Genomic DNA, 230,686 nt, shown 5'->3' on the forward strand with positions numbered 1-230,686 from the left:
TAATTATTAGCAATAACCTCTGATGGAGGGAGAGCCTCTCCTTCAGTTATTCATTAGAACAGATACCGTAACTATTAACTTGTAGTCTTGATTGACTACACCATTATTATACTAGGAGGAGTTGAAATGGTATATGACCGCGCCGGAGCTGCAAAAAGAATCAGACAAAGGCGGAAGGAACTGGGAATGACGAGTGCGGAGGTGGCCGGTAAAATAGGCAGGGCTGTTCATTATTACGGCGATATTGAACGGGGAACCTGCGGCATGTCCATAGAGACACTTTTGGATTTATCGCATTATCTCGACCTCTCGGTGGATTATATTTTGTTCGGTCAGGCGGGAGAAGAACGGATCGATAATCCGGACCTGGCCTACCGAATCCTGAAAAAATACGATGAAAAGACGCAGAAAGAGGCCATTGAAATGATGAAATTTTACCTTTGCCTCAGGGAGTCGGGGAAAAAATAAAATCATATCCTATTTCGAATGGCCGAAAGCTTCTTTCCCCTTCAGATTTTGTGCCCGGGAAATGGAGTGACCTGGACATGACGCAGTCTGTCCATTCTCAGTATCCAAATATTGGTGACGGCAGTTGATACAGACCTCCGTACCTTCGGGAACGATTGCGCCGCAGCATACACAACGGTCTACCATGTTTTTTACTCCTTTCATTCTTTCCATTCCATATCTAATACCAGTGTACTCCAGCCCTTCCTTATTTATGCATAAAAGGCCGGGACATTCATATATAGAAAAAAAGGCGGTAATGAGGAGAAATAAAACACTATGGTAAGGTTGCATAAAACGGAATATGCAAAAATGGAATCTGTTGTGAAATATTTGTGGAAAAAATTTCTTTTTTCGTTGAAATATACAAAAAAATGGTGTATACTATAAACATATTTGAAAAAGGAGGGTTTTTTACATGAAAAAAATACTGAGTTTAGTTCTGGCGTCTGCGATGGTTGCATCTGCTCTTGCAGGCTGTGGAAGCACCAAGACGGCAGAGACACAGGCACCCACCACACAGGCTTCGGCAGAGACCAAAGCTCCGGAAGGATCAGAGGCTGCTCCGGCAGAGACAGCCGCAGCAGCGGGAACAATTGAGGATGGCGCCAAACTGGTTTACTGGCCGATGTGGGCAGAGACTGAGCCGCAGGGCCAGGCGATCTCCGAGGCTGTTGACGCTTTCGTCAAATCTACCGGTGTAGAAGTAGAGATTAACTGGGCAGGCTCCCGTGACACACGTAAGACTCTGGAGCCAGCACTGTCCGCAGGAGAGACCGTTGATGTCTTTGACGAAGATATCGAACGTGTAAACGGTACCTGGGGAAAATATCTTCTGGATATTCAGAGTATGTATGATGCGTCTCCGTTAAACGGCGCACAGAATGCCACTCTGATCGAATTAGCCAAGCAGCAGGGCGGCGGCACCTTAAAGAGTGTTCCTTATCAGCCATCCACATTTATTATGTTCTATAATAAGGATGCCTTCACAAAAGCCGGTATTACAGCGGTTCCGACTACCTGGGATGAATTCCTTGCCGACTGTGAAGCGCTTAAGGGGGCAGGTGTGATTCCGATGACCGTTGACGACGCTTATATGGCATGCCTGTTCGGTTTCCTTATGGACCGTGTCGCTGGTTCTGATACAACCGAGGCTGTTGCCGCAGGTGACTTCAGCAACGAAGCAGTCTTAAAGACAGCACAGGTTTTGGAAGAACTGGTAACAAAGGGCTACATAGATCCACGTGCAGCAGGCAACGTATATCCGCAGGGCCAGAGCAATATCGCTGACGGCAGCGTTGCCATGTACTTAAACGGAAGCTGGCTTCCAAACGAAGTAAAGAACCAGACACCGGAAGACTTCAAGTGGGGCGCATTCTCACTTCCGCAGATCGCTGAAGGCGGTGACGGAGCAGAATCCAACCAGTACGGTGCACAGTGTTTCGCAATCAACAAAGATACGAAGTATCCGAACGCTGCATTTGCCCTGATTCAGTGGCTGACAAGCGGCGAATGGGATCAGAAGCTTGCTGACGCCAGTATGGGTGTTCCCATGGACAACGATGCTACATGGCCGGCAGCACTTGCAGATGCAAAGGCAGTTCTGGATTCTACGACACACAGACTGAACTGGGCAGTAGGAATGGAAAATGATACCAATGTCAACGCGGCTATTAAGACTAACATGGCTATGATGATCAGCGGCAGTGTCAACGCACAGCAGTTTGCGGATGCATTTGCTAAGATTCAGAAGGGTTCATGATCGCTTTAACAGACTGATAGACAAAGGGGCGGTGGCGCCACTGCCGCCGCCCCCTTTTTATTCAATAGAAAAATGTGTTCTATGGAAAATGGAGGGCGACTCTTATGGCAAAGCAAAAAACGGCAAAAAAAGGCGGCAGCCCGTTGCGCCGGAACACCACTCCCATGCTGGTAATGTTCCTGACACCTGCTGTGCTGCTGTACTTAATTGTATTTCTGTATCCGACGATCCGCACCTTTATCATGAGCTTCTGCAAGGTAGAAGGTGTGACAGATCCGGTTTCCACATGGCAGTTCAGCGGTTTTACCAACTATGTGAAATCTTTTAACAACAATATGTTCCAGACGGCTATGATGAACTTGGGAAGACTGTGGCTGGTCGGCGGTATCGCCGTTATGGCTCTGGCTCTGGTGTTTGCGGTAGCCCTCACAAACGGTATGAAAGGAAAAAAGTTTTTCCGGAGCGTGATTTATCTGCCAAACCTGGTTTCCGCGGTTGCTATGGGTACCATGTGGCTGTATTATGCGCTCAGTAAGGAGAGCTACGGCCTGCTTAACACCATCATCGGATGGTTTGGCGGCAGCAATGTCATGTGGACGGATCCCCACCACAAATTCTGGAGCATGCTGATTGCCTACTGCTTCGGTATGGTAGGATACCATATGCTGATTTTTATGAGCGGTATTGAACGGATCAGCGCAGATTATTACGAGGCCGCTTCCATAGAAGGCGCCAATGTATTCAAAAAATTCTGGTATATTACGCTTCCTCTGCTCCGCGGCTCCATTCGGACCAACCTCGTTATGTGGACGGTATCGAGTGTCGGCTTCTTTATCTGGGGCCAGGTATTCGATCCGGTCAACTTGTCCGAACAGACGGTAATGCCGCTGAACTATATGTATGAGCTTGTTTTCGGCGCGTCCAATGCGGTCCAGGCAGTACGTGATTCCGGCGTGGGTGCCGCAATCGGTGTTATGATGGCAGTCATTGTAGTTGCGGTATTCAGCTTAACCACACTCATCATTAAAAATGATGACGCGGATCTGTAGGGAGGTAGATAGCATGGCAAAACAAAAAGAAATAAAGCAGAGAGTGAGTATCAAGAGAGAAGTTCCCAAGCTGCCCGGATATATCATGTGCGTGGTCTGGCTTATATTTACGATCCTGTTGATCGGCTGGGTTATACTGGCTTCCTTTTCCACCAGCCGTGAGATTTTAAGCGGAGAATTATTTAAATTCGCCAGCGGATTTCATTTTGAAAACTATACCAATGCATGGAAATCACAGAAGATAAGCGTGTTCTTTGTAAACTCCCTGATCTATACGGCGATTTCCTGTACCATGATTATTCTGGTAGCGGCGCCCGCCGCGTACGCTCTGTCGCGTTTTAAATTCAGAGGCAACATGATTCTGCAGAATCTGTTTGCGACAGCGTTAGGCATTCCGGTTATCATGATTGTAATGCCTCTTTTTTCCATTATTACATCATTAAAGCTTACGAACACACGGGGACTCATTATGTTCCTCTATATCGCCATGAATGTGCCATTCAGCATTTTCTTCCTGCTGGCGTTTTTCTCAAATCTGTCCTACACCTTTGAGGAAGCTGCGGCCATCGACGGCTGTTCCCCCATCCAGACTTTCTGGAAGATCATGTTTCCGCTGGCGCAGCCCGGTATTATTACCGTGACGATTTTCAATTTTATCGCCATCTGGAATGAATTTTTCATGTCCATGCTGTTTGCAAGCAAGCAGAACGTACGCCCGATTGCCGTAGGTCTTTATAATATGGTAAAAGGTATGCAGTATACAAATGATTACGGCGGAATGTTTGCGGCCGTTGTCATCGTATTTGCGCCGACCTTCCTGCTTTACTTGTTCCTGTCAGACAAGATCATCGCAGGTGTAACCGGCGGAGCGATCAAGGGGTAGCCTATGAATCCGACATTGACATTTGAAACTGCATATATGAAAACTGCGCCCAAAGGGCCGGAGGCCTCGGTGCCCAACTTGACAGGCATGAAAAATATGCAGAACAAGACAGCGTTTTACTTAGACGAGGACGATGAGATATACGAAGCCTACGGGAAGCTTATGAATAGTTATCCGTACCGGGATTATACCTGCTATACGCGGGAATGCGGCATTCATCCGGTGAAGACTGCGGTCCTTGAGAATGAATTTTTAAGGGCCGTGTTTCTGCCTGAATTCGGCGGACGCCTGTGGCGGCTTACCGATTTAAAGGCGGGGCGCGAGCTGCTTTATACCAATGATGTGATACGCCCCAGTAATCTGGCAGTGCGTGACGCCTGGTTCTCAGGCGGCGTGGAATGGAACATCGGCCTCATCGGCCATACGCCTTTGACCATGGAACCGCTCTTTACCGCAAGGCTGGAGAATGACAGCGGTATGCCGGTGCTGCGCATGTATGAATACGAGCGGGTGCGCAGAATGGTCTATCAGATGGATTTCTGGCTGGATGAGGGCGGCGCCTTCCTAAACTGCCGCATACGCGTGGTGAATCATAATCCGGATGTAACGCCCATGTATTGGTGGAGTAATATGGCGGTTCCGGAATACGAAGGCGGCCGTGTGATTGTGCCGGCGGAGAGCGCCTACAGCAGCGGCGGAGGAAGCGTCTATAAAGTGCCGGTTCCGGTGGTTGACGGCATCGATATTTCATATTACCAAAATATTCCCGGACAGGTGGATTATTTCTTCAATATCCCGGAGGAGGCCCCGCGCTATATTGCAAATGTGGCTCCGGACGGCTATGGGCTTCTTCAGTATTCCACCCGCCGCCTGCGGGGGCGTAAGCTCTTTACCTGGGGCAATAACAGCGCTTCCGCGCGCTGGCAGGAATATCTCACGGAGGAAGCCGGCCGTTATGTGGAGATTCAGGCCGGGCTTGGAAAGACGCAGTATGGCTGTATTCCAATGGCGCCCCACACCGCGTGGGAGTGGCTGGAACGGTATGGCGCCGTGACTTTAAGCGGGCGCAGCGACTCTTTTGAGGAAGAACGGGAACGCCTGACGGCCATGGTGCGTGACGAAGCAGGGGAGACGCTGGAAAAAACGCTGAGGGACAGCCATGGATGGGCCATAAAGCCAGGCGAGGTGGTTTACCGCGGCAGCGGTTACGCAGACTTGGAAAATGCCTGTCGTGTACGCAGAGGGGAAGAACCGCTTTCTCCTCATCTGGATTTCTCCAGTGAGGATGAGCGTCAGACTCCATGGCGGATTTTTCTGGAAACCGGCCATTTCCCGTCAGCGGATCCGGCTGATATGACTGCCGACTGCATGGCGGATGACTTCTGGTACGAGATGCTGAAAGAGCAGGCAAATCAAACCCAAAGTACGGTTTCACCGGATTGGCACCTGTTATACCACCTTGCATTAAATCACATGGCCCGCGGGAAAAACAGGGAGGCGGAGTTGTGTTTTTGTGAAAGCATCCGCCAGAAGGAAAACGCCTGGAGCCGTTATGGTCTGGCATCACTGCTCTGTTTGGAAGGCCGGGAGTACGAAAGAGCCGTATCCGGGATGGAAATAGGACTGATGGAGCGGGCGGGAGATCTTTCCTATGTTAAGGAAGGTTTCCAGGTTCTGGCCAGATGCGGCGGGTATGATGCGCTGATCCGGGTCTATGAACAGCTTCCGGAGAACGTGGCCTCCGAGTCACGTGTCGTGCTGGAATATATTACGGCGCTCTATCAGACCGGCAGATATAAAGAGGCGTATGCGCTTCTGACAGCGGAGGGCGGCCTGGTGGTGGCCGATCTGCGGGAGGGTGAGAACTCTATCGTATGCCTCTGGCGGGAGCTGCGAAGGGCTTTACATATGCCGGAGGAAGAAGTGCCTCACGTGTTTGATTTTAACGCTGAGAGCCGGTACAGCTGAGCGGATATTTGCAGGGAAGAGAGCGCCGACAGTTACAGTCTGGTCGAAAAATGCGGAAGGAGTCGAAAGCAGCGGCTCCTTTTGCCGTTTTCGTAACAGTTCAGTCTTCGCTTCCGGCTGTCGCTGTCCGGCCCTGCTGTTTTTCCTGCTTGCAATTTTTTTCTCTTCATGGTATACTTAAAAAACTTTATAAATCAATAGTTTTTCGCAAAAAAAGATTGACGAATCCTGACCCATATGATATAGTAATTGGGCGAATGGAAGAGCTTAGGTCTTTTTTTTATGCTCAAAATTACGTTTTGCGGCAGCGCAGGGCGTGAGAACCTGATAATAGAAGAATGGCCGAATAACAACAACGAAAATTTAAGTGGAGGTGGAAGTCGTGCGCACAAAGATCACACTGGCATGTACAGAATGCAAGCAGCGTAACTATAACATGACCAAGGATAAGAAGACTCATCCTGACAGAATGGAAACCAAAAAGTATTGTAGATTCTGTAAGACACATACTTTGCACAAGGAAACTAAGTAATCGGTTTGACGTAAAGGACGTGAAATTATGGGAGATACAGTGAACAACGAGGGAGCTCAGAAGAAGAATTTCTTCCAGGGTTTGAAGACTGAGTTCAAGAAAATCGTCTGGCCTGACCAAGAAACCGTAACGAAGCAGACAATTGCAGTACTGGCTGTATCGATTGCTTTAGGACTGATTATCGCCATTCTTGATTTAATCATCAAGTTCGGTCTCAGTTTTATCTTATAATGATTAAGGGTTAAGGTGAGTGTATGTCAGAAGCACATTGGTATGTAGTCCATACCTATTCAGGCTATGAGAACAAAGTAAAAGTCGACATTGAGAAAACCATTGAAAACAGAAACTTACAGGATCAGATCCTGGAAGTGTCAGTTCCGCTGGAATCCGTTATCGAACTGAAGAATGGTGTGGAGAAAAAGGCCGATAAGAAGATGTTCCCCGGCTACGTACTGATCCATATGATCATGAATGATGATACATGGTATGTGGTGCGTAACACCCGTGGTGTTACAGGCTTTGTTGGTCCTGGATCGAAACCGGTTCCTCTGACAGAAGATGAGATGGCGAGCTTAGGATTCAGAAATGAGGAAGTCATTGTTGATTTTGAGGTTGGAGATACCGTTGTGGTAATTTCCGGTGCATGGAAGGATACCGTTGGTGCTATCAAGTCCATCAACGAAGGTAAGAAATCCATCACGATTAATGTTGAGATGTTTGGCCGAGAGACCCCGGTTGAACTGAATTTCAACGAAATTAAAAAGATGTAACAAGTAAAAGCGGCCTTTTGGTTTCAGAGGGCTCGTGGGAGGGAAATCCCCGACAATACCACATTTATTAGGAGGTGCCTAATTATGGCAAAGAAAGTAACAGGATATATCAAACTGCAGATTCCAGCGGGAAAGGCTACACCAGCTCCTCCTGTCGGACCGGCACTCGGACAGCATGGTGTTAACATTGTACAGTTTACAAAGGAGTTCAACGCAAGAACAGCTGACCAGGGCGACTTAATCATCCCGGTTGTTATCACTGTTTATGCTGACAGAAGCTTCAGCTTCATCACAAAGACTCCGCCTGCAGCTGTATTATTAAAGAAAGCATGCAAGCTTAAATCCGGATCTGCAGCTCCGAACAAGACAAAAGTAGCAACTATCTCCAAAGAAGATTTACAGAAGATTGCCGAGACAAAGATGCCTGACTTAAACGCAGCATCTCTGGAAGCAGCCATGAGCATGATTGCTGGTACGGCAAGAAGCATGGGAATTCAGGTAGCTGAATAGGCCGGAAGCGCTCAGCGTGCCCCGCTTTATCGGGTATAACGAGGTCTTTTTGAGTTTAGTGCGAGGCCGTTCGCGAAACTCAGCGTGCCCCGCTTTATCGGGTATAGCGAGGTCCTTTCGAGCTTAGCCCAGTGAACACACCCGTGAATCAGCAGGAATTAAAAACGTGGGAGGGACATCCCCGACAATACCACTAGGAGGTTATTTATAATGAAAAGAGGAAAAAGATACGCAGAGGCAGCGAAGACAATCGATCGTTCTGTTCTCTACGATGCACCGGAAGCAATCTCATTAGTAAAGAAAGCTGCAAGTGCTAAATTTGATGAAACAATTGAAGCTCATATCAGAACCGGTTGTGACGGACGTCACGCAGATCAGCAGATCCGTGGTGCAGTTGTACTGCCTCATGGTACAGGTAAGACTGTAAGAATCTTAGTATTCGCTAAGGGACCTAAGGCTGACGAGGCTTTAGCTGCAGGCGCTGATTTCGTTGGAGCAGAGGAATTAATTCCGAAGATCCAGAACGAAGGCTGGTTAGACTTTGATGTAGTTGTTGCTACCCCAGATATGATGGGTGTTGTTGGACGTCTGGGACGTGTACTCGGACCGAAGGGCTTAATGCCAAACCCAAAAGCTGGTACAGTTACCATGGACGTAACGAAGGCTATCAACGATATCAAAGCCGGTAAAGTTGAGTATAGACTTGATAAAACAAACATTATCCACGTGCCAGTTGGAAAAGCTTCTTTCGAAGAAGATAAATTAGCGGACAACTTCCAGACGCTTATCGATGCAATCATGAAAGCAAAACCAAGTGCTGTTAAGGGTGCTTACTTAAAGAGCGTTACTCTGACTTCTACCATGGGGCCTGGCGTAAAGCTGAACGTAGCAAAATTAATGAACTAATTTTGTTTTGTGGTTGACATTAATCATAAATCATGTTACAATACGCAAAGTATTGACTGCCGAAGACAGCAGGTGCCGCAAGGCATAAGGTGTAAACGCCTGCCGAGGAACGTACAAGTATCGTTTTAACGAATGATCTGTAGACCTCTCTGTCCTTGTGGCAGAGAGGTTTTTGTTTTCCGGGGACGAAAGTCCAGTGAGATAAAAGCGCTCCGTCAGGACAGAGATATTCTTTTTGCGGTTTATACGGGCGGACCGGCCGGATAATCGGCCAGGTTTAGACTAAACAGGAGGTAAACCATAATGGCAAAAGTTGAATTAAAACAGCCAGTTGTAGACGAGATCAAGGAATTATTTGACGGCGCCGAGACTGCAGTAGTCGTTGACTACCGTGGCTTAACTGTAGCTCAGGATACTGAACTGCGTAAGAAGTTAAGAGAAGCAGGCGTTGTATACAAAGTATACAAGAATACCATGATCCGTTTTGCAGGAAAAGGCACAGCATTCGAGGCTTTGGAGCCGAATCTGGAAGGACCTACAGCATTAGCGGTATCCAAGACAGACGCGACAGCTCCGGCAAGAATCCTTGCTGAGTTTGCCAAGACAGCTCCGGCATTAGAGATTAAGGGCGGTGTTGTTGAAGGCGTATATTACGATGAAAAGGGCATGGCTCAGATTTCCAGCATTCCTTCCAGAGAAGTTCTTCTTGGAAAGTTACTTGGAAGCATCCAGTCTCCGATCACCAACTTTGCTCGCGTGCTCAAGCAGATCGCAGAAGCACAGGGCGGCGAAAGCGCAGAGGCTTAATTTTCTTAATGAAGACAAGCGCAGCGCAGCCTGAATTTAGAAAATTAGCGGTTCAGCAACCAAAGGGAGCTGAACTTCCTTACAAAAAATCAAACATATATTAAATGGAGGTATATTATCATGGCAAAGTTAACAACAGCTGAGTTTATTGAAGCTATCAAAGAATTATCCGTATTAGAATTAAATGATTTAGTAAAAGCTTGTGAAGAAGAATTCGGTGTATCCGCAGCAGCAGGTGTTGTTGTAGCAGCAGCAGGCGCTGGCGCAGCAGCTGAAGAAGAGAAGACAGAGTTCGACGTTGAATTAACTGAAGTTGGTCCTAACAAGGTTAAAGTTATCAAGGTTGTTCGTGAAGCTACAGGCTTAGGCTTAAAAGAAGCTAAAGACGTAGTTGACAGCGCTCCGAAGGTAGTTAAGGCTGGCGCTTCCAAGGAAGAAGCTGAGCAGATCAAGGCTTCCTTAGAGGCTGAGGGTGCAAAAGTTACATTAAAGTAATTTAGACTCTTCTTTCCCCCGAATCTGTTTTGCAGATTCGGGGGTTTTTTTAGGGAAAATGCTGTAATAGTCTTGACAATTTATGAAAAAAGGTGTAAACTACACCCGTATTATCGAATGAGGTTATGATTTCACATATTTTTGTAAGTCATTATTTTCGGATGATGCTTTACAAAAATATGTGATTTTTGTTTCATGAGATAAATCAAATAATTTTTTTATTTTTATAGGAGGTACGCGTTATGAACAACGGTACAGTAAAATGGTTTAATGGAGCAAAGGGTTATGGTTTTATCACAAACGACGAGACTGGCGAAGAAGTATTCGTACACTTTTCCGGAATCATGGCTGATGGCTACAAGACTCTTGAAGAGGGCCAGAAGGTAACTTATGATACAACCGAAGGAAACCGTGGTCTGCAGGCAGTTAACGTTTGCTTAGCATAATCACCGTTTTTGCTGAATAAAACCAGAATAAAAAGGCTGCTGTCTCTTGCGGGACAGTGGTCTTTTTTTGACCCTTTATTCCCGGATCCCATCTTTATAGAATCTTTATATGCCTGCATTGATTCCCACTATCATTTTTATGATGCCTTCCGCTACAATAAAACTGTAAGAATACGCTGTTTTATGCTTTAGATAGAAAAAGGAGGTGCCAGTATGTTTTTTCATAAAACGAAAACAATCATTATCGCAGGGGCGAGCAGATTTGGCGCGGGATTGGCAGGAAAACTTTCGGGGCGTAATACTAGAATTGTGGTTATTGATTTAAATGAAGATGCATTCCGGAAATTACCGGATGATTTTGGAGGGTATCAGATTGTAGGCGACGGAACCGACGTGGATTTATTAAAACAGGCTGGAATTGAGAGCGCGGAGGTATTTATTGCGGCTACGGATGATGATAATATTAATATTCTGGCGTCCCAGATCGCATGCCGGATCTTTAAGGTGCCGGAGGTATTTTCACGGCTCAATGATAAGAATAAAGAAAAGCTGCTGAGCGGTTTTAATGTGAAGCCAATCTGCCCGTTTGTGCTGTCGGTCAATGAGTTTGACCGTCTGACAGAAGGCGAGTATCAGGAGGCGGTGGTCTCATGAAAATCGTAGTGGCAGGAGGCAGGGACGAAGCTGATTTCCTGATCGGACTTTTGTTAATGGGAAAACATAAACTGATTACGGTCAATGAGGATATGAATTACTGTGAGCATCTCGCAGCGGTTCACGATGATATATCCGTGATCTACGGCGATCCCTGCAAGGAATATGTGATGGAAGACGCCGGGATCCGCGGATGCGATATAGTGATCGCGCTGCGGGAGAAGGACGCGGATAACCTGGAGATATGCCAGATGGCAAAGCGCCTGTTTGCCGTGAAAAAGACCGTCTGTACCGTAAGAAATCCGAAAAATGTGGAAATTTTTGAGCTGCTGGGCGTGGACCGGGCCATCAGTGCTACCTATATGCTGGCCCATTATATTGAACAGGCTTCTGTGGTGGAAGATCTGGTCAAGGTTATGCCGCTGGAGAACCAGAGGGTTCTGGTGAATGAGATCAGAGTGATGTCCGACTGTCCGGCGGTAGGACAGAAGATCGCCGATATGCGGCTGCCTTTTAACACCATTATCAGCTGCATCATCAGGGATTCCGAGGTGGCGGTGCCCAACGGGCAGAGCAAGATCATGGCGGGGGACCGTCTGGTCGTCATGACCACGCCTGAGAGTCAGAAAGAGGCGGTAAAAGCGATCATAGGCAGTGAAGAAAATGAAAAGTGACAAGAAGATATGGGAAACATTTGGCGCAAAATACCAGGACGACCGGCGCACGCTGAAAGGCGGCCGCCTCATTGCCGGTTATATGGGAATCGTGATGATTCTGGCGGGGATCATCACGATGCTGCCTTTGCTTACCCTATTCTTTTATCCGGAGGAAATCGGGCAGGCGCAGTACTTTGTGGCGCCCGGAGTCTCCGCCATTCTGGCCGGATACTTAATGAGCCTTGTCCTGCGGGGAAGAAAAACCGGAAGGCTGGAAAAGAATCAGGAGATGATTGTGGTGCTGGGGACCTGGATCATCGTTATATTTGTGACGGCCATGCCTTTCGTTCTTACGGGAAATTACACGGTGACGCAGGCCGTGTTTGAGACCACCAGCGGACTCAGCACCACGGGTCTGACTGTGGTCAATACGGGTACGGCGCCGCATATTTTTCTGATTCACCGGACCGTGCTGCTGTTCTTCGGAGGGATCGGGCTGGTGTTGGTCATGACGTCGGTTCTGTCCGATGTGTATGGGATGCGTCTGTATCACGCGGAAGGCCATTCAGACCGTCTGCTCCCCAATTTAATCGAATCCGCCAGGCTGGTCATAGGGATTTACAGCGGCTATATTCTGGCTGGAACACTACTTTATGTGCTGTTTGGAATGAGCCTCTTCGACGCGGTTAATCACGCCGTGGCAGCGCTTTCCACCGGCGGTTTTTCCACGAGGCCGGAGAGCATCGGATATTATCACAGCCCCGCGATCGAGATGGTCACAATCGTGCTTATGCTGCTGGGAGGCACGAATTTTTTCGTTCATTTGCTTCTTCTGAAGGGAAAATGGAGGGCGTTCTTTTCGCACTGCGAGACAAGGCTCATGCTGTTTTTGCTGGCTCTCTTTGTGCCTCTTCTGACGGTTCTTTTAACGAACAGCGTGTACGGCAGTGTGCCGGAAAGCATTCGGACGGCTTTATTTCAGGCGGTTTCCGCGCTGACGACGACCGGGTTTCAGACGGTGGACTCCTTCGCCTCCTGGACGCCGGCCATGATGTTTCTTATGATCCTTCTGATGCTTATTGGAGGCGGAGCCGGCTCCACGGCAGGCGGCTTGAAGATTTACCGTGTTTATGTTATGCTGAAGGAAATCTGGTGGAAGCTGGTGCGTGATACGTATCCGGACCGGGTGGTATTTACAGAGCAGATTAACCGGGGCGGGCGGAAGGATACGATCCCGGACCGGGAGAGAAAACAGATCAACGCGTTTGTATTTTTCTACCTCCTGCTGTTTGGCGCGGGGACATTTATATTCTGCTGTTACGGTTACTCCCTGCAGGATTCCATGTTTGAGTTTGCGTCATCGCTGGGAACGGTGGGGCTGTCCGTGGGAATTACGGCGTATGGAGCCAGTCCGGTGATTCACTGGACCGCCATAACCGGTATGTTCATGGGGCGGCTGGAGATCTACGTGGTTCTTATCGCTGTAGTCAGAATGGCATCAGACGGAAAAAAGTTCCTGCGTGAAAAACGTTTTCAGGCAGGTACAAGCGGAAAAAGAAACGGGAAAAGGATTGAATCATGAGAAATGAAACCGCAGATGCGGGATATGTCTTAAAAATAGTAAAAAATGCTGCAAAAGTAGCTGTCATATGGGTGCTGTCCACCATGTTTGCCATCGTGCTCAACCATATGGGGGTCCGGATTGAAAACCTGCTTCTGCTCTATGTGGTTGGCGTCGTGATCTGCAGTGTGGAGACCAGCAGCATGTGCTGGGGAATCGGTTCGGCGGTGGTATTTGTGTTCACCTTTAACTTCCTGTTTACCGCCCCGAAATTCACCTTTCAGGTGGATGATCCCAACTACGTGATCTCGCTGCTGATCTTTATCATTGTTGCTTTTATCGTGGCGTCGCTGACGGTTAAACTGCAGAAACAGATGGACATCGCTAACACCAGGACGGAGATCACCACCAGGCTGAATGCCATCGGAAGCGGATTCTTAAATCTGTCCGGTCTTCCCGCCGTGGCCAGATACAGCTGTGAAAGTCTGAAGAAGCTGACGGCCAGACACGTGGATATCCTGATTCGAAACCGGGATAACGAGGAGTTTGCCGATACCATAGCGGAGTGGTGTTACCGCAATTCCATGGTCTGCGGGCACGGGGAGTCCCAGTTCGGTGAAAATCCCTGTCTATACGTGCCGATCCGCAGCAACAATAAAACCTACGGCGTCGTAATCTTCGACTGCAGCGAGAGTGAGCTGGAGGCGGAAGAGCGGATTTATGTGGACACCGTCATTTCCCAGATTACCCTGGTGATGGAGCGGGAGAGGCTGAATGAGGAGAAGGAGGATACCAAGATCCAGATTGAGAAGGAAAGGCTGAAGAGCACTCTGCTGCGCAGTATTTCCCATGATTTAAGGACTCCGCTGACCGGAATCGCCGGGATCTCCAATTTCCTGTATGACAATTATAACGGGCTCGACGAGGAGACGGCAAAGAGCATGCTAAACGATATCTGCACCGATGCGGAGTGGCTGAATTCCATGGTGGAGAACCTGCTCAATATGACGAGAATTCAGGAAGGGCGCCTGGAGATACAGAAGAAAAAAGAGGTGGTCGATGACCTGATATCGGGTGCGGTCACGCTGGTATCCAAGCGTCTGGGAGATCACCATTTAAAGACGTCCACCCCCCACGACATCGTGCTGCTGCCGGTAGACGCCAGGCTCTTCACCCAGGTCCTGGTGAATTTGATCGACAATGCGATCCGTCACTCCGGAAAGGATACCACCATTACCGTATCCGCCAAAGTGAACGGAAGTTTTCTGGTTTTTAAAGTATCCGACAATGGGATCGGGGTGCCGGAGGAACGGCTGGATCAGATTTTTGATAATTTTTTTACAACTGCGTATGAGAACGGAGATAAGCAGCGGGGAGTCGGTTTGGGGCTCACCATCTGCAAGGCCATCGTGGAAGCTCACGGAGGCCGTATCACGGCGTTTAACAACGACAAGGGGGGAGCCACGTTCCAGATTGACATGCCGATGGAGGTAAGACAGAATGAATGATGCAGATATCCTGGTAATAGAAGACGACAAGACAATTCAGAACTTTATAAGAATAACACTGAAGACGAAGGGATACCGGTGTGATCTGGCCGACGACGGCCTGACTGGTATTTCCTGCTTTTACGCCAACAATCCGGACTTGATCCTTCTGGATTTAGGGCTTCCGGACCTGGATGGGATGGAGGTGCTGGACCAGATTCGTCAGGAATCCGATGTGCCGGTCATCGTAGTCTCCGCGAGGGGCATGGAGCAGGAGAAGGTAGGCGCGCTGGACGCCGGAGCCGACGATTATATCACCAAGCCGTTTAATGCCGGTGAACTTCTTGCCAGAATCCGGGTCGCACTGCGCCACCGCAGCAGCGCCCCCAGGCAGGAGCCGGTCTTCGAGCTGGATACCTTCAAGATGGATTTCGAGAAGAGAAAAGTCTTTGTCAGAGGCGGCGAGGTGCATTTGACCCCGATCGAATATAAGATGCTGACGCTTCTGGTAAACAATTCCGGGAAAGTGCTGACTCACCATTTCATACAGCAGGAGGTGTGGGGCTACGACACGACGGATGATTACCAGTCCCTCCGCGTATTTATGGCGAATATCCGGCGGAAGATAGAGGAAGATTCCACGAAGCCTCGGTTTATCCTGACGGAAGTCGGAGTGGGATACCGATTTGTGGAGTCGTAAAATGAAATGGCTGACGCAGTGAAAAAAGGCCTATATGAATTTATGTAAACTATGAGGCTGACCGACGGGTCAGCCTTTTCCATATCTTTTCTAACCATTTGAGCGCAGCTTCGCAGACGTATTCCACGGCAATGACAACGGTATTATCAAATACCAGAGCAGCCAGAAGGGAAAGGATCAGCGTCACGGCCATGGCGAGCGCGGTGCCGCCGATAACCCCAAGGGAGGAGGCGAAGAGGCCGAGCCGTTCCTCGGTGACGTAATGCAGAATGTACCAGTGAATCAGTAGAATGGAAAATCCATACTTTCCGATTACTCTGACGGCCATCCCCGGCATTTTCAAACGGTTCTCCCTCTCAGAAAACCATGCAAAAATGCCGCCTGCCATGAAGAGCATCGAAGGAGCCTTGTTAAACAGCATTTCAGCCCCGTCAGGAGCGATGCAGGAGGCGGCAGCGGTGAAGACAAAGGACACTGTCCCGAGGGCCATAAAAAGCTTAAAAAAGCGTTTAGAGACTGGTCTCGTCCAGAAATATCCGAATACAAACACGGATTCCCAACCGCATAGGACGGTTACGAAACTGAACTGGATACCGGCCAACGGAAGCCAGGCAAGCGCGCCGTTCATGACAAAGGTCAGGAAGACAAATGACGTCAGAAGGCGGTCGGACATGTTCTGCACCATGACTCTGAAAAACGGCGCGGTGAGATAGAAGGAGATGATAACATACATCAGCCAGAAATGTGGGTTCCAGTCCGAGGGGCCGGAAAGAAAACGCCTTCCCGCGTCAAGCCAGTTTGCCGGATTAAACAGCCCGGAATGATAGAGTCCCATATAGAGGTAGAACATATAGTAGACCGCCATGGGAATGACGACCCGAAAGACCCGTTTCCTATAAAAGGACGCGACCGGTTCTTCCCCGCGGTTCAGCAGCAGCGCTCCGCTGAGCATGACAAACAGAACGTTGCAGGTCAGAAATGCGGTCTCCGCGATGCGCAGGCCGATCCATCCGGGACTGCCTGAAGAAAGCTGTGTATCGGACTGAACGACATGGGTCCCGATGACGGCCATAACGGCCAGAACACGAATGTAATCGTATCCCTTGATACGTCTCCCGCTTCCGTTTTCAATCCCCAGAATACTCTTTATATAGGGGCCGGATCCGCCGGCCTTTCTGCCGCGGTCACCATGAGCCAGAATAACAATCAAAAGCCCCAGAATCAAAATCAGATATTTCGTCTGCAACAGTCAAGACCTCCACTGTAAAAAGTTATTACTCTAATCATATCCCAGGAAAGCGGAACAAGTCAATCGTTTATAGAATGTTTATGAAAGCCGCAATCTCAACCGTAGAATCTTTAAATCGCCCTGCATTATAATGAAAGCAGAAGAGGAGGGGATTGCGATGATGGAAGTCCTTTTAATAAATGGGAACCTTGTGAAGAAAATGGTGGATAAACTGGAAAAGAAGCATCCGCTGCTCTGCCTGCTGATTTTTCAGACGGCGGTTGCGTTGTTTCTCATTGCAGCGGTCGGCGGAATTGCCTTGATTGGCGGGGGCGTGATATGGCTGTTTTACCATTTGGTTGGTATGGTATAGAGGCAGTATGGATGCCGGAAAGTCAGGAAGAACAAAATTCAGGAGCGATATGCCGTTTCTCCCTCAAGAAAGCATATCGCTCCTGTAGTTTATTATAAGGTTATTATGGCTGCTTATAAAGGTATTCAATCAGTCCCAGCGTTCGTTCCATACCGAGCTTGCTGACGTTGATCAGCAGCTGGTGGGAATCGGTGCTGCCCCAGTTCTGATCGGTATACGTCTCATAGTAATTCTTTCTTCTCCGGTCTGTCCGCTTGATCGCGGTGGCCGCCTCCTTTGCCGTCAGGTTGTAGCGGTCCATAATCCGTTTGACGCGGTCCTCCATGGAAGCGCTGATGAAGATATTCAGACAGCCGGAATTCTGCCGGAGAACGTAGTCCGCGCACCGGCCGACGATGATACAGGGCCCGCGCTTTGCCAGGCTTTCGATGATGGATGACTGCGTTAAATAGGTGCTGTCATTTAAGGGAAGGCCATAGCCGGTGAAAGAATTGACATGGTCCGGATAGCGGTAGGCTGACAAAAATGTGTTTAAAACAGATTCATCCACTTCTTCGACACTGATTTCTGAAAGCCCCATTTTATCGGCTGCCATCTCCACTAAATTCCGGTCATACAGCGGAATGCCAAGAGATTTGGACAGCCTGTCGCCGATTTCGTGTCCGCCGCTGCCGAACTGACGGCCGATGGTAATAATTTTATGCCCCATAACATCCTCTCCTTTCAAAAGAATTTCATGTGCCTATGAAATTATGCAACAATAACAGGTTTATATCCCTATTATATCGTATTTTATGGAAAAAAGATAGAAAAATTACGAAAACAAACCGGTTTTATTTTCTTTCGTCTGTGCATAGATTGTTTAATAATAGTGAGAAAGCCAGAGATCGAAATGAAACTGAGATGGAAAATTTTATGCCTGTTTGCTGTCCTTGCACTGGATATCGCGCTGGGAAGAAGCATGTATGGCTTTTATCAGGAAACGAAGGGGACTCTCTTTCTTCCGGCTGACGCCGGGGATTCGGCGCGGAGTGAGGTGCGGCGCCAGTTTTCCGGGGAGAAACAGATCGCGCTTACCTTCGATGACGGCCCTCATTCCGTCTATACCAGTCAGCTGCTGGATGGACTCAGAGAGCGGGGCGTACATGCCACGTTTTTTCTTCTGGGAGAAAATATTGACGGAAAAGAAGGGGTGATCCGCCAGATGAAGGAGGACGGCCATCTGATCGGAAACCATGGGTTTACCCATGTACAGATGAGCAAGGAAACACTGGAAAATGCCTGCGGGCAGATCGGGGAAACCAACCGGAAAATCGAAGAGATCACAGGCCAGAGGCCGGAATATCTGCGGCCTCCGTACGGATCGTGGAATGAGGAGCTGGAGTGTGCAACCGATATGACGGTGGTGCTGTGGTCGGTGGATCCTCTTGACTGGAAGCTGCAGAATACAAACAAAGTTGTGAGGAAAATCGTGAAGAATGTAGAACCCGGAGATATCATACTTATGCACGATGTATTCCCGACTTCGGTGCAGGCGGCGCTGGAGGTTGTCGATACTTTGGAGAAGCAGGGGTATACCTTTGTCACAGTAGAGGAGCTTCTGGTGGATTGATCAGTTGCGTTTCCCCCTGATTTCATGGTATAATGAGAAGCTGAATAAATACATATATTTCATATACAAACAGGGAGTATATGGCTGGGGGGAGATTGATGGGGGTACGAGGTGTAATTGCAGATGACGAAGTTCTGATTCGTATGTATATTCGGGAAATCCTGGAGAATAACGGTTACGAAGTGGCAGGAGAGGCCGAGGATGGCATGGATGCCGTTACTCTGTGCAGGGAGATGAAACCGGATTTTATAATTATGGACATCAATATGCCTGTTATGACCGGTTTGGAAGCGGCCAGGGTGATCAACGAGGAGAAGCTGGCCGGATTTATCATTGTGCTGACCGCTTACCGGGACAGGGAGATTGCCGAAAAAGCAGTGAATATGGATATCATGGGCTATATTGTGAAGCCGGTGGATGAAGATACTCTGATTCCGGCTATTAAGATTGCCCAGAATAAATATAAGCAGATTCAGGAAATGGAGAGGGAGTTCAGCAGAACGAAGGAAACGCTCAATGACAGAAAGTATGTGGACCGTGCCAAGGGAATTATTATGGAGCGCAGAAATATGACAGAGAAGGAAGCATTTTCCTATATTCGCAGGCTGGCCATGGACAAGGGAAAGCCCATGGCGGAGATAGCAAAAATGCTTTTAAAAGCGTATGGAGAGTAGAGAGACTGAAAAACAGGTGTGAAAACAGACTGAAAAAACAGACTGCAATAACAGGGGAGGGGAGGGGAAAATGCCTGATTGTCTGACAAAAGAAGAACGGGACAGGAAGCTGGTCCAGATTGCCCATTCTTATACCGATTTGACAGAAGCGGATATCCAGATTCTTCTGGATGTATCCCATGCGCTGCCTTCTATCGGTAATCTGGAAAGCGGGGATACCTATATCAATATACTGACACGAAACGGGGAATCCATGGTTGCGGCCCAGTACCGCCATCCGGACTGTGACCTCTATAAGCGGGACGTGATCGGGGAGGTTGAAAAGAAGGAAGATGAACCGGCGGTATATCGGGCGCTGGAACACGGAATTCCAGGCAGAGGGCTGATCGGTATTATTGACAACAGAAAGATTGTGGTCCGCCATACTGTCAGTCCCATTTTTAATGACCAGCAGAAGGTCATCGGATCTTTGACTTATGAATATCTGAATTCCGGGGCAGATACGGAGCCTATACGTATCGTAAATAAAGAGGGAAAAGCGGCTTTCTTTGACAGTAAGATCAATCAGCTGATCAGCAATCTGCAGGAGGGATTCCTGATCTGCGATGAGGCGGGAATCTGTACCTTTGCGAACGCACGGGCGGAGGAGCTGTATCAGAAGGCCGGGCATCCGGAGAGCCTCATCGGCCGCAGATATGAAGAACTGGATCTGACGGGAAAGTACAGCCAGGAAGAGATTATGGCTGGCGGTACCTGGAAGCAGGAAGTTCGAACTGACCGATACGTATTGGAGGAGAATATCAGTGCGATTCGGGAAAATGGAGTGTATCAGGGAATTCTCGTTATCCTGCGGGATAAGACGAAGATCCGGCAGATGGAGGACGAAATCGCTTACCGGGCTGCCTTAATCCATGAGGTTCATCACCGCGTGAAAAATAACCTTCAGACGATCATCAGCCTCGTCGGGCTGGAGGCGGCACAGAAAAAAGACGCAGAGGTGAAGGCGTTTGCCAAAACCATTACCGGATATATCCGCAGCATGAGCATGACCTATGACCTTCTCGCTCATACCGGGGCGGAAGCGGTTGATTTAAAGACCATGCTGGCTCGGATTATCGATTGTGTGCTGGAGAGCTGGAGCGTCCGCGGATGCAGGATTCATGTGGAGGTGACAGGAGATGATCTGGAGCTTCCGGAGCACGTGGCATCCACCGTTGCGCTGATTGTAAATGAGCTGGTGACAAACAGCATCAAATATGCCTTTTGTGACCGTGAGGAAGGCAGCATTTTCCTGACGATAGAAAAGGGAGAGGAATACTCCTGGGTTACGGTCAGGGATGACGGCTGCGGAATTGATGAAAAAAACGGTGACCGATCCGGCATGGGACTTGGATTAAAGCTTGTGGACAGCCTTGTGAAATCGAGCCTTAAGGGTACGCTAACGATGGAAAGCGGGGAGGGGACCGCCGTCAGATTTTCTGTCTTCCATTAACCGGTATTTTCTTGACAAATTAATCACAAAGTGCTATGATCTAATTCAGTTAAAGGGATATCACTTTAGCGTAAATTTAATATAAGATGATATGCAACGGCGTATATCAGTAGAGCGGCATTGTGGTCCAAAAACTTTGTAAGGGGTTTTTGGACCTTTTTATTTCTGTGGGCTTAACGCCTCATGTTCTGCGGCGGTGGGACTGCTGAAAAGTTTAATTACGTAAAGGAGTTTTAGGAATGGAAGATAATCAAAATAAAAATGGCGGTCTGAACAAAAGTTTGAAATTGATTTTTGTTTATACGGTAGCGACAGGCTCTATTTTTACCTTTGTAAACTACTGGGATTCTGTTTTCTACGGTTATTGCGGCACCGGTACATTTCTTGCTTTTGCCCTGATGACGGTTGCAATCCTTCCGATTGCACTGGTATACAGCGAACTTGCTTCTCTGTTTCATACTTCCGGCGGGGAGCTGATTTATAACACGGTCGGGATTAACAAACACGTGGGATTTTTGGCCTCCTGGCTGATTATGGCGGCGTGGATATCCGTTCCGCCGGCTGTTGTTATGGCGATCATGACATGGGTGAATAAGACGATGCATTTGAATCTTGGCACCTGGCCCATGGTAGGCTGTGCGGCGATTCTCTTAATTCTGTACTTCCTGATGAGTATTCAGAATGTCCAGTTTCTCGTTAAAGCCCAGGCCGGCATGCTGTTCTGTAATATTGCGGTTACCATACTGACCGGATTTATCCTGCTGTTTTCCGGTCACTGGCATCTCGCGAACTTTGGAAATATTTTTACCTCCACATTGGATTCTGTCCACGGAATTCCAGGCTGGATTATCGGTATGGCGCTTTTGATTACTCCGTATTTTGGTTTTGAGACAGTTCCCCAGATGGTGGAAGAGGGAGATTTCCCCATCAAAAGCTCTAAAAAAGCAATCTGCGGTTCGATTCTGACATGCGGCTGTATCTACGTATTCTACTATTTCTGTGTTGCGGGTCTGGACGGTTTAAAGGACGTATATGCGGGATTTGCGCAGGATGGTTTCCTGACGATTGCTACGATGCAGAAAGAACTCGGCTGGGTTTTCTGGCCTATAGTTGTGGGGCTCATCTCCTGCCTCCTGGGCATGGGCGCTTCCCTGCTGGGCTTCTGGATGTCCACGGTCCGTATGCTGTACTCCATGGCGAACAAAAACTTTTTGCCTAAAATATTTGCAAAAGTGAACAAAAATAAGCAGCCTCTGCTGCCAAATATTTTTCTGCTGATCCTTTCTTTAATTTTTATAGTTTTACAGAACTCCTCTGATTTTATGAGTGCATTCTTCAATCTGATGAGTTTTGGCTGTGCCTGTGCGTATGCGCTGACAATGATTTCGGCGGTCTGCATTCACCACAAGCATCCGGATTGGAAGAGCTCCAATACGGTGAAGGGCGGCGATGCATTCCGGATCTTCGCCATGGTGATAGCGATAACGATTGCATTTTTCTGTACGTTGGGACAGGGAGTGGATTCCTGGATCTGCTTCTTCGTCTATCTTGGAATCGGCGGTATCATCTGGCTGTGGATGAACCTGGTAAACTGGAAGAAGCATCCGGTGGAAATTGAGACGCCGGACGGTATACGGAAGTTTTAAATGATTAGAGCAAACCATGCGGTCATTCCGCCTGGAATATAAAAAACAACAAAGGAGATATGTAAAATGGCTAAGTTAGATGGAAAAGTTGCATTGATTACCGGCGCTGCTGCAGGTCTTGGAGAGGGAATCTCCACTGCTTACGCAAAATACGGCGCAAAATTAATTATGGTAGATTTATCCCCTTCGGTAGAGGAGACTGCTGAGAAGCTGCGCAGGGAATACAATGCGGAAATTATTACGGTTATTGCCAATGTAGCCGACCGTGAGCAGATGGACGCTGCGGCTAAGAAGGGCGCTGACACCTTCGGAGAGATCAATGTTGCATGCTGTAACGCGGGCGTATGCCGTTTAGCACCTTTTGAGGAAATGGATGACAAGACTCGTGACTTCCACATTGATGTAAATATCAAGGGTGTATGGAACACCTGTAAAGCTGTAGTTCCATATATGTTAAAGCAGGGCGGCGGAAACATTGTGATCGCGTCTTCCGTAACCGGTGACATTGTTGCCGATGCGGGCGAGGCGGCCTATGCCATGACAAAGGCCGCGCTCGTCGGCCTGACCAAGTGTCTTGCCGTAGAGTACGCAGCCCGCAATATCCGCGTAAACTGCTCCCAGTTAGGCTATGCCCGCACACCGATGGTTGAAAAGATGGCTCTGGAATCCAATCCGGAGAATCCGGAGGCAGCAATCGCAGACATCGCAGTGGGTGTTCCGATGAAGCGTCTGGCTAAACCGATTGAAGTCGGCGAACTGTTTGCATTTTTGGGAAGTGATGAGTCCAGCTACTTAACCGGATCTCAGATCGTGATTGACGGCGGAAGCACTCTGCCGGAGACGATGTCTATCGGAGTTAATTAATGTAAGAACGGATCTTATGCAGATCAAGTCTGCCTGCCGGAGTGCTCCGGCAGGCTTTTTCTATATTTTAAAGTTCGTAATGATATTGGTTGCCGGCCATGGTATAATGAACCTGTGGAGAAAAATGAGTAAACGTGAAGACCGCATTTGCGAATTCGGAGAAGTTTTAGAATAAAAGTGAATTTCCGGAGACACAGGAAGTCTTTGAAAAGGTATTCGTGGAATAGAGCGTTGTGAAACATCAGATGGGAGGGCGGTATGGAGAGAAAGAGGTTCTGCTACTATTTATCAAACTTTATGATTCTGTTTTCCGACGCGGCCAGGCTTTTGAAAGTTACAGTTCACTCCCCACCAGTGGCACCGCAGTCCGGTTCGGCCGGGCAGGCTTCCTCAGCCTTTCCTGTGACTTTGCAGGGTATTAGAAGTTCTTAACGCGCAAAATTTTTCGTTCAGGTAAAATTCCCACTTGTCTGAGCGCAGCGAGTTTGGGAATTTCACCTGGTTTTTAGAAAAATTCTGCACGTTTAGAACTTCTTATACCCGAAACCGGAACTGGAAAGGCTGAGGAAGCCTGCCCGGCCGAACCGGACTGCGGTGCCACTGGTGGGGAGTGAACTGTAACTTTTGAAATACCGCATCCAAATGTATGTTCCCGGAAATCATTGACACTTTTGGAAACCAGGGCTATACTTTTGGTACGACTGATGTTTTTCCGGAATCCAGCTCACGTGGGTCTGCCGGGAAGTGATATTGTATACAATGCAGGAGAAGGAAAATGGATTTATTTGATTTTATGAGAGAAAATACCATGGATAAGGAATCTCCCCTGGCGTCCCGGCTCCGGCCGGTGACTCTTGACGAGGTGGTTGGGCAGCAGCACATTATCGGAAAAGACAAGCTGCTGTACCGGGCAATCAAGGCGGATAAGCTGGGATCCGTGATCTTTTACGGACCTCCGGGGACTGGAAAGACGACGCTGGCAAAGGTGATCGCCAATACCACCAGCGCTGATTTTAAACAAATCAATGCCACGGTCGCCGGTAAAAAGGACATGGAGGAGATCGTGAAGGAAGCCAAGGATTCCCTGGGGATGTTTGGGAAAAAGACGATTCTGTTCGTAGACGAGATCCATCGTTTCAATAAGGGGCAGCAGGACTATTTACTTCCGTTTGTGGAGGATGGGACGCTGACTCTGATCGGCGCCACCACAGAGAATCCGTACTTCGAGGTGAACGGAGCGCTTCTTTCCCGTTCCAGGGTGTTCGAACTGAAGCCGCTGGAGCGGGAGGACATCAGAGAACTGATCCGCAGGGCCGTCTACGACAAGGATAAGGGCATGGGGGTCTACAATGCGGTGATCGACGAGGAGGCCATGAACTTCCTGGCTGATGTGGCGAATGGAGACGCCAGAGCCGCATTGAACGCCGTGGAACTGGGCGTCATGACGACAGAGCGGGATACGGCTGACGGAAAGATCCATATCGACATTGACGTGGCTCAGGAGTGTATTCAGAAGCGGGTGGTGCGTTACGACAAGGACGGGGACAACCATTACGACACGATATCCGCATTTATTAAGAGCATGCGGGGATCCGACCCGGACGCGGCCGTCTACTATCTGGCCCGGATGCTGTACGCAGGTGAAGATATGAAATTCATAGCCAGGCGAATCATGATCTGCGCGGCGGAGGATGTGGGAAATGCGGACCCGCAGGCGCTGGTCGTAGCCGTGGCGGCGGCCCAGGCGGCGGAACGGATCGGCCTGCCGGAGGCTCAGATTATTCTTTCCCAGGCCGTCACCTATGTGGCCACGGCTCCCAAGAGCAACGCGGCCTGCAATGCGGTCTTTGACGCATTAGAGGCAGTGAAGTCGAGAAAGACCATGCCGGTTCCGGTACATTTACAGGATGCCCATTACAAGGGCGCGGCGAAGCTGGGACACGGCCAGGGATATTTATATGCCCATGATTTCCCGAATCACTATGTGAAACAGCAGTATCTGCCCGACGGCTTGGAGGGGAGCGTGTTCTACCAGCCGACGGAGAACGGATACGAGAGAAAAATAAAGGAGCACATGGAGTTTATCCGAAACGAGGCAGAGGAGTAGGGAGAAAGGCGGAATTGGTGAAATGAGCAGACAAGACAGAAAAAAACGCCGTATGATGATTCTGTCCCTGGACGCCGTGGGCGGAAGGGACTTAGCCTATATGGAGACGCTGCCTAATTTCGGCCCATTCTTTAAGCGGGCGGCCGGATGCGGTGAAGTGGTAAGCGTATATCCCAGCCTGACTTATCCGGCTCATGTGAGCATTGTGACCGGACGTTATCCGAAGAACCATGGAATCGTCAACAATTTACAGGTACAGCCGGAGCGGGAACCATCGGACTGGTTCTGGCAGCGGAAATACGTGCAGGGGACGACCCTGTATGATGAAGCGGTAAAGAACGGATACCGGGTGGCTTCCCTTCTGTGGCCGGTGATGGGGAAGGCCAGAGTGCATTACAACCTGCCGGAGGTGCTTCCGAACCGTCCGTGGCAGAATCAGCTGGGCGTGTGCATGATGAACGGGACGCCTCTTTATGAACTGGAGCTTCAGATGAAGTTCGGATCTATGCGGGAAGGCATCAGGCAGCCGCAGCTGGATCATTTCGTCCATGCGTCCATGCTTCACACCCTGGAGAAATACCGGCCTGATCTGATGCTGGTTCATTTGACTGATGTCGACACGAACCGCCATTTGTATGGACTGGACAGCCCGGAGGCCATGGCGGCCATCAGGCGCCATGACGAAAGGCTCGGGGAGCTTCTAGGACTGCTCCGTAAAATGGGGCTGGAGGACGAGACGGATGTGGTGATACTGGGAGACCACTGCCAGTTGGATGTGAAGGAAGCAATTTACCCGAATTACTATTTTGTAAAGGCTGGGCTGGCAGAGGTGAAAAACGGCAGAATCCGTGATTGGAAGGCGATCGCCAGAGACTGTGACGGATGCTGTTATATCTATGTGAAGGATAGAAGCTGTTTCGGGCGAACGGAAAAACTCTTAAACCGCATGATAGAGCGGGAAAACAGCGGAATTGCCCGCATCTTTACCCGCGACGAAGCCGTCGCACTGGGGGCGGACCCGGAATGTGCGTTTGTGCTGGAGGCCGCGGATGGGTATTACTTCCAGAATGGCTGGGAAGAATACAGGAGAAAGGCCGGAGCCTCCGACCAGCATACGGATTTCCATATCCAGGCGGCAACCCACGGGTATCTTCCTGACCGGGATGGATACCGGACATTTTTTATGGCTGCAGGCCCGCATTTTACAGCGGGGGCCAGGGTGGAGAAAATGTCACTGGTCGATGAAGGGCCGACACTGGCCGAAATTCTGGGACTGGATCTGGGCCGGGTGGACGGGCGGACAATGAAGGAACTGATTCGCTGACCGCTTTGCGCCCTTCCGGCCGCAGGCCCTGCGGACAGGCCGGGACAGACCGGGAAGCAGAGGCCGACAGGGCTGTGAATTGTAACACGGCAAAGGGCTGTGCAATTTATGGAGATAAAAAAATCTTCCCTTTTTGACAATCAGGGTATATAATGAAATTATCGTACGACCTGACGTCAGATTTTATTTACATCTGTTTACGATATTCTATCGTAGATAATTCCCATGAATATGAAAGAACTGTCATATGGAGTAGTTAAAATAAGGAGAAAGTTATGCGTGAAAAATTAGAGACATTATCATTGGCTAAATTAAAGGAGTTTGCCAAAGAACAGGAGATCAAGGGCTACGGTTCCATGAGAAAGGCGGAGTTGATTGATATTCTCTGTGAGAAGGCAGGCGAAAAGGAAGGAAAAAGTGCTCCGGCAGATGTTTCAACCGGGAATGAAGAACCTTCTGTGAGTGCCGGAGAAGCGGTGAAACAGGCCGAGGAACCAGCGAGGAGAGCCGCAGAGCCGGCTAAGGAGGAGAAGGCTCCTGCTCAGACACAGGCGACCTCCGTAAACAGAACGAATCCGAATGATAAAAAAAGAACGGTGGTCCGTTCCTACAGGCAGGAAGGACCGCAGAGAACCAGTAATTACAGGCAGTCCCAGGGAGATTCCATGGAACGAAGCGACCGCCAGGACAGGCCGGAGCAGCGTCAGGACAGGAATGAACGCCAGGATAGGAACGACCGCCAGGACAGACAGGACCAGCGCCAGGAGATGAACCGGATCGAATCCGTAAGGGAAACGGCCGAGGAGGCGCGCCCGGAATTTCAGCCGAGTCCGGAGCTTCAGGAACTGGACAGCGGCGTCGACGCGTACGGCATCTTAGAAGTGATGCCGGATGGATTCGGCTTTATCCGCTGTGAGAACTACTTACCGGGTGAGAATGACGTCTATGTGGCTCCGTCCCAGATACGCCGGTTCAATATGAAGACGGGTGATATCATACAGGGCAGCCGCAGGGTGAAGACCGCCGCGGAGAAGTTTGCAGCCCTTCTGTTTGTAAAATACATCAACGGTTATCCGGCAAGCGCGGCTGAGCACAGACCGAACTTTGAAAATATGACGCCGGTTTTCCCGGATAAGAGACTCCACATGGAGACTACGGGACGCAATACCACGGCAATGAGAGTTCTCGATCTGTTGTCGCCGATCGGTAAGGGACAGAGAGGTATGATCGTATCCCCGCCGAAGGCAGGTAAGACGACTCTGTTAAAGCAGGTGGCCAAGGCAGTAACCGTCAATCATCCGGATATGCATGTCATCATCCTGCTGATCGATGAACGTCCCGAGGAGGTTACGGACATTAAGGAGTCCATAACCGGCAACAATGTGGAAGTTCTGTATTCCACCTTCGATGAGCTTCCGGAGCGCCATAAGAGAGTCTCCGAGATGGTAATCGAGCGGGCAAAGCGTCTCGTGGAGCACGGACGCGACGTGATCATTTTACTGGACAGCATTACGCGGCTGGCAAGGGCGTATAACCTAACGGTAGCCCCCAGCGGCCGTACATTATCCGGCGGACTCGATCCGGCGGCCTTACACATGCCGAAACGATTCTTTGGTGCCGCCAGAAACATGAGAGAGGGCGGAAGCCTGACGATTCTTGCGACTGCCCTGGTAGACACGGGAAGCCGTATGGACGACGTTATCTATGAGGAATTTAAGGGAACCGGCAACATGGAGCTGGTGCTTGATCGGAAGCTGTCTGAGAAGCGGATTTTCCCGGCCATTGATATCCTGAAATCCGGTACACGAAGAGACGATCTGCTCCTTACGAGGGAAGAGTCCGAGGCCGTGGATCTCATTCGCAAGGCGACCAACACCTTAAAGCCTGAGGATGCGGTGGAGAAGATTCTGGATCTGTTCACCAGAACCCGAACAAATCGGGAGTTTGTGGAGATGTCGAAGAAGATTTTCCGATATTAATGTTTTGTCGGTCTTTGTAAAAATTATGCTTGCATTAAAAAATATTCTGTGATATACTGTATAAGCTGTTTATTAGAGAAAATGGATTATATTAAAGTCAATACCATCCGAATATTCGGATGCAACAGCATAGCTGCTATGTCATTTCGGATTTTAAATCCAGAGTGCGGATTGAAATTGAGTTATAGAGACTCAGCGTGCTTATTGAAATAAAATAGAAATCAGGTGAGGTGAAAATCATGAAAGAAGGAATCCATCCAAATTACTACCAGGCCAAAGTTGTTTGCAACTGCGGTAATGAATTTGTAACCGGTTCTACAAAGGAAGATATCCACGTAGAAGTTTGTTCTAAGTGCCATTCATTCTATACCGGCCAGCAGAAAGCTGCTGCAGCACGTGGACGTATTGATAAATTCAATCGTAAATATGGCGTTAAGGCCGCTGAATAAGTTAGAGCAAAGAAAAGGTTGAGTTTGGTGGAAACACTTTAGCTCAACCTTTTTTGGGATTTATAGAGAGGTGGAACATATGAAGTATTCAGGCATCGGCGGACAGGCCGTGATTGAAGGCGTTATGATGAAAAACGGGGATGAGTATGCCACCGCAGTCCGTAAGCCGGACGGAGAGATTGAAGTTAAAAAGGATACGTATATCAGCATGGGGGAGAAAGTAAAGTTTTTTTCCCTGCCGTTTGTGCGCGGAATATTCAGCTTTGTCGATTCCATGGTGCTGGGGATGAGGTCCCTCACGTTTTCTGCCAGTTTTTTTGAGGATGATGAGGATGCGGGAGAACCCGGAAAGTTTGAACAGTTTTTAGACCGCGTATTCGGTGAGAAGCTGGAGAAGGCCTTGATGGCAGTGGTCATGGTGTTTTCTGTTATCATGGCGATTGCTATTTTCATGGTTCTGCCACTGTTTCTGGCGAACATATTTCATCGTTTTATCGCATCGCAGACCGTGATGGCGGTGATCGAGGGAATCATCAGAATCGTAATTTTTATCGCTTATATCAAGATTATTTCCAATATGGAGGATATACGCAGGACATTTATGTACCACGGAGCGGAACATAAGTGCATTAACTGTCTGGAGCACGGTCTGGATCTGACTGTGGAGAATGTCAGAAAAAGCTCAAAGGAGCATAAGCGCTGCGGAACCAGTTTTCTGCTCATCGTTATGGTGATCAGTATCCTGTTTTTCATGGTAGTGCGTGTAGATACGATCTGGCTGCGTGTAGTCAGCAGAATCGTTCTGATTCCGGTTATCGCGGGGGTATCCTATGAATTTCTGCGACTGGCCGGCAGAAGCAATTCGAAGATCATGGACATTTTAAGCCGTCCTGGCATGTGGATGCAGGGACTTACCACGACAGAGCCGGATGACAGTATGATTGAGGTCGGCATCGCGTCCGTGGAGGCGGTTTTTGACTGGCGGGAGTTTTTAAATAAGAATTTTCCGGAGAAGCAGGGATGAAACTGACATTACAGGCATTATGGAACGAAGGAACGGAGAGACTGAAGCTGTCCGGAATCGGAGAGGCGGAGCTTGATGCAAAGTATCTGCTTTTCGAGGCATTTCATACAGATATGGTGCATTTCCTCATGCACAGAAACGATGAGGTGAAAGATGAGGATTCGGTTAAAAGAGCCGTAGCGGATTACCGCGCGATGATAGAAAAACGGTCGGAGCGGATTCCGCTTCAGCATATTACGGGCAGCCGTGAATTTATGGGCCTGGAATTTTCAGTCAACGAACATGTGCTGATTCCGCGCCAGGATACAGAGACTCTGGTGGAGCAGGTCTTAAAGGATTATAAGGGAAAGAACCCTGTCGTCCTGGATCTTTGCACCGGGAGCGGATGTATCGGGGGAAGCCTGTCCATCCTCGGTGGATTTTCTGATGTGACGCTGGCTGATATCTCTTTGGAGGCGCTTAAGGTGGCGGAAGAGAACGCCCGGGAATTGATGCAGGCGAAATGGAATTCCGTCAGAGTTACAGCGGAGTGCCGACAGGAAAATCCCTGGAGGCTGGAAGTTTCCGCCGGATTGGCGGAGGGAGCAGATGAGAAGGGCAGCGTGCAGAAGATTACGCTTGCAGAGAGCGATTTGTTCTCAGCTTTTTCCGGCAGGAGGTTTGATGTGATTGTGTCAAATCCGCCTTATATTCCTTCGCGCGTGATCGAGGAGCTGGAACCGGAGGTCAGGGATCACGAGCCGCGGCTGGCACTTGACGGAATGGCAGATGGACTGTATTTCTACAGGCGGCTTGCTGCGGAATGCGGCAGTTACTTGAATCCGGGAGGAACCGTTTATTTTGAAATCGGATATGACCAGGGGCAGGCGGTGAGCGGACTTCTTCGGGAGGCCGGTTTCCGGGGTGTTTTTGTGTATCAGGATGCGCCGGGGCTTGACCGCGTGGTCAGGGGTACTATGGTTTTAAAAAGTATCAATGCAAAGTTACCTGAAATGTAAGATTTTGGAGGTTAATTTCCCATGTTTGATAAATTAGACGATATATTGATTCACTATGAAGAGCTGATGCTGGAATTAGGAAATCCTTCCGTGACGGAGGATCAGAACCGTTTCCGCAGGCTGATGAAGGAGCAGGCAGATTTAGCGCCGCTGGTAGAGACTTATACGGAATATAAGAAGGCGAAGATGGCTGTGGAAGACAGCCTTACCATTCTGGACGAAGAAAATGACGAAGAGATGCGTGAGATGGCAAAGGAAGAATTATCTGATGCAAAGAAGCAGATCGAAGCGCTGGAGCAGGAACTTAAGATTCTTCTTCTTCCCAAGGATCCCAATGATGACAAGAACATCATTCTGGAAATCCGTGCCGGCGCGGGCGGAGATGAGGCCGCTTTGTTTGCGGCTGAGCTGTACCGTATGTACGTGAACTATTCTGAGGGCCAGCACTGGAAAGTGGAGCTGATCAGTGTCAATGAAAACGGAATCGGCGGTTTCAAGGAAGTCGTGGCTATGGTCACAGGAAAAGGAGCCTATTCCAAGTTGAAATACGAGAGCGGTGTTCACCGTGTTCAGCGTGTTCCGGAGACGGAGAGCGGCGGACGTATCCACACTTCCACAGCGACTGTGGCGGTTATGCCAGAGGCGGAGGATGTGGACGTGGTAATCGAGGATAAGGACTGCAGGATTGATGTCATGCGTGCTTCCGGTAACGGAGGCCAGTGTGTCAATACGACGGACTCCGCGGTTCGTCTGACCCATATTCCGACAGGTATTGTTATCTACAGCCAGACCGAGAAATCACAGCTTCAGAACAAGGAAAAGGCATTCCGCCTGCTCCGTTCCAAGCTGTATGACATGGAGCTGGAGAAAAGACAGAATTCTGAGGCGGAAGAGCGCCGGAGCCAGATTGGTACGGGAGATCGTTCCGAGAAAATCCGTACGTACAATTTCCCCCAGGGACGTGTGACCGATCATCGAATTAAGCTAACACTTTATAAGATTGATTCAATTATGAACGGAGATATCACGGAGCTGCTGGACAGTCTGATTGCGGCCGACCAGGCGGCGAAGCTGGCGAAGGTGAATGAGAACGTGTAAACGGATGGTTTGATATTTTGTTTTTTATGGTTTCAGGTTGAGATAGGAAATAAATAGAGAATGGCGCCCTGTTTTTGAAAAACAGGGCGTTTTTAGTGGAATAAATACGTGCATCTGTTATAAAAAGGATTCTCCGATGCGGTAAAAGATCAGACAGTAACCGATTAATTTCCTTTTCCATAGAAACATTCGTGTTCCTAATCATATAATGATAGAAAAGACATATCCATCCTTAAGAGGTTTATATGGCCAATGACTCCTTAGGTTCCATAATTACACAGGGAAATTTTCTTAGAATCGACAATGCTTTTGTCGATGAGGTTTCTTCTTCCGGCAGAAATACCGGATTTATTATAATCTCCTACTCGGTTCCGTGGCAAAGCGGAGTAACCACTGTTCAGCAGCTGCGGTTGAACGTCAATAATAACACCGCAATCATGAATTCTTTCAGAATGCCAATCCGTCTCAGTGATATCCGCCGGGGAATGCGGGTGGATGTAACATTTTCACCGAATATGACTCGAAGCATACCGCCTCAGTCTACTGCATTTACGATAGTCACGAGACAGCCTCCCAGACCTTCAGCCAATACTACAACGCAGAGAGTGATCTGGATTGACTGCAATAACAGTCAGATTCTTGCCGGCATGCCAAACAATATCAGCAGGATAACGAGATATATTGTCACTAGCTCGACGGTTATCCTGAACAGAAATGGATTTCCGATCAGATTGTGTGATCTGCGCCCAGGCCAGCTGGTACAGATAACCCATGCAAATTTTCAGACGGCGAGTATACCGCCTCAGACGACGGCATTCCGTATTCAGGTGAGATAGAATGGTGATGAAACAGGGGATTTTTAAGAAGGATGCATAAGAAAAATATATTATAGGAATTTATAAAAAGAATTCATAAAAGGCTTGTAATCGTGTCCCGCGCCGCTTTTACAAGCCTTTTTATGCGTTACAGTTCACTCCCCACCAGGAGCACCGCAGTCCGGTTCGGCCAGGCAGGCTTCCTCAGCCTTTCCTGTTCCAGTTTCGGGCATAAGAAGTTCTAAACGTGCAGAATTTTTCTAAAAACCAGGTGGAATTCCCAAACTCGCTGCGCTCAGACAAGTGGGAATTTCACCTGAACGAAAAATTTTGCGCGTTAAGAACTTCTAATACCCTGCAAAGTCACAGGAAAGGCTGAGGAAGCCTGCCTGGCCGAACCGGACTGCGGTGCCCCTGGTGGGGAGTGAACTGTAACTTTTATGCTGCATGGTAAATTCGAATATTCAAAATATAGTTCTCTACGGTCTGCAACATGTGGTATAATGCCATAAGAAGCAAATCAAAATAAAAACATACAGGGCGGAAAACGAAAGAGCATGGAATCGGTTTATGATTAAAAATAGCGGTTGCGGTTTAATCCGGATTGTGCTGTCAGCCTTCCTGTGATCGGTATAGGATCGGAATTATTTACAAAAATGATTTCATATAAAATACGGTTCAGGCAGCGAGCAACATGACAGTCTGACCATGAACGAAGCGAAAGGAATGTAAAACCAAAATGAAACTAACAGCCTTAAAGTGTCCGTCCTGCGGCGGCCCCATCGAGTTGGATGAAAAGGACGAGAATGTGGGATACTGTCAGTACTGCCACACAAAATATTATCTGGAATCGGAACAGCCGAAGGTGTTTATCGAGTATAAGCAGGAGACCTCCCACAACAGCATGGCGAAGAAGGAGGAGTCGGGGAGCAAAGCGGCAATTGCTGTCGGAGCCGTTATCGGTGTGATTGGCATCATGGCACTTATTCTGATCCCTCTTTCCGGAACATCAAAAAATGCGAATAAGTATCCCGGCAGGGGAGTGACAGTGGCCGCGTCTGTTTCGGAAGAGCAGTCATCGGATAAAAGCAAGGCGTCTGCCACGTATTCCGCGTCCTTCGAGGTACTGATTAAGGAGGCTTTGGGAACGAGCGTTTCCTCGGTCACGGAAGAAGAACTGGGGCGTTTTAAATATTTGTCCATGAGGAAAGGCGAAGCCGGATGGATGATTACATACAGCTTTGAAAATCCGATCGTGGCCGCCGAACAGGGGCAGGATGCGGATATCAATGTGGTGGTCTGTCAGGAGGCCCTGGATCTTCAGGACATTGCCGCGCTGCCACAGCTGGAGTATCTGAATCTGGATCACACGGAATTGCCGGAGGGCAGTCTGGAGACATTGAGCTCCTTAAAAATGATAACCTGCGACTACATACAACTGGATATGCTGCGTCTTGCGCTGGGAGATGCGGCCAAAGGCCTGGAACGTTTGAACGCTTCCCATTTAAAGAGTCTGGAAGAACTGTCGTATTTTCCGGGACTGAAGTCACTGGAGATGGAAGACTGCCGGGAAATTTCGGACATATCTGCATTGGCCCAGGTGAAGGATCTGGAAAATTTAAAATTATACGATATGGATGAGGTGAATGATTTTACGGTCCTGAATGTGCTTAAGAAGCTGAGGAGCCTGTCGATTGACGCGGAAAACCTGAAAGATATCAGCTTTATTAATCATATGCCGGAACTTGCGAGCCTTGGAATCACGGATTCTAAGATTCTTCTGCTCGATCCGCTCATGGGGAAAGAGAGTCTGAAGGCGCTTGTGCTGGTAGACAACGGTGAGGTTCGTGACTATAATCCCGTGGGAACGCTTACAGGTCTGGAAACTTTGGTAATAAATAAATATACGAGTCAGGATGATCCGGATCTTACGGCACTTACCGGTTTAAAGCATGGGGAATTTCATGGAATGATGGGGATTCGTTTTCTTGGAAGTCTGACGGGCCTGGAAGAACTGAAGGTTCAGGGCTGCAACGTGGATCAGCCATCGGTGATTGCTTCCCTGCCTGCTTTAAAGAAGCTGACTTACCGAAAAAACTGGGGAAACAGCGATGATTTAAGCTTTCTTGCCGGCTGCCAGGGACTTACCAGCCTGGACATGAATCATTCGGAATTCTATGGGGATGTGTCCTATGCGTTTAATCTTCCGGCCCTGGAAACCCTGATTTTAGACAGCAGCAGTTTTGAGGTGAAGTTTGACCGTCTTCAGGATAATCCTGCATTAAAGGCCCTCTCCTTAAACCATGTGAAATTGTACAAAAATATTGAAATGTGGTCTGACGGCATGGTCCGTTCTATTAATTACGATGATGTGCTTCTCGATGAATATACCTCATTTTTAGGCCATTATCCCTCGCTGGAATATTTGAGCCTTCGGGGAAATCAGCTTACGGATATTCAGTTTGCAGCCGGACTTAAAAATCTGAGGGAACTGGATGTCACCGATAATTACGTGACTGATACACATGTACTGGATCAGTTGGAGTATTTGGGGAAGGACAGCACGGTAAAACGGCCGATGGCCGATGTGGACTGGATTGATACGGTGGAGGATTCTCATTGATTGTTTGGGCGTGAAGACGTTGATGGCTGAAGGGGATTGGTGGGAATGTTGCAGGTATGAGAAGGCTATTGAAATGCGATTAGCAGTAACTGGAGTATTGGCTGTGAGAATAAAATGCCGCCTTGGCGGATTGAGCAGATCGGAAACTAGTATAATCCACCGGAACTTATGCAACGCTGTACTAGAATGATGAACTGCTTGATTTGGCCGAAGGCGGCTTTTTTCTGTTGGTAAAAATATCTTTGTGAAATTGGAAAAACCCCTTGATTATTTGGTAATTATCGGTTATACTGTTTTTACAATTGAGAGTTGTAAAACATGCATAAAATCTCGCGGCATAAGCCGTATCGTTTTTTTGTTTTTTCAATATATTTTACTTATCTTGTAATATCCTTTTATTCCCGAATTAGTTTCGTATAGGTGTTTCATGCTGTGCTGTTTGAGCACGGATGAGTGCTTGTTTAGTTATTCAGTTTTTTCTTTTCTATTTTTCTCTATCCGGAATAAAATTCTGCCGGGTTTATCTCCGATTTAATTGAAGGTTGTTTACGCTTTTTTTGAGTAAGTTAGCTTTATAAACGGTATTTAGGGAAGCAGATGCAAGCGATTAACAGGTGTCTGTATAAGTACTTGTTTTATGGACGAATCACATAGCTAAATTCTATTTTGTCCCCAATAAAAGGGAAGATGAAAAAATATAGGTACTGAGTGGGTATAGGTTCCCCCTTTGAGTAACCTAAATACACTATGCAAGGAGTGAAGAAAATGAATAGAAAATGGCCAGGTGGTATGCTGGCTGCGCTGATAGTTTTGATGTCTATTCCTTCTGAAATGGCTTATGCCCGGCCGAAACCGGAGATAACGGTGATCTCTGAGATCATGTTTGGATCATCAGAAGAATACGCGCCGGAACTCATTTATGAAGAGGGAGAAAAGCTGTATCGGCTAAAGACCTGGGAACTGGAGCCAGTCAAAGTGAGTCCCAGGGAGAAGCGTTTGGAACAGGAAGTTTTGTACGAAGGTATAGAAAATATGGAGTCAGTTCCTGAGACGAGAAGTATCACATCGAAAGAAGATTTCTCAGGACTTCAGGTAAGTGCAAAGTATCCGGTAATCAAAAGGAAGAAGGTGAACGAAGAATGGCGCGATGACTTTACGTTTCCGGTCGTGTTTCATTCATATGGAGCAGAGACATATCAACTGGGAGGAGAGAATGTGCCAATTGATGGAGAACCGCTGCGGCTGGAACTGTATGAGGACGCCCTTCTGTCAGAAATTGGAGTGACTAAAGAACATTACAGGGTTACCAGTACTGTATGGAATGGAGCGCCATACTTAGATGAAGATGATATTTTATGCAGGGACGCGACTGCTTTTGGAAAACGGAAAGTAATAGATTACCTGATTACTTATGGAGGAACGGTCACGTATCCTGAGATTGAGGGCTATCGATGCAGAGCAGTATACAGCTTGAAGGAGTATGAGCAAACACCGGCAGAAGAGAAGATAATTGTCTCTAACAGAGTGGTGGAAGCAGTGGAGTATGATCCGGACTCAGCCTGGATCATCAGGAGAGAGGCCATTGTACTTACTGTGTCATTAATATTGGTCCTGTTATTCATGCTGTTGGCAGCATGGCTGATTAAGCGGGCAGTGGAAAAGAGAGAGGAGAAGAGGGACGGATGTGGACTTTAAGAAAAAGGTGGCAGGCGATAGCCGGAGATACGTGTAATAGGCCGAGAGGCAGACTGGAAGGATACAGAAGAAAGAAACAATGGTTTATACTGTGGCTGGGATTCGTTCTGACCGTTACATATGCGGCTCCTTCCTGCGCAGAGAATGTGGAGGAAAATAGTAAAAACGCCGGCCGGTGGGTCTATCAAACGGTTCATGGGCCTGTGTCAAATACTGGGGATGAAGCGGAACAGGACGGGGCTTGGTACCGGTTGAATGCGTCTGGTATGGCGGATACTGGCTGGATCTATGTGGACGGATACTGGTATTTTCTTAATACAGGAGAAGGCACTGGAAAGGGCCAAATGATGACAGGCTGGCAGTGGATTGACGGAAAATGCTATTACCTTGCAGAGATCAGATCCGATTTGTATCCGATGGGAGCCTTGTATTTGGAGGGTAAAACTCCAGACGGATACTTCGTAGGAACAAGTGGAGCCTGGCTGAATGAACATGGGGAGGAATGGTATATAGCCGACAAAGGCCTGATGTCATCGGAGACAATGGATGGGGATAAAAAGGCAGGAGCGGCTGCCGGAGGAAAAGGGAAGCGTGGAAGCGGAGGTAAGGGAGGAAACAGTAAGGGAGGGAGCGGTAAGGGGGAAGGCGGCGCCTCAACAGGCGGGGATAAAGAAGATAGCAATGGAGACGAACGGCCGGAAACAGAAGATGGAAATAGTAATAAGTTCGAAGATCAGGGGGGCGGGGAAAACTCGAATGAGAATGATGATAAGTCTGGAGAAGACGAGTCAGGTGCAGAAAATAAATTTGAGGACCTTGCAACCCCGTCTGAAGCAAAAATGGTTTTCTGGGAAGTGCGTTTTGTTGAGGAGACAGATCCAAACAGAAAAATAATGCGTACGCAGGCCGGTAAGAGTGAAGACGGAATGGAGCTGACTGTAGATTTTCCGGAACTTATGAAAGGAAGTGATGGCTGGCTATATCAGGCCCTGGAAGAAAGTCCAAAACGGATAACGGTATCAGGTGCAGGTCTTCAAAAATATACAGTATTGTTCCGTAGAACCGATCAAATGGCTGAAGAACCCGAGCAGGAGGAGGGGGAGCAGCGACTGGAGAAATGGATTCAGACTGCCAAAGAGGCCGATCTCAATATCACAGGAAGCAGAACGGAAGATTGGCCGGTAATTACAGAGAATCAGGAAGAAAGCCGGGAACGGCTCAGGAATCTGATTTCCATGGTCCATGACCGGGAACGCCATGAGATTTATCTGGTTGCACGAAACCATAGTCCTTCCACTGTGGTAATTGGTCAGGAATTTGCTGACATAACAAATGTCTCTGGGCTCCTTATGGATGAATTTAAGAGCGCTGAAAACCGCTACTGTATTGTACGGATCGGTTTTCAAAGAGTCTGGAGACAGGAATCCTGCATTCATGAGATGAGTATGCAGGAGCATGTTTTGGCAGACTGTGTATCCGGTGGGCATGAGAGATTACTGTGCAGGCTGTGCGGCTATGAGGAGACAGTGCTCTTTCCGGCGTCGGGGCATATCGATAAAGATGAAGATGGATTCTGTGATGTCTGTTATCAGGAAATCAATGATGAGACTGCACCCAAAGAGGCAGTTTACCGGGAAGGCGATATACAGATAAGACGTATTGGTGGTAAGCAATATCGATTTCGATGTATTGATGAAGATTACAGCGATATGATGGATAACCGTGGAAATGCAGCTCTTTTTCTATGTGAAACGGTGATACGGTCCGACATTGAAAGTGACGGGACGTCCATACAGAAATGGGAATATGGCCTGGATAACAACTATAAAACCTCCAATATCCGTAAATGGCTTCAAAAAAATATGGAAAGTCCAGCAAAAGACATATCTTTCATTTATATCGGTGTGAATACAGCTTATCAGGGAAAGACCGGTTCGGGAGAATACGAGCAGTTTGCATTTGACGACTTGGAAAAACTTGAAAAACCATTTCAGATAATGGAAGACCAGATGTTTATCTTATCGATGGAAGAAGCGGTGAAATACAGAGATGTTCTATGGAAATTTAATGGAAGCAGTCAGAATAATCCACAGTCTCAATATTCTGTATATTCCAAAGGATATTACTTGAGAACTCCGCAATATGAAGGGGAAGACGTTTTTCAGTATGGAAAAGGTATCTACGTGGTGGATCTGGGAAATGGCAGCCTGCATCCGGTTGATGTCTCTGACACGAGTATAGGAATTCGACCAGCCTTTGTCATCGCACAGCATAAGGAGTAAGCTTCACGAGGAGGAGAGTATCCATTTGTCCGTTTCAGCAGATTACATGGGGCAGATCAGTGAATGAAGAAAATACACGAGTACTCTCGGAAACTCAGCCACAAAGATGAGTGCAAGGGAGTTTCCGAGAGTGCTCAACACAGAATAGGGAGGAAAAAGACAATGAGAAAGAGTAACAACAACATAGGGCAGGGAGACTGTAAGCGGTGGAAAAAGCTTTTGGCCTATAGCCTGTGCGGCATAATAGCATTCTCTGCGTTTCATTCGCATCCGATATTGGCAAAAGATCTGGAAGGCAGCAGAAATGCATCTACGAGTTCGAATGCTCTGGAACCGACCTGGGCTGAATTGGAAGATAGCGAGAAACAGACTGCTACGGAATCCAACGCATCACGAGGGGACGAAAAGACAAAGGCCTCACTGTCTAATGCCTTGAAAGTAGCAAATTCACTGGGAAATATCTGGGATTCATGGAGCGGAAAAACAAGTTTCGAATTCCTGAATGGAACGCAGGGGGATGGTTCTGAGAAAAAGCCATTTTTGATTAAGAATCGGGAACAGCTCATGGGACTTTCAGAATTGACTGCAATGGGAATGGCGGTTCCTGATGCAGAGGGTGCGGACTACGTGGGTGATTATGCAGGCAGTTACTTTGCCCTTGGCGGTAATATCGACATGCAGGGTATGGACTGGATTCCCATTGGTTTTTACAGAGATTCTTCAGAAATGCCGGGAGAGGTGGAATACGCTTTTCATGGGGATTTCGATGGAAAGGGATATACGATCAGAAATCTGAGGTTAAATAAGTACGGAAATTATGATCATATTGGTCTGTTCGGAGCAATACGTGATTCAAAAGTTCACGATGTAAAAATCATTCCAGATAAAGAAGTAAAAGGAAATGACAGAATTGGAACGGTAGTGGGCTATGCTGTTGACTCAGAAATTCGAAATGTGACCGTTAAAAACGCAGCACTGAACACTTCAGGGATCGCAGGCGGGATTGCAGGTGAGGTAAGCGGAACCGTTATTGAGAATACCGTATGTGATAACGTTATAATAGATGCGCAGGCCGGAAATGAAGTGATTTACATCGGTGGAGTCGCAGGCATCGCTTCGGATTCTATTATCGCAGACTGTGATGTTGCCACTGGTACGGGGAACACGGCGCGGATCCAGGGAACTGGTTATACCGGGGGAATAGTCGGATTTCAGAATTCCACAGATATTTATAACGTCCATGTAAATGGAACCATTGGAGGCTACCATTCCACTGCAATTGGCGGAATAACCGGAAACTATGTATCCGGAAAATTAAAGGTGGCACGATTTGAAGGCAGTATCGGGAATTCACAGCTGGGGTCAATGGCAAGAGAAGGCACTTTTATCGGAACGAGACAGGGGGCGGCCACAAACTTTAATTACATTGACGATGTGGCGTACCTGTTTGCCGATTCCGAGAGCAAGATCAGTGCCAATGTATGTGGATCCGAAATAGCAGATGATAATGATTATACTTATGCGGCTCATATCGGATACTGGCATAGCAGTGATCTGCATTATACGCTGGTGCAGGGCGGAACCAGTAAAAATATGACTGACCAATATTTCTATGAAGAGTTGGAAGACGGTATCTTAACGGTTATGGACGAAAACGAAGACAGCCGTTATACGATTGATCATTTCGCGCCTAATTCTGTAGGCCGTCCGGTTCGGGGATACTTAATTATCGTAAATCAGATCGACACGGCAGCGAATGGCCGGAATTTTTATGATGTTGCACTGCTGGAAGCAAAGGGAGCATCACAGTATTCCAAGGTGCTTGATAAGAATAACCGGGGAGCTGTAGCGGCTGGCTCCATTGTCTATGTAAATACATCTCCCAATGATACGGAAACAGAAAAATTTCAAATGTCCGGAACTCCATATTATATAAACGCAGACGGAATAAGTAAGAATACAGTGTATTCTGCGGACAGCCACTGTTATACCTTCAAGATGCCGGAAGAAGATATCGTGATTGATGGAACTTATAAGAAAGTAGCGGTAGCTGTTCATGTAGATCCGGATATCTATAATTTTACTGTGACACAGACCAGAACTGGCAATCGTAAGAATCCGGTAAAGACCACAGAAATCAGAAATAAGGCAGGAAAGTTGATAGCCCGGTATATCAACGGTAATCTGGAGCCGGGAACAGAGGTGCAGCCGGTTACCATACAGGCAGTTATTGATACAAATAATGATGTGAGTGATAACCGGGTTAGATGGAGCATTGATGATGCGGATTTAATCGGACTGGCAAAAAATGAGGATGAAAACTCAGATGGATATACAGCAAAATCAGCCAGTATAACGTTGAATTCAAATGCAAAATTTTTCAGGGAAATTATCAGCGAGTTGGAGCTAAAACAACAGGAGGAAAATTACCGATATAAAATACCAAATACAATCTTTGGCGCCGGCCATCAAAACGGTGGTGTTGCAATTCTGACTGCAGAAACAAGGCCGTCGGCATCCTTCGAAGGGAAACCATGTACCGCTAACTGCCGGATCAATGTAACATTCCAGATTCTTGATCATACACTGGTTGCCACAGAAGAGGCGGTACTGGATAAACAGACCCTGGAGTATACGGTCACCAGGCTGCTTACAGGGAATCGGCTGGAACCGGAAGAGAGTATTCTGGTTACACCACCGCAATCGCTAACAGCAGAATTTAAACCGGATTATTTTTCAAGGGACGAGGTATCGTGGATGACCAGTGACCCGGCCGTAATCAGGGTAGACGAAGAAGAAACATCCTATAAAGAAGCTTCCATATCCGCCTATAAAGACGCAAAATGGATCCGGGATATTATTGCGACAGATGATGGGAAGAGGGAGAATGACAGATATGCGCTGCTTTCTGGAAATGGTGAGCGGAGTGTGTGGGTTACTGTCGAAGGAAAGGATAAGCTTGGCAACCGTGCAGCAGCAGATTGTATGATTACCGTTCGTTTTGTGACAGAAGACAGGACCAGGGTCAATCCTGAAGCAATTAAATTAAGTCAGCCAGCCATGGAATACCATTTAACCTATGACAAAGCCGGAAACATTTATTCAGAAACTACGGGAAAGAGTGGGTTTGATAAACGCACTTTGAATGCCATTGTTTATCCTGATATTGAGGATAGTGAGAGTCACAGGCCATACGACCGCGGCGTAACCTGGAGTTCTTCAGATCCGGCGGCTCTGACGGTGGATACAAATGGAAACCTCACAGTAAATGACGGAGCACCATGGATTCTGGAAGCACTGTCGAGGCCTCCGTACCAGGCAGAGAAAACAGTGGATATAACAGCAATGACCCGTAATGGTATGCAGGCAGACAGGTGCAGGGTAACAATTAAGTTCCAGGCAAACTGCATTGAGGCGGAACCGGAAAAAGAAGTATTTTCGATAACCCTTACTTTGACCGGGCGGCGTTCGGCGCCGGTATTAACCTATAGCGGGCAGGAGCCCAAACCGTTGAAGGCAACTATTTATTCCAATAATACGGATTTAAATCGCATCGTTTGGTCCTCGGAGGATCCGGCATTGGTGACTGTATTACAGGATGGAACTGTGGCTCCAGTATTATTGGATGAAAATAATGAATTGAAGGCGCCCTGGATCAGGGAACTGTTAAAATCTGGTGCCTCCAGTGGTACAAAACGTGTCCGGGTAAATGCGGCAGCGGTCAATGGAAAAATGAAGGATTCTGTATGGATTGAATTAAATTTCAATGTGATCGACCATACCTACTCGTCCGGAGGTTCCGGAGGCAGCAGTGCCGGGAGCACGGGAACAACTACCGGTGTAACTCCTTCCGGTAAGACTACTGGACAGACTACAGCAAATGGTGCAGTAACCGGAACATGGACGCAGACAGCAAATGGTAAATGGATATTTGCGTCAGACAGGACCTATGCAAATGAATGGGCCTACATCAGCAATCCCTATGCAACCGGGAATCAGCCAGGGGTGTCCTGGTTCCGCTTTAATGAGGAAGGATTTATGACCACAGGCTGGTTTACGGATCAGTATGGCAGCAGTTATTACCTGAATCCGGTAACGGACGGGACACAGGGGCAAATGCTTACTGGCTGGCAGCAGATTGATGGGATCTGGTATTATTTTAATCCATCTTCGACTGAGGGAGTGGGTAAGCTTTTAACCAATACCATAATTGACGGAATCTACAGTGTTAATGAGAAGGGACAGTGGGTTTCATGAATCAACAGCAGAATCTGCGATGTGGTACTTTGAAATTGGATGCTGCAAAACTGATAGAGTAGTAAACAATGAGGGGAACTTAAGTTCCCCTCATGAAAATATAAGTTATTTGTTTGAGAGAATGGTACTCTGACGAATGATAATGGAATCCCTAAAGGAGGCGCTATGAGAAAAGGAATGTGGAAGGAAACCGCAAAAAGGCTGTCATCTATTTTGCTGGCCGGTATGATTTTGACAACGACAGTGGCGCCGCCGGTTTTTGCGGTTCATACTTATTACTGGCCCGATGCCATTTCTGCGGATGCAATGGAAATAAAAAATTGGACCTGGAAGGCGGAAGGAGAGGCGGCAGCATTGGCCCCGGCGGTCGGGCTCATTCCCACCGGATTATCACAGCAGGAAACCGCATTGATGGGAGGCTATACAAGTAAGTTTTGGTTTCAGGACGAAAAGGCCAAAACAATAACAATTCCCGGTACATCAGCAGAACTCGATTTTTCAAAATTTCATCACCGTTACTTTGCCTGCGCAGACAGTCATAACACAGGTTTCTTTGCACCTGTAGGCGCACAAATCGCCTTCCAAAAGATGTATTATCCCACCAATAACCTGGGTGACTATCCGGATTTCTTGAAAAATGCCCCTATGGATATGAAAACAAAAAAGTTTGCCCTCCTTCTTGTCTCGTTGATAAGCGCTGCTTATGAGACTCCATCTATAGAGGATTTGAGGGATTCTGATCGGATGTCCATGTATTATTATCTCCTGTGGGCTTCTATTTGGAGTAACGATAAGTATGTGGATCAGGGCATGTTTACAGGAGAGTCGCCGGAGGGTGACTGGGATTTTGTCCAGTATTTTGTAAGGTCAATGTTGAACTCCAGGCTAAATCCAGATCCATATGGAAGTACGGCAATTTACGATGCGTTCCGGGATGAAGGTCCGGCGCAGAAGTATTTTTTTAACTGCTGGAAAGCAGCAAAGTTTCTGTCGTCGTTTGATTATTCTGTCGATATGGGGAGCGTACTGCCGGTTTCAGAGCCTGCACTGGGCGAGGATGGCATGTATCATATGACGTTCCAATATGGGGATCTCAGTGATTATGAGAAAGAAGTATACCGACGAATGACAGCAGAAAATCTGGCGTCGGGCTGGGCGTATTCCAATGATGGAAGTACCATTGATTTTAAGTCAGCAGATGGTGTGTCAGATGAAAATGCAATTGCCACTCTGAAACTTCAGGAAAATTCGGAAGAAGATCGTTTTTATAATTGTGGTTTCGGCGTTGGCGGCCTGGCCGGATTCCGCGGTTGTGCGAAAAGAGGTAAAGACGGCGATTTTGGCTGGGGTAATACGCAGGTTTATTTTTCCGCAGTATCTGAACCATTAGAGATTCTTGTGGGCGGTCGGGTTCCTTTAAAACCGAGCGGGGATTGGGAAATAGATGTTCACCGATATGAGCATACGGAGATCTGGGAAGCGCATTATAATATTCAACTTCGAAAATATGATTCTGAGACAGGGCAACCGCTTGCCGGTTCTAAGTGGGATATTCTTGAAGCATTCGATGATACCCAGCTTGACGATACGTCACTGGAAACCTCTGATAACTGGGCAAACAGGGGCGGGAGTCAGTTCCTGAAGTGGGATGGTTGGGATTACGGAGAAGGGAATCCGGACGGAGACGCTGCAAATGATCCGTGTTCCTGGGATATCAATGTAACAAATGAGGACGGCATTCTCATGCTGGGGGATAATGAGGAAAATGCTTCTGAAAAGAGGGCGCATACGGATACCAAGGTTTATACCTATACGAAGGGGTACTGCGGCGGTCATCCGGAACCGGAAATAGAAGAAAGTGGCGATCCGGATGTTGACGCTGAGAATGAAGCTGCTGCGAAGGAGGCATGGCAGGAAGAAGTGGACTACTGCGAGACTTTCGCAGAGCAGGGCGGCTTTTTTCATTCCCTTAATGCAGAAGAAGCAAAAGAACTGCTGGAAGCTGACCGGGATAAATTCTATAATCAGTTTATTTCCCTGAAATACGAATACTCAGCAGTAGAATTGACTCCGCGGCCGGGATATACAAATCATGGAAGCCATACAGACGATATTCCAATTGAGATCAAAACGGTTACGTCCTCAGAGTATAAGGACAGTGTGTATAATAGGGGATTAAGTTTACATAAGACAAAAGACGAACCGCAAGGGACTGAGTCATCAGATGCATTTGCGCCAGAGAAAAATAACAATTTTGTGGAAAAGGGAGCATTGGACAAAATAGCTACACCCTCTGACGCCACATCATCTGACGCCACCCCATCTAATGCTACAGCTTCCAATGCTAAGAAAAAGACCGGCCTTTTGACTAAACTAAAGGTACTATTCGAAGTGCCAAGAACTCTGATTGAGCGAAGTATAAATAATAGATCTTTACTCATTGACGATGAGGAAGTCATGGAACGCGTAAATTTTGAACCCTCCGAGGTGGAGCCGCATGTACCGGGCGATAAAGGGATTACAGACCATACATTTATTGTCTACGATCACCGGACTGAAGGTGAGATACATATCAACAAACGTGATCTTTATTTGCAGGCTGGGGAAAACAAAGATTATTATGCATATGGCGATTCAATGGGAGATGGTACCCTGGAGGGCGCGGTATACGGCCTGTTTGCCCTTAAAGATATTAATCACCCTGATGGCTGCACCGGTACCGTATACCAAAAAGATGATTTAGTTGCAGTGGCGTCGACAGATCGAAATGGTGATGCCTCCTTTATGGCTTTCACAGAAGCACCGGGGATGATTTGGAATTATAAATCTGGAAAGATTGAAAAAAGGCCGGAAGCATTCCAGGGGCCTCAGAACCTCTATCGGAACAGAGCAGATGCGGATAAGGTCAAAGATATTGAAAATTATGTTGGTTTTGATTCAAAAGGCAATTCCATACATCTGATAGATTCCATGGCAGGTGATGGATCGGAATACTGGAAATTCTCTTCCAATCAGTCCGGTATTGAAGGCTTGAAAGGAAGCCATGTTGCATACCCGGTATCCGATAATGATAAGAATAATGGAAACTGCTGGATAGGGCGGCCTTTAATTGTGGAAGAGAATGGAACCACATACTATGTAAAGGAACTGGCCAGATCAGAAGGATATGAACTCTCCGTCAATGGAAAAACAAATATTATTACAAATGGCAGAGATAATTATGAAGGGGAGTATCACGAGGCTGACGTTGCTATTGGAAAAATCACTCTCGATATGGTGGGAAATGGAAACTATTTTGATGTGACTGCTTATCAGGCGGATCATGATATTACGCTGCACGGGATTAAATTTCCGGAAGGAGCGGTGTTCGAACTATCCACCAGTGAGAAAGTGCCGGAAAAAATTACGGTGCCTGTTTACAGTACTGTATTAAAACCGGTTATGGCGGCGGCAGGTACCTTTGTCTACCGGTCGGGCCAGAAAGTGGCTGCCGATCGGGGAGATGTTGTAACCTTTCCAGAAGGGCAGAGTTACCTCGTTAATGCCGTGTCAGATCGGGAAGAGAAGACAATTGGTGTTAAACCGATGAATTATCATACTATGGGGACACCTGCGGTGACAGAACTTTTTTCAGGAGGATATCCGAAAGACTTTCAAGCGCTCTATAATATGGAACTCGACAACCTTGGATATAAAGAACCGGAAGCAGATGCTCCATGGGTGCGCGTAAAATTAAGCGGAACTACGGATACAGAATGGATCCTCTCTATTACGGAAGCTATGAAAGCGCATGGCCTGCAGTATTTTAACAGTCTGCGGATCTCTGATATGGAGCAGACTGGTGGAGAGCTCTATGCTATTATGCGTTATGAATGGAAGCTTTACGATGACAGCCGGGATGATGCTGTTTATAATCCGGAGAAAGACTGTCTTTATGTAAAAAAAGACAGTGGAAATGGATATTTTGTCTATATTCCATACGATGATCCGGCCTCCAATCCGGCAGTACTGTCCTATCGTATGAAGAATGGTTTTTTGGAGCGGGCGACAATAAAAGAGCAAAATATTAATGGACTGAATGTGTCTTACCCGTCAAAACTCCCTGAATCATTTATCGTGGTGACAGCCCGGACACCATCATACTGGATATACGCGCCAGGTGAGCAGCAGATCGATGACGCTGGAAATTTTAAATACTCCGAAGAGACTATCGTAGATTATGTGGAGCAGGAGGGATTTAAGACGGTCGAAAAGAAGACCAGGCTTACTTCTACATATGATACAGCAAAAGAAATCTATGTAGTTACTCTTCCGTTCGATGCTTTTAAAGAGACGGATACTGTCAGGCTTAAAGTATCCGATGACGGGAGTGGGAGGTATTCGATCAAGCAGGCGTACATCGACCAGAGCTTCTTTGCCTGCCAGCCCTTGCAGCGGGAGGCGGATTCCTATATTCAATATGTAACACTTACACCACCAGCCTTTGATCAGCCATGGCAGGATGGAAATACAAGAACAGAACCTGCCGATGTGATGGAACGTCCCATTATGCAGAAGATAAAGATCGTGAAAGATATCCTTGTTGAAGAAGGAGCCAGGTATGAGGACAATACATTTGCTGATTCCGGCCATGAGGATTATTTTACACAGAACGGCGGTGGGACGAAGGACAACGTATCGTTCAGACCTAATTTCCGTTTCAAGATCTACTTAAGATCCAATCTGGAGCAATTGTATCGAACGGAAGATGGAGAGATTGAATGGCTTGATCGAAATGGAAATACTGTTGATGTTGCTGCGTATCGGGAGGCATATCCGGAGAGGGTACAAAAAATCTATACGAAGGTGCTGCATCGTACGGATTTACACTCCAGAAGATCCAATAGAGACGCAATCGCCAATCAGGAGCTTTATGGTTTTACGGATGGTTTGATCAATGAAAATCAGGAGACGGGATATACTGCAATACTGGAAACAATCCTGTCTCATGAAACGGACGCCTATGGAAACGAGAAGGAGATCAGAAGACTTAATTATGAGAAGTTTTTTGATGCGGTAAGGGTTGCAAATCAGGATAAGTGGGACAAAGCAAAACAGGAGCGTACTTCTTTTAAGCCCTTCGCATTCATCAGACGCCTTCTGTTTGGAACTGCCGGTTCAGAGTGTATTTATCCGGCAGAACATAACAATACGGAAATCCCAAATAAAGCCAATACTTCTGAAATTGCAAAAGAAAACAGTGACAGATCTGATTCAGTTAGGCAGTTTGCTATTCAATGGTATCTGGACAGAGAAGTAGAAAAACTGGTGAGAGAAAACTACACAGGTGAAACGGAAAGTGCAGCCGGCCATGAAGGCTATCAGGATGAGATATATGATACTGCTCTGAAAGCGGCTGTAATTAAGGCCGAAAATTATTTAAAACCATTCTTTCATTATGACTTGGATGAGATTTATGCTATTAAGTGGGACAGTGAATCAGATGGAGGCAGGGATATAGATAAAACAACCCTGAGTGCGGATAAGGAGGATGCCGCTTTCGGATACTGTTATGGCATATCGGAATACCTTCCTTACGGAACCTATGTAACAGTGGAACAGCAGCCCATGGATAAGGAACTGGGAGATTTCCTCAACAAACATTATGCAATTGATGCGCCAAAGGAAATTGAGTTACCGGCTGTCTATGAAGAAGAAAAAACAGGGGCTGGCATAACTCCCGAAAGACTGAGTCGTTACTATAATTACAACGCGAATCTGTCTGCGGCAGACCTGACAGCGAAATATTTTATCCGTTTTAATGAGGAGTGGCCGGGAGAAATTGATGAAAACGTAAAGGATTATGTAATCAAGGCCCATGGATATCTGGGGGATTATGAGATTTATAAGTATGGACTCGCTCTCAGTAAAATAGCAGGAACTGCATTGGGAGATCCTTACAAAATACCGCACTTTGAGATTACTCAGAGTGAATATGATCCGATGAAAGATTACTATCATACAATTGTTTTTCCGGAAGAAAACGGAGGAAATCCGAACAGCCACTACCTGGCTGATGATGTTAATCATGGGGTAACTGCACCTAATGGAACGGAATATGAACGTGATGGCATAGAACGGATTTACCGTTATGGTTCTGTTTCAGAAAATAAATTGCCTGCATCTGCTATGGAAGGTATGCAGACGGCCTATGATGGTAAATATGCCTCCATGCTGGTGCCATGGAGCATAACAGAACCTGTAAGTGAAGAGCATGATTCCATACAGAACCCGGATGGTTCAGCCTCCGGTTTGGGATATGGATACCGGAAATTTCGAAATACCTTTTACAGAAGCCGCCTGCGCATAGAAAAACTGGATTCGGAGACCGGGGAAAATATTCTCCATGACGGGGCAGTTTTTACAGTGTATGCGGCAGAACGTGAAGATGGAGAGAATAAAGATGGTCGGGTAAAGTTTTATAAGACGGATACCCTGATAAAGGGGTCCAGAGAATTCTTAGAGGCGATGGGGGCGAAAGAGATTACAAAGGCGGCCAGAGCGCTTCCGGGAATCGGCGGCCTGTGGACTGGAATTGTGGAGGCGGGAACCCCTGTATGCAGAGAGTCGGAGCAGATTACCATGGCGAATGCAAAAGGGCGCAGAACAGGGGGATTTGAAGCGTATACGACGACACGGGAGGGGCTTCAGGCAGAAGAAGAAAACCCGTCAGAAAAATCCTGGCAGGATCAGAATACAGGCTATCTGATCACTCCGCAGCCGTTGGGCGCGGGGACCTACGTTTTGTGTGAAATGAGGCCGCCGTCCGGCTATGTCAGAACGAAGCCGGTCGCCATAGAAATTTATTCCGATAAGATTTCCTACTATCTTAATGGAAACCAGGACGGCCGGGTTGCCGCGGCAGTCTATGAGGATGGTACCGTACAGAGGCCGGAGGGGGCAAAAGATACTGCGCGGGTTTATGTGGGAAATACACCGATACGGCTTGAGATATCCAAGTTAAAGGACCGGGACAGGACTGTTACTTACCGTACCCGAACACGAGTTGAGGGAAGTGAAACGGAGCTGAAGGCCAAGTATGGCCAGGAGAATCTGGAGTTTGCTTATAAAGAGGGGAGCTATTTGAACTATGCCTGGTATAAGGGAACCGCAGAATACTTAGAGAGCCGTAAACTGGCAGGAGACGCGGTAGAACCAGTCTGTATAGACGGCATATTTGCTGGTTACGGCCTGATAACACGCCCATTGGACACTGCAGATGATACAAACCGTTACGTTTCGGGGGCGAAGATGGCCTTGTATGATGCGGTCGAGGTCAAATCAAATGGAGACAACGGTGATTACGGCTACGACGGCGTAGAGGTGTTGCGGGACCGCAATAACAATGTGCAGAGTATAAAGCTTTTGGAAGGATATGCAGGAAACACCGTGGAGTTTGTCAATTTAGATGATATTGAAGGTAGCCTCAGTGGAAGTACCGGCCACGGTACCTGGACTTACCGAATGGTTGAGCGGAAGGATACGGATATTCTCTACTATTCATTGGGCGGTCTAAGGGTTACAGAACAGGGAAGAGACGGAAAGGTGTATGGCTATGACCGTGATGGAAACCGTATTCAGGTGCGTAATCAGAAATCTGTTTATGCTATAAAAAATGGCCATCCTGTCTTTGAACTCACCGGTGGTGATTTGGAACAAGCGGTCTATTCGGCCCTGGATAAATGTTTTAAACTGCAGGAAGGGACTGAACTTTACCATGTGGATTCAGATGGAAACAGAGATGCAAAGATCGACCCTGCAACAGGAATGGCCTACACTACGGAGGTGGGGACGGACCGGAGGGGAAAGAAGTATGAACGGATTCTGGTCTGGCCTGTTAACGTATCCAAGACGGTGAATGGCGCTGTTATCGCACAGGAAAAAATAAAGACATACCGGATTGCATCGATTCACGCAGATACAGAGGCGGAGTATACGATTGGAACTTACGATGGAACCATGCTTAAAAAGTCTGTAAATCCGGTAGTTGGAAGCCATGGCCTTCCGGAATATTATCAGAGATCAGACCAGGTATATAAAAAAGGAGAGCCTGTATATGATATTGACCACGATTATGTGAGGTATCGGTACTATGATCTTTTGCCTGCGTTTAACCGGAATGCTTACCGGATTAATAACCAATGGGATTTACGAAATGTAGGCCAAAAGGAAGATCCGGCAGATGATAAGAAATTGTTTCATCGTCAGGGGGAAGCGTGGATTATGGAAAACGCGTGGATATCAGGAGATGAATATCCCAACGATCCGTTTAATATCAATCCTACAACAGGGCGGGCAGACATGCTGAAACGCGTGATTCCGGGAACTTATATTATGGAGGAGGTGGAGCCCCCGGCTGGGTATGTAAAGGGATTTCCTGTTGGTATCACAGTAAAAGAAACAAAACAGGTGCAGAATGCGGAGCTGGAAGATGAAAAAATAAAGATTGAGATCGTGAAAACGGATGCTGCGGATCAGTACCGCATAGATGTAATCAGCGATTATCAGGGGATATTGAAAACAACGGAACCAAAGGGCGCTTACAGCTATGGTCAGATTTCAGGGGCCCATCTGGCTCTTTATAAGGCCCGGAGGAAGTATACGACAGATACTGTCACTTATCCCTCTGGCTATTACCTGGAGAAAACAGAAAATACACCTGCAAAGTGGACTGTAGAAAACTCGGAAGATAATTCACCAGTCATAGTGACAGCAGACTGGATTACAGATGGAAAGCCAAAATATTTTGAAGGGATTCCGGCAGGTGACTATATTCTGGAAGAAATAGAAGCTGCCAGCGGTTATATCCGTCATTCCATGGAGTTGGAGGTCAAGAAAACAGGAGAAGTTCAGACATTCCATATGAAAGACGACCATACCAAGCTTGAAGTTTTTAAATACTGCATGGATGGGAATGGAAATATGATACCGCTGCCAATGGAATATTCCGCAGGTCTGGCACTCTACAGAGCCGAGACGGATGAAGATGGAAATATTAAGATGAATGGAGGAGAGCCGCAATATGTAAAAGACCAGCTAATAGATGAATGGATGACGGACGATCTCAAAGCTTATACAGAAGACTATGAGATAAGTCCTAAATGGATGGACCGCATGAAGGCCTTTTTCGGAATTGCAGTGAATCAATCCAGTTTTATACTGGATTTTGAAAATACATACCGGAAGTTGGGAGATAATTTTGTATGGCTGACATGGCATACAAAATCAGGTGAAAAATCCGCAGAGAGAATTTCTTCCATAAAGATGGACGTCACAGACAGCGCGGTACAGTTGTGGAGAACGGATGACGGTAAGATGATCAGAATCACCATATATCGAAACGTCCATAACGGCTCTCTGGATGAGGACGGACAGCTTCCCCTGAATTTCGAATATCAGTTCAACTACCGGGAGCTGGCGGCAGGGCTGAAGAGCTACGATACACTGGAAGGGGTTCACAGAATCGATTATCTGCCGTTTACGGATATAAAAGACGGCCGAAAAGTGGGTAATTACGTTCTGGTTGAGGCTGAGGTCCCAGAAGGCTTTGAACGTACAAAGCCCAAGGCTGTTGTACTGGAGGAGAATGGGAGTGTACAGCGCTTCAGCCTGGAGAATGTGGAGAAGTATGTATCCATATTGAAAGTGATTTCTGACGGAACCAATGAATATTCCGTGGAAGGGGTAAAGATGGCCCTCTATCGGCCGGGAACAGAGGGAAGCTTTATTCATGATGAGAGAAATCTGATAGAGCGTTGGATTTCGGGTTTCGATGGAAGATTTACAGAAGATGAGTGGTTTCTGGGAAATATTCCGGAAGGCTTTCGTGTCGGAGATATAAGACCCCATCGAATCAGTAAGATACCAGATGGTACTTACTATATTGTTGAGGAGGAGGTTCCGCCATATATGGCAAAACGGGAACCGGTAAAAATTGAGATTGGCGGTGACACGGCTACGATAATCCGTGTGGTGAATCAACCGGCTCAGGGACGCCTGGAACTGCTTAAGAAGGCGGCTGATACGGGAGAACTTCTGGAAAATGCCAGATTCCTGATCACGAACAGAGACACAAAGGAGGAATGGTATATTACGACCGGTCATAATGGACGTGCAGAGCTTAAAAATCTGGCAGTAGGCGAAGTTCGGGCAGATGGAACAATAAATCCTTATACTTATACAATCGAGGAGGTCTCGCCGCCTGATTATTATCAGATCTCGGGGGGAAAGAAGTTTTTTACCTTTGATGGAACGGCTGACAGTCAGGTTGTTACGTATACCCATGCGGTGGAAAACTATCCCACACAAATACACTTCAAAAAGACCAATTTTGATACCGGCATGGCGCTGGAAGGTGCCAAAATTGCTGTTTATCATGCAGTAGCTATAGACGGAGAATACGTAAAAAATGGAGAAGCCATAGAAATTAACAGATCCGGGCCGGAGGGATTTACAATTAAAAAGAAGTTATCAGCCGGTCATGTCTATATTATGGAAGAACTGGAAGCACCGGCCGGCAGCCATTTGTCGCCTCCGGTTATCTTTACCGTGAATCAGGCTGGAACCGGCATCAGTAATATAAGAAATAATTTCAGTGTACTGGAATGTTCCTCTGCCGGCGGAACCATTGAGTCACTCACTGTTTTTTGCAGGACCGCAGATAAGACCTTTACAGTTTTGAAGGACCGGGATACCGGGGAGGTACTGCCTGATATCATCAGCAGTACTGATATTTTACTTACGGCTGATGATGGAATAGAGGAAGGCCATTTGTACGAAATAACCGAATATACCCGCTATTCAGATGGTAATACGGAGATGAGTAAAAAAGAGACGAGGAGAATCTGGTTTGATGAGAATGGGACATTTCTTTTGCCATCCAGGACATATCTTGGAACCAGGCTTCAATTGGCAAACCAGGCTCAGGACGAGCTTGATACATGGACAGTGGAGAATGGAAGTTTTGAGCATGTAATAGAAAATCCTGTTACAAAGGAACGTGTCATCGCAGAGGTCACGGGAACTGTGGGTAACGGCCAGATGCCGGTCATAAACGGCGATGTAATAAAGTACGTTATCACATACGAAAACTCTGGTCTTGAAAAAGCGGATCTGATTGTCAGTGCTAAACTGGAAAAAGGCCTTGAGTTTATGAGATCCTCCGGGAACCCTGTAAAAACTGAAGGTATACTGACATGGCAGATTCATGATGCGGAACCGCACACTGTTGGGCACCTGGAGTTGGCTGCACTGGTAAGCGGTCAGATGGGAGCGTCAGCAAGAGCAGTATTTACTGTCAGTTCTCCAATGAATCTCATGGAAACCATATTGGAAAATCCTATCGCGCCGAAAGGAAGTCTAACGATCAGAAATCACATCTCCGGGACGGGAGGGAATCCACAGGATACCTTTACGTATCAGATGCGTTTCCTTGATTTGTCAGGTAAGCTGCTGTCCGGTTATCAGAATTATACCGGAACAAAAGAAGGCAGGATAAAGGGAGTGGGACAAATTACCCTGAAGGGGGACGATTATGTTATTTTTCCCGGCCTTCCCTATGGGACTGAATATGAAATTATTCAGGAAGTGAACAGAGATTATGAAACAGTAACCAAAGAGTTCGTCGGAGCGATATCAAAGGAGGCACAAGGGGCGGTCTTTGAAAATAACAGAAACGATGAGACGGTCAGGGAAGTGCTGACTGCAGGAGGCAATTATTGTTTGACTGAAACAACGGGATACACGGACGGTATGGAGCAGACTACAGGGATATACCGGTTCACACTAAACGAATCCGGAAGAATTGATAATGTGGATATGGAAGACCGGCCTGTAAAATTATACTTTTCCAAAATTGATATTGCTTCCGGCGATGAAATTCCCGGAGGTATCTATACAGTGATGGATGCAGAAACAAAAAATGAGATTTACAGATTTATGAAAGTGGAGCCTGTACCGGTTCTTATTCCGGCAGATATACTGATACCAGGAAAAGAGTATATTCTTCGCGAGGATACGCCGCCTGACGGTTATTCACGGGAGGAAGATATACGATTTACGGTCAATGAGGCGGGGGTTCCGGAAACAATAACCATGCAGGATAGAAAGACCAGGCTATATTTGGAGAAGCTGGATGCCGACACTGGGGAATCCGTTACAGGCGGCTATTACTGCGTCAGAGATATAGAGAGCGGCGAAACAGTCTTCTGTTATACTGCCTCCGGTAAGCCGGTTCTGGCAGAGGGAATTCTGGCAGCCGGCAGGACGTATGAGCTGGCAGAAGAAAAGCCGCCGGCGGGTTATGGATACTGCGAAAGCATTGTTTTCACCGTTCCATTGGAACCTGAGACGATTACCGTACGTATGAAAGATAAAAAAACAGAAATTATCGTGAAGAAGCTCACTCTGCCGTCCCCGGCAAATGCAAGCCCGTCGGATGCGGAACGCCAAAAGACAGGATTTATACTACAGATCCTGAATAAAGACAAAAGTCCTGCTAAAGCGGTGAGAGACTTCTCCGGATTTAAAGCAGGTGAAGAGCTGGTCTTTACTACAGAGCAGGAATTTAAGACCATCAGCGGTCAGCTGGCAGCAGGCGGTGAATACTGGCTGCATGAAGTAAAACCACGCGATGGTTATGCACTTGCGGAAGACGTGCCGTTTACGGTAGGCAGAGATGGAAGTCATGATATTGTGATTATGGTTGATAAGCCTACCCATGTGGTACTGTCGAAAAAAGAACTTACCGGGAGCCGGGAACTGCCGGGTAACCATATGGCTGTTCTTGATGAAGACGGCAAGGTTTTGGAACGTTGGATTTCCGGTGAAAGACCTCATGAAATTACAGCAAAATTAATAGCCGGGAAAACGTATTATCTGTGCGAGGAAACTCCGGAAGCTGGCTATTCTTATGCGGAGAAAGTTCCTTTTACCGTGAGTGAGGACGGAAGCACCGATCTGGTAGAAATGAAAAATGATGTGACCAGAGTACGGATCAATAAGAAGGATGGGTCAGGAAATACCGTAAAAGGAGCTGTACTGCAGGTTCTTACGTTCGAAAAAGATAAGATCATATTCGAATTCGAAACTACCGGAGAACCCGTGGAGGTTACCGGAAAACTGACGGCTGGAGAGACATATTATCTTCACGAAAAGAAGACGCCCCCTGGTTATCATCCGGCAGCCGATATTTCATTTACAGTTCCACGAAAGAATCAGCAGATAGAGGTTACGATGATAGACTTGAAGCGGCATAATTCTGAAACCAATACCATGTATCTGATGAAGACGGATGCAGAGACAGGAAAAGGGCTCGAAGGCTTTGAATTTACAGTTACGGGACCTGGTGGAAACATCTTTACCGTTGTTACCAACAAGGAGGGGAAAGCTGAATTCTCTATGCCGCCGGATGGGATCTATACATTCCGGGAGACAAAAAGGCAGGCCGGATATCTTATATCCGAGGAAAACTATACCTTTACAATCTTGAATGGAAGAGTTACCGGAGATAGTATGATTCTGGTGGCGGATCAGCCTCTTCCGCCGGAAGAACCTGATGATACCAGACGGGTTGGAAGAATAACAGCCAGTTATAAATCGGGATTCAGAGGCATGATCTGTGCGGTGGAGGTAACCAGCCCTCCGATTGGTGAACGGACTGGAGATGAGTATCCGCTTGGTGCTGTACTGGCAGCCATGCTCTTATGTCTGGCGGGAGTTGTATACAGATTAAGACGGCCAGACTCTCGGAAGCATGACAGAGAAGGCAGCAGATGAACAGAGTAAAACGTTTTGTAACAACAATTCTGCTCCTGACAGGTTTTGGGCTGTCTGCCTTCTGCTTGACTATCAGGCTTTCAATCTATGAGACTGGACGGGAGGAATACAGGCAGCTGCAGGAGCAGTTTGAATTGGCAGCAGGCAGTACAACCGATGATGCGGCAGCGCCGAAAGTGAATATGAAGAAGGAGGAGAAATGGACGCGCATGATGACTTCCCGGAATCCGGATTATGTATTTTGGATTTGGATTCCGGGGACGAACATCAACTATCCGACAGTAAAAAATACAATCCCGGGTTATTACTTAAACCACACATTCAGTGGAGAAGAAAATCCCTGTGGCACCATATTTTGTCTGGAGCAAGGCGAGAACCAGATTATCTATGGCCATAACATGAAGGATGGAAGTATGTTTGCAGATTTGAAACAGTATCGGAGCGAAGCTTACTTTCAGAACCATAGGAGCATATGGATATACCGACAGGAGGAATGGCTGCAGTATATGATATTTTCCTGCTATACTGCCCGGGAAGAGGAGACGGGGATATACCAGAGTCATTTTATCAGTGAGGAGGAGAAAAAGACATATTTAAAAAGTGTGAAAGGTAAATCCCTCTATACAACGGGCAGCCAGCCTGAAATAACAGATTCTCTTATTACACTGTCCACATGCCTGGGAAAAGGGAAACGAATGATTGTACACGCAGTTCTGTTGTGTTATACTGAATGACAAAATCACAATTGTAAAACAGGAGGAGAAGGGATGGAAGCGCTTAAGATAGGAATACTGGGAACCGGAGTGATTGCTGCAACTCTGGCAGATACGATGAACCAGATGCCTGGAGTGGAACTTTACGGTGCGGCGTCGAGAAGTTCGGAGAAAGCGAAGGATTTTGGAGAGCGGTTCGGCGTTAAACACACATACGGTTCTTACGAGGAACTTGCTGCAGATCCGGAAATAGAATTGGTGTATATAGCAACCCCTCATTCAGAGCATTATAAGAATGCGATTCTTTGTCTGGAACATGGAAAACATGTTCTGTGTGAAAAGGCTTTTGCGGTGAACGCAGCACAGGCAAAGGAAATGATTGCTCTGGCGGAAGAAAAGAAACTGCTTATTACTGAGGCGATGTGGGTCCGTTACATGCCAATGGCAAAGACCTTAAGAGATGTGCTTGATTCAGGCGTGATAGGAGAGCCAATGACACTGACGGCCAGTCTGTGTTACTTGATTGATAAGATTCAGAGACTGGTAGATCCAAATCTGGCGGGGGGAGCGCTTCTTGACGTTGGTGTTTATACCATCGCATTTGCATCCTTAGTATTTGGTGATGAGATTACTTCCATCAATTCCTCTGTCATCAAGACTGAGTCCGGGGTAGATTCCCAGAACAGTATGACTTTCTGCTATTCAGGCGGGAAGATGGCGGTATTAAACAGCTCGATCCATGTCCTTTCAGACAGAAGAGGGATTATCTATGGTACAAAAGGATACATAGAAGTTGAAAATATAAATAATTTCGAATCCATTAAGGTATTCGATGAAAAGCGCAGGTTGAAGGAAAATTATATTAGGCCGGAGCAGATATCGGGATATGAGTATCAGATAGAAGCCAGCCGAAAGGCAATCCGGGAGCAGCGTCTGGAATGTCCTGAGATGCCCCACCATGTCACCATTCGTATGATGGAGACCATGGATGCTTTGAGAGAACAGTGGGGAATCCGGTATCCGTTTGAGTAATGGGTAAGTTAGCCAAGAGTGTATTTTTGTGGTATACTATGGCATGGGAACATCTAAAACAAGTAGCATAAAACCACTTATCTTTAGGGCAGTTCACAGAGGCAGAAGGTATGTTTACAAGAAAAGATTTAATGAAATTACTGGCTCCGCTGATCGTGGAGCAGATATTGGCCGTACTGGTCGGAATGGTCGATGTCATGATGGTGGCTGCGGTCGGTGAGGCAGCGGTATCGGGGGTATCCCTGGTAGATTCCATCAGTGTTCTGATTATTCAGATTCTGGCGGCGCTTGCCACTGGGGGAGCTGTGGTATCGGCTCAGTATCTGGGAAAAAAACAATCGGAAAATGCCTGCCGGGCGGCGGGACAGTTGGTTGGAGTTACAACAATACTGTCTCTGATCGTGACAATGGCGGCTTTAATTGGAAATCGCCATCTCCTGGGGATTGTGTTTGGAAAAGTGGAAACAGCGGTTATGAATGACGCGGTGATTTACTTTGGAATTACGGCTCTTTCTTATCCCTTTATTGCCGTCTATAATTCCTGCGCAGCGTTGTTCCGTTCGATGGGGAATTCCAGGATATCTATGGTAATATCCATTGTCATGAATACAATCAATGTGGCAGGAAATGCGGTCTGTATCTTCGGACTTCATATGGGTGTCGCAGGTGTGGCATATCCAACGCTGGCAGGCAGAATGGTGGCGGCTGTGCTGATGGTGTATCTCATTCAGAAGCCGGATAATATAATCAGGATTAACCGGCTGAGTGAACTGCGGCCAAATTTTCATATGATCAGGAATATATTATCGATCGGTATTCCAAACGGTCTTGAGAGCGGAATGTTTCAGTTCGGAAAGATCGCTCTTCAGAGTCTCGTTTCGTCACTGGGGACTGCTGCCATTGCCAGCTACGCGGTAGCGTCAAATCTGGTTACCCTCTTATATTTGCCTGGAAATGCAATTGGTCTGGGGCTGATCACGATTGTGGGCCAGTGCGTAGGTGCCGGTGAGACGGGGCAGGCTAAGCAGTATACACGTCAGCTGACTGGTATCAATTATGCCATACTCATTGTTTTGTGTACTGTGATGATTGTGTTTGGCGGTCCGCTGGTGGGAATTTACCGGCTGTCGACTGAGGCATCTGCGATATCGAGGCAGATGATTACAGCTCACAGTATCGCCATGGTCGCCTGGCCCCTTGCGTTTACCATACCGTATACACTCAGGGCCTCTCTCGATGCAAAATTTACGATGGCCGTTTCAGTATTTTCCATGTGGGTGTTCCGTATTGCGTTTGCGTATCTCTTCGTGCGGATATTCCATTTGGGTGTAATGGGGGTGTGGTATGGAATGTTTATTGACTGGATATTCCGGGCCGCAGTCTTTTCACTCCGGTTCCACGGACTCGAAAAGCGGGCGGTATCTGTCTCCTGAGATAGAAATCGTATGATCAAAATATGTGAAAAATAGATGATGTAAAGTAAGTAGCCAATAAATAAGTAACCAATAAAACAGGATTGGAATCAAAACACAGGACATTTAAGAAATACATGTCATGCGTTCTGATTCCAATCCTATTTTTTATAAAAATAATTCAAACCATCCAGCAGTCTACGGCTCATTCATTTTTCCATCGGAGTCCACGTAATAACTGTCGATTACCTGATTGACGGCCATGAGTCCCAAGGTTCCGTCGGATTCTGGATTAAAGTAGTACCACTCCCCGCCGATCTTATTCCAGCCGGTGACCAGGATACCGGAGGGGTTAGTGTAAAACCAGCCTTTATAGTCAGGATCATAGATCCAGCCTGTCATCATGGCCCCCTCATGATTCCCTTTCTCTGGATTGAAGCGATACCAGTGGTTATTTATATAATTCCAACCGGTAACCAGATAGCCATCGACACCAAAATAGTAGGAGTATCCTTGATATTCGGCCCAGGTGGAAGTAAAATAGTCAGGGTTCCCTTTATTGGCAAACCACCATCCATGATCGTCTTTTTCCCAGGTCCCGTTTAAAAAACGAGATTCGTCGGGGGTATGAGCAAAGCTTGTGATTGCTCCGGGCCCCACGCTAAAGAACAGAGAGCAGACCGCAAGCACGGCAATACTTTTGATCTTTATACTTTTGGTCCTTATACTTTTGATTTTTATATTTTTAATCTTTATATAATGAGAATATAATTTCATTCTTTTCCTCTCCTTTTCTGTAAGACAACAGGTTTTTCATTAACTGTTAAGTAAATTATAAAGGATAGGAATTCAAAAGACAACAAGGCGGAAAAAAACGTAAGATTAATGTAAGAGCAGATATAAGAGTAAATATAAGAGTAAATATAAGAGCAGATAAATGCAATCATATAAAAAAAATCTTGACATCACATAAAACATTTGTTATAGTACATATAGAACAATTAAAACAAATGCTTTGTATCTCCGGATAGGATGAGAAGGAGGATAAAATGAACATTAATAAATTTACACAGAAGTCACTTGAGGCGGTGCAGAAATGCGAAAAGCTGGCCTATGAATACGGGAACCAGCAGATTGAGCAGGAACATTTGCTGTACAGCCTTTTAACCGTGGAAGACAGCCTGATTTTAAAGCTCATCACAAAGATGAACGTTCAGAAGGAACAATTTTTAAATGAGGCTGCCCAGGCTATAGAAAAGCTGCCGAAGGTGAGCGGAGGCCAGCTCTATATCAGCAATGATTTAAATAAGGTATTGATCAGCGCAGAGGATGAGGCGAAAGCCATGGGAGACGAGTATGTTTCCGTGGAACATCTGTTTCTCGCCATGCTGAAGCAGCCTTCCAGAATGGTAAAGGAGCTGTTCCGGTCCTATGGAATTACGCGAGAGAATTTCCTTCAGGCATTGTCAACAGTCCGCGGTAATCAGCGGGTTGTGAGTGACAACCCGGAGGCGACGTACGATACACTGGAGAAGTATGGTTATGATATGGTGGAGCGTGCGAGAGACCAGAAACTGGACCCGGTTATCGGCCGCGACAGCGAGATTCGTAACGTAGTAAGAATTCTTTCCAGAAAGACGAAGAATAATCCGGTTTTAATCGGGGAACCCGGTGTTGGTAAAACCGCAGTTGTCGAAGGTCTGGCACAGCGTATTGTGCGCGGTGATGTGCCGGAGGGCTTAAAAGATAAAAAGCTGTTTGCCCTGGATATGGGCGCTCTCCTGGCGGGGGCCAAGTACCGCGGAGAATTTGAGGAAAGGCTGAAAGCCGTTCTGGACGAGGTGAAGAAGAGCGACGGACAGATCATTCTGTTTATTGATGAGCTTCACACGATTGTAGGCGCAGGCAAGACAGAAGGATCCATGGATGCCGGCAATATGTTAAAACCGATGCTGGCCAGGGGCGAGCTTCATTGTATTGGCGCTACGACGCTGGATGAATACCGCCAGTACATCGAAAAGGATCAGGCGCTGGAGCGCCGTTTCCAGCCGGTTATGGTGGCGGAACCGACAGTGGAGGACACCATTTCAATCCTTCGTGGATTGAAGGAGCGGTACGAGGTTTACCACGGCGTAAAGATTACAGACTCGGCTCTGGTATCGGCGGCTACCCTTTCGGACCGCTATATCAGCGACAGGTTCCTTCCGGATAAGGCAATCGATCTGGTCGATGAGGCCTGTGCGATGATTAAGACAGAACTTGATTCCATGCCTGCAGAACTGGATGAACTGTCCAGAAAGATTATGCAGATGGAGATTGAGGAAGCGGCTCTTAAGAAAGAGACCGATCATCTGAGTAAGGACCGGCTGTCAGAGCTTCAGAAAGAACTGGCGGAGCTGCACGATGAATTTGCTGTTTCCAAGGCCCAGTGGGAGAATGAGAAATCTTCAGTAGAACACTTATCGACCCTGCGCGAGGAGATAGAGAATTTAAACCGGGAGATTCAGGATGCCAAACAGAAATACGATTTAAACCGTGCGGCTGAACTGCAGTACGGAAGGCTGCCTCAGCTTCAGAAGGAGCTGGAGGAAGAGGAGACCCGTGTCATGAGCCAGGATTTAAGCCTGGTGCATGAAAATGTGACGGAGGACGAGATTGCAAAGATCGTCTCCAAATGGACCGGCATACCGGTTGCAAAGCTGACGGAGAGCGAGAGGAATAAGACGCTTCATCTCGATGAAGAGCTTCATAGGAGAGTGATTGGTCAGAACGAAGCGGTTGAGAAAGTAACCGAGGCCATTATCCGTTCCAAGGCGGGAATCAAGGATCCTACAAAGCCTATTGGTTCCTTCCTGTTTTTAGGACCTACCGGTGTGGGTAAGACGGAGCTTGCGAAAGCGTTGGCGGAGAGATTGTTTGATGATGAGAATAACATCGTCAGGATCGACATGAGTGAATACATGGAGAAACACTCCGTATCCCGTCTGATTGGGGCGCCGCCAGGATATGTAGGGTATGACGAAGGCGGCCAGCTGACAGAGGCCGTCCGCAGAAAACCGTATTCTGTTGTACTGTTTGATGAGGTGGAAAAGGCGCACCCGGATGTATTCAACGTCCTCTTGCAAGTGTTGGATGATGGACGTATTACCGATTCAACTGGTAAAACCGTAGACTTTAAAAATACAATTATTATCATGACCTCCAACATCGGTTCCCAGTACCTTTTAGACGGCATCGATGAGAGGGGCAGTATTACGCCGGAGGCCGAGGCCATGGTTATGAATGATTTAAGAGGCCATTTCCGTCCGGAATTTTTAAACAGGCTGGATGAGATTATTCTGTTTAAGCCTCTTACCAAGGACAATATTGCCGGGATCATCGATCTCATGATCCAGGATTTAAACAGACGGATCGGGGATAAGGAATTGAAGATTGAACTGACCGATGCTGCGAAGAAGTTTGTGGTGGATCGGGGCTACGATCCGATTTACGGAGCACGTCCGCTGAAACGGTATCTCCAGAAGCATGTGGAGACGCTGGCCGCCAAGATCATCCTCGGAGACGAGGTGAGAGCCGGCAATACAATTGTGATCGATGTAGCAGAAAACGGAAACCAGCTGATTGCATATCCCGAATAAATTATTGCAGCCCAATACCCCGCAGATTACTGTGGGGTATTGGATTTTCAGTGTGCACGCCATAAAATATCTTTATTCACTGTGCGATAGAACATATCACGAATCTCATGTGCGTCCTGCGTCTGCCCCAGAATCCACATCAGCTTTGTTACCGTGGCCTCCAGCGTCATGTCGTATGCCTCCAGGAGACCGAATTCTTTTTTGATGGAGTGCCCTATCTCGTAGACCGACATGTTGCTGCCCTCATTGGTTACCTGAGTGGTCATGACGACGGTCTTGCCGAGAGAAATCCATTTCTTGATGGCTTTGTAGAAATCCCCGCTGTCATAGGAGGGAAGTCCGCCTACGCCAAAGGACTCGATGATGACGGCATCATAATGGCCCGCCATGTAATCCAGCACATCGGCTCCCATGGAAGGAATCAGTTTCAGCAGGGCGACATTGGGGTTCAGCGTGCGATAAAACTGAACATGGTCCGTTAAATGCTCTTTTTCATCCAGATAAAAGATGACATGGCCATCCTGGATTGTGGCAATATATGGAAAATTAATGCTGGAAAATGCATTATAGCTCTTAGTTCGTTCCTTTTTTCCGCGGGTACCCGCAATTGCTTTTCCATCGAAGACAATGATGATGCCGCAGGAACGGTCGTCGCTGGCAAAACGAAGGCTGTCACACAAGTTGATTCTGGCATCCGTATTTTCCATATCGATCGGCTTCTGAGCGCCTGTAATGACGATGGGCTTGGAGGAATTCTGAATCAGATAGGAGAGTGCGGCGGCCGTGTAGGCCATGGTATCCGTTCCGTGACAGATGACAAAGCCGTCGTATTCTTCATAGTGCGCCTCGATGGCTCCCGCCATGGTGAGCCAGTGTTTTGGCTGCATATTGGTGCTGTCTATATTGAGTATCTGAAGGCTGTCCGCCTGGCAGAACTGCTTCGCATCCGGGACGTATGAGAGAAGCTCTTCCGAAGAGATCAGAGGCTTTAAGCCGGATTCACCGCGTTTGCAGGCGATGGTGCCGCCAGTGCCGAGCATTAATATTTTTTTCATGAAATTTCCTCCTGTTATGATGCTGAAAACGATTGTATCACGACTTTTTTCGTTCGTATAGGCCTTTTTAAAATTCTCTTCGTAAATTGATGTCTGCAGCACCGTAATCGATTTCTGCACGTTGAAAATACCGGAAATATATGCTAGAATGAATTGCATTGATATAGAACAGGAGAATCGGAAATGGCAAATGTACCTAAAGACCCGGTCATGCTGCTCAGTTTCTTAAATACACAGCTTCGCGACTATTACCCCTCTCTGGAGGACTGCTGTCTGTCGCTGGGCCTTGATAAGGAAGAGATAACCAGTGGACTGGCCTCGATTGACTACTATTATAATGAAGAAAAAAACCAGTTTATTTAGATGGGTGAAAAGCAAACGAAAACGTATGCAAAATGATGATGCGGGCTTTACCTTAATTGAGACGCTTGCGGTGCTCTCCATCATTGCGATTCTTGCAGCGAATCTCGTTCCCGGGCTGAATGCATTTATCGATGATGCAAAGAAAAAGTCATATGTGGCGGAGACGTTTATGGTAAAGGCAGCCATGCAGTCGTATGTCATTGACCGGCTTGCTGCCGACGGAATGATCGATGACTTCGTAATGTATAACGAGATATTTTACCCGGAGGTAGGGAGCAAAGAGAACGCTTTATACGATATGCTGAAAGGCAGTGTTACGAAAGGCGGACAGATCCGGGGCATCTTTTATGACCCGTCGACAGGCAAGATAAACGGTATGATCTACGATGTGAAGGATTATCAAATAGAGATAAAGAATGATTCCGAAGTGGAAGTACGTGACAGAAAATGAAAAAGGGATACCAAAGATGAACAGATGGAAACATATAAGAGAAGACAGAAATGGATTTACGTTGGTAGAAGTGCTTGCAGTTCTGGTCATTATTGCAATCCTGGCAGCGGTTGCTATTCCGACCATGAGTGGGTTTATCAGTGATGCCAGAAAGAAGTCATATACTTCGCAGGCCCGGAATGTCTATGTTGCAGCACAGGCTGCGGCTCTGGAACAGGAAGGCACGAATAACGGAATAGCTGTGGCCTCGGTTGTCGAGTATACCAGAGGTGACGGTTCCAAATACATAGCCAGAGTGGAGGCGCTTCTGGGCAATGACGTGGAGAGCGGAAGCAGCTTTAAGATAACGCTGGATGGAAACAAAGTTGAGGAAATAGAGTATACCCCGGAAGATGGGAAGAAGATTACGATCACCGGCGGAAAGGGCGTTACCTATGAAGACTGAAGAGGAGCATATGGGCAGAAGTATTCCTAGGAGGGTCGTCGCAGCTGCGGTGGCCCTTTTTCTGGCGGGTATAACCTGGTATCACTGTGGTGGATTTGACCTCCGTGCAGTCATGATATGGCTGGTGTGTCTGATTTTAGCGGCGATCGCATATACGGATTTTAAAACCATGCGCATTCCGAACCGGATGACAGCCGCGCTTCTCATTCCTGCGTTCCTGTCTCTTGTGACGGAGCCTGGAATCACTCTTTTAAGCAGAGTGATGGGAGGGCTTGCTGTCAGCCTGCCCATGTATCTTATGACGCTTGCCGTTCCGGAAAGCTTTGGAGGCGGTGATATCAAACTGATGGCTGTCTGCGGCCTTATACTTGGAGGACCGCGGATCATTGCTGCCGCCTTTCTCTCTGTGGTGTCAGGAGGTGGTTATGCAATCTGGCTGCTGGCGTCACATAAGGCCGGGCGCGGATCGCATTTTGCTTTTGGTCCATTTCTGGCGGCGGGTGTCGTGCTTTCCCTTCTGTATGGAGACAAGCTGCTGGCCTGGTATCTGGGATTTTTAAGAGGATGAGCGGCCGAGAGATTAATAGAAAAGATTCTTGAACGTGGTAAAATTTTAGAAACTGCTGGAACTGCCGAATGAGAGAAAGGGTGATTTTGTGGCGGATTACGAATATACAGCGAAAAGTATAAACGGCAGGCGCACGAGAGGGAAGATTCAGGCTCAGGACTTTGATCAGGCGTGGACAAAGATCCGGGCCATGGGTCTGTATCCGGTGAAGGTTAAAGAAGAGCGCGGAAAAGTCAGAAGGCGTCCATTGGGCTATGGACTTCTGTCACGATTTATGGGCGAATTGACAGTCATGCTGAATTCCGGAATACCTTTGGCGCAGGCGCTGAACTTAATCAGTGTCAAGGAATCGAGAAAAGATTTAAGGGAGATCTATGGAAATCTCTACCATATGATCGTGCATGGCGTGGATTTTTCTCAGGCGATGGAGATGCAGGATGGCGTATTTCCACCCATTCTCATCGGCATGGTGCGCGCCGGGGAAGCGGGAGGCGGCCTCGCAGAGGCGTCAGAGAAAATGGCAGAGTACTTCGAACGGGAAGATGAGACGAGAAAGAAGATCGGGACCGCCATGGTCTATCCTGCCTTTCTCTTTCTGACCGTTACTGCGGTGGTACTCCTGTTGTTTACCGCCGTCCTTCCCAGCTTTTTCGAGCTGTTCGAATCCATGGAGCAAATACCGGTTTCCACGCAGATTCTGATGGCAGTAAGCCGCGGGCTTCGAGATCATTTTACAGATATCGCTGCGGTCATTATTTCGGCTGCAGTGATTCTGGCCGGAGTATTTACCAGGCCTGGCGCAGTGGTATGGAAGGATAAAATGTTGCTTCATATTCCGGGGATCGGGACACTTCTTAAGACGATCATGGCTGGCAGATTTGCAAGGACCTTCAGTTTCCTGTATGGCGGAGGCGTTCCATTTATTCATGCACTGGAACTGACTGCGGATGCGCTGGGCAGCCGCTATATGAGGAAACGGCTCTGTCAGGTAATGGAGGATATGAAAAACGGAATGCTTCTTTCCGACTCACTGTCTCAGATCAGAGAGTTCTGTCCCGAACTAATTCACAGCATTTACATAGGAGAGGAATCCGGGAATTTGGGTTCCATGTTGAAACGCACCGCGGAATCCTTTGAAGTAAGGTCAGAGACAGCGATAAAGCGGCTATTGTCGCTTCTGGAGCCGACCATGATTATTATCATGGCAGTCATCATTGGTTATTTGATGCTGTCTGTGATGGTTCCCATTTACCAGTATTATCAGAGTATCGGATAAGGCCTTAAACAGGAGGGCACATATGAGATTATCAGTCTATTTAGGGGAAAATGAGATAAGAACTGTGCTTGGAAGGTCAGGGAAAAAGATAGAGATTATGGACTGCCTTAGCATCCGCTTAAAGGAAGGCGCCTTAATTAACGACGTTGTGACAGAAGAGGAAGCCGTAAAGGAGGTACTGAACGGAATCAGGAAGCGGTATGGTAAATACCGCAGACATGTGTATTTGACTATGGGCGGAAACCAGATTATCACGAAGGTGCTGCGAGCTCCGCGGATGCCTCACAGCCAGATGCTGGAACTGGTGAGACGGGAGATTTCCGATCTGATTCTGCCCTCAGAGAAGGGCAGCTACGTCTATGATTACAGTATCATCAGGAGGAAAAACAGGGATAACAAAGGGTGTACTATCCTCTGTGTGGCGATGAAACGCAGTGTAATTCTTGAGTACCAGAGCCTGTTCTCCGAATGTGGTATGAAGCTGAAATCGATTGACGTCGCAGTAGATGGTTTGAATAATCTGGTTGATTTCCTGCCGTCTTTCCGAAATAAGACATTTATTATGGCAATCGCGGATGGACGGAATATGATGACATCGCTTTACATCGATGGTGTCTATACGTATACGAACCGCATGCGTCTGGTCGATGAGAGAGGAACTGAGGAGAGTACGGCAGAGATGGCGAAGGTGATCCGGTCCGTTATTCATTTCTGCAAGATGCAGAGAGATGAATTTGAACTGGATTTTGTCTGTCTCTGCGGGCTGGGGAAAGAAGAACTGGACCGCCTCATTCCCAGCATTGTGAAAAATGAGGATATCACGGTGACGGTGCCTGGAGAGGAAGCGCTGATTACATCAAAAGGCGGCATCAGCTATTCCATGGGCCAGTATATGTATGTCACCGGCAGTCTGCTGGGAGGCCGTAAGTCTCTGGATCTCATTGGAGCGGCGAAACAGAAGGAAAGGCGCAGGGGAGAGGAACGGTCCCGTTTTCTTGGAGCATGTCTTTTACCTGCGGCAATTCTCAGTATCTTCCTGGGGATTGCGGCGGGTAACGAGATTGCTGTAAGAAACATGAGGGAAGAGATACATGTTCTTGAAGAACGCCTGTCTGAAAAAGGGAGAAAAGAGGCGCTGGCAGAAGAAAAACAGTTGAAAGAGAAACTGATGTCCCTGAGAACCCTGACGGCCGGGCAGGCTGCAGTAAAGAAAGAGGCGGTAAAGACTGCGAAGATGAACAGCGCTGTGCGGAAGTATATCTTTGACGCGGCGGGCGGAAGCCTGGAACTCTCCGAACCGGAATACATGGATGGCTCGCTGATTTTTAACGGAAATTCACAGAACTATGGGGAAATATCAGCTTATGCGCGCAGACTGGAAGAGAGCGGACTGTTCTCAAAGATAGAGTATTCCGGATTTACCAATGTCAATCCGGTGACAAAGGAAAAGGATGGCTGGTATTATTTTCAACTGGAGTGTGTATTAAAAATGCCGGAATAAGGAGGGAACCATGAGAAAACTGACGCAGAGAGAAAAGGTACTGGTTTATATTGCGGTAGTTCTTCTGCTTTTAACGGGAGTCTACTATCTGGTGAAAATTCCATCCGATATGAAACGGGTAAGGACAGAGGCGGAACTGAAAATTATACAGCTTCAGGAACGCGAGTCCGAGAACGATCTGACTGGGAAATCTGTCCTGGAGCAGGAGATTGGCAGAGAACAGGGCGTGATTGGTGAAAATACGGAGGATTATCTGCCGTACCGTACCAATTCCATGCTGATTCCGGAACTTGCAGAATATCTGACCTCCTTTGAAATTGTACCCGAGACCATTAAGGTTTTAGATGTTTCTGTTCTGGAGACAAAGGAGGCGGCGGAAACCGGATATAACATCCATAAGGCGACTGTCCATGTAGAAGCATCAGGAACAATGGAAGATTTATACCGGCTGCTGGACTGGGCATACGACAGAGATTGGATCTCTGTGACTTCATATTCCAGAAACAGCATAGAGGATAAGGCCGATGGAGCGGAAGCGATGACGGACGGCAACGTCAATGGTGAAACGCTGTCTATGACGGTGACTTGCTTGATGCTGGAGTTGAAAAGCAGTGAGGAGTTGAAAAGCAGTGAGGAGTTGAAAAGCAGTGAGGAATTGAAAGGCAGTGAGGAATTGAAAAACAGTGGTGAATACAGCAATATGAAAATAATCAGCGAGCCCTGAAAGTCAGTAAACTGAAATGAGGTGGTTAAATGGCAGGGCGCAAAAACGGGGAAGAAGGGTACGTACTCGGCTGGGTCGTAGTTATGGTTATGATACTGATGATTCTGGTGACCGCGATTCTGTTTGCCACTTCAGCGTATTATCGGCAGAGTCTTAGGGAGTACAATGACAGGCAGGCGTATTTAACGGCACGCTCCATCGTACAGACTGCGGCTGCAGACTTTACAGGTAACGGTTCCGGAGAACTGCGGGATGCCATTTTAGATGAAATTTCGGAATTTATGGGTAGCGGATCAGATGCGGAGCTGGGAGACGAACCGGATGAGGAGTTAGGCGCGGAACTGGGAGACGAACCGGATGAGGAGTTAGGCGCGGAGCTGGGAGACGAACCGGATGAGGAGTCAGGCGCGGAACTGGAAGATGAACCAGATGGAGAATTCAGAGCAGAGCCTGGAAACGAATCAAATGGAGAATTTGGCACAGAACCAAAAGCAGAACTAAACGCGCAATCCAACACGGATTCGGCCAATATGTCAGATTCCAGAATCAACAATATGATTCCCATCTCCGCCATCAAGTTCCAATTAGATGCCACCATGGGAAGCTGTACGATGACCGGATACTACATGCCGGAAGAGAACTGTCTTATGTTGACCGCTACTGCGAAGAAAGGCAGCAGCACCGAGATCATGACAGTTTATCTCCAGAACGATCCGGAATCGGAGGAAGAGCCATGGATCGTCCTCGGGTATGAACGGGGAGAACCACAGCTTATAAATTGTAACAGTTCAGACGGCTCATCTTCTTGACTGAAAAAGCCGGTCAAGAAGCATCGGATATCCATCCGATGTGAAAATTGGTGTAAAGACGGCCTTATGAGCCAGCTCAACGTCCGTTATTGCACCAATTTTCCCGCCGTCTGAACTGTTACTATAAATTAACGGGATGGCATAAGTGGAATAACCGAGCACTCTAACCGCGAATGGGAGGCAAATCGTGAAATGTGGTAAAATGGCAAGATGCAGTAATATGGAAAAGCACAGTAACATGGCAAGACACAATAATACAGAAAACCCCTGCAAATCAAACGATGGCTTTACTCTGATCGAGTCTCTGGCAGCATGGACCATTCTATTGATTGCGGTCACGATATTCTTGAAATGCCTGGGAATGGCACATTCTTCCCTGGGCAGGGGAACCGTGATGAGAAAACAGTATATGGCTGCGCTGGAATGCGTGGAGCTGGAAAAGGAACCGCTCAGAACGAAAGAGACAAAACTCAGATTCAAAATAAACAATCATACAATTTCCATGGATGCAGTGATTATGGAATATGGGATGTCATGGACCGGTGAAGGACATGCCTCACCTGTCACACTGAAGGTGATAGGGCCGGTGCCGAAATCCAGGGAGTGAGGTGCAGTGTGAGTGGAAAATGGAATGGCCGTCTGAGCGGCGACCGGGGAATGACGCTGACGGAATTGATCGCGTCCCTGGCAATCGCATTCATTCTCATGAGCTTCCTGATCCGGATGTATACCTACACGGGAAACATGTTTGAAACGAGCGCCTCCGCCGACGACTTAAGGAGAACGACTCAGGTGATTGTCGATTATCTGGAGGACCGGATTTCCTGTGCGGAGAGCCTGGTGATCAGCAGAGAAGAATTGACCGGTGATGAATACGGCCATGAAATCCTGTTTTCAAGGGATGGCAGGATCTACTGCGACGGAGAAGCGATATGTGAAGAGGAATTTTACCGGAAGAGAAAGGCCTTCTGCGAGATTCTGCCTGTATCGTCAGAGGGTAATGCACCGGTTTTAAAGTACCGGATTACGTGGAAGAATCAAACGAATACGGCTTTATATTCCGCAGACTCTGTGGTAAAATTAGTTAATTTAGAACTGAACGGCATAGACATAATCCGCCGTGATCTGGAAGCCAGCGCCGGCACGGCTGGAAATACCCTCTATATTTACTACACAGATCCGGGATATTCCAGCAGGCAATGAGTCGGCGTCATGGGAATGGATTGAAAATACAGTTTGAGGTTGGAGAAATGAAGGGAATACACATTGGAGAAGTGCTGGTAGAACAGGGCGCCATCACGAAGGAACAACTGAATGAAGGTCTGAAGCAATTGAAAGCGGAGGCAAATGACCGGCGTCTGGCCGAAGTTCTGACGGATCTTGGGTATGTAACGGACCGGGAGCTTATGGAAGTGCTGGGACGCAGTATGGGACTCGAAGTCATTGATCTGGAGTTCTTTCATATCGATGAGCGTGCAGTGGAGAAAATACCGAAACAGCTGGCCATAAAATATAATATTATAGCAGTTTCCATGGAAGGAAGCTGTTTAACCGTGGCGACGGCGGATCCACTGGATTTATATGCGCTTGAGGATATCCGTCTGGTGACCAATATGAGAATCCTGCTGATTCTGGCGGAACGGACGCAGATCCGCCACGCGATCGAGCTGAATTACTCAGGGATTGACGCCAGAGCGGCGGCGAGACTGGCCAGCGAACACGCCGTATTTTCCAGAACCTTTGCGGAGAACCTGATGGTAAGCTCCGATGAAGATCAGGCGCCAATCGTCCGTCTGTTAAACAGCCTGCTTTTGAAGGGCTACAATACAAACGCCAGTGATATTCATATTGAACCCTACGAAAATGAGACGGTTGTCCGCATGAGGCGCGACGGAATGCTGATTCCATACATGACGCTTTCTCCTGCCATTCATCAGGGTATTGTGGCGCGCACCAAGATTCTGGCGAAGATGGATATTGCCGAGAAAAGGAAATCGCAGGACGGTCACTTTAAAATCACACTGGATGGCAGGGAGATGAACGTGAGAGTATCCTTCGTACCTACCATTTACGGCGAAAAGGGTGTGCTTCGGTTCCTGACGACGAATACGCCGATTGACCGCAGCGCCGCATTTGGCATGTCCGGTGATAACTACCGGAAGATGAAACAGCTTCTGCGTATCCCGCACGGGATCATTTACTTTACCGGACCGACCGGAAGTGGGAAGACAACGACATTATATTCGGTTCTTCAGTATTTAAGCAGCCGCCTTGTGAATATTGTTACAATAGAGGATCCGGTGGAACGCAATCTGCCGAAGATTAATCAGATACAGGTAGGTGACAGAGCGGGGCTGAACTTCCAGACAGGACTGCGCTCCATTCTTCGTCAGGATCCCGATATCATCATGATCGGAGAGACAAGAGACCCGGAGACTGCTGAGATTTCAGCACGCGCCGCTATCACAGGTCATCTGGTATTTTCCACACTTCATACCAATGATGCCGCATCATCGGTTACGAGGCTGATGGATATGGGAATTCCCGCGTATCTGGCTGCGGCCTCCATAGCCGGAATCGTATCTCAGAGACTTATGAGAAAGGTTTGTCCCTACTGTCAGGAAGAGTATGAGGCGCGTCCCGAAGAACTGAAGATTCTGTACGGAAAGCCTGCGGCTCCTGGTGAACACGTGCGTCTGCGCCGGGGAAAGGGCTGTTATCTCTGCAATGAGACAGGATACAAGGGCCGCATTGCCATCCATGAGATTTTAAGCGTGGATGCGGAGATGAAGCGCATGATCTCAGAGGGCAGAAAAGAAGACGAGTTGAAAGCGTACGCAATTCGCAGCCATGGGATGACGACTCTGAAAGAAGAGGCGGTGAAAATGGTTCTGGCTGGAATTACGACATTTGAGGAGATGGAACGTCTGGTCTATACGATTGATATGGATTATTTCGGGGAAGACTGAGGAAGGGAGCACTCTCGGAAACTCCTTTGCACTCATCTTTGTGGCTGATTTTCCGCCATATGCACACAAATTTATTCAACGTACACGCCGTGTACGCCTCGTAAATTTGTGAACATCTGACGAAAAATCATCTCACAAATCTGAGCACAAGGAGTTTCCGAGAGTACTCGAAGGGGAAAAAGGAGGACTTCATATGGAGACAGCATGGATGGCGGTCACAGCCGTCTGGTCGTGGATCATGGAGCATTTAATTTACATCAATCTGATTTTTTCAATCATAATCGTATTTTTCCAAAGGCGTGATCCGAAATCTGTCTGGACCTGGCTGATGGTCCTGTATTTCATACCGATTTTTGGCTTCGTGTTTTACCTCCTTCTGGGGCAGGACATGGGGAAAAGCAAGATGTTCCGCGTTAAGGAAGTGGAGGACCGCGTCTATTTTACCGTGCGCGGCCAGGAAGAGTTTTTAAAGTCGCACGATACCAGCCTGGAGTCTCATCTGTCCCGTGACTATGAGGATCTGGTGCTGTACAATTTAGAGACCTCAGGAGCAGTTTTGACTATCGACAATACTGTCCGCATTTTTACGGATGGCGAGGCAAAATATACGGATCTGCGCAATGAACTGAGAAAAGCCGACCGTTTTATCCACCTTCAGTACTATATTATCAAGGACGACGAGCTGTTCGATTCCATCAGCCCGATCCTGGCCGAACGGGCCAGAGCCGGAGTGGAGGTCCGTATTCTCTGTGACGGTATGGGCGGCCGTTTCATGCCGAAGAAGAAATGGGAGGAACTGAAGCAGTGCGGTGTGAAGGTAGGGATTTTCTTTCCGCCCATCCTGGGACGGCTCCAGCTTCGAATGAATTACCGCAACCACCGGAAAATCGTGGTTATTGACAACAAGGTCGGCTACGTGGGCGGATTTAACATCGGGCGCGAGTACATTTCCAGAGACCCCAAGTTCGGCTATTGGAGGGATACGCACTTAAAGCTGACGGGCGGTTCTGTGCTGAGTCTTCAGATTCGTTTCGCGCTGGACTGGAATTACGCGGCAGGAGAAAACCTGTTTAAGGATATGAGGTATTTTGAGACCGGCGTCGATTTATTCCGGCTGGATCAGGTGGATCCAGATATTCATCCGCTGGGGATTCAGATCATTGCCAGCGGTCCGGACGCTGTCAGCAGGCAGATCCGGGACAATTATATCCGGCTGTTCGCAAAGGCGCGCGACCATATCTATATCCAGACGCCGTATTTTGTTCCGGATGATGCCGTCTTATCTGCGCTTTCTATGGCCGCCAGATCCGGAGTGGATGTCCGCCTGATGATCCCGTGCAAGCCGGATCATCCGTTTGTATACTGGGCGACCTACTCCTATGTGGGTGATCTTCTGTCAGCGGGAGCCAGGTGCTATACGTATGAGAACGGCTTCCTCCATGCCAAGGGCGTGATGACAGACGGACGCGTCTGCTCCTATGGCACGGCAAACATGGACATCAGAAGCTTTGAGCTGAATTTTGAGGTCAATGCCGTCATTTACGATGAGGAGACCACGAAAGAACTGGAGAATATCTTTATTGAGGATTTAAAGCTTTGCAAAGAGATAACCAGAGAGGACTATGCGTCGAGAGACTTGTGGATCCGGGTGAAGGAGCAGTGCAGCAGACTGTTGTCGCCGCTTCTGTAGAACAAAAACAACCGAGATATGGAACAGGAGATGATAAACTATAATTTTATCATTACTTCCGGCAGTTCATTCACTAATTCTTTTGACAGATCTTTCTTTATCTCATAATCAATCCGGTCATAGAATTTTTGGCCGGATTCTTTACTGAGTATGAATAAGATTTTACTGTGTTCACTTGATACCATTTTGAGTGATTTTTCCTGACAGGTTTTTGGAATTAAAAATCTTCCGACGGTATTTTTGGGAAAATCATATCCAATAATACCGATGTTATTTCCAAGCGCCATTGTAAGCTGAAATTGTTCCGGTCCAAGGGTTGTATATCCAAGTCTTACAGATTTTGCCTTTTTAACAAAATCAAAAACCTGATCAAAGGTATGCTCTTTCTTGTAAAAAGTGGATAATCCATATAAGAGGTTAATATCTTTTGAAACATTCTGATGATTTTTACAATTTTCATACGTTAAAAGGGCATCTTCTGATGCTGATTCACAACCCAGCAGATGCCAGTAATTATAATAGTTGAAAGTTATTTCACAAAAATCAGGATTATTCTTTTTCCCGGTTGAAAAAACAATCAAATAATCTTTGCCGCATTTTTCATCAAATGTTTGGATATGCCTTTGTAATATAGCTAATATTTCTTTTGATATCATTATTATCTTCCGTAAAAAAGCAAAGAGTCATGGAATGCTCCATAACTCTTTGTCAGTAATAATTCTGGTTTGTTATGTTGCTTTACCAACATATAGGCATTCCACCTATCCGGCATTTAGGACAGCTAAGCTTCCTTCATTTACTGATGTCAGTGTAAAGTTTTTGTCGATGCCAGAAACACCGCTGTACGCTCCTTATACAGGTGCCCACACAAAAAAGTATGGAAAGAATTCGCATTCTTTGGCAATTACATCGTATCATATTTTGAGTTGTTATGCAAGAATATTTTATTTAACAAAGCATCCAACTTTTTTAAAATATACCTTGTTTTATATAGTATGCGTTTTTTAAAGTTCCGTTCATAAAATTACCGCTTTGGGTACATACTGGTACTTATGAAGACGACAACACTAAACACAACAACATTCAAAAAATTTACAATCAGCAGCACGGCGCTGCAGCTAAAACAGCTCCCGGTCAATTTTTGCAAATGCGGAATCACAGGCTGGTGCCTGGAGGTCCTTTTTACGTCAGCGGAATCAATCATGAGGCACGACTGGAGGCTGATGGGGAGGACGTCCCTTTTGATGTTCCCAATCTACGGATGCGGAGCGCTTCTGGGACCGATCGGCAAATGGATCGACGACTGGCTCAATCCGGGGAAATCACTGAGCGTAAAAAAGTCGGATCTGGCGGTCCGCCACGGTATGCTTTACATGGTCCTGATTTTTGTGGCGGAATACGTCTCAGGAGCGTGGCTTCGGTCACGGGGAATGTGTCCCTGGGACTACACGGGACGGAGTACGAATATCGACGGCCTCATACGGCTCGATTTTGCTCCGCTGTGGTTCGCCACAGGGCTTTTATTTGAGCAAATTACGAAAAAGAAAGGCGGGTAAGTATTGTAATTACACTCTTCATTTTATATAATAGTAAAAATGGAGGGGAAGACCAATGATACGTTTTATATTTGTAGCAGCAACTGTCATTCTGTTTTTAATTTTAAGTATTCCGCTGATGCTGGTGGAATTTCTGATTGGTAAGAAAAACCGCTGCCTGCGCGATGTACAGAGCCTGGCCGTGATCCAGTGTGTATTCCGGCTGATCCTCTGGATGGCGGGAGTGAAGATCACGGTAAAGGGAAGAGAGAATGTCCCGGCTGACCAGGCGGTACTTTACGTGGGGAACCACCGCAGCTATTTCGATATCCTGGTGGGATATGTGACGGTTCCGTCCCTGACCGGTTTTGTGGCCAAGAAGGAGATGGAGAAGATTCCGCTTCTTTCATCCTGGATGAAGCTGGTCAACTGCCTCTTTCTCGACCGCGTGAATTTAAAGGAAGGTTTAAAGACCATCCTTGCAGGAATTGAACAGGTGAAACGCGGCGTCTCCGTATGGATTTTCCCGGAGGGAACGAGAAATAAGAACGACGACCCGCTGGATATGCTGACGTTCAAAGAGGGAAGCTTAAAGATTGCGGAAAAGAGCGGCTGCTATGTGGTGCCAGTGGCCCTGACAGGGACCGCAGAAGTCTTTGAACAGCATTTTCCGAAGATCAAACCGTCCCATGTGACCATCACCTTTGGAGAGCCATTCCACACAAAGGAACTTCCTCCGGAAGTGAAGAAGTTCCCGGGGGCTTACACGGAAGAACAGATAAAGGCCATGCTTAGGCTTCAGCTGGCAGAAGGACAGAATTTATGAGTACATTCGATTTACAGGAAATCAGAAAACAACTGGATCAGGTCGACAGGGAGATTGTGACCCTGTTCGAGGAACGCATGCGCCTATGCGGCGACGTGGCGGAATATAAGATTGAAAACGGCAAACCGGTCTACGACGGAGAGCGGGAGAGACAGAAGCTGGACTCCGTGAAGGCCATGACAGACGACAGCTTCCAGAAGCAGGCCGTGGAGGAACTGTTCAGCCAGATGATGACGATCAGCCGCCGGTATCAGTATAAGCTGATGGCGGAACACGGACTGACAGCCAGGATGGATTTCAAGGCCGTGAAGGAGCTTCCTCTGAAGGGAATCCGTGTGGTGTACCAGGGAGTGGAAGGTGCATACAGCCATGAAGCTACACTGCAGTATTTTGGCAGTGATGTGGACGCTTATCACGTGCAGTTCTGGGAAGACGCCATGAAGGAGGTCGAGGCCGGCCGGGCCGATTACGCGGTCCTGCCCATCGAGAATTCCTCAGCGGGCGCAGTCAGCGATAATTACGACCTGCTGATCAAATACCATAATTACATTGTGGCGGAGATTTTTCTCCCGGTCAACCATGCGCTTTTGGGACTTCCGGAGGCGGAGCTTTCGGATATTACCACCGTATTTTCCCATCCCCAGGCGCTGATGCAGTCCTCCCGATACTTAAACTCCCATCGGGACTGGGCGCAGTACAGTGTGGAGAACACCGCGGCGTCTGCAAAAAAGGTCTTGAATGACGGGAAGAAGAATCAGGCGGCGGTGGCCAGTGAGACAGCCGGAAGGCTGTACGGTTTAAAGGTGCTGGAACCGTCCATCAATCATAACAAAAATAATACGACCCGGTTCATCATCCTGTCCAGGGATCCCATATACCGGGAGGATGCGTCGAAGGTGAGCATCAGCTTCGAGCTTCCCCACACGAGCGGTTCCCTGTACAATATGCTGAGCAATTTTATCTATAATCATGTGAACATGCGCATGATTGAATCCAGGCCCATTGCCGGAAGAAACTGGGAATACCGGTTCTTCGTCGATATCGAGGGAAACCTGGGCGATGCGCAGATTCAGAATGCGTTAAAGGGAATTGAAGAAGAAGCGTCTAACATGAGAATTTTAGGCAATTATTAGGGAACGAAGAACGGTCAGGCGGCTGTAGGCTGCCTGGCCATTTCGAAAAAATAGGGAGGAACTTATGAAATCGCAGGAACTCATTATCTACCGAAATCTGCAGCACCGGGAACTTTTTGATCATGTTTCCACACTTCTGGCCGTTGGGCCGGACGACAAGCCGGGAACAATGCCGGATTCCTATGCCTGTGCCAGCCAATTGATCGACATGGCGGTGACTTACGGCTTTGAGGGGAATCTCTGGCATTGTTTTTTAGCATTCTGCCTTGCAAACAACGAAAATGTATACAGTACTTCATGTGAAATTGTGGGCCATATCGAAGGCTCTCTGAATGAACTGGCCGCCCATGATTTCAACGTAACCAAGGAGCTGTTTGATTACGATATCCGCACATTGGACGGCGGGACTGATCCGACGGGCGGCGGTGTCTGGTCCGCACTCTCAGACTACCAGGCGGTGAGTGGCAACAGCCGCGTGTTCAACAAGAGAATCCGGGACCAGATCGTGGCGCTGGCGGTGGAACTGGAGCGGTCTGAGGATGTAGCTGCCTTCGGAAAAGCCGTGACGGAGTTTTACCGCCGGTTCGGCGTCGGCAAGTTCGGGCTTAACAAGGCGTTTCGAATCGAGGAGATCGATCACGAGGTCCATATTAATCCCATCACCAATGTGGAGCACATTTATCTGGACGATATCATCGGCTACGAGCTTCAGAAGAAGAAGCTGATCGAGAATACGGAGGCATTTATCCAGGGAAGAGCGGCCAACAATGTACTTCTGTTCGGCGACAGCGGAACGGGGAAATCCTCCAGCATCAAGGCTATTTTAAATGAGTACTACGAGCAGGGGCTGCGCATCATCGAGGTATACAAGCACCAGTTCAAGAGCCTGTCCGAGGTACAGGAGCAGGTGAAGGACAGGAACTACAAGTTCATCATCTACATGGATGATTTGTCCTTTGAGGATTCCGAGCTGGAATACAAGTATTTAAAGGCCATCATCGAAGGCGGTCTCGGAAAGAAGCCGGGGAATGTGCTGATTTATGCGACCTCCAACCGGCGCCATCTGATCCGTGAGAAGTTCAGTGATAAGAGGGAGCTGGATGATGAATTACATAATAACGACACCGTACAGGAGAAGCTGTCACTGGTAGCCAGATTCGGCGTGACCATATACTTTGGCTCTCCGGATAAGAAGCAGTTCCAGAACATTGTAAGGGAGCTGGCGGAGCGGTATCATGTAAATATGCCTTTGGAGGAGCTCTACGCGGAGGCCAACAAGTGGGAGTTAAGCCACGGAGGACTGTCAGGAAGGACGGCCAGCCAGTTCATCACACACCTGATGGGCACCCGGGAAGATTTTACGTAAATTTGACACATGTCCTGACAAAAGGAGAGTATAATGGAAAGGATGTTGCCCGTACCGGGCGGTAAGGAGGACAAGTATGGCAATTAAACTATTCGCAGCCATCGACGTGGGTTCATTTGAACTGGAACTCGGTATCTATGAGGTTTCGCCCAAATACGGAATCCGTCGGGTAGACCATGTGCGCCACGTCATCGCCCTTGGAAAAGATACCTATAATAATGGAAAGATCAGCTATGAACTGGTGGAGGAGATGTGCGGCGTCTTACAGCAGTTTGCGGAGATTATGGAGGCCTACAAGATTTCAGAGTACCGTGCCTATGCTACCAGCGCCATGCGTGAGGCCCGCAACAACCAGATCGTACTGGATCAGATCCGGGTTCGGACAGGGATTGAAGTACAGATCATCAGCAACTCGGAACAGCGGTTTATCAGCTATAAGGCCATTGCCTCCAAGGACGCGGAATTTAACAAGACAATTCAGAAAGGCACAGCCATTGTGGACGTGGGCTTCGGCAGCATGCAGATATCCCTGTTCGATAAGGACGCGCTGATCTCCACCCAGAACCTTCTCCTGGGCGTCTTAAGGATACGGGAGATGATGTCCAATATCCAGGCCGACATCCGGATGGAGAATACTCTCATCGAGGAACTGGTGGATAATGAGCTTGTGACTTTTAAAAAGATGTATTTAAAGGACCGAGAGATCAAGAATTTAATCGGCATCGGGGAATGTATCCTCTATTTATCCAGAGGAAGCGGAACGGGGAAACCTGTGGACCGGGTGACCGCAGAAGATTTCAAGGCATTCTATGAGAAGCTGGTGGATATGCCTCTCTACCAGATCGAAGAGCGTTTCGGTGTGAACAGCGAGTACGCGGCCCTCTTAATGCCGGCGGCCATCATTTACCGGAGAGTCTTAGAGCTGACCGGGGCCGAGATGTTCTGGATACCCGGAATCCGTCTCTGCGACGGTATTGCCGCGGAATATGCGGAGGAGACCAGGGCGGTAAAATTCACCCACGATTTCACCGAGGATATCCTTGCGGCGTCCCGCAACATGGCGAAGCGCTACAAATGTCACGCTTCCCACACGGCGGATATGGAGAAACACGTTCTCGATATATTTGACAGCATGAAGCGGTACCACGGCATGGGAAAGAGAGAGCGTCTCCTGCTGCAGATCTCCGCCATCATCCACTCCTGCGGCAAATTCATAGGTATGAAGTACACGGGAGAGTCGGGGTATAATATCATCATGTCGACGGAGATCATCGGTTTATCCCATATGGAGCGTGAGATCATCGCCAATGTGGTGCGCTATAACAGCATTGATTTCGATTACAATGAGGTCACATTTAATGAAGACCTGTTTCGTGATACAAAGGGTGAGCTGACCCATAACGACGTGACCATACTGATCGCCAAGCTGACGGCGATTCTGCGGCTGGCCAATGCCATGGACCGGAGCCATAAGCAGAAGCTTCACGATTGCCGTCTGAGTGTTAAGGAAGGCCAGCTGCTGGTGACCACGACCTATGGAGGGGATATTACCCTGGAGGCGGTGGCATTTGCCCAGAAAGCGGATTTCTTCGAGGAAATTTTCGGAATCCGGCCTGTATTAAAACAGAAGAGGAGGTTGTCCTGATGGCAGATATTGATGAAAGATTCTACAATCCTGATAATTATGTAAACCGTGAACTGAGCTGGCTGGAATTCAACTACCGCGTGCTGAGTGAGGCCAGGGATAAGAACCTGCCTCTGTTTGAACGGCTGAAATTCTTAAGCATTACCTCGTCAAACCTGGACGAATTTTTCATGGTCCGTGTCGCCTCCTTAAAGGACATGGTCCACGCAAAATATACGAAGCCGGATATCGCCGGTTTAAAGCCCTCCGAGCAGCTGGAAAAAATCGGCGTAAAGACGCACGAGATGGTAGCCATGCAGTATTCCACCTACAACCGCTCAATACTCCCTGCGTTAAAGCAGAATGGGCTGTGTGTGGTCACGACCCATGCGGACTTAAACGCGGAACAGGGCGCCTACGTAGATGAGTATTTCCGGGAAAATGTATATCCCGTTCTGACCCCGATGGCTGTGGACTCGTCCCGACCGTTTCCGTTAATCCGGAACAAGACGTTAAACATCGCGGCGCTTCTTCAGAAGAAGAGCGGAGAAGAGGACTTAGAGTTCGCCATGGTTCAGGTACCCAGCGTACTGCCGAGAATCGTGGAGATCCCAGCCGACAGGAAATCCGGCCGTTCCGTGATCCTTCTGGAGGAGATCATCGAACGCAACATCGGTTCCATGTTCTTAAACTATAATGTGGTCGCCTACAGTCCCTTCCGTATCATGAGGAACGCGGATTTGACTATCGACGAGGAAGAGGCGGTTGATTTACTGGAGGAGATCCAGAAGCAGTTAAAGAAGCGCCAGTGGGGCGAGGCCATCCGTCTGGAAATCGACGAGAAGATGGACAAGAGCCTGCTGAAGATATTAAAGAGAGAGCTTTCCATCAGCTCGGGCGACATCTATGAGATCGGAGGGCCGCTCGATCTGACGTTCCTGATGAAGATGTACGGACTTGAGGGCTTCGAGCATTTAAAGGCTCCGAAGTACGTTCCGCAGCGGGTTCCGGCTCTGATGAACGAGGATGACATATTTACGAATATCCGAAAGGGCGACATTCTGCTGCACCATCCATACGAGACCTTCGGTCCGGTGGTAAACTTCGTAAAGAGCGCGGCTAAGGATCCGGATGTGCTCGCCATCAAGCAGACCCTCTACCGCGTCAGCGGCAATTCCCCGATTATCGCGGCCCTCGCTGAAGCGGCCGACAACGGGAAACAGGTCTCCGTTCTGGTGGAGCTAAAGGCCCGTTTCGATGAGGAGAATAATATTAACTGGGCAAAGAAGCTGGAGAAAGCGGGCTGTCACGTTATATACGGTTTGGTAGGATTAAAGACCCACAGCAAGATCACCCTGGTGGTGCGCCGGGAGGAAGACGGGATCCGCCGCTATGTGCATCTGGGAACCGGCAACTACAACGATTCCACCGCAAAGCTTTATACGGATCTTGGTCTCATGACGTGCAACCCGCAGATCGGCGAGGACGCCACGGCAGTCTTTAACATGCTGTCCGGTTACTCCGAACCGCTGCACTGGAATAAACTGGTGGTAGCGCCTATCTGGCTGAGAAACCGGTTCTTAAAGATGATTCGCCGGGAAACGCAGAACGCCTTAAAGAAGAAACCGGCGCATATCATGGCAAAGATGAACTCTCTCTGCGACAAGGAGATTGCGGCCGCGCTATACGAGGCCTCCTGTGCCGGCGTAAAAATCGAGATGGTGATCCGCGGAATCTGCTGCTTAAAGGCCGGCATTCCTAATTTGAGCGAGAACATCGAGGTACACTCCATTGTCGGTAATTTCCTGGAACACGCCCGTGTCTTCTATTTTGAAAATGACGGAAGTCCGGAGATCTATATGGGCAGCGCCGACTGGATGCCGAGAAACCTGGATAAGCGTGTGGAGATCATGTTCCCGGTGGAGGAGGAATCCTTAAAGGAACAGGTCATGCATGTCTTAAAGGTTCAGCTGGAGGACAATGTGAAGGCTCATATACTGAAACCGGATGGAACGTATGAGAAGCCGGATAAACGCGGCAAGGTGCTGGTGTGCAGCCAGGATCAGTTCTGCGAGGAAGCGGTAAAAAACGTGGAAGCAGAGCTGGGGAAGATGGATCCGGTGAGTAACCGGGTGTTTGTGCCGGTAATTAGTCAGAATTAGGGCTGGACGGGGGGGACGCGGACTTTGCGCAGGCAGTTGGGGAAAAGAGAGGGCGGCCGGCAGTTTGGAATTGGCTCACGGTTCGCTGAGGGGCTGGGCGTAAGGCCGGAGAAGCGGCGGAGCGGGGCACCGGGCAATTCGACCGAAATCCTGAAGGAGTTTCGCTCTCAGTGCCCTCAAATCATTCCGCCGAACGTACGTGAGGGGGACTTACCGCTGCGCCTGGTAAACGCGATTTTGACCCCGCTCCGCCGCTCCTCCAGCCTAACTCCCAGCGACCTCGCGAACAGTTCGCCAATTCCAAACTGCCGGCCGCCCTATCTTTTTCGGCTAGTACAGCGCTGCATAAGTTCCAGTAAATTCTGTACTCGCTATTCACGCCAGGGTCACGCCCACGAAGCTAGACGTAGGGTCCACTACGCCGTCGCTTCGCGGACGCGCCCCTGACGCAAATATCAAGCACATGATTCACCGAAACTTACGCAATGCTGTACTAGGCTGTGAAAAGTCCGCTGGCACCGGCTGCGCTGGGAAAAATGCGGAGGCGGTGGGAAGTAAAGGATAGGGACAGCGGGATATAGAAGTTTTGATAGAGTATTTTATATAAAGCAGCACATGGAAAATGGGAGGCTGGGGCATGAGTAAGGAGGAACAGGTTTTTGACGGGTTCTGGGATTTGTTTAATAAGAGGATTTTTCTGGATGAGTAGATGAAAAGACTGCTGAAGGGGTATAAGCCTTCGGAAGTGCACTGCATCGAATATATTGGAAAAAATACAGACTCTAATGTGACAAAGCTTGCTGAGGCTTTCTATATGACCAGAAGTGCAATCAGTAAAATTACAAAGAAACTTATGGAAAAGGGAGTCGTTGAGAGCTACCAGAAACCGGAGAACCGGAAGGAAATCTACTTTAGACTTACAAAACAGGGCGAACAGGTCTTTGAGATCCATGAGGAACTGCATCAGGAGTTCGAGGATCGGGATAAAGTGGTATTCGATCAGGTGACTGAGGAACAACTCGATGGGATGCTCCGGTTCGTGGAAGCATATAAGCGCCACCTGGATCATGAGACTAAAAAGCTTGGGGTGGATGCCGACAGCGTCGGGTATGACCAGTTATAGAGGGCGTTAATAAAAACTAAGAAAAACTGTATCCAGGGTGACAGCGGATATCATATGTTCTGGCGTTTGAATGTACATAATAATGGTATATTCCTTGGATTCCTTTGCCGATCCTGGGAGCAAACGGTTCTGATTTCATAACTACAAATATAACTATTTTCAAAATGTTTTTATCGCCAGGGATAAATCTGCCCTGAGACAATCTTGCAGGATAGGAGTACGCCCCGAATTTATATAATTCAGGGCGTATGGCTTAAAAACAGTCAAACTCAACAGGTCTATAATTACTTCTCAGGACATGGAACAGCAGTAAATTTCCTTATTTTTGGAAAAACTATTACAAGAAATTTTTATAATGGGGTTTCCATTAGATTTTATGATATGCCGGAAACGCAATAATTTTGTATATGCCATCTCGGTTTATTGATTTGTACGCTATTTTTATGGTTAAATCTTCTTCCTATAATCCCTCCCCATACTAAAGTAAAATAAGCTTATTATTTTGTAACGCTATACTATTTATCCGACGAATAAAGCAAATGTACGAAAAACGATTAGTCAGATATACATACCATATAACTAAAACTGAGAAGAGCCTTCAATGAGAAGGGCCTTCTTTTTTTACATGGGGCGGTGATCGAGAAATTTCCCTTTGCAAATATTGTTAACAAGGAAATAAAATGGAAATAGAATAAATATGTCCGTGGAAACAATAAAAGATAAAGGAGTTGTAATAGATGAAGAGTGACAGAGGTTTTTCTAAAGATTTTCTGCTCGTGGTTATCGGCCAGATTATATCGTTGTTTGGCAATCAGATTTTGAGGTATGCGCTTCCGCTTTATCTGCTGAATCAGACCGGGTCTTCGGCTTTGTTTGGGACGATTTCGGCGTGCGCATTTATTCCTATGATCGTACTGTTCCCTGTGGGAGGAATTATTGCGGACCGGGTGAATAAGAGGAATATTATGGTGATACTGGACTTTGCCACGGCGGCGGCCATCTGCGCATGAATGTAGAGAAATATTAGGAAAAAAGTAAAGATATTGCGAGGGTAAAATGATAGAATGAGTTTATAACGAAGAAATCAACAGAGGAAAGGCGGTGGGAGGTCTATGACAGGGATTTATGCTCTTGTACATATGGCGGTGGACTTATCCTGCGCCTTTCTGGTTTACACATATGTGTTGGGAGGAGAGCAGTGGTACTTATGGCTGCTTCTTTATAATTTCTGCGCGTTTGCCCTGCAGATGCCGATCGGGGCGGCGGCCGACCGGTTGGACCGCAACAGCTGTGTGGCTGTGGGAGGCTGTGCCGGTGTTCTGGCCGGGCTGCTGCTCGGAATCGCGGGATTTCCGGCCGGAGCTGCCGTTGTGGCCGGAATTGGCAACGCCTGCTTTCATGTGGGCGGCGGGATCGATGTCCTGAACCGCAGCGAGAGGAAAGCGGCTCCGCTGGGAATCTTTGTGGCTCCCGGCGCGCTGGGGATATTTCTGGGAACCATGCTCGGCCGGGCCGGAACGGAGGCGGCTGTGTGGATCGGCGGTCTTTTGATTCTTTCGGCGGTGGTGATCCGCGCGGCTGCGGGAAGAGAGAAGCTGTGGCTTACATCCGGCAATGCGCCGTTTTCCTTCTCTGTGCCGTCAAGCTCTGTGCCGTCAAGCTCGATGCCGTCCAGCTCTGTGCCGTCAGGCAGGACACTGATGGCGGCTGCCTGTTTCCTGGCGGCAGTGATTCTGCGGTCCTACTCCGGTATGATACAGAATTTCCCATGGAAAGATACACTGGCGGGAAGCGGTTTCATTCTGGCTGGTGCTGTTGTGCTTGGAAAGATGGCGGGAGGCGTTTTAGCCGATAAGTTGAGCATTCAGAGAACTGCCTTCCGTTCCATGTGCGCGGCTGCGGTGGGATTTCTCTGCCTGGTTTATCCGGCTGCGGGGATTCTGGCAGTATTTTTCTGGAATATGTCCATGCCGCTGACCCTGTGGGCTGTTTCAAAGGTATTTCTGGGGGCGAAGGGCTTTGGCTTCGGTCTGCTGACATTCGGCCTTTTTGTGGGATTTTGCCCGGCCCGGCTCGGCGGAAGCAGCGTCGGAGGCCCGGTACAGTCCGGCATCCGGTTTATGGCGGGAAATGCCTCCTCTCCGGTCGGTATGGCTCTCATGGCGGTGGTGTCCCTGCTGCTTCTGGGCTGGGGACTTAAGCAGGTGGCGGAGTGATGGGGCTGTGGATTGTTCCCGTTCTGCTGGTGTCGCTGGGGCTTACGGCTGCTTTGGAGGAAGGCTTCGGCTGGCTGGCCGGTGTGCGGGACCGATGGGATATGCTGCTGGTTTTACTGGTTAATCTGCTGACGAATCCGGCTGTGGTATTTCTCTACTATGTGAACTGTCTGTATCTGGGCTGGAACCGTACCGTAATTACTGTAGGACTGGAGGCGGCGGCAATTGCAGTGGAAGCGGTGTGCTATAAGGCCGCGGCAGGGAACATACGGCATCCCTGGCTCTTTTCGATTGGCGCGAACCTGTTTTCCTTTACGTTGGGAGCGATGATTACACGATACATTTAAGCGTCGGACAGAGATGAATCAGATTAAGTGAAGCAGAAAGCGAGGCGGAGATTATGAAAATAGAGATTGGAACATTAAGACCTATCCGGGAGGCAGCCGTATTCCTTCTGGCTCTGGCGGCGTTACTGCTGCTGACGCCGGGAAAGAGAGCGGCAGCCGATGTGATCTGGACGCCGGACGATTCTTTTTACGACCAGCATTACGAAGACTGCGATTACGAGGGACGCCGTTATTACGCCAATGGCGCCGACGGATATGTGACGGTCATGGAGAGTCCCGAGAAGAGAAATGTCCTTGATATCCTTGCCAATGGCCCTGTTCTGTACGTGTCCATGACGTATGACAAGGGCATGTCCGGGAAATGGGGACTGGTCCAGTACGTTTTAAATGACGAAGGACAGCCGGCGGAAGACTACAGCTGGGATGAGGGCGCCACCGTGGGCTGGATTAAGATGGAAGAACTCTTAAGTGTATACGACGGTTACAGCTTTGCCGAAGAGCACAGGGCAGAGATTCAGGAGACGGATGAGGGTGCGGCGCCAAAGGTGGTCATGCCGGATACGGGGACCATCTATCTCTGGGAATATCCAGGCTCGGAGATTTCATACGGAACGCTGGAATCCATGGAGAGTGAGATATCCATCGATCAGACGTACCAGGATCCGGGCGGAGATATTTGGGGCCATTCGGGCTATTATTTCGGCTATAGGAATTTCTGGATTAACTTAAGCGATCCGGGTGAGGCAAATCCGGAGTTGAAACCGCAGGAAAAACCGAAACTTATCCCTCCAGCAGATCGTAAAACGCTGGAAAGCCTTCCAAAGACAGGCAGATCCGGCCTGGGACTGCCCCTCACCGTGGCGGGGCTGATCGTCCTGACCATTGTCCTGACCGCGCTCGTAATCCGATTTATGGCGGTTAAAAAGAGGGCTGAGGAAAAAACGGCGGACGGCGGGCGGAAAGAATCTTAAAAAGGCCGCAGGAGTAGGAAATTCCATGGTAATTTTGTAAGAAAATAGTAAAGCAAAGATACCTTTCTTGTGGTAGAATGGAAACAGACTAAAGCTGAAATAACACAAGGGAGGTATTTTTCATGTCAGAAACTACGAACATTCTGGTGGTAGATGATGAAAAAGAGATTGCTGAGCTGGTAGAGATCTATCTGGTCAGTGACGGATATAAAGTATTTAAGGCTAATAACGCCATGGACGGATTGGATATTCTGGATAAAAATGAGATCCATCTGGTTCTGCTCGATATTATGATGCCGGGCATGGACGGGATGGAGATGTGCAGAAAGATCAGAGAGACAAACAACATACCGATCATCATGCTGAGCGCCAAGTCCACCGATTTAGACAAGATCATGGGACTGGGAACGGGAGCCGATGACTACGTGACGAAACCGTTTAACCCGCTGGAGCTGACGGCCCGTGTGAAGTCCCAGCTGCGCCGCTACACCCAGTTAAACCCCAACAGTGCGGTGAATGAGAAGGCGGGCAACGAGATTACCATCCGCGGACTGATTATCAACAAAGACAACCACAAAGTGACCGTTTACGGGGAAGAGATCAAGCTGACCCCGATTGAATTCGATATCCTCTATCTTCTGGCGTCCAATCCGGGCCGTGTGTTCAGCACGGATGAGATATTCGAGAAGGTGTGGAATGAAAAGGTATATGAGGCCAATAACACGGTCATGGTACATATCAGACGTCTGCGCGGCAAGATGAAGGAAGACACAAGGCAGAATAAGATTATCACCACAGTGTGGGGGGTAGGATACAAAATTGAAAAATGATATGAACCGGCGCTTCCGCACCCGTGTGATAACAAATATTTTTTACAGCGCGGTCGTTACCGTCCTGATCGAGGTCTTTCTCGTTACCAACGTATCTCTGATCGCCACCTATATGGACAATGCGGGAATCGATAATTTCTTTATATCGATTCTCGTCTCCTTTGACGTGGTGGTTATTCTGATGTATGTGCTCTTTGGTATCCTTGTCTTTACTGTCACTTTCATGATTCTTCAGGAAAAGTCGCTCCGCTATATCACGAAGATTTCCGATGCCATGCAGAACATTTCCGAAGGGGATTTGAACGTTACGGTGGAGGTGGAAGGAGACGACGAGTTCTCTTCCATGGCTGCCAACTTAAATAAGATGGTAGAAGACTTAAAGGAGCTGATGGATAAGGAGAGAGAGTCCGAGCGGACGAAGAATGAGCTGATTACCAACGTGGCCCATGACCTGCGGACTCCGCTTACCTCCATTATCGGTTACTTAGAGCTGCTTTCCGGCGACGTGAAGCTGGAACCGGAGATACAGAAAAAGTACATAAATATCGCATATGTGAAGACGAAGCGTCTGGAGAAGCTGATTGAAGACTTATTTGGGTTTACAAAGATGAATTACGGAAAGCTTTCCATGCATGTTGGCCAGGTGGATGTGGTGAAACTGCTGAGCCAGCTGCTGGAAGAGTTCTATCCCAGTTTTGTAGACAAGAATTTATCGTATGAACTTCAGAGCAACGTCCCCGTCAAGGTGATTACTGCAGATGGGAATCTGCTGGCCCGGCTTTTCGATAATCTGATTAACAACGCCATCAAATACGGCGCGGATGGAAAACGGATCATGGTGAAGCTGCACGCGGATGATGAGATTGTCACGGTTTCTGTTATCAACTATGGCTATGTGATCCCGGCGGATGAACTGCCGCTTATCTTTAACAAGTTTTACCGTGTGGAGCAGTCCCGTTCCACCAACACGGGGGGAACCGGACTTGGCCTTGCCATCTCGAAGAATATCGTGGATATGCACGGCGGTTCGATCACCGTGACCAGCGATTTATCCGGTACGGTATTTACGGTGAAACTGAAAGTGAATTTTGACGTTAACAAGGAAAACTTTGGAAAGATAGGATGACAAAAGTATGAGATTCAGAAAAAATACCCTCGTATGGGCGGTGATACTGAGCATGGCAGGCAGTGTTTTACTGCCTGCCTCCTGTGTAAATGCCTATGCTGCGCAGAATATGACAGAGCCGGCGAACAACTTAAATACCGAGTCCGATATTTATCTGGCGTCGTCACCGGTCGTGATGGACGTGACTTACGGATATGACGGGGCGGCCAAGAGCGGCCGCTATGTGCCGGTTCAGATATCCCTGGCCAATCAGGAGCAGAAGGCGTTTGAAGGGACTCTTCGAATCCAGGCAATGGAGTCCGATTATGAGATTTATGATTACGATTACCCGCTGACCCTGTCCGCAGGGGAGAACCTGGAGAAGACCCTGGACATTCCGGCAGGCAGAGGTGAGATTCTGTATGTAAAGCTGTTCGATGGAAATGGCACGGAGCTTGTACGCAAACGTCTGAGAATCAATGTGAGCCGCGAAGTCGCAGAGCTGTATGTGGGCATCCTTTCCGATTCTCCGGACAGCTTGAACTATTTAAACGGTGTGGGCGTCAATTACAGCTCGGTCAGGACGAAGACATTTAATCTGACGGCGGATACCATGCCGGATAAGGCTGTCGGGATGGATCTGCTGGATGTACTGCTGATCACGGATTACGATACGAGAAAGCTTTCAGACAGCCAGACTGACGCTGTCTGGGAGTGGGTCAGAGGGGGCGGAACGCTGTTAATCGGAACCGGCGGCCGCGCCAATGATACGCTGGCGGCGTTCCGTGAGGAGATTGTCGAGACGGCATTTCCCACGCCGGATGTGCGTTCCGTGGATATGGGCGTGGAATATGCCACCGACGGCCCGGGAGATTCCTTTATCAATCTGACCTGCGCCGACATCTCGTTAAAGGGCGGCACTGAAGTGCTGGCCAATGACGAGTTTCCGGTTCTCACATCGACTCCGAAAGGAAAGGGACTGGTGGGAGTCGCCGCCTATGACTTCGTGGATATCTCGGACTTCTGTGAGACACAGCGTTCCTACGTGGATAAGCTTCTGACTGCGCTTTTGGGAGAAGATAAGCTGAACAACTTATCCTCCTATCTCTATTACGGCAATTCCAGCAAATACTGGTCGGTTCAGGGCATTTTGAATACAGGCAATGTAGATAAGCTTCCGAATATGCCGCTGTATGTGATTGTGATTCTCGGTTATATCATTCTGGTAGGACCGGGGCTTTACCTGCTGTTAAAGAAGCAGGAGCGGAGAAGATTTTACCGGACGGGGGCGGTCGTTCTGTCCCTTACCTTTGCGGCGGTCATCTACCTTATGGGAGTCGGAACCCGGTTTAAGAATACGTTCTTCACCTACGCCACGATTCTGGATACGTCGGAGAAATCCATCGATGAATATACCTACATCAACATACGGACTCCGTATAACAAACCGTACGCGGTTTCACTGGATCCGGGCTATGACCTGCTTCCCATAACCAGAAGCTATTATTATGATATGACGCCGGTGCCCAAGTTTACAGGCACGGAGGAGAGCAGGGTGCGGGTCGAGTACGGGTTGAATGAGACAAAGATATCTGCTCAGAACGTGGTTGCCTTCACTCCCAAATATTTCTCGCTTGTGAAGAAGAGTCCCAACACCGAGCACCAGGGACTTACGGGGAATGTCACTCTGTTTGACGGCCAGATAAGCGGTACCGTGACGAACCGGTACTCGTTCCCGGTGGAAAAGGTAGGAGTGATGATGTTCGGCCAGATGATCGTGATCGATGAACTGGGGCCGGGAGAAACGATGTCGCTGGACGGTCTGAAGGTCATCAATTATCCGCTGAACAGCTCCTATTTAATTGCGGAGCGTGTGACGGGGGGCTATCAGTATGAGAAGCCGGATATCGAGGATGAGAACTACATGCTGGCACTTTCCCGGGCAAACATCCTGGGCTTCTACCTCGACACGTATGCCTCTGTCTACAGTCCGGAGGCGCGGATCGTGGCGTTCAGCAGAGAGCAGTCTGACAGCAACTTCCTGGCAAAGGGTGACTTCGATACCTACGGCATGACCATGTTCACCTCTGCCCTGGATATCAGCACGAAGAAGAACGGCTATACCTGCCGTTCGGCTCTGATGAAGGCGCCTCACGTCGTGAGCGGCCAGTATTACGCGGCCAGCAACTCTGTCTACGGCATGGACCCGACGATTTTAGAGTACTCCCTGGGGAATGACATCGAGGTGGAGAGCCTGACATTTGAAAAGATTTCGGATGAATTCCTGGAAGGTGAGAAGAACAATGGATTGTCTATGTTCAGCGGAAGCCTCTATTTCTACAATCACGATACGGGAATTTACGATCTGATGGATACCGGAAAGAGCGTCTACGCTGCAGATGAACTGGAGCCTTATCTGTCTCCTGGAAATACGATGACAATCAAATATATCTTTGACAACAACACGGATTACAGCTGGGTGACACTGCCGATGCTGACCGTCATGGGAAAGGATAAATGATGCTGGAGATCAGAAACTTAAAAAAGACATTTGGAAAATTTTATGCGCTGAACGGCCTGGACATGGACATCGGCGATGGAGCGCTATACGGATTCGTGGGGCCCAACGGAGCCGGAAAGACGACAACCATCAAGATTATGACCGGACTTTTAGAGGCGGACGAGGGGCAGGTGCTGATCGACGGTGTGAATGTAACCGGCGGCCTGTCCCAGCTGAAGCTTAAAATCGGATATGTGCCGGATTTCTTCGGCGTATACGACAATTTAAAGGTCAGTGAATACATGGAGTTTTTCGCCTCCTGCTATGGAATAGGCGGATTAAAGGCGAGAACGCGTTATATGACGCTTCTGGAACAGGTTGGACTGGAAGACAAGGTGAATTTCTATGTGGACGGCTTATCCCGCGGTATGAAGCAGAGGCTGTGCCTCGCCAGGGCGCTGATCCACGATCCGTCCCTTCTCGTCATGGATGAGCCGACCTCCGGACTGGATCCGAGAACCCGGTTTGAATTCAAGGAGATCCTAAAAGAACTGCGGGAGCAGGGAAAGACGATCCTGATCAGCTCCCATGTCCTCTCCGAGCTTTCCGAACTCTGTACGGACATCGGGATCATCGATCAGGGAAAGATGGTCTTAAGCGGCAGCATGGAAGCGATCCTGCGCCGGGTTAATACCTCAAATCCGCTGATCATTTCCATTCTGGGGAGCAAGGAGAAGGCGCTGACGATTTTAAAGAGCCAGCCCTGCGTACAGACCATTTCCGTAAAGGAAGGCAATATCATGGTCCAGTTCGTCGGGGACGAGGAGGATGAGGCGGTTCTGCTTCAGCAGCTGGTGGATGCGGAAGTGATGGTGCACGGGTTTATCCGTGAACCGGGAAGCCTGGAATCCTTATTTATGCAGATAACTGACCACGATGTAGAAAAGGCGGTGTTAGTACATGAAAATGAATCCGGTATATAAAAGAGAGACCACGGTCAGCTCCAGAAGCTTCAGGCTGGCACTGATCATCATGGTGTTTAACGGAATTCTGGCCCTGGTGGCCCTGCTTAACATGTATTCCGTGGTTGCGAGAGTAAAGATAACGGCGGAGATCCAGTACTCCTCCTTCCTGAATCTGTATGTATTTGTAAGCGTGGTAGAGTTCGTCATGCTGATGTTCATCATGCCGGCTCTGACTGCCGGAAGCGTCAGCGGAGAGCGGGAGCGTCAGACGCTGGATTTGATGCTGACAACGACGATGAAGCCGTCGGAGATTATATTGGGAAAGCTGAGCGCATCCTTTTCGACCATGTTTATTCTGATCGTATCCAGCTTTCCGCTGCTGGCCGTGTCCTTTGTATACGGCGGCATCACGTTTTATGACGTCTGCCTGCTTCTCCTGTGTTATGTGGCGGTAGCACTGCTCACTGGGAGCATGGGAATCTGTTTCTCGGCCATTTTCAAGCGTTCCACCATTGCGACGGTGGTAACCTACGGTATTCTGATACTGATTGCGGCGGGAACGTATGCGGTTAACGTGTTTGCACTTTCCATCGCCCGCATGAACATGAACAACACCTACATAAGCTCGGTTGGTTCCATGACGGAGCAGGCGAATTCCGGCGGATTCTTATATCTGCTGCTCCTGAATCCAGTCGCCACATTTTACGTGATGATTAACGGTCAGGCAGGAGATAACCAGGTCACCGGAAGCTTAAGCCGATGGTTTGGCCCGCATCCGGAGAATTTCATCATGAATTACTGGGTGGTCATAAGCATCATCATCCAGCTGGCTCTGTCTGCGATCTTCCTGCTGGTCGCTATTCGCGCCATCAATCCGGTCAAGAGAAAACCGGTAAAACAGCAGAAGGTAAAGAGTAAGGTGGGGGTGAGTGTTCCGGCGGCTGGCGGCCAGTCTTAAGGCGAAGCGCCGTGTCACGGTTTGGCTCATTCCCTGCAAATAAAGACTTTGAACGTGGCTGTTGGACACAAAATACGTGTGTCCGCTGGCCGCGTTCATTTTTATAGCTTGTATCCAGATTGCAGAATGCGGGAATATCAGGGATTGGCCGGACACGCTCTCTGCAAAATTTAAAAAATAAGAGGAGAAAACATATGCTGACAATTGGATGTCATTTATCATCTTCGAAAGGTTATCTTGCCATGGGAAAAGAGGCTGTGAAGATTGATGCAAATACGTTTCAGTTTTTTACCAGGAATCCGCGGGGAACGAAGGCGAAGGCCATCGATGAAAATGACGTGGAACGGTTCCTGGCATTTGCCAAGGAGAACGGGATCGAGCGGATCCTGGCCCACGCTCCTTATACGCTGAACGCCTGCTCTGCGGATGAGCATCTGCGAGAGCTTGCGAGAGATACGATGGCGGATGACTTGAGGCGTATGGAGTATACGCCCGGCAACTGCTATAATTTCCATCCGGGAAGCCATGTGGGACAGGGGGCAGAGGCGGGGATCGCGTTCATTGCGGATATGCTGAACCAGATTTTGAAACCGGAGCAGCGTACTACGGTTCTCCTTGAAACCATGTCCGGGAAAGGAAGCGAGGTGGGCCGTGAATTCGAAGAACTGCGGGAGATATTAGACCGTGTGGAGTGTAAGGAACGCATGGGCGTCTGCCTCGATACATGCCATGTGTGGGACGGAGGTTATGATATTGTAAATGATTTGGAGGGCGTCATTGGGAAGTTTGACAAGATCATCGGTCTGGAAAAGCTGAAGGCCATTCATTTAAATGACAGTCTGAATCCGCTGGGTGCCCATAAGGACCGCCATGCGAAGATCGGGGAAGGCTGTATTGGGGAGGAAGCGCTGAAGCGCGTGGTAACGCATCCGGCTTTAAAAGATCTGCCGTTTTATTTAGAGACACCGAATGAGCTTCCCGGGTATGCCAGGGAGATTGCAGTCATGAGAGAGGCAAGCAGATAAAAAATAACTTATAGTTAAAAAACAAAACCATGAATTAAAAGACACTCAATTGTATACCAGTTCGAAGCCTGCTATAATAAGACCATGAAGGGCCCTTCTTCATAGAAAACAGGAGGGATTATGTATGGCAATGAATGCGGTAATACGTGAAAAACGAAAAGAACTGGGACTGACCCAGGAGAAGGTTGCGGAGTATTTAGGAGTATCTGCGCCAGCCGTGAATAAATGGGAAAAAGGGATCACCTGCCCTGATGTTTCGTTATTGCCTGCGCTGGCCCGTCTGCTGAAAACGGATTTGAATACGCTGCTCTGCTTCAAGGAGGAATTGACGGAACAGGAGATCGCCGGATTCTGTGTAGAGGTGGCGGAGGCGGTCCGCGCGGATGGAATGAGCGCGGGTATCAGGCTGGTGCGGGAAAAGGTACAGGAATATCCTGCATGCGGTCCGCTGATTCACAGGGCTGCGATGGTGTTAGACGGAGCGTGGTTTATAAACGGTTCGTGTTCTGAGGAGCGGGAGGAGTATGCGGAGGAGATTCTCTCTCTGTATGAGCGAGCGGCGGAGTGCGGTGATGAGAAAGTCGCCACCGGCGCCCGGTTTATGCTGGCATCGAAATATATGGTTCGTATGGAATATGAAAAGTCACAGAAGATGCTGGATTTGCTTCCGGAAAGAAACCATATGGATAAACGTCAGATCCAGGCGAATCTCTATATCAGGCAGGAAAAGCTTGATGAGGCGGCCCGCCTGATGGAGCAGACACTCATCACGCGGCTGAATGAGCTGGAGGGCGTGCTCTTAAGCCTCGCTGAAATTGCAGTGAAAGAGGGACGGCCGGAGGACGCCACAGACATAGGGGAACGCTGGAAGGCCGTTGCGGAGCAAATGGGACTGTGGAACTATAACGGGCTGGTAATCGCGCTGCAGGCGGCACTCGACCGGGAAGATGAGGCACAGAGCGTCAGAATGATCAAAGAACTTTTGAAGGCGGCGGTAACGCCGTGGGAGATGAATAACTCGCCTTTATTCCGGCATATTCCGGTTAAGGGTGTCCCGGAAACTTATACGAAGCAAATCATTCCGCCTATTTTATACGAATTCGAGAATAGCTCAAAATACGACTTCCTTCAGAGCAATGAGGAATTCAGGCAGCTGATCGAGCAGTACCGAAAGTAAAAAATCGTAATAGAAAATTTTGTAGATGGATGGAATCCCGGTATGGTATACTATACTCATATCGGGATATTTATTGTATAATAGGAAAGTATTCCTATTACACAATAAGCCCTCCGGGCAGGAGGCGCATTCTTTATTCTAATAAACGTGACAGGAGGCACCAACATGGGAATTATAAAAGCAGTTACGACCGCGATCAGCGGTTCACTGGCAGACCAGTGGCTGGAGGTCATTGAGTCAGGTAATATGGGAGATCAGACAGTCTTCACCAGCGGCGTGAAAATCCGCAGAGGGTCCAACACGAAGGGAACGGATAATACGATTTCCGACGGTTCCGTCATCCACGTGTACCCCAATCAGTTCATGATTCTGGTAGATGGAGGCAAGATTATCGATTACACCGCGGAAGAGGGATATTATACCGTCAAGAATTCCTCCCTGCCATCCCTGTTTAACGGACAGTTCGGGGAGGCGCTTAAAGAGTCCTTTGACCGTGTGCGTTTCGGCGGCGAAACTCCTACGTCTCAGAAGGTCTATTTTATCAACCTGCAGGAGATCAAGGGAATCAAGTTCGGAACCCCGAATCCGATTAACTATTTTGACCAGTTTTATAATGCAGAACTGTTTCTTCGTGCCCACGGTACGTACTCGATCAAGGTAACGGATCCGCTGTTATTCTACGCCGAGGCTATTCCGAAAAACAAGGCAAGAGTCGAGGTAACGGATATCAATGAGCAGTATTTGTCCGAATTTTTAGAGGCGCTGCAGTCCTCCATTAATCAGATGTCGGCTGACGGGATCCGCATATCCTATGTGGCTTCCAAGGGCAGAGAGCTGGGCAATTACATGGCGGATACTCTGGACAGTCAGTGGAAGGCCATACGAGGCATGGAGATTCAGTCTGTAGGTATTGCCAGCATCTCGTATGATGAAGAGTCCAAGAATCTGATTAATATGAGAAACCAGGGAGCTATGCTGAGCGATCCCGGCGTGCGGGAAGGCTATGTTCAGGGATCGGTAGCCAGAGGCATGGAGGCAGCCGGAAGCAATGCGCACGGCTCCATGGCTGGCTTTATGGGCATGGGTGTCGGTATGAACGCGGGAGGCGGCTTCATGGGCGCAGCTTCCAATGCGAATTTACAGCAGATGCAGATGAACCAGATGGCAGGAGCGCAGCCGACGCAGGGCGCCGGCCAGGCAGGCGGCAATGGCCCGATACTGGGAACCGGAACCCCGTCCTTTGTACAGCAGGCGTCTGAGGCCAGACAGGCAGCAAGCCAGTCAGGTGACTCATGGACCTGTAAATGTGGAAATGTCAACACAGGAAAATTCTGCCCGGAATGCGGAGCTCCCCGGCCAACCGGTCCATGGACCTGTGAATGCGGAACTGCCAACAATGGAAAATTCTGTTCGGAGTGTGGAAAACCAAGACCATGAGTGCGACCATAACATATAAGTGTCCGAACTGCGGCGGTGGCCTGCAGTTTGATCCTGACAAACAGAAATATGCATGTGAATACTGTCTGTCTGAGTTTACTCAGGAAGAGCTGGAACGGCTGAGCCCGGAAGCATCGGCCGATCAGACCGGTTTTCCGTCCGCCGGTACGGCCGGAGAGGAGACGCAGGAGGACCGGAAAATGGAAGGGACCCCTGTCCTTTACACCTGTCCCAGCTGCGGCGCGGAGATCGTAACCGATGAGACTACTGCGGCCACCATGTGTTATTACTGTCACAATCCGGTAATTCTTTCCGGAAAGCTGTCAGGAGAGTATAATCCGGACTATGTCATCCCCTTTCAGCTGGACAGAGAAAAAGCGACCGCCATATTTTCCCAGTGGATGAAGAAAAAAAGATATGTGCCAAAAGCCTTTTATTCAGAGGACCAGATCCAGAAGATGTCCGGTGTGTATTTCCCGTATCTGATGTACAGCTGCCGGGTGGAAGGAGAGCTGGAGGCCCGGGCCGACAGGCTGCGAATCTGGGTGAGCGGACGGTATCAGTATACAGAGACCCAGACATACGATATTTTCCGGGAAGGCGACATGGAAGTGAGCCATGTCACCCGTAATGCTTTAAAAAAGGCAAACAGAGAGCTGGTGGAGGGGGTTCTGCCCTATGATATGGAGAAGTTGGAACATTTTACCCCCGGTTATCTGTCAGGCTTTGTTGCAGAGCGGCGCGATATGGAGGAACAGGACTTTTCCGCTGACGTATACGGCGAGGTTCGCCAGTTTGCTCTTAATTCCCTAAAAGAAAGTGTTGGAACGTATGACCGGGTCAGCGTTCGCCGATCGGACGCGCAGCTGAGAGATGAGAAATGGGAATACGCCCTTCTTCCGGTCTGGACACTCACCTATCATGACCAGGCTAAAAACGAGATGTACTATTTTACCGTCAATGGACAAACGGGAAAAGTTTGTGGAAAACTTCCGATTGATAAGACGAAATTGTTGATACTGTTTGCAGAAATTTTCTTCCCGGTCTTTTTATTCATGCTTTTGATGGGGTATCTGATATGATGAGACGACAAAGAAATGGTGAATCCGTATACATAAAAAACGGGAGTCAGCTGCTTCGGCTGCTGCTCTTTGCCACGGCGATTCTCTTTCTGGCTGGATTCTGCATGGTGTCCACAGCCTGGGCCTCCGGGAACTCTGACCTGGCAGAAGGTAAAACCAGAGTCTTCGATCAAGCAGGACTGTTCAGCGAGGCGGAGAAAAGTTCCATGGAAGAAGAGATTACCTCCATGCGGAAAGACATGAACATGGACGTGGTGATCGTCACCACGGATGATGCAGGTGGAAAGTCGGCCGAGAGGTACAGTGAAGATTTTTACACTAACGGAAATTTCGGAACGGGAAAAGACTACAGCGGTGTGATATTCCTGATTGATATGGATAACCGGGAGCTGTATATCGCTCCTGTAGGAACGATGAACCGTTTTTTGACGGATAAGCGGTGGAATACGATTTTAGATAACGCCTATGAGGGTGCATCGAATGGGGACTATGCGGCCAGTGCCGAAGCATTTTTAGCGGGTGTCCGCAAATATTACACGGCCGGAATACCGGGCGGTCAGTACAACTACGACCGCGACACCGGTAAAATCAGCGTCTACCGCAGCATAACCTGGCCAGAGGCCGCGTTAGCCCTGGCGGTGGCCCTGCTGGCGGCCATAAGCCCCTGCATTGGTGTCAGGAACCGCTATGCGATGAAGAAAGAACGGAGGCAGGCTGAAAATTACTTAAAAGCCTACCGGGCAGACTGCCGCTTCCGTTTTTCTGCCAATACGGATAATCTGGTCAATAAGACCGTCACCCATATTGTGATTCCAAAGAATACTTCCAGCGGTCATTCCGGGGGCGGTGGGTCCTCGTCCGGCCGCAGTACGACTCATTCCTCCGGAGGACGCAGTTTTGGCGGCGGAGGAAGAAAGTTTTAGTATGTGGATAAAAATACCGGTATAGCCCGGTCGATTTCTAAAGTATCCGCGGTCACGATACAGTCATAAGCAAGAATATGGACGCCGGCCTCATGGGCCAGGCACAGCGCATCCCCGAACTGGGGATGCGTTTTTTGATTGGGAGTAAACTCCCGGATTCCCTTCATCTGGATTACAAACAGGACATAGGCCTCATATCCTGCCTTTACCGCTTCTGCCAGTTCCAGAATGTGCTTGATGCCCCGCTCGGTCGGCGCGTCGGGGAACATGGCGACGCCGTTCTCCTCCAAAGTTACACCTTTAACTTCCATAAAGGCAGGTTTCGTACAGCTCTGAAAAGCAGAGGCGGAAGAGGAGGCAAAAACCATATCAAAAGCCAGATCGAACCGGGATTGTCCATAGGTGACCTCCCTGCGAATATTGGCCAGTCTGAGCGCCGGCTGAAACTTTTCACTGTCATAGCCGTTCACCGGCAGTGTTGGCGCCTGCTCCATGGCATGAAGCCATTCCGCTGCCACCTGATTCGGAGCCTGGGAATCCATGTTGATAAGCAGGAGTTCTCCGTTTCGTTCCTTCAAGACCCCGATCAGCGAGTATTCCGTCTTTCTGCCCAGTGCCGCGGCCTCCGGATGAAACTGAAGTATTACCGCAGCGCCCGGCAGAAGCAGCTCTCTGCACCGTCCCGTGTTTTTTACATGGCAGACTACGGTTTCCTCCTCACCGCCCGTCTCTCGCCGGATAGCCACATGGGCGATAAAGCGGTTAGGCCGGCTTATAAAAGTACCCTGTATCATATGTTCATATCTCATGGTTAAAATATATCCTTTCTATACGCCTCGCAGACTATTCCTAGCATACCACATCACGTGACAAAAATAAATTGAAATGTAATGTCCTCAAACTAAAAACATATGTCCGTACTATGAAAACTTTTTTGCGGTTTCTGGTTGCACCTTCAAACAAAGTATGCTACAATTCTGGCAAGGTTTCAGACCAAAAGCATGAAAATACGGCTGAATTACAATATGTAAGAGTAAGAAAGGAAAGAGACATCATGGAATTATCCTATCAAAGCACCCGCGGCGGCGAGACCGGTGTGACGGCCTCCCAGGCAATCTTAAAGGGGCTGGCAGACGACGGCGGCTTATTTATGCCGACCTTTATCCCAAAGCTTGATAAAACGATGGAAGAGCTGGCAGGCATGACGTATCAGGAGACCGCCTATGAGGTGATGAAGCTGTTCCTCACCGACTATACGGAAGAAGAACTGAAGAACTGCATCGCCAGAGCGTATGACAGCAAATTTGACACCGGGGAGATCGCTCCTCTGGCAAAGGCGGATGGCGCTTATTTCCTGGAGTTATACCACGGGAGCACAATCGCATTTAAGGATATGGCTCTTTCCATTCTGCCGCATTTAATGATCACTGCCGCTAAGAAAAATCAGGTAAAAAACAAGATTGTAGTTTTGACAGCAACCTCCGGCGACACCGGTAAGGCCGCCATGGCTGGCTTTGCCGATGTGGAAGGAACAGCCATCATTGTCTTCTATCCAAAAGACGGCGTAAGCCGCATTCAGGAGCTTCAGATGGTGACGCAGAAGGGGGATAACACTCACGTAGTGGCAATCCACGGTAATTTCGATGATGCCCAGACCGGCGTGAAGAAAATATTCGGAGACAAGGCGTTTGCGGCTGCGCTCGCCGAAAAAGGCTGCCAGCTTTCCTCTGCGAATTCCATCAATATCGGCCGTCTCGTTCCTCAGGTTGTATATTATGTGTATGCCTATGCAAAGCTTCTGGAGGCCGGCGAGATCGAAGCAGGGGAGCAGATCAACGTGACGGTGCCTACCGGCAACTTCGGCAATATTCTTGCGGCTTATTTGGCAAAGGAGATGGGCGTCCCGGTGAAGACCCTGATCTGTGCTTCCAATGAGAATAAGGTTCTGTATGACTTTTTCCGCACGGGTACATACGACAGGAACCGCGATTTCATCCTGACGACCTCCCCATCCATGGATATTCTCATTTCCAGCAACTTAGAGCGCCTCATCTATTTAAGTGCCGGCAGCGATGCTAAGGCCAATGCAGCCCTGATGAAGGAATTGAGCGACAAGGGAAGCTACACGGTGACAGAAGAGATGCGCGGGTTCATGAAAGATTTTCTTGGAGGCTTTGCGTCGGAAGAAGAGAACCGTGCCACGATTAAAAAGATCTTCGAAGACACCGGGTACTTAATTGATACCCACACAGGTGTCGCAGCGTCTGTATACAATCATTATAAAGAAGATACAAAGGATCCTGCCAAAACCGTTATCGCGTCCACAGCCAGCCCGTATAAGTTCTCAGGAAGCGTTCTGGAGGCCATCGACGGCGTTCGGCCGGAGGAAGATGAATTTGCCATTGTGGACCGTCTGGCAGAGCTGTCAGGCGTTGCCATCCCGCAGGCTGTAGAGGAGATCCGTACAGCGCCTGTGCGCCATACCGCGGAGTGCGGAATTGATCAGATGCAGGCCACGGTAGCCGGGATTCTTTCGGTATAATCGAAAAGATGATGGTCGGAAAAGGCGATATGTAAGAAAATATGTAAGATTGTTATAAAAATCACAATTCAAAAAATATTTATCTTTGCAAATGACGCGAAATGGTATATAATGATGTAGAAATGAAATAAATATAAATCGAATTGGAGGTTTGTGATATGTTAGTTTCAGCAAAAGAAATGCTTGAAAAAGCAAGAGACGGAAAGTATGCTGTTGGCCAGTTCAACATCAACAACCTTGAGTGGACCAAAGCGGTCTTACTGACAGCAGAAGAACTGAAATCCCCGGTCATCCTTGGTGTATCCGAGGGTGCTGGTAAATACATGACAGGTTACAAGACAGTATCAGCGATGGTAAAGGCGATGATCGGTGAACTGAACATCACAGTTCCGGTAGCTTTACATCTGGATCACGGCAGCTACGAAGGCTGCTATAAATGTATCGAGGCAGGATTCTCCTCCATCATGTTCGATGGCTCTCACTATCCGATCGAAGAGAACGTTGAGAAGACGAAAGAACTCGTAGCAGTATGTGCAGAGAAAGGCATCTCCTTAGAGGCAGAAGTCGGCTCCATCGGCGGCGAGGAAGACGGCGTAGTTGGAATGGGTGAGTGTGCAGATCCGAACGAGTGCAAGCAGATTGCAGATTTGGGTGTAACCATGCTGGCTGCCGGTATCGGCAACATCCATGGCAAGTATCCGGAGAACTGGGCTGGATTAAGCTTTGAGACTCTGGCTGCCGTAAAAGACAAAGTAGGCGATATGCCGTTAGTACTTCACGGTGGTACAGGCATTCCTGAGGATCAGATCAAGAAAGCGATCAGCCTCGGCGTAGCCAAGATCAACGTAAACACAGAGTGCCAGCTGTCCTTCGCTGACGCTACCCGTAAATACATCGAAGCAGGCAAGGATTTAGCAGGCAAGGGCTTTGACCCGCGTAAACTTCTCGCACCTGGAACGGAAGCAATCAAGGCAACCGTCAAAGAGAAGATGGAATTATTTGGTTCCGTGGGAAAAGCTTAAGTTTGAATAATCCTGAATTCTTAAAAGCAATTATTAAAAAAAATACTTGCATTTTTGAGAGAAATGGTTTATTTTAATTAAGGAACGATGGCGTTCTCCTGACAGCAGGAGGGCGCCATTTCTGGTATCATAGGAATGTTCGCCCTATAAAACCAGAACCCTCCGGGGGAGGCGCACTCTGCGCCGGAGCGAGAGTCCGGAGTGACGGACTTAATCTGTCACAGATGATTGCGCGCATAACCAGGAAAAAAGAGGAGACTCGAGAAGTCTAAATCACAGACCAAATGAGAGGATGGAAAATTTATGAGCGAAGTAGTAAATGTTGCCGAAATCTTCGGTAAAAACGTATTTAACGAAACCGTCATGAGAGAGCGCTTGCCGAAATCCGTTTTCAAGAAATTAAAGAAGACGATCGAAGACGGAGCGGAACTGGACCCGTCCATCGCTGATGTTGTTGCACATGCGATGAAGGACTGGGCAATTGAGAGAGGCGCGACCCATTATACCCATTGGTTCCAGCCGCTGACCGGTATTACAGCCGAAAAGCATGACTCCTTCATTTCAGCACCGACCTCCGAGGGAAAAGTCATCATGGAATTCTCCGGAAAAGAGCTGATCAAGGGCGAACCGGACGCTTCCTCCTTCCCATCAGGCGGTTTGAGAGCCACCTTTGAGGCGAGAGGCTATACTGCATGGGATTGTACTTCACCGGCATTTTTAAGAGAAGACGCCATCGGCGTAACCCTTTGCATTCCCACCGCGTTCTGCTCTTATACAGGAGAAGCCCTGGATAAGAAGACACCTCTTTTAAAATCCATGGAGGCTGTTGACGAGCAGGCATTGAGAATTTTACGATTATTCGGCAACACCACATCCAAACGTGTGGTCCCGTCCGTAGGGGCGGAGCAGGAGTATTTCCTGGTTGACCGTGAAAAATATTTACAGAGAAAAGACTTAATTTACGCAGGCCGCACCTTATTCGGCGCCATGCCTCCCAAGGGGCAGGAGCTGGAAGATCATTATTTCGGAGCCATCCGGGAGCGTGTCGCGGCATATATGAAGGAAGTCAACGAAGAGCTCTGGCGCTTAGGCGTTCCGGCCAAGACCCAGCATAACGAGGTTGCGCCGGCTCAGCATGAACTGGCGCCGATCTACGAGCAGGTCAATGTAGCCGTAGATCATAACCAGATGGTAATGGAAACCTTAAAGAAGGTGGCCGGCCGCCACGGCTTAAACTGCCTGCTTCACGAAAAACCATTTGCCGGAGTCAACGGTTCCGGAAAACATAACAACTGGTCCCTGACCACAGAAGACGGAATCAACCTGTTAAATCCAGGTGAGACCCCTCATGAGAACATTCAGTTCCTTCTGGTGCTGTCCTGTATCTTAAAGGCCGTTGACCGTCACGCCGATCTGCTTCGTGAATCGGCGGCAGACGTTGGAAATGATCACAGACTCGGCGCCAACGAGGCACCGCCCGCTATTATTTCCGTGTTCATCGGTGAACAGCTGGAGGACGTGGTCGATCAGCTTTGCAGCACCGGCGAAGCCACCCATTCCAAGGTGGGAGGCACATTAAAGACGGGAGTCAAGACACTGCCTGATTTATTCAAGGATGCGACCGACAGAAACAGAACATCCCCGTTCGCCTTTACGGGCAACAAATTCGAATTCCGTATGGTAGGTTCCTCTGATTCCATTTCTTCCCCGAACGTGGTATTAAACACCATTGCGGCGGAGGCGTTCAAGGAAGCGGCCGACATACTGGAAAAGGCGGAGGATTTCGATACAGCGGTACATGATATGATCAAAGAGCAGCTGGCAGCCCATAGAAGAATCATCTTCAATGGAAACGGCTATGCGGACGCATGGGTGGAAGAGGCCGAGAAGAGAGGCCTTCCGAACATCAAATCCATGGTGGAAGCGATTCCGGCCCTTACCACAGAAGCATCAGTCCGGATGTTTGAAGCGTTCAACGTATTTACGAAAGCCGAACTGGAATCCCGTGTTGAGATCGAATATGAGGCATACAGCAAGGCAATCAACATCGAGGCCAGAACCATGATCGATATGGCCGGCAAGCAGATTATCCCGGCGGCCGTCAAATATGCGACCATGCTGGCCGATTCCTTAAGCAAAGTACAGACCGCCTGCCCGGAGGCCGATGTGAGCGTCCAGGCCGAACTTCTGACAGAGACCTCCGCCTATCTTTCTGATATGAAGGTAGCGCTGGCAAATCTGATCGATGTAACAGAGAAATGCGGCATCATCGAAGACAATAAGGAGCAGGCCAATGCCTACCACGATATCGTAGTCCCGGCCATGGAAGCGCTCCGCGCTCCGGCGGATAAGCTTGAGATGATGGTCGATAAGGAATTATGGCCGATGCCAAGCTATGGAGATCTGATTTTCGAAGTATAAGGGAAAATAAAAAAAGAACCGCCCCCTGTCTGATGAACAGGGAGGCGGTTCCTTTTTTGCAGCCGAAGCTGCTTTTCAATGTCTTACTTATTTAATTCCAGGCCCGATCTCTTTCGTTGGAGACGTTGTCTGACTGCTGTCAGCCGGGGATTCCTGTGTTGCATTGCCGGCACTCTGTCCATTCTGTGGTGCATTGCCAGCGTTCTGTCCGTCCTGTGGTGCACTGCCGGCGTTCTGTCCATCCTGTGCAGCACCTTCCACCGGTTCCTCTACCTTAGTGCAGACGCCGTTTGCGTCGACGGTATAATCGACACCGTCAAAATCGAGGGTAGTGGAAGCCGCCATCTTGCCGTCAGCAGGATTTAAGTAGTAGAGCTGCCCGTTGATCTCCGTGAGACCCGTGACCATGGCGCCGCTGCCGTTGAAATAGTACCATGCGCCGTCAACCTCGCGCCAACCAACGGTCATCTTTCCGGAAGAGGTGCTCAAGTAGTACTTTGCGCCGCCGTCCTCCAGCCAGCCAGTCTGCATTCTGCCATCCTGGTTTAAGTAGTACCAGTTTCCGTCCGGATTGATCCATCCGCGGGCCGTATCGCCGCCCTGATTGAAATAGTACCATGTGCCGTCCAACTGCCGCCATCCGGTAGCCGCCGCGCCGCTGTCGGTCAGGAAGTATTTTTTATCACCTTCCGTATGCCATCCGGTTACCATGGAGCCGTCGCTGTTTAAGAAATACTTTGTGCCATTCTGATCCAGCCATCCGGTAGACATAATACCTGTATCCTGAAGGAAATACCATTTTCCGTCCAGCTGCTTCCAGCCGGTAGCCATCTTTCCAGAAGCCTCATCAAGATAATAATACTGATTCATCTGCTGAAGCCATCCCGTCTTCATGGTACCGTCGTTGTTTAAGAAATAACGTGAGCCGTTATCATCCAGCCATCCGGTACTCATCGCACCACTGGCATTGAAGAAATACCATTTGTCGGAAAGCTGTTTCCAACCAGTCACCATGCGTCCGGTCGTGTCGTCGAGATAATAGTTAAGTCCCAGCTTCTCCAGCCACCCGGTAGAAGCAAGGCCTTCGCCGTTCATATAGAACCAGCCGGTCCCGTCATTGATCCAGGCGTCCTTCTGCATCTGATAGTTCTGGTAATAATACGTCTTGTCCCCGATGGTCCTCCAGAGATTCCCCGGGAGATAGGGAGTTAAGTCCTTGTAAAGGAAATTGATATCAACATTACCGCTGATGCCCTCGATGGATCCGGTGCTGGTAGCCTGCCACATGATCGGATCGGAGAAGTTATGTTTTACCTCGTAGCGGGCCACCCACACGTCATAGTGCATGTTTGTCATATCGATCTTATTGGCCAGCCAGTAGTCGTTGGCATAGACCATGGGATAATACCCGGCCGCCTCCACCCGTTCGCAGAAGGTGTTGATGATCTCCGTGACCTGTGCTGGCGGAAGAGAACCCAGTGTGGAGCTGTCCTCCGCGTCAAACGCGATTGGAAATGAAATCGGATAATCCTTTACCAGATCGAGGACGAAATCCGCCTCCTCCACAGCCATCTGCGGTGTGGTTGCCAGTGAATAAATGTAGGCGCCGACCCGTACTCCGGCATCGGAAGCCTCCTTCACATTTTTGTGGAAATAGGGGTCTACCGCCCCTTTTGACCGGGTACCCAGCATGACGAATTCCACATCGTCAGCGGCTACTGTATTCCAGTCAATATTGCCCTGCCACCGGGATACGTCGATTCCTCTTGCCACGACGCCGTCGATCACGGTTCCATCCAGCATCTGATAATACCCGTTTACCCGTTCATAGCCCGCAGCGTAGGCGGGCGGGGCGGAGTACAGGAATGCTCCTGAACAGCCCATGACGGCGCTGAGCGCTGCCGCCGTAATTCTTCCAGTAATTCTTCTGTGTTTCAAAGTGTCAGCCTCCTCATCCTTGCAGTCAGTTGTTCCGATAAAACTACGATTAAAACTACGATGGGTATCCGCGCCGAAGTGCAGATACCCACACAAAACCTTTATTTCCGCGGTCAACGAGCCAGGTGCCATGCCTGCATGAGCATTAGCCGGCTGCCACGGTGTATTTAACTGAATTACTCTGCCTTTTACGGCAGTATGTCTGAATCATCTATCAGCCTGGTCCGTTTGTGAGTCCCGGTGCCAGCTGGTAAACACCGTTGTTGGAGGAAGAGCCTCCTGGGGCGTTGCTGCCTCCCGGCGAGCTGCTGCCGCCTGGTGTATTGTTATTGCTGCCCGGGGCGCTGCTTAAATTGCCATTCCCCGTGGAAGATCCTCCGGGGCCTCCGGAAGTATTGGTGTTAGTATTGGTGTTAGTATTGGTGTTGGTACTGGAACCAGGCGCGTTCGTATTATTCGTTCCGCTGCCAGGCGCCGATACATTGCCTCCTGTGCTGGGCGCGTTGGAATTGCTGTTTTGGTAAGCGCCATTGGAAGCAAATGTATAGCTGACTCCATCAATTGTCAAAGTCGTATTAGCTGCCATCTTGCCGGTAGAAGGATCGAGGTAATAATAGACACCGGAAAGCTGAATCCAGCCTGTCATCATATGGCCTGCATCATTAAAATAGTACCAGGAGCCTTCAAGTTCCTTCCAGCCGTGAGCCATCTTACCGCTCGAAGTATCCATATAGTACTTATTCGTACCATCGCTGAGCCAGCCCGTCATCATCTTGCCGAGAACGTTCTTGCTGTCTGAGTTCAGATAGTAATACTCTCCGCCGATCTGCTGCCAGCCGGTCAGCATCTTGCCGTCACTTCCAAAATAGAACCAGTCGTTACCGATCTGTCCCCATCCCAGCGTGCACTTGCCGTTTTCCTTAAAATAGAACCAGCCGCCATCCATCTCGCGCCATCCGGTAGACATGGTGCCGTCGCCCTTCATATAGTAATAATCATCACCGATTCTCAGCCAGCCCTTCACGAGAACACCGGTGTCATCCATCAGGTAATAATACTTCCCGCCGTCTTCCACCCATTTCGTTGCCATGGCTCCGTTGGAACGGAAATAATACCAGTTATTATTAATCTGTTTCCAGCCTGTCACCATGTAACCGGTCGAAAGATCCATATAATAATAAGTACCATCAGTACTTTTTGCCCATCCTTTATGTACAGACCCGTCCGCGTCCATATATTTCCACTGTGAGCCTTCCTGCTGCCATCCTGCCGCGGCCCACGCGGTGCCAGCCGGTATTAAAGTCGCGCTTCCCACGAGTCCGGCCAGGAGTAACGCAGTCATTGTTTTCCCACATCTCATCCTAATCTCCTCCTATTCTTACAAGATACGACATCACATATAAATTCATTATATCACAGGAGGCCTTATAATGCATAAAAAAATTATTACGATTTGCGGACAAATTTCCAAAACTCATCCAATATCCCTGCATTTTTTATAAAAATGCTTTGCATACCGGTACATTATAATCGTATATTCACCGAATTCTTCCCCCAAAGATGCCTTATACACAGCCCAGAGACTCCACAAAAATCCGCCAAGCGCCATATGTGCGTAGACAGAGTATCGCTCATCCAGTGACGGTTCCCGCTCCAGATATACCCGGATCAGGCGTTCTGTCTCCTCATCCGTATAATAGGAATAGATCGCGCACATGGCCACATCCACCAGCGGGTCGCACATACCGGCGTATTCCCAGTCGATCAGACGGACCCCACCGTCCTCCAGCATCAGGAAATTATCGCCGTTGTCATCGAGATGAGAGAGAACCTTCCGGCGTCCCATGGAATCCAGGCGGTCCATTAATTCTGTCATCCAGCCATGTACCTTCCCATAATCCTCAAATGGGATGTCCCTATGCCTTCTGCAAAGGTCTTCATAAAAATCAATCCTCTCTCTCATATCAAAAGAGTGTTCAACCGTAAGACCGGAATTATGAAGGCGGCGTACAATTGCCATACATTTTTCCATCTGCTCCCAATTGCGGGGATCCGCATTATTTGCGCCATCGTAATACTCCGCGATCTTATATCCGGTATTCCCGTCAAAATAAATGATCTTCTCCGTAATACCGAGTCCGGCTACCACATCATATACTGCCTTTTCCTGTCTCCGGTTAATAAGAAGCTCGGTTCCCGGCCCAGGAATTCTGCAGATATAGTGGCGGTCCTTTACTTTAAATAGAAACGATTTATTTGTCATACCCGATTTTAAGCATCTGATTTCCGTTATTTCCGACTCAGGCACTTTAAAAACCCGGGCGACCAGCTCCATGGCTTCATTGTCAGAGTGACGCTGATATTTGATATCAAATCTCCGAAGCTCCTCCAGATTTTCAAATTCGTACACCTCATCCTCTGGTCTCCGGTTTATGTACATATCAATGTCGCCGTGAGCCTCCTTAAGATTTGGAAGACGCTTTGCCGCCTCGCCCGAGAGCATATCCATATAGACATTTTCCCAGTAAAACTGTTCTGTCCCTGGAAGTTCATAGTAGGCCTCAAGAACCGGAAGGAACTTCTCAGAAAATTCCTTTGAGAAATAAGAAGGTCCATACATAACCCATTGATCGATGCCGCCAACCGATACGCTCCCGATTCTGCCTTTTTTATTGTAATCGAGGCACCACTCCGAAGTTTCCCCTTCCATAAAAGCAGAAGAGTACCAGGCGCCGCCCTCATAGGCGTGGTACATGTTATGCCGCATCCAGTTGTCAGAAGAGAGCACATACATATTTCTTCCCCGCAGGACCTCCCTGGCGCGGTAAATGGTAGTCAGTGTATTTTTAGAAGAATATTCAGGATTATATAGAAGCTTCACATCATATTTATCAATCAGGTATTCAAATTTCTCTTTCAAATATCCCACGACAATTGTAATATTCTGTACGCCGACCTCATGGAGCTGGCGAATCTGCCGCTCGATCATTCGCTCTCCAAAGACTTCCAGCAGGCCTTTCGGCATTTCGAAGGTCAGAGGGACAAAGCGGGATCCAAAACCGGCGGCGATAATCAGGGCCCCGTCAACCTTATACTGTTTCAGAAGCTCCAGTCCGGCCGGGAGCAGCTCATACGCACCGCCCGCACCGGCCAGGGCAATGAGCTGTTCCGAAATACATTCCTTCACAAGATTATTGGCCGTTCCGAGAGAGACATCCAGTGCCTGAGCTAATTCCCTCTGTGTGATTGCCGGGTTCTCAAGAATAGAACGGCAGATGATTACATTACGATTCATGATAGATACCTCCGTGGTTAATGATCATATTTTAGGAAAATGCATATTGTAAAAAGAAGATGTTTGATGTTCAAAAATATAGATATATTAGTATATGTGAACATTATAGCATAATTGTGTGGAAATGCAAGGTTGGAGTTGGTGGGGAAGTGGGGAGGGAAGGGAAGAGGAGACGGAAGAGAGGATTTCGAAGTGGCGCACGACTTAGAAAGGTGTGCCGTTAAATGGAGTGGGATTTTGAAAAGTATTATATATAGGTAAGTTTAGTATTATTATCAAGCAGATGCGTAGGCAGGAAGCTTGTAGTTGGTGGAGATTTAAAGTTAGGTGAATCTATTTGTTAAGTAGTATGGCATTTATAATCTGATGAAATAATTTGTGAGGGATAGATATAAAATAGGAGAGTGGGGGGAAGATGAAAGTAAATATGGGGAAGAAAGAGCGGTTTACGAAAAAAAACAATGATGTAGAAAAAGCAGTAAAGGTGGTAAAAGCAGTAAAAGCATAAAAGCATAAAAGCATAAAAGCCTAAAAAGCAAAAGCCTAAAAGTATATCTAATCAGATATTCGCAGCCTCTATTATTAAGCCCCTATCACTAATAGCATTATTGCATTATTAATAATTGAAGCATACCATGAAAGTCCGTTATCATAATAATGCAGATATGTATATTGGCAATATAATAAGAGATCATGCTATTAAGATTTCAACAGTATGTCCTATTATGTGAAGCAGTTAAATACATGAAGTAATTTAAGAGAACTAGGTGGATATATTTAAATATGGCTGGATTGTACTAATGGGAGTACAATATGCCGCAGAGGCCCGTTTTTCGTAAAGATTACGTAAGAAAATGCACAGAGAAAAGTTATAGCATTTTTGAAAAAATTATATTATACTGTCAGTGTGATGGAGGAAATGATATTTTCCTGGTGGAATTGTGAATATTTATTACTTTTTGAAAAATATGCAAAAAAAGTGAAAAAAAGTATTGATAATTTCCCTTATAGGAAGTATAATTACCTCGTAATGCAATTAGGAATTTCAAAAAGTATTTCAAAAAGAAAAAGGAGAGTGCATTAATTATGAGAAAGCAGACAAAATTAGTTGCAGTATTATCTGCAGCAGCTCTGTTAGCTGTCGGCGCTTCCATGACCTCTTTTGCAGCAACTGGCTGGCAGGAAGAGAATGGCGAGTGGGTTTATTATAACAAAGACGGCGATCAGGTAACAGATACTTGGGCAAAATCAGGAGACGCTTGGTTCTATTTAAACGGTGATGGAGTTATGGCAACCGACGAGCTGATCGATGATGGTACAAACTACTACTATGTAAATTCCAACGGTGCTATGGTAGCTAATGGCTGGGTAGCAGTTGAGAACGAGAATGCAGGCGACACAGACGAGCCAGATGCATACTGGTATTATTTCCAGGCAAACGGCAAGGCTTATAAGTCAACTGGTTCCGCTTCCTTTAAGACAATTAACGGCAAGCAGTATGCATTTGACAGCGAAGGCAAAATGCTTTATGGCTGGGTAAATAAAGAAGATGCTACCAGAATCACAGGTGATGACGCTTGGCAGTCAGGCGATTACTACTGTGGCGACGAGAACGATGGTGCTCGTGCTTCAGGCTGGATGAAGCTTTCTGTTATTAAAGATGATGAAGATAAGAACTACTGGTTCTACTTCAACCCATCAAATGGCAAGAAGTATGCAGCTGATGATGCTACAAAGTATGCAATCAAGACAATCAACAGCAAGAAATATGCATTTAACGAGAATGGTGTAATGCAGGATGGCTGGACTGATAGCGTTTCTACACCTGATACAGCTACTATTTCCGGATATCAGTATTTCAACGGCGGAGACGAAGGCTGGAGATTACAGAAGGGCTGGGTTAAAGTAGTTCCGGAAGAGAACGTTAACAAGAGCGCTTATGATGATGATTCCACAAAGTGGTATTATGCTGATGGTAGCGGCAATGTATACTATTCAGTTTTAAAAACAATTAACAACAAGAAATATGCTTTCAACGAAAAAGGTGAAATGATGAGCGGCCTTTGGGCATTAAATATTCAGTCAGACGGAAAGATTCTTCCTGGTATGATTGAGATTGATGATGCTGGTAAGTTTGATACAGCATATGCAGCATATAAGAAAGATAAGAATATTGCAGTATATTACTTCGGCAGTGGTGATGATGGTTCCGCTAAGACGGGAAATCAGACTATTGATGTTGATGGTGATAACTATTCTTATACCTTTGGAACAACTGGTGTTAACAAGTACAAAGGAACAACAGAAACAAAGAAGACTCTTTTAGTATTAGGCCGTAAGATCAAAGCTGATAAGGATTACAGATATCAGTCCTTTGGCGAGGATGGCAAATTAGTTGATGGTAAAGTAGACGGTTACTTAGTTAACACTTCTGGTTCTATCATGAAAAAGAAAACTAATTTAAAAGATGCTGATGGTATGTACTATTGTACAGATGCTGATGGTAAAGTAACATACTTCGGCGGGGAAGCAAAAAAGTAAATTCGTAAATTTCGATAAGAAATTCTAATTGCTATTGGAGGATATTCGACAAATCTTAAATGGTTTGTTGAATATCCTCTTTATTATACAATCGTTATGCTTTACCTTTTATACTAATCTGGTACCAAAAAGAGTGTCAAAGTGTACAATAGTACACTTCAACACTCCAGGTTAAATCTATGGCAATTAGAATTTCTTGTTGCAAATTAGAATTAGCTTTCTACAAAAACAGCCTCGATCTCTTTACCACTACCAATCTTGAAGCAGCGATCATCACCGTCTTTTGCTTTATTCTTATTCTTCTGAACACTACCAGAAGTATTTACAAGTCTGTACTGTGTAGTTGCAGTATCTGCTGCGGACTCCTTCACATTGTAGTACTCATCGTAATCATCATCTTTTCCTGTCGGAATTGAAGAAGTTGCATCAACATCATCAAGGAACTCTTCTGTGCTTAAGCATTCCAGTGCAGTAATTGTGCCACTCGCATCCTTCGTGATTTTAATAACGGAATACTTATCATCCTTAGATGCCTTTAATAACATACCGCCTAAATAATACTTATCATCATCGATGCCCAGTTTACCAGCACCCTTGGAGCTGCCAGACTTGTTGAATAAGAAGGAATAATCCTCACCATCAATGGTTACGGTCTGCTTTCCAGTCTTCATAGCGCCGTCATCGCCGGAACCAAAGTAGTACAACTTATAATCTGCGCCGTATAAAGCTGAAACGTTATCTTTGAAGTTGTCTTCTGTGTCGAAATGCATGTTAGCAACACCATCATCGCCCTTGATTTCGTCAATCTCAGTTGTGCTGTTTCCAACAAACTTAATTGCCTTCAGGCCGCTCTTCATTACGCCATAGGAGTCAAATGCATATTTCTTTCCATTGATTGTCTTAATTTCGGAAGCAACTAATTTTCCATCTTTGTCAGAGTAATACCAGTTGTTCTCATCATCCTCATAGTCATCTGGGCTCAAGTAAGAATCCGGAACTACCTGGAACCAGCCTTTGGTAACTCTTGCACCATCTTCAGGATCTCCATAATATCTGTATCCGGTTGTATAGGAGGCAGAGCCTGCACTGGCTGTAGATGGCGTAGCATCCCAGTTAACCCATTCTGCATTCATACGGCCATATTCATCAAAGCTGTACTTTCTGCCGTTAATGGTCTTGCCCTTTTCGTCGGTCATTTTCTTACCATTAGTTTTGAAGTAGAAATAACGAGTCTGGTCTTCATCATCAAACAGGTTATTGCTGGAAAGTCCTGTATCTATGTCATCCCAGTTATTATCGGTAATTTCAAGATAAGCCCACTCGCCAACTTTCTGAGCACCATCATTTTCATCACCACAGTAATATGTGCCTTCACGCCAGTCATCGTCTCCAGTTATTCTCTGACCGTCTGTATCGATCCAGCCATAGAGCATTTGAGCCTCGTCATTAAAGATGTATTTCTTGCCATTGATAGTCTTAAATGAAGCACTGTTGCTGTTTGAGGAGCTCTTGAAAGCTTTTCCGTTGGCACCGAAATAATACCAGTAGTTTAACGGCTCATCTCCGTCATCCCCATCATAATCTTCATTTTCAATGGATACCCACTGATTGGTAACCATGGCGCCGTTAGCATCTACATAATAGTAATTACCGTCGTCATCTACCAGATAGTCTGTAGCCATTTCTCCGTCTTCATTAAGCCAAAACCAGTTATTGCCTGATTTTGCCCACTGTTCTGTTACTGCATCGCCATTCTTGTCATAATAAACCCATGTACCATTTTCTTCCTGCCAGCCAGTTGCTGCAAGAGATGTCATGGAAGCACCGATGGCAAGCAGTGCTGCTGCAGATAATACTGCAACTAATTTTGTCTGCTTTCTCATAAAAATGCACTCTCCTTTTTCTTTTTGAAATACTTTTTGAAATTCCTAATTGCATTACGAGGTAATTATACTTCCTATAAGGGAAATTAGGTGGAAGGAGCGTGTAATAAACAACTGATTTTATTTGATATATAAAAGTTTTGTATTTAAAGTACAGATTATATTTATTTACACAAAATCTATTATATGATTAATATTACTTTTATCGAATGTATATTAATTTCTTATCATGTATATTTATTAGCTTATAATAACACATTAATTCTAGTATTTTTGCAATATTTAGATATTACAAGCAAGCCTATTATGCTAATATTATAATAAGGCTTGCTCTTAAATACTTTAATCCATACTTTATTAGATTCATTACAGGCCTGTCGACACAGAACAAGTGCCTGCAGCTTATTCCAAATTATAAAGTTCTTCAAGGCTAAAGAGTTTCATATACGTCTGCGGTTGAGAAGCTAAATTTAATACACTATTGCTAAATCCCTTTTTCGAATATAAAATATACCCCTTATTTGAATATTTGGGAAAAAGTTCAGAGCGCTGGATCAATAATTCCGCCGTATCCAGATCAATAACCTCATTTCGATATTTACATTCGCCAAATACCGCCGTTTTATCAATATCATTTATGCCCAATATATCAATTTCTTCCTGCCGTTTCAACAACGGATTATTTCCCCACCATCTGCCCAACTTTAATATTTCATAAGGTAGTTTTTCCTGTGCATTAAGCTTAGCCAGATGTTGGAGGCACATTTTTTCAAATACTTTTCCCATATAATTTTGTAAATCGGGAACAATGATCTTTTCATAAGCCCTTTCTGGTCGCCCGGTATTAATTAGCAGCATACATTGTGGTACATAACGATACCAGAAACGAAACATTTGGTCCGCCAAAATATAGCCGGTTTTCTTCTTATTATCTTCTTCTGTAACAGCACTTTCTTTTTCAACCAATGCCAAAGAGATTAATGACTTAAGGCATGTGGAAACATTTGAATTTTCCATCTGTACTTTATTGGATATTTCATTTAATTTTGTTGCCCCTTTCGCAATTGCTTCTACAATTGCATTATAATTGGCAGGTTCTTTCAATTCCTGTTTCATTAAGTTTGCCGGTTCCTCGTAAAGATAGGCATTAGGATTCAAGTACATTTCCAAAATGTTTTCTTTAATTGAAATAGAGTCATCGACCATTTCCAGATATTGAGGAACTCCGCCTGTAATGCCATAGACCAAAGCCTTTTCTTCTGCTGAGTAACGGGGAACAAATAAAGAAGATTCATAGTAGTCTAAAGGATCCAGACGAAATTGAGCGGTTCTTCTTCCATATAGGGGACTTTGATATCCCAGGACCTGATTCTCCATAAAGCTCATAGACGATCCACATAAAATAAGCATAATATTACTATTTTTCCACTCCTGGTCAATCATAGCCTGAAGAATCGAAGAAATACTTTTATCTGCCTGAGCCAGATAGGGATATTCATCAATAATAAGTAATATTTTTGATTCTTTTGCTTTCTTTGTAATATACTGCAACGCCACTCTGAAATCCTTAAATGATGGCATCATTGCCGCCTCTTCTTCACCTAAAAAGGCCAGGTAGATAGAGGTGCTAAGAAGTTCTAAATTAATGGCTATACCGGCCTCTACCGCAGTCATATAGACGGCTGATTTATCTTTCATAAACTCCTGTATCAATCGGGTTTTACCTATTCTTCGACGTCCGTAGATAACTGCCATTTGAAACGTGGATTTATTATATAACTTATTTAATTCATCCAATTCGATTCTTCTTCCAATAAACATATAATTCTCTCCCTTTACTATTAGACAGTATACTATGAGCACATATAGTATATCATCTTATAGTAAAACTTTCAATACATAATTATTCCACCATTTCTTTTAAATACATGATGTTTGTTTTTTATAAAGCAAATTATTAATACAACCATTTTTATATTTATTCACGAAAAATAATTATATAATAATTTAATTTAAAAATATGTGTAAGACAAATTTTAATTAGTATTTAATTAAAATAAATAAAAAAGCTATAATATTGCTGTTTTGTCAAGACTTATTTCCTCCTAATTTCCCTTATAGGAAGTATAATTACCTCGTAATGCAATTAGGAATTTCAAAAAGTATTTCAAAAAGAAAAAGGAGAGTGCATTTTTATGAGAAAGCAGACAAAATTAGTTGCAGTATTATCTGCAGCAGCTCTGTTAGCTATCGGTGCCTCCATGACCTCCTTCGCAGCTCAGGGCTGGCAGGAAGAAAGTGGTACATGGGTATATTACGATAGCGATGGCTACAAAGTAAGCAACGAATGGAAGAAGTCAGGAAATAACTGGTTCTACCTTAATGACGACGGAGAGATGGCAACAGAAACTCTGGTTGAAGACGGCGATTATACCTATTATGTTGATGAAAATGGTGTTATGGCTGCTAACAGATGGGTACAGGTAGCTAATGATGACGATAACAGTGACGATGCACCAGCAAACTACTGGTATTATTTCCAGGCATCTGGAAAAGCATATAAAGCTGGCGACTCAACCTCCTTCAAGACTATCAACGGCAAGAAATATGCTTTTGATGATGAAGGAAAAATGTTATATGGCTGGGTTGATGGCACATCTAACAGAATAACTGATGATGAAGGCTGGAAAGAGTCCACTACGCTTTATTATTGTGGTACAGAAGATGATGGTGCACAGAGAGTTGGCTGGTCACAGATTCATGTAATTAATAAAGATGAAGATGATGAAGATCAGGACTACTGGTTCTACTTCAAAGCAAATGGTAAGAAGCTCTTTGCTGAAGATGGAGATTCCATTACCAACAAAACAATCAACGGAAGAAAATACGGCTTTAATAGCTGGGGCAAGATGGTATCTGGCTGGACAGAGGCTACTGCTGGAGAAATCCCAACTGCTTCTAATTACCAGAACTACAGCACTTCTGAAGATGGTTCCAGAAGAAAAGGCTGGTTTAAGGCAGTTCCAACAGATAAGATTAACAAAGAAGCAAATCAGGATGATGAAGAGAAGTGGTTCTATGCCAACAATGATGGCTATTTAGTAGTAAATCAGTTAAAGACCATCAATGGTAAGAAGTATGCATTCTACGACAAAGGTGAAATGTTAAGCGGATTATATGCTTTAGGCGTAGACGATGATAACTTGATTTGGGGTGCAGAAAAGATTGACAGTGAGTCTAAGGTTAAATCCTACTGGGCTCCGAAGGAAGAAGATGCTAAGGCTGGTATTCCGTTAAGCGACGAGAGAGCCACTTACGTAGATGAGAATAACATCAAATTAAATGTTGATGTATATTATTTCGGATCTTCTGACGATGGTTCTATGAAGACTGGAGTTCAGAATGTCGACGTAGATGGTGATACTTATGCTTACTTCTTTGGTAAGAGTGGCAATAACAAGGGTAAAGGATTTGGTTCTACAACTGTAGGTAATTATTCCGATACGGTACTTGGTGATGGTACAGTTGTGAAAACCTTTATCTACGATAAGAGCGCAATGTATGTTCAGGGTAGAAAGATCAAGGCTGATAGTGATCTTAAATACGAAGCATTTGACGCGGTTGGTGTTAAAGTATCAGCAAGAAGCGAAGGATACAAAGAAGAACCTTTATTCTTACTTAACTCTTCAGGTTCTCTGATGAAGAATAAGAAGAATGTTAAAGACGGTAATGACATGTATTACTGCACAGACGGCGCCGGAAGAGTTACCTACTATGGTTCTGAAAAATGTGACAGCAAAGATGGCGTTAAGCATGACAAGAACAACATTCACTAATATTTGATTAGAAATTCTAATTGCCAAAGCGGACGAAGATTATTCTTCGTCCGCTTTAAAAGGTTAAAGGAGATTATATGAAAAAAGTTTATTACAAATTAACTGCAATTTTTTTTGTTTTTTTGATTACAGCAGTTTTTAATATATTTCCAGCAAAAGCCGAGGCCTTAATAGGTTCAATCAAATATCCCGATGTACCAATAATGGCCAGTGACAGCAATGCATCACTGCAAAAAGATATTGATAAGTCTGAAAACACTCTTATTAATGTATCGCCTGCAAATATAGTCTTTGACATCCATCATGAGCTAAATAATACCTATAACTTACCTCAACCAATTAATGTGGTTATTGGATTGGACAATCTAACCGGCACTAAAACTAATATTCACTTTGAAATATCAGATAATATGACAGAAAAATTGTCAGTTACACCAGTTTATTTTGATACAATAGAGCCAGGAGAGCAAGTCAATATTCAGGTTGCATTTATTGATAAGAATTTGGATACATTGAATAAGCCGCCGCTTGATAGCGGATATATTAATATTTTATCAGAAAACGAGATATTGGGTCAGATTCATGTTACTTATTGTATTGATGGATTTTATGACGAACATTATACTAACAATATTGATCGTTATTCTGGGACAAAAATTCGAATAGGCGGCAGTTTTTATAAAAATATTGGAAATATAAATCTTAGAAGTTCAATTCCACCTATTATGACTATTTCATTTACCCCCTACATTTTAGATATAAATAACGTGCCTAATGATATGGGGGTAGAAGTTAACAATGATTCACTCGGGTGTATTTTATTAAATGAAAACGGAAATTTCGAATTTACAGATCATACGTTTGATCAGAGTATTATTGATGGAAATAAAAAGGTAACCTTTCAAATACAGATGAAACAATCCGTTTTTGATGATATAAAGGAAAAGGCTAAACAGAACCCCAATGCTTACAATGGTAACTATCTATTATCTGACTTGGTGTTTGAATTTAAGGATGGCTGCCAAATGGGAGGGAGAATCTCTCCACTTCCATTAGTATATAAAATAATATCAGGATCATACAACGATGGTGAGGGTAGCTCTGGTGGTGGTGGAAGTAGTTCTGGTGGTGGAAATTCGGGCGGAAGTAATAATAGCAACACAAGTAGTGGCCCCGGTATAGATAATACCTTTACTTCTAATGAGTATAATACCATTGAAAGCAATGATATTGGCTGGCGACAAAGCGATAATGGATTATGGCAGTATCTGGATCCAAATGGTCGATTCAAGACAGGCTGGTTATGGGATCCGGTAGGTATATGGTATTATATAGATAATACAGGCAATATGGTCACTGGTTGGGCTCAAATAAACGACATATGGTATTTATTGCGTCCTGATGGATCCATGGTAACAGGCTGGGCATTTATAACAGATAAGTGGTACTATTTTAATCGGGACGGTTCTATGAAGACTGGATGGTTCCAGGATACTGATAAAAAATGGTATTATTTACAAGACAACGGTTCTATGGCTGCAAAGGCGCTGACACCTGATGGGTTTTGTGTGGATGAAAATGGGGCTAGGGTAGACTGAAATAGTCCAGATATATTATTAAATGAGTAAGTGTTCTCTATAATATTAAAGAGGCTATCGCGGAATAATGCGATAGCCTCTTTTCGGCAATTAGAATTTCTAAATCTTACTAAAAGAGATATTATTTATGTTTTGGGTTATTACAGGTATAAACTGTACCATCATCTCTCTTAGTACCACATTTAGTCTCATCATAACCAGTTACATGTCCCTTAGAGTCTGTACAGTAATAATAATCATCTGTATCTTTCAGGTTCTTCTTATTCTTCATAATAGAACCAGAAGTATTTACTACATATGCACTGTCAACTCCTACAGCAGCCTTTGGATTATCTAAGAACTTACCTGTTGTAAGATCATAAACCTGATATCTCATATCAGAATCTGCCTTAATTCTGAGACCATTTACATAAAGAACATCATCAGCTTCATTTAAACCACGGCCCTTATTAGAACCGGTTTTGCCGAATGAAAATGCATAAGAATCTCCGTCAATGTCAACATTCTGGTTACCAATCTTCATAGCACCATCACTACCTGCGCCAAAGTAATAAACATATACGTCGGTGCCAATCGTGCAAGGCTTTCCGTTATAACCATCAAATGTTAAAGAGCCATCTTTTAAATCATCAACTAAATCAGCATCATCAATAGCCTTATTTCCAACAATGTCAGAACTGGAAGTCATAGCCAGTGCCTGAACGCCACTAAGCATTTCACCCTTATTGTTAAAAGCATACTTCTTGCTATTGATTGTTTTGATCTTAGATTTAACAATATCACCGTCATTCTCTGCATAGAACCACTTTGTGCTGTCATCATCATAAGCGCTCTTATTTACATCTTCTTCAGGAACTACATTAAACCAGCCTTTAGCTCTCCAGCCCTGTTCTGGTAAGTTGAAGTAATGATAGCTGCTAACAGATGCTGCATCATCAGATGCCTTCGGCATTGCCCACTCAGATACCATCTTACCATATTCATTAAAGCTATACTTTAAGCCGTTGATTGTTTTGCTCTTTAATTCACTGGCATCAGTAGCTTTTACTTTCTTTCCATTGCTGGCATCAAAGTAGAAGTAATAACTCTGATCAGGATCATCCTGGCTGTCATCTACGACATCAATCAGAGCCCAGCCGCTAGCCTGAGCACCATCATTCTCATCGCCACAGAAATAAAGTCCATTTGTCCAAGCATCATCACCTGTCTGACGTTCAGAAGACTCATTTACCCAACCATACAGCATTTTGCCTTCGCTGTCAAAAGCATATTTTTTACTATTTATGTTCTTGAAGGAAGTTTTTCCGCTAGTCGGAGCTTTGTATGCTTTACCGTTACTCTGGAAATAATACCAGAAGTAATCAGGATCATCATCGCCATAGCTATCTTCATTTTCAACCTGAATCCACTGATTAGTAACCATTGATCCATTTGCATCTACATAATACGTGTAGTCATCATCCTCGATGATTGTATCAGTGGCCATTTCTCCATCACTGTTTAAATAAAACCAGTTGTTACCTGATTTCTGCCACTGATCACTTACCTGATAACCATCCTTGTCATAATAAACCCATGTACCATTCTCTTCCTGCCAGCCCTGAGCTGCGAAGGAGGTCATGGAGGCACCGATAGCTAACAGAGCTGCTGCAGATAATACTGCAACTAATTTTGTCTGCTTTCTCATAATTAATGCACTCTCCTTTTTCTTTTTGAAATACTTTTTGAAATTCCTAATTGCATTACGAGGTAATTATACTTCCTATAAGGGAAATTATGGGCAGCATTGGAAGGTGCGGAAATGCGTTGAAAATCTGGGAATAAAAGTCGCAAAAATTCATAAAATCTTAAATAATATCCCAGCTTTTTCATGAGGGATGCGGTTGCGGTATCTGAGTTAAAATGTTATACTGTGTAATAAAAGTAAACCATAAATTGATGATTTATGGTAATATGCAGTATGGAGAGGGATAACTATGTCGTCAGTAAAAACTGATAAAAGAAAGAACAGCAAAAGCGATTCTGCACTTTTATCGCATACAATAGATACTTTTACATTTTTGATTTTATGTTTGTTTCCGCTTTTTGTAATGGATCGATATTATAATATATTACAGGCCAAATATTATTTTTATATTGGCTCGGTGGTCCTTTTAGTGGTGGCTGTTATTTTTGCCGGTTGTTTAGAACATAATAGGTTGGAACAGTATTTTACTTCTTTTAAGTGGAACGAGTTCATAAAGAAATTTTCTGTCACTGATGTCGCATTGCTGGTCTTTCTAATCATCGCGGGTATATCAACGATAAGTTCCGATTACGTATATGAATCTTTTTGGGGAAATGAAGGGCGATATTCAGGGCTCTTCTTACTCTGTTTGTATGGTGTGGCGTATTTTTGTGTTACCAGATTAGGGAAATTGAAAACATGGTATTTGGACGCATTCTTAATTGCAAATCTACTCGTCTGTATATTTGGGATTACTGATTACTTTAAGATGGACCTTTTACATTTTAAAGTGGGAATGCTGGAAGAACAGAAATTTATGTTTACCTCAACGATCGGTAACATTAATACGTACACAGCACTGGTAGGGATGGTGACAGCAGTATCGGCAGTACTGTTTGCTGCAGAAAACAAATGGAAAAAAAAGTGTTTTTATTTTGCAAGCCTAGTGATTAGTTTTTTTGCCTTAGTAATGGGAATCAGTGATAATGCCTATTTATCATTAGCAGCTTTATTTGGCCTCCTTCCACTTTATCTGTTTAAAGATAAGAAGGAAGTGAAATCATACTTAATGATGCTTGCTGCCTTTTTTTCGGTAATCCAATGTATTGATTGGATCAATGCTGGAATGGGTGACAGGGTACTTGGGATTGAAAGTGCCTTTAATATCATAGTTAAATATGATGGACTGTTATCGATTGTAATACTCCTTTGGGTTATTTGTATTATTGTTTATGGACTAGATTATGCAAATACAAAAAAGAAAAACCAGGATGCAGATATCCACATTCATGATTCTGAAGGAGATGAGAAGAAATGGACCGGGTGTGGGGTACTGCGGATAATTTGGCTGGCGATAGTGATAATCTGTATTTTAGGAGTTGGATATGCATTATTTGATGTTAACGTCCAGGGGAATACGGAACGATATGGAGCTCTTGGTGGATACCTGCTGTTTAATGATGACTGGGGGACTCACAGAGGCTACATATGGCGTAATGCTATGGAATGCTTCGAACAGTTTCCAATGATGAAAAAAGTATTTGGCTTTGGACCTGATACTTTTGGAATTGTTTTATTAGATAAGACGCAGGGGAATATATATGGTCAGATTTTTGATAATGCTCATAATGAGTATTTACATTATCTTATTACTGTAGGAATAACAGGATTAATTGCGTACCTTGTCTTTATAATCTCTTTCATAGTTCGAGTTATTCGTAAAGCTGGAAAAAATCAATATATCGCAGCGGCATTTTTTGCAGTGATATGTTACAGTACGCAGGCATTTGTCAATTTGAACTTACCGATTGCAACTCCGATTATGTGGATGTTTTTAATGCTGGGAGAGTTGGGGATAAGAGAACACTGCAGACAGGTTGGAAGTAAGGATAAAGGAAAATGAGAAATTACGAGCAATATAAGAGGCTGATAAAATTATTTTCATCTTCTGTGATCGTACTGCTGGAAGTTGGGGCCTATTGGATTGTATGGCACCGTTATTACAATAATCTTATAATAGCCCCATTTTTTAGACGGGGCAACTGGTTAATGGTAGCAGTATACGGAATTCTTTTACTATTTTTCCTAAAAACCTATGGAGGCTTGAAGATTGGCTTTTACAAGACAGGTAATGTGATATATTCACAAATACTGTCAATTATCTTTGTCAATATTATTACGTACCTCCAGATCGCATTACTTGCGTTAGGTTTTCCGCCGGTAGGAGTAATGTTTCTTATGACGTTGACTGACGTTATATTAATAGTTTTATGGGCACTGATTTTTCAATCTGTATATGAGAAGATGTTTCCTAAAAAGCGAATGCTGCTTGTATATGGAGATATTCCGGCGTTCCATTTACAGGAAAAGATTAATTCACGGGAAGATAAGTACCAGATATGTGGAGCAGTACATATCCGAATTGGTATAAAACGGATTATGGAAATGGCAGAAGATTATGATGCTGTAATTATCGGAGATGTTCCATCACATGAAAGAAACTGCTTAATGAAGGAATGCTTTGGGTCATCAATAAGGAGCTATACGGTTCCTAAAATCTCGGATATTCTTTTGAGTTCATCGGCTGAGTTAAATATTTTTGATTCGCCGTTATACCTTTCCAGGAACGAGGATTTAAAGGTTGAACAGAAGTTTTTTAAAAGGCTGATAGACATACTTTTTTCCTCTTTGGGGTTGATTGTTACCTTCCCATTCTGGGCAGTTATTTCCTTAATGATTAAGTGCTCAGACCGGGGGCCTGTGTTCTATAAGCAGTTGCGCTTGACTAAAGACGGAAAGGTCTTTGAGATCTATAAATTTCGAACAATGGTACAAAATGCAGAAGAAGATGGCGTCGCCAGATTGGCATCAGAATCTGACGACAGAATTCTTCCCGTGGGACGTTTCCTCAGAATGACCAGATTAGATGAACTTCCCCAGTTAATCAATATATTGAAGGGGGAAATGTCTGTAGTAGGGCCGCGTCCGGAACGTCCAGAACTTGCTGCTGAAATTGAAAAAGAAATTCCGGAATTTGCCTATCGCCTTAAGGTTAAAGCTGGCTTAACAGGATATGCGCAGGTATATGGAAAGTATAATACGACTGCGTATGATAAGTTGAAGCTCGATCTTACTTATATAAGGAAGTATTCGGTTTTTCTGGATTTGAAATTGATTCTTATGACTCCTAAAATTATGCTTTTGAAAGAAAGTACAGAGGGAGTAAAGGAAAGTCCGGCTGAACAATCTGCCAGAGAGGAAGCGGCAGCGTCAAGCATAAAGGATTGATTTAGGATCATATGGTTGTTAATGGAAAAAATGTAAGAAGTAAATTGACACATTTTGTTTGAAAAGTTGATTAATAAGAGATTAGGTGGTATACTATCCGAAGGTTTAGGTCGCATAAGCGCGATTATGGGAAGTACCACAGAAAGGGCTTAAATGGCTGATATCACGCGAGAAGGTACACAGACAGACTGTATTCGGGTTCTGCACTTTGTTTCCACTCTGAGCCGTGGAAGCGGCGTTATGAGCGTCATAATGAATTACTACAGGCATATAGACCGGGATAAAGTCCAGTTTGATTTTTTGCACTTTATTGCCTGTGAGTATTCTTATATGGAAGAAATCCGGGAATTAGGCGGAAAAATCTACTGCATTGACAAGCCAGGAAGTTCTTTTCAGTCTATAAAGCAGCTGAATTCATTTTTTCGGTTACATGCCGGAGAATATACCTGGCTGCATAACCATGAAGTGTATTTGACATTTTTGCTAAGGCCTATAGCTAAAAGATATGGATTGGAAAAGTTTATTGTTCACTGTCATGCTACGAAGTACTCAGATAAGACGCTTAATGCAGTGAGAAATCGGATATTGTGTCTGCCGATTCGTTTTATGAAAGTAGAGCGATTTGCATGTTCAGAAGCGGCAGGAAAGTTTTTGTATGGCGAGAAAATGCTGAAGGCCGGGAAGATTTTTATCATGCACAATGCGATAGATTGTGAGAAGTTCCGTTTCCGGCCTGAGGTGAGGGAACGGCTCAGGAAAGAGATGGGGCTGGATGGAAAGTTTGTGATTGGACATGTGGGGAGATTTGAGAGGCAGAAGAATCATGAGTTTTTGATTGAGGTGTTTGCTGAGGTGAAGAAGCGGAGGCCGGAAAGCATATTACTATTGGTGGGACAGGGATCGCTGGAATCCAAGATAAAATATTTGGTTGTTGAAAAAAATGTTGAAAAAAATGTTGTTTATTTAGGACAAAGGGATGATGTCGGAGATTTATTGCAAATAATAGATCTATTTCTACTTCCATCAAGATTTGAAGGACTTGGAATTGTACTTTTTGAAGCACAGACAGCTGGAATTCAGTGTATGGTCTCTAATTACGTTCCGAAGGAGTCTTCGTTAGGAAATGTAATGTATCTGCCATTAAAAAATTCAAAGTTTTCCTGGGTTAATGGTGCTTTAAAAAAAATTAAAACTTTTGATAATGATCTTTTATCGCGTAGTATAGTTTCTGATAACGCAATTCAAAAAATGAATAAAAAAGGCATAACGCTTCAGCAACAGGCGAAAAAACTGCAGCGTTTGTATCTGGTTAATTAAAAATGAAGGTCCAAGTATTAATGTCCACTTATAATGGCGAAAAATATATTAAAACTCAATTAGACAGTATTTTAGCTCAGGATTACGAAGAGATAGACCTCCTCATCCGTGATGACGGTTCTACCGATTCGACGCGTGAGATTCTGAGTGCATATGCAAAAAAGTATTCTAGCATTACCTGGTACTCTGGGAAAAATATAGGGGTACAGAAAAGCTTTTTTGATTTAATTTTGAAAGCAAATTTAGAAAGAGACTATTACGCCTTTGCTGATCAGGATGATAAATGGTTGCCTGGGAAAATTAGCAGGGCTGTTTCTATATTAAAAGACTATTCAAAAAGTATGCCTGTATTATATTGCAGTGACAAGGTAATTGTAGATGAAGAATTACAGCCAATAAAAGTTACAGTTAGTCGAGTAATGAAAAAAACAAGTTTTGGAAATGCGTTAGTACAGGACATGTGTACTGGTTGTACTGCTGTAATGAATAAGAAATTATTAGATATTATGCGTGTAAGAATACCAGAGTTTACAATTATGCATGATTGGTGGTTTTATCTAACAGCTACATGTTTTGGCGAGGTGTATTATGATAAAGAAAGCTATATACTTTACCGTCAACATGGAAGCAATACTTCTGGTGCAATGATAAACAAAAACAATTTATTCCGTTATAGACTTCAGCAGTTATTTAAGCCTAGAGGTGAAATTTACTATCAAGCGTCTAATTTTTTAACAGTGTTTGGAAATAATGATTTGTCTTCCAATAACCAAGATATCGATCTTCCTAAGATATCGATAGAAAACATGAAGCTTATTAAGGATTTACTTAAATCGCGTCAAAAATTCTTATACCGCATAAAGCTTACACTAACCTCAAAGTTATACCGTCAGAAAGTGCTAGATAATATTATACTAAAGTTTATTATTTTAATTGGCAAATTATAAGAGAGAGTTTAAATGAAGATACTTTATTTTTCCCCGTTGGCATTTCATGATTTAAAGCAACGCCCCCAAGAAATTGCAGAGGCATTATCAAAACGACATGATGTATGGTATATAGAGCCAACCATTAGTTATATTGGCACTCTTAAAAATAAAGCACTTAGTTGTTATACGGACAGCTATGATATATCTCCTACACTGCATATACTGAAACTGGATGGGCGATTTTCGCTTCCACTTCGTATGCAGTTTATGGATCCACTACGTATAAATACAATATTCGAAAGAAGACAACTTTCTAATCTTCTGAAAACATGTGATATGATCTGGATTGGTTATGAGGTATGGCAAAGACTATTACCTTTAGATGTGTCTAAGATGCTTGTATATGACAAGATGGATGATAATGTTAAATTATCTTCTGATAGTATCATAAGGAAATATCTTACTAATTGTGAAAAACAATTACTAAAAAAATGTAATCTAATTTTTGTAACAGCCCGGCAATTTCTTGATCGAATGCAGGCATATTCTAATGTGTACCTTGTACCAAATGGTTTTCAATATCTGCAGCCAATGCATGCACAACAAGTATACCGTACCAGTAGAAAAGTATTTGGTTATATAGGAAAAATTAGTCATTGGTTTGATACTGAGGCTGTAAAAAGATTGGCTGTTGCGAACCCCGATTGCGACATAATTCTGGTTGGACCATGTGATATTTCCAAATGCAAGATGCCAAATATAAAATATGCAGGTACAGTGCCTAAGGAAGAGGTGCCTGACTGGATTTGTTCTTTTGATGTCTGTCTCTATCCTTTTAAACAAACAGAACTGTTAGATACAATTAATCCTGTGAAAATATATGAGTACCTTGCCTATAATAAACCGGTACTTGCTGTAAATAGCAACGAGATACAAGAATTTAAAAAACTAATATACATATACGATACTTATGATGAAATGGTCTCAATGTCTCATAAAAAACTGAACGTTCCATTTAAGTCTGAAGTAGAATATAAAAATTTTCTGGAACAGAACAGCTGGATCACCAGAGTAGAACAAATAGAACAAATAATAAACGAAGTTAAGGAGTCTTAAAATGAAAAAAGTTATGTTAGTTTTTGGAACTCGCCCGGAAGCAATTAAGATGTGTCCTTTAGTAAATGAACTAAAAAAAAGAGCGTCTGTGGAAACAATTGTATGTGTAACCGGTCAGCATCGTCAGATGCTTGACCAGGTTCTGGAGGCATTCAAAGTTAATCCTGATTATGATTTGGCAATTATGAAAGATCGCCAAACGTTGTTCGATGTAACGATTTCTATACTTGAAAAAATCAAACCTATTCTGGAGAAAGAAGGACCAGATGTGGTGCTAGTCCATGGAGATACCACTACTACTTTTGCAACTGCCCTGGCAGCTTTCTATCTTCAGATTCCTGTAGGACACGTAGAAGCCGGGCTTCGAACGTATAATATTTACTCCCCCTATCCCGAAGAGTTTAATCGCCAAGCTACCGGAATCGTATCTCAGTTTAACTTCGCTCCTACAGAAAAATCTAGGCAAAACTTATTAAAAGAAGGTAAGGTAGAAGCTAATATTTTTGTCACTGGTAACACTGCTATTGACGCGCTGAAAACGACAGTACACGAGAAGTATACTCATCCTGAACTGGACTGGGCAGAGGGAAGCCGGCTGATTATGCTTACAGCACATCGAAGAGAGAATTTAGGCCAGCCGCTTCATCATATGTTCCGGGCAATTAAGCGGATAGTAGATGAGAATTCAGATATTAAGGTTATTTATCCAATCCATATGAACCCAGCAGTACGTCAGGCAGCAATGGAGATTTTGGGGGGCGATGAACGAATTCATATTATTGAGCCTTTGGATGTTCTGGATTTTCATAATTTCTTATCACGATCCTATCTAATACTGACAGATAGTGGTGGAATTCAGGAAGAGGCCCCTTCTCTTGGTAAGCCTGTCCTTGTCATGCGAGATACAACAGAACGACCAGAAGGTATCTCAGCAGGAACCTTAAAACTGGTTGGAACTAGTGAAGATACGATATATAAGGAATTCAACTTATTATTAAATAACAATATAGAATATGAAAAAATGAGTCATGCAAGCAATCCTTATGGGGATGGATTTGCATGTAAAAGAATTGCAGATATTTTAGAAAGTCATTTGTAAATTACTCATAAATGGAGGCAAAAGTGAAGCTGTTAAATGAACTATATGCATACCGTGAAATGATAGTTAGTTTAGTTCGAAAAGATTTGAGAGGTCGCTATAAAGGTTCAGTCTTAGGCTTTTTATGGACTTTTATTAATCCCTTACTGCAATTGATGGTATACACTGTTGTTTTTTCCGTTATTATGCGAGCGGGTATAGATAAATTTTATTTGTTTTTATTTGTGGCATTGGTACCTTGGATATTTTTCAGCTCTGCTATTACCGGAGGCGCAACTTCAATTTTAAGTCAGCAGGATATGGTTAAGAAGATTTATTTTCCACGGCAAGTATTACCCATCTCTTATGTTACCAGTTCCTTTGTAAATATGCTTCTTTGCTTTCTCGTTATTTTTTGTGTACTAATTATAACTGGTTTTGGTATCAATTTAAACGCATTGCTTTATCTTCCGGTGGTCATGATAGTAGAGTATATTCTGGCGTTAGGAATTGGATTGCTTTCAGCAGCATTAACAGTATATTTTAGAGATCTGGAATACATTTTGGGAATTGTAACTATGGCTTGGATGTACCTTACGCCTGTCATGTATTCTGTAGATTTGGTACCAGAACAATTGCTTCCAATTTTTAATTTGAATCCTATGACACCAATCATAATTGTATACAGAGATATTTTATATTATAAAACCATTCCGCAGATTTCCACACTTTTACATGCGTTTATACTGGGGCTTCTTATGCTTTTAATAGGCAGTGCTGTATTTTCTAGGTTGCAGAGAAACTTTGTGGAGGAGTTATAAATGGAACAGAGTAATGTTATAGAAGTAAAAAATGTAAAAAAGAAATTTAAAGTATTTTATGATAAAGGAACTAGTTTAAAGGAGAAACTACTGTTTCGAAAAAGAAACTACTATGAAGAACGTTGGGTTCTGAAAGGGATTAGCATAAATATTAAAAAAGGTGAGGCTGTAGGACTTATCGGAAAGAATGGCTGCGGTAAAAGTACTACACTGAAACTAATAAGCCGTATCATGTACCCCACAGAAGGAAGCATTGAGGTAAAAGGACGAGTATCTAGTTTACTGGAGTTAGGCGCAGGTTTTCATCCGGATATGAGCGGCCGTGAAAATATTTACACCAATGCATCGATTTTCGGACTAACTAGAAAAGAGATTAATGAACGAATTGATGATATTATAGCTTTTTCTGAGTTAGAAGAGTTTATTGATAATCCGGTAAGAACATACTCTTCTGGTATGTATATGAGACTGGCCTTTTCAGTAGCAATTAATGTTGATGCAGATATTTTATTAATTGATGAAATATTGGCAGTAGGAGATGTCAGCTTTCAGGCGAAATGTTTTGAAAAGCTGAAAGATATCAAGATTAGCGGTACTACTATAGTTATAGTATCTCATTCAATGGGGCAGATCGAGCAGATCTGTGATCGATGTATCTGGATTGAAAATGGATTAATTAGAGAAGAAGGTATACCTAAATTTGTCGACGATCATTATTTAACCTTAATGGAAGAAAAACGTTTGGATCGGATTGAAGAGGAGAAGATTGCCAAAAAGGGGAAAAAAGCTGAAGAATCAGTAGTCAGAATAACTGAAGCAGAAACGAAAGAAGATGTTAAAAGTTTACCGGAGCTTCCTGAATTTTGTGGACCTAAAGCTGTACGAAGAGGAAATAAGGTTGTTGAGTTTACAAATGTTTTTATTAGGAATTCCAGTAATGATATTGCTGAAGTTTTTAGAACCGGAGAAACTATTATTATTGAAATGACTTATATCAGCCATCAGTCACAGGTATCTACTAATTTTACAATTGGTATTACCAGAGATGATGGTGTATATTGTTATGGATCCAGCATATTGCTAGATTCCAACCATGTTATAACTGCAAATGAAACAGGAATCACACGAATTATCCTTGAAAATAATACTCTGCTGCCGGGAAAATATTATTTGGATATCGGCGCTCAAAATGCCGATTATTCACCTTATGACACAATCTGTAGCGTTTCTGAGTTTCGTATTACATCGCCGGTAATTAATGAATTTGGAATCTTAAGTCTGAAACATGTCTGGGAAGTTGATGGAATAAAAATAGAAAAAGCGGCTCATTAGGACTATATAGAGAATGGAGGAAATGATTTGAATCAATTAATTAATAGTGAAGAATACTGGGACAAGCGTTTTCAGACTGATTGGGATAAATATTCTGGAGAAGAACAAACAGAATTTTTTGCCGAAATAACCTGCCGTCTTCTTCCTGCCTGGTTAGTAAAATCTATACGCATGAATAAATATATAATTTGTGATATGGGATGTGCTTGTGGAGAGGCTGTAAATATACTGTCACAATATTTAAATACGAAAGTATGTGGTATGGATTTTGCTAATAGCGCCATAGAGATTGCGAAAAAAAAATATCCCATCTATCAATTTGAACAGGGTGATATTTCAACTCTGGATACAGGGAAAAAAATTGATATAGTTTATTGTTCTAATGTGTTAGAGCATTTTTATACGCCATGGGATATGGCTGAAAAGATGGCAATGGTCACTAAGCATTATCTTATTCTACAAATGCCTTTTCGGGAACAACTTACTATTGATGAGCATTTTTTTAAATTTGATACAAATATAATTCCTTTACAGATAGGTGAATTTACATTGGTGAATCTGGAAACAGTAAATGGAAGTGAAATTCCGGGTACGCTTTATCCTGACCAGCAAGTTTTGCTGGTATATTCTTCACATAAGGAGGATATTATAACTGCAAGAATTGATGATATCTACAAAGGAATAAAAAATTCTGATTTAATTCAATGGAATAATCAAAAAAAGGAAATCGAAGAATACTATAATGTTCAGATAGCAGAACTTAAAAATACACTAGAAAAATTAAATACTGATTATTCCTTAGTAAGTGATGAGTTCAACAAACGCGGATTATTAATTGAGACCTCGTCAAAACAGCTTACAGATCAAATCAGAACAAATAGTTTACTTCAGGAGGAAATTCAAAACCAGAAGAAATTAATGACCTCTTTAACTCAAGAAAACAATGAGACCATTGGAAAACTTACAAAGGCAAATAGTTCGCTTCAAGATGAAATTCAAAGTCATAAAAAAAAGTTGGCTACTTACGCTGAAAAAAATGAGGAGATTGCAAAGGAACTGGCAGAATATAGAAATAACTATAATTTATTAAAGGAAGAAATTAAAGATCTAAAAAGCATAAAAGAAAAATATGCTACTCTACTTTTAGAAAAAAAACAGTTAGATAAAGAGCTTCAAAATAAAGAAAGCATTATTCATAGAGCAAAACAAAAATGTGTTTATATGGCTTCTACCAAAACATTCCGTACTGTTCATTTTATGTTTCGTCTTAAATATCAATTTTTGAAAGGCACGAAAGATGAAAGGAAGAGTTTCGGTAAATGGTTGAAATCTGAACTCTGTCAAAAAGGCGGTGACTCTGAGCGCAGGTATAACCCGATTTGGAATGTGATAAGTATTCTTGATGAAGTTAGTGGAGCTAAAATAAATTCTACTCTAAAGGTGACTGATGATATAATGCTTAGCAATGCTCCTTTAGCAAAGCATCTTCAAGAAGAGCAACAGCGTTTGGTATCAAACATAGATTTGAATTCAAATGAATATATGGCTATTAAGGAAGTACTGAATTCTAATAAGGATATGAGGATTATGATATATCCGCATGTTGTATATTGGGAACCTTTACAGACTCCACAGCAGTTGTTGAAGGCCTTTGCCAATAATGGCTGGTTATGTTTTTTTTGTGAGCATCCGAGCCTTCAGAATATTTATCGGGAGGCTTATCCTGGTCTATTCATAGTGCATGAAAAGGAGTTATTGCAGGCTATAGATAACAGAGAGGTTTTTGTTCTCCTAACCTGGTTAGGTTCGTTGTCGTTCATCAATCAAATTGCCAACAAGCAAATATGGTACCATATACTGGATAAGTTGGATCTGTTTCCATATTACGATAAATATTATGATAAATTACACACTACAATAGTTCGGCAAGCTTCTTTTGTGAGTTATGTGGCTTCTCCGTTGTTAAACTGCTTGGAAAATAGAAGGGACCCTATTTATTTACCTAATGCTGTTAATCCAGAGGATTTTTTAAATATACATAATAATTATGTTCCAGAGGATATGAAGCCAATACTTTCTAAAAAACATAAAATAATAGGATATTATGGATATTTAGCCGAATGGCTGGATTATGAATTAGTGAGAGAACTCGCAGCTGCCAGACCAAATTATGAATTTGTTTTTATCGGTAAAGCAATTTATGATACATCAGAAATTGATAATCTCTCCAATGTCCATTTGCTGGGTTTAAAACCATATAAAGAATTATCAGATTATGCGAAATATTTCGATGTAGCAACAATTCCTTTTATTATCAATGATAAAATGGATTGTGTATCACCAATTAAATTTTTTGAGTATTGTGCACTTGGTCTTCCTGTAGTTACCTCCTCCATGAAAGAAATGGATAATTTTGTATGTGATTTTATAGCTTGTGCGAATGGTGTTGATGAGTTCTTATTTTATTTAGATAAAATGGTAACAAAAAAATGCCACGATTTAGCCATTGAAAATGGACCATTAATTGCATTGCAAAACACTTGGAATTCTCGCATTAAAATTATGGAAGATGTTTTTAATCAGGAATTGCAAAACATTCTGAACTCTGATTATGAAAATTTTGATGTCATTTTATTGGGAGTAATAGATTTCGATTATCGATATCAGAGGCCGCAGCATTTTGCAAGTCGTTTTGCAGAAAATGGGCATAGAGTGTTCTATGTAAATGCCAACCATTTTAATCCGGATTCAGTAGTTAGAATATGTAATGATTTATATGTAATTAATATATATAATGATCAGTCGACTGCAATACATTTGACTGATTGGCATGAACAGTTATCATTACTTCATGAAAAATTAGATAAAATAATGAATACTTATTGTATACGTGATGCAGTAGTAATTGTCGATTATCCCAATTGGATTTTTACGGCTGAACATTTAAGAAATTTGTATGGATTTAAAATAATAACTGATTACATGGATGATTTCACTGGTTTTTTGAATCCAGCAGAAAGTTTAGTAAAAGAAAACTGTAAGAAACTGTTGGAATTATCTGATTATGTTGTTGCCAGTTCTGAATTTCTTTATGATATAGCAAAAAAATTTAATAAAAATATTGAGATCATTAGAAATGGAACCGAGTATGCACATTTCCATAAGGCGGCAGTTGAACATAAGAATGAAAGAAAAATTATTGGCTATTATGGTGCTGTTGCTGAATGGTTTGATTATTCAAAGGTAATTTATGTGGCTCAAAATATGCCTGACTGTGATGTTGTAATTATTGGACGTGTTACAGCAGGTGAAAAACAGTTGTCCAAATATAACAATATTAAGTTACTGGGTGAAATACCCTATAATGAATTACCGAAATATTTAGAATGTTTTGACGTCTGCCTTATTCCATTTGATACTTCAACGGATTTAATAAAAGCTACTAATCCGGTAAAATTTTATGAATATCTTAGTGCTGGAAAAAAAATAGTTGCAACAGATATTCCTGAGCTGGAACCCTTTAAGGACAAATATGTTTATTTATCAAATGACAATCATCAATTCCTTGAATACATTAAAATTTGTCTGGAAAATAAAGATTGCTTAGCTAGCGACACTGAAAAAATGGCATTTGCATTAAAAAATGATTGGCAGATTAGATATGAAAATTTTTATGAAGTATGTAGGCGTGCTGTTCCTAAAGTAAGTATAATAGTCTTAACCTATAATAATCTAGAGATAAACAAAATATGCATGAACAGTATACTTCATAATACGGCCTATGCCAACTATGAATTAATTGTGGTTGATAATTGTTCTACAGATGGAACCACAGACTATCTAAGAACTTTGGAAAGGGACGATGCCAGAGTAAAGTTGATTTTGAACAAAGAAAATAAGGGGTTCGCAGGTGGTAACAATGTTGGAATAAATGCTTCTTCTGGAGAATATGTTTTGCTGCTTAATAATGATACAGTCGTAACAAGAGGCTGGATTACTGCAATGGCAAAGCATTTAGAGAACAATTCAAAGCTTGGTATGTGTGGACCTGTTACTAATTCTATTGGTAACGAAGCAAAAATAAAGGTTAATTATCATTCTGTAAAAGAAATGTACAGTTTCGCTTATCGTTATACGACTGATCATCTCAATTCCGAATATAAAAATCCTAATGTTCTTGCATTATTCTGTACTATGATAAAGCGAAATGTTATTGATTCCTGCGGTCTATTAGATGAAATGTATGAAGTTGGTATGTTCGAAGATGATGATTATGCAGAAGCAGTAAAGCAAAAGGGCTATGAGTTAGCTATCGCAGAGGATGCATTTATTCATCATTTTGAAGGAGCTTCCTTTAAAAAGTTAGAGGATAAAAAATTTCATGATATATATGATCAAAATAAAGAACGTTTTGAAAAAAAATGGGGTAAAAAATGGACAATGCATAAAAAACGTAAAGGGATTACTTGGGACACAAATTCAGAAGTAAATATTTTGTAATTACTAATTGGGGGCTATTAAAGATATATATAGATCTCTATAATTAAGCTTCCTTCTGATCATATAAGTCCCAGAAAAAGATGTTGTACTGAAGAGTTATGGAGATAATCCATAACTCTGAATTACGGCATATATGAAGGAGAAGTCATCTGTATAATAAAATTTAATATTTTACTTATAATTTTAGATAAAATATTTGTGAATGTATAACCATTAGCCATGTCAGTTGGAAGGGTGAGTATTAATTAAAAAGGAGCCTTACATAGATGAAACTATCTCAACACTTAAAAAAATTAATAGCGCTATTAGTTTCTTTATGGATTGTTTTATGGATTATTATAATACAAATTAAAAGAAATTACGACTCAATTATAGATGGGGGCTGTCTCAGGCTTGATGGTATCCTAACCTATTTTATAGCTTGGATTGCAGTACTCCTTATATTTCGATGGTTTAAAACACATAGTTTTAATACAAGAAATATAAGTATTTCTGAATGTAAACTAGTATTACTGCTATTTCTTATTGTTTTTTTACCTCGCTATATACTAATATCTAATTTTTCTGTTTTGCAGATCAGCGATTATGAGGGGTATTGGGAAATATCACAGGCGTTGTTTAGGGGATATCCAATTTCAGATGAACTAAAAAATTATATGGCAACAGTAGCTGTGAATCAATTATTGATATCTAAAATTTTTTCTATAAGTTACTTAATATGGGGAAATAATGTTTTCGCTCCTCTTATGCTTAATATATTTTTCACATTTTTATATACATATTTGTTTTACAAAATATGTAATAATTTTGTAGGGCAAAAGTTATCTTTTATAGGTGCAATATGTTTAGCCGTTTGGCCAGAAAATATATTAAATTCTGTTTACATGCTATCTGAACCTATGTTTTTAGTATTTCTTTTTAGCGGAATATTATTTTACATAAAATGTAAAACAGCATTCACACATTATAAGTGGCTATTTATAAGTTTATCAGGATTATTTTTAGGATTATCTGAACAACTACGATCTATTACAACTATATTTATAATAACTTTTGCAATTTTGATAATCTGCAACATAGAAAGCAAGAAAAAACTTATGGATGATATTCTTCAACTAGTTGTGATGTTAGTTTTCTATAACCTAGTAAAATACGGATATCTGTATTATGTAAAACAACTGTTAGGAGGAATGTCTACGCCCACCTTTGGCTGGCCTTTATATTTGGGAACGGATATTACAAATTGGGGATCATGGTCTGAAAAGGCAGCGCTTACCTTAACCCAGGTCAGAAATAGTAATTCGGTTGACAATGTGCAGAAAGAAATGTTACAAAAAGCTCTTATTAATATATCTTCATATGATTTAAAAACTATTATAAGATTAGTGCTTGAAAAAATGTATATACTTTTAGGACGTGGAGATGGTACATATAGAGATTTACAATATATTTTTGTTAATTCGCCTGAACAAATTTTAAGTGGTAACATACCAGCCATTATCTGGAGTTGGGGGAGTTTATCCAATATAATTTATCTGGTTCTTTTAAATACTTTTCTTTTGTCAACTGCATTTAAATCATCAATAACAGATAAATTGTTTTTTCAATTGCCATTTTGTGGAATTATGCTTCTCCATTGCCTTATCTATATAAGTCCCAGGTATCAATATCCTCTTTTACCATTATTATTGGCATGCAATATGATTAGCTTAAATTCGATTAATAGCACAGAAAATAAGATATTTAAGTTTCACTTACCAGGAGGTAATAAATGCGTTATAGCAAAATAATTTTAGGCGCTGGATTATATGGCTTATATTCCGCTAATGCATTAGGGAAAATGTGTAATAAAAAAGAAAGGGTATTAGTGCTAGAACATGATCCAACCCCTTTTCGTCGAGCAACTTACATAAATCAAGCTCGCGTACATATGGGATACCATTACCCACGATCCTATTCAACAGCTATAAAATCTGCTCACTATTTTAATCGGTTTATGGAAGACTATTCCTTTTGTGTACTAACAAAGTTTGATCAGATTTACGCAACTTCTGCAGATTTTTCTTGGACGAATGCATCGCAATTTAGAAATTTTTGTAAAAACACACAAATTCGGTGCGATGATGTTAATCCCGACAAATATTTTAATCCAGGAATGTGCGACGGTGCGTTTATGACAGAAGAATATACATATGATGCTGGTATACTAAAGGAATATTTGCTAAATCAACTGTCTAAATTTCCTAACGTAGAAATTTGTTATAATGCAAGTATCTCAGAAATAATTAAACAAGATACATATTTTAAATTAAATATGCAAAATGGAACTACATATGAAACTGATTTTTTGTTAAATGCTACTTATGCTTCTACAAATCAAATTAGCAGAATGCTAGGGTACGAACCTTTTAAAATCAAGTATGAATTATGTGAAATTATTCTGTGTAACGTAAATGAAAAGTTAAAAAATGTAGGAATTACTGTTATGGATGGACCATTTTTTTCCATTATGCCATTTGGAAAAACTGGTTATCATTCATTAACTGCCGTGACTTTTACGCCTCATATTACCAGCTATGAGGCGGTACCCACTTTCGACTGTCAAAAACGAAGCGAAGAAAAATGTTCTCCAAAACAATTGGGAAATTGTAATGATTGTCCTGCTAAACCAGAAAGTGCTTGGCCATTTATGTCTAGTTTAGCGAAAAAATATTTAAAAAAAGAGTATGGTTTTGAATACTCACATTCCCTTTTCTCAATGAAGCCAATTTTAAAAGTTTCCGAGATTGATGATTCGCGTCCAACTGTGATAAAACAATACTCTACAGATCCTACTTTCATCAGTGTATTATCTGGAAAAATTAATACAGTCTACGATTTGGATGAGGTGCTTAACAATGCTGCTAAATAAAGAAAAAAATTTTATATCGGCTGTTGTATATGTCTATAATCAAGAAACGCAGATATATCGTTTTCTTGAATTAGTTAATGAGACTCTTCGTAATAGTTTTGAAAAGTATGAAATTATATGTGTTAATGATGCATCTACAGATGGGAGTATAAAAGAAATAAAAAGATATGCATCTGCGGTCAAAGGGAATGTAATCAGCATATTAAATATGAGTTTTTATCAGGGCCTTGAACTATCAATGAATGCTGGCGTTGATCTGGCTATCGGGGATTTTGTCTTTGAATTTGATCTACCGCTTGCATCATATTCTTCTAACCTGATTATAGATGTTTACCAGCGTTCTCTACAAGGCTATGATATCGTCGCAGCCGCACCACTTCATGGGAAACGTACATCTTCAAAAATTTTTTATGCCGTTTTTAATCGTTTGTCTCACACTCAGTATCTTCTGCGTACAGAATCTTTCAGAATTTTGTCACGACGCGGAATTAACAGGGTTCATTCCATGAGTAGGACAATTCCATACCGGAAGGCTGTTTATGCAAATTGTGGTTTAAAGACGGATGTAATTACATATGATAATGAGAGCTATTTGTCATTTCAAGATAAAGATACCCTTCATAAGCAAAAGGATACTGCTTTGGATGCTATGATACTTTATACAGATATTGCATACCGTTTTTCTATGATCTTTGCTTATATTATGATGCTTATTACTACCCTTACAGGAATTTATACAGTTTGTATTTATATTGGAGGACGTCCTGTAGTTGGTTGGACAACTACAATGCTTTTCCTGTCTTTTGCTTTTTTGGGTCTCTTTGTAATATTAACAATCATCATAAAGTATATGTCCTTAATACTAAAAATAAATTTTAATAAACAAAAATATATTATAGAATCCATTGAAAAAATCACTAATTAAAGAGGATCTGCTATATGAAAACGATGTTAGTTGGTTATACTGGCTTTGTTGGTTCCAATTTATCTTGCCAATATAATTTTACAGAAAGGTATAATTCTAAAAATATTAAACATGCATATGGATGTAAACCTGATTTATTAATCTATGCTGGAATTCGTGCTGAAAAATTTCTTGCAAATCAAGACTCCAATAAAGATTTGAGCAATATTGAAAATGCTTTTTATAATATTCAGCAAATTCAGCCTAGAAAGCTAGTATTGATTTCTACTATTGATGTTTATAAAAGTCCAATAAACGTTAATGAGGATACTCCCATAATTTCTGAAGATTTGCAACCTTATGGAGCCAATCGTTATTATCTGGAACAGAAAGTTAGAGATTATTTACCAGAAACTTTAATTATTAGACTGCCAGGCCTCTTTGGTAAAAATATAAAAAAGAATTTTATATATGATTATATACATTATATTCCGTCCATGATCCAAAATGAAAAGTTTGGAAAACTTGCAACTGTCAGACCTGAACTTAATAACTATTACAAATTGCAGAATAATGGATTTTATAAATGCAGTGACATATCTTGTGAAGAAAAAGAAGCACTTAGAACTATTTTTAAAGAACTGGGATTTTCTGCACTTAATTTTACGGACAGCCGTGGTGTATTTCAGTTCTACAATTTGAAACATCTGTGGAATCATATTCAGTATGCATTAGAAAATGATCTTTATCTTTTAAATTTAGCCACTGAACCAATCGGCATTGCGGAGTTATATCATTATTTGGAAGGTAAAAAGTTTCAGAATATAATATCAAATAATCCACCTTATTATGATTTCAAGACTAAGCATGATACACTTATGGGCGGTAAAAGAGGTTATATTTTTGATAAGGATAATGTTTTAGCCGAAATCAAAACATTTATACAGGAGCAATCATGTTAAAATTATCAATATCAAACATTAGTTGGGATTCAAAATACGATCAGGAGATTTACAAATACCTTTTTGATAATAATATTCAGGGCCTTGAAATAGCACCTACCAGAGTTTTTCCAAATAATCCATACGAATGTGTAAAAGAAGCACATGATTTCAAAGAGTATTTATCAAAATCCTATCATTTGAAGATTTCCTCTATGCAATCTATCTGGTACGGAAAGACAGAGAAAATGTTTCAATCTGTAAAAGAAAGAAAGCTGCTTATGGAATATACAAAAAAGGCCATTGATTTTGCGGCTGCATTAGAATGCCATAATCTTGTTTTTGGGTGCCCTAAAAACAGAAGTATAAATTGTTCTGGTGATTATAATATAGCAGTGGATTTTTTCTCAGCAATAGGAGAATATGCTCATAATAGAAATACGGTTATTGCATTGGAGGCTAATCCGGTTATATATAATACCAATTTCATAACTTCGACTGCAGAAGCCTTTTCAATGGTAAAAGAGGTACAATCCGAAGGATTTCTTGTCAATTTAGATATTGGTACTATGATTTACAATGAAGAGCCTTTAGATATAATTGCTGATAATATAGATTTAATTAACCACATCCATATTAGCGAACCAGGATTGGCTGGTATACAAAAAAGAAAACTGCATAGGCAATTGGCTTGTATTTTAGCGGGCCAATACTCTAAATTTATATCTATAGAAATGGGAAAACAGGAGGATCTGCAACGAGTGTTTGATGCATTATCCTATGTGAAAGAGGTATTTTATGAAATATAACAGTATACCAGGTGTACCCAATTTTGTTTCTGAGGAATTTGTACAAAAAAAATCAAACTATTGTATATGCATCCCTATTATTAATGAAGGCCAAAGAATACATGATGAGTTGAAGCGGGCCAGAAAATATAAGATTGATACGATTGCCGATATTATTATCTGTGATGGCGGATCAATTGATGGTTCTACAGACAATACCTTACTGGAAGCATTGGGGGTCAATACTCTGCTCATTAAGAAAGGGCCGGGCAAACAGGGGGCACAACTGCGCATGGGGATCTGGTGGGCACTGGAACGAGGCTATAAAGGCATTATTACTATAGACGGAAATAACAAAGACAGTATTGAGGATGTACCTAAATTTATAGAAAAATTAGAAGCTGGCTATGATTTTATTCAGGGATCACGTTTTATCAAAGGGGGAAAAGCAATTAATACCCCTTTTCTTCGATATTTATCGGTACGTTTGCTTCATGCTCCGGTTATTTCACTAACAGCCCACCATCACTTTACCGATACTACCAATGCGTTTCGCGGACATTCAAGAAATTATTTAACCAATCCCAAGGTACAACCACTACGGGATATTTTCAATACATATGAGTTACTTGCATATTTGTCGACCAGAGCATCTCAGATAGGATTGCGTGTATGTGAAGTGCCAGTGACAAGAGCTTACCCTATAAAAGGAAAAGTCCCTACTAAAATTAGTTTTTTGAAAGGAAATTCAGAACTGTTAAAAATACTATTTTCTAATATGCTTGGAAAATATAATCCACAAAAGTGAGAGCCTGCTATGATAGAATCAATTAAAAAAAATAAAACTGGAATACTTCTCATGTGCTGCTCATCTGTCTGCGTCTGTCTAGGACAGCTTTTCTGGAAACTTTCTACCGGAGGGCAGACCTCGTTCCTTTTTGTTGGTTTCCTATTGTATGGGTTAGGCGCACTTGTTATGATGGTAGCTTATCGTTTTGGCAGCTTATCTGTTTTACAGCCAATGTTAAGCCTAAATTATGTTTTTAGTATCGTTCTTTCAGCCTTTGTCCTGAAAGAAACTATTACTCTGCTCAAATGTATCGGTGTCTTGATTATCATCTCTGGAGTCATATTAATTGCAGGAGGTGATGAGTCGTGAAGTATTATATCGTTTTAATCATCATGACTATTTTAGGTGCCTGTGGAAGCTTCTATTTAAAAAAGGCATCAGATGCAAAAAAAATAAAAATATTAGTTATAACGCCAGCATTTTATTTAGGTGGTTTATTATATCTGATATCAGCAATATTGAATATTTACATTTTGAAGTTCTTGGATTATTCTGTGGTACTTCCTTTAACTTCGATTACATATATATGGACGTTTGTATTATCCTATTGCTTTTTGAAAGAAGGTATTACACAAAAAAAAATTATAGGGATTGTCTTAATCGTTTTGGGAAGTATTATTATTGCAGTATGATAGAAATAATAATAGAATGTAAATGTCGATGCCGTATAATTAGATAGTGTCAAGCGTTGTTTTCCGCAAATTTAAATTTTGCCGACTGGCAGCCGGCAGTCATACGGCCATGTCATTAGAATTTGCCTCCGCCTTCATCCCACGGATACGGTCCATGTTCATATCGCGTTTGGTTCACCACTTAGTTCGGGCTACATGACGGAGTCTGGCGCATACAAGCATCAGGGCACTCTGTCCGTCAGGGAATACGCCAATTGCTTTCGTACTGCGCTTGATCTCATGGTTCAACCGCCCTGGAGTGTTGTTGGTACGAATCCTCGTCTAGTGCTGGAGGAAAATAGATATATGAAAGCGTTTCTTCGATGCCATTGTCAAGTTTCCTGGCAATGGAAGAGAATTTCATTTCTCGGAGCTTTTCAGCAATAAACCAGGCTTTCTAACGGGCGGCTGCGATATATTTAAATATGCTCATAAGCCTTTTTATTCAAGTTACTGATGGTACTAGGAGACACTTGCCAAGTAGATTTCTAACAGGGCTTCTTCTACGGAGGATTCCCTGCGGCGGTAGCGCTCAATGATGGCTGTTTCAAAAGGGCCCCCTTACAGCTTAGGGACATTAGATTCCGCTTCTCCGGCAGTTATCTGGAAATTCCTCTTATAGCGTCCTGAACGGTAACCCTGACGCCTGGCAGAACGCTCATATTTCTGGGCATTGGCCAATTCATCGGCTTCCTTCAGTCATTTGTACTCTGTGTACGTTTTTAATCTCTCGCCATAATAAAAGGCCTCCTATGATTTTTATTTTATCATAGAAGACCTTATAAATCTTAAATTACAAAAAACTTTCTCAGACTACTAATGATTAACGGAATATTCTCACCTGGCATTAAAGTTAAATCCAAAATTTCTCCACCGGTGCATGCAAAGAAATCTCCTGGCATTTCTCACCAATCATTTCATACAGCTTGCCCGCAAAGAAAATGTCGTGTACAGCAATTCCGATATTATAAGCGAGAATCCTCTCCCTGTCATCCTCCCTTCCCGGGGTGATGCCGTTCACTACATCAGTAATTTCTGAAAAGAATTTAAAATGGTCAAAATACTTAAATCCCTTTACATGATCGATATCATCAGCATATACTTTGTCGAAAAAAAGGTCGCAATTTGTGAACCCTCTGGTATGTATGGGAACAACCAGAACACCTTCTTTAAAATATTCGTCCGGGCAGACGTCGTGATCAAAAACTGTGGCCGCAGATATTATGACATCACTGCTGCATACAACCTCCTCATAAGTATCTAAAATTTCAAATTGAATTTTGCTATACCCATGAAAACGCCGGATAAATAACTCGTGTTGATTTTTATACTTCTTCAATTTAATAGTGAAGTTATTTTCCGGATATAGTGCCAGAAGAACTTTCAGAGCAGCCCGCGCCGTGTTGCCAAGCCCGATGATGCCGATTTCCTTAAAGTCCTTTTTGGCAAGTAGTTTAATGGCATGCGCAGCAACTGCACCTGTTCGCATAGTTGTAATCCAATTTCCATCTAGTAAAGCTAAATTTTCACCTGTTTTCAGGTTATATAACAATATTTGACTGTCGAGGCTGGGAGCCCGTTGCGGATATCTGGTAACAAGTTTCACTCCAGCCCAGTTTGCATGAGGAAGGATTGCCGGCATAGTATTATAAAAAACGCCTGGTATTTCCGGTTTTAGACTGATCTTTGGAGGAAGCAGGGCTGTCTTTTTATGACTAATTGTTTCAGAGACCCACTCATAACATTGTAAAGGTGATACAGCCATTTCTGTAATCTTATCAAAGGATATAACTTTCATATGCGGTCCCCTCTCTTTGTATCATTCGTGATCCATTACTTGTCTTAAAGCCTGGATAAACGCCTCATTATCTTCATGATTTCTTATAGAGACCCTGATAAACTGTCTGCCGTCGCAGTGTATCTTATTCGACAGATCTTTTATGAATATATCGTATTTTATCAAAAGTATAATTGCCAGTTTAGCTGAAGTCATGTCTCCCTTGAGTTCAATCATAAAAAAGTTTGCCTGAGACGGAAACACGCAGATGTCATGAATTTCCCTCAACGCGTCCCAGAGATACTTTCTCTCGTCCTTAAACTTATCCAGTGCCAACTTATAAGAACTCTTATACTTTTCGGCTATCTGCATATAGAATTCTCCGAAAGAGTTAATATTCCAAATTGTCAGCCCATTTTTTATAGTGCGGATAAATTCTTCGTCTCCTGAAGCCAAAATGCCAAGTCTGGCACCAGGAATACCATATGATTTGGAGATGCTTTTTACTACCAGTAAATGTGGGTATTCCCTTAAAATCTCTTCTGTAATCAGCGTATTATCCTGTTCCTCGGCGAAATCGCAGAAGCTCTCATCAATCAATAATCGGATATCCTTCTGTCCAGTCCAATTGCAGAGCTTTAAAAGCTCACTTTTGTTTATATAGTTGCCGGATGGATTATCAGGATTTATCAAAACCAGCATTTGGAGGTTCTTGCTATCAAAAAACGTGATAAGATCACTGCTGTTATATGTAAAATCTACTGGATCAGGAATGTAGACAATGCATTTATCCGGTTGACAGCGATTGGGATACTCCTCAAAAGTAGGGCGTATAAAACCAATATTGCCAGAGAATAAACTCAGGACATCTTTTATTAATTCCGCCGCCCCATTACCAACTACAATATGTTCCTGATGAACACCAAAGTTTTTGGCAGCTAGAAGAGAATTTACGGATGCCCCTGATGGATATTGAGTCAGAATCTTTTCTGTGTTCGCTTTTATTTCATCGATTAGCTTTTGCGGAGGGAAGTATGGATTTACCAAATAGCAGAAGTCCTTCAGCTTAGGATATCTCCAATACCCACCATACCTCACCTGAAGCAGTTTTAATTTTTCTTCCTCATCCGGAACGAACATAGAGGAGGCAATATCTAAATCCTGAATATCATCGATTTCATACCATAATTGCCCATCGAGACGTTTCGCCTTTATTTCCGGCTCGTCGAGCATGGTAATCACACGCAAAACCTGCTCGTAGTACTCGTTATTTCCCAGCGCCATAGAATAGGCCTCCAAAAAGGGAACATAATGGGTTTTAGAAAAATGTCTGCTGAATTTGTAAATATTTACTGTTTTGTAATAGAATGGAATATCTTCAAATCTAAACTTTTTACCGGGAACAAATTCTTTAATAGAATCGTCTTCACCGATTTTCACAACTGTGCCATCCATCCAGCCCTCATATTTATCTACCAATGCCAGGGTTTCTCTCGGATCTTTTACCAGCGTATCAAGAACTGCATCTTCGAAAATCAAGTCCGATTCCAGTAACAGAGTGTCATCTTCCAGCAATTTCTCCTTCGCCAGCGCGAGAGAATAGATATTATTTGTTTTATCGTAAATCGGATTCTCAATAAACTCTATTGTAGTAACCACGTTCAGCGTGCTAATATAATTAATGAGCTTATTCCCTTCATATCCCACCACAATAACAATTTTACTCAACTGCTGACTATCCAGCTGGCTTAGCATACGCTCAATTAAGGTAACACCATTGACCTTCACCATACATTTGGTATTACCAGCAGTGAGGTCTTTTAGACGCTTTCCCATTCCTGCAGCCAATATAATCGCTTGCATTTTTATCCTCCGTTTTTCTAATATGTGTGTTTTTGCCGTTTCTCCATAATTTTATCAATAATATACTGGCCTCCTATTTCTCCACTTTCTCCTATATGGAATACATAGGTATCCACCAGATTTTGAATCTGTTTTTCGTAGTGAACGCTTTCGCTTCCCAACAATCTCTTGATGGCTTCATTCAGTTTGTAAATCTCGTCCTTCTCCAATGAAATCCCGATTTTGTCACGAAGCGTGATATCAAGCGGTTGGTGTTCATAATGGATATAATCCTCATTTAAAACCTTCATTTTTGTATTGATGAATAGTGCCGGTTTTTTTGTTACATATGAGAATTCATATGCGATGCCGGACCAGTCAGTTATAAGTAAATCAGCATCAAAAACGGTCTTATTGGAGGAAAAATCGGTCTCGATGTCAACATTGGCATATTTACCGTTGCCCAGTTCTGATATGACACGGTTCATCTTTGCAGGAAAACGTTTTATAAATTCGGGATGCGGACGGATCGTTACGTGACAGTCAGAAGAAGCAAGCTGGGCCGCCATCTCATTAATACAGCTTTCCAAGATATTGTCTTCCTGCCAAGATGGGGCAATCAATATCTCCTTATGGTCTTTTTCCGATCTCGATATCTTTTGATAATCAGCCAGCATATCATCGAAAAGGCCATAACCGCAGTGTACTAAATTTTTCTCTGGCAGCTGATACATTTTTTCAGTCTCCCGAATCTCATCAATCTGGTGCTGTCCCACACAAAAAATCGTATCGAAGTGGTCATAAGCTCCCTTATTTACCACCATATTAGTACTTAATAAGCCATGGAACATATAGATATATTCCACGTCCTTTTTTACATAGGAACGCTTCAAATGATAAGTATTAAGATCCGGTGTCGTCATCACCATAATTTCAGAATCGACTTTCATAAACATCGGAATCAGCCGATTATCATCTATGAAATATGGGATGATCTGAGGATGGATCTTGTTAAAAATAGCATCCTTGGGATCACTGGTGACATAATGAATCTTAATATCAGAATGTTCGAGAATATACTCGATTACATTTTTAAAGTATTTATAAAATCCGCTCTTTTCTGCGTAGAATATAACTTCTTTTTGCTCATCCTTGCAAAAAGCCTTGTAATAGGTTTTGGCGCGAATCTTGTCCTCACGGGACAGCTGGAGCTTTTTGGCAAGCTCCTTACTCTCAGCTAAAGCCTCTTTACTCTTTTCCAATGCATCATAATTGATATAGTCTTTGGGCTTATACATCCAGTTGACCAGATACATGGCAAGAATCGCGAACAGATTGCTGGCTGTCCAGTAAAGTCCCACGCCCGCTGGAACGATCATTGCGAAATAAAGGGAAAATAGGACCAGAAAGACGGCCATTCCCCACCGGCCGAGAAATCCCTGTTCTTTTTGCAGTACATTAACATGATTCTGACAAATACACAGAAGTAATGAGCTGGCCCCAGCAATCAGAGGTACTACCAACAGAATATTCCAGTTACTAAGCGACGGTACAGCTGACAAGTCGATTCCGAAGAAAGTCATATCGAATCCCTGAATAGTCTGGATTACCGCATCCAAATCGACACCAGGAACATTAAGACTGCGAAAGGACTCTACAAACTCCGAATGCTGGAGCAGATTGATCGCCTTCACCTGAATGGAACTACCAGCCTCTGTAAGCCCTAAAAGTTCCATTGTATGGCTGGAAAATGCCGTAATCACACCTCCTGGAAGCCGCAAAAGATGCTGCAGCGGATTGTATATAACCTGCATTACACCGAGCACCAGGGGGATTTGTATCATCATGGGGATTAAGCCTGCCAGAGGATGATAGTTTTCTCTCTTATATAATTTCAGCTGTTCCTCTGAGGCACGATCCGGGTTGTCTGGAAACTGTGCCGTAATATTGTTTAACTCAGGCTGAATCTTCACCATCTTGATTGAGTTCTTTTGCACCATAATATTTAATGGATATAGAATTATTTTAGTCAGGAGTGTAAATACAATAATTGCCACCCCATAATTTTTTGTCATTAAATAGCAAAAGTACATCAGAAACCCTAATGGGATACCAACTGTAAAGTTTAAAAAATTGTTCATATCTAATACCTGTACGATCGGTAGCAGCCGATCTTCCCTTATCATCTAAAGATTTCGCAATGCGTGCGGCGTATAGTAGGTCATATACTCTTAAGTTTACTTTTCCCTCTTTTCTGCCTTTTTTGTCAATGACTTCTCCAAGTGCTCCATTTTCTTTCTCCTGAAAAATAATTTTATTTTCTTCCAGAAGATACCGATGGTAGCGCCAGCCGCAATAAAGACACCGGCTACAATCTGAATTAAGTAGGTAGTGGTCGCCGGGTCGATGTAGGCATAGGCGGTCATGCTGAAGAGTAGGGTGAAAAGGGTAAAAAAGTAGGTGAATTTTAAGGTGGTTATTTTTTTCATAGTATAGCTCTCCTCTAATAAATTTATAGTATTTTTATGCTATTATTTCTTACTTTTAAGATTGAATTCTCTTCCTGTAGGAATCAATGTATTCAAATCATTCGCTTCACCAGTTTGCAAAAATTCTGTCATGTGATCGTCCTCTTCATAATTATAGAATAAATATCGCCGTTCTCTAAAATCGCCATATTGATAGTCAAAGACTTCACCACTGTTTTTGCCGTATACCAGACGCTTGTAGGCAATCTGTAAATCATCATACGATATGGGAGCGTACGATTTTTTCATCTCATGCTTTTCGTTAATACCTTTTATAAGCAAAATGGGGTTTTGTCTTCCTTGGCTTCCATTTAACTGATCATAGCCATGATCTGCCATGATTACGATAACAGAATTATCATATACTTCATTCCTTTTTAACATTTCCAGATAACTCTGCACTAAGGTCATGCTTGCTTCAATATTTCCTTCATAAGTGCCATTTTCGATAATATTTAGATTCTTATCATATCGGTGCGGTACATGACCACCTTCAAGATGAATAAATTTAAAGCAATTATCTTCTGTAATCGCTATATCGTTTTTGGGAATATCATTAAAGAAATCAATATTCGACCAGCTAAAAAGCGAATATTCAGATTCTTTAGGCAATGTCCTTAACTCATTAAACCGTCTGGGGCTGTCATAACAAAACCGTTTGAGATCAAAAGGTGCGTATTTTATTCCTCCCATTTGTACCATTAACCAGGCAAACTGGCTATAAGACCTTATTTCATTTTTAATAGCTACTAAATTATCAAATCGATCTACATCTTCAGAAATATCAATATTTAAGTCCTGATCATATATCCCCATTTTATAGTTTTTTTGTTCTAGTACATTTAGTAAGTTAGAATCGTGAATTGCCTTTGTAAGATATTCATTAAAAGGCTCATCATTTTCATACCAATCTCCGGATAAGATAAAGGGAATTGAAAATTTGGTAAATGGGTAAGCTCCTACTGTATTTGTATAATATGTAAAATCCTGAAACTGGATTTCATATTCTGGATTTGCATTTACCACGTCACTAAAGGTGGAGGCATCTATAGCATCTAATACTAAAATGATAAAATTAGAGTTTTTAGACATCTCAAATTCATTTTTAGTAGTGGATGCCAAGATTCCTTTCTTTTGATATCCCTCGGTTGTAATTCCCATAATAGTTAATGATATAGCTAGCATTAATAACATATAAATACTAATTACTTTTACACCACGTTTGACTTTCGAAAAATTTGCCAACTTAAAAAGAACAATAATTCCTATGCTTACCGTTATCCATAAAACAATTGACAGTAGCCTGGCAGACTGGTACTGATTCCAATTTATATTTGTCCCATCAAGTGGCGGCAAACCGCTTAGCAGAAAATTTCCTTGAATATAAGAACAAATCAAAAATATAGAATAAAGTATTAAAGTGATTTTGTATTGTCTCCCCCCCCTTACATAAAAATAAATAAAGAGAACTATGCTAATAAAAAAGGCTATTAAAAATACGCTTATCGAAATCGGAAGCAGAGTGTAAATATCAAACCAAAAATCACTTTGATTAGTAAAATACAATTCGAAAGGTGCATAAATAAAATGCATAAAGCAAACTGCTGCAGATAGAATAATACCAGAACCTATTTCTCTAAATAATCTTTTTTTTCCAATACATTCAATCTGAGCTATTACATATTTAATTCTTTGAAACACCCACATAAAGAAGATGGTGCAGGCTATAAATAGGAATAATTTATATATTCTTAAACAAATAGAAAGGCGGGTTAAATCAATATTATCATTATAAAAATAAGGATCTGTATCTGTAGCTAATAAAACCAACTTACCATTTTCAATATGATAACCCAATGTCTCTTTTAAAATAAAAAATCTCAGAATATCATCTGGCTTTAAACTATAAATAACGAATGGCCCTGCTTTTATTTGTATTTGCTTAATACTGATAGTATCTGCACCATCAAAATCTATTCGTACTTTATCCAAGCGATCGGGGGATAATTTAACAAATATAGACCGCGTCGGATCATTCGGTAGATTTTTTATCTCTGAATAATTATCTTCAAAAAAATATGGTCCTAGACTTTTATTATCATAATAAACCCTTATTGTTTCTCTACCAGTTCCTCCAGCATTAATAGATATTCCTGTAGTATTTGTAACTATTTGATTTGTTGTATAAATACTACAAAAAACTAGTATTAATAATGATAATAAAAAATATATTTTCCTTTTCATTTTATTTTCCGATATCCCCCTTAGCCTTTTTTATACTTTTATTAATTTTGTAATTCATCATCAATCAGTATCTGATATATGATTTTGTCTTTTTTATTTATCGAGCAAAGTGTAATTGGATACGCTTGATTCAACCAGTTTGAAACATCAATCTCACATGAAAAACCGGAAACTTCATATGCAGAATCGTCGTATTTTTCGGCAACATCTTTTCGAGATATAATTTGGCAGGGGTAAAAATTATCATTTATAAAAATATAAGTATTACCATTCGCCTCCAGATCGTCTAAATTTACAAGCCAACCAGTAATTGTGGCTTTTGACTCATCAACTTGTAATGTTTCTACATTATAAGTAAGCACAGCTGATTTTGTAGTATAAGCAGTAAAGTCAGGTACTGCTTCAAAGACTTCTTCATTTATATTTTTTGTGCTTAAGAGTTTTGCCTGGTAATTCATATTCATTTTATTTATAACTAAAATAACGATTATACATATAACTAAAAATGCTAAAAAGATAATATTACGTCTGCTTTTAAGTTTTGAGTTTGCCTGCACGTTAATAAATCTAGAATCCATTTATAGATTTCCTTTCGAGTCAACAATCAGTTACCTTTAAATAATTTTTCACCTCACTACGAAATGCCAGTATTTTACTTGACAATATTCCAGCGCTATATTCCTGAGCTATGTAATCCTGAACAGAACATATTTCATCAAAATGTTGCTTCGCTTTTAAATCTGTGGTTACACTATTTGAATGACGTCTATGATAATTCAATGGAGATGAAGTAAACGATATATATTCCCCCTTTTTCAGAAGCTGAACATAAAACATCCAGTCTCCGGCGACTTTATATTCCTCCGCCATTTTAAAAGCATCAGAAAAGTCTTGTTTTCTAAACAAAACAGCACTGACATTGGGAATAACATTTTTAACGGATAAAGTTTTTTCAATAAAATCAATTCCGTTCATTACAAAATCACTTTTCCACAACTTATCATCAACATCGTTTACCCAAGACAGATAGTTATCACCTATTCTTTTTCCATACTCATCAATCATAATGGATTCACAATACGCCATAACTACATTATCCGACTTAAATTTATCAATTAAATTCTCTAAAAAGGTGGGTTTTGCCAAATCATCTGCTTCTGCAATCCAGACAAAATCACAATTCGATGAATCTATGCCCTTCTTCCACTGTTTAAATACATTATGACTGTTTATATCATTAAATATCGACCTGATTTTTAATGGATACATTTTTTGATATTTTTCGATTACTTCGCGGCTGTTATCTGTAGAGGCATCATCCAAAATTATAATTTCATGTACTGGATACGTTTGATTTAGAACACTTTCAATCCGTTTAGGTAAATAATCGGCATAATTATAATTAGGAATAATCACACTTACTTTTTCATATTTTTCTCCCAACAAATTTAAGAGCGTTCCAATATAATTTGTGAAGCTAAATTTTTGCGCTATAAATTCGTGAGCGTTTTTCCCCTTTTGCTTTAACTTTTGAGGATTATTAATCAATTCTTCCAGCGCGTCTATCATCTTTTCGCTGTCTTCCATCGGTACCAGGCTGCCATTTTGTTCAAATATGATATCAACGTAGCCACCACCATCGCGAAATGCAATTACAGGCAAATATGCATAAAAAGCTTCCATTACAACAGATGGAAAAGGATCTTCACGAGAAGTTAGTACAAAGATATCGGAAGCAGCAAAATATTTCATAGCATCTGTCTGTTTTCCTGCCATTATAATTTGCCTCCGCAAGCCGTTATTATTAAGTACTTTATTGGCAAGCGTTTGCGTTTCGGCATCTAAATCACCTACCCACATAAATGCAATGTTGGAATTTGTAGAACACATTTTAGATGCAATATCTAAAAATATATCAGTTCCTTTCCGATAATAACCATATCCTACCCCTAATATAATCAAGGTATTTTCTTTCAGGCCATATTTAACTCTAATTTCTTTCCTGATCGCATCTCTTTGATTTAAGTATAGGTTAACTTGGTACATTCCTTGAGGAGCTATTACCGCCTTTTTTTCAGCGATCTGTTCAATTCTGTCAGCACTTTTTTTGACATAGCTGGAAGCAAAAATAATTTTGACAGCTTCTTCATTTATATAATGAAGATTCTTTTCGCATGAATATTGGTGAATCACCTTTTCCATTTCATGAATTAATGCAATACATGATATCCCATAGTTTGTTAACTTATGTAATACATCGCCGGACACAACTGTATTGCAAATTGCAAGAGTTGCATGTGTTTTTGTCACCCATTCAGTAAATTCAGAATCACTTACAGAAGACAAAATGCATACATCCACTGATAATTTCTTGAATTCATCTATTAACGGACCGGAATTTTTTAAAATAGTATACACTTCATAATGAAATGTTGACCTTAATTCTGCAATGATATTAAGAGCTAACATTTGTGCCCCTGCGAAGCATGCATCATGATTTACCACAATGATTTTTTTACTGTTCTGGCGTAACTCGATGAATGTTTCATATACAGCATTCAGATTTGCATAGCCATAATGCCTATCAGGTTCCAGATATGTTCCCTCAGCCCACTCATTCCACGCATTAATAAATACAAAGCGATCTCCTGAAGCGCGCCTATCCTTCGTTAAAACAGAGATATCTTTTAGCCATTCTTTAAATGCAGCAACTGAATAATTATGATAAATAGTTGCAGCATTTGGCTTTCGGGCAGAATTATCCCATGCCATAAAGATCCCTTTATAATACTTATCTAAATTCTTTTTCAAATATTTTTTTTCTCGAACAATCTGTTGGTAATCATAAACAATACTCTGACAACCTGAATTTATAAACTGAACATTGGAATTAATTGTAGGCATTGAATACTGATAGATGGAGTGAGGTGGAAATTCAATAAAGCCATCAAATCCAGACATTTTTGTATCTTCAGACAGAGCGAAATCAACAGCTAATAGATGTAACTCACCCACCTTATTTAAAGCAATTTTTCTCCAGGTCTTAATAACGTTTCGTATATCTGGTATCTGGTTCGCATTGTATATAATCAGTAAAGGTTTTCCATTTATCTTTATATAACGTTCATCTGTCATATACTCCAAAACACTTTCAATAAATTTTGAAGCAAATGATTTATCATAATTTTGAGATATTAGAATATCATTTTCCTTTCCATCCCAACGCCGACTCCAATTTTCATTAGCCCAGCAAAGGCAGAATGGTATATCCAATTGTGGATTTTCTTTTATTAGCTTAAGAGGTGTTTCCATCAATGTTTTTCCATCAAACCAATAGTAATAAATACAGAAACCATAAATTCCATATTTTTTTGCTAATGATATTTGTTCTTGAATTACGGAGATCATTCGTAAATCATAATAACCCAATTCCCCCGCTAATCTTGGCTGATAATGGTTAACAAACTGTGGCACCGCTTTCGTGACATTTGTCCATTCTGTAAATCCCTTTCCCCACCATTCATTATTTTCTTCAAATGGATGATATTGTGGAAGGTAAAAAGCCAGATACTTAATATCTTCTTCCTTAATATCGGTATAGCAGTGGTTCTTATCCGATATATAGTCACCACTTAAAGGCCCTTCCAGAGGTATCTTCATTATCTGTTCCATATATTGGTCAGATAAATTACCCTCCAAATGATTCTGTAATTTTGGTTCTATGCTGTATTGATACCCATTAGCAGATTCTAATTTACTATTTTTCCAAATTCGATACGTCTCCGTATTTTTTATAAGCGGAGTCAGTATCGTAAAAATAGCCCCCTTAATTCCTTTTTTGATACTAAAAGGGAGGGGGATTGCTAGATACACCTTATGTAGTTTCCGTCTCCACGCATTCCCACTACAAACCTTTTTCTTAATTTCTCCCAATATACGAAGAGGCTTCGTTATTTTCCAGCAAGTAGATTCTTTTAATGCCACCAAGTCATTTTCCAGATATAAAATACGCTGATTTACAGTAATGAGTTCTTCTATATCTTTTTGGTATTTTTCATTTGCATCTTGATATTTTGCATTTGCGTCTGATAAGGCATTTAGTTTTTCATTTAATTTTTTTATATCATTTTTTAGTGAGTTGTTTATAGTTAACTCAGTATTTAATTTACCTAATAAGTTATCTTTGCTTTTTTCGATAAGTATTTTTTCATTGGTTATCTGTTCTATAATTTTTTTATTTATTTCTAATTGGTGCTGGGATATATTGTTTATTTGGTCGATTAATGAGTTTATTTTTTTTGCGGCTTCAAGAGGAATAATATTGCCAGCTACTTCAATTTTTTCAATGGATGTCACTGTCTGACCGCTAAATAAATAAAAGGGATCATTTGTAAAAAAAAAGTCATCTTCATTACAACTTGTATATGCATTGCTCTGTTCCTGTATTAAAATTTCATCATTTATTTTAAAATAAGATAATCTACATACACATGGATATTCACAAATATCAAGCCTTAGCTTATTAAATGAGCCTATTTTTTCAGTAGGAAAAATTGACACTATGAATTCTCCGTTTGGATTAACTCTACGCATAAACGTAAATTTCTGGTCTTCACTAAAACCTGTTCCTTTATCATAATATATAGAAAGAGGTTCGTAGCCAAAGCCAGTTTCAAAATTTTTTTCAATATTAATAATTTCATTATTTCTATCGTAAAAAGCTTTTTTTACTGCCATCACAACAAATTGATACACATCAGCCATTGGTCTTGATTTCAATAGCTTAGAAATTTGAAAATCAATATCGTCATATGTATTGTTAATAATTGTCGAGCCTACATTTTCATAAACTGCTTGGAAACAAACTGGCTTTAAATCATTATCCTCAAACAGGTTTATTATAGAATCATATGTAAAAAATCGTTGGTGAGTCTTATCTAATATTCCATTTTCGGTATAATCAAATTTATTTTTTATTAGATCAATAATTACTGAATTATGAGCAATATTTGGAATTGATGCAAGAATTTTTCCGTCTGGCTTTAATAGAGTGGCGGAAATTTCGAGAACTTTGCTTGGATTGTTTAAATGTTCAAGGACATCTGCAAATAGAATATAATCGAACTGGAGATAAGAAAATTTATCTTTCCAAGCAAAATTTTCAATATTATCACACATGCCATCTTTACTATATCGGGAAGCAGATACAAAAGCTTCATTATCTATTTCCACAATATAGACATCACAATTAAGTGTCTCAGACAAATATTTTGTCATACGTCCCATTGCTGGGCCAAACTCAAGTATTATGCTTCTTTCTTTGATTTTTTCCAGCATAATTGATAAAGAATTATTGGTTGATAGATCTAATGGTACATCATATTTATTCATATATCTTATTCTCCTATACTGTCTAGATAGGCATCACAAACTTCCATGCTATCTCCGATTAATTTTATTTCTCCTTTTTCTAACCACAATACCCTATTACAAAGCTGTCGTACCTGCAAAATATCATGAGAAACGAAAAGGACAGTTGTTTCTCCATTCATCAAACTTTGCATTTTTTCTCCGCTTTTACGTTTAAAATGTTCATCTCCGACAGATAGTATCTCATCAACAATTAATACCTCTGGAACTACGATTGTAGCAATCGAAAACCCCAATCGCATTACCATGCCAGAGCTGTAGTTCCTTATTGGTACATTAATAAAATCACCCAATTCCGAAAAATCTACAATTTCTTCAAATTTACTGTCTATTAATTCTTTACTATATCCTAATAGCGCCCCATTTAAATAAATATTTTCCCGAGCAGATAACTCCGGATCGAAGCCGGCACCTAGTTCGAGCAGCGGCGCAATATGTCCACTAATGATCACGTTTCCTTTTGTTGGATATAAAATTCCAGATATCACTTTTAAGAGAGTACTTTTTCCAGCCCCATTAGCTCCTATTAGACCAAATACTTCACCTTTCGAAACACAGAAACTAACATTATTTAATGCTCGAAAATAATGATATTGAAGCTTTCCTGATAAGGCTGTAACAATTGTTTCTTTCAAACTATTGATTTTATCATTTGTCATTTTAAAATCCATAGTTATATTTTCTACATTTATCATTCTTTTTCACCATATTAAAGATATAAAATAAAGTTTCGTTGGAGTTTTCTAAAAATCAATGCACCTATGGCAAATGCCATCACCGGAACTAAAATACATGCAGCGAAATTATACATTCCTGGCAAAGTTCCATCTATTATAATGGTTCTGGCAAATTTAATAATATGATACAAGGGGTTTAATTTTAATATAATCATTAAAGAATCACTCAAAATATTTTCGGGATAAAATATAGGGGTTAAATACATCCAAATGGTAGTGATTATACCATATAAAAATTGCATATCTCTAAAATAAACCATTAATCCTGCTAAAATCAAACCAATCCCAATACTGAATAAAATAATACTAATTATAGGTATAACCAATAAAAACATAGTGGGGGAAAAAGGTATCTTATTTATAATTACTGCAGTAAATAAAATAATTATAGTGATTAAAAAGTTAATACTGGCCGAAATAACTTTAGATATTGGGAATATGTATTTCGGCACATAAACTTTAGTAATTAAATTTGCGTTCATCACTATAGAAATCATTGCTTGAACTGTAGCCTCGTTAAAGAAATTAAAAAACATTATTCCTATTAACAGGTAAACGACATAATGTGGTATTTCAAATCGAAATAGATTAGAAAAAACAATATATTGAACACACATGAGTAATAATGGGTTCAATAAACTCCATAACATCCCTAATGCGGAGCGCTTATATTTTGTTTTGAAATCTCTTTCTACTAATTGTAAAAATAAATAGCGATACTTTTGTATATATATTCTTGTTTTTTTTAACATTAAACTAACCTCTACCCATATATTTTGTATGTTCAAAGTTTCCCAAACAATACAATTAAACGAAAAACCAAATTATCACCCTTTTTTTGCCGGTAAAACCGTCTATCCTGCAATAGCCGGAACCTGCCAATTATAGAATTTTCTGCGGATAAAAATTTATCAATTATTTCTTGCTTGTCATCTGTCAGTCGGTAGTGAGTACATAATTCTCTGGCCTGTTTATACAATGCTCCACGTGGCTTTATCAACTCACCTATACGATATTTAAGCAATTTTATGCGTGTTGTCTGAGCGCCTAAGACATTATTTCCGTGTTGGCGGTAACGAATATATGCATTGGAATCATAATATACATTTCCATAAGCGGCTGCTAATAGATAACTCCACCAGTCATGCATGACGGCATTCTTTGGTACATATTGCCGTAGCAAAAAGAGCATTTCCCGATTAATTACTGTGGTACACCCTGTACAGATATTTTGAACCAGCGCATTAGCAAATGTAATTTTATTGACAATACAATGTACTGTAATATTTACTGGATTTAATTCTTCGTCAACGATTACCTTATCACTGCAATATAAAGAGGGCTTTTCGTTTGAAAACTTTTCCAATCTTTCTATGGCATTTTTCGTTTTTTCTGGAAACCACTGATCATCTTGATCAGCAAATGCAAAGTAATCAGCATCTATATCAGCATGATTTATTAAATCGAAAAAACTTTTTTGCACACCGATATTTTCTCCTTCGTAAAGAGTAATCCAGGAATACAATTTTGTATAAGCCTTTATAATAGAAACAGTATGATCATTAGAACCATCATCTCGTATTAACAACTCTTTTTCTTCAACATCCTGTGCAATAATACTATCCAACTGTGTACAAATATATTTTTCTCCATTGTAAGTTGATAACAAAATTTGAAGCTTCATATTTTTACCTGCCAAGGCATCTCTTTATTAACACACGAGCCCTTACTGAATTTTTAATAACCCTAAAATTTCTACTTTTTAATATAACTTGATAAATCTTAAATTCTAAAGATGTTAGATTACGCATGATTAATGTACTTTTTGTCTCATCTGCGTTTAAAATAGTTTGTATAATTTGCTTTTGAGAAGTTAGTGGTAAATTGGCTGCCAGTGCTTTTTCTATGTTTAAAAAGCAACCGCGTAAATACATTTCCGCCGGGATTACCAATAGATCAGTGTTCCAATATTCATGCATAAAATCAATTATTCCATTATACAATTTACTGTTATATTCTGGCAGAAAACTATGCCATGTATTTGTCAAACGTTCAGTTTCACGACACACATAATGGTATCCACAAATATCTACCATAAAAATCTTTTTTATTTGTTTTAAATATAAAATATTATATAGAACGTCCTCTCCAAAGCGAATATTCTCATCAAACCCAATATTGTGTTTTACCAAAAGTTTGCGTAGATATAATTTGTTCCAGACATGAATAAAGAGGTTATAAATAAATGGCTCTTTTAAGTGTTCTTTTAAACTTTCTTCATCCGAGAAAAGAATATTTGCAAATGCTGTTTTTAATTGTTTTGCTGGCCTGTCTTTATGTGTGAACTCACGGATAAAGCCACTTACTACCAAATCAGATTTATGTTTTTCAAATGCAACTACCATTTTTTCATAGTAGTCAGCTTCAACATAATCATCCGCATCCAAATACGCTATATATTCCCCATGCGCAAGATGGATGCCAGAGTTTCGCGCTGCACTTAAACCTCTATTTTCTTGGTTAATATAGCTAATCCTATGATCCTGTTCCTGATAACGGAGGCAAATCTTTTCACTGTTATCTGTGGAACCATCATTCACTAAAATTAATTCCCATGATTGATAGGTTTGTTTAATAACACTCTCAACTGCTTTTTCTAAAAAAGCTTCTCCATTATATACTGGCAAAATGATACTTAATTTTGATGGTTTCATTATTTTTCTATCCTTTTATGGAACATCTATAATAAAATATTATTGATATTGATACTTCTGATAATCGCGCTTATAGGAAATTACCATTCAAATCCGTTAAAAAACCCCCACAAAAAATTTAAGTTGAGCACATCCCCTCCAGGATGATATAATTTAATGTGAATAAATACAGAAAGGTATTGACATGGAAAAGCCAGTTGTTTCAGTAATTATGCCTGCTTACAATTGTGAAAAGTTCATAGCAAAGGCGATCGAGTCAGTTCTTGTACAGAATGTTTCGTTAGAATTGATTATTCTTAATGATTGTGCAACGGATGGAACAGAAAGAGTGATACAACAATATCTTTCTGATCAGCGGATCCGTTATGTTAAAAATGACAGAAATATGGGGGTGGCCAGGACGAGAAATGAAGGGGTACGTATGGCAATGGGGGAGTACGTTGCATTTCTGGATTCTGATGACTGGTGGGAGAGGGAGAAATTGAGCAGGCAGTTGGCTCTAATAAAAAAAGAGAAGAAAGTCCTTTGTTCGACAGGACGAGAATTGGTTGACATAAATGGAAACCTCACTGGGAGAGAAATTCCCGTGAAGGAGACGATCACATATAGTATGATGCTCAAACAGAATTGGATTAATTGTTCTTCTGTATTATTGAAACGGAAGGTGGCAGAGGAATTTCCAATGGAGCACGAAGATAGCCATGAGGACTATATAACCTGGCTGAAAATACTGCAAAAATATCAATATGCCTGTGCGATCAATGAGCCATTGCTGAAGTATCGCTTAAGTAGTCAGGGAAAATCCGGGAGTAAGCTCAAATCTGCGAAAATGACTTTTAAGGTATACCGATATATGGGATTTTCGTGGTGGAAGTCCATAGGCTGTTTTATTTGTTATGCCTGTAATGGAGTGAGAAAATATATAATAAAATAAATGAAAGGCTGCCTTTACTTCACTGGCTAAAATTTCAATGACATACTGTAGAGCATGGAAGAAAGAAGAAAAAGTTTATATGGTGGCAGACTCTGCTATTTCTAAAATAAAAGAAGAAGATTTTTCACCAGAGAGTACTTTTGGTGAAGAGCATAGAGTTTATAAGAAATATTATGTAAAAGAGGGGCATTTAAAGATTCGGCAGCTTAGAGATAACATTGCAGTATGCTTTGCTGGAGACGTTGATGTTGGGAATGAGATAGAAGAACATTTGCATACACTGCTTGATGAGGTACCGTTTAAGGAATGTATACAACTTATAGAGAATTCTTATAATAACGCGAATATCGAGTTTATACTTTTAAAATCCAATGGTCAGAATGAGAATGATATTTATTATTTCAATGGAAGTCACTGTGATAAAGTGAACCAGGCAGAAATCGGAAATGGTAAGGATTTAGAATATTTTAGCCGTGATATGACTGGTATAGTAAATGAATTTCATAAGGCAGGTATAGATAAGTACTATTATTTAGGAATGGTTATGGGAGTGATGCAGTGCTATATGCTGAACAATCAAACATTTCAGTATGGTGTTGGCGGTACGGTGACCGGGATTGTAATGGATTCAAAGATTCACTGGTTCAGAGATATGGAATATTATTTGTTTGATGACGATATTCTAAAACCCGATACGATGTCTGTTATAGCGCGGGGACATAGTGTATTCACTTCTTCTGATTTGACAGGAAGTACTATAATGCTGCTGAATGAATATTTTGATAGTGAGTTGGAAAGAAATCCTTATTTACAGCGTTCGATGATAAAGATTCTTTCCGAAAAAAATATGTTCTATCAAATGTTTTATAGTAGAGTGGATAACGTAGCAGTATTCACTCAATTGAATGGATCGACACAGAAGCCATTTTTTAAGCGATGGATCCGAAGACGGAATGAAGCTACAGATTATGTGTATACATTCGATCCCCAGTTTGTGCAGTTTTTTTCAAAGCATGCAAGCCCTATGGAACGCCTTCCGACTGTGCTTGAAGTGGTAGCAAATGTAGATGATCACGCTGATTATAAAGATATTGCCAGTATCATTAAACAAAAGGATGATGGGTTTGTACGTGAAAACCCAGAGATGGATTTTGAATTTAATGAATTTGAAATGGTAGGATTTGATAAATCTGCGCTTAATAGTATTAAGAAAAGCATCAAAAAATATCATAATATGATGATCATTGATTTCGAATTTTTGTTTGGAGAAATTAAGGAAAAATTTGAACTTTATAAACCTCATCATGAAATGTATATAGAGGAAATGGATTTAACCCAAATTATTAATCCGTTTCCACATCTGATTTTAGATGATTCTTTTGAATCAGTCCATTTTGTGGATAATGATTTTGATAAGTGGAGAGTAATTATAATTAAAGATAAGAATAAAGATATTATAGTTGATGGCTATCATATGACGCGTATGTTTGAAGGATATGATAACTGTGAATTAATTGAAAGCGATGCATTTGAAAAAGATTACATGGGGTGGCTTTTTAATCTGATTAAATCTTTTTATCTTGATGAACATTACTTTGGACTGGAAAAGATGGTAATTGTTGCAGATGATTCCAAGTCCGATTCGCTTCTGCGGGAAATCATCCCAGGATATAATAGAACTGAAATACCAGATATTTATTTACTGCGTAATATGAACCGGTTAACGAATATGTATAGCTGTGCAGGGATGAAGTATGCTGTTATTGATCAAGTAATTGCTTTAATTATGAATCTGGAACCAGAAGAATTCTGGAGACTGGAATCAGAGGCATACGATATATAAAAGCAGGCGCGAGGACTCCATTTGTAATTTACGGCAGTTTTATGATTTATATAGACTTCGGACTGAGAGGGCAAGCACAGGACAGACGGTTTTTATAGCGTCTGCCCTGTCAGATTTGATTTCGCGGAGAGAATAATCACCAAAGTCATTAGTAAGCATGGGATTGACAAAACTCACAAAAAGAATTGTCCCGGAATATTGCTGGGTGATAGGGGAGCAACGCCCTGTACGCGCCACAACAATGCGGGGAAGGCCATATGAGAACCTGATTAACGCCCATCTGCCAGTGGCCAGGTCTGTTTTAACAAACCTGTGTGCGAGAACCTGAGATTGTACATTTTCCTTTCTTCGACGTGGATCTTTCTTCATATGAACGACAGGTAAAAGGCGAGCTCAAAATGCTGATGGGTTACAGTATTAATCCAATAATAAGAAATTTTGTTCGAAAAATAGTCTTAGTTTTTTAATAACCTTTTTATGGCGATACTGCAGCGTAGTAAACGGAACTCCTGTATTCTGTGCTATGCTGCGCAGCGATTCATCCTGGCAGTAAATGTGTGCCAGAAGTTCTTTGTCTTCATTATTCAGTGTGTTTAATGCCTGTTTTAACGTGTTTATCAGGAGGTCGCGTTCAGCCTGATGTTCTACAGGATTTCTGTCTTTTTCTGCAAATAATTCACTTCCGTTTAGGCCTTCTCCATCCAGAGCATCGTAGGAGAAGACGCCATTCCGAATATCCCCTTCTCTGAAATAACGATCCTTTCGCTCTCCATGCTGCCAAATCTTATAGATCTCCTCACTGACAGGAATACTTTGCTGTTCGATTTTAATGTAATAATTTATAGTGATCCCCTTCTTTCCTGGTTGTGCAAATAAAACAGGAGAAAACGAGTGCGGCGCTGTGGCCTTTTCGTTTTCTCCTGCTATTTGGTAATGAATTATTCCTTTGCTAGGTAGTTTTTTCTGTAGTTGTTTTTTGTGAATCCGGTTCGATTAAATGGATGTGCTGTACTTTTTTACAGCGCGGGCACTTGATCTCAATGCTTCCGGCGGTCGGCGGTTTAATGTCAAACAGGCGATGATGACATACCGGACAATAGATTATATGATTCATAAGTCTCCCTCCTTTGCGATCGAACATATGTTCTAATTCTAAAATATCAAATTTTTTAGATTATGTCAATACCAGAATAAAAAACTAAAAATACATTGTTAATTACAATGAAAAAATTTATAATAAAAGTACGCTTATAAAAAATCAATTAATATGTAGAAGAAATAGACACCTGATAACCAGGCTGGAAAAGCAAAAGCAGATAAATATTATGAAGGGAGAAGACTATGGCGGAGTATTTATCACCTGGAGTATACGTGGAGGAATTTGATTCAGGGGGGGTACCTGTGGAAGGGGCCAGCACCAGTATCGCCGGTTTTATTGGGGTGGCGGAGAAAGGACCGGTCGGAGGCGTACCGCGGATGGCGACTAATTTTTCGGATTTCAAGCAGGTTTATGGAACTTATCTTTCCGAAAGGGAATGTGGTAATTATCGTTTTCTGGCTTATGCAGTAGAGCATTTTTTTATCAATGGAGGGTCCCGCTGTTTTGTGGCCAGGGTCGCGCCGGCGGACGCATCCTGTGCGAAGGGAGCTGTGCCAAATACAGGAGATTACGTCCTGAAGTTTACAGCCAGTAATCCGGGGGCGTGGGGGAATGGGCTGAATATAGTTATATCTCCTTCGAGCAAGGCAAGGACTCAGGTCTTTGACGTGCTGGAGGCGGCAGAGGGCAGGCGGTACTCGGTTAAAAATAGTGTCGGATTTTTTGATGGTGATATTGTAGCGTTTTCAGATGGAAATACTACGGTTTATAATCGGGTGGTGGAGAGTAAAGACAATGTTATTTCCTTTGAACATGAATTTGATGTGGATGTAACGGATAAGAATCTATTGCCGGATAAGATTATATCCACCTGTGAGTTCAGGCTGGAGGTCAGGTCCGGCGATTTCGTAGAAATCTACGAGAATCTTTCTTTTAATAGTAATATTCCACAGTTTGTGGAAGCACAGGTTTCAAAATCAGATCTGATTTGTGTGGAATATGTTGGTAAAGGGAAGGAAGTACTTCGGCCTCCTTTTGAATGTCTTGCGTCTTCCGCTCAGGATACCGTGACTGTTAAGCTTTCAGGCGGCACGAATGGTAATATTCTGGACATGGAGGCTTCCGATTTTATTGGAAATGACGATGGAGCGGGAAATCGAACCGGAATTCAGGCATTTCTGGACAATGATATGGTTTCTGTTATGGCCGTTCCTGGTGTCACAGATCAGAAGGTCCAGCTTTCTCTGACTGCTCAGTGTGAACGAAAGAACAGATTTTCGGTTCTCGATATTCCACGGGAGGCAAAAGAGGTACAGGACATCATCAGGCACAGGGAAAATTTTGATACATCCTATGCGGCTTTCTATCATCCATGGGTGACGGTGTTTGACCCCCTCGATAAGAAAAATATAGCAATTCCTCCTTCCGGATCTGTGATGGGAATCTATGCCCGCAGTGACAATTCCCGCGGCGTCCATAAAGCGCCCGCCAATGAAGTGGTTCGGGCCTGTGTGGGACTGGATGTGCAGTTTGACAAAGGTGAGCAGGACATTTTGAATCCCAAGGGGGTAAATTTGATCCGGCTGTTCCCAGGTCAGGGGATCCGGGTATGGGGAGCAAGAACTGCAAGCAGCGATGGAACGTGGAAATATGTCAACGTGCGCAGACTTTTTATATTTTTAGAGGAATCCATAAAGAAAAATACGGACTGGGTAGTATTTGAAGAAAATAACGAAGAGCTATGGAGGCGGGTACAAGGAATAATAGAAGTGTTTCTGAGGGAGGTATGGAGAAGCGGCGGCCTGGCCGGATCATCTCCGGAAGAGGCATTTTATGTAAATATTGGGCGTGGCACCATGACACAGGAAGAGATTGATAATGGACACCTGATTTGTATCATTGGCGCGGCTCCTGTGAAGCCAGCTGAGTTTATAATATTCAGGATCACTCAGAATACCGCATCTGCACAGTGAAGATTTTAAGAAGAAGGAATGGTAGTGGCTGGTTTTCGCAGCTGCAGAAGCGTTGACAAGAATTTTTGCAGAAGCAGATTGTGAGGAACTGACGGACACTCATATGTATGCTATATGCGGACAAAATTGAATGAAAAATACAAACAATTATACGGGGTATGAAGTAAAGAAATGTGAGCGAAGGATAATGAAAATAATCGGCAGTTCAGGTGCTTTTCTGATTAACAGACTGGTCGTATCTGACGGATAATTATTGTTACAATAATAAACAGCAACTGGTTTATAAAATGTATATGAGTATTTTTTAGATAATGTTGTAGAAGGAATGTTTATTGTGTTCTATTACCGGACAGACCTATAAAACGGATATTTTGAGTCGTATTACAGATCTGGAAGGAAGACTTAAACGACTTGTTTAGCTTCTATAAACAGCTTCCTTCTATAACAGGGAAATTTGACGATATGGTTTGAGTCAGTTACGGATCAGAGGGGGCGGCCGAGTTAGAAAGTCTCCTTTTATGATTCACAGAGGTGTCCTCTGTTGGAGGACAAATGGTTGGGATAGATTTAGAGGTACTCAAAAGCACTAAGCAATCAAGTGAATTATTTTGGAAATATAAAAATTATAAAAAAATGCAATTGAAAATGAGTCGAAAATATTATCAGGGATTCTATTAGGAAATGCATCGGAAACGATATTAGGAAATCAATCAGAGGATTAATCAGAAAATCAATCAGGAAATCAATCAGGAAATCAATCAGAAAATCAATCAGGAAATCAATAAAAAAATGTATCAAAAATCTACCACAAACAATATCACCACATACATCAACCACCCCGCCAAAAACCACATCACGCATCCCTCTTTACCGCTCTTCCCCCTCCCCCTCAATCACAATCTTATCGAAATACCCACATGCCCCCAACACCCAAAGCGCCTCTTTGATAACCCGCTCATCTCCGGCGGCACGGAGTATGATTCGTTTGTTCTCAAAACGGTTTTCCAGAATGTTTTTTAGAGCGCCGGGACGGTAGGAGGCTCTGGGAATCATACCATAGCAGGCCTGCTGCACATTTTTTGCCGGAGGGTTTGGATCGATCAGAATAATTTTGTCGAAATCGTAAATGACATCGTTTTTCATATATCTGGTACTTCCTTTCGGAGAAGATGGATACATATGGTACTGCTGGTTTTTTTTGACTTAGCCGCGTGTTTACGGACTTTTTATAAGTCTGCCGTTTTGTCGAATATTGCGATATGTTTTGCTTTTCAAACGGCCGGAAACGTCTTATAGTGGTTACAAGAAAAGCAAAAAAAGGAGGGTTTTCCACATGACTGATACTGAAAAGATGAGGTTCATGGAAATGGAGAATATGAGGTTAATGGAAGAAAATGTTAAGCTGCGCAGAGTGATATCGAAATTAAACCAGACACTTAACAGACTGATCGAACATTACATAAGTTCTGACAGGATCGCATGACCGAGGGTATTGGGGAGTGCCCCGCACTCCCAATAAAACTCTCTGTTATCGCTATTCCGGATTTTCGGAATTATCAGTGCCTCCGGAAGCTTTTTCACCAAAGGGTGGAATAGGAGACTTGCCGGATGGTTCGATTCCTTTGTTTTTACGCACCAGATCCCAGATTGTCTGATGCATCCATTCAACGGTCTCGTTCAGCTTTTTATTTTCGGCTTCCAGTTCGACGATGCGATCGCTCATGCGGGCGATGACCTCCCGGTTATTATAGGCCTTGTGCGGCGCCATCAGGCGTTTGACGTAAGGAGAAGAAGCAGAAATAATCTGTTTCGACAGTAAATCGTCCCGCTCTTCACAGCTTAAATCCATAAAGTCCTGAAAACTGATGGACAAAGGTACCATGTCCACGGAGCATTTGGGGCATACCGCATTTTTAGGAAGCTGGTAGTATCCATAATACCCGCACTTCGAACAATAGTACACGGAAAGCTCTCTCATAGCGTCCTCCTTTTTTGCTTTTCCTGTCAAAATGGCAGTACTCTTCTATATATATAACGCAAAATAAATGAAATTGTAACGCGAAATATCGTCTTTTTGTAGAAAATTCCAAAATTTTATGTTTTATTAACACTATTGCTCTAAATATGGAGCAAAAAATGCAATCTTGTAATTTTTAATTTTAAACGTAAGAACTGTGTACACTTATCCCTGATACAGTAAAAAAACAGACTGCCCCAAGGGGCAGCCTGCCGGTTTGAACGGATGAAACTTTTATTGCTTTTTATTTATTCTTTTTTATAGCATTACTGGATACGTCCGTTTACGTCCACAACCCAGGTCTTGCCGTTAGAATCTTTATAATCTTTGAAGCCATTTCCAAGTTCCGGCTTTGTAGCGGATTTGGAGGAAGAGGACGCCTTCTGGATGGAACCGCTTGTGTTCACCAGATACTGATTTCCGTCGTAATTCATCGGAGCCAGTCTTAAATCAGAGTCTGCGTCTTTTCTTAAACCATACTCGTACAGTGTGTTGTCACGGATCCCGTGGAAGCCCTGGCCTTTTCTGGAGCCGTCGGTATAGAAGAACCATGTCTGATTCTCATCTAAATCTTCATTGTAAATAACCTGCTTGCCGGTTCTCATAACACCGTCCTCTGCGAAGTAGAAGTTGGCAACTTCTCCATCTTCCAGATTGACAACCTTTAAACCAGTCTGCATTTCACCCTTTGTATTAAACGCATATTTCTTAGACTCTACAGTGAATAACTGAAGTCCGTTATCTGCATGGTACGGCTTACCGTTCTTGAAGTAGAAGTTATAAAGTTCGCCTTCTTCACTGATGCCTTCCACGCCCTCGATGGTTCTCCATCCGGTTACGCGTTTTCCATTTTCCGGCTCATAGTACTGATATCCGGCCACGGTTGTTGCTGTATTTTCTGCAGCATCAGAAGGAGTTGCATTTTCTGCATTCTCTTCTGCAGGAAGCTTAAACCAGCCTGTCTGCATTACGCCGTCTACGAAGGTATAGTAGTCGCCGCTGATCTTTTTATCGACCTGATTTTCTACCATTTTTCCGTTTGTGTCAAAATAGTACCAGGAATGGGTCATCTCAGGATCGTCGCTTTCATTTTCCAGCTGAATCCAGCCAGTCTTCATCACGCCGTCGTTTGCCTCACCCAGGTAGTATGTCGCGTTATCGATTTCTACCTTTCCTGTCATCATCTGTCCGTCTTCGTTGAAGTAATACCAGCTTTCGCCGACTTTCTGCCATTTGGAAACTGCGGCCTTGCCGTTCTTTCCGTAATAGTACCAGTGGTACTCGGCAGCGTCAGGGGAGTCCCATGCGTCTTCATTTTCAATGGAGATCCACTGGTCCATAACCCGTTTACCGGTTTCATCAACGTAATATTCATCAATCTGTGCATTTGTGGCGATTTCGCCTTCTTCATTTAAGTAATACCAGTCTTCGCCGCGCTTCTTCCAGGTGTCTGTTAAGAAGTAATCGTCCTCTTCATAATATTTGAAGGAACCGTTTTCCTCTACCCAGCCGATTGTCTTTGCATATGCGATGGAAGAACCTGCGGTGAAGCCCATCTCTGGAGCTGCTACGGTCATTACTGCCGCAGCGGATAATACAGCCATCATTTTTAAATTCTTTTTCATAAAAAATTTCTCTCCTTTTTTCTCACTTTGATTTGTCGTGGCCGAAAATCCATAGTTGCATTACTCTGCGATTATAACGTACGCTAGGTGGGTAGCGAAAGTGTGGGTTGATGGCAGATATGGAAGGAGATAACAGAATATGGAGATGGATGTAGAATTTGAGGGGTTCCTCCGTAGAAGCAATCTGGCCGATAATACGATAAAAGCCTATGTATATGCGGTGAAACAGTATTGCGGCCGGTATGACAAAGTGACGAAAAGTAATCTCCAAAAGTACAAACTGTTTCTGCTTGAAAACTACAAACCGAAAACCGTGAACCTGCGGATAAGGGCAGTAAACTGTTATCTGGAAGCAATCGGCAAGGAAAAACTGGCATTATCTTCTGTAAAGGTACAACAGAAGACGTATCTGGAAAATGTAATCAGCGACGCAGATTATATGTATTTTAAGGAGTGCTTAAGAAGGGACGGGGAATGGTTCTGGTATTTTGTCATCCGTTTCATGGCCGCCACAGGAGCCAGGGTGAGCGAACTGGTTCAGATTAAGGCAGAACATGTGCAGACGGGCTACTTGGATCTCTATTCCAAGGGAGGGAAAATTCGGCGTATTTACATACCGAGCGCCCTGCGGGAAGAGGCTATGCAGTGGATTAAATACCGTGGAATCGAGAGTGGTTTTCTTTTTTTAAACCGTTCGGGAGACCGTATCACCACGAGGGGAATTGCCGGGCAGCTGAAGAAATTTGCCGCCCGGTACGGGATCCCCGTGGAGGTGGTCTATCCCCATTCCTTTCGCCACCGGTTCGCGAAGAATTTCCTGGAAAAATTCTCAGACATCGCGCTTCTGGCCGACTTAATGGGGCATGAAAGCATCGAGACAACGAGGATTTACTTGAGAAGGACGAGTTCCGAACAACAGCAGATTGTAGACCAGGTAGTAGACTGGTGAGAAAAGGGGGTAAAAAGTAAGAAAAACTTCAATATGCATTTTATAAGGGGTGTGGTATACTATGAGTACTTAGCGAGGTATTTTCGTACTTAGACAGACAATTATTATTTTTTATGTAAGGAGAATCCATCATGCGAATGAAAGTATCCAATTACATCTCCCAAAAACTTGTGGATTTTGGTATCACACAGGTATTTACCGTGACCGGAGGCGGAGCGATGCACTTAAATGATGCACTGGGGCATCAGGAGGGACTTACCTGCCTTTATAATCATCACGAGCAGGCATGCGCCATCGCGGCAGAGTGTTATGCGCGGGTTCAGGGACGCATAGCGGCCGTCTGTGTTACGACAGGCCCGGGGGGCACCAATGCTATCACCGGGGTTGTGGGAGGATGGCTGGACTCCATACCCATGCTGGTATTATCCGGACAGGTTCGGTACGACACGACGGCAAGGTGGTCGGGAGTGGGAATCAGAGCCATGGGAGACCAGGAGTTTGACATCACGAAGGCAATCGACTGTATGACAAAGTACAGCGAGATGGTCATCGACCCCATGAGAATTCGCTACTGCCTGGAGAAGGCCATCTATCTGGCCTATTCCGGCCGCCCGGGTCCGGCGTGGCTTGACATTCCGCTGAACGTTCAGGGCGCTTATATTGAGACAGAGGAACTGATCGGTTTCTCACCGGAAGATTATGAAGCGGGAGGCGATGGCTGGGCCGTGCCTTCCGATTGTCACGGCGATTCGTGCGGTGAACGTGTGAGCCAGTGTCCAAAGATAGAGGCCGACAATGCGGGGCAGGGCGAGAAACGTCAGGTGCTTCCGCCATCCGTGACGCGGGAAACGGCCAGAGAAATTATTGAAAAGATTAAAAACTCCCAACGGCCTGTAATCAACGCAGGAAATGGAATCCGAATCGGACATGCCTTCGATGTCTTTTCCAGAGTCGTGGAAAAGCTTGGCGTTCCTGTCGTGACCGGCTGGGACAGCGAGGACTGTATGCCGGATGACCATCCGCTCTACACGGGCCGCGGCGGCGGTATGGGAGACCGCGCGGGCAATTTTGCCATACAGAACAGTGACCTGGTTTTATCTCTCGGAAGCCGCTTAAGCATCCGCCAGGTGGGATATAATTACAGTACATGGGCGAGAGCCGCCTATACCATTGTCAACGACATTGATCCGGAGGAGCTGAAGAAGCCATCCGTTCACATCGACATGGCGGTCCATGCGGATGTGAAGGATTTGCTGGAACAGCTGGAGCTGGTTCTGGATGAAGAGTACGGAGCCGGACAGCCTGTGTTTACCGGCGGCACCGGGCTTAAGGACAGAACATGGACGGAGACCTGCCGCATGTGGAAGGAGAAATATCCGGTTGTCCTTCCGAAGCATTATGACCACGGGGAAGACGAGGACGCCAATGTCTATGCGTTCATGAAGGAAATGAGCAGCCGTCTGAATGAAGAACAGGTGATCGTTGTAGGCAACGGTTCCGCCTGCGTTGTCGGAGGGCATGCGTGTATCATAAAAAAGGGGCAGCGATTTATCTCGAATTCAGCCATCGCCTCCATGGGATACGATTTGCCGGCGGCCATCGGGGCCTGCATGGCCGTGCAGGAACGGTGCGTGCGGGAAGGCCATATGCAGGAAAACGGTGCGCAGGAAGGCCGTATGCAGGAACGGGATGCGCAGGAAGGCCACATGCAGGAACCTGTATCGCAGTTCGTCAGCAGCGATATTATTCTGGTCACCGGTGACGGCAGCATTCAGATGAATCTTCAGGAGCTTCAGACGATCATTCATCACCGGATGCCGATCAAGATCTTTTTGATTAATAATGGAGGCTACCATTCGATCCGGCAGACGCAGAAAAATTTCTTCGGCGAGCCGTTGGTGGGAATCGGTGTGGACAGCCACGACTTAAGCTTCCCGGATATGGAGAAGCTGGCTGGCGCCTACGGATATCCTTACTGCAGGGCATGCCATAACGGAGAACTGGTTTCGGCCATTGAGACAGCCCTCCGGACGGACGGTCCTGTGATCTGTGAGATCTTCGTGAGCCGCGATCAGAATTTTGAACCGAAATCAGCCGCGAAACGCCTTCCCGATGGAACCATGGTGTCTCCGCCGCTGGAAGATTTGTCTCCATTCCTTCCGGATGAGGAGATGGATGAGAATATGATGATTCCGCGGATCAGTGAATGATGAAATTGTGATAAATGAGCAGTGAAAGTGTGAAGAGTAAGGAGACGTTTAAACGTTGAATATAGTAGTGACGGGCGCGACGAGTTTTATCGGCGCGCCCATGGTTGACAAACTGATAGGAATGGGACATGATGTCTATGCAGTCGTGCGTCCTGCGTCAAAGAATATTGCAAGGCTCGATACGGGAAGGGAACGCCTCCATGTGATTGAGATGAATTTAGAGGAGGCCGACCGCCTGGACGGCGCGATTTTGGTGCCGTGCGAGGCATTTTTTCATTTTGGCTGGGACGGCGCAGGAAGTGAAAACCGGATGAACCGGGAGGTGCAGCAGAAGAACGCGTCAGACTCCCTAAAAGCGCTGGAAGGCGCGAGAAAGCTGGGCTGCCGGACCTTTCTGTTCAGCGGTTCCCAGGCGGAGTACGGGATCCACCGGGAAGCGATGACGGAAGACACTCCGCTGAATCCCGTATCGGAATATGGGAAAGCGAAGGTGGATTTTGGCAGGCAGGCCATGGAAGCGGTCAGCCGCTGGAGACAGGAAGGCTATGATTGTCACGGTGACTCGTGCACAGAGCGTACGAGCGATCATTTTCGGTACATTCATGCCAGAATTTTCAGCATCTATGGACCGGGAGATCATCCGTGGTCCCTGGTGGAAAGTTGTCTTAAGACTTTTCCGGCAGGGGGATACCTTTCTCTTGGCGAATGCACGCAGATGTGGAATTTTCTGTATCTGGAAGACTTGCTGGAAGCGCTCACCGCCCTTTGGTTAAGCGGCGCGGAAGGTATCTTTAACGTCGCGGGAGAGTGTGGGGAGACGAGGCCTTTAAGAGATTACGTCCGTCTGATGTATGAGGCGTGCGGCTGTCATGGATGCTACAGCTACGGCAGGCGGCCTCAGAATGCGGAAGGGCCGGCCAATCTGATTCCGGACGTGAAAAAGCTGATGGAAGCCACAGACTGGAGGCAGGAAATACCCTTTCAGGAGGGAATACAGCGTCTGATTCAAAGTAAAGAGTCCGGTAAGCCGGACTCATGCGCCGGAGCGCGGCTGCTTCAGCAGCCAGAATTCCTTAGTGCGGAGTGCGCAGCCCCCGGAGGGTTTTTGTTTCATAGGACGAACCTTCCTATGAAACAAAAATATTTGACAAACAGGAGTTTTTATGGTATGAGAGATAAGATTTGTATTGCATGCGGGAAAGCACTTCCAAAACGGCCGCTGATTGTTCTGGATGGCATGCCGGCCTCCGCACAGGATATCCCTGATGCGGAAGGAAGAAATGAGGACCAAGGGATATCCCTGCATCTGCACCAGTGCGATTTCTGCGGTCTGGTGCAGTTTGACTGTGAGCCTGTCGGCTATTATAAGGACGTTATCCGCTCCGGCGGATTTTCTACCACCATGGTGAATCTGCGCAGAAGACAGTACGAAGCCCTGATTGAGACGTATCATTTAGAGGGAAAGAAATTCATTGAGGCCGGATGCGGTCAGGGAGAATTCTTGTCCGTACTCACGGAGTTTCCGGTGGAGGCTTATGGCATTGAGCATAAGGCAGACCTGGTGGAGCTGGCGAAGAGCCGGGGCTTAAAGGTCTGGAGACAGTTTACGGAAGATGAGAATACGGTTCTGGAGAATACGGAAGACGGCTGTCACGGGCCTTACGATGTATTTCTGTCCTTTAATTTCCTGGAGCATCAGGCCCATCCGGTCCGGATGCTGAAATGTCTTTATAACAATCTGACGGAAGGCGGTCTGGGACTTCTGACCGTTCCGAGTCTGGAATACATTTTGAAATACGACGGATATTATGAGCTGATTCGTGATCATCTCGCCTATTACACCTTCGACACCCTGCGTTTTGTGCTTGCGGAGGCGGGCTTCGAAGTTCTGGAAGAGGAGATGGTGAACCGGGATACGCTGTCGGTGGTTGTGAAAAAACGGCCGGTGACGGAGGGGGCCGAGACGGAAGTTAGGACGACTGGAAAGACTGGGGACGCGGATCACGTCGGAGAGGATTCGGAAGTCCGCGGCATTTCCTCTGCCATTGCAGGCTTCGTGGAGAGCCGCCAGGAGTTGAATCTGGAAGTGGACCGCATTTTAAATCAGTTTGATGAGACAGGCCGGACGTTGGCTATCTGGGGAGCCAGCCATCAGGGATTTACCCTGGCGGCGACCACCGGGCTTAAGGACCGTGCGAAATATATGATCGATTCGGCAACCTTTAAACAGGGGCGCTTTGCTCCGGCATCTCACATTCCCATCGTAGCTCCGGATCATTTTGAAAAAGAGCCTGTGGATGGCATTCTGATCGTAGCTCCGGGATATACGGAGGAGATTGCGGGAATCATAAGAGAAAGATTTGGAAGCAATGTGGAAATTATGACCCTGCGGAGCAGACATATTGAGACAATGTTGTGAATAACCAAAGGAGCGTATTACGTTTATGGAGAATATCGTCATCACCGGGGCTACCGGATTTTTAGGGGGCCATCTGGCCCAGTGGTTTCTGGAGCAGGGAGACCGTGTCTATGCCCTGGTGCGGCCGGGATCGGCTAAATTACAGTATTTACCGGAGCACAGGAATTTGATTCCCGTGTACGGAACCATGGAAGAGGCGGCGGACTGCGTGGAAGAAATCGGCCATGCAGATGCGTGGTTTCATTTCGCCTGGGGCGGGGTGAACCGGGAAGAGATCGACTCGCCGGAGGTTCAGGCGGGGAATATAAGAGGATCTCTGGCCTGTGTGGAAGCGGCGCACCGGCTGGGATGCCGCGTATTCATGGATGCGGGCTCCCGGGTGGAATACGGAGTGATCGAAGATGGCCGCGGTGTTATGACGGAAGAGATGGAATGCAGTCCTGTCAATGAATACGGGAAGGCCAAGCTGGATTTTTTCCGGCAGGCAGTGCCGGTCTGTGAAAGGTATGGCATGAATTTCTGCCATCTGCGATTCTTCAGCGTTTATGGGTACGGGGACCATCCGTGGTCCATCATATCCACGCTTGTGAGGGAACTGTCGCGTGGAGGCCGGGTGAGTTTAAGCGCCTGCCGCCACGAATGGAATTTTATGTACATCGATGATGCCGTGGAGGCGGTGGGCCGCCTGTATGAGCAGGTGAAGGGCAAGCCCTGCAAAAAGGGCGCGGCAGTCAATATTGCCAGCCGTGACACAAGGGTACTCAAATCTTTTGTGGAAGAGGTTTTTGAACTTGCCGGAAAGCGCGGAACGCTGGAGTTCGGCACCTTTGTTCAGGCAAAGGAAGGCGCGCTGTCCATACGCCCGGATGTCAGCCGCATGGAGGCCATGACGGGCGGATTTAAAGAGCGCTATACGTTTGGCCGCGGCATTACGGAAATGATAAAGAGAGAAATGGAGCACCAGGATGAAGAAAATTAGCGTATTGATTCCATGTTACAATGAGGAGGAGAATGTCGTACCGATCAGCGAGGCGGTCATTAAAACGCTTCAGAAGGACCTTCCGGAGTACGATTACGAACTTGTTTTCATCGACAATGACTCGCAGGATCATACAAGGAGCTTAATCAGACAGCTGTGTGATGAGAATCCGAAGATTAAGGCGATCTTCAATGCACGGAATTTCGGGCAGTTTAACTCCCCGTATTACGGGATGCTTCAGATCACGGGAGACTGCGTGATCGAGATGGTAGCGGATTTCCAGGACCCGGTGGAGCTGATTCCGCAGTACGTCCATGAGTGGGAAAAGGGATATAAAATTGTCATAGGAATCAAGACCAGCAGCAAGGAAAACCGGCTGATGTACTGGCTGCGGGGCTGTTACTATAAGATGATGAAGAAGCTGTCTGACGTGGAGCAGATCGAGCAGTTTACCGGTTCCGGTCTCTATGACAGGGATTTTATCGAAGTGCTGCGGAATCTGGACGATCCGACCCCGTTCCTCAGAGGTATCGTCGCGGAGCTGGGTTTCAAGATTAAACAGATTCCTTATGAGCAGCCAAAACGGCGGGCTGGTGAGACGAAAAATCATTTTTACCAGCTTTACGATGCGGCAATGCTCAGTATTACTTCCTATACGAAGGCGGGACTTCGTCTGGCGACTATTTTCGGAAGCATCTGTTCTCTCATCAGCATGGTGGTGGCTGTGGTCTATCTGGTCATGAAGCTGATGTACTGGGACCGTTTTCCGGCAGGTATGGCGCCGGTGCTCATAGGCATGTGTTTCCTCGGGTCCGTGCAGATCTTCTTTATCGGCCTTATGGGAGAATACATTCTGTCCATCAATGCGAGGGTAATGAAGCGTCCGCTCGTCATTGAGGAAGAGAGGCTTAATTTTGCGGCGGGAAATGCGGCGGAAAAAGAGGAAGACGGCCTGGAAAACTGTGAGGACGCGGACCTTTTCGCGGCTTCCTTAGAGGATGGAGAGAACGTATGAAATACAAGATCGATGTGGCGCGTATCCGCGAAAATTCAATCGTATTAAATGGCTGGGTGATCGGAAGCAGCCCGGAGGCGAAGGCTGAATTCCTGGTCCAGGATGAGAATCAGAAGAACGTGGAGTTTAAGTACGTCCCGGTGCGCCGCGATGACGTCAGCCAGAATTATTTTAAGACCGTGTATGAGAAGGACTTCGGATTTGATATCCGCATTCCTTATGTGAGAGATAATAATGAGGACCGTTTCCTGGTGATTCGGTGCGACGGGAAGACCTCCAGGGTGAAGCTGAACACGGAGATCATCGAGAAGCACAACAGCTCCGCGCATAAGAAGCACGCGAAGCTAAAGAGTATGATGAATAAGGAGACGCTCCATTCGGCCATCGAGTTCTGGAAGGAAAACGGCTTAAAAGCGTTTCTTTTGAAATCGAGCCACAAGCTTCAGGGGATTGACAGTGATTACGATTATCCGGAATGGTACCAGCTGACGAAGACGAGTGACGAAGAGCTGGAGGCGCAGAAATCGGTGGAATTCGATTATATGCCGAAGCTGTCCGTGGTGATTCCGGCTTATAAGACGCCGGAGCGGTATCTGGCAGCCATGCTGGATTCCTTAAGGGCACAGACCTATATGCACTGGGAGGTCTGCGTGGCGGACGGAAGCCCCAGAGGCGAGAGCGCGGAGCGCGTGCTTAAGCGGTATGCCATGAAGGACGAGAGAATCCGCTACGTGGTTCTGGGTGAAAATAAGGGAATCGCGGGAAATACCAACGCTGCCATCGATATGGCGAAGGGCGATTTCATCGTTCTGGCCGATCACGACGACACGCTGGCGCCGGATGCGCTGTTTGAGTGTGTGAAGGCGATCAACCGTGATCCGGAGATCGACGTGGTCTATACGGATGAGGATAAGCTGGATATTGACGGCGGGGAATTGTTTGAACCGCATTTCAAGCCTGATTTTAATCCGGATCTGCTGACGAGTGTGAACTATATCTGCCATTTATTCGTGGTAAACCGGGAATTATTAGATGAAGTCGGGGGCTTTTTAGAAGAGTTTGACGGAGCCCAGGATTACGACTTCATTTTCCGCTGCACGGAGAAGGCCAGAAAGATTTACCATGTGCCGAAGGCGCTGTATCACTGGCGCTGCCATCAGAATTCCACCTCCAGCAATCCGGAGAGCAAGCTCTACGCCTTCGAGGCGGGGGCGCGGGCTATTCAGGCTCATTATGAACGCATGGGAATCCGGGCGCTGTCTGTGGAAAAGGGCGTGGACTACGGAATCTACCATACGAAATTCGAGATAACCGGGAATCCTCTGGTCTCAGTCATCATTCCGAACAAGGATCATACCGCGGATCTCGATGTCTGCATGCGTTCCCTGATTGAGAAGGGCACCTATAAAAATCTGGAATTCATTATCGTGGAGAACAACAGCGTGGAACCGGAGACCTTCCAATATTATGAGCGGATTCAGAAAGAGTTTGATTTCATACATGTGGTAAAATGGGAGCGGGAATTCAACTATTCCGCAATCAATAATTTCGGGGTGACGGCGGCCTCGGGAGAGTATCTCCTGTTCTTAAACAATGATACGGAGCTGATTAATCCCGAGAGCATTGAGGAGCTGCTGGGCTTCTGTCAGAGAGATGACGTGGGTATCGTGGGAGCCAGACTTCTCTATTCCGACGATACGATTCAGCATGCGGGAGTGGTCGTGGGATTCGGCGGCATCGCCGGTCATACCTTTATCGGCCTTCACCGGGCGGAGAGCAGCTATTTCAACAGGGCTATGTGTGCCCAGGATTACAGCGCGGTGACAGCGGCCTGCATGATGAGCAGGAAATCACTGTTTGAAAAGGCTGGCGGCTTCACGGAGGAGTTAGCCGTTGCATTTAATGATATCGATTACTGTATGAAGATCCGGTCCCTGGGCAAGCTTGTGGTATATGCGCCGTATGCGCTTTTCTACCATTATGAGTCCAAATCGCGGGGGCTGGAGGATACGCCGGAGAAGGTGGAACGGTTTAACCGGGAGATTAAGCTGTTTGCGGACAGGTGGCCGGATATTTTAAAGGACGGGGATCCATATTACAATCCTAACCTGACGCTTCGTAAATCCAACTTTGCCTTACGCGACCTGCGTAAGGAGAAAATCGGGGAGCCTTATCGGCTGGAGGTATAAGATGGCAGGTAAAGTAACAGTCGTTATTCCAAACTATAATGGCCTTAAATTTATGGAACCGTGCTTTGCAGCACTGGAGGCACAGAGTGAGAAAAACTTTGATGTGCTGGTGGTGGACAACGGTTCGACGGATGGAAGCGTTGAATGGCTGAAGGAGAGTGGAATTCCTTCGGTATTTCTTCCTGAGAATATTGGATTTCCGGGAGCAGTCAATATTGGAATCAAAAAAGCGGAGACGCCCTACGTCATCCTGTTAAATAACGATACGGAGCCGAAGCCGGATTATATCCGGGAAATGATCCGGATGATCGAGCGGTCTCCGAAGATATTTTCTGTGAGCAGCCGGATCATCCAGCTGCATCATAAGGAGTTAATGGACGATGCGGGGGACATGTACAGCCTGCTCGGCTGGGCGTTCCAGAGGGGCGTTGGACAGCCGGTTGCCGGATATAAAAAGCCCTGCCGGGTGTTTGCGGCCTGCGCGGCGGCGGCGATCTACCGGAGGGAAGTCTTCGAGGAGATTGGATACTTTGACGAGTCACATTTTGCCTACTTAGAGGATGTGGATGTCGGCTACCGGGCGCGGATCTACGGATATGACAATGTTTACTGCCCTGCCGCAGAACTTTACCACGTGGGAAGCGGAACCAGCGGTTCCAAGTACAATTCCTTTAAGGTAAAACTGGCGGCGAGAAACAATCTCTATTTGAATTATAAGAACATGCCGCTTCTTCAGCTGTTGTTTAATCTGCCGTTCCTTTTGATTGGGACCGGTATTAAATACCTGTTTTTCAAAAAAATGGGTTTTGCTGCCGATTACGCGGAAGGCTTTTCCGAGGGAATTAAGACCCTGGGAAAATGTAAAAAAGTGCCGTTCCGGCCAGAACATATCGGGAATTATCTGCAGATTGAATGGGAACTTTTTACCGGCACACTTCTCTATGTGTGGGAATTTCTCAAGAGAAGATTAAAAAAACTTACGGCGATTTAAGAATTATTTAATGGCATCATGGTACATTATCATGTATAATATACGAGAAATTATCATGGACAAGTTAGGTTTTCGTCGTACGACAGGAAGGTTATGCTGCTATGATAAAGGACAATCAGAAAAAACTGAACGGATTTCATGTAGTGCTGGATGGGCTGGTTATTATCGCCTCCTATGCTCTGGCGTGGTTTATCCTGCTTATGGGAAACCGGTTATTCAGCCCAGAAAAGAAGCTGCTGGCACCGCAGTATTATTTTGCTGCACTCATCATAATCGTACCGGGATATCTGCTGCTTTACGGCATATTCCACCTCTATGCGCCGAAACGGGTGCAGCAGAGACGATATGAGTTTGCCAATATCTGTAAGGCCAATCTTATTGGGTTTCTGCTTGTTACCATGGTCTTGTTTCTTCTTAACAAGAATCCATACTTTTGGAACTTCTCGAAGAGAATGGTATTTTATTTCTTCGCGATTAACATCATACTGGAAACGCTGGAGCGGAATCTGATCCGTTACGTACTTCATTCCATGCGTTCCAAGGGTTATAATCAGAAGCATATTCTGCTCATTGGTTACAGCCGCGCCGCGGAAGGCTTTATCGACCGGGTGCAGCAGAATCAGGAGTGGGGCTATCAGGTCAAGGGCATCCTGGATGACCATAAGGAATGGGGAACCGAGTATAAGTCGATCCATGTGATCGGCACGGTAAGCGATTTGGATGAGATTCTGGCGCTTAATTCTCTCGATGAGATTGCCATCACGCTGAGCATTGACGAATATGCAAACCTGGAAAAAATCGTGGCTTCCTGTGAAAAATCAGGTGTCCATACCAAATTTATTCCCGATTATAATAATATCATACCGACCCGTCCCTATACGGAGGATTTACAGGGGCTGCCGGTTATCAACATCAGGCATGTGCCGCTGACCGATCCGGTCAACGCCATCATGAAGCGGATTGTTGATATCTTCGGCGCCATTGTTGCGCTTGTGCTGTTTTCACCGGTGATGCTGGTGACGGCCGTGCTTGTCAAGCTGACTTCCCCGGGACCGCTGATCTACAGCCAGGAACGGGTGGGACTTCATAACAGACCATTTAAGATGTACAAGTTCCGGTCCATGGTGGTTCAGGCGCCTTCTGAGGAGAAGAGCAAATGGACGACGCCCCACGATTCGCGTGTGACACCGGTCGGCCGGTTTATCAGAAAGACCAGTATTGACGAGATGCCTCAGTTTTTCAACGTTCTGATGGGCGATATGAGCCTGGTGGGACCGAGACCTGAGCGTCCGCTGTTTGTAGAGAAGTTTAAAGAGGAGATACCGCGGTATATGATTAAGCATCAGGTCCGTCCGGGAATTACCGGCTGGGCGCAGGTCAACGGCTACCGTGGAGATACCTCCATCACGAAACGAATCGAGCACGATTTATATTACATCGAGAACTGGACCCTTGGATTTGATTTTAAGATTTTGTTTCTTACTGTGTTCAAAGGGTTTATCAATAAAAATGCGTACTGAGTAATGTCTGCAATGTAATGCCAGTACAGCAGGCACCAGAGGATGAGGTTATTTACATGAGCAAGGAATACGATGATGAGTTAGACCGAGCTTCCGGCCCGAATGGGCGGAGCAGGGCCAGAAACAGTGAACACGGAACTTCGGAAGATGCTTACTATCTGGATGATGACTTAAGTACCGCAGGATATAGCGATGCGGACGTTGACACATATGGAAGACAGCAGACGGGAAGACCCATGGGCCGCCCGTCTGAGAGTGCGCAGGGAAATGGCCGGCCTTCCGCAGGTACCGGCAGAACATCAGGAAACGGCGGACCGCAGGGCGGGAACACCAGAGTTCAGGGCAACAGCGGAATGCAGGGCGGCAGCGCCAGAACAGCAGGAAGTGCCGGTGCACAGGGAGGAAACTCCAGGACCGCAGGAAACGGCGGAATGCAGGGAGGAAACTCCAGGACCGCAGGAAACGGCGGAATGCAGGGCGGGAACTCCAGAGCCGCAGGAAACGGCGGAATGCAGGGAGGAAACTCCAGGACCGCAGGAAACGGCGGAATGCAGGGAGGAAACTCCAGGACCGCAGGAAACGGCGGAATGCAGGGAGGGAACTCCAGAGCCGCAGGAAACGGCGGAATGCAGGGAGGAAACTCCAGAGCCGCAGGAAATGGCGGAATGCAGGGAGGAAACTCCAGAGCCGCAGGAAATGGCGGAATACAGGACGGAAACGTCAGGCAATCCGGAAATGGCGTATCCCAGGGCGGAACTGCCAGGAATGCAGGAAACGGTGCGTCGCAGGGCAGTTTAGGAAACGGATCGAGGAATGCAGGAAACGGACAGACCCAGGGTGGTATGAGACAGGCCCAAGCGGCGGGTAATGGAAATGGCAGGGCCCGACAGGAAGGCGGAAGACCGGACGGAGGAAATCCGGTTCAGGGCGGAATGTCGAGAACAACTGGAAGACCTTCCGGGAATGGACAGCCTCAGGGCGGCGCCGGGAGATCCTCAGGAACCTCCGGCTATGAGCCGAGGCGTCAGACGCTTCAGGGAACCTCGCTTCAGATCGGTGACGGCGGAAGCGGTTCAGGCGGAATGGGAGGAAGGAAGCCTCAGGACGCAGCAAACCGGACAGCAGCAAGCCGTTCGGCGGCACAGGCAGCGAAGAAGAAAAAAATCAGAAGAATCATTGTTATGGCAGTCGCGGAAGTGCTGACACTGATTTGCATTGGGTTTTATGGTTATGCGCTGCGATTAAACAGTTCCCTGATTCATTCCAATGATTTTGACAAGAGCAAGGTTAAGAATACAGAACTGCCTGTCGCTAAGACGGAGCATATGCAGGGATATATGACAATTGCTGTGTTTGGTGTAGACAGCAGAGATGGAAACGTACATAAGGGAACAAATACCGACGTGATCATGCTCTGCAACATCAACCGCGATACGGGAGAGATTAAGCTGGTATCCGTTTTCCGTGATACGTATTTAAACACCAGCAGCGGCGGAACTTATAATAAAATCAATTCCGCCTATGCGAACGGCGGCGCCGAGCAGGCGCTGGCGGCACTGAACCGGAACCTGGATTTAAATATCGAAGACTATGTGACCTTTAACTGGAAATCTGTGGCAGATGGCATCAATATGCTGGGCGGTATCGATGGAATCGATATCAGTAAGGCAGAATTCCGCTACATCAATTCCTTTATTACTGAGACTGTACAAAAGACCGGCGTGCCGTCCACTCAGCTTAAGTCGGCGGGTGTCCAGCATCTGGATGGAATCCAGGCAGTTGCTTATGGCCGTCTCCGTCTGATGGATACGGACTATGCCAGAACTGAGCGCCAGCGTCTGGTTATTCAGAAGGCATTTGAAAAAGCAAAACAGGCCGATCTCGGCCTTTTGAACCGGATTCTTCTGATGGAAGTGGAACAGGTCGAGACATCACTGTCATTCAGCGATTTAACCAGCCTGATTCTCGATATCGGCAAATACCATATCGGTGAAACCGGCGGCTTCCCATTTGCCCGGGATTCCATGATTATGGGTAAGAAGGGAGACTGTGTTATTCCTCAGACGCTGGAGTCGAATGTAACGGAACTCCACAAATTCCTGTATGGAGAAGAGGGGTATCAGACAACCGATTTGGTTAAGAAGATCAGTGCAAAGATCTCGGCTGATTCCGGTATGTATAAAAAGGGAGTCAGTGTAGATCATGTTCCGACGGATCAGGGATACGTTCCAAAAGAGACGAAGGAGACGGATGAGACAAAGAAATCGACGAAGGAATCCGATGAGATTGACGAGCGGGAGTCCACATCAGAGGGCATATCGATTGAGGAGACGGATGAGAACGGAGATCCTGTAAAGCCGACGAAACCGGGAGAGACGACGGCGGATGGCACGAAGCCAACGAAACCGGGAGAGACCACGGCAGACGGTACGAAGCCGACGAAACCAGGGGAAACCACGGCAGACGGCACGAAACCGACCAGTTCGACGAAACCGGGAGAAACCACGGCGGATGGCACGAAGCCAACCAGTCCGACGAAACCGGGGGAGACGACATCGGCGGTTAAACCTTCCTCACCGGGAGATGAGACCACGGAATCGTCAGATTCCAGCACGGGACCTGGTGTAAAGCCTACGACGGCGCCTCATGAGTCCACCAGCGCACCGGAGACGACATCTCCGGGACCGGGCGGTTCAGCAGGGCCAGGAGGCGGAGGAACCGTACAGCCGGGTGGTTCAGGGAACGATGATGTAATCACGGTACCACCTCCAAACGCAGCATAAAGCATACTTAAGACATTAAAAAAGACATCTTTCAGGACTTTAGAAGCCCGGAAGATGTCTTTTTTTGCGATTTTCACATATTCAATATAATTTTATCACAAAATAGTCACATTTCATTGATAGACTTCAAATATCAAAAGAAAACAAAGGAAACAGGAAAGGGGATAGTTTTATGTATAACGAAAATGAAAACAACGATCTGGGCCGTACGACTCCTGAAGAACATAAAGAAGAACCTATTACAACGAACTTTACAATGAGAGATCCGGATCCGGAAGAAGCAGCACGTGAAAGCAGCTATGAGAGTAAAGGAACTCAGCCGGAGTACACAAGACAGGAGAGCCGTTCCGTATATGGACAGCAGCCGTATACGGAAAACCAGAGTCAGGGAATGAATCAGAGTCAGGGAATGAACCAGACTCATAATCAGCAGGCATACAGACCTTCGCAGCCGATGGGACAGAACCCATACCAGAGCGACCAGAATGCATATCAGAGCAGCCAGAGCGGCCAGAATGCATATCAGGGCAGCCAGAGCGAACAGAACGCATATCAGGGCAGCCAGAACGGTCAAAATCAAAACGCATACCGTTCCTCCTATGGTTATCAGCAGACGTCACAGAATCAGCAGTCCTATGGCGGGCAGCAGGGAATTCCACATTATCAGGAACACCAGTATCAGAGAATGGCACAGGGACCCGTTCCGGAAGGACCGAAGCCGCCGAAGAGGAAATCAGGCTTTGCAAAGAGAGCGGCAGCGGTTGTGGGCGCAGCCCTGGTATTCGGGGTGGTAGCCGGAAGTACCATGGTTGGAATCAACTGGGCGGCTGGCAGCTATAATCAGAGAAATCAGGTGGAAATCAGCCAGGCTGAGACGCTCCCGTCATCAGATGGTTCAGCGGCCGCATCTTCAGACAGCACATTAGGCCAGGTAAGTGGAACGGCTGCCAATATGGACGTATCCGCGATTGTTGATAAGGCAATGCCGTCAGTCGTTGCCATTACGAGCAAGGTAATCTATGAGAGCCAGACATTCTTCGGCCCGATGCAGAGAGAGGGCGTAGGCAGCGGCTCCGGTATTATTGTAGGAAAGAATGATGATGAACTTCTGATCGTGACAAATAATCACGTGGTACAGGGTGCCGAGGAGTTGAAGGTAACCTTTATCGACCAGACTCCTGTGGATGCCGCGATCAAAGGAACAGACGCCGACAGCGATTTAGCAGTGATTGCAGTAGCACTTAAGGACATTCCGTCCGATACACTGAGTCAGATCGCCATTGCCAGCCTCGGCAACTCCGATAACATCAAGGTAGGCCAGGGCGTTGTGGCAATCGGTAATGCACTCGGTTACGGTCAGTCCGTAACAGTCGGATATATCAGCGCACTTGACCGTACTGTACAGACAGAAGACGGCGTGAGCAGGGATCTTCTTCAGACAGATGCAGCCATCAACCCGGGCAACAGCGGCGGCGCACTTTTAAATATGCAGGGTGAAGTAGTTGGTATTAACTCAGCCAAATACTCTTCGACAGAAGTAGAAGGCATGGGATATGCAATTCCGATTTCCAAAGCTCAAAATATTATTGACACTTTGATGACAAGGAAGACCAGGACTCAGGTGGCAGACACGGAGCAGGGATATTTAGGCGTCCAGATCAAGAATATTGACGCGGCAACCAGCCAGCAGCTTGGCATGCCGCAGGGCGTTTTCATTTATAAGATCGTGGAAGGCGGCGCAGCTTCCAAGTCTGACCTCCGCGAAAAAGATATCATAACAAAATTTGACGGACAGAGCATCAAAACATACGATGATTTAACCAACATGCTGAAATACTATGAGGGTGGAACAACCGTTACCGTAACGGTACAGTCTCTGGAAAATGGTCAGTATGTGGAGAGAAATGTAGATATTACACTGGATAAGAAACCGGCAGAAAATTCCGTGAACTGATAAGGAAGAGACCGGATGGTTCAGAAAAGTGACAGCGTGCAGGCGCGCGGAGAAGGCTGAAAGAGTCTTCCCCGCGCGTTTTTTGATTGGCTGGGAAAATTCGTCTTATGAAATAAAACCTTTCGGGGATGCACACTGCGCGCTAAGGAGATATGGCCGCTGAAGCGACTGTGCTCCGGCGCGCGTCCGGTTTGTCGAACTTTTTGTCCCAGTGCTTTACCATGTTACGGAAAAGAATGGAAGGAAGTTGTTAAAAAAGTCTAAAATGCGGCAGTGCTCTTGTAGGATGAAAGTAAATGATTTATAATGAACAGGTGCGCCGGCAGTGAAATACGGCGGACAGAACGATAACGAATAATGATAACACATAGCGATAACATATAACGACAACATATAACAATCACATATAACTTAACATATAAAAGGAGAATAAATTTTGGAAGATAAAGAATATTTGGAAGAGACAAAGGACAGAGACGAGGGCGGCAAGGCTGTTTCGGAAGAAGCGGGAAAGACGCCTGTAAAGGACGATGACGAGTATGAGAAGATCTGTTACGTCTGCCGCAGACCGGAGAGTAAGACCGGCCCCATGGTTACCATGGGCGGGATGAATCTCTGCCATGACTGTATGCAGAAGGCATTTGACTCGGTGACACAGGGAGGATTTGACCTGTCGAAGATTCAGAATATGCCTTACATGAACTTAAACTTAAGTGAGTTTGGCAATCTGAATAATCAGGATGTGGAGATTCCGAAGAAGCAGAAGATCAAAAAAAGGACTCCCGAGGCGAAGAAGCCGGAGTTTGATTTAAAGGATATACCGGCGCCCCATGTGATCAAACAGAGACTGGATGAGTACGTGATCGGACAGGAACAGGCCAAGAAGGTGATTTCTGTTGCGGTTTACAACCACTATAAGCGTGTTTTCCTGGTAGATTCCGACAAGAGAGATGACGAAGGAAACGTACAGATCGAGAAATCCAACATTCTGATGATCGGGCCGACAGGAAGCGGAAAGACGTATCTTGTAAAGACTCTGGCGAAGCTTCTGGACGTGCCTCTGGCGATCGCGGACGCCACCTCGTTAACGGAGGCCGGTTACATAGGCGACGATATCGAGAGCGTGGTCTCCAAGCTTCTGGCCGCGGCCGACAACGATGTGGACCGGGCGCAGCGCGGCATCATCTTTATCGATGAGATTGATAAGATCGCGAAGAAGAAAAATACCAACAGCCGGGACGTGAGCGGTGAATCGGTTCAGCAGGAGCTTTTAAAGCTTCTCGAGGGCAGCAATGTGGAGGTACCGGTTGGCTCCAACCAGAAGAATGCCCTCACACCCATGACCACCGTCAGCACGGATAATATCTTATTTATCTGCGGCGGAGCGTTCCCGGATCTGGAGGACATTATTAAGGAGCGATTGACGAATAAGTCTTCCATTGGATTCGCAGCAGAGCTTAAGGATAAGTTTGATAAGGATCCTAATATTTTAGGCCGTGTGGTGAACGAGGATTTGAGAAAATTCGGTATGATTCCGGAGTTCCTGGGCCGTCTGCCGATTACGGTTACCCTGCAGTCGCTGACAAAGGAGCTGTTGGTGAGAATTTTAAAGGAACCGAGAAATGCCATATTAAAGCAGTATGAGAAGCTGCTGGAACTGGATGAAGTAAAGCTTGTATTTGAAGACGACGCACTGGAATGGATTGCAGAGCAGGCCATGAAAAAAGAAACCGGAGCCAGGGCCCTTCGTAGCATTATCGAGGATTTCATGCTGGATATCATGTATGAAATCCCGAAGGACCCCGAGATCGGTTCCGTCGTCATTACGAGAGCATACCTCGATAAAAACGGAGGTCCTCTCATACGTATGAGAGGCTATTATTGATTTACTCTCTGATACGTAAAAAGGTCTGATAGAGATCCAGCGTACCGTATCCCCACTCCCGGTTGGGATAGGTGTAGGCTGGATTTCTGTTTGCCCCCCGGATTAAATAAGCGCGTACACTGGCATCGCTCATAGCAGGATTGTTGCCCCGGACGATACCCCAGGTGAAGAGGTCGGCCACCGCTCCTGCTACATGGGCCGCAGCCACGGAGGAGCCGGTGCGCCGTGTCATGGGGAAGGTGTCACCGGTTCCTCCCGGCGACAGTCCGGGACCGTAGACGTTGACACCAGGGGCGGCCAGGTCCGGCTTAATTAAACCGCCCCGGGAATATCCCCTGCTGGAGTGGATGTAGATGCTGTTATTTGTGTGGTTATAAGTACTGACCGTGATGGGAACCGCCGCATTGGCCGGCTCCGTGATCGTGGTGTCAGGGTCGGAACGCAAAAAAAAGGTATCCTCATTGATGAAACCCTGTACGGGAAGCCACATATGAAAGATTCCGGTGATGAATAAGGAATTGTAGACGCGGACGTGCCAGATTCCGGCGGTCGGCGCGTCGAAGCGCATCAGGACAAATTGACTGCCGGAACCGATATCAGAGGTTCGGTAATTGACTGTAATGACAGTCTGTTCAAGCGTAAACGGGACGGTGATCTCTTCCCCGAGGCCGATCGGAAGCCGGGGAATCGCTTCGCCTGTAGGGGAGACAAAGCCAACTGTATAGAGCTCCGGCTCCGTTGCCCACAGCTCAAGAAAAAAGCCGCGTTCTCCGCTGGCCACCCGAATTTCCACATCTTCGTATTCCTGGCTGCTCAGCAGCCGTCCCATATAATGGTGGCGGAGTCCAGCTTCGTTGCCGGCTGGAAGAACGGCGGAGACCCCCACGATGCGTCCAATGTTGTTTAAGACCAGCCCGAGAGGCGAAGTACCGTCGTGACTCCCGTAATTCGTGCCCAGGCCGATATAAATGACGAGGGGAAGGCCCTGCCGAAGGGCTAACAGCTCCAGATATTTGATTCCCATCATGATATCATTTTCCTGATAGGCTATGGCATCTTCGGGAAGTAAGTAGAAATCGCGGAGGTACTGTTTGGCAGGTTTCAGTTTTACGACGCCGATGGAACAGTTTGGGGCAGCGCCTGTAAAGTCCTCGTTAGCAGTTGCACCCCCTGCCGCTATACCTGCCATAAAGGTTCCGTGTCCTGACGTATCCATAGAAGAAACAATGGAGAGCGGATCAGGAGAACGGAGCGCCTCGTCGATCTGGGATTTTAGGAATTCCTGTCCATAGGAGAAGCTCATGGCCGGCAGAGTGGCCGGTATTCCAAATGGAGCATCCGTAGTCCCCGTGGGTGCGGGAAGTGTCTGGTCCCAGATGCCGAGAATTCTGGAGGTGCCATCCGGAAGCCGGAACAGTGGATTTCGATAGTCGATTCCGGTATCGATGAAACCGATCATGGTGCCTTCCCCGCGGAGATTCAGTGTCGGCTGCTCAAAATTCTGGATAATGCCGGAGGCTTCCATGCTTGTAGTATCGAGCAGGGTATAGAGCGTAGGAATGGCAAAATACGTATATTTTTTTGTGGTGATAGGAAGGAGCGGTTCCAGTGGACTATATACAACTGCAAATTCCTGATCTACATAATCAATACAGCCCGCCTCCTGTTGAAGCCGAATATCTTCCGGAGAACTGTTGTTGTGACGGATGATAAAGTCCCCGTACTCTTCTGAGGCGGGATTAAAATCACAGACTGGCATGAAAAAAACTCCCACATTCTTTTTAGTAATGTATGCAGGTTCAGGGGCGGGAATTACTGGACTATGGATAAAAAACATAGTAAAATGGAGATAATAAAGACGGAAGGAGTGTGCGTCATGGTATTTATCGGTATCATCGTGCTGCTGGCAGCAGTGGATCTCTGTATAAAGAAGGCGATTGAAGAGCAGGAGGAATCCTCCTTTCCAAAGGAACTGAACGGAACGGGAGGCAAAATTATGCTGCACAAGAACCACAATCCCGGGTTTTCCTTTGGATTTTTAAAAGAGAGACCGGAATATGTGAAGATGGTTCCTCTCGCCGTGGCTTCGTTCATCGGCGGCGGCCTCGCGTGGATGCTGCCTAAGAAGGGAAACCTCGTGGATAAGATTGCCTTATCAGTGACGCTTGGCGGCGCTGTCAGCAACTTATACGACCGCCTGGTGAGAGACTATGTGGTGGACTATTTCAGTATTCAGTGTGGCAGATTAAAACGGGTTGTATTCAACTTAGGTGATATGTTTATCTTCTTCGGAGCGGGAATGATGCTGGTTCTGGAGATGATAAGAGCCTGGAAAGAACGCTAAATTAAGGGATAAAGCGGCCGCCTTATTGACACGGCCGCTTTTCTATTGTAGAATCAACAGTAAAATATAAAACAATAGGAGTTGATTTTTTTGGATTCAAGTGACTATATACAGTTGCTTATTTTGATTCTGTTAATTGGATTGTCTGCATTTTTCTCTTCCGCGGAGACTGCGCTTACTACGGTGAATAAGATTCGGATCAGAAACCTGGCGGAGGCGGGCGACAAGAGCGCCGTTACGCTGACGAAGGTTCTCGAGGATCAGGGTAAGATGCTGAGCGCGATTCTTGTCGGTAACAACGTTGTGAACCTGACCGCTTCCTCCATGTCCACGACACTGGCCATGAATATCTGGAGCAATAAGGCGGTTGGTATTGCAACCGGCGTTCTGACGCTGGTTATTCTGGTATTCGGTGAGATATCACCGAAGACGATTTCCACTCTGTATTCTGAGAAGATTTCATTAAAATATGCGAAGATCATCTATATGTTCATGACAGTCATGACACCGGTGATTTATGCGGTTAATGTGCTGTCCTCCGGATTTCTGCGCCTTGTCCATGTGGACCCCAACCGGAAACAGGAGGCCATCACCGAGGATGAACTGCGTACCATCGTGGAAGTGAGCCACGAAGAGGGCGTGATCGAATCGGAAGAGAAGAAGATTATTAATAATGTGTTTGATTTCGGCGATTCCGTGGCAAAGGACATCATGGTTCCGAGAATTGATATGGCCATGGTGGAGGTCGGCGCCACCTACGATGAGCTGATTGATATTTTCCGTGAGGAAAAATATACGCGTATGCCCGTATACGAGGAGACGACGGACAACGTAATCGGTATCATCAACATGAAGGATGTACTCCTCATCGATCGGAATGAAGAATTTCATGTCCGTGACCTGCTCCGTGAACCGCTCTATACATATGAGTATAAGAACACGGCGGAGCTGATGGTGGAGATGCGCCAGACCAGCAACAACATGATCATCGTCCTGGATGAGTATGGCGCTACGGCCGGTATGATTACGCTGGAGGACTTACTGGAAGAGATTGTCGGTGAGATCCGGGATGAGTACGACGAGGATGAAGAACAGGAGCTGGTGGAAGTCGGCCCTGGAGAATATGTGGTGGAAGGCTCCATGAAGCTGGATGATTTAAACGACCAGCTGGATCTGGAACTGGAATCCGAGGACTATGATTCGATCGGCGGCCTGATTATCGGGCAGCTGGACCGCCTTCCGGAAGAAGGCGAGAGCGTCGTCTGTGACGGAATCCGCCTGGTTGTGGACAGGCTGGACAAGAACCGGATCGACCGGGTGCACATGTATCTTCCGAAGGAGCAGAACGTTGACGCGTAGGGAGGCAGCAGTATGAAGGTGATTTATCATATCGATGAGATGGACCGGTGGCCCCTGGTGCTTGGGAATGTCAGGAACATGACCGCTTACTATCATGAGCAGAAGGAGAGCTACACCATCGAAGTGCTGGCCAACTCGGCCGCGGTGAGCGGGTATGCAGTGATTTCACCGGAGCATGAAGACGCCATGAAGGCCCTGGCAGGAGAAGGCGTGGTATTCGCCGCCTGCAGCAATGCCCTGAAAGGGAACGCCATGACGAAGGATGATATCTTTGATTTTATCACCGTGGTTCCGGCCGGCGTGGTGGAACTGGCGGCGAGGCAGGCCGAAGGGTATGCCTATATCAGGCCATAACAAAAAAAGAGAGTGCCGGAGACGCGGCCCGTGGAGCAGATTAAGCTCCATAAGCCGATGTCTCCGGCACTCTTTTTTTAGTGAAACGGTAAAGTTTCGCTCATGCGCTGCCCCGTATCTCTCCAAAACGGGGATAATCAGCTGATCATCCCGCCGATGGTCCCGCTGGCCGCGCAAATAGCCATGGTGGTGAGAATCTGGTTCATCGTTCCGTTCAGCCCCTTGTTTAACAGGAAGGAGACGGCTAGAAGCACCAGGAAATAGACGAGTCCCAGCGTCAGCCCCCAGAAAAAGCGGCGCTGCCGTATGCTCTTTCCCATGATGAGTCCGCCGACTAAACAGGTGATGATGTAGACCGCGTTGACACCGATGCGGATCTGTCCCTCCTTTAAGCGGAATTTATAGAGGGCAAAGGCCAGAACAACCAGGAGAATTCCGGTCAGTATGTACGAGATGAGCAGGGTTTTTAAGGTAGCCTGCAGCTTTGATTTTTCCATTTGTTTTTCCCCCAATCTTGTCTTCTGGTTCAGTATATTCTGGGGGAGAGGGGGTTATTCATAGAAAATTATCGGTCAACCTGCGAAGGCGATATTCCGAAATACCGTTTAAAGCATTTGGAAAAGTAAAAGGCGTCCTGGTAACCCGTCTTTTCGGCCACGGCTGCGATGGAGAGGCGGCCGCCTGCAAGTAAGTCCCAGGCGTGTTCCATGCGGCATTTCGTAATGTACTGCATGACGGAGTACTGCCGGATCCGCTTAAAATTGCGGCTTAGATAGGCGGGACTGATTAACAGGGCCGATGCGATATACTGGAGTCCCATGTCTGCATTGCTGTATTCGCGCTCGATCAGTTCCGCCGCCTGGACCACGATTCGCTGAATCATGGGGATATCGTCCAGTTCCTGGCTGCCGGGCAGGGAGAGAAAGAGATTCATAAACTTCTCCTCGATTTCTCCCAGGCTGCATCCATGGTAGATGATTCCCGCCGCGGTGTAGGCGGAGCCGCTGTCTTCCTCGAAGAGCCCGATTCCGTTGTGGACCGCGTACTCGATGGCCGCAGAGAGCAGGGCGGAGAGTGCGGATTCCAGCGCGGGCAGGGAGAACTGCTCCTGTCCGATGATCTGAAAGGCGGTGCGGAGACTGCTTACAATGAATTCGTGATCCTTCTTTAAAAGGCCGCAGGAGATTCCGCGTATGGCGGTGTTCAGCTGTTCCAGGGCCTGTTTTTCCGGGAGGCGGGTGTGAAAGGTGCCGCCATCCGACTCATAGACGGTCCGGAAGGTGAAGAACTGAAGCGCAGTCTGGTAGGCGGAATGGATCGAGGGCGCCAGGCCGTCATTACCATATCCGTAGCCGCACACGATGTCTCTGGAAAAATTCTCCCGGGCAGCGGAGGATAAGCGTTCCAGAAAATGATCCGGTCCGGCGGGCAGCTGCGCCTGCGGCAGGATAAGGACCTGATGGCTGTAAGCATCCGTCACCTGGATGCATCCGGATTTGCCGGACAGAAGGCAGCCGGAGAGGTTGCCCAGTGCTGTCTGAAAGGCGGCGCGCTCCTGGCAGGAAAGGCTGTGAATAACCTTGGGCCGGCCGTCTGAGACGATAACGGTGCAGGGGACGTCTTGAAGCACTCCGAATTCTCTTAACTGGGCGCTCTCGGAGACGGAGGCATGGCCGGAGAAGATGTTCTGGAAAAATGTGTTCTTTTCGGCGTGTTCCGCGATGAGTCTCGCCTCCTGCCAGGCCAGCCGCTCCTGCTTTAAGTGGTTGTTCTTATCGAGAGTCTCCCTGATTTCCGTGATGGACCGGATCAGCTCGTCCGTGTCGATCGGCTTTAACAGGTAATTGGTCACATTGCAGGCGATGGCCTGTCTGGCATATTCGAAGGTGGCGAAGCCTGACAGGATGATGAATTTAATCTGGCTGTTCTGTTCCTTCATCATGCGGAGAAGCTCCAGCCCGTTGGCGCCCGGCATGGAAATGTCCAGGATAACCAGATCGACAGGTGTCGCCTCCAGAAAACGAAGGGCCTGATCGACATTGGCAGCCTCGCCGGCACATTCGAAGCCGTACTCCTTCCAGGGAATACAGAGCCTGATCCGCTGCCTGACAAAGTACTCGTCATCGACGATTAAGAATTGATAGGTCATATGATAAATCCTTTCTAAAGGGGAGGTTCCGGCTGCTGTGAGATCCGTATCGTGATGACGGTCCCCTCTGAAATCCGGGAAGTAACCAGGATGTCTGCCACGGCGAAATACAGCTTCAGCCGTTTCTTGATACTCTGAATTCCAAAGGAACTCCGTTCCTCCGAAAATATCTGGCTGTTCAGCCGGACGACAGTCTCTTCGTCCATTCCGCTTCCATTGTCCGCGATCCGCAGGCAGATGAGGGAGTCCTCCTGATATCCGGTGATTGTAATCAGACCCGCCCGGTCGGAGGTGAACAGCTGCAGCCCGTGAATGATGGAATTTTCCACCAGGGGCTGGAGTGTGAGCTTCGGAATGCTGCAGGAGAGAACCTCCGGCTCCAGGCTGGTCTCAAAATAGAAACAGCCCGGATACCGTTTCTGCATAATCTTTAAGTAACCGCAGGTGATCTTTAATTCCTGCTCCAGCGTGATGATCTCCTTGCCTTTGCCCAGCGTGTCCCGGTAGAAGCTGGAGATAAGGCTGACAAGGCCGATGGCCTCGCTCTTGTTGTTCATCTCGATCATGCCGCAGAGCGTTTCCAGCGTATTGTATAAGAAATGAGGCTGCATCTGAAGCTGGAGATAGGAGAGCTCATAGCGCCGCTTTCGTTCATTTTCACGGTGGACGCGGGACAGCAGGTCCTGGGTGTTCCTGGCCATCTGGTTGATCTGCCCGGCCAGCAGGCTGATTTCATCGGTACGCCCCTCCTGGGTTGAGATCCGCACGCTATAGTCGCCGTCCGACATGGAACGGACATTGGAGATGATCTGGTTGACCGGGAGCATGATCTTTCTGGTGGAGTACCGGAACAGAAAGAACGTAAAAATGCTGGAAATAATTCCGATGGCAAGGATAACGGACACGAGAGACCGGGAATCATGGTAAACCAGGGATTCCGGCGTGAGGGCAAACAGGTTTAAGTCCTTTTCCGGCTGGAAGGTGCATAAATACCTGGTGGAATCCAGTGTGATGGTGCTGCCTGTCGTTAAGAGAGCGCCGTCCGCAAAGACGTCTGTCACCATATTTCCCTGCATGCCGTCTTTGGTACCGGCGCAGATGAGTCCGTTTTTATCTGTGATCATGAAGATTTCATCCTCTGAGAAGAAGCCGTTGTAGATCTCGCGGATCTGGGACGGCGATACGGTCAGTGCAAAAAATCCCAGAGGTTCGCCGGTGAAGGCATAGGATTTCTTTAGACAGGTAAAGGTTAAATTGCCTCCTGGATACGGGGCCGCGGGCTCGTGGATATACCAGAAAGATTTTTGGGAGGAATGGAAGAATTCCTCCCGGACCTCCTGGGGCACCTCGATTTTGACAGAGGGCTGCGCCCCGTAGTTGTCCTGATAAAAGAAGGAGCCATCCCAGCTGTAGTAGCTGATGGATTCCACCGCGCTCTGGGTGGAAAGAAATTCCACGAGATAGGAGGAAAAGGAGGCAGCCTCCATGTGTTCCTCATAGGGGGAATTGTCCCCTTTCTTTGCCGCCTCGTAGCGGGCGGCCTGGTTCAGGGTCAGAAGCAGCGATTCATTTTCAATTCGGTCGAGTATCTGTTCGAAGCGTTCTCCGGCAAAGTCCAGCTTCTGGATACAGCTGTCCAGCGACTTCTTTTTCAGGATGGAATTGCTGTACTGTCCGATGGAACACGCGATGCAGGTGATGACAACGATGAGAATGATGGTGTACATAAAGGTGAATTTTGACTCCAGCCTTGAAAAATATCCTTTTCCGGTCACGAAAACCTCCTTATCCGTGGTACACAGTGTTAATAAGAAAATGATACTGCACGGGTTTTGCAAAGTCAACATGGACGCAGGAAAAGCAAAAAAGTCCAGAAATGACAAAATATTACATGCCTGGCCCGGAGCTTCGGACGGCAGGTATGCAGGGGAAGCGCGGCGGGATGCCGTCTGTGCAAAAATTTCCAGATAAAAACTCAAAAAGAACTATGGGAGCGGAGCACCGCTTATGATAAGCTTTAGTAAGCAAAAAACAAACAAGTGAAGAAGAAGGGGGATTACTTATGAAGAAAAGAATGACAGCGCTGTTTCTGACAGCGGCCATGGCAGCGGCGGTGGCCGGATGCAGCCAGAAGACCACGGAAGTGAAGGACACTTCGGCAGCGGCCGTCTCCAGCGAGGCCAAGCAGGAGGAGGGGGCGAAAGCGTCTGCGGATGGCAAGGAGAGCCAGGCTGCAGGGGAGAAGGTGAAGATTTCCTATTTATCGCGTTTTACGAATCCGGAGCTGCCGCGTGCCAAGTATTACATGGAGAAGCTGGAGGAATTCCGGGCGGCTAACCCGGATATCGAGGTGGAGGATGTATCGATCGCCGACGCGGAATCGTATAAGAGCAGCTTAAAGGCGTCTGTCGCTGCAGGCAGCCCGCCAACACTTTTTATCTGTTCCGACGCATTCCCGCATTACGACTGGGCGAAAAACGGTGTCATCAAGGATCTTACGCCCATGATCGAATCTGCTGACTGGACCGGACCTGCAGATGAAGGCGTCTTCGGATCCTTCTCCTTTGAACGGAAAGGGCTGGAAGGCATATACGGAGTGCCGAATTCCGTTATCGGTTCCCCTGTCTATGTCAATACGAAGCTGTTAAAAGAGCATGGGATCGAGACACCGAAGACATGGGAAGACGTGCTGGCGATGACGGAGAAATTAAAAGAAGCCGATCCATCGATCGTTCCGTTCTCCATGGCTGCAAAGACGAAAGCCGATTTAGGCCGTTTCTTCAGCGAACTGGCGGTCCGCATGAACGGCCTGGAATTCAGGGACAGATTTATCAACCATGAGGTGAAGTGGAGTGATCCCGAGATGATGGCCGTGTTAAATAAAATGAAGGAATTCATCGATGCAGGCGTATTCGGCAGGGATGCGATCTCCTATGAGGTAGAGAATAATATCACATCCTTCGGCGAAGGAAAGATCGCCATGCTTTTTACGGCCAGCTACTACTTCGACCGTTTCAACGGAATGGATTTTGCGGATCAGATTGACTGCGTCAATTTCCCGTATCTCGAGAGCGCGCCGGAGAATAAGGACATCTGGTTTGCTTCCACCAGCGAGGGCTTCTGTATTTCCGCGGAACCGGGTACGCCGGAGTATGACGCGGCCTGTAAGCTGATGAGCTTCATGCTCTCCAAGGAGACCTTTGAGGGATATGCGGAAGTGGCCGGAGGAGGCGTCTATCCAGTGGATATCGACTACGACACGTCGAAGTCTCCGAATCCCATGAAGACCTTTATGGAGGGGTATGCGACGAGAAGTGATACAACCGATATTATGGCAGCCTATTTGGACGATGCCAGCGTGATTAATATTACGAATACGGAGCTTCAGACCATGTTTGTGGAGCGGCCGGTGGAAGATATCGCAAAGACACTCGACACAGAGTACGCAAAACTGTTTCCGCAGTAAGAAAGGCGGGGGATCGATTTGTTAATAAAAGTCCGGGGCAAAAAGTACCGGCCGGAAGCATTTTTTATGATCGCTCCGGTTATCCTGCTCTACACCTTCGTAATTATCTATCCGCTCGGCAATATGGTGTTTACATCGTTTTTCGAATGGAACGGAATTCCCACCGATCCGTACCGGTTTGTGGGAATCGGAAATTACGTGACATTTTTCCAGGACTATACGACTAAGACGGCGTTTATCAATCTGGGAATCCTGTGTGTGACAGGCCTGTTTGTGACAATTCCCATCTCGCTGTTTCTGGCGACGGTGGTGAGCAAAAAGTTTTTTGGAATCAGATTTGTTAAAACGTGTTATTTTTTGCCGGTCGTGATCAATAGAATCGCCATCTGCCTGATGTTTACCTTTATCATGCTGCCGGGACAGGGACCTGTCCCGGTGCTGTTAAAGGAGCTGGGGATCGCGGAGCATTTTAATCTGTTTAACGACATTCACACCGCCATGTGGGGAGTGGCGCTGGTGAACATGTGGAGCAACGTGGGATTTCAGATGATTATCTTTTCCTCGGGCATGGCGGCTATTTCAGAAGACGTGTATGAGGCGGCGGCCATGGATGGCGTTACTCCGTGGCAGCGCCTGATCTATATCACGCTTCCTCAGCTGAAGCCGACCTTTAAGATCGTGGTGGTATTTGTGCTGACAGGCGCGTTCAAGGTCTTTGATTTTATCATGGGACTAACGGGCGGCGGCCCGGGGTATGCCACGGATGTGCCTAATACGCTGCTGTATAAGAATGCATTTACCTACAGTAAATTCGGATATGCCAACGCCATCGCTGTGATTATGATTGTGCTCTGTCTCGTGATCACGGTCGTGACGAACCGCGTGTTTGCTGAACGGACAGGAGAATAGGGGGAAAACCGTGAAAAAGAGAAAAATTACACCGGGTGGGCTCATCTATGCCTGCGCCGCGGGCATATGGCTGATTACCACGATTTTTCCGCTTTACTTTGCGATACTGTCCTCGTTTAAGGACGACCAGACCATTTTTGCCGATTTCTTCGCGCTGCCGCAGCGGTTTGGGCTGGATAACTATATTTCAGCGGAGAAGATGGTCCACATCCTGCGGGCCACTGCCAACTCGCTTCTCCTGTCGGCCGGTTCGATCTGCCTGATGCTGGGCGTATCCATAATGGGCGCCTATGTGACGGCCAGGAAGCGGATACCGGGAAGCGAGGGGGTGACGCTCTTCCTGATCGCGGCCATGATGATACCGATTCAGAGCGCCATTGTTCCCATTGTCCAGATGGTCAGCGCCATCGGACAGAGGAATAATCTGTTTGTGCTGATGGTCATTTATGCCGGAATCAATCTTTCGATGGTGTTTTTTATTCTGAAGGGGTACATCGAAGGAATCCCGAAGGAGCTGGACGAGGCGGCCATGATAGACGGTGCTTCCCTGTTTCAGACGCTTCTGAGGGTCATTGTCCCGGTGGCGAAGCCGGCCCTTTCCACGTGTGCAATTACATCGTTTCTGTTTATCTATAACGAGCTGCCGATTGCCAATGTCCTGATAACGAAGCCGCAGTTAAAACCCATATCGGTGGCGCTGTTAAACCTGAAGGGGGATTTCGGTACACTGTACGCCGTGAGCTTTGCATCGATTGTAATCAGCATAATTCCGACGGTCGTCTTTTATCTGATTGCGCAGGAGAAGGTGGAGAGCAGCATCTGCAGCGGCGTTGTAAAAGGGTAACAGAGGGTGTAAAAGGAGTAAAAGAGGGGGTAAAAGGAGTAACAGAAGGTGTAAATGGGGATGAGCACCAGAACGTGATGAGCAGAAAAAACGGAGAAGGATGAAGGAGATACAGATGGACAGGATTAAAATAACAGAATACAAAACGAGAGGCGGGATGAACGTGGGCGCCGCGTTTGAAAAGCTGTATAACGATATCCTGAAGGGGGATACGGATGAGGCGGTTTCCACCGCTTTTGATCTATACAGAACGAGTCCGGTCATGCTGGAGGAGCTTTGGAAGCAGCTGGAGACGGCGGCGGTCTGTGCCGTGGGTCTGGCGGAGCCGGGAGCGCTGGCTTATGTATACAATTTGAGATGCATCTGCTATCACACGGAGCCGTATATGCCGGACGCAGGCGGGATGCAGGCGCTGAGCTTTATCCAGGCCATCCGGTATCTGTGCGCCTGTGAGAAGGAGCCGTCTCTGGAGGCGGAGATTAAAAGAGTCAGGGATTCCTGTCAGGCCGGCGTGTACGCGGAGATTCCTGATTTTGCGAAGGATCACCACAACCATGCGGGAAGGGAACTGGGCCATACGCCGCTGGATTTCCTGTATCCCGATGGAGGGAGCAGAGTGGTGCCGGAGGCAGAGGGAGCGGAGCCGTACAAAAAACGGCTGATCGAGCTGTTGACACCCATTTACGGCGGGGAACATCCGAGGCCGTTCCGTTCGGACGCCTATAATCATTTCTATGAGATGGAATCGCCTCATGGTCTCAATCTGGAGCTCCTTCAGTCGGCGTTTCAAAAGAGCATCCGCCGGGCGCTGGAGCGGGAAGCGCTGATGCTGGCGTACGAGGCTTTCATAAGCGGCAGTGAGATGGAGGCGTATCTCTGGGAACGGATCGTCATCATGTCGGTGGAGGATATCGGCATGGGAGAACCGGAATGCAGCCGTTTTATGTACGCCTATTGCCGGGTGAAGGACCAGTTTGCGGACCGGCCCGAAGAGAGACTTGGACTCCTGATGCAGGCGGTCCGGATTCTATGCAGCTGTCCGAAGGAACGCGGAACGGAGCTGATCAAGGGCATTCTGGTTCAGGAATGTAAAAATGGAGACAGGAAGTAAAATTTCTCAGGGAAGAGTGACAGGAGAACCGGTATGGGAAGGAAAGCATTGGTTTTTGGAAGCTTTGTGGCAGATATCATGGCACGGGCGCCCCATTTGCCTGCACCGAAGGAGACGGTGATGGGGCATGGATTTAAGATCGGTCCGGGAGGCAAGGGCTTCAATCAGGCTGTGGCTGCACATAAGGCGGGAGCGGACGTGAAGCTTGTCACAAAGCTGGGGACGGACCACTTTGCCGAAATAGCGGAGAATACCATGGAACAGCTGGGCATGGACCGGTCGGGCGTATTTGTGACAGAGGAGTGCGATACAGGCTGTGCACTGATCCTTGTGGGAGAGGACAGCGGCCAGAATGAGATCGTGGTGGTGCCGGGAGCCTGCCTCACATTTTCGGAGCCGGAGGTGGAGACGGTGAAGCGTCTGACCGATGAAAAAGGCTGCGATTATGTGCTGATGCAGTTGGAGACGAACAGCGGCGCGGTGTATGACGTGGCGGAGCATGCGGCCCTGAACGGGAAGCGCGTCATCTTAAATCCCGCTCCGGCGGCTGCGGTTCCGGAACATGTGTGGAAATGGATCGATATCGTGACGCCGAATGAGGTGGAGGCAGAGTATTACACGGGAATACCCGTCTGCTCCGGGGAGAGCGCAGAAGAGGCTGCACAGTGGTTTCACAGGCGGGGTGTCCGTCATGTCATTATCACCATGGGGGACAGAGGTGCCTACCTCTCTGTTAATGGAGCCGGACAGATGGTTCCGCCCTTCTGCGTGACGGCAGTGGATACGACAGGGGCCGGGGACGCCTTTAATGGCGGGCTGTTAGCCGCGTTATCCGAGGGGAAAGACCTGACGCAGGCGGTCGTATTCGCCAGCGCCGCGGCCGCTCTGTCGGTTGGCCGGATCGGGACGGCACCATCCATGCCGGAGAGGGAGGAAATCCTCTCTTTGTTGAAAAACGTGCGGAAATAATTGAAAAGAAGACAGGACCAGTTTTGGAAGAATATCAGCGGGAGCTTCAGCTGCCGGTTCTTCCTTAACTGGCCCTTTTGTGTGGGTAGATTCTGCATTTCTGGCAAACGATAGGAAGAAAGTATGGCATTTGCCCCGATTTTTGCTTATAATGAAGTTAATTTACCAGGGGGATTTTACATGAACGATAAATTGACTTATGAGCTGAGTGATAAAGAGTACAAAGAGTTTATCCATTGGTTTCACAGAACGTATGTGAAAATGCGAAAAGCAGGGCCGGGAAGAAATGATTTTTCCTGTCTGAAGGAACCTGTGGAGATGACCGTGAAGGAAGAGATAATCCATGCCAGGAGCGGTGCATGTGAAGCATATATTCTGTACGGCGCCATAGAGCGGCTTTACAAGCTGGAAACGCTTTTCGTATTTTACGATATGATGCGCTTTTGGGCGGTGCCGAAGCGTCTGCTGGGAAAAGAAGAAGAGGCAATCGCATGGCGGGCGGATTTTGAGCGCCGGATTAAGGAAATGGGGAAGATGCGGATTTCCTTTCAGGAGGCGGCCGATATCTGCGCGGACAGCAGATTTGCACCCTGCCGGTATATCAGGCAGATTGAGGAAGTGAAGGCAGAGTATGGCCTTTTGCGCGTCAGCAGAAGGGAGATGGAACACTTAAGGAAGCTGGGCACGTTTCCGTACCGCATGATTGGGGAGCAGATGGTGGCAGCAGGACGGAGAGGTCTGATAGAAATTACGGAACGCGCGGCTGTGATTCATCCTTATGAGAACATCACCGGTGTATTTTACACAAAACAGACGCTGTATCTTGCGGAAAAAGAGGGGGAAGGCCTGCTGCTGCCTCTTGGCGCGCTGGGAGGAATGGAGGGGGCCGAGGCGCTGATGCGCGTCTGTGACGCCCGATGCCGATTCAACAATCCCGCGTTTCGCCTGAAAAAGAAGTCTGTGCCGCTTACGGTGAGATGGAATATTCCGGGGAAGGCCGCGGCGGCGATATGCGGTGTGGCGGCGGTGGCAGCAGGCGCCATGATTTTAGGGGCGCTGAATGGTGTGAATGGGAGCGGAGGAATAAAAACGTCAGTTTTTGGAGCACCGATGACAGGCTCCGGAGAGAGGGCGGCTGATTCCGGAGAAGTAAGCGGCAGTGAGCTGCTCGTGGTTATCCCGGATGACGCGGTATTTGATGCAGTTACGGAGGATGGCTCCTTTGTATCTTCGTCAATGTTCTACCGGATCACTCTTCCCGGGGGCGGCTGGGAGATCAGTCAGGACCAGTATAATTCTTTCGATGCCCTGCGTTCGGACTGGGGACAGGTCAGTGTGACAGGCGGGCTGTCCAGTGCATATGAGGGGTATGACGTAACGGAGATGCTGCCGAAGTCAAAGGCGGAATATATTGCCAAGACTTACGGTGGCGCCGCGGCCTTCGATTCGGAGGTGGAGGTGATCGATTATAACCTGGAAAAATCCGGGGAGTGGACGATTGTGAGCCGTGAAATACGGAGTAAAGACGGGGATGGTGTCCGGCACGTGATCGGACTCGATGTCTACGGACCGAAACGGTATTATTCCCTGAGCATTACGCCGGAACGTGAAGATGATGTGAGCCTGCAGACGGCAAGAGCAGTACGGGATTCCTTCCGGGCCGCCGATACATCGGTGGGAATCTGCAGATCCATGGAAGAGAAGATATTTCACGGATACTACGGCGATAATGTCTATATGACCAGCTGTCTCGTGCTGATGGATCATGCCATGAGTGATGAGGAGATCGCAGAGAAACTCAGGGAAGTGAAGAAGATCCGTAATGGGGCCTATCCTTTGTCAGGGGACGCACTGGCGGTCAGAACGCCGGAAAGCAAGTGGCTGGGGATCGATTGTCCGTCACTCCAGCAGAACTGTACCAAAGAGGCGGCGAAGGCGGTGGCGCGCATCTTTCAGTCGGAGGTGATTCTTTACGATGAGTTTGACGGAGACCTACTGATGGTGGCCTACTCTGACGCGGATCAGAAACATGCGTATGAGAGGGCCGCAGCCAACGGGCCGTGGATTCTTGAGTCGGAATTTCAGATCTACGGCAAGGAACAGAACTTCCCGGAGGATCTGTTGAAATATATGGATATCTCCAAAGAGGAGGCGGAGGCGATCTGGAAGGACAGCAGCTACGTGTTCCAGATGGAAAAATGGGTGGAACTCGTGGGGCATATGACGAAAATGCCCGTGCCGGAGGAATTTGTCGGGTTTCATGGAGCCGAGGCGCTGGACGAGGCGTTTCGTGTGGTTAAAGAGTGATGGGGGAGTGTGATGGTGCTGAATCTGTCTTGCCTGTTTTCAGAAATCCCCGTAATCCCGGGGGCGTTTTACCTTGCACTCCTTAAAAACATGTGGTATAATCTCAAAGAATTAGGTAAATACAGGAGGTGTAAGAATGAAACACGTTAAGACATTAAATTCCAGCACATTAAAGGAATCTATGAAAAAAGGCGGTTGTGGCGAGTGCCAGACTTCCTGTCAGTCAGCCTGCAAGACATCCTGTACGGTGGGCAACCAGAGCTGCGAGAACAGCAATAGATAGTATGCCGGAATATGAGGCAGATGAGTGAAAAGACCCCTACGGTCGTAAGGACGGTAGGGGTTACTTCGCTTGTCTGCCCAAAACTCGTTTATGGCGTTAAAATATTGTTAAGACAAGGAGAACATTTCAGTGATTCATCAATATATCAATAATGGCTTCCATATTATCATGGATGTCAACAGCGGTTCTGTTCACAGCGTCGATCCGGTGATGTATGACGCGGTCGCGATTGTGGCGGAGCGCGTACCGGAGCTTGCCGAACCAGAGAAGCTTTCGGAAGAAGTGGCGCGGGAAGTGATGGAGCGTCTATCCCCTACATATGGAGAAGCCGAGGTACAGGAGGCATTGGATGAGATCCAGTACCTAATCGACGCGGAAGAGCTTTTAACCACGGACCAGTATCACGATTACGTGGTGGATTTCAAGAAGCGTAAGACCGTAGTCAAGGCGCTCTGTCTCCATATTGCCCATGACTGCAATCTTGCCTGTCAGTACTGCTTTGCGGAAGAGGGCGAGTACCACGGCCGCAGGGCGCTTATGAGTTTCGAGGTGGGAAAGAAGGCGCTGGATTTTCTGATTGCGAATTCCGGGAACCGCAGAAACTTAGAGGTGGACTTCTTCGGAGGCGAGCCTTTAATGAACTGGGAGGTTGTAAAGCAGTTGGTTGAATACGGCCGTTCAAAAGAGAAAGAATATAATAAGAACTTCCGTTTTACCATGACGACCAACGGCGTTTTGTTAAACGACGAAATCATGGATTACTGCAACCGTGAGATGAGCAACGTCGTATTGAGTCTCGACGGCCGCAAGGAAGTCAACGATAAGATGCGTCCGTTCCGGGGCGGTAAGGGAAGCTTCGATTTAATCGTGCCCAAGTTCCAGAAGTTTGCCGAGATGAGAGGCGACCGGGATTATTACGTCCGCGGAACATTTACCCGTCATAATCTGGATTTCTCCAAAGACGTGACGGAGTTTGCAGATTTGGGCTTCCGCAGTATGTCGATCGAACCGGTGGTGGCAAAGCCGGAGGAAGAGTATGCCATCAGGGAGGAAGATCTCCCGCAGATCATGGAAGAGTATGACCATCTTGCCGAAGAGTACATCAAACGCAAAAAAGAGGGCCGGGGCTTTAACTTCTTCCATTTCAACATCGATTTAAATCAGGGACCATGTGTTGCCAAGAGGCTTTCAGGCTGTGGTTCCGGAACGGAGTACTTAGCGGTGACTCCGTGGGGTGATCTTTATCCCTGCCACCAGTTTGTCGGCCAGGAAGAATTCCTTCTCGGCAATGTCGATACAGGTGTGACCAACGAACGTATCCGCGATGAATTCAAGCTCTGCAACGTCTATGCGAAGGACAAGTGCAGGGATTGTTTCGCGAGATTCTACTGCAGCGGCGGCTGCGCGGCCAATTCTTATAATTTCCATGGGAGCATTACCGATGCGTATGACATCGGCTGCGCAATGCAGAAGAAGAGGATCGAATGCGCCATCATGATTAAAGCGGCTTTGGCTGAAGACTAAAATTAAAGGAGAAAAGTCATGAAAAGTAACAAAGGCAAAGGCCTGATCGGGCTGATTATTGCTCTGGCTCTGGTAGGACTGTTCGGATATTTCGGATATACTACCATGAATGACATTAAGCTGGGCCTCGATCTGGCAGGCGGTGTCAGCATTACGTACCAGGCAAAGGAAGAGAACCCCAGTGCCGAGGATATGTCGGATACCATTTACAAACTGCAGCAGAGGGTTCAGAACTACAGTACAGAGGCTGAGGTCTATCAGGAAGGCAGCAACCGTATCAACGTCGATATTCCAGGCGTATCGGATGCCAACGCGATCCTGGAAGAGCTGGGCAAGCCTGGTTCCCTGATCTTCGTTGACGAAGCCGGGCAGACCATCTTAAACGGCAACCAGGTTGCCACCGCGAAGCCGGTTATCACCGATGAAAACGGTATTAAGAAGTATATGGTTGATTTAACCTTTACCGAAGACGGAAAAACCGTATTCGCAGATGCGACGACAAAGAACGTGGGCAAGAGAATCGCCATCATCTATGACGGCAAGATCTACTCCAACCCGGTTGTTAATGAGCCAATTACACAGGGCCAGTGCCAGATCAGCGGCATGACTTCCTATGAAGAGGCGGAGACGCTGGCTTCCACTATCCGTATCGGCTCCCTTTCCCTGGAGCTGGAAGAACTTCGTTCCAACGTTGTAGGCGCGAAGCTTGGCCAGGAAGCTATTTCCACCAGCTTAAAGGCCGGGGCAATCGGATTCGGCATCGTAGCCGCGTTCATGATTATCGTATATTTAGTGCCGGGTCTTGCGGCCGTGATCGCACTTTCCTTATACGTAGGCCTGATCCTGATCCTGCTTTCCGCGTTCAGTGTGACCCTGACACTTCCGGGTGTGGCCGGTATCATCCTTTCCATTGGTATGGCGGTTGATGCCAACGTTATTATCTTTACACGTATCAAAGAAGAGATCGGCCTTGGAAAGACGGTTCAGTCCGCCATCAAGTCCGGCTTCAACAAAGCGCTGTCCGCCATCATCGACGGCAACGTGACCACCTTAATTGCAGCCGGCGTACTGTTCTGGAGAGGTTCCGGTACCGTTAAGGGCTTCGCTTCCACGCTGGCCATCGGTATCGTGTTATCCATGATCACCGCGCTGTTCATCACCAAGTTCATTCTGAATGCCCTGTTTAACTTGGGATTTCAGGATCCGAAGTTCTACGGAACGAAGACGGACAAGAAGACCATCGATTTCCTTGGAAAGAGGAAGATCTGGTTTGCAGTCTCTTTACTGGTAATCGTAATCGGTCTTGGCGGCCTTGTGGTCAACAAGACACAGACCGGCGATATCTTAAACTACAGCATGGAGTTTAAGGGCGGTACCTCTACAAATGTAACATTTAACGAGGATATGTCACTGGAGGACATCTCTTCCAAGGTGGTTCCGGTTGTTGAAAATGTCACCGGCGACGCACAGGTTCAGACACAGAAGGTTGCGGGAACCAACGAAGTAATCATTAAGACAAAGACGTTATCCGTTGAGGAGAGACAGAACTTAGACCAGGCAATGGTAGATAATTTCGGCGTAGAAGCCGAGAAGATTACGGCGGAGAGCATCTCCGGTGCGATCAGCAAGGAGATGAAGCAGGATGCATTTATCGCTGTTATCATCGCCACCATCTGTATGCTGCTGTATATCTGGTTCCGTTTCAAAGATATCAAGTTTGCAGGAAGTGCCGTACTGGCGCTGCTTCATGACGTGTTCGTTGTGCTGACCTTCTATTCTCTGTTAAAATGGTCTGTCGGCTCCACCTTCATCGCATGTATGCTGACTATAGTCGGTTATTCCATCAACGCCACCATCGTTATCTTCGACCGTATCCGTGAGAATTTAAAGGTGAACAGCAAGATGGAGCTTTCCGAGATTGTAAACTTAAGTATTACACAGACATTTACAAGAAGTATCAATACTTCTTTGACCACGTTCGTCATGGTATTCGTACTGTTTATTCTCGGTGTGTCCTCGATTCGTGAGTTCGCACTTCCTCTGATGGTTGGTATCGTATGCGGTACGTATTCTTCCGTCTGCATCACAGGTTCCTTATGGTATGTGATGACGATCTACAAGAATAAGCATATGGAAGAGAAAAAGGCTGCTGAAAAAGCGGCTAAGGCAGCGGCGAAGAGCTCAAAAAAATCAAAGTAAGGAATCAGAATGAATTATAAAATTATTGCTAAGGATGGCCGTGCAAAACGGGCGGAGGTTTCCACCGTGCACGGAACCATCCAGACTCCGGTATTCATGAATGTCGGTACGGTTGGCGCCATCAAGGGAGCGGTTTCCACAGATGATTTAAAGGAGATCAGGACCCAGGTAGAGCTGTCAAACACGTATCACCTTCATGTGAGAACCGGTGATAAGTTAATCAGGGAATTCGGCGGACTCCATAAGTTCATGAACTGGGACCGTCCGATCCTCACGGATTCCGGCGGATTTCAGGTCTTTTCCTTAACTGGTTTAAGGAAGATCAAAGAGGAAGGCGTCTACTTCCAGTCTCATATCGACGGCCACCGTATTTTCATGGGGCCGGAGGAGAGTATGCAGATCCAGTCGAATCTGGGTTCCACCATCGCTATGGCGCTGGACGAGTGTCCGCCCCACCCGGCGACCAGGGAATATATGCAGAACAGCGTTGACCGGACCACCAGATGGCTGGAGCGCTGCAAGGTGGAGATGGCCAGACTTAACAGTCTGCCGGAGACCATCAATCAGGAACAGCTGTTGTTCGGCATCAACCAGGGCGGAACGTATGAAGATATCCGCATCCAACACGCGAAGACCATTTCCGCCATGGATTTGGACGGATACGCGCTGGGCGGCCTGGCGGTCGGCGAGAGCCACGAGGAGATGTACCGTATTTTAGATGAAACCGTGCCGTACCTTCCGGAACATAAGCCAACCTATTTAATGGGCGTCGGAACGCCGGCCAATATCCTGGAGGCGGTGGATCGGGGTGTGGATTTCTTCGACTGTGTCTATCCATCCAGAAACGGCCGCCATGGCCATGTCTATACCAATCAGGGCAAACGGAATTTATTTAATTCCAAGTATGAGCTGGATCACCTCCCCATCGAAGAGGGCTGCGGGTGTCCGGCCTGCCGTTCCTACAGCAGAGCTTATATCCGGCATTTGTTAAAAGCAAAAGAAATGCTCGGGATGAGATTATGTGTCTTGCATAATTTGTACTTTTATAATACAATGATGGAAGAGATTCGCGACGCAATCGAACAGCACCGTTATGCAGAGTATAAAGCGGAAAAGCTTGCCGGCATGACGGCGGTACAAGCAGAGAAGTAAGGACAATGATACCGTAGCGAGGCGGCGGATCGTTATATAAGGAGGAAATGATTTATGGCATTAGCAACCAGCGGCGGCATGGGCATGGGATTCTGGATTATTTATATCGCGGTAATCTTCGGCTTTATGTATTTTATTGCAATCAGACCGCAGAAGAAGGAAAAGAAGAAACAGCAGGAACTGCTTTCAAGCATTGCTATTGGTGACAGCGTTTTGACTACCAGTGGTTTCTATGGCGTTATTATCGATATGACTGATGATACCGTGATCGTAGAGTTCGGCAATAACAAGAACTGCAGAATTCCGATGCAGAAGGCTGCCATCGTTCAGGTGGAGAAGCCGGAGGTTTAAGAGACCGCATTGAAAAAGTAGAATCAGTGTAAAGAGCTGACTGTTGAGAATCAAAAGATTGATTCTCGGCAGCCAGCTCTTTTCGCGTTAAGGGAACGGGATCTCTGGCCTGATGTCTATTCGCACATGAATGTTAAAAAATAACAACCAAATCCTGCCAATTTGAGGTAATCAAACAAAAAAACTTGCCATTTTTGTAGAAACGGGGTAAAATATCCCAATAGGCCACCCCCTTACAGTAAAATTATGTTTAAAAATAACAAAATAAATGTTGACTTCAAACATTTAATGTGGTAATATCTCGTTATAGATGTTGGAAACAAACAAAAAGGAAAGGAATTGAGAAATAACATGAGAGAAATTATCACATTAAAATGGGAGAAAGGGAATTTGCTTCTGTTAGATCAGACACTCCTGCCAAATACGGTTACATATGCAACATGTAAAACCCTGGAGGATGTCTATCAGGCGATTCAGACCATGATTGTCAGAGGCGCACCGGCTATCGGCGTATCGGCCGGATACGGTATGGTGCTGGCTGCCAATGCCTTTGATGGAACGGACACGGCTGCGTTTATGGATTTTTACAGGGAGCAGGGAGAATACTTAAAGTCTTCCCGTCCTACCGCGGTGAACTTAATGTGGGCCGTAGACAGAATGGTAGAGAGAGCAGAAGCGCTTGCCAGTGAAGGACAGCCTCTTGAGGCTGTAAGGAAGGGACTGGAAGCGGAAGCTGTGGCGATTCATGAAGAGGACAAGCAGACAAACCGGAACATTGGAACGAATCTGCTCAGCCTTTTAAAGGATGGGGACACTGTTCTCACCCACTGCAACGCGGGAAGTCTGGCAACATCGGAATATGGAACCGCACTGTCTGTATTCTATATGGCTCAGGAGAAGGGAATGAATATCAAGGCCTTTGCAGATGAGACGAGACCAAGGCTCCAGGGAGCCAATTTAACCGCTTTTGAACTGGTAGAACACGGGGTGGATGTGACGCTGATCTGTGACAATATGGCCGCAGTAGTTTTATCACAGGGGAAAATCAATGCTCTTATCGTAGGCTGCGACCGTGTAGCTGCTAATGGAGATACGGCGAACAAGATAGGAACCTTCAGTGTCAGCGTTCTGGCCAATCAGTTTCACGTACCGGTCTATATCGCGGCGCCGACAACCACGATTGATATGGAGTGTCCAACCGGAAAAGAGATCCCGATCGAAGAGCGAAGCAGGGAGGAGGTCCTTCGCATTAACGGGGAATACATTGCCCCGAAGGAAGTGAAGACATACAATCTGGCATTTGATGTAACACCGGCCGAGTATATTACGGCCATTGTAACCGAGAAAGGAATCGTGTATCCTCCTTTCCGTGACAATTTAGAGATACTAATGAAAAAATAGGGAAGAGGTGAAAGGAAGCTGCCTTTCATTTCTACCGGGAACGCCAAAATGCAGGCGTTTACATGAATGGAGGCAGGTATGAAGACATTTACCGCAGAAGAAAGAAAAAAGTTTATTCTGGATTACGTGAAGGAAAATGAGTTCGTGGACATCACTTATCTAAAGGATACGCTGCTGGTATCTGAGATGACAATCCGGAGAGATTTAAAGAAGTTGGAAGAGGACAACAGCCTGGTGAGAGTGCTGGGAGGCGCGAGAAGCATACCGGGAGGCACGTATGAAGATCCGGTGGACAAGCGGGTGAAGTTTCATGCAGAGGAGAAGGACAGGATCGCCAGATACGCGGCATCTTTGGTGGGTGAAGGAGAATCCATTTTCATGGATGCCAGCAGCACGGTGTATGCCATGGCGGATTACTTAGAGGTGCACGCCACGGTGATCACCAATAACATCAGTATATGCATGAAGCTGAAGGACAAAGAGAAGATTGACGTGATCCTGATCGGAGGAAGTTTGAGAAAGAGCGCTATGTCGCTGGTAGGGATCGAGGCGGTCCGTATGCTGGATAATTATTACGTGGACAAGGCATTTCTTTCCTCCAAATCGGTGGATGAGAAGCATGGTATTTCCGATGCCACGAGAGATGAGGCAGAGGTTAAGAAGGCGATGATTAAGGCCAGCGAGGAAGTGTATTTCCTGATGGATCATCACAAGCTGGCGAGCAGAGCTTTTTACAAGGTCTGTGACCTGGAAGAGATTACGGAGCTGATTGTAGATGCTTCGGAAGAAGAGTATGTGACAGAATTTACGGAAGAATGCAGAAAGAACAACAAACGTATTCACTGTGTCTGATAAGATACAGCAAAAGGAGAAGGAGAGAACAATCATGAAGAAAGTATGGGCAATCTGTTTAACGGCAGCTTTAACGGCAGGACTGCTTGCAGGATGCGGCGGCGCAAAGACATCAGATACGGCTGGGGAGAGCGTATCGGCAGAGACAACTGCCGGAGAGGAAAAGAAAAACGGGGATTTAAGCGTGCTTCTGCTCGTTCCGGGTACTCTGGGAGACAAATCTTTCTTTGATTCCGCCAATGCCGGTCTGGCACTGATCGAAGAGAACTACAGTGCCAGCACAAAGGTTGTGGAGATGGGAACGGATATCACCAAGTATTCCGCCACACTGGAAGACGTTATTAATGAAGGCTGGGACATCATTATCACGGGCGGCGTCAATATATCCCAGCCGCTTCAGGAAGCGGCAGAGGAGTATCCGGATCAGAAGTTTATCTTATATGATGAGAGTGTAGATTTCTCCGACGGAGCTAATTCCAACATTTACTGCATGACATATAAGTGCTATGAAGGCGGTTATCTGGCGGGTGTGCTGGGCGCCTCTGCTTCAAAGACAGGACAGCTGGGATTTGCCGGCGGATTTGACATTCCCCTCATTAATGACTGGCTGGTAGGCTACATAGAAGGCGCGAAGGTGGTAAACCCGGATATCAAGATTAACACAGGCTATATGAACAGCTTTACGGACGCTGCCAAGGGAAAAGAGATCGGTATTGCATTATATAATGCTGGAGCCGACATCGTATTTCAGGCGGCAGGCGGCGCAGGTCTGGGCGTTCTGGATGCGGCCAAGGAGACCGGCAATCATGCAATTGGAACGGATTCAGATCAGTCAGAACTGTTCTCCAGTGACGAAAAGAAGGCGGATGCCATCTATGCATCTATCTTAAAACGGGTTGATATCTCCATCGACAAGGCAGTTGGCGATTATCTGGACGGAAAACTGGAATTCGGCACAGTAAAGACGTATGGACTGTCCGACGGTTGTATTGAAATCACGGACAACAGCTGGTATCAGAAGAACGTACCTGCGGAAGCGAGAGAAAAGGTAGCGGAAGCGAAGCAGAATATCATTGACGGAAAAACTACAATTAGAAGCGCATTCGATATGACAGATGAGGAAATCGCATCATTAAAGGGCGAAGTTCAGCCATAAGCGAAAAAGGGGTGATACGGATGGAGCAGGCCAGAGAAATATTAAGCATGAAGAACATCACAAAAGTATACGGCAACGGAGTTTTGGCCAACTCTCATGTGGATTTTTCTGTAAACAGAGGAGAGATTCATGCCCTGATGGGGGAAAACGGAGCCGGAAAATCGACGCTCATGAAGATCCTGTTCGGAATAGAACAACCGGATGAAGGTACGATAGAGCTGGACGGAAAACCGGTGAAGATCGCTTCCTCCGATGATGCCCTGCGTCTCGGTATCGGGATGGTGCACCAGCATTTTAAGCTGGTGTCTTCCCTTACTGTGGCAGAGAACATTGTGCTGGGAAAGGAACCGAAAAAGAACGGTTTTCTGGATCGGAAAAAGGCGGTTGAAATTACCAGAGCACTTTCGGAGCGTTTCCGGTTTGATGTAGACCCGACGGCAGCCGTCAGTGATTTATCGGTTGGAAAGAAGCAGAAGGTCGAGATTTTAAAGGCGCTGTACCGTGAAGTTAAGCTGCTTATTCTAGATGAGCCGACGGCGGTGCTGACACCTCAGGAGACGGAGGAACTGTTTGAGCAGTTAAATAAGCTGAAGGAATCGGGCCTTACCATTATCTTTATCTCTCATAAGCTGAATGAAATAAAAGAGATTTGTCAGAGGATCACCATTATGCGCCATGGAAAAGGCGTGGGTACTTATGATGTTACAGGTCTGACAGTGGAGGACATCTCGAAATTGATGGTGGGCCGTGACATTATTTTGAAGGTGGAAAAAGGACCGGCGAAACCGAAGGAAACGAGACTGTCTGTCCGGAATTTAAGCTGTAAAAATGAGGTGGGCAGACAGGTGCTTAACCGTGTCTCTTTCTCCGTGCGCTCAGGAGAAATTCTGGGAATTGCCGGAGTGGAGGGCAGCGGCCAGGAAGAACTGGTGGAACTGATTACCGGTATGAGGCATCTGGACAAACGAAATGGAGAAGTGATGATCGGTACGGACCAGACGGCGGGCTGTTCCGTCAAGGAGATCAGGCGAAAGGGGATGTCCTATATTCCGGAGGACCGCATGGTCTATGGGGCCGCGGGACACGTGACTATTCGGGAAAATATGATCTCCAGTATCTGTGATTCCGAGGAAGTGAATTCCGGGCTGTTTCTGAATAAAAAGAAGATCGACCGCTGGGTGGAGGCAGGGATTCGTGATTACGATATTCGCTGCGGAAGTCCTCTTGATGAGATTGGCATGCTGTCGGGCGGAAATATGCAGAAAGTGATCGTAGCGCGGGAGTTTTCTGCAGAACCATCGATTCTGATTGCAGATCAGCCGACGCGCGGCGTCGATGTGGGCGCGATTGAGTTTATTCACAAAAAAATTGTGGAAATCCGTGACAGAGGCTGCGCGGTCCTTCTGGTTTCCGCGGATTTGAATGAAATACTGGAACTTTCGGACAGCATTATTGTCATGTGCCAGGGGAAAATATCAGGATACTTCCCCCAGGCCAAGGAAATGACTGAAGAAGAGCTGGGATATTATATGCTCGGCGTGAAGCAACAGTCGGAGGAAGACTTAAGGAGGGCCTGCTGTGAAGAATAAGAATAAAATCATGTCCCGGTTTGAACTGTTAAGAACCCTTCTGGCTGTCGGAATTGCCGTTGTATTTGCGGTGGTAATTATCTTTTTGGTGAGCAGTCAGCCTTTGGAGGCCATCTACAAATTCTTTGTGGCCCCGCTTACTTCTTTCCGTTATATTGCCAATATTATTGAGCTTATGACTCCGCTGCTGTTCACGGGACTGGCGGTTACATTCATTCTCCAGACGAAGGTTTACAATCTTGCAGTGGAAGGCATGTTCTATGCGGGAGGTCTTGCGGCTGCCCTGGCGGCGACCCTGCTTAAGATGGGACCTGGAATTCATGCTTTTACTGCCCTGTTTGCAGGACTTGCCGCCGGAGCACTGATCGCATTTCTGCCGGCGATTTTAAAACTGAAGTTTGAGGCAAACGAGATTGTTTCCTCTCTGATGTTAAATTACATTACCTTCTATATTGGTGATTTCCTCTTAAAGACTTATATGAAGGACCCAAAGAGCACACACGTAGCTTCCCTGAAATTTGCGAAGACGGCAAGGCTGTTTGAATTTACCAGAGGAATTCATTTCGGACTTGTGATCGCGGTGGTCCTTGTGATTGCTGCATGGCTGTTCCTGTACCATACAAAATGGGGATATGCTATCCGCATGTGTGGGGAGAACAAAAACTTTGCGAAGTATTCTGGCATCGGAGTGACGGGGACGATACTCCTGTCCCAGATTATTGGCGGAGCCATTGCCGGTCTGGGCGGAGCAGCCTATATGATGGGATCACAGCAGCGTTTTAACTGGGAGTGGCGGTCAGGATATGGCTGGGATGGTCTGATCATCGCTATCATTGCGAGAAACAACCCGAAGTTTGTTCCGGTTGGAGCGTTTCTTCTCGCTTATTTAAGAATCGGATCCGATATCATGAGCCGTGGAACCGATGTGCAGAATGAAGTGGTGTCCATCATACAGGGCGTGATCATTATCCTGATTGCAGCTACCGGTTTCCTTGCCGGATATAAGAAGAAACTGACTGTGAAAATGACGAGAGAAGCGGCTGACGCATAAAGGAGGGCAAAATGAAATTTTTGGAGATTGTTACATCGGTCAGCTTCCTGTTTTCGATCATCCGCATGACGACACCGATTCTGTATGCGTCCATGTCTTATCTGGTAGCTGATTTAGCAGGTGTTACAAACATTGGAATTGAGGGAATGATGCTGACCTGCGCCCTGATTGGCGTAGTAGCCAGCGCTGCGTTTGGAGGCAATGCATTTCTCGGCTTTACGGCGGCCGTCGTCGTAGGCGCATTGCTGGGAATTTTGATGTGCTTTATTGTTACTAAGCTAAAAACAGATCCGACCATCACAGGCATTGCCTATAACCTGACGGCCGCTGGAGGAACCGTATTTCTTTTGTATCTGGCGGTAGGGGAGAAAGGGATATCTTCGTCTTTAAAGAGCGGTGTACTTCCTCAGGTGAATATTCCTGTGATTAAGGATATTCCAGTCCTGGGAACTGTGGTGTCCGGGCACAATGTACTGACATATGTGGCTATTCTGCTGATCATTGTACTCAGTATATTCTTATATAAGACCTCCCTGGGGCTTCATATCAGAAGCTGCGGCGAGAATCCGGAAGCGCTGGAGTCTGTGGGCGTGCATGTGCTGCAGGTGAAATATATTGCTCTGGCAATCAGCGGCATGCTGGCAGCTATGGGGGGCGCCTACATGTCCATGGGTTACGTATCGTACTTTGTAAAAGATATGACGGCAGGCAGAGGCTTCATTGCGATTGCCGCCGCCTCGCTGGGAGGCAACAAACCGGTGCCGACACTGCTTGTCTGCCTGCTGTTCGGAGTTGCAGATGCCTTCGCGGTCAATCCGGGAACGCAGAATATGGGAATTCCGACGGAGCTGGTCAGCACCATTCCGTATATTGTAACAGTAATTGTACTTGTAATTTACTCTTATAAAAAAATGAATGATAAGAGAAGAGCAGCAGCGGCCTGATGAGAAAGGAAGATAAAAAATGGAGAAGATTGTACCAATTATAGATATTCCCTATAACAAAATTGCAGAGAGAGTCATCGCCTGCGGTGATCCCGCGCGGGCGGAAAAGATATCAAAACGGCTGGAAAACGTGGAAGTAGTGGCAAAGAGCCGGGAATACTGGACCTTTAACGGAACCTACAAGGGAGTGCCTGTGACGGTATCATCCCATGGCGTGGGGGGAAACGGAGCCTCTGTAAGCTTTGAAGGACTGATTCTGGGCGGAGCAAAAGTTATTATCCGTGTCGGAACCTGTGGGACTTTACAGAAAGATATGCCCCAGGGATCGCTGATTATCGCCACGGCCGCGTGCCGGGACGACGGGATCACGCCTCAGTTTATTCCGATTTCCTATCCGGCGATTGCGTCAATGGATGTGGTAGCGGCCATGCAGGAAGCCGCAAAGGAAATTAATCCGGAAGCGAGAACCGGAATCATCACGACATCGGGTCTGTTCTATACCGGTCTGATGCCTACAAATAACCGACTGTTTTCGGAAGCCGGAGTTCTGGCTATGGAAAATGAAGCATCGGTCCTCTTCGTTATCGCATCGGTGAGAGGCATAAAAGCCGGCTGTATTGTAGCGGCAGATGGCCCATGCTTTGAATTCGTAGGCTCCGAGGAGTTTGATCACTATCCGGAGAAGATGGCGAAGGCCGTGGAAGATGAGATTACAATTGCGCTGGAAAGCATTATTAAGGTGGAAGTATAAGGAGGCAGAATCATATGAAGACAGGAATCTGGGGAGCCGGCAACATTGCCCATACCCATGCGGAAGCGCTGAAGGCCAGCGGAATTTTAATTGGAGCTATCGTCGATGTCAGTGAGGAGAAGGCAAAGGCATTTGCCGAAGAATTCTCCATTGAAAAGTGGGGAACGGATTCTTCCATTCTTTTGGATGATGAGATTACAACCGTCCATGTGTGCACACCGCCCAACCTCCATTACGATATGGTTATGGAGCTTCTGGATCATAAGAAGAACGTACTGTGTGAAAAACCTCTGTGCTTTGAGGACAGCCAGGCGGAGGAACTGGCCAGGCGTGCGAAAGAGTGCGGAGTAGTCTGCGCAATTAATTTTAACGTCAGATTCCATATGGCATGTCAGAAGGCAAGAAAACTGGTGGAATCGGAAGAATTCGGCCGTGTGAATGTGATCCACGGTAACTATTTGCAGGAGTTCAATGCATTTCCTGCGCCTGTGGACTGGCGATACAACACGGTTCTGGCGGGCCGGATGCGCGCAGTGACGGAGATCGGGACGCACTGGCTGGATATTGCCCAGTATATTTCCGGCCGGAAGGTGAAGGCGCTTTCCGCCAACTTCGGGCGTTTTTACCCGAACCGGTATGTGGAAGACCGTATCATGTATCCGGATTCCGGAGATGGAAAACGGACGGAGACGATGGAGGTCTGCTCCGAAGATGCGGCAGCCATTAACTTGAAATTTGACAACGGAGCGATAGGAACGGTGCTCTTATCAGAAGTGTCCCAGGGCAGAATCAACCGGATCACCCTGGAGGTGACAGGAGAAAAGAAGAATCTGTGGTGGAATTCCGAGGACAACAATATCCTGAACACTGCTGTCAAGGGAAGCGGTGTAAACTCGGAGATATTCGGTTTTGGCAACGGTTTTATGGATACCTTCCGAAGTCTTGTGGACAGCTTTTATGATGATGTAAAGCGGGGGTGTGTGTCGGAAGCGCCGGTTTATCCTACCTTTTTTGAGGGAAGGGATATTGTGAAGCTCTGTAATGCGATGCTTGAGAGTGCGGATTCGGATGGAAAGTGGGTTGTGGTCGAATGATAGAATCTATAATTAAGGAACTGAAACTCGTACCGCTCACTGGAGAAGGCGGCATGTACCGGTATCTCTACGCTGGTGAGAAGGACGCTGCGGGAAGGGAGTCTTACAGCTCCATCTACTATCTTCTGACGGAATACTCCTTTTCCCATATGCACAGGCTGAAAACCGATGAAATCTACCATTACTATATGGGGGATGGACTGGAGCTTCTCCTCCTGTATCCGGATGGAACATCAGAGATCAAAGTTCTGGGGACACGTCTGTCTGATGGGGAAGTCCCGCAGTTTCGTGTTCCGGCAGGCGTATGGCAGGGATCAGTTGTGGCTCACGGCGGGAAATACTGTCTGGCGGGAACGACGATGGCCCCGGCGTATCTGCCGGAGGATTACGAACATGGTGATATGGAAACGCTGTGCGCCGGATATCCGGACGCCGAAGCTGCCATCAGACGGCGCTGCGGCGAAGCCATTGCGCGATGAGGACATGATATGATTAAAAAATGGAAAGAAATTCTGATGGTCATCGTTGGTTCCATGATGATGGGAGCCAGCATTGATCTGTTTGTCCAGGCAGACTTTGGGCTGGATCCGCTGTCACTGTTTCAGGCGGGACTGGGACGCGTTCTGCACCTGTCTCTGGGGACTACATCCCAGGTGCTGATGATTTCCATCATCATCCTTCTGTTCTTTATCGACAGGAAACGGATCGGAATCGGTTCTATTTTAAACAGCGTGCTGGTAGGTGCATTTATCAAGTGGTTTTCTCCGGCGATTTGTACGGGAGGAGGAACTGCGTCGGGGCGCCTCTTGTGCCTGCTGGCTGGTCTGATTCTCATGGGGGTGGGGATCGGAACGTATGTGGCGGCGGGGCTTGGCGAAGCAGGAATGGATGCCATGATGATGTATTTATCCGGAAAGCTTAAAAAGAATGTCAATGTGACAAGAATAACCATCGATATTCTGCTTTCCATCACCGGTTTTCTTCTGGGAGGAAAGCTGGGAGGCGCCACGGTGGTCTCCATGCTGGTAAATGGCTATATGATCCAGTTCACCATTGAGCTGATCGGACGATTCAGAAGAAATAAGGCTGTAATAGAAATGGGAGGGCAGTAAGTATGGGGTATATGACAGAAAAAGAAGCCAGGAGCGTACTGACAGACTTAGGAAGGCGTTCTTATGAGCGTGCCTATGTTGCGGCCAATGACGGCAATATCAGCTGCAGGATTTCAGCGGATACGATTCTGATTACTCCCTCCGGTGTCTCCAAAGGGTATATGACGGACGATATGATGGTGAAGGTATCGCTGGACGGCAGAGTGCTGACAGAGGGGAAACCTTCCTCAGAGATGAAGATGCATTTGAGAATCTACCGGGAGGATCCGGAGATTCATGGTGTTACGCATCTCCATCCTCCGTTTGCGACCGCGTTTTCGGCGGCAGGGATTCCCTTAAACCGGGCAATTCTAACGGAAGCCGTGATGGCAGTGGGGGTGGTCCCGGTTGCACCGTACGCCCTTCCGGGAACGGAAGAAGTACCGGAATCCATCGCCCCGTTTATTCATGATTACAATGCTGTGCTTCTGGCTAATCATGGGGCGCTGAGTTGGGGGAAAGATGTGTACCAGTCTTTTTATTTCATGGAATCCGTGGAACAGTGCGCCAGAATTCAGCTGTATTTAAGAATGCTGGGAAGCAGCGGAACTCTGAACGGAAGTCAGGTTGACCGGCTGATGGAAATGCGAAAGGTATGGGGAATCGACAGAGGTGGTATTCCTGTCACCGAGTGACAGTTGTACCGGGAGACCGGAAGATAACAAAACGGTAAAAATAAGATGTTTTCTGTAAATAGATGCCGGCCTTCGCTCACGTATGCTATAATCCCCATAAAAAAGGACGAAAGAAGGTCCAGCAATGGGGAAATTTGTAATCTACAGGAAAAATACCGGCTACGATTTTCATTTAAAGGCCGCCAACGGGGAGACGATCGGGACCTCGGAGATCTATACGAAAAAGGACGCATGCGTGGACGGCATCGAGAGTGTGATTCGGTGCGCAGAGGCGGCGGAGATTGAAGACCAGACCGTCAGAGGATATCTGGCACAGAAGAATCCGAAATTTGAGATTTACCAGGATCAGAAGGGGGGATACTGCTTCCGGCTCCTTGAAAAGAGCGGGCAGATGATTCTGGAATCCCAGGCATACACCGCGAAGGCCAGCTGCCGGAACGGAATCCGCAGCGTCAAGGTAAACGTCCCGAGCGCGGAAGTGGAGATGGACGAAATACAATAAAACAGCAATGGCAGGAAGACTCTGTCTTCCCGATGGAAGCCCCGCTTATGGGCCGTATCGGGAAGGCGGGGTCTTTTTCCTTGACAGAAGAGAATTTCTTGTATATAATTCAAAAGTGAACAGTTCAAAAATGAACAATATTAGAAAGGTGAAATCATGGAGCAGAAAGATGAGGGCTACTTTGCCTACTATGCAAAGATAGACAAGGTATACAGAAAATTGTGTGCACTGGAAGTGGCGGAATACTGTTTTACCCCCAACGAAATCGTGGTACTGATGTTTCTGGCCAACAATCCCGGTTATGACAGCGCGTCGGATATCGCTCATTTCCGCAATATTTCCAAGGGGCTTGTGGCGAAATCCGTGGAGACACTATGCGAGAGAGGCTATCTAAAGGCGGGAAAGGATTTAAAGGACAGGAGACTCATTCATCTGTCCCTGACGGAGAAAAGCGACGACATTGTGACGAGACTCAGAAAATGCCGCCAGGAATTTGCAGGAAAGCTGTATGATGGCGTACCGCGGGAAGATATGGAGGCCATGGCGCGTACGACTAAGGTAATCAATCAGAATCTTGACAATATCTTGAAAGGAATGAAATAAATGGAACCGAAAAAAGGAAAAGAGAATGAACTGGGGACCGAGAGCGTCGGAAAGCTGCTCTTTCGGCTGTCTATGCCTGCCATTGCGGCACAGGTGATCAATGTTATGTACAACATGGTAGACCGTATGTATATCGGCCATATTCCCGGAGTCGGAGCGGCAGCCCTGACGGGAGTCGGTGTTACGATGCCGGTCATCATGGCGATCACCGCATTTGCCTATTTTATCAGTATGGGAGGCGCGCCGCGTTCCTCCATCATGATGGGGAGAAATGAGAAAGAGAAGGCGGAGAAGATCCTGGGTAACTGTACCACGATGCTGGTGGTGCTTGCCCTGATCCTGACTGCGGTCTTCCTGTTCTGCGGGCGTTCCATCCTGCTGTTGTTCGGGGCCAGTGAAAATACGATCGGCTATGCCTGGGATTACATGAAGATATATGCGCTGGGAACCATTTTCGTACAGCTGGCGCTGGGGCTGAATGCCTTTATCACTGCCCAGGGCTACGCCAAGACCAGCATGTATACCGTGCTGATCGGAGCTGTCTGCAACATCATTCTGGACCCTGTCTTTATATTCGGTCTGAATATGGGCGTGAAGGGGGCCGCGCTGGCGACAATCCTTTCCCAGGCGGTCTCCTCCATCTGGGTGCTGCGCTTCCTCACTTCGGAGAAGAGCTCGCTGCGCATCAAAAAGAAGAGCCTGAAGCTGGAGGCAGGCATTATTCTTCCCTGTATGGCATTGGGAACATCGCCGTTTATCATGGCGTTTACGGAAAGCATCCTGTCCGTCTGCTTCAATTCATCCCTGCTTCGCTACGGCGGAGACGTGGCGGTAGGCGCCATGACGATACTGAGCAGTGTCATGCAGTTTTCCATGCTTCCGCTTCAGGGACTGACCCAGGGCTCCCAGCCCATCGTCAGCTTTAACTATGGGGCTGGCAGCGCGGACCGCGTGAAGAAGACGTTTAAGATCCTGTTCCTCTGCTGTATTGGCTATTCCACGCTTCTGTGGGCGCTGTCCATGTTCTTCCCGCAGATTTTCATCATGATCTTTACCAGCGATGCCGCGCTGACGGAATATACGCGCTGGGCGATCCGGATTTATATGGCGGTTTCCCTGATGTTCGGTGCACAAGTGGCTTGCCAGCAGACCTTTATTGCGCTGGGAAATGCCAAGGTATCCGTATTTTTGGCGCTGCTGCGCAAGGTATTTTTACTGATCCCGCTGATCTTCATTCTTCCGCGTTTTATGGAGAATAAGACTATGGGCGTGTTCTTAGCCGAACCGGTCGCGGATTTCTGCGCTGTTTGTGTTACCGTGGCCATGTTCAGCGTATCTTTTAAAAAGATTATTGCCAGAATGGAAGGAGCAAAAAGCAATGAGTATGACAGCAAAAGAAGCGGAGAAATTATTTGAAAAACTTCCCAAAGCGGAACTGGGATTTTTCCCAACGCCGTTTTACAGGCTGGACCGGCTTTCAAAGGAACTGGGAGTGAACCTCTATATCAAGCGTGACGATTTTACCGGCATGAGTCTGTTTGGGGGAAATAAGGTGCGCAAGCTCCAGTATCTGATGGGGGACGCCATGAGCCGCGGCTGTGAGTACGTCTTCACCTTTGGGGCGACCCAGTCAAACCATGCTATGCAGACGGCGGCCGCGTGTCGGCGCTGCGGTTTAAAACCGGTGCTGTATCTGGTCGCCATCGTGAAGCCGGATGAGGATGATCTGAGGGCCAACCTGCTTCTGGACCGCATCATGGATGCCGAGGTCCACATCGTGAAGATTCAGGCGGGAGAGACAGAGGAAGAGGCGGAAGACCGGGCCGTCACTCTTGCGAGAGAACACATGGCCCGCTTAAATAAGGAAGCCGGCAGACACGTCTGCTATGAGGTACCCATGGGCGGAGCCAGCCCGGTGGGATCTGTGGGATTTATCGAGGGATACGTGGAGCTGGAGAAGCAGCTGTCCGCCATGGATATCCAGGCCGATTACGTCTTCCATGCCACCGGAACCGGCGGTACGATGGCTGGTCTGGCTGCAGGACGGAACCTGGTCGGTTCTGAGACCGGGATCATTTCCATCAATGTCAGCGCCAAGGACCCGGAGTATCCGAAGCGGACGGCCGTTCTGGCCAATGAGAGCCTAAAGCTGATCGGAGCCGGAATCACGGTGGATGCGGAGCGGGATATCTGCACCGATTTAAACTATTATCTGCCTGGCTATGAGATTCCCAACGAGGCGGCATCCGAGGCGATTAAGCTTCTGGCGGTGAAGGAAGGGCTTCTCACAGACCCGGTCTATACGGGAAAAGCCTTTGCGGGCATGCTGGATTACATCAGGACCGGAAAGGTTCCGGCCGGAAGTAATGTGGTATTCTGGCATACGGGCGGGGCTACAGCGTTATTTGCAGAGAAGGAGATACTTGGAGACTTAAGCAAATGAGTTTATGAGGGAGTCCATGATAGATAAATACCTGGAACGAGGAGATCTGTTTGCCCTGTACGATGACGGCTTAAAAAGCATATGCGTGGTCACGGGTGAGAACCCTGATACATGTGAACTTAAAAATATCGCTACATATGAAGCGTGGCACGGTAAGGGATATGGCAGCAGGCTCATTCAGTATATATCAGAATTTTATAAAGATAAGTATAAGACTATGATTGTGGGAACCGGCGATCTTCCTTCTATTCTGCATTTTTACGAGAAAAATGGTTTTTGCCTTTCTCACAGGATTCATAACTTTTTTACAGACAACTATGACCATCCGATGTTTGAGGATGGGATACAGCTTGTGGATATGGTTTACTTAAAGAAGGAGTTAGCGTAAAAGTAGTGATCTAAGAAAACATGATGCTGCGAGGTGGGGCGATGGAAACAAGTGATGGTTTTTGGAATGCGATTGATAAAATCGTGAGTGAATCAAAAATTGTTATAGATAGACCAAAAGGAACGGCTCATCCGAGGTTTCCCGATTTTGTTTACAGAGTTGATTACGGTTATTTAGAGAATACATCTTCAATGGATGGAGGAGGCATCGATGTATGGGTGGGAACAGATGAAAGAAAGCAAATTGATGCAATCATGTGCATTGTTGATTTAATGAAACGTGATTCGGAAATAAAAATCCTGATTGGCTGTACAGAAGCTGAAAAGGACATTGTTTGCCAAACACATAACGAAACCGATTACATGAAAGGAATACTCATACGCAGGTTGTGAGTATTAAAAGTCAAGCAGCAAGAGGAAGAGGAATTTATACCAGGTATTACATGAAAAACATGAAAAAATACTAAAAAAGGAGTACCGCGCAAATAATATGCCGCCGTACTCCTTTTCCCTTACACCTCTAAATCCATCCCCCATCCAACCCAATGATCTGTCCGGTCAGATAAGAATTCTTATATCCCAGGTGGTAGACCAGATCGGCCACCTCCTCCGCCTGTCCAAGGCGTCCGGCGGGAATCTCTTCGATCAGGGCAATGAGTTCGTCCTCTTCCAGGAAACGGTTCATCTCCGTATCAATGGCGCCGCACGCAACAGCGTTTACCTGGACGTTGCTGGGAGCCAGCTCCTTGGCCAGCGCCTTGGTGAAGGCGTTGATTCCGCCCTTTGTCGCTGAGTAAGCGACCTCACAGGAAGCACCGGAGACGCCCCATACGGAGGATATGTTGATGATCTTTCCCTGCTTCTTGTCCACCATACCGGGAACAGCCAGTTTACAGCAGTTGAAGACCGAGGTTAAGTTGGTCCGTATGATCCGGTCCCAGGATTCCGTGCTCATGTCCTGTAAGAGGCCGATGTAGGAAATCCCCGCGTTGTTTACCAGGACGTCAAGCGTTCCAAACTGCTTCCGGATCTGATCGAACAGAATCCGGCACTGCTCCATGTCGCCCATGTCGCCCATGTAGGCGAGGCAGGAAATCTGATATGATTCCAGCTCTTTTTTCGTCTGCAGGAGTCTCTCCTCGCTGTGAAGGCAGTTGATTACCACATTATATCCTTTTTTTGCAAATTTTACCGCAATGGCTTTTCCGATTCCTCTGGAAGCGCCCGTAACCAGCACTGTTTTTTTTGCCATGAAAACCACCCTTTCTTTTAATCCTGGTAAGCCGGATCGATCCCGTCTTCCGTCAACTCTATTTTACCAAAGGTAATTTTTTAATTCAATAGGATTTGAGGCTTAGCCACAAAAGAAAACATTGCATACTTGGAAGAGAGTGCGATATAATGAGACTATGAATTATTTCATGACAAATATTCCCGGCGGCGGAACCGTGTGATTACGTACCGCGGCGGGAGAAATGATACAGGAAGGATGGAAATTAAATGGGAAAGATTTACGATGTGGTAATTATCGGTTCAGGTCCGGCAGGACTTACGGCGGCGATCTACGCCAAGCGTGCGGAGCTGGAGACTGTTGTCATTGAAAAAGAGGTTGCCAGCGGCGGCCAGGTGCTCAACACCTACGAGGTGGATAACTATCCGGGGCTTCCGGGAATCAACGGATACGACCTGGGCATGAAGTTCCGGGAGCACGCGGATAAACTGGGCGCGGAATTCGTGACCGATGATGTGGTGCGTGTGGAAAAGGCGGACGGCCTCTTTACCGTAACCTGCGCGGAGGAAAGCTATACGACGAGGACTGTCATCATCTCGACCGGCGCCAGCCACAGGAAGCTGGCGGTCCCGGGCGAAGAGGAGCTGACCGGAATGGGCGTGTCATACTGCGCCACCTGCGACGGAGCATTCTTCCGCAACCGTGTGACAGCCGTGACCGGAGGCGGAGATGTGGCCATCGAGGATGCGATCTTCCTTTCCAGAATGTGTAAAAAGGTATATCTGATTCACCGCAGAGATGAACTGCGCGGCGCCAGGACTCTTCAGACCCAGCTGTTCTCGCTGGATAATGTGGAAGTGCTGTGGGATACCGTAGTGGAGAAGATTAACGGAGCAGACCAGGTGGAATCCATTACAATCCGGAATGTGAAGACGGAAGCCTCCGGGGAGCTTCCGGTTGACGGCGTGTTCATCGCAGTGGGAATCCATCCGCAGAGCAGCGCTTTCGACGGCCTTGTGGAGATGGATCACGGATACATTAAGGCGGGAGAGGACTGTGAGACATCGGTTCCCGGTATCTTCGCAGCCGGAGATGTGAGAACAAAACAGTTAAGGCAGGTATCCACTGCTGTGGCGGACGGAGCAAACGCCATCACCAGTGTGGAACGATATCTTACGGTCAATTCATAAAACAGACGTATCTATGAAAAAATAAGGGTTCCGGATATCCGGAACCCTTATGCTTACATAAAACTTATCTTCGATCAGAACTCCGGTTCAATGAGACCGTATGTTCCGCCTTTTCTCTTATAAACCACGTTCACTTCCTCGGTATCCGCATTTAAGAATACGTAGAAGTTGTGTCCGAGAAGCTCCATCTGTACGCAGGCTTCTTCAGGGTCCATGGGTTTTACTGCAAATTTTTTGGACTTTACAATCTGGATTTCTTCTTCTGCGGAAGCCTCTTCCTGTAAGAAGGCTTCTGAGAAGGAAGGTGCGGATTGTTTCTTATCAATCAGCTTATTTTTATATTTTTTCAACTGGCGTTCCAGGATCTCTTCTACGAGATCGATGGATACGTACATATCACTGCTTGATTCTTCTGCTCTGATTATATGTCCTTTCACCGGAATTGTTACTTCGATTTTCTGAATATCTTTCTGTACGCTGA

The 230,686-nt window shown here is 45.7% G+C and carries 175 protein-coding genes, 3 pseudogenes and 1 other annotated feature (1 of these 179 cut by a window edge); of the genes and pseudogenes, 145 read left to right on the forward strand and 33 right to left on the reverse strand.

Annotation, left to right across the window (positions count from 1 at the left end; all coding sequences use genetic code 11):
* The first annotated feature begins 126 nt into the window (after window positions 1-126).
* The 18 genes from H8S75_RS18520 to H8S75_RS18605 all read left to right on the forward strand — a co-directional run bounded on the left by H8S75_RS18520 (window position 127) and on the right by H8S75_RS18605 (window position 15,693).
* Window positions 127-468 (forward strand): helix-turn-helix domain-containing protein, encoded by a 342-nt coding sequence (locus H8S75_RS18520; RefSeq protein ID WP_055654702.1) that lies wholly within the window; start codon window positions 127-129, stop codon window positions 466-468.
* Between the two features lie 457 nt (window positions 469-925).
* Entirely contained in the window at window positions 926-2,269 is a 1,344-nt protein-coding gene (locus H8S75_RS18525; RefSeq protein WP_055654704.1) for an ABC transporter substrate-binding protein, read from the forward strand.
* 104 nt (window positions 2,270-2,373) lie between these two features.
* A complete protein-coding gene (locus H8S75_RS18530) occupies window positions 2,374-3,318 on the forward strand; it encodes a carbohydrate ABC transporter permease (RefSeq protein WP_187022914.1) in 945 nt (314 codons plus the stop codon).
* Window positions 3,319-3,331: 13 nt separating this feature from the next.
* The gene (locus tag H8S75_RS18535; RefSeq protein WP_187022915.1) at window positions 3,332-4,201 is read left to right on the forward strand and encodes a carbohydrate ABC transporter permease; all 870 of its coding nucleotides are present in this window, start codon (window positions 3,332-3,334) and stop codon (window positions 4,199-4,201) included.
* Window positions 4,202-4,204: 3 nt separating this feature from the next.
* On the forward strand, window positions 4,205-6,169 hold the full coding sequence (locus H8S75_RS18540; RefSeq protein WP_187022916.1) for a DUF5107 domain-containing protein: 1,965 nt from the start codon (window positions 4,205-4,207) through the stop codon (window positions 6,167-6,169).
* Window positions 6,170-6,551: 382 nt separating this feature from the next.
* Complete coding sequence (gene rpmG, locus H8S75_RS18545; RefSeq protein WP_080552267.1) at window positions 6,552-6,701, forward strand: 50S ribosomal protein L33; 150 nt, start codon at window positions 6,552-6,554, stop codon at window positions 6,699-6,701.
* Between the two features lie 27 nt (window positions 6,702-6,728).
* Window positions 6,729-6,932 (forward strand): preprotein translocase subunit SecE, encoded by a 204-nt coding sequence (gene secE / locus H8S75_RS18550; protein ID WP_002601729.1) that lies wholly within the window; start codon window positions 6,729-6,731, stop codon window positions 6,930-6,932.
* Between the two features lie 23 nt (window positions 6,933-6,955).
* Entirely contained in the window at window positions 6,956-7,471 is a 516-nt protein-coding gene (gene nusG, locus H8S75_RS18555) for a transcription termination/antitermination protein NusG (protein ID WP_055654710.1), read from the forward strand.
* Window positions 7,472-7,555: 84 nt separating this feature from the next.
* A complete protein-coding gene (rplK, locus tag H8S75_RS18560; protein WP_002601727.1) occupies window positions 7,556-7,981 on the forward strand; it encodes a 50S ribosomal protein L11 in 426 nt (141 codons plus the stop codon).
* A 210-nt stretch (window positions 7,982-8,191) separates the two neighbouring features.
* Entirely contained in the window at window positions 8,192-8,887 is a 696-nt protein-coding gene (gene rplA / locus H8S75_RS18565) for a 50S ribosomal protein L1 (RefSeq protein ID WP_002601726.1), read from the forward strand.
* 41 nt (window positions 8,888-8,928) lie between these two features.
* Window positions 8,929-9,071: a sequence feature (ribosomal protein L10 leader region), on the forward strand.
* A gap of 119 nt (window positions 9,072-9,190) precedes the next feature.
* Window positions 9,191-9,694, forward strand: a complete 504-nt coding sequence (gene rplJ / locus H8S75_RS18570) for a 50S ribosomal protein L10 (RefSeq protein WP_006773123.1) — start codon at window positions 9,191-9,193, stop codon at window positions 9,692-9,694.
* 120 nt (window positions 9,695-9,814) lie between these two features.
* Window positions 9,815-10,189 carry a 50S ribosomal protein L7/L12 gene (gene rplL, locus H8S75_RS18575; protein ID WP_002601724.1) on the forward strand — a complete coding sequence of 125 codons (375 nt, stop codon included), beginning with the start codon at window positions 9,815-9,817 and terminating at the stop codon, window positions 10,187-10,189.
* Between the two features lie 242 nt (window positions 10,190-10,431).
* Entirely contained in the window at window positions 10,432-10,635 is a 204-nt protein-coding gene (locus tag H8S75_RS18580) for a cold-shock protein (RefSeq protein WP_002601723.1), read from the forward strand.
* Between the two features lie 213 nt (window positions 10,636-10,848).
* Window positions 10,849-11,289: a potassium channel family protein gene (locus tag H8S75_RS18585; RefSeq protein WP_002601722.1), complete on the forward strand. Its 441-nt coding sequence runs from the start codon at window positions 10,849-10,851 to the stop codon at window positions 11,287-11,289.
* Complete coding sequence (locus H8S75_RS18590; protein ID WP_187022917.1) at window positions 11,286-11,963, forward strand: potassium channel family protein; 678 nt, start codon at window positions 11,286-11,288, stop codon at window positions 11,961-11,963. The genes H8S75_RS18585 and H8S75_RS18590 overlap by 4 nt, the downstream gene beginning before the upstream one ends.
* The gene (locus H8S75_RS18595; RefSeq protein ID WP_187022918.1) at window positions 11,953-13,527 is read left to right on the forward strand and encodes a TrkH family potassium uptake protein; all 1,575 of its coding nucleotides are present in this window, start codon (window positions 11,953-11,955) and stop codon (window positions 13,525-13,527) included. Before H8S75_RS18590 ends, H8S75_RS18595 begins: the two co-directional genes overlap by 11 nt.
* Entirely contained in the window at window positions 13,524-15,014 is a 1,491-nt protein-coding gene (locus tag H8S75_RS18600; protein ID WP_187022919.1) for a sensor histidine kinase, read from the forward strand. Before H8S75_RS18595 ends, H8S75_RS18600 begins: the two co-directional genes overlap by 4 nt.
* Entirely contained in the window at window positions 15,007-15,693 is a 687-nt protein-coding gene (locus tag H8S75_RS18605) for a response regulator (RefSeq protein ID WP_187022920.1), read from the forward strand. Before H8S75_RS18600 ends, H8S75_RS18605 begins: the two co-directional genes overlap by 8 nt.
* A 49-nt stretch (window positions 15,694-15,742) precedes the next feature.
* Here the strand turns inward: H8S75_RS18605 and H8S75_RS18610 are convergent, their stop codons facing one another.
* Window positions 15,743-16,939 carry an acyltransferase gene (locus H8S75_RS18610; protein WP_187022921.1) on the reverse strand — a complete coding sequence of 399 codons (1,197 nt, stop codon included), beginning with the start codon at window positions 16,937-16,939 and terminating at the stop codon, window positions 15,743-15,745.
* A 160-nt stretch (window positions 16,940-17,099) separates the two neighbouring features.
* Here H8S75_RS18610 and H8S75_RS18615 point away from each other — a divergent pair, with 160 nt between their 5' ends.
* A complete protein-coding gene (locus H8S75_RS18615) occupies window positions 17,100-17,294 on the forward strand; it encodes a hypothetical protein (RefSeq protein WP_187022922.1) in 195 nt (64 codons plus the stop codon).
* A 103-nt stretch (window positions 17,295-17,397) separates the two neighbouring features.
* Here H8S75_RS18615 and H8S75_RS18620 read toward each other — a convergent pair whose 3' ends face one another.
* Entirely contained in the window at window positions 17,398-18,003 is a 606-nt protein-coding gene (locus H8S75_RS18620; protein WP_187022923.1) for a cytidylate kinase-like family protein, read from the reverse strand.
* Between the two features lie 183 nt (window positions 18,004-18,186).
* Between H8S75_RS18620 and H8S75_RS18625 the strand changes: the two genes are divergently transcribed.
* From H8S75_RS18625 to H8S75_RS18725, 21 genes are all read left to right on the forward strand, one after another.
* A complete protein-coding gene (locus H8S75_RS18625) occupies window positions 18,187-18,906 on the forward strand; it encodes a polysaccharide deacetylase family protein (protein ID WP_187022924.1) in 720 nt (239 codons plus the stop codon).
* Between the two features lie 98 nt (window positions 18,907-19,004).
* Window positions 19,005-19,580: an ANTAR domain-containing response regulator gene (locus H8S75_RS18630; RefSeq protein ID WP_187022925.1), complete on the forward strand. Its 576-nt coding sequence runs from the start codon at window positions 19,005-19,007 to the stop codon at window positions 19,578-19,580.
* A 70-nt stretch (window positions 19,581-19,650) separates the two neighbouring features.
* Window positions 19,651-21,072 carry a sensor histidine kinase gene (locus H8S75_RS18635; protein ID WP_187022926.1) on the forward strand — a complete coding sequence of 474 codons (1,422 nt, stop codon included), beginning with the start codon at window positions 19,651-19,653 and terminating at the stop codon, window positions 21,070-21,072.
* 239 nt (window positions 21,073-21,311) lie between these two features.
* A complete protein-coding gene (locus tag H8S75_RS18640) occupies window positions 21,312-22,718 on the forward strand; it encodes an APC family permease (protein WP_117621053.1) in 1,407 nt (468 codons plus the stop codon).
* Window positions 22,719-22,784: 66 nt separating this feature from the next.
* Complete coding sequence (gene ucpA, locus H8S75_RS18645; RefSeq protein WP_002601709.1) at window positions 22,785-23,582, forward strand: SDR family oxidoreductase UcpA; 798 nt, start codon at window positions 22,785-22,787, stop codon at window positions 23,580-23,582.
* 775 nt (window positions 23,583-24,357) lie between these two features.
* Window positions 24,358-25,689: a replication-associated recombination protein A gene (locus tag H8S75_RS18650; RefSeq protein ID WP_187022927.1), complete on the forward strand. Its 1,332-nt coding sequence runs from the start codon at window positions 24,358-24,360 to the stop codon at window positions 25,687-25,689.
* Between the two features lie 22 nt (window positions 25,690-25,711).
* Window positions 25,712-27,013, forward strand: coding sequence for an alkaline phosphatase family protein (locus tag H8S75_RS18655; protein WP_187022928.1), 1,302 nt, complete (start codon window positions 25,712-25,714; stop codon window positions 27,011-27,013).
* A 275-nt stretch (window positions 27,014-27,288) separates the two neighbouring features.
* Complete coding sequence (gene rho / locus H8S75_RS18660) at window positions 27,289-28,992, forward strand: transcription termination factor Rho (RefSeq protein ID WP_187022929.1); 1,704 nt, start codon at window positions 27,289-27,291, stop codon at window positions 28,990-28,992.
* Window positions 28,993-29,231: 239 nt separating this feature from the next.
* Complete coding sequence (gene rpmE, locus H8S75_RS18665) at window positions 29,232-29,441, forward strand: 50S ribosomal protein L31 (protein ID WP_002601704.1); 210 nt, start codon at window positions 29,232-29,234, stop codon at window positions 29,439-29,441.
* Between the two features lie 79 nt (window positions 29,442-29,520).
* Window positions 29,521-30,465, forward strand: coding sequence for a DUF1385 domain-containing protein (locus H8S75_RS18670; protein ID WP_002601703.1), 945 nt, complete (start codon window positions 29,521-29,523; stop codon window positions 30,463-30,465).
* On the forward strand, window positions 30,462-31,463 hold the full coding sequence (locus H8S75_RS18675; RefSeq protein WP_187022930.1) for a N5-glutamine methyltransferase family protein: 1,002 nt from the start codon (window positions 30,462-30,464) through the stop codon (window positions 31,461-31,463). The genes H8S75_RS18670 and H8S75_RS18675 overlap by 4 nt, the downstream gene beginning before the upstream one ends.
* A 21-nt stretch (window positions 31,464-31,484) precedes the next feature.
* Window positions 31,485-32,561, forward strand: a complete 1,077-nt coding sequence (prfA, locus tag H8S75_RS18680) for a peptide chain release factor 1 (RefSeq protein ID WP_187022931.1) — start codon at window positions 31,485-31,487, stop codon at window positions 32,559-32,561.
* Between the two features lie 245 nt (window positions 32,562-32,806).
* Window positions 32,807-33,397, forward strand: coding sequence for a hypothetical protein (locus H8S75_RS18685; protein WP_187022932.1), 591 nt, complete (start codon window positions 32,807-32,809; stop codon window positions 33,395-33,397).
* A 718-nt stretch (window positions 33,398-34,115) separates the two neighbouring features.
* The gene (locus tag H8S75_RS18690; RefSeq protein ID WP_187022933.1) at window positions 34,116-35,999 is read left to right on the forward strand and encodes a leucine-rich repeat domain-containing protein; all 1,884 of its coding nucleotides are present in this window, start codon (window positions 34,116-34,118) and stop codon (window positions 35,997-35,999) included.
* A gap of 765 nt (window positions 36,000-36,764) precedes the next feature.
* Window positions 36,765-37,694: a hypothetical protein gene (locus H8S75_RS18695; protein WP_187022934.1), complete on the forward strand. Its 930-nt coding sequence runs from the start codon at window positions 36,765-36,767 to the stop codon at window positions 37,692-37,694.
* Window positions 37,682-39,976, forward strand: coding sequence for a DUF6273 domain-containing protein (locus tag H8S75_RS18700; protein ID WP_187022935.1), 2,295 nt, complete (start codon window positions 37,682-37,684; stop codon window positions 39,974-39,976). Before H8S75_RS18695 ends, H8S75_RS18700 begins: the two co-directional genes overlap by 13 nt.
* Window positions 39,977-40,138: 162 nt before the next feature.
* Window positions 40,139-44,233, forward strand: coding sequence for a hypothetical protein (locus H8S75_RS18705; protein WP_187022936.1), 4,095 nt, complete (start codon window positions 40,139-40,141; stop codon window positions 44,231-44,233).
* 165 nt (window positions 44,234-44,398) lie between these two features.
* Complete coding sequence (locus H8S75_RS18710; RefSeq protein ID WP_187022937.1) at window positions 44,399-58,048, forward strand: SpaA isopeptide-forming pilin-related protein; 13,650 nt, start codon at window positions 44,399-44,401, stop codon at window positions 58,046-58,048.
* Window positions 58,045-58,782 (forward strand): class B sortase, encoded by a 738-nt coding sequence (locus H8S75_RS18715; RefSeq protein WP_187022938.1) that lies wholly within the window; start codon window positions 58,045-58,047, stop codon window positions 58,780-58,782. The genes H8S75_RS18710 and H8S75_RS18715 overlap by 4 nt, the downstream gene beginning before the upstream one ends.
* A gap of 33 nt (window positions 58,783-58,815) precedes the next feature.
* The gene (locus H8S75_RS18720; RefSeq protein ID WP_187022939.1) at window positions 58,816-59,793 is read left to right on the forward strand and encodes a Gfo/Idh/MocA family protein; all 978 of its coding nucleotides are present in this window, start codon (window positions 58,816-58,818) and stop codon (window positions 59,791-59,793) included.
* Between the two features lie 110 nt (window positions 59,794-59,903).
* Window positions 59,904-61,226, forward strand: coding sequence for an MATE family efflux transporter (locus H8S75_RS18725; RefSeq protein ID WP_187022940.1), 1,323 nt, complete (start codon window positions 59,904-59,906; stop codon window positions 61,224-61,226).
* A gap of 177 nt (window positions 61,227-61,403) precedes the next feature.
* Here the strand turns inward: H8S75_RS18725 and H8S75_RS18730 are convergent, their stop codons facing one another.
* Entirely contained in the window at window positions 61,404-61,982 is a 579-nt protein-coding gene (locus H8S75_RS18730) for a glucan-binding protein (RefSeq protein WP_187022941.1), read from the reverse strand.
* Between the two features lie 272 nt (window positions 61,983-62,254).
* Here H8S75_RS18730 and clpB point away from each other — a divergent pair, with 272 nt between their 5' ends.
* Window positions 62,255-64,843 carry an ATP-dependent chaperone ClpB gene (gene clpB / locus H8S75_RS18735; protein ID WP_187022942.1) on the forward strand — a complete coding sequence of 863 codons (2,589 nt, stop codon included), beginning with the start codon at window positions 62,255-62,257 and terminating at the stop codon, window positions 64,841-64,843.
* Between the two features lie 47 nt (window positions 64,844-64,890).
* On the opposite strand, the gene H8S75_RS18740 is transcribed toward clpB, so the two are convergent.
* Window positions 64,891-65,898 (reverse strand): asparaginase, encoded by a 1,008-nt coding sequence (locus tag H8S75_RS18740; RefSeq protein ID WP_187022943.1) that lies wholly within the window; start codon window positions 65,896-65,898, stop codon window positions 64,891-64,893.
* A gap of 183 nt (window positions 65,899-66,081) precedes the next feature.
* On the opposite strand from H8S75_RS18740, the gene H8S75_RS18745 reads away from it, so the two are divergent.
* The 12 genes from H8S75_RS18745 (at window position 66,082) to cls (ending at window position 76,694) form a co-directional block, all read left to right on the forward strand.
* The gene (locus tag H8S75_RS18745; RefSeq protein WP_187022944.1) at window positions 66,082-66,261 is read left to right on the forward strand and encodes a DUF4250 domain-containing protein; all 180 of its coding nucleotides are present in this window, start codon (window positions 66,082-66,084) and stop codon (window positions 66,259-66,261) included.
* 25 nt (window positions 66,262-66,286) lie between these two features.
* Entirely contained in the window at window positions 66,287-66,712 is a 426-nt protein-coding gene (locus tag H8S75_RS18750) for a prepilin-type N-terminal cleavage/methylation domain-containing protein (RefSeq protein ID WP_187022945.1), read from the forward strand.
* Between the two features lie 16 nt (window positions 66,713-66,728).
* Window positions 66,729-67,157, forward strand: coding sequence for a prepilin-type N-terminal cleavage/methylation domain-containing protein (locus H8S75_RS18755; protein WP_242355868.1), 429 nt, complete (start codon window positions 66,729-66,731; stop codon window positions 67,155-67,157).
* 10 nt (window positions 67,158-67,167) lie between these two features.
* A complete protein-coding gene (locus H8S75_RS18760; RefSeq protein ID WP_187022947.1) occupies window positions 67,168-67,725 on the forward strand; it encodes a prepilin peptidase in 558 nt (185 codons plus the stop codon).
* Between the two features lie 88 nt (window positions 67,726-67,813).
* Window positions 67,814-69,001: a type II secretion system F family protein gene (locus H8S75_RS18765; protein WP_349768945.1), complete on the forward strand. Its 1,188-nt coding sequence runs from the start codon at window positions 67,814-67,816 to the stop codon at window positions 68,999-69,001.
* Window positions 69,002-69,023: 22 nt separating this feature from the next.
* Window positions 69,024-70,502 carry a pilus assembly protein PilM gene (pilM, locus tag H8S75_RS18770; protein ID WP_187022948.1) on the forward strand — a complete coding sequence of 493 codons (1,479 nt, stop codon included), beginning with the start codon at window positions 69,024-69,026 and terminating at the stop codon, window positions 70,500-70,502.
* Between the two features lie 10 nt (window positions 70,503-70,512).
* Window positions 70,513-71,226, forward strand: a complete 714-nt coding sequence (locus H8S75_RS18775) for a hypothetical protein (RefSeq protein ID WP_187022949.1) — start codon at window positions 70,513-70,515, stop codon at window positions 71,224-71,226.
* Window positions 71,227-71,255: 29 nt separating this feature from the next.
* Window positions 71,256-72,035, forward strand: a complete 780-nt coding sequence (locus H8S75_RS18780) for an ICP22 family protein (protein ID WP_187022950.1) — start codon at window positions 71,256-71,258, stop codon at window positions 72,033-72,035.
* Between the two features lie 187 nt (window positions 72,036-72,222).
* Window positions 72,223-72,642: a prepilin-type N-terminal cleavage/methylation domain-containing protein gene (locus tag H8S75_RS18785; protein WP_349768946.1), complete on the forward strand. Its 420-nt coding sequence runs from the start codon at window positions 72,223-72,225 to the stop codon at window positions 72,640-72,642.
* A gap of 8 nt (window positions 72,643-72,650) precedes the next feature.
* Window positions 72,651-73,238 (forward strand): type II secretion system protein, encoded by a 588-nt coding sequence (locus H8S75_RS18790; protein WP_187022951.1) that lies wholly within the window; start codon window positions 72,651-72,653, stop codon window positions 73,236-73,238.
* Between the two features lie 47 nt (window positions 73,239-73,285).
* Entirely contained in the window at window positions 73,286-75,004 is a 1,719-nt protein-coding gene (locus H8S75_RS18795) for a GspE/PulE family protein (protein WP_187022952.1), read from the forward strand.
* Between the two features lie 193 nt (window positions 75,005-75,197).
* The gene (gene cls / locus H8S75_RS18800; RefSeq protein WP_187022953.1) at window positions 75,198-76,694 is read left to right on the forward strand and encodes a cardiolipin synthase; all 1,497 of its coding nucleotides are present in this window, start codon (window positions 75,198-75,200) and stop codon (window positions 76,692-76,694) included.
* 38 nt (window positions 76,695-76,732) lie between these two features.
* Here the strand turns inward: cls and H8S75_RS18805 are convergent, their stop codons facing one another.
* Window positions 76,733-77,350 (reverse strand): PBECR4 domain-containing protein, encoded by a 618-nt coding sequence (locus H8S75_RS18805; protein ID WP_187022954.1) that lies wholly within the window; start codon window positions 77,348-77,350, stop codon window positions 76,733-76,735.
* A gap of 396 nt (window positions 77,351-77,746) precedes the next feature.
* Here H8S75_RS18805 and H8S75_RS18810 point away from each other — a divergent pair, with 396 nt between their 5' ends.
* The 21 genes and pseudogenes from H8S75_RS18810 (at window position 77,747) to H8S75_RS18910 (ending at window position 101,999) form a co-directional block, all read left to right on the forward strand.
* Entirely contained in the window at window positions 77,747-78,250 is a 504-nt protein-coding gene (locus H8S75_RS18810; RefSeq protein ID WP_243270336.1) for a putative ABC transporter permease, read from the forward strand.
* Between the two features lie 55 nt (window positions 78,251-78,305).
* On the forward strand, window positions 78,306-79,055 hold the full coding sequence (locus tag H8S75_RS18815) for a lysophospholipid acyltransferase family protein (RefSeq protein WP_187022955.1): 750 nt from the start codon (window positions 78,306-78,308) through the stop codon (window positions 79,053-79,055).
* Window positions 79,052-80,188 (forward strand): prephenate dehydratase, encoded by a 1,137-nt coding sequence (gene pheA / locus H8S75_RS18820; protein WP_187022956.1) that lies wholly within the window; start codon window positions 79,052-79,054, stop codon window positions 80,186-80,188. The genes H8S75_RS18815 and pheA overlap by 4 nt, the downstream gene beginning before the upstream one ends.
* A 64-nt stretch (window positions 80,189-80,252) precedes the next feature.
* The gene (locus tag H8S75_RS18825; RefSeq protein WP_187022957.1) at window positions 80,253-81,554 is read left to right on the forward strand and encodes an ATP-binding protein; all 1,302 of its coding nucleotides are present in this window, start codon (window positions 80,253-80,255) and stop codon (window positions 81,552-81,554) included.
* A gap of 76 nt (window positions 81,555-81,630) precedes the next feature.
* Window positions 81,631-83,199, forward strand: coding sequence for a Ppx/GppA phosphatase family protein (locus tag H8S75_RS18830; RefSeq protein WP_002601670.1), 1,569 nt, complete (start codon window positions 81,631-81,633; stop codon window positions 83,197-83,199).
* On the forward strand, window positions 83,199-85,340 hold the full coding sequence (locus H8S75_RS18835; RefSeq protein WP_117621033.1) for an RNA degradosome polyphosphate kinase: 2,142 nt from the start codon (window positions 83,199-83,201) through the stop codon (window positions 85,338-85,340). The genes H8S75_RS18830 and H8S75_RS18835 overlap by 1 nt, the downstream gene beginning before the upstream one ends.
* A gap of 709 nt (window positions 85,341-86,049) precedes the next feature.
* On the forward strand, window positions 86,050-86,463 hold the full coding sequence (locus H8S75_RS18840) for a MarR family transcriptional regulator (RefSeq protein WP_432764193.1): 414 nt from the start codon (window positions 86,050-86,052) through the stop codon (window positions 86,461-86,463).
* Window positions 86,464-87,200: 737 nt separating this feature from the next.
* Window positions 87,201-87,464, forward strand: a pseudogene (locus H8S75_RS18845) (MFS transporter); the annotation flags it as partial.
* A gap of 111 nt (window positions 87,465-87,575) precedes the next feature.
* Window positions 87,576-88,679: an MFS transporter gene (locus H8S75_RS18850; RefSeq protein WP_187022958.1), complete on the forward strand. Its 1,104-nt coding sequence runs from the start codon at window positions 87,576-87,578 to the stop codon at window positions 88,677-88,679.
* Complete coding sequence (locus H8S75_RS18855; RefSeq protein WP_207729178.1) at window positions 88,679-89,026, forward strand: hypothetical protein; 348 nt, start codon at window positions 88,679-88,681, stop codon at window positions 89,024-89,026. Before H8S75_RS18850 ends, H8S75_RS18855 begins: the two co-directional genes overlap by 1 nt.
* Before the next feature lie 53 nt (window positions 89,027-89,079).
* Complete coding sequence (locus tag H8S75_RS18860; RefSeq protein WP_243270337.1) at window positions 89,080-89,997, forward strand: cell wall anchor protein; 918 nt, start codon at window positions 89,080-89,082, stop codon at window positions 89,995-89,997.
* A gap of 122 nt (window positions 89,998-90,119) precedes the next feature.
* On the forward strand, window positions 90,120-90,827 hold the full coding sequence (locus H8S75_RS18865; protein WP_002601661.1) for a response regulator transcription factor: 708 nt from the start codon (window positions 90,120-90,122) through the stop codon (window positions 90,825-90,827).
* Window positions 90,817-91,953 carry a sensor histidine kinase gene (locus H8S75_RS18870; RefSeq protein ID WP_187022960.1) on the forward strand — a complete coding sequence of 379 codons (1,137 nt, stop codon included), beginning with the start codon at window positions 90,817-90,819 and terminating at the stop codon, window positions 91,951-91,953. The genes H8S75_RS18865 and H8S75_RS18870 overlap by 11 nt, the downstream gene beginning before the upstream one ends.
* A 7-nt stretch (window positions 91,954-91,960) precedes the next feature.
* Window positions 91,961-94,453 (forward strand): DUF8725 domain-containing protein, encoded by a 2,493-nt coding sequence (locus tag H8S75_RS18875; RefSeq protein ID WP_187022961.1) that lies wholly within the window; start codon window positions 91,961-91,963, stop codon window positions 94,451-94,453.
* Window positions 94,453-95,415, forward strand: coding sequence for an ABC transporter ATP-binding protein (locus H8S75_RS18880; protein WP_187023044.1), 963 nt, complete (start codon window positions 94,453-94,455; stop codon window positions 95,413-95,415). The genes H8S75_RS18875 and H8S75_RS18880 overlap by 1 nt, the downstream gene beginning before the upstream one ends.
* Window positions 95,393-96,355 (forward strand): ABC transporter permease, encoded by a 963-nt coding sequence (locus H8S75_RS18885; RefSeq protein ID WP_187022962.1) that lies wholly within the window; start codon window positions 95,393-95,395, stop codon window positions 96,353-96,355. The genes H8S75_RS18880 and H8S75_RS18885 overlap by 23 nt, the downstream gene beginning before the upstream one ends.
* A gap of 194 nt (window positions 96,356-96,549) precedes the next feature.
* Window positions 96,550-97,380 (forward strand): deoxyribonuclease IV, encoded by an 831-nt coding sequence (locus H8S75_RS18890; protein ID WP_187022963.1) that lies wholly within the window; start codon window positions 96,550-96,552, stop codon window positions 97,378-97,380.
* A gap of 124 nt (window positions 97,381-97,504) precedes the next feature.
* Window positions 97,505-98,557 (forward strand): helix-turn-helix domain-containing protein, encoded by a 1,053-nt coding sequence (locus H8S75_RS18895; RefSeq protein ID WP_187022964.1) that lies wholly within the window; start codon window positions 97,505-97,507, stop codon window positions 98,555-98,557.
* A 165-nt stretch (window positions 98,558-98,722) separates the two neighbouring features.
* The gene (locus H8S75_RS18900) at window positions 98,723-99,994 is read left to right on the forward strand and encodes an SPFH domain-containing protein (protein ID WP_187022965.1); all 1,272 of its coding nucleotides are present in this window, start codon (window positions 98,723-98,725) and stop codon (window positions 99,992-99,994) included.
* The gene (locus H8S75_RS18905; protein ID WP_187022966.1) at window positions 99,991-101,076 is read left to right on the forward strand and encodes a TFIIB-type zinc ribbon-containing protein; all 1,086 of its coding nucleotides are present in this window, start codon (window positions 99,991-99,993) and stop codon (window positions 101,074-101,076) included. The genes H8S75_RS18900 and H8S75_RS18905 overlap by 4 nt, the downstream gene beginning before the upstream one ends.
* Window positions 101,073-101,999, forward strand: a complete 927-nt coding sequence (locus H8S75_RS18910) for a TPM domain-containing protein (protein WP_187022967.1) — start codon at window positions 101,073-101,075, stop codon at window positions 101,997-101,999. Before H8S75_RS18905 ends, H8S75_RS18910 begins: the two co-directional genes overlap by 4 nt.
* Here H8S75_RS18910 and sfsA read toward each other — a convergent pair.
* The gene (sfsA, locus tag H8S75_RS18915; RefSeq protein ID WP_187022968.1) at window positions 101,996-102,808 is read right to left on the reverse strand and encodes a DNA/RNA nuclease SfsA; all 813 of its coding nucleotides are present in this window, start codon (window positions 102,806-102,808) and stop codon (window positions 101,996-101,998) included. The two genes, H8S75_RS18910 and sfsA, sit on opposite strands and share 4 nt — an antisense overlap.
* A 245-nt stretch (window positions 102,809-103,053) precedes the next feature.
* On the opposite strand from sfsA, the gene thrC reads away from it, so the two are divergent.
* The 3 genes from thrC (at window position 103,054) to H8S75_RS18930 (ending at window position 107,984) form a co-directional block, all read left to right on the forward strand.
* The gene (gene thrC / locus H8S75_RS18920) at window positions 103,054-104,541 is read left to right on the forward strand and encodes a threonine synthase (protein ID WP_187022969.1); all 1,488 of its coding nucleotides are present in this window, start codon (window positions 103,054-103,056) and stop codon (window positions 104,539-104,541) included.
* A gap of 158 nt (window positions 104,542-104,699) precedes the next feature.
* Window positions 104,700-105,563 carry a class II fructose-1,6-bisphosphate aldolase gene (gene fba, locus H8S75_RS18925; RefSeq protein WP_156834068.1) on the forward strand — a complete coding sequence of 288 codons (864 nt, stop codon included), beginning with the start codon at window positions 104,700-104,702 and terminating at the stop codon, window positions 105,561-105,563.
* Window positions 105,564-105,866: 303 nt separating this feature from the next.
* Entirely contained in the window at window positions 105,867-107,984 is a 2,118-nt protein-coding gene (locus H8S75_RS18930) for a glutamine synthetase III family protein (protein ID WP_187022970.1), read from the forward strand.
* Window positions 107,985-108,071: 87 nt separating this feature from the next.
* Here H8S75_RS18930 and H8S75_RS18935 read toward each other — a convergent pair whose 3' ends face one another.
* The 3 genes from H8S75_RS18935 to H8S75_RS18945 all read right to left on the reverse strand — a co-directional run bounded on the left by H8S75_RS18935 (window position 108,072) and on the right by H8S75_RS18945 (window position 113,217).
* The gene (locus H8S75_RS18935; protein WP_187022971.1) at window positions 108,072-109,922 is read right to left on the reverse strand and encodes a GH25 family lysozyme; all 1,851 of its coding nucleotides are present in this window, start codon (window positions 109,920-109,922) and stop codon (window positions 108,072-108,074) included.
* 214 nt (window positions 109,923-110,136) lie between these two features.
* Window positions 110,137-111,282, reverse strand: coding sequence for an N-acetylmuramoyl-L-alanine amidase family protein (locus H8S75_RS18940; RefSeq protein WP_187022972.1), 1,146 nt, complete (start codon window positions 111,280-111,282; stop codon window positions 110,137-110,139).
* A 114-nt stretch (window positions 111,283-111,396) separates the two neighbouring features.
* Window positions 111,397-113,217, reverse strand: a complete 1,821-nt coding sequence (locus H8S75_RS18945) for a phosphotransferase (RefSeq protein WP_187022973.1) — start codon at window positions 113,215-113,217, stop codon at window positions 111,397-111,399.
* A gap of 1,086 nt (window positions 113,218-114,303) precedes the next feature.
* Between H8S75_RS18945 and H8S75_RS18950 the strand changes: the two genes are divergently transcribed.
* On the forward strand, window positions 114,304-115,758 hold the full coding sequence (locus tag H8S75_RS18950) for a PspC-like choline-binding domain-containing protein (protein ID WP_187022974.1): 1,455 nt from the start codon (window positions 114,304-114,306) through the stop codon (window positions 115,756-115,758).
* Between the two features lie 212 nt (window positions 115,759-115,970).
* Here the strand turns inward: H8S75_RS18950 and H8S75_RS18955 are convergent, their stop codons facing one another.
* On the reverse strand, window positions 115,971-117,641 hold the full coding sequence (locus tag H8S75_RS18955; protein WP_187022975.1) for a cell wall-binding protein: 1,671 nt from the start codon (window positions 117,639-117,641) through the stop codon (window positions 115,971-115,973).
* Between the two features lie 402 nt (window positions 117,642-118,043).
* Entirely contained in the window at window positions 118,044-119,462 is a 1,419-nt protein-coding gene (locus H8S75_RS18960; RefSeq protein WP_187022976.1) for an ATP-binding protein, read from the reverse strand.
* A 374-nt stretch (window positions 119,463-119,836) separates the two neighbouring features.
* Between H8S75_RS18960 and H8S75_RS18965 the strand changes: the two genes are divergently transcribed.
* Together H8S75_RS18965 and H8S75_RS18970 are read left to right on the forward strand one after the other, a co-directional pair.
* Window positions 119,837-121,477 (forward strand): PspC-like choline-binding domain-containing protein, encoded by a 1,641-nt coding sequence (locus H8S75_RS18965; RefSeq protein WP_187022977.1) that lies wholly within the window; start codon window positions 119,837-119,839, stop codon window positions 121,475-121,477.
* A gap of 77 nt (window positions 121,478-121,554) precedes the next feature.
* Complete coding sequence (locus H8S75_RS18970) at window positions 121,555-123,075, forward strand: N-acetylmuramoyl-L-alanine amidase family protein (protein WP_187022978.1); 1,521 nt, start codon at window positions 121,555-121,557, stop codon at window positions 123,073-123,075.
* A gap of 121 nt (window positions 123,076-123,196) precedes the next feature.
* Here H8S75_RS18970 and H8S75_RS18975 read toward each other — a convergent pair whose 3' ends face one another.
* Window positions 123,197-124,762 carry a hypothetical protein gene (locus H8S75_RS18975; RefSeq protein ID WP_187022979.1) on the reverse strand — a complete coding sequence of 522 codons (1,566 nt, stop codon included), beginning with the start codon at window positions 124,760-124,762 and terminating at the stop codon, window positions 123,197-123,199.
* A 289-nt stretch (window positions 124,763-125,051) separates the two neighbouring features.
* On the opposite strand from H8S75_RS18975, the gene H8S75_RS18980 reads away from it, so the two are divergent.
* The 17 genes from H8S75_RS18980 to H8S75_RS19060 all read left to right on the forward strand — a co-directional run bounded on the left by H8S75_RS18980 (window position 125,052) and on the right by H8S75_RS19060 (window position 146,208).
* Window positions 125,052-126,704, forward strand: a complete 1,653-nt coding sequence (locus tag H8S75_RS18980) for an O-antigen ligase family protein (protein WP_187022980.1) — start codon at window positions 125,052-125,054, stop codon at window positions 126,702-126,704.
* Window positions 126,701-128,089, forward strand: a complete 1,389-nt coding sequence (locus tag H8S75_RS18985) for a sugar transferase (RefSeq protein WP_187022981.1) — start codon at window positions 126,701-126,703, stop codon at window positions 128,087-128,089. The genes H8S75_RS18980 and H8S75_RS18985 overlap by 4 nt, the downstream gene beginning before the upstream one ends.
* Window positions 128,090-128,242: 153 nt before the next feature.
* Window positions 128,243-129,406, forward strand: coding sequence for a glycosyltransferase (locus tag H8S75_RS18990; RefSeq protein ID WP_187022982.1), 1,164 nt, complete (start codon window positions 128,243-128,245; stop codon window positions 129,404-129,406).
* Between the two features lie 20 nt (window positions 129,407-129,426).
* Complete coding sequence (locus tag H8S75_RS18995) at window positions 129,427-130,353, forward strand: glycosyltransferase family 2 protein (protein ID WP_187022983.1); 927 nt, start codon at window positions 129,427-129,429, stop codon at window positions 130,351-130,353.
* A gap of 12 nt (window positions 130,354-130,365) precedes the next feature.
* On the forward strand, window positions 130,366-131,451 hold the full coding sequence (locus H8S75_RS19000; protein ID WP_187022984.1) for a glycosyltransferase: 1,086 nt from the start codon (window positions 130,366-130,368) through the stop codon (window positions 131,449-131,451).
* Window position 131,452: 1 nt separating this feature from the next.
* A complete protein-coding gene (gene wecB / locus H8S75_RS19005) occupies window positions 131,453-132,550 on the forward strand; it encodes a non-hydrolyzing UDP-N-acetylglucosamine 2-epimerase (protein WP_187022985.1) in 1,098 nt (365 codons plus the stop codon).
* A 23-nt stretch (window positions 132,551-132,573) separates the two neighbouring features.
* Window positions 132,574-133,350, forward strand: a complete 777-nt coding sequence (locus tag H8S75_RS19010) for an ABC transporter permease (protein WP_187022986.1) — start codon at window positions 132,574-132,576, stop codon at window positions 133,348-133,350.
* Window positions 133,351-134,682 carry an ABC transporter ATP-binding protein gene (locus H8S75_RS19015; RefSeq protein WP_187022987.1) on the forward strand — a complete coding sequence of 444 codons (1,332 nt, stop codon included), beginning with the start codon at window positions 133,351-133,353 and terminating at the stop codon, window positions 134,680-134,682.
* A 27-nt stretch (window positions 134,683-134,709) separates the two neighbouring features.
* On the forward strand, window positions 134,710-139,182 hold the full coding sequence (locus H8S75_RS19020) for a glycosyltransferase (RefSeq protein ID WP_187022988.1): 4,473 nt from the start codon (window positions 134,710-134,712) through the stop codon (window positions 139,180-139,182).
* 266 nt (window positions 139,183-139,448) lie between these two features.
* Window positions 139,449-140,972: an ArnT family glycosyltransferase gene (locus H8S75_RS19025; protein ID WP_187022989.1), complete on the forward strand. Its 1,524-nt coding sequence runs from the start codon at window positions 139,449-139,451 to the stop codon at window positions 140,970-140,972.
* Window positions 140,954-142,093 (forward strand): NAD(P)-binding protein, encoded by a 1,140-nt coding sequence (locus H8S75_RS19030; RefSeq protein WP_187022990.1) that lies wholly within the window; start codon window positions 140,954-140,956, stop codon window positions 142,091-142,093. The genes H8S75_RS19025 and H8S75_RS19030 overlap by 19 nt, the downstream gene beginning before the upstream one ends.
* Window positions 142,080-143,018 (forward strand): glycosyltransferase, encoded by a 939-nt coding sequence (locus H8S75_RS19035; protein WP_187022991.1) that lies wholly within the window; start codon window positions 142,080-142,082, stop codon window positions 143,016-143,018. Before H8S75_RS19030 ends, H8S75_RS19035 begins: the two co-directional genes overlap by 14 nt.
* Window positions 143,019-143,032: 14 nt before the next feature.
* Window positions 143,033-143,959: an NAD(P)-dependent oxidoreductase gene (locus tag H8S75_RS19040; RefSeq protein WP_187022992.1), complete on the forward strand. Its 927-nt coding sequence runs from the start codon at window positions 143,033-143,035 to the stop codon at window positions 143,957-143,959.
* Window positions 143,953-144,747 (forward strand): sugar phosphate isomerase/epimerase family protein, encoded by a 795-nt coding sequence (locus tag H8S75_RS19045; RefSeq protein WP_187022993.1) that lies wholly within the window; start codon window positions 143,953-143,955, stop codon window positions 144,745-144,747. The genes H8S75_RS19040 and H8S75_RS19045 overlap by 7 nt, the downstream gene beginning before the upstream one ends.
* A complete protein-coding gene (locus H8S75_RS19050) occupies window positions 144,737-145,534 on the forward strand; it encodes a glycosyltransferase family 2 protein (RefSeq protein ID WP_187022994.1) in 798 nt (265 codons plus the stop codon). The genes H8S75_RS19045 and H8S75_RS19050 overlap by 11 nt, the downstream gene beginning before the upstream one ends.
* Window positions 145,535-145,543: 9 nt before the next feature.
* On the forward strand, window positions 145,544-145,885 hold the full coding sequence (locus tag H8S75_RS19055; RefSeq protein WP_187022995.1) for an EamA family transporter: 342 nt from the start codon (window positions 145,544-145,546) through the stop codon (window positions 145,883-145,885).
* A complete protein-coding gene (locus H8S75_RS19060) occupies window positions 145,882-146,208 on the forward strand; it encodes an EamA family transporter (RefSeq protein ID WP_349768947.1) in 327 nt (108 codons plus the stop codon). The genes H8S75_RS19055 and H8S75_RS19060 overlap by 4 nt, the downstream gene beginning before the upstream one ends.
* Window positions 146,209-146,385: 177 nt before the next feature.
* Here H8S75_RS19060 and H8S75_RS19065 read toward each other — a convergent pair.
* From H8S75_RS19065 to H8S75_RS19120, 12 genes and pseudogenes are all read right to left on the reverse strand, one after another.
* A pseudogene (locus tag H8S75_RS19065) lies at window positions 146,386-146,943 on the reverse strand (transposase); the annotation flags it as partial.
* A gap of 157 nt (window positions 146,944-147,100) precedes the next feature.
* A complete protein-coding gene (locus H8S75_RS19070; protein ID WP_187022996.1) occupies window positions 147,101-148,045 on the reverse strand; it encodes an ornithine cyclodeaminase in 945 nt (314 codons plus the stop codon).
* 21 nt (window positions 148,046-148,066) lie between these two features.
* Entirely contained in the window at window positions 148,067-149,887 is a 1,821-nt protein-coding gene (locus H8S75_RS19075) for an aminotransferase class I/II-fold pyridoxal phosphate-dependent enzyme (protein ID WP_187022997.1), read from the reverse strand.
* Between the two features lie 17 nt (window positions 149,888-149,904).
* Window positions 149,905-152,052: a membrane protein insertase YidC gene (yidC, locus tag H8S75_RS19080; protein ID WP_349768948.1), complete on the reverse strand. Its 2,148-nt coding sequence runs from the start codon at window positions 152,050-152,052 to the stop codon at window positions 149,905-149,907.
* Window positions 152,053-152,103: 51 nt separating this feature from the next.
* Window positions 152,104-152,355, reverse strand: a complete 252-nt coding sequence (locus H8S75_RS19085; protein ID WP_187022999.1) for a hypothetical protein — start codon at window positions 152,353-152,355, stop codon at window positions 152,104-152,106.
* Between the two features lie 42 nt (window positions 152,356-152,397).
* Window positions 152,398-154,638, reverse strand: a complete 2,241-nt coding sequence (locus H8S75_RS19090) for a sulfatase-like hydrolase/transferase (protein WP_187023000.1) — start codon at window positions 154,636-154,638, stop codon at window positions 152,398-152,400.
* Between the two features lie 41 nt (window positions 154,639-154,679).
* Window positions 154,680-155,216 (reverse strand): hypothetical protein, encoded by a 537-nt coding sequence (locus tag H8S75_RS19095; RefSeq protein WP_187023001.1) that lies wholly within the window; start codon window positions 155,214-155,216, stop codon window positions 154,680-154,682.
* A gap of 19 nt (window positions 155,217-155,235) precedes the next feature.
* Window positions 155,236-160,029: a glycoside hydrolase family 99-like domain-containing protein gene (locus H8S75_RS19100; RefSeq protein WP_187023002.1), complete on the reverse strand. Its 4,794-nt coding sequence runs from the start codon at window positions 160,027-160,029 to the stop codon at window positions 155,236-155,238.
* Window positions 160,030-160,034: 5 nt separating this feature from the next.
* The gene (locus tag H8S75_RS19105) at window positions 160,035-160,763 is read right to left on the reverse strand and encodes an ABC transporter ATP-binding protein (RefSeq protein WP_187023003.1); all 729 of its coding nucleotides are present in this window, start codon (window positions 160,761-160,763) and stop codon (window positions 160,035-160,037) included.
* A 14-nt stretch (window positions 160,764-160,777) separates the two neighbouring features.
* Window positions 160,778-161,557 (reverse strand): ABC transporter permease, encoded by a 780-nt coding sequence (locus H8S75_RS19110; protein ID WP_207729180.1) that lies wholly within the window; start codon window positions 161,555-161,557, stop codon window positions 160,778-160,780.
* A 32-nt stretch (window positions 161,558-161,589) separates the two neighbouring features.
* Entirely contained in the window at window positions 161,590-162,489 is a 900-nt protein-coding gene (locus H8S75_RS19115) for a glycosyltransferase family 2 protein (RefSeq protein WP_187023004.1), read from the reverse strand.
* A 4-nt stretch (window positions 162,490-162,493) separates the two neighbouring features.
* Complete coding sequence (locus H8S75_RS19120) at window positions 162,494-163,519, reverse strand: glycosyltransferase family 2 protein (protein WP_187023005.1); 1,026 nt, start codon at window positions 163,517-163,519, stop codon at window positions 162,494-162,496.
* A 184-nt stretch (window positions 163,520-163,703) separates the two neighbouring features.
* On the opposite strand from H8S75_RS19120, the gene H8S75_RS19125 reads away from it, so the two are divergent.
* From H8S75_RS19125 to H8S75_RS19135, 3 genes are all read left to right on the forward strand, one after another.
* The gene (locus H8S75_RS19125) at window positions 163,704-164,453 is read left to right on the forward strand and encodes a glycosyltransferase family 2 protein (protein WP_187023006.1); all 750 of its coding nucleotides are present in this window, start codon (window positions 163,704-163,706) and stop codon (window positions 164,451-164,453) included.
* A gap of 79 nt (window positions 164,454-164,532) precedes the next feature.
* A complete protein-coding gene (locus tag H8S75_RS19130) occupies window positions 164,533-166,296 on the forward strand; it encodes a hypothetical protein (RefSeq protein ID WP_187023007.1) in 1,764 nt (587 codons plus the stop codon).
* A gap of 1,341 nt (window positions 166,297-167,637) precedes the next feature.
* Window positions 167,638-169,368: a phage tail sheath family protein gene (locus H8S75_RS19135; protein ID WP_187023008.1), complete on the forward strand. Its 1,731-nt coding sequence runs from the start codon at window positions 167,638-167,640 to the stop codon at window positions 169,366-169,368.
* A gap of 867 nt (window positions 169,369-170,235) precedes the next feature.
* Here H8S75_RS19135 and H8S75_RS19140 read toward each other — a convergent pair.
* On the reverse strand, window positions 170,236-170,511 hold the full coding sequence (locus H8S75_RS19140; RefSeq protein ID WP_187023009.1) for a hypothetical protein: 276 nt from the start codon (window positions 170,509-170,511) through the stop codon (window positions 170,236-170,238).
* Window positions 170,512-170,701: 190 nt separating this feature from the next.
* Here H8S75_RS19140 and H8S75_RS19145 point away from each other — a divergent pair, with 190 nt between their 5' ends.
* The gene (locus H8S75_RS19145; protein WP_002601597.1) at window positions 170,702-170,851 is read left to right on the forward strand and encodes a hypothetical protein; all 150 of its coding nucleotides are present in this window, start codon (window positions 170,702-170,704) and stop codon (window positions 170,849-170,851) included.
* Window positions 170,852-170,902: 51 nt separating this feature from the next.
* Here H8S75_RS19145 and H8S75_RS19150 read toward each other — a convergent pair whose 3' ends face one another.
* A complete protein-coding gene (locus H8S75_RS19150; RefSeq protein ID WP_187023010.1) occupies window positions 170,903-171,346 on the reverse strand; it encodes a hypothetical protein in 444 nt (147 codons plus the stop codon).
* 305 nt (window positions 171,347-171,651) lie between these two features.
* The gene (locus H8S75_RS19155) at window positions 171,652-173,010 is read right to left on the reverse strand and encodes an N-acetylmuramoyl-L-alanine amidase family protein (RefSeq protein ID WP_187023011.1); all 1,359 of its coding nucleotides are present in this window, start codon (window positions 173,008-173,010) and stop codon (window positions 171,652-171,654) included.
* 139 nt (window positions 173,011-173,149) lie between these two features.
* Here H8S75_RS19155 and H8S75_RS19160 point away from each other — a divergent pair, with 139 nt between their 5' ends.
* The 12 genes and pseudogenes from H8S75_RS19160 to clpX all read left to right on the forward strand — a co-directional run bounded on the left by H8S75_RS19160 (window position 173,150) and on the right by clpX (window position 191,904).
* Window positions 173,150-173,959: a tyrosine-type recombinase/integrase gene (locus tag H8S75_RS19160; protein WP_207643198.1), complete on the forward strand. Its 810-nt coding sequence runs from the start codon at window positions 173,150-173,152 to the stop codon at window positions 173,957-173,959.
* 131 nt (window positions 173,960-174,090) lie between these two features.
* Window positions 174,091-176,169 (forward strand): thiamine pyrophosphate-binding protein, encoded by a 2,079-nt coding sequence (locus H8S75_RS19165; protein ID WP_187023012.1) that lies wholly within the window; start codon window positions 174,091-174,093, stop codon window positions 176,167-176,169.
* A gap of 67 nt (window positions 176,170-176,236) precedes the next feature.
* Window positions 176,237-177,157: pseudogene (locus H8S75_RS33625) on the forward strand (NAD-dependent epimerase/dehydratase family protein); the annotation flags it as partial.
* A 180-nt stretch (window positions 177,158-177,337) separates the two neighbouring features.
* On the forward strand, window positions 177,338-178,588 hold the full coding sequence (locus tag H8S75_RS33630) for a class I SAM-dependent methyltransferase (RefSeq protein ID WP_187023047.1): 1,251 nt from the start codon (window positions 177,338-177,340) through the stop codon (window positions 178,586-178,588).
* Window positions 178,589-178,613: 25 nt separating this feature from the next.
* The gene (locus H8S75_RS19180) at window positions 178,614-179,567 is read left to right on the forward strand and encodes an NAD-dependent epimerase/dehydratase family protein (RefSeq protein WP_187023013.1); all 954 of its coding nucleotides are present in this window, start codon (window positions 178,614-178,616) and stop codon (window positions 179,565-179,567) included.
* Window positions 179,554-180,582 (forward strand): glycosyltransferase family 2 protein, encoded by a 1,029-nt coding sequence (locus H8S75_RS19185; protein WP_055654904.1) that lies wholly within the window; start codon window positions 179,554-179,556, stop codon window positions 180,580-180,582. Before H8S75_RS19180 ends, H8S75_RS19185 begins: the two co-directional genes overlap by 14 nt.
* Window positions 180,579-182,771 (forward strand): glycosyltransferase family 2 protein, encoded by a 2,193-nt coding sequence (locus tag H8S75_RS19190; protein ID WP_187023014.1) that lies wholly within the window; start codon window positions 180,579-180,581, stop codon window positions 182,769-182,771. The genes H8S75_RS19185 and H8S75_RS19190 overlap by 4 nt, the downstream gene beginning before the upstream one ends.
* Window position 182,772: 1 nt before the next feature.
* Window positions 182,773-183,762 carry a glycosyltransferase family 2 protein gene (locus tag H8S75_RS19195; RefSeq protein ID WP_187023015.1) on the forward strand — a complete coding sequence of 330 codons (990 nt, stop codon included), beginning with the start codon at window positions 182,773-182,775 and terminating at the stop codon, window positions 183,760-183,762.
* A 101-nt stretch (window positions 183,763-183,863) separates the two neighbouring features.
* Window positions 183,864-185,282, forward strand: a complete 1,419-nt coding sequence (locus H8S75_RS19200) for an undecaprenyl-phosphate glucose phosphotransferase (protein WP_117634444.1) — start codon at window positions 183,864-183,866, stop codon at window positions 185,280-185,282.
* A gap of 56 nt (window positions 185,283-185,338) precedes the next feature.
* On the forward strand, window positions 185,339-188,065 hold the full coding sequence (locus H8S75_RS19205) for an LCP family glycopolymer transferase (RefSeq protein WP_187023016.1): 2,727 nt from the start codon (window positions 185,339-185,341) through the stop codon (window positions 188,063-188,065).
* Between the two features lie 172 nt (window positions 188,066-188,237).
* Window positions 188,238-190,019, forward strand: coding sequence for a S1C family serine protease (locus H8S75_RS19210; RefSeq protein WP_187023017.1), 1,782 nt, complete (start codon window positions 188,238-188,240; stop codon window positions 190,017-190,019).
* A 436-nt stretch (window positions 190,020-190,455) separates the two neighbouring features.
* Window positions 190,456-191,904: an ATP-dependent Clp protease ATP-binding subunit ClpX gene (gene clpX / locus H8S75_RS19215; RefSeq protein ID WP_117634450.1), complete on the forward strand. Its 1,449-nt coding sequence runs from the start codon at window positions 190,456-190,458 to the stop codon at window positions 191,902-191,904.
* A 1-nt stretch (window position 191,905) separates the two neighbouring features.
* Here the strand turns inward: clpX and H8S75_RS19220 are convergent, their stop codons facing one another.
* Window positions 191,906-193,663 (reverse strand): S8 family peptidase, encoded by a 1,758-nt coding sequence (locus tag H8S75_RS19220; RefSeq protein WP_117634452.1) that lies wholly within the window; start codon window positions 193,661-193,663, stop codon window positions 191,906-191,908.
* Window positions 193,664-193,780: 117 nt separating this feature from the next.
* Here H8S75_RS19220 and H8S75_RS19225 point away from each other — a divergent pair, with 117 nt between their 5' ends.
* The 3 genes from H8S75_RS19225 (at window position 193,781) to H8S75_RS19235 (ending at window position 195,961) form a co-directional block, all read left to right on the forward strand.
* Window positions 193,781-194,248: a signal peptidase II gene (locus tag H8S75_RS19225; RefSeq protein ID WP_187023048.1), complete on the forward strand. Its 468-nt coding sequence runs from the start codon at window positions 193,781-193,783 to the stop codon at window positions 194,246-194,248.
* Window positions 194,249-194,338: 90 nt separating this feature from the next.
* Window positions 194,339-195,607 (forward strand): HlyC/CorC family transporter, encoded by a 1,269-nt coding sequence (locus tag H8S75_RS19230; RefSeq protein WP_110325042.1) that lies wholly within the window; start codon window positions 194,339-194,341, stop codon window positions 195,605-195,607.
* Between the two features lie 12 nt (window positions 195,608-195,619).
* Window positions 195,620-195,961 carry a DsrE family protein gene (locus H8S75_RS19235; RefSeq protein ID WP_117634454.1) on the forward strand — a complete coding sequence of 114 codons (342 nt, stop codon included), beginning with the start codon at window positions 195,620-195,622 and terminating at the stop codon, window positions 195,959-195,961.
* Window positions 195,962-196,098: 137 nt separating this feature from the next.
* Here the strand turns inward: H8S75_RS19235 and H8S75_RS19240 are convergent, their stop codons facing one another.
* The 3 genes from H8S75_RS19240 to H8S75_RS19250 all read right to left on the reverse strand — a co-directional run bounded on the left by H8S75_RS19240 (window position 196,099) and on the right by H8S75_RS19250 (window position 199,885).
* Window positions 196,099-196,458, reverse strand: coding sequence for a TIGR04086 family membrane protein (locus H8S75_RS19240; protein ID WP_002601577.1), 360 nt, complete (start codon window positions 196,456-196,458; stop codon window positions 196,099-196,101).
* Window positions 196,459-196,526: 68 nt separating this feature from the next.
* Complete coding sequence (locus tag H8S75_RS19245; RefSeq protein ID WP_187023018.1) at window positions 196,527-198,110, reverse strand: response regulator; 1,584 nt, start codon at window positions 198,108-198,110, stop codon at window positions 196,527-196,529.
* Window positions 198,111-198,124: 14 nt separating this feature from the next.
* On the reverse strand, window positions 198,125-199,885 hold the full coding sequence (locus tag H8S75_RS19250; RefSeq protein WP_243008339.1) for a cache domain-containing sensor histidine kinase: 1,761 nt from the start codon (window positions 199,883-199,885) through the stop codon (window positions 198,125-198,127).
* Between the two features lie 287 nt (window positions 199,886-200,172).
* Between H8S75_RS19250 and H8S75_RS19255 the strand changes: the two genes are divergently transcribed.
* From H8S75_RS19255 to H8S75_RS19390, 28 genes are all read left to right on the forward strand, one after another.
* Window positions 200,173-201,576, forward strand: coding sequence for an ABC transporter substrate-binding protein (locus tag H8S75_RS19255; protein WP_187023019.1), 1,404 nt, complete (start codon window positions 200,173-200,175; stop codon window positions 201,574-201,576).
* 18 nt (window positions 201,577-201,594) lie between these two features.
* Window positions 201,595-202,485, forward strand: coding sequence for a carbohydrate ABC transporter permease (locus tag H8S75_RS19260; protein WP_243270340.1), 891 nt, complete (start codon window positions 201,595-201,597; stop codon window positions 202,483-202,485).
* A gap of 10 nt (window positions 202,486-202,495) precedes the next feature.
* Window positions 202,496-203,329: a carbohydrate ABC transporter permease gene (locus tag H8S75_RS19265; RefSeq protein WP_055654928.1), complete on the forward strand. Its 834-nt coding sequence runs from the start codon at window positions 202,496-202,498 to the stop codon at window positions 203,327-203,329.
* Between the two features lie 115 nt (window positions 203,330-203,444).
* A complete protein-coding gene (locus H8S75_RS19270; protein WP_187023020.1) occupies window positions 203,445-204,440 on the forward strand; it encodes a hypothetical protein in 996 nt (331 codons plus the stop codon).
* Window positions 204,441-204,473: 33 nt separating this feature from the next.
* The gene (gene rbsK / locus H8S75_RS19275) at window positions 204,474-205,409 is read left to right on the forward strand and encodes a ribokinase (RefSeq protein WP_187023021.1); all 936 of its coding nucleotides are present in this window, start codon (window positions 204,474-204,476) and stop codon (window positions 205,407-205,409) included.
* Between the two features lie 180 nt (window positions 205,410-205,589).
* Window positions 205,590-207,716 (forward strand): YcxB family protein, encoded by a 2,127-nt coding sequence (locus H8S75_RS19280; RefSeq protein WP_243270344.1) that lies wholly within the window; start codon window positions 205,590-205,592, stop codon window positions 207,714-207,716.
* Window positions 207,717-207,852: 136 nt separating this feature from the next.
* Window positions 207,853-207,999: a six-cysteine ranthipeptide SCIFF gene (scfA, locus tag H8S75_RS19285; protein WP_002601553.1), complete on the forward strand. Its 147-nt coding sequence runs from the start codon at window positions 207,853-207,855 to the stop codon at window positions 207,997-207,999.
* 129 nt (window positions 208,000-208,128) lie between these two features.
* Complete coding sequence (gene scfB / locus H8S75_RS19290; protein ID WP_002601552.1) at window positions 208,129-209,523, forward strand: thioether cross-link-forming SCIFF peptide maturase; 1,395 nt, start codon at window positions 208,129-208,131, stop codon at window positions 209,521-209,523.
* A gap of 18 nt (window positions 209,524-209,541) precedes the next feature.
* Window positions 209,542-211,722 carry a protein translocase subunit SecD gene (gene secD / locus H8S75_RS19295; protein WP_187023023.1) on the forward strand — a complete coding sequence of 727 codons (2,181 nt, stop codon included), beginning with the start codon at window positions 209,542-209,544 and terminating at the stop codon, window positions 211,720-211,722.
* Between the two features lie 9 nt (window positions 211,723-211,731).
* Window positions 211,732-212,874, forward strand: coding sequence for a tRNA guanosine(34) transglycosylase Tgt (tgt, locus tag H8S75_RS19300; protein WP_117634469.1), 1,143 nt, complete (start codon window positions 211,732-211,734; stop codon window positions 212,872-212,874).
* Between the two features lie 54 nt (window positions 212,875-212,928).
* A complete protein-coding gene (yajC, locus tag H8S75_RS19305; protein ID WP_002601549.1) occupies window positions 212,929-213,225 on the forward strand; it encodes a preprotein translocase subunit YajC in 297 nt (98 codons plus the stop codon).
* A gap of 351 nt (window positions 213,226-213,576) precedes the next feature.
* On the forward strand, window positions 213,577-214,626 hold the full coding sequence (gene mtnA / locus H8S75_RS19310) for an S-methyl-5-thioribose-1-phosphate isomerase (protein ID WP_117634471.1): 1,050 nt from the start codon (window positions 213,577-213,579) through the stop codon (window positions 214,624-214,626).
* A gap of 78 nt (window positions 214,627-214,704) precedes the next feature.
* The gene (locus tag H8S75_RS19315; protein WP_117634473.1) at window positions 214,705-215,478 is read left to right on the forward strand and encodes a DeoR/GlpR family DNA-binding transcription regulator; all 774 of its coding nucleotides are present in this window, start codon (window positions 214,705-214,707) and stop codon (window positions 215,476-215,478) included.
* 34 nt (window positions 215,479-215,512) lie between these two features.
* On the forward strand, window positions 215,513-216,634 hold the full coding sequence (locus H8S75_RS19320) for a BMP family lipoprotein (RefSeq protein WP_117634475.1): 1,122 nt from the start codon (window positions 215,513-215,515) through the stop codon (window positions 216,632-216,634).
* Between the two features lie 20 nt (window positions 216,635-216,654).
* Window positions 216,655-218,223 carry an ABC transporter ATP-binding protein gene (locus H8S75_RS19325; RefSeq protein WP_117634477.1) on the forward strand — a complete coding sequence of 523 codons (1,569 nt, stop codon included), beginning with the start codon at window positions 216,655-216,657 and terminating at the stop codon, window positions 218,221-218,223.
* Entirely contained in the window at window positions 218,213-219,274 is a 1,062-nt protein-coding gene (locus tag H8S75_RS19330; protein ID WP_002601544.1) for an ABC transporter permease, read from the forward strand. The genes H8S75_RS19325 and H8S75_RS19330 overlap by 11 nt, the downstream gene beginning before the upstream one ends.
* A gap of 11 nt (window positions 219,275-219,285) precedes the next feature.
* Window positions 219,286-220,218 (forward strand): ABC transporter permease, encoded by a 933-nt coding sequence (locus H8S75_RS19335; RefSeq protein ID WP_187023024.1) that lies wholly within the window; start codon window positions 219,286-219,288, stop codon window positions 220,216-220,218.
* A gap of 19 nt (window positions 220,219-220,237) precedes the next feature.
* Complete coding sequence (locus H8S75_RS19340) at window positions 220,238-220,969, forward strand: nucleoside phosphorylase (RefSeq protein WP_187023025.1); 732 nt, start codon at window positions 220,238-220,240, stop codon at window positions 220,967-220,969.
* 14 nt (window positions 220,970-220,983) lie between these two features.
* Entirely contained in the window at window positions 220,984-222,063 is a 1,080-nt protein-coding gene (locus tag H8S75_RS19345; RefSeq protein WP_187023026.1) for a Gfo/Idh/MocA family protein, read from the forward strand.
* On the forward strand, window positions 222,060-222,542 hold the full coding sequence (locus H8S75_RS19350; protein ID WP_117634485.1) for a cupin domain-containing protein: 483 nt from the start codon (window positions 222,060-222,062) through the stop codon (window positions 222,540-222,542). Before H8S75_RS19345 ends, H8S75_RS19350 begins: the two co-directional genes overlap by 4 nt.
* A gap of 9 nt (window positions 222,543-222,551) precedes the next feature.
* Entirely contained in the window at window positions 222,552-223,175 is a 624-nt protein-coding gene (locus H8S75_RS19355; RefSeq protein WP_117634487.1) for a YczE/YyaS/YitT family protein, read from the forward strand.
* 2 nt (window positions 223,176-223,177) lie between these two features.
* Window positions 223,178-223,849: a class II aldolase/adducin family protein gene (locus tag H8S75_RS19360; protein WP_002601538.1), complete on the forward strand. Its 672-nt coding sequence runs from the start codon at window positions 223,178-223,180 to the stop codon at window positions 223,847-223,849.
* A gap of 124 nt (window positions 223,850-223,973) precedes the next feature.
* Window positions 223,974-224,351 carry a YegP family protein gene (locus tag H8S75_RS19365; RefSeq protein ID WP_117634489.1) on the forward strand — a complete coding sequence of 126 codons (378 nt, stop codon included), beginning with the start codon at window positions 223,974-223,976 and terminating at the stop codon, window positions 224,349-224,351.
* A gap of 156 nt (window positions 224,352-224,507) precedes the next feature.
* Window positions 224,508-224,954, forward strand: a complete 447-nt coding sequence (locus H8S75_RS19370) for a MarR family winged helix-turn-helix transcriptional regulator (RefSeq protein ID WP_110325020.1) — start codon at window positions 224,508-224,510, stop codon at window positions 224,952-224,954.
* Complete coding sequence (locus H8S75_RS19375) at window positions 224,955-226,370, forward strand: MATE family efflux transporter (RefSeq protein WP_187023027.1); 1,416 nt, start codon at window positions 224,955-224,957, stop codon at window positions 226,368-226,370.
* Complete coding sequence (locus H8S75_RS19380; RefSeq protein ID WP_187023028.1) at window positions 226,333-227,397, forward strand: 1-aminocyclopropane-1-carboxylate deaminase/D-cysteine desulfhydrase; 1,065 nt, start codon at window positions 226,333-226,335, stop codon at window positions 227,395-227,397. Before H8S75_RS19375 ends, H8S75_RS19380 begins: the two co-directional genes overlap by 38 nt.
* A 16-nt stretch (window positions 227,398-227,413) precedes the next feature.
* Entirely contained in the window at window positions 227,414-227,785 is a 372-nt protein-coding gene (locus H8S75_RS19385; RefSeq protein WP_490400385.1) for a GNAT family N-acetyltransferase, read from the forward strand.
* Between the two features lie 41 nt (window positions 227,786-227,826).
* The gene (locus H8S75_RS19390) at window positions 227,827-228,177 is read left to right on the forward strand and encodes an inorganic diphosphatase (protein ID WP_187023030.1); all 351 of its coding nucleotides are present in this window, start codon (window positions 227,827-227,829) and stop codon (window positions 228,175-228,177) included.
* 127 nt (window positions 228,178-228,304) lie between these two features.
* Here H8S75_RS19390 and ymfI read toward each other — a convergent pair whose 3' ends face one another.
* On the reverse strand, window positions 228,305-229,036 hold the full coding sequence (gene ymfI, locus H8S75_RS19395; protein WP_117634494.1) for an elongation factor P 5-aminopentanone reductase: 732 nt from the start codon (window positions 229,034-229,036) through the stop codon (window positions 228,305-228,307).
* A 248-nt stretch (window positions 229,037-229,284) separates the two neighbouring features.
* Here ymfI and trxB point away from each other — a divergent pair, with 248 nt between their 5' ends.
* Window positions 229,285-230,205, forward strand: coding sequence for a thioredoxin-disulfide reductase (trxB, locus tag H8S75_RS19400; protein ID WP_117634496.1), 921 nt, complete (start codon window positions 229,285-229,287; stop codon window positions 230,203-230,205).
* Window positions 230,206-230,279: 74 nt separating this feature from the next.
* Here the strand turns inward: trxB and hpf are convergent, their stop codons facing one another.
* Window positions 230,280-230,686 carry the 3' portion of a ribosome hibernation-promoting factor, HPF/YfiA family gene (gene hpf / locus H8S75_RS19405; protein ID WP_117634498.1) on the reverse strand. The gene runs 121 nt beyond the window's last position, so the window shows 407 of its 528 coding nt (coding positions 122-528); its start codon lies beyond the right edge, outside the window — the gene reads right to left on this strand; it ends in the stop codon at window positions 230,280-230,282.

Origin of the sequence: Hungatella hominis, from assembly GCF_014288005.1 — a bacterium.
In the GTDB taxonomy this organism is placed as follows: domain Bacteria; phylum Bacillota; class Clostridia; order Lachnospirales; family Lachnospiraceae; genus Hungatella; species Hungatella effluvii.

Bases quoted from the DNA above. Each gene is read 5' to 3' on its own strand.
- secD (WP_187023023.1), top strand. From the start codon at position 209,542: ATGAAAAGTAACAAAGGCAAAGGCCTGATCGGGCTGATTATTGCTCTG.
- rplJ (WP_006773123.1), top strand. From the start codon at position 9,191: ATGGCAAAAGTTGAATTAAAACAGCCAGTTGTAGACGAGATCAAGGAA.
- H8S75_RS19350 (WP_117634485.1), top strand. From the start codon at position 222,060: ATGATAGAATCTATAATTAAGGAACTGAAACTCGTACCGCTCACTGGA.
- H8S75_RS18635 (WP_187022926.1), top strand. From the start codon at position 19,651: ATGCCTGATTGTCTGACAAAAGAAGAACGGGACAGGAAGCTGGTCCAG.
- H8S75_RS18930 (WP_187022970.1), top strand. From the start codon at position 105,867: ATGAGCGAAGTAGTAAATGTTGCCGAAATCTTCGGTAAAAACGTATTT.
- H8S75_RS19280 (WP_243270344.1), top strand. From the start codon at position 205,590: ATGAACGATAAATTGACTTATGAGCTGAGTGATAAAGAGTACAAAGAG.
- H8S75_RS19240 (WP_002601577.1), bottom strand. From the start codon at position 196,458: ATGGAAAAATCAAAGCTGCAGGCTACCTTAAAAACCCTGCTCATCTCG.
- H8S75_RS19055 (WP_187022995.1), top strand. From the start codon at position 145,544: ATGATAGAATCAATTAAAAAAAATAAAACTGGAATACTTCTCATGTGC.
- H8S75_RS19345 (WP_187023026.1), top strand. From the start codon at position 220,984: ATGAAGACAGGAATCTGGGGAGCCGGCAACATTGCCCATACCCATGCG.
- H8S75_RS18775 (WP_187022949.1), top strand. From the start codon at position 70,513: ATGAGAAAACTGACGCAGAGAGAAAAGGTACTGGTTTATATTGCGGTA.
- rplA (WP_002601726.1), top strand. From the start codon at position 8,192: ATGAAAAGAGGAAAAAGATACGCAGAGGCAGCGAAGACAATCGATCGT.
- H8S75_RS19255 (WP_187023019.1), top strand. From the start codon at position 200,173: ATGAAGAAAAGAATGACAGCGCTGTTTCTGACAGCGGCCATGGCAGCG.
- H8S75_RS19105 (WP_187023003.1), bottom strand. From the start codon at position 160,763: ATGATAAATGTAGAAAATATAACTATGGATTTTAAAATGACAAATGAT.
- H8S75_RS19315 (WP_117634473.1), top strand. From the start codon at position 214,705: ATGAAGACATTTACCGCAGAAGAAAGAAAAAAGTTTATTCTGGATTAC.
- H8S75_RS18885 (WP_187022962.1), top strand. From the start codon at position 95,393: ATGAAAATGAATCCGGTATATAAAAGAGAGACCACGGTCAGCTCCAGA.
- H8S75_RS18875 (WP_187022961.1), top strand. From the start codon at position 91,961: ATGAGATTCAGAAAAAATACCCTCGTATGGGCGGTGATACTGAGCATG.
- nusG (WP_055654710.1), top strand. From the start codon at position 6,956: ATGTCAGAAGCACATTGGTATGTAGTCCATACCTATTCAGGCTATGAG.
- rpmE (WP_002601704.1), top strand. From the start codon at position 29,232: ATGAAAGAAGGAATCCATCCAAATTACTACCAGGCCAAAGTTGTTTGC.
- yajC (WP_002601549.1), top strand. From the start codon at position 212,929: ATGGCATTAGCAACCAGCGGCGGCATGGGCATGGGATTCTGGATTATT.
- H8S75_RS19145 (WP_002601597.1), top strand. From the start codon at position 170,702: ATGACTGATACTGAAAAGATGAGGTTCATGGAAATGGAGAATATGAGG.
- H8S75_RS19325 (WP_117634477.1), top strand. From the start codon at position 216,655: ATGGAGCAGGCCAGAGAAATATTAAGCATGAAGAACATCACAAAAGTA.
- H8S75_RS19165 (WP_187023012.1), top strand. From the start codon at position 174,091: ATGCGAATGAAAGTATCCAATTACATCTCCCAAAAACTTGTGGATTTT.
- H8S75_RS18620 (WP_187022923.1), bottom strand. From the start codon at position 18,003: ATGGGGCATAAAATTATTACCATCGGCCGTCAGTTCGGCAGCGGCGGA.
- H8S75_RS19110 (WP_207729180.1), bottom strand. From the start codon at position 161,557: ATGTTAAAAAAAACAAGAATATATATACAAAAGTATCGCTATTTATTT.
- H8S75_RS19120 (WP_187023005.1), bottom strand. From the start codon at position 163,519: ATGAAACCATCAAAATTAAGTATCATTTTGCCAGTATATAATGGAGAA.
- rplK (WP_002601727.1), top strand. From the start codon at position 7,556: ATGGCAAAGAAAGTAACAGGATATATCAAACTGCAGATTCCAGCGGGA.
- H8S75_RS19140 (WP_187023009.1), bottom strand. From the start codon at position 170,511: ATGAAAAACGATGTCATTTACGATTTCGACAAAATTATTCTGATCGAT.
- H8S75_RS19220 (WP_117634452.1), bottom strand. From the start codon at position 193,663: ATGCCAGTCTGTGATTTTAATCCCGCCTCAGAAGAGTACGGGGACTTT.
- H8S75_RS19195 (WP_187023015.1), top strand. From the start codon at position 182,773: ATGGCAGGTAAAGTAACAGTCGTTATTCCAAACTATAATGGCCTTAAA.
- mtnA (WP_117634471.1), top strand. From the start codon at position 213,577: ATGAGAGAAATTATCACATTAAAATGGGAGAAAGGGAATTTGCTTCTG.
- H8S75_RS18655 (WP_187022928.1), top strand. From the start codon at position 25,712: ATGAGCAGACAAGACAGAAAAAAACGCCGTATGATGATTCTGTCCCTG.
- H8S75_RS19125 (WP_187023006.1), top strand. From the start codon at position 163,704: ATGGAAAAGCCAGTTGTTTCAGTAATTATGCCTGCTTACAATTGTGAA.
- H8S75_RS19185 (WP_055654904.1), top strand. From the start codon at position 179,554: ATGAAGAAAATTAGCGTATTGATTCCATGTTACAATGAGGAGGAGAAT.
- rho (WP_187022929.1), top strand. From the start codon at position 27,289: ATGCGTGAAAAATTAGAGACATTATCATTGGCTAAATTAAAGGAGTTT.
- H8S75_RS19235 (WP_117634454.1), top strand. From the start codon at position 195,620: ATGAAGGTGATTTATCATATCGATGAGATGGACCGGTGGCCCCTGGTG.
- ucpA (WP_002601709.1), top strand. From the start codon at position 22,785: ATGGCTAAGTTAGATGGAAAAGTTGCATTGATTACCGGCGCTGCTGCA.
- H8S75_RS18830 (WP_002601670.1), top strand. From the start codon at position 81,631: ATGGCAATTAAACTATTCGCAGCCATCGACGTGGGTTCATTTGAACTG.
- H8S75_RS18860 (WP_243270337.1), top strand. From the start codon at position 89,080: ATGAAAATAGAGATTGGAACATTAAGACCTATCCGGGAGGCAGCCGTA.
- ymfI (WP_117634494.1), bottom strand. From the start codon at position 229,036: ATGGCAAAAAAAACAGTGCTGGTTACGGGCGCTTCCAGAGGAATCGGA.
- H8S75_RS18825 (WP_187022957.1), top strand. From the start codon at position 80,253: ATGAAATCGCAGGAACTCATTATCTACCGAAATCTGCAGCACCGGGAA.
- H8S75_RS18725 (WP_187022940.1), top strand. From the start codon at position 59,904: ATGTTTACAAGAAAAGATTTAATGAAATTACTGGCTCCGCTGATCGTG.
- H8S75_RS18650 (WP_187022927.1), top strand. From the start codon at position 24,358: ATGGATTTATTTGATTTTATGAGAGAAAATACCATGGATAAGGAATCT.
- H8S75_RS19270 (WP_187023020.1), top strand. From the start codon at position 203,445: ATGGACAGGATTAAAATAACAGAATACAAAACGAGAGGCGGGATGAAC.
- H8S75_RS18700 (WP_187022935.1), top strand. From the start codon at position 37,682: ATGTGGACTTTAAGAAAAAGGTGGCAGGCGATAGCCGGAGATACGTGT.
- H8S75_RS19075 (WP_187022997.1), bottom strand. From the start codon at position 149,887: ATGCAAGCGATTATATTGGCTGCAGGAATGGGAAAGCGTCTAAAAGAC.
- H8S75_RS18520 (WP_055654702.1), top strand. From the start codon at position 127: ATGGTATATGACCGCGCCGGAGCTGCAAAAAGAATCAGACAAAGGCGG.
- H8S75_RS19205 (WP_187023016.1), top strand. From the start codon at position 185,339: ATGAGCAAGGAATACGATGATGAGTTAGACCGAGCTTCCGGCCCGAAT.
- H8S75_RS18720 (WP_187022939.1), top strand. From the start codon at position 58,816: ATGGAAGCGCTTAAGATAGGAATACTGGGAACCGGAGTGATTGCTGCA.
- H8S75_RS19335 (WP_187023024.1), top strand. From the start codon at position 219,286: ATGAAATTTTTGGAGATTGTTACATCGGTCAGCTTCCTGTTTTCGATC.
- H8S75_RS19375 (WP_187023027.1), top strand. From the start codon at position 224,955: ATGGAACCGAAAAAAGGAAAAGAGAATGAACTGGGGACCGAGAGCGTC.
- H8S75_RS18530 (WP_187022914.1), top strand. From the start codon at position 2,374: ATGGCAAAGCAAAAAACGGCAAAAAAAGGCGGCAGCCCGTTGCGCCGG.
- H8S75_RS19155 (WP_187023011.1), bottom strand. From the start codon at position 173,010: ATGAAAAAGAATTTAAAAATGATGGCTGTATTATCCGCTGCGGCAGTA.
- H8S75_RS19130 (WP_187023007.1), top strand. From the start codon at position 164,533: ATGGTGGCAGACTCTGCTATTTCTAAAATAAAAGAAGAAGATTTTTCA.
- fba (WP_156834068.1), top strand. From the start codon at position 104,700: ATGTTAGTTTCAGCAAAAGAAATGCTTGAAAAAGCAAGAGACGGAAAG.
- H8S75_RS18910 (WP_187022967.1), top strand. From the start codon at position 101,073: ATGATGAGACGACAAAGAAATGGTGAATCCGTATACATAAAAAACGGG.
- H8S75_RS18600 (WP_187022919.1), top strand. From the start codon at position 13,524: ATGAGAAATGAAACCGCAGATGCGGGATATGTCTTAAAAATAGTAAAA.
- H8S75_RS19340 (WP_187023025.1), top strand. From the start codon at position 220,238: ATGGAGAAGATTGTACCAATTATAGATATTCCCTATAACAAAATTGCA.
- H8S75_RS18730 (WP_187022941.1), bottom strand. From the start codon at position 61,982: ATGAAATTATATTCTCATTATATAAAGATTAAAAATATAAAAATCAAA.
- H8S75_RS19180 (WP_187023013.1), top strand. From the start codon at position 178,614: ATGGAGAATATCGTCATCACCGGGGCTACCGGATTTTTAGGGGGCCAT.
- thrC (WP_187022969.1), top strand. From the start codon at position 103,054: ATGGAATTATCCTATCAAAGCACCCGCGGCGGCGAGACCGGTGTGACG.
- H8S75_RS19100 (WP_187023002.1), bottom strand. From the start codon at position 160,029: ATGAATAAATATGATGTACCATTAGATCTATCAACCAATAATTCTTTA.
- H8S75_RS18595 (WP_187022918.1), top strand. From the start codon at position 11,953: ATGAAAAGTGACAAGAAGATATGGGAAACATTTGGCGCAAAATACCAG.
- H8S75_RS19150 (WP_187023010.1), bottom strand. From the start codon at position 171,346: ATGAGAGAGCTTTCCGTGTACTATTGTTCGAAGTGCGGGTATTATGGA.
- H8S75_RS18805 (WP_187022954.1), bottom strand. From the start codon at position 77,350: ATGATATCAAAAGAAATATTAGCTATATTACAAAGGCATATCCAAACA.
- H8S75_RS19090 (WP_187023000.1), bottom strand. From the start codon at position 154,638: ATGAAAAGGAAAATATATTTTTTATTATCATTATTAATACTAGTTTTT.
- H8S75_RS18580 (WP_002601723.1), top strand. From the start codon at position 10,432: ATGAACAACGGTACAGTAAAATGGTTTAATGGAGCAAAGGGTTATGGT.
- H8S75_RS19190 (WP_187023014.1), top strand. From the start codon at position 180,579: ATGAAATACAAGATCGATGTGGCGCGTATCCGCGAAAATTCAATCGTA.
- H8S75_RS19025 (WP_187022989.1), top strand. From the start codon at position 139,449: ATGAAACTATCTCAACACTTAAAAAAATTAATAGCGCTATTAGTTTCT.
- H8S75_RS19380 (WP_187023028.1), top strand. From the start codon at position 226,333: ATGAGTATGACAGCAAAAGAAGCGGAGAAATTATTTGAAAAACTTCCC.
- tgt (WP_117634469.1), top strand. From the start codon at position 211,732: ATGAATTATAAAATTATTGCTAAGGATGGCCGTGCAAAACGGGCGGAG.
- H8S75_RS18880 (WP_187023044.1), top strand. From the start codon at position 94,453: ATGCTGGAGATCAGAAACTTAAAAAAGACATTTGGAAAATTTTATGCG.
- H8S75_RS18525 (WP_055654704.1), top strand. From the start codon at position 926: ATGAAAAAAATACTGAGTTTAGTTCTGGCGTCTGCGATGGTTGCATCT.
- H8S75_RS18715 (WP_187022938.1), top strand. From the start codon at position 58,045: ATGAACAGAGTAAAACGTTTTGTAACAACAATTCTGCTCCTGACAGGT.
- H8S75_RS18710 (WP_187022937.1), top strand. From the start codon at position 44,399: ATGAGAAAAGGAATGTGGAAGGAAACCGCAAAAAGGCTGTCATCTATT.
- H8S75_RS18690 (WP_187022933.1), top strand. From the start codon at position 34,116: ATGAAACTAACAGCCTTAAAGTGTCCGTCCTGCGGCGGCCCCATCGAG.
- H8S75_RS18965 (WP_187022977.1), top strand. From the start codon at position 119,837: ATGAGAAAGCAGACAAAATTAGTTGCAGTATTATCTGCAGCAGCTCTG.
- H8S75_RS18590 (WP_187022917.1), top strand. From the start codon at position 11,286: ATGAAAATCGTAGTGGCAGGAGGCAGGGACGAAGCTGATTTCCTGATC.
- H8S75_RS18535 (WP_187022915.1), top strand. From the start codon at position 3,332: ATGGCAAAACAAAAAGAAATAAAGCAGAGAGTGAGTATCAAGAGAGAA.
- H8S75_RS19200 (WP_117634444.1), top strand. From the start codon at position 183,864: ATGATAAAGGACAATCAGAAAAAACTGAACGGATTTCATGTAGTGCTG.
- H8S75_RS19030 (WP_187022990.1), top strand. From the start codon at position 140,954: ATGCGTTATAGCAAAATAATTTTAGGCGCTGGATTATATGGCTTATAT.
- H8S75_RS19320 (WP_117634475.1), top strand. From the start codon at position 215,513: ATGAAGAAAGTATGGGCAATCTGTTTAACGGCAGCTTTAACGGCAGGA.
- H8S75_RS19085 (WP_187022999.1), bottom strand. From the start codon at position 152,355: ATGAAAAAAATAACCACCTTAAAATTCACCTACTTTTTTACCCTTTTC.
- H8S75_RS18895 (WP_187022964.1), top strand. From the start codon at position 97,505: ATGGCAATGAATGCGGTAATACGTGAAAAACGAAAAGAACTGGGACTG.
- H8S75_RS18640 (WP_117621053.1), top strand. From the start codon at position 21,312: ATGGAAGATAATCAAAATAAAAATGGCGGTCTGAACAAAAGTTTGAAA.
- clpB (WP_187022942.1), top strand. From the start codon at position 62,255: ATGAACATTAATAAATTTACACAGAAGTCACTTGAGGCGGTGCAGAAA.
- scfA (WP_002601553.1), top strand. From the start codon at position 207,853: ATGAAACACGTTAAGACATTAAATTCCAGCACATTAAAGGAATCTATG.
- H8S75_RS18740 (WP_187022943.1), bottom strand. From the start codon at position 65,898: ATGAAAAAAATATTAATGCTCGGCACTGGCGGCACCATCGCCTGCAAA.
- secE (WP_002601729.1), top strand. From the start codon at position 6,729: ATGGGAGATACAGTGAACAACGAGGGAGCTCAGAAGAAGAATTTCTTC.
- H8S75_RS33630 (WP_187023047.1), top strand. From the start codon at position 177,338: ATGAGAGATAAGATTTGTATTGCATGCGGGAAAGCACTTCCAAAACGG.
- H8S75_RS19115 (WP_187023004.1), bottom strand. From the start codon at position 162,489: ATGAAGCTTCAAATTTTGTTATCAACTTACAATGGAGAAAAATATATT.
- wecB (WP_187022985.1), top strand. From the start codon at position 131,453: ATGAAAAAAGTTATGTTAGTTTTTGGAACTCGCCCGGAAGCAATTAAG.
- H8S75_RS19385 (WP_490400385.1), top strand. From the start codon at position 227,414: ATGATAGATAAATACCTGGAACGAGGAGATCTGTTTGCCCTGTACGAT.
- H8S75_RS18685 (WP_187022932.1), top strand. From the start codon at position 32,807: ATGGCCAATGACTCCTTAGGTTCCATAATTACACAGGGAAATTTTCTT.
- H8S75_RS18760 (WP_187022947.1), top strand. From the start codon at position 67,168: ATGGGCAGAAGTATTCCTAGGAGGGTCGTCGCAGCTGCGGTGGCCCTT.
- H8S75_RS18745 (WP_187022944.1), top strand. From the start codon at position 66,082: ATGGCAAATGTACCTAAAGACCCGGTCATGCTGCTCAGTTTCTTAAAT.
- H8S75_RS19355 (WP_117634487.1), top strand. From the start codon at position 222,552: ATGATTAAAAAATGGAAAGAAATTCTGATGGTCATCGTTGGTTCCATG.
- H8S75_RS18670 (WP_002601703.1), top strand. From the start codon at position 29,521: ATGAAGTATTCAGGCATCGGCGGACAGGCCGTGATTGAAGGCGTTATG.
- sfsA (WP_187022968.1), bottom strand. From the start codon at position 102,808: ATGAGATATGAACATATGATACAGGGTACTTTTATAAGCCGGCCTAAC.
- H8S75_RS19015 (WP_187022987.1), top strand. From the start codon at position 133,351: ATGGAACAGAGTAATGTTATAGAAGTAAAAAATGTAAAAAAGAAATTT.
- pheA (WP_187022956.1), top strand. From the start codon at position 79,052: ATGAGTACATTCGATTTACAGGAAATCAGAAAACAACTGGATCAGGTC.
- H8S75_RS19045 (WP_187022993.1), top strand. From the start codon at position 143,953: ATGTTAAAATTATCAATATCAAACATTAGTTGGGATTCAAAATACGAT.
- rbsK (WP_187023021.1), top strand. From the start codon at position 204,474: ATGGGAAGGAAAGCATTGGTTTTTGGAAGCTTTGTGGCAGATATCATG.
- yidC (WP_349768948.1), bottom strand. From the start codon at position 152,052: ATGATAAGGGAAGATCGGCTGCTACCGATCGTACAGGTATTAGATATG.
- H8S75_RS18975 (WP_187022979.1), bottom strand. From the start codon at position 124,762: ATGAGAAAGCAGACAAAATTAGTTGCAGTATTATCTGCAGCAGCTCTG.
- H8S75_RS19135 (WP_187023008.1), top strand. From the start codon at position 167,638: ATGGCGGAGTATTTATCACCTGGAGTATACGTGGAGGAATTTGATTCA.
- H8S75_RS18855 (WP_207729178.1), top strand. From the start codon at position 88,679: ATGGGGCTGTGGATTGTTCCCGTTCTGCTGGTGTCGCTGGGGCTTACG.
- pilM (WP_187022948.1), top strand. From the start codon at position 69,024: ATGAGATTATCAGTCTATTTAGGGGAAAATGAGATAAGAACTGTGCTT.
- H8S75_RS18940 (WP_187022972.1), bottom strand. From the start codon at position 111,282: ATGAGATGTGGGAAAACAATGACTGCGTTACTCCTGGCCGGACTCGTG.
- H8S75_RS19225 (WP_187023048.1), top strand. From the start codon at position 193,781: ATGGTATTTATCGGTATCATCGTGCTGCTGGCAGCAGTGGATCTCTGT.
- H8S75_RS19035 (WP_187022991.1), top strand. From the start codon at position 142,080: ATGCTGCTAAATAAAGAAAAAAATTTTATATCGGCTGTTGTATATGTC.
- H8S75_RS19390 (WP_187023030.1), top strand. From the start codon at position 227,827: ATGGAAACAAGTGATGGTTTTTGGAATGCGATTGATAAAATCGTGAGT.
- H8S75_RS19040 (WP_187022992.1), top strand. From the start codon at position 143,033: ATGAAAACGATGTTAGTTGGTTATACTGGCTTTGTTGGTTCCAATTTA.
- H8S75_RS18695 (WP_187022934.1), top strand. From the start codon at position 36,765: ATGAATAGAAAATGGCCAGGTGGTATGCTGGCTGCGCTGATAGTTTTG.
- H8S75_RS18705 (WP_187022936.1), top strand. From the start codon at position 40,139: ATGAGAAAGAGTAACAACAACATAGGGCAGGGAGACTGTAAGCGGTGG.
- H8S75_RS19245 (WP_187023018.1), bottom strand. From the start codon at position 198,110: ATGACCTATCAATTCTTAATCGTCGATGACGAGTACTTTGTCAGGCAG.
- H8S75_RS18840 (WP_432764193.1), top strand. From the start codon at position 86,050: ATGAAAAGACTGCTGAAGGGGTATAAGCCTTCGGAAGTGCACTGCATC.
- H8S75_RS19360 (WP_002601538.1), top strand. From the start codon at position 223,178: ATGGGGTATATGACAGAAAAAGAAGCCAGGAGCGTACTGACAGACTTA.
- H8S75_RS18835 (WP_117621033.1), top strand. From the start codon at position 83,199: ATGGCAGATATTGATGAAAGATTCTACAATCCTGATAATTATGTAAAC.
- H8S75_RS19070 (WP_187022996.1), bottom strand. From the start codon at position 148,045: ATGAAAGTTATATCCTTTGATAAGATTACAGAAATGGCTGTATCACCT.
- H8S75_RS18780 (WP_187022950.1), top strand. From the start codon at position 71,256: ATGGCAGGGCGCAAAAACGGGGAAGAAGGGTACGTACTCGGCTGGGTC.
- H8S75_RS18960 (WP_187022976.1), bottom strand. From the start codon at position 119,462: ATGTTTATTGGAAGAAGAATCGAATTGGATGAATTAAATAAGTTATAT.
- H8S75_RS18980 (WP_187022980.1), top strand. From the start codon at position 125,052: ATGTCGTCAGTAAAAACTGATAAAAGAAAGAACAGCAAAAGCGATTCT.
- H8S75_RS18970 (WP_187022978.1), top strand. From the start codon at position 121,555: ATGAAAAAAGTTTATTACAAATTAACTGCAATTTTTTTTGTTTTTTTG.
- trxB (WP_117634496.1), top strand. From the start codon at position 229,285: ATGGGAAAGATTTACGATGTGGTAATTATCGGTTCAGGTCCGGCAGGA.
- H8S75_RS18795 (WP_187022952.1), top strand. From the start codon at position 73,286: ATGAAGGGAATACACATTGGAGAAGTGCTGGTAGAACAGGGCGCCATC.
- H8S75_RS18905 (WP_187022966.1), top strand. From the start codon at position 99,991: ATGAGTGCGACCATAACATATAAGTGTCCGAACTGCGGCGGTGGCCTG.
- H8S75_RS19370 (WP_110325020.1), top strand. From the start codon at position 224,508: ATGGAGCAGAAAGATGAGGGCTACTTTGCCTACTATGCAAAGATAGAC.
- H8S75_RS18865 (WP_002601661.1), top strand. From the start codon at position 90,120: ATGTCAGAAACTACGAACATTCTGGTGGTAGATGATGAAAAAGAGATT.
- H8S75_RS18995 (WP_187022983.1), top strand. From the start codon at position 129,427: ATGTCCACTTATAATGGCGAAAAATATATTAAAACTCAATTAGACAGT.
- H8S75_RS18945 (WP_187022973.1), bottom strand. From the start codon at position 113,217: ATGAATCGTAATGTAATCATCTGCCGTTCTATTCTTGAGAACCCGGCA.
- cls (WP_187022953.1), top strand. From the start codon at position 75,198: ATGGAGACAGCATGGATGGCGGTCACAGCCGTCTGGTCGTGGATCATG.
- H8S75_RS18900 (WP_187022965.1), top strand. From the start codon at position 98,723: ATGGGAATTATAAAAGCAGTTACGACCGCGATCAGCGGTTCACTGGCA.
- H8S75_RS18630 (WP_187022925.1), top strand. From the start codon at position 19,005: ATGGGGGTACGAGGTGTAATTGCAGATGACGAAGTTCTGATTCGTATG.
- H8S75_RS19000 (WP_187022984.1), top strand. From the start codon at position 130,366: ATGAAGATACTTTATTTTTCCCCGTTGGCATTTCATGATTTAAAGCAA.
- H8S75_RS18625 (WP_187022924.1), top strand. From the start codon at position 18,187: ATGAAACTGAGATGGAAAATTTTATGCCTGTTTGCTGTCCTTGCACTG.
- H8S75_RS19095 (WP_187023001.1), bottom strand. From the start codon at position 155,216: ATGGATTCTAGATTTATTAACGTGCAGGCAAACTCAAAACTTAAAAGC.
- H8S75_RS19160 (WP_207643198.1), top strand. From the start codon at position 173,150: ATGGAGATGGATGTAGAATTTGAGGGGTTCCTCCGTAGAAGCAATCTG.
- H8S75_RS18850 (WP_187022958.1), top strand. From the start codon at position 87,576: ATGACAGGGATTTATGCTCTTGTACATATGGCGGTGGACTTATCCTGC.
- H8S75_RS18985 (WP_187022981.1), top strand. From the start codon at position 126,701: ATGAGAAATTACGAGCAATATAAGAGGCTGATAAAATTATTTTCATCT.
- H8S75_RS18950 (WP_187022974.1), top strand. From the start codon at position 114,304: ATGAGAAAGCAGACAAAATTAGTTGCAGTATTATCTGCAGCAGCTCTG.
- H8S75_RS19365 (WP_117634489.1), top strand. From the start codon at position 223,974: ATGGGGAAATTTGTAATCTACAGGAAAAATACCGGCTACGATTTTCAT.
- H8S75_RS18750 (WP_187022945.1), top strand. From the start codon at position 66,287: ATGCAAAATGATGATGCGGGCTTTACCTTAATTGAGACGCTTGCGGTG.
- H8S75_RS18755 (WP_242355868.1), top strand. From the start codon at position 66,729: ATGAACAGATGGAAACATATAAGAGAAGACAGAAATGGATTTACGTTG.
- H8S75_RS18675 (WP_187022930.1), top strand. From the start codon at position 30,462: ATGAAACTGACATTACAGGCATTATGGAACGAAGGAACGGAGAGACTG.
- H8S75_RS18815 (WP_187022955.1), top strand. From the start codon at position 78,306: ATGATACGTTTTATATTTGTAGCAGCAACTGTCATTCTGTTTTTAATT.
- H8S75_RS18810 (WP_243270336.1), top strand. From the start codon at position 77,747: ATGAAGACGACAACACTAAACACAACAACATTCAAAAAATTTACAATC.
- H8S75_RS19210 (WP_187023017.1), top strand. From the start codon at position 188,238: ATGTATAACGAAAATGAAAACAACGATCTGGGCCGTACGACTCCTGAA.
- H8S75_RS18605 (WP_187022920.1), top strand. From the start codon at position 15,007: ATGAATGATGCAGATATCCTGGTAATAGAAGACGACAAGACAATTCAG.
- H8S75_RS18890 (WP_187022963.1), top strand. From the start codon at position 96,550: ATGCTGACAATTGGATGTCATTTATCATCTTCGAAAGGTTATCTTGCC.
- H8S75_RS19050 (WP_187022994.1), top strand. From the start codon at position 144,737: ATGAAATATAACAGTATACCAGGTGTACCCAATTTTGTTTCTGAGGAA.
- H8S75_RS18955 (WP_187022975.1), bottom strand. From the start codon at position 117,641: ATGAGAAAGCAGACAAAATTAGTTGCAGTATTATCTGCAGCAGCACTG.
- H8S75_RS18585 (WP_002601722.1), top strand. From the start codon at position 10,849: ATGTTTTTTCATAAAACGAAAACAATCATTATCGCAGGGGCGAGCAGA.
- H8S75_RS18990 (WP_187022982.1), top strand. From the start codon at position 128,243: ATGGCTGATATCACGCGAGAAGGTACACAGACAGACTGTATTCGGGTT.
- H8S75_RS18615 (WP_187022922.1), top strand. From the start codon at position 17,100: ATGATGGAAGTCCTTTTAATAAATGGGAACCTTGTGAAGAAAATGGTG.
- rplL (WP_002601724.1), top strand. From the start codon at position 9,815: ATGGCAAAGTTAACAACAGCTGAGTTTATTGAAGCTATCAAAGAATTA.
- H8S75_RS18540 (WP_187022916.1), top strand. From the start codon at position 4,205: ATGAATCCGACATTGACATTTGAAACTGCATATATGAAAACTGCGCCC.
- prfA (WP_187022931.1), top strand. From the start codon at position 31,485: ATGTTTGATAAATTAGACGATATATTGATTCACTATGAAGAGCTGATG.